Raw genomic sequence first — 172,375 nt, forward strand, 5'->3', positions numbered from 1 at the left:
CCGCTGCCCAAGAGTAACGCGAGCGCGAGTCTGCTCGCGAACATCCTGGTCAACACCTACGTCGATCATCTCCCGTTGAATCGGCAGGAGATGCGCTATGCGCGCCGTGGCATTCACCTGCCGCGGGCCACGCTGTGCGAATGGAAGCTGGCCGCAGCAGAATTGCTCGCTGCGCTTATGCCACCGCTGCGTGCGCATCAGTTGCAGGCGCCGCGCATGCACGTCGACGACACGACACTGCCTTTGCTTGAGAAGGGCCGCAAGACCACCCGCACTGCTCGATTATGGGGCTATCTGGGTGCGGGCCAACGCGAGGAGAACGGCGTTTGGGTAGATCACCCTCCGGCGGTCGTGTTCGAGTTCGCTGAATCACGCGCGGGCTCGCATCCGCAGGGTTACCTACGAACTTACAAGGGCTACTTGCAGGCCGACGCATACAGCGGGCACGAGGCCCTCTACGAAACCGGCGACATCATCGCGGTCGGTTGTTGGGCGCATTGCCGCCGTCGGTTCTTTGAAATCGCCAAGACCCAAAGCAAGCCGGGACTCGCGGCACAGGCGCTGCAATGGATCGCCCAGCTATACGCCATTGAGTCGCGAATCAACCATCAGACCCCTGACCGCAAATACGCGGCGCGGCAAGCGGAGGCATTGCCGGTACTGGCGAAGTTCCGTCAATGGCTGGAAGGCAACGCCATCGGTTTGCCGACTCAGGCACCGCTCGCCAAAGCGTTTGGCTACGCGCTACGTCATTGGCAAGCGCTGATTCGCTACACTGAGAGCGGTGTTCTGTTACCGGACAACAACGCGTTGGAACGGCAAATCCGGCCGATTGCTCTTGGAAGAGTCAACTGGACCTTCGCGGGCTCGCCGCGAGGCGCTCGTGCGACGGCCACCATGTATTCGTTGCTTGGCACGGCTCGCTTAAACGGTTTCGAACCGTATGCATGGCTGAAGGAAACACTGGAGAAGTTGCCGTCGTATTCCGTCAATCGCGTGCACGAACTGCTGCCGCTTGCCCGCTAGCTACCCCGACATTTATGGACATTCTGGATTCCCTTCGGCAGGCGCCCAGCGCCGAGTTGTATCGCCTCTATCTGACCATCGGCAAAATGCTCGATGACCCCCGACGCATTCTCGAAGTCCGTCAACGACTGCACATCGGCATGACCGTCAGATACATCGGTGACAATCCGTTGGGACCCCCTTCGGAAGGCACTATCACCGAGCTGCGACATACGCAAGCGGTCGTACAGGACAACGTGACTCGACGCCGATGGGCAGTGTCGTATGCGGCGATTCTCCTCGATGCCACCGCAGCCCCAATTCAAAAGGAAGCGCCGCCACCGCGCCCGCGTCCCGAAGAGTTCTTCATCGGCGACACCGTGGGATTCACCGACAAGCATCTAAACGAGCGTGTCGGCACCGTCGTCAGGCTGAACGCCAAAACGGCGTCGATCGCCGTGACAGACTCCGAAGGACACTGGCGCGTCTCGTACGGTCTATTACGGAAAATCCTCGATATTTGATTGAAGCCCTGTCAACACGGGATGCGCTGACGGATACCACACAATGATGGCACCGGTGCGGTGGGCTATGTCATGGGGCTGAACTCAGTGACGGATTACTGGGACACGTAGAACCATGCAATCGACGATCCGCTGCGAGAGGAAATGAGATTGCCATATAAATTGTGGGGCGGAGTTGCGCCGGGCGAGTTGGATCATGAGTCCGCAATCGAAAATCGCGCCGTGTCTTATCAGTACCGTTACGGTAAGCCGTACCAGGACTACGCGTGTCGTGTCGAGGGACCGGCGTTACAGCGACTTCATCAGAACTTTGTACGAGGCTGGAACCGGTCAGCGCCGACGAATTGGCAACTCAAGGAAATCTCGGGAATTCCGCCAAAGATCAAGACCGTGACGGTTGATCCTACGCAAGCCGTGCAGATCGTGCGCACGCAGCCACATGAAAACGAGAAAACGATCAAGAAGTGTAGTGGTTCAGTATTCTTGGACACCGATTACGCAGTTTGCACCTTTAAATCCTCGAACTCGGCCGGCGGCATGTGACGCGCGGCCGAGTGCAAGCGTTCCTGGTTGTAGTACATCAAGATGTAAGTCAGCACATCGGCGCGAGCCTCGGCGTGATCACGGTATGCGTGCTCGCCGATGCATTCTCCTTTGAGCGTACAGAAGAAGCGCTCGACGACGGCGTTGTCCCAACAGTTTCCTCTGCGGCTCATGCTCTGCACGATCTCGTGCTCCTTAAGAAACTGCTGGAACGTCAAACTCGCATAGTTGCTTCCTTGGTCCGAGTGGAACATCAATCCCGGTTCGGTACGCCGCGTTTGAAGTGCGACCTGTAACGCGCCAATCACCAAGAACGTGTCACAGGAACCCGAGGTCGCCCAGCCGACTACACGCCGGGAATACAGATCGATCACCACAGCCAGATACATCCAGCCCTGCTGCGTCCAGATATACGTCACGTCGCCCGCCCAGAACCGGTTTGGAACCGTCACGGTGAATGCCCGATCGAGCCGGTTTTGCGCAATCGCCGATGCTTGCGTGCGCTTCACATAACGATGCGTGCGACGTACCCGCGCCTGCACACCGCCTTCGCGCATGAGGCGACGCGCACGCTCGCGTCCCACCGCATGGCCCCGACGCTTCATTTCCTGCGATATGCGCCGACTGCCATAGCTTTGCCGCATCTGCGCATGAATCGCCTGCACCTCGCGCACCAGCCCCGTACGTACCGGACGTGCCTTGCCCTGCCGCGCCTTCCATGCGTAGTAACTGCTGCGCGCCACGCCGACTACACGACACAGCGTCGCCGTCGGATATGCCTTCTCTGCCTGCCGGATCACTTCGAATCGCGGTCCAGTTCCTTGACAAAGAAGGCCGTGGATTTTTTTAGAATGTCGCGCTCCCGTTCGAGCTCCGCCACTCGTTTCTCAAGTGCTCGAACCCTTAGCTGTTCAGCGCTGCCGCCCTCGGCTGCGCTCACCGGTGCACCCGCAACCGGCCGGCGATTGCCGATCCAGCGCCGCAACGCCGTCTCTCCAATGCCCAACGCCTTCGCCGCCTTCGTCACCGTGTAGCCCTGCTCCAGCACAAGCGCCACTGCCTCGCGCTTGAATTCCTCTGAAAATTCTCTTCTGCCCATTTGACACCTCGCTGGTCGATCAAAGTCTACCTTTCGAAGTGTCCAAGATTGCCAGACCACTACAAAGCTGTATTTGCAGGCCACAAGTTGGGCGCGCAATTACATCTATATGGAGAATCAGTATTTCTTTTATCCGACGTTCGCGCGCACGCTCAAGGAACATCGGATGGCGTACTGCCAGTCGTGGAGCAGCAAGTCCGGAAAGTCCGTCGCGGAATTACCGAAGCTGCACGTCTTCATCGTGATTCCAAACCCGGAGCGCGATCAGATGATCCCGCGCACGGCTGACGTACTGACTGAGTTGGGCCACAGCGGGGACGTGCCGGAACAGATCAAGTTGATCGATAGCGGTAAGTACAGCCAGAAATACTCGGACAGTCACAAGGGCAAAAACGGCACTCAAGTGCTGGACCGGCCGAGTTTGCAACAACTCTCTGACTCGATGGGGTTGGAGGTGAGCCTCGCGCGACTGCGCACGAGCGGTCTGGATGCGAGTAAGAAGATGGCGTACCGGGAAATCTATATTCACTCGAAGCTGATGTTGATCGACGATGTTTTCGTGACGCTCGGCAGCGCGAATATGAACCAAAGAAGCATGGCGGTGGATAGTGAGATCAATATCGCGGCGACGGGAAAGGAACCGGTCAGTAAGTTGCGGGAGCGGATTTTTACGCTGCATTCGGGTGGGGAGATTCGGGGGAGTGGGGACAGGAAGGAGTTGCCGGCGCTTTTTAAACAGTGGGATCGTCGTATGAGCAGAAACGCGAAAGCGAAAAAGGATGGTGAACTCTTAAACGGCTTTCTACTTCCCTTCGTGGATCACCGCTCGACGACTTCAATGCAAGGTTAACAATTGAAGCGTCCACGCCGATTGCTTGTATTCGCCTTTTTCTCCGCATGCGTGCTCGGCTTATCTGTCTGGGCTGGATGCACCACGTTGCTATTCAATCGTATGACTGCTCGACTATCTGATTTGCCCCGCTACACGAAACTGCCGCTGTTCGATCCGCACCGCAAGACGTTCACTTGCGTCTATCAGGACCAACACATTCCGCCCATTGATCCGCAGGCCGAGTTGTTATACGAGCAAGCGCTCGAACTGAATGGTCCCAACGTATGGTTCGAGAAGCGGGACTGGAACCGCATCTACCAACTGTATGTGCAGGCGGCCGAGCGCAATCATTGGAAAGCGATGTTGAATCTCGCCTCGCTGATTCTCAGTAGCTATCCAATTCCGGAACATGATCCTGAGCTTGCCATTCGCTGGGTCGAGAAGGCGATGAAACTAGGGGTGGCAGACGCGTGGGACCGCATGGGCACATATCACCAAAACGGGCTGATCAAAGGGAGCGACGCGACCAGCGCCTATGCGTTCTTGCAGAAAGCGGCAGACATGGGCAGCCCGGCAGCGTTGACATTCCTAGGGGATAAGCTGGGTGGAACGTACGACGATCCTGAAGGAGATTTTTGGGGGAACCGTCCGGTTGCTGTGCAAATGCTTGAGTGTGCGATGGCACAGGGCTACGGAGAAGCAGCCTACGAACTGTCTCTCTATCAGGAGCAGCCTAATACAACGGCAAAGGCTCTCGCATTGAAGACCCTGCATGAAGGTACAAAGTTAGGATGTGCAAATTGCGCAAAAGCGCTTGCTACCGAATTCGAAGGTTTCGATCTAAGTAATGGCAACAACTTAGTCGGCCACGTCGACAAAGAACGATCCAACCGTTACGCGATACTTGGCGACGCACTCGAATTCTGGCAAGGCCGCTTGAAACTGCCCAACCTTGACAAGGTACTTCCGCTGCCACCCGCGCCGCTTCCAAAATGGAACGGCGATAAGCAGACATTGATCGACGCGGCAAAGGCCGTTACGCCTCCGCCCAAGCCTGCGTGGACCTCCCTGCATAGCGGTCGCGAGGCGGTTCCAGAAGGTCATGCTGTACCTTCACTGACAAAAGATGCGCGCTCAATATCCGGTGACCAGCGCGTGCCCCGGACCGGTTACTGGCTAGCCCTGCATGGCGATATGTCGACATCTCTCGACGCGCGGCCGATTGCAGTCGGCAGTGCCTATCCGCAATATTACAGGGCGGCCGAACCCTTCGAGTCGCCACGCGGCAAATCGATTGCCCTTCGCGATGTTCGTTGGCACTACTTGGGCGAAGCATACAAGCTTGCGACGCAGCCTCATGAGATCCTCGAGATACGGGTCAAGGCTGGCAAAGTAAGGCAACTCACCGATGAACCTCGGTCCCTGCAATGCAGCGGTGAGAAGCGTTGCGCGCAGACTGGCATATGGGAAGCTCGTGTGGCGGCAGACCATCCGTTAGCGGCGCTCTTTAATCGCTGGGACCGACAGGCATTCGTGGAAACTGGGCACGCGTTTCCTGATGTACGTCAGCAGCATCTAGATGTTGCAGCCGGGGAGGTTCGGTGGACGTACCTGGGCAGTCCCAACACGTTGCGCGTGCCGGGCGTGTTTGACATTAGCTTGTAGGCACAGCAACCATCACCGTACGAGTTGGCCGCGCCGGTTGCTTCATATTTGATCGATTATGCACACAATGATGGCACCGGTGCAGTGGGCTATGTCATGGGGCTGAACTCAGTGACGGATTACTGGGACACGCAGAACCATGCAATCGACGATCCGCTGCGAGAGGAAATGAGATTGCCATATAAATTGTGGGGCGGAGTTGCGCCGGGCGAGTTGGATCATGAGTCCGCAATCGAAAATCACGCCGTGTCTTATCAGTACCGTTACGGTAAGCCGTACCAGGACTACGCGTGTCGTGTCGAGGGACCGGCGTTACAGCGACTTCATCAGAACTTTGTACGAGGCTGGAACCGGTCAGCGCCGACGAATTGGCAACTCAAGGAAATCTCGGGAATTCCGCCAAAGATCAAGACCGTGACGGTTGATCCTACGCAAGCCGTGCAGATCGTGCGCACGCAGCCACATGAAAACGAGAAAACGATCAAGAAGCTGTATTTGCAGGCCACAAGTTGGGCGCGCAATTACATCTATATGGAGAATCAGTATTTCTTTTATCCGACGTTCGCGCGCACGCTCAAGGAACATCGGATGGCGTACTGCCAGTCGTGGAGCAGCAAGTCCGGAAAGTCCGTCGCGGAATTACCGAAGCTGCACGTCTTCATCGTGATTCCAAACCCGGAGCGCGATCAGATGATCCCGCGCACGGCTGACGTACTGACTGAGTTGGGCCACGGCGGGGACGTGCCGGAACAGATCAAGTTGATCGATAGCGGTAAGTACAGCCAGAAATACTCGGACAGTCAGTATCCGTCAGCGCAACCCGTCTTGAGTGTCCGAGTGCACGATGCGAAGGTTTCGGCATCGTGGTGATTGGAGTGGTGCGATGGACGACGACGTGATGGGGAGAACTGCCGTGCGAACGGGCGCTCGGCGCCCCCGCCAAGGCGAGGCGTTCTGGCGAGAGATGGTGGCAGCATGGAAGATGAGCGGCGTTGGCACTCGGCGCTTCTGCCGCGAACAAGGCCTGGCCGTCAGCACTTTCGGGTTGTGGCGCAAGAAGTTTACGGGCGAGACGCCTGCAACGATTCCGCTGGCTGTGACGGCCGACGCCGCGTTTGTCGTCGCTCGCCTCGAAGGTGAGCCTGCGGCGACACCATCAACTGCGTCGGCCGATACGTCATCGTTGTCAACGCGTGATCGCGTCACCTTATCGATCGCCGGCGTTCGCATCGAAATGAGCGGCGTGCATGCGGAGCGCATTGTGCGCTTCGTGCTCGGACAGCTTGGCGGTACACGGTGCTGATCGCCGCTGACGTTCGAGCTTACATATGCCGCGAGCCGGTCGACATGCGCAAGTCGATCGACACACTGTCGTATCTGGTCGAACCGCTGCTTGCGCAGAAGCCAAGTTCAGGCAACTTGTTCGTGTTCGTCGGCCGTGACCGCAAGAAGGTGAAGTGTCTCTATTGGGACCGTACCGGCTTCGCGCTTTGGTACAAGCGGCTCGAACTTGGGCATTTTCCATCGCCCGCGGCATTGGCACAGCGCGGTTTCACGCTCGCAGAGCTCAATGCATGGCTTGAAGGTATAGAGATTCCGGCGCGCGAACCTCATCGCGCCGTCGCCGTGACGCGCGTTGCGTAAGCGCCTGAATCGCGCGTAATTCTGGGCTGGCGACGCTTGTAAACGTCGCAAGAGTTGGGCATCATGGTTGACATGTTGCCCGCCGCCGTCACTGCCGGGGATCTGCCACTGGAGCTCGAGGCGCTGCAAGCCTTCGCACTCGAACAGAACCGGCTCGCATGCGTGTTGTGGGAGCAACTGGAGAGCCTTCAGCATCAGATCGCACAACTCAATCGCGCACGCTTCGGCGCGAGTTCTGAGCGCCTGGCGGGTCAGGCCGAGTTGTTTGACGCTGCCTTAGATATTCCCGTTCCTCCCGAGCCGGCGAAGGTTCAAGTCACGGGGCACACCCGGAAGGGACGCCCCGCGTTGCCAAAGGACTTGCCACGCACGCGCATCGAATATGACTTGAGCGACGAGCAGAAGGCCGCATTCGACGCGCTTGAGCGCATCGGCGAAGAGCGTAGCGAGACGCTGCACTACGAGCCATCAAGGCTCACGGTCATCGAACATATCCGTTTCAAGTATGCAGCGAAGAAGGATGGCGAGTCGACCATCGTGACGGCGAGCGCTCAACCTTCGCCGCTGCCCAAGAGTAACGCGAGCGCGAGTCTGCTCGCGAACATCCTGGTCAACACCTACGTCGATCATCTCCCGTTGAATCGGCAGGAGATGCGCTATGCGCGCCGTGGCATTCACCTGCCGCGGGCCACGCTGTGCGAATGGAAGCTGGCCGCAGCAGAATTGCTCGCTGCGCTTATGCCACCGCTGCGTGCGCATCAGTTGCAGGCGCCGCGCATGCACGTCGACGACACGACACTGCCTTTGCTTGAGAAGGGCCGCAAGACCACCCGCACTGCTCGATTATGGGGCTATCTGGGTGCGGGCCAACGCGAGGAGAACGGCGTTTGGGTAGATCACCCTCCGGCGGTCGTGTTCGAGTTCGCTGAATCACGCGCGGGCTCGCATCCGCAGGGTTACCTACGAACTTACAAGGGCTACTTGCAGGCCGACGCATACAGCGGGCACGAGGCCCTCTACGAAACCGGCGACATCATCGCGGTCGGTTGTTGGGCGCATTGCCGCCGTCGGTTCTTTGAAATCGCCAAGACCCAAAGCAAGCCGGGACTCGCGGCACAGGCGCTGCAATGGATCGCCCAGCTATACGCCATTGAGTCGCGAATCAACCATCAGACCCCTGACCGCAAATACGCGGCGCGGCAAGCGGAGGCATTGCCGGTACTGGCGAAGTTCCGTCAATGGCTGGAAGGCAACGCCATCGGTTTGCCGACTCAGGCACCGCTCGCCAAAGCGTTTGGCTACGCGCTACGTCATTGGCAAGCGCTGATTCGCTACACTGAGAGCGGTGTTCTGTTACCGGACAACAACGCGTTGGAACGGCAAATCCGGCCGATTGCTCTTGGAAGAGTCAACTGGACCTTCGCGGGCTCGCCGCGAGGCGCTCGTGCGACGGCCACCATGTATTCGTTGCTTGGCACGGCTCGCTTAAACGGTTTCGAACCGTATGCATGGCTGAAGGAAACACTGGAGAAGTTGCCGTCGTATTCCGTCAATCGCGTGCACGAACTGCTGCCGCTTGCCCGCTAGCTACCCCGACATTTATGGACATTCTGGATTCCCTTCGGCAGGCGCCCAGCGCCGAGTTGTATCGCCTCTATCTGACCATCGGCAAAATGCTCGATGACCCCCGACGCATTCTCGAAGTCCGTCAACGACTGCACATCGGCATGACCGTCAGATACATCGGTGACAATCCGTTGGGACCCCCTTCGGAAGGCACTATCACCGAGCTGCGACATACGCAAGCGGTCGTACAGGACAACGTGACTCGACGCCGATGGGCAGTGTCGTATGCGGCGATTCTCCTCGATGCCACCGCAGCCCCAATTCAAAAGGAAGCGCCGCCACCGCGCCCGCGTCCCGAAGAGTTCTTCATCGGCGACACCGTGGGATTCACCGACAAGCATCTAAACGAGCGTGTCGGCACCGTCGTCAGGCTGAACGCCAAAACGGCGTCGATCGCCGTGACAGACTCCGAAGGACACTGGCGCGTCTCGTACGGTCTATTACGGAAAATCCTCGATATTTGATTGAAGCCCTGTCAACACGGGATGCGCTGACGGATACGACAGTCACAAGGGCAAAAACGGTACTCAAGTGCTGGACCGGCCGAGTTTGCAACAACTCTCCGACTCGATGGGGTTGGAGGTGAGCCTCGCGCGACTGCGCACGAGCGGTCTGGATGCGAGTAAGAAGATGGCGTACCGGGAAATCTATATTCACTCGAAGCTGATGTTGATCGACGATGTTTTTGTGACGCTCGGCAGCGCGAATATGAACCAAAGAAGCATGGCGGTGTAGTGGTCTAGCAATCTTGGACACTTCGAAAGGTAGACTTTGATCGACCAGCGAGGTGTCAAATGGGCAGAAGAGAATTTTCAGAGGAATTCAAGCGCGAGGCAGTGGCGCTTGTGCTGGAGCAGGGCTACACGGTGACGAAGGCGGCGAAGGCGCTGGGCATTGGAGGGACGGCGTTGCGGCGCTGGATCGGCAATCGCCGGCCGGTTGCGGGTGCACCGGTGAGCGCAGCCGAGGGCGGCAGCGCTGAACAGCTAAGGGTTCGAGCACTTGAGAAACGAGTGGCGGAGCTCGAACGGGAGCGCGACATTCTAAAAAAATCCACGGCCTTCTTTGTCAAGGAACTGGACCGCGATTCGAAGTGATCCGGCAGGCAGAGAAGGCATATCCGACAGCGACGCTGTGTCGTGTAGTCGGCGTGGCGCGCAGCACTTACTACGCATGGAAGGCACGGCAGGGCAAGGCACGTCCGGTACGTACGGGGCTGGTGCGCGAGGTGCAGGCGATTCATGCGCAGATGCGGCAAAGCTATGGCAGTCGGCGCATATCGCAGGAAATGAAGCGTCGGGGCCATGCGGTGGGACGCGAGCGTGCGCGTCGCCTCATGCGCGAAGGCGGTGTGCAGGCGCGGGTACGTCGCACGCATCGTTATGTGAAGCGCACGCAAGCATCGGCGATTGCGCAAAACCGGCTCGATCGGGCATTCACCGTGACGGTTCCAAACCGGTTCTGGGCGGGCGACGTGACGTATATCTGGACGCAGCAGGGCTGGATGTATCTGGCTGTGGTGATCGATCTGTATTCCCGGCGTGTAGTCGGCTGGGCGACCTCGGGTTCCTGTGACACGTTCTTGGTGATTGGCGCGTTACAGGTCGCACTTCAAACGCGGCGTACCGAACCGGGATTGATGTTCCACTCGGACCAAGGAAGCAACTATGCGAGTTTGACGTTCCAGCAGTTTCTTAAGGAGCACGAGATCGTGCAGAGCATGAGCCGCAGAGGAAACTGTTGGGACAACGCCGTCGTCGAGCGCTTCTTCTGTACGCTCAAAGGAGAATGCATCGGCGAGCACGCATACCGTGATCACGCCGAGGCTCGCGCCGATGTGCTGACTTACATCTTGATGTACTACAACCAGGAACGCTTGCACTCGGCCGCGCGTCACATGCCGCCGGCCGATTTCGAGGATTTAAAGGTGGAAACTGCGTAATCGGTGTCCAAGAATACTGAACCACTACAAACGTCCAGATAGCTCAATACGACGGCAATCATACGGCAGGAGCTTGGTTGATATTTCTACCTGATGATCGTGTGCGCTTGATGATTGTTGACGGAACTAAAGGCGGCAACGATCCAGACAAACGCCCACCTGATGACGATCCGCTGATCGTGAAAGCAACTCTCGACGAAGAATGGAATCGGTTGTATCGTATCCGTCAGCGCATCCCGTGTTGACAGGGCTTCAATCAAATATCGAGGATTTTCCGTAATAGACCGTACGAGACGCGCCAGTGTCCTTCGGAGTCTGTCACGGCGATCGACGCCGTTTTGGCGTTCAGCCTGACGACGGTGCCGACACGCTCGTTTAGATGCTTGTCGGTGAATCCCACGGTGTCGCCGATGAAGAACTCTTCGGGACGCGGGCGCGGTGGCGGCGCTTCCTTTTGAATTGGGGCTGCGGTGGCATCGAGGAGAATCGCCGCATACGACACTGCCCATCGGCGTCGAGTCACGTTGTCCTGTACGACCGCTTGCGTATGTCGCAGCTCGGTGATAGTGCCTTCCGAAGGGGGTCCCAACGGATTGTCACCGATGTATCTGACGGTCATGCCGATGTGCAGTCGTTGACGGACTTCGAGAATGCGTCGGGGGTCATCGAGCATTTTGCCGATGGTCAGATAGAGGCGATACAACTCGGCGCTGGGCGCCTGCCGAAGGGAATCCAGAATGTCCATAAATGTCGGGGTAGCTAGCGGGCAAGCGGCAGCAGTTCGTGCACGCGATTGACGGAATACGACGGCAACTTCTCCAGTGTTTCCTTCAGCCATGCATACGGTTCGAAACCGTTTAAGCGAGCCGTGCCAAGCAACGAATACATGGTGGCCGTCGCACGAGCGCCTCGCGGCGAGCCCGCGAAGGTCCAGTTGACTCTTCCAAGAGCAATCGGCCGGATTTGCCGTTCCAACGCGTTGTTGTCCGGTAACAGAACACCGCTCTCAGTGTAGCGAATCAGCGCTTGCCAATGACGTAGCGCGTAGCCAAACGCTTTGGCGAGCGGTGCCTGAGTCGGCAAACCGATGGCGTTGCCTTCCAGCCATTGACGGAACTTCGCCAGTACCGGCAATGCCTCCGCTTGCCGCGCCGCGTATTTGCGGTCAGGGGTCTGATGGTTGATTCGCGACTCAATGGCGTATAGCTGGGCGATCCATTGCAGCGCCTGTGCCGCGAGTCCCGGCTTGCTTTGGGTCTTGGCGATTTCAAAGAACCGACGGCGGCAATGCGCCCAACAACCGACCGCGATGATGTCGCCGGTTTCGTAGAGGGCCTCGTGCCCGCTGTATGCGTCGGCCTGCAAGTAGCCCTTGTAAGTTCGTAGGTAACCCTGCGGATGCGAGCCCGCGCGTGATTCAGCGAACTCGAACACGACCGCCGGAGGGTGATCTACCCAAACGCCGTTCTCCTCGCGTTGGCCCGCACCCAGATAGCCCCATAATCGAGCAGTGCGGGTGGTCTTGCGGCCCTTCTCAAGCAAAGGCAGTGTCGTGTCGTCGACGTGCATGCGCGGCGCCTGCAACTGATGCGCACGCAGCGGTGGCATAAGCGCAGCGAGCAATTCTGCTGCGGCCAGCTTCCATTCGCACAGCGTGGCCCGCGGCAGGTGAATGCCACGGCGCGCATAGCGCATCTCCTGCCGATTCAACGGGAGATGATCGACGTAGGTGTTGACCAGGATGTTCGCGAGCAGACTCGCGCTCGCGTTACTCTTGGGCAGCGGCGAAGGTTGAGCGCTCGCCGTCACGATGGTCGACTCGCCATCCTTCTTCGCTGCATACTTGAAACGGATATGTTCGATGACCGTGAGCCTTGATGGCTCGTAGTGCAGCGTCTCGCTACGCTCTTCGCCGATGCGCTCAAGCGCGTCGAATGCGGCCTTCTGCTCGTCGCTCAAGTCATATTCGATGCGCGTGCGTGGCAAGTCCTTTGGCAACGCGGGGCGTCCCTTCCGGGTGTGCCCCGTGACTTGAACCTTCGCCGGCTCGGGAGGAACGGGAATATCTAAGGCAGCGTCAAACAACTCGGCCTGACCCGCCAGGCGCTCAGAACTCGCGCCGAAGCGTGCGCGATTGAGTTGTGCGATCTGATGCTGAAGGCTCTCCAGTTGCTCCCACAACACGCATGCGAGCCGGTTCTGTTCGAGTGCGAAGGCTTGCAGCGCCTCGAGCTCCAGTGGCAGATCCCCGGCAGTGACGGCGGCGGGCAACATGTCAACCATGATGCCCAACTCTTGCGACGTTTACAAGCGTCGCCAGCCCTGAATTACGCGCGATTCAGGCGCTTACGCAACGCGCGTCACGGCGACGGCGCGATGAGGTTCGCGCGCCGGAATCTCTATACCTTCAAGCCATGCATTGAGCTCTGCGAGCGTGAAACCGCGCTGTGCCAATGCCGCGGGCGATGGAAAATGCCCAAGTTCGAGCCGCTTGTACCAAAGCGCGAAGCCGGTACGGTCCCAATAGAGACACTTCACCTTCTTGCGGTCACGGCCGACGAACACGAACAAGTTGCCTGAACTTGGCTTCTGCGCAAGCAGCGGTTCGACCAGATACGACAGTGTGTCGATCGACTTGCGCATGTCGACCGGCTCGCGGCATATGTAAGCTCGAACGTCAGCGGCGATCAGCACCGTGTACCGCCAAGCTGTCCGAGCACGAAGCGCACAATGCGCTCCGCATGCACGCCGCTCATTTCGATGCGAACGCCGGCGATCGATAAGGTGACGCGATCACGCGTTGACAACGATGACGTATCGGCCGACGCAGTTGATGGTGTCGCCGCAGGCTCACCTTCGAGGCGAGCGACGACAAACGCGGCGTCGGCCGTCACAGCCAGCGGAATCGTTGCAGGCGTCTCGCCCGTAAACTTCTTGCGCCACAACCCGAAAGTGCTGACGGCCAGGCCTTGTTCGCGGCAGAAGCGCCGAGTGCCAACGCCGCTCATCTTCCATGCTGCCACCATCTCTCGCCAGAACGCCTCGCCTTGGCGGGGGCGCCGAGCGCCCGTTCGCACGGCAGTTCTCCCCATCACGTCGTCGTCCATCGCACCACTCCAATCACCACGATGCCGAAACCTTCGCATCGTGCACTCGGACACTCAAGACGGGTTGCGCTGACGGATACGTTGTATCGCAAGAATGGAAACGCACAATGACCGTGGAATGGTTTGATCTCATACCGGAGGACGGCGGCCTTTCGGAACGCATGAACGCATCGCAATGTGGCAAGGTGCTAGCGGAGGTTAGAGAATGAACGGTTCTACTTTAGCGCCATTCTTTTACAGGGACACGAACATATGAAACTCCCAATTCGATTGTTTTGCGGTTTTGCCTTCACGGCAGCGCTCGTGTTACTCGCATCCTGCACCTCCGCGAAGCCGTGGTCGGAAAAGAACCCTCGGGCGCTGAACAGCGGCGACGTCAAGATGCTGAACTACACGCCTTGGTACATCCATACCGCTGAGATTGAGGGGCCGAAAGGATCGGGTATCTCGGGCGGCGGACCTAATGTCATGCCGGTTAAAGAAAACGGGCGCCCCTCCGGCGGCGGCGGCTCAACGTGCTGCATGAGCTACCCCGCCGTATGGCAGCCTGATTTAAGGCTGACGGTGCGCTGGCTGGTCTTTAAGGACGTCAAAAGGCTCGGCGCCAAGGCACCTGGTAATTGGTACAAAGCCGAGAACGTTCGGATAGCGCAATACAACGGCAATCATACAGGGGGTGCTTGGCTGATCTTCCTGCCGGACGATCGAGTGCGTCTGATGGTGGTCGATGGCAACCATGACGGCGGCAACAATGCGAATAATCGCCCCCCCGACGATGACCCGTTGATCGTAAAAGGCATAGTGGACACGGAGTGGAACGAGCGGTTTCCAAATGGCGTAGCGCGAGGACTTCAATAATGAACGTGAAATGGCCTGATCTTATGCCGGAAGGCGGCGGCTTCTCGCAATGCAAGAACTCATCGCAACGTGGCAAGGTGCTAGCGGAGGTTAAAGAATGAACCGTTCTGCTTTAGCGCCATGCTTTTACAGGGATACGAACATATGAAATTCCCGATTCGAATGTTTTGCCGCTTTGCTCTCACGGCAGCGCTCGTGTTACTCGCATCCTGCACCTCTGCGAAGTCGTGGTCAGACAAGGACCGTCGGGCGCTGAACAGCGGCGACGTCAAGATGCTGAACTACACGCCTTGGTACATCCATACCGCTGAGATTGAGGGGCCGAAAGAATCGAATATCTCCGGCGGCGGACCCAATGTCATGCCGGTTAAAGAAAACGGGCGCCCCTCCGGCGGCGGTGGCTCAATGTGCTGCCTGAGTTACCCCGCCGTGTGGCAGCCTGACCTCAGACTGACGGTCCGGTGGCTGGTCGACAAAAAGCAGGACGGCAAGACCTGGGGCTACTGGTACAAAGCGGAGAACGTCCAGATAGCTCAATACGACGGCAGTCATACGGCGGGAGCCTGGTTGATCTTTCTACCTGATGATCGTGTCCGCTTGATGATTGTTGACGGAACTGAAGGCGGCAATGATCCAGACGAGCGCCCGCCTGATGACGATCCGTTGATCGTGAAAGGAACTCTCGATGAAGAATGGAATCGGCTGTATCGTAAGAATGGAAACACACAATGAACGTGAAATGGTCTGATCTCATGCCGGAAGGAGGTCGCCTTTCGGAAAGCAAGAACGCATCGCAACGTGGCAAAGTGCTGGTGGCCGACCCGACTATGTCCTGCCCGCAGACGCTGCACGTGACCTTGTTCTTCGACGGCACCAACAACAATGATGCGGAAGATAACGGTGTTTGGCGGGATTCGAAGGTACAGACGCATACGAATGTGGCACGGCTATTCAATGCGGCCGTTGAAGATCAAGACAGTGGTATTTTCAAAGCATATATTCAGGGTGTCGGTACACCGTTTAAGCAAATCGGTGAGGATGTCTACACGAAAGGCGGAAAGGCACTAGCCGCCGGATTCGATAATCGGTGTGTATGGGGATATACCCGCCTGCTGAATTCAGTATATTCAGCGGTCGTTCCGAGCAGGAAGAAAACGCTAATTGACGACGCCCAAGCGAGAAAGCTGTGCGACGAACACACCACCGTAGTGAGCAGCTTTAAACCTTATCTGCAACGGCTCGACGGGGCGCATCGCCAAGCAGTCGACGAGGGCCGTCGTCCGCAGACAGTTCGGCAGATTTATGTGAACGTGATCGGTTTTTCGCGCGGCGCGGCTGCGGCACGCGCATTCGTGCACAAGCTCATCAACGAATGGGCACCTGATGGCAAGATCGGACCGGGCACGGGCCAGTCTGCCTTGCCGTACACGGTCAATTTCATGGGACTGTTCGACACGGTGGCGGCAGTGGGTTTGCCTGATGCGACCCGAAGCATGTTCAACTTCGGCGCAGCCGGTCACTCTTCGCTTCCTTGGATATTTCAGTTAAATGGCACGGCCTTCGCCGCCAATGGCGCCATGAATATCCCGACGGAGGTCCGCTGCTGCTACCACGCGTTCTCCATCCATGAGCAACGCATGGCCTTTGCGCTCGATTCGATCCGGATGGGGGAGAACTACGGAAGCGGCGATCGCGTTGAGGTGGCCTATCCCGGCGTGCATTCCGATGTCGGCGGCGGATACGGCCCCGGCGAGCAGGGGAAGGCTTGCGGCAGCGATGGTAAAGGCGTCGATGCGCGCAAGCTTAGTCAGATTCCGCTGCATGACATGTATATAGCAGCGCTCGAAGCCGGCGTGCCGCTCAAGGCGGGCGAGGAGATTCTCAAGAATAAAGATCTTGCGGCTGATTTTGATGTCGATCCGACAACGATCAAGACGTTCAACGCATGGCGCCTGGCCGCTCCGCCAATCACGAAGTTTGAAGAGGCTATGCAGTTCGGCATGCGCCAGATGCTCGCGTGGCGCACGATGCGTGCGCAACCGGGAGGCCAGTATGTCACCGAACAGCCCTTTTACCGACGCGCCCAGGAAGACGGATATTCGCCGTTCCAGCTTCAAAATAGGGTAGAGAAAGCACAGAAGACTGATCCACAATCACAAGCGCTGAGCGACCAACTCAGGGAAGCCCAAGCGAAGCAACGTGCGAACGGCGCGAGCGGCAACGTCTATTCGCTGTCTGATGCGCGCGAGTTGTCGGATCAGATCGACGACCTGAAAGTCAAACAAAGGAAACGTACCGAAGAACTGACGGGTGAGATTGCGCATCCCGATCGAAAGCCCGCTGAGCCCGGATCACGGCCCAACACCAGCCGGCCAGGCGAAGCACCATCGGATATGCCCACGAACGACAAGCGAGACCTGCGTCAGGGCGCGGAAGAAATGCAACTGTTGTTGGCGTATCTCGACCCTGCGCAGCGCCCGCGTTGGCATATTGATCCGAGCTTGCCGGTGGATCTGCCGCGCGTGGAGCACGCGGCGCCCTCCGATTCACCCAACGTGAGGATTGTCGAGCGGGGATTGAGAACCGGATTGAATGGCGCGACCAGACTCGTCATATTCGATCCCAATGACGATGTTGTGCTCAAGCCGGTACAAGACGTTCTCCCGTTCATGCGTGAATGTACTTCCGATGCAGCCGTCGACAGATTCGCGTCGCAACCCGATGTGGTCGCGCTGTATGACGACCTCATCCACGACAGCCGTTGCTGGTTCAAGGTGCCCTGGTTCCGCGAGAATGCGCCGGGTGGCTATTTCTGGCCGCGAGTCGTGTTCCAAGGAAACGATGATCGCTCTCATTGGTTGGGCATCGATCCATTGAAGGTGGCCCTCGAGTTGAATCAGGACCACGGTGTCGATGCTACGGCCAACGCCGAGCGGACGGAGATTGCATGATGAGTCAAAGCTCGTCGGTCAGATCAAACCGCGAATCGCGTTCTCGCCTGTACGGCCTCGTGGATGCTGCCGCTCGTCCGGAGCAGATCCATGCGCTGCTCACGCAATCGGGCGAGGCTTTCCGCTCTGTTTATGCGGGGTTGCCTGAAGAGGAAATGGATCGCGCGTCGCTGTTCCTCGTGCCCATTTCCGACACGCGCGCCGACTGGTTCATGGAACTCGATCGGATCGACTTGCACACGCCATGTCTGTCCCTGCTCGAAAGCCGCGTCGATCCGGGTTCGTTAATCACGCATCTTCAGGCGTTTCTCTTCGCCGAAATCGGCGACAACATGACGGCGATGATCCGTTTTTTCGATCCGCGCAATACCAGCGCGGTACTTGACATCTGGGGCAAGCAAATCCGCGAGATGTTCATGGGACCGATCGAGCGGTGGACGGTTCGCGGACGACGCGAGAACTGGCAGCGTATTCAGACTGGTTCGCAGCCAACGGGCCGGATCTGCAATTCGATTCTGGTTCGCCTCGATCAGGCGGAGACGGATGCACTGATGGCGCATACGGAGCCGGACGAGTTGCTGGCGGTGCTGATCGAAAACGAGGCGGTCGACGGCACGCGCCCTTATCTCGAACGCTTCACCGATTTTCTGCCCCGCTATCGCCGAGCTTTGCAATGGGGAATCACGGAGCCGGGTGATCGTCTGCTGTTTTGTCAATACAGCTATCTGTATGGCGCGGCGTTTGATCGCCACAGAAGCGTTCACGAAGCCTTGTTGAAACGAAAGAGCATAGGTGAGGCATTCAGGCTAACCGTTAGCCGAATACCGACGGCTGTCTGGGATGACATTGCCCGCAACCAGGAAAAGCTCCTTGCGGTAACGACCGGATGAAACGTATAACCAATCCACAATGGAATTCGATATGCCCCTGCAAATAATTGTAGTCGGTGACGCCACTTCTCACGGAGGCAAGGTCATTACTGGCTCGGAGACACATACGATCGGCGATAAGCCGATTGCCCGCCTGCATGACCTCGTCGATTGCCCGGAAAAGTATCCGGACGGTCGCCCGCATGGACTCAACAAGATCATTGAAGCGGATCCAAGCTTCATCATCGGTGATCGGCCCGTTGCTTTACACGGACATCGTACAGAATGTGGATGCACACTTATTGGAAGTGTGTCAGCAGCCGTGGGCGACTGACGCGTCTGGAAAACGACCGATTCTTCAAGTTCTACATCGATCTGCTGACGCGCCCCGTCCCCGTGAAATTCCAATAACGCCAAAAGTTCAGACCCGGCGGTGCAACCCGCCGGGCCTGCAAAGAAAGCATCAAACTTCAAGCTGCTCCAGCACCTTCCCCTTCGTCTCGATGCCCATGTAATGCACCGCGACGGCCGCAACCAGCGGCACCACTGCCAGCGCATAAAACGCGACATTCATATTCCCGCCCATCAACGTCTTGCCGACGAGCGCCGGCGCGAAGATCGCGGCGATCTTGAGCCATGCGCCGCCGAGGCCGCATCCGAACGCGCGGATGCTCGTCGGATAAAGCTCCGGCGTATAGACATAAGCGGTGATGAACCCGCACGCCATGAAGCCGAGCGCGAGCGCGCAGAACGTCGCGACCACATACACCGACTGCGTGACGAACACGCCCGCACATACCAGCGACACCGCGCACAACACGAACGACCAGTTGATGACCGGCTTGCGCCCGACCTTGTCGACGATCAGCGCGCACGTCAGCGAGCCGATCACGCCGAGCACGGACGCCGCCACCGCCAGATTCAGCGCGAGTTGCAACGGCGCGTGATAGACGGTCTTGTAGATCGTCGGCAGCCACGTCGAGAGGCCGTACTGAATCACGCCGCACGTCATCCACAGAAGCGCGACCGCGATCGTGCGCTTCAGATACGCCGGGCCGATCAGGTCGAGGCGGCGGCGCTTCGGATGACGCGTCGCCATCGCTTCGAACTCGGCGAGATTGCCGATCGGCGGCAGCGGTTGTTTGACGGTGGCTTCGAACGCGTTAAGCGCGTCGCCGGCTTCGCGCATGCGGCCGCGTTCGCCGAGCCAGCGCGGCGATTCCGGCACCAGCGTGCGCAGCAGGAAGAACAGCAGGAGCGGCACGCCGCCGATGAAGTACATCACTTCCCAGCCGAAGCGCGGCACGATCCACGCGCCGAGCGCGTTCGATGCGAGCAGGCCGATCGGAAACACGATCTCATAGAGCAGCACGAAACGGCCGCGTCCATGCGCACGCGTGATCTCGTTGATGTACGTCGCCGCAACCGGCAACTCGCCGCCGAGCCCGAGCCCCTGCACGATCCGCAATGCGACGAACACCGCGAACGAAGGCGCGAAACCGCACGCGATGCTCGTCAGGCCGATGATGCCCGAGCTCCACGCGATGGACCGCACGCGCCCATAGCGCTCCGCGAGCGACGGGAACAGGAACGCGCCGATCAGTTGCCCGATCGAGCCCGACGCGATCAGAAAGCCGACCTGCCCCGGCGTAAGCCCCCATTTCTGGATGAGCAGCGGCAGCGTCGCCGCGATGACGATGACATCGAAGCCATCGAAGAACGTCGCCGCGCCGATCAGGATACGCGCGCGCACCTGCATCGCGTTGGCGGGCAGCCGCTCGATGCGCGCGATGATCGATCCCTTCGTGACCGCGTGAGCGGCAGTGGCCGCGTCGGCGACTGTCGTGGCGGTGCCGCCGTGTTGAACGGCCGTATTGCCCATGCTCCTCATGCCTGCTCCCGTCTGTGTGTTATGCGAGTGCTTTCGCGGTGTCCGCGAGCGCCGCGATATCGACCGCGCGCCCCTGACTCATCCATTTCTTCGCGACCTTAAGATCGCGCGTCGCGTTGATCGCGATGACGCCGCGCAATGCATCGCCCTCGAAGAAGAACAGCGACGCGCGACGCGCTTCCAGATCGCCGCGCACGACCGGCTCCGCGCCCGCCGGAATGTCGCCGAGAATCTGCAGGTTCACGTCGTATTGATCCGACCAGAACCACGGAATCTCGGCATACGGCGTGCGCACGCCAAGCACCGCGCGCGCCGTCGCGATCGCCTGGTTCTGCGCGTTCGCCCACGATTCGAGGCGCACGCGGCGCTTCAACCACGCGTTCGGATGATTGGCGACGTCGCCGCACGCGAACACGTGCGCATCGTTCGTCGCTCCGAATTCATCGACGACGATGCCATCGTTCACGTCGATGCCCGCGCGTTCCGCGATCGCCGTATGCGGCGCGAGGCCGATGCCCGCGACCGCGAAATCGGCATCGACCGTGGTGCCGTCGGCGAGTTGCGCGCGCACGCCATTGCCGAAGTCTTCGAGCGAAACGAGCGACGCATTCAGCCGCACATCGACGCCGTTATCGCGATGCAGTTTCAGCAGAAAATCGGACACGCTTTCGGGCACCGAACGTCCGCACAAACGCGGCGCGCCTTCGATCACCGTCACATCGACGCCGAGCTTCTTCGCGGTCGCCGCGACTTCGAGGCCGATCCATCCGCCGCCGATCACGACGAGCCGCTTGCTATGACTCTCGCGCAGACGCTTGCCGATGAGCATCGCGTCGTCGAGCGTGCGCAGATAGGCGAGATGCGAGGTCTTCACGAGCGACTCCGGCAGACGCCGCGCCGCGCCGCCCGTCGCGATGACGAGGCGGTCGTAGTGCACTTCGCGTCCGCTTGCGGTGCGCACGATGCGCGCGTCGCGATCGATCGATGCCGCGCATTCCGGCTGCCACGCTTCGACGTTCAGCTCGGCGAACGCGTCGTGATCGACGATTCGCACGGTGTCGATATCCGCGTCGCCCGCGAGCACGGCCTTCGACAGCGGCGGGCGCTCGTAGGGAAGATGAATCTCGTCGGCGATCATCACGAGGCGGCCATCGAAACCTTCCTTGCGCAGCGTCTTCACGATCCAGCCCGCCGCCTGTCCGCCACCGATCACCACGACCGTTTGAAGATCAGCCATTTTTGCGCTCCGTCATGAACTTGCCTTCCGGCGCCTTCGTATCTTTCTGGCGGCGCGTGTTACCGTCGAGACCGCCATCGACGGCCCATTCCGCGAACACGGTCGGGCCGGGCTCGAAATCGCGCGGCTGCCATTCGGGCGTGAGCACGTCTTCATCGGCGTAATACTCGATGAGTCCGCCCGCCGGATTCTTGAAGTACCAGAAGTACGCCGACGAAACCGGATGACGTCCCGGCCCGAGCTGGGTCGTCCAGCCGCAGCGGCTGATGTGCAGACCGCCGCCGAATACTTCGTGGATATCGCGCACGGTGAACGCGACGTGATTCAGGCCGCGCTTGCCGTCGGGCAATTGCAAAAGGAACAGGTCGTGATGGCCGCCGTGCGGCGCGCAGCGCATGAACGCGCCGCGGCCCGGATATCGATCCGACGTCTCGAAGCCGAGCAGCTCGTGATAGAACTTCTCCTGCTCCGCGACGCAGTTCGTGAAGAACACGACGTGTCCCACTTCCACCGGCTCCGCGCGCTCGTACACGGGACTCGGCGTATCGACGCGCAAGGTTTGTCCCCACACGTTCGAGGGCGAGCCTTTCACGTCGATGTCGCGCTTCTTGGTGACTTCGACGCGTATCGCCATGCCGTTCGGATCGATGCAGCCGACCGCGTCATCCGTTTCGACGTGACCGGGCTGGCCCGCGAAGCGTCCGCGCAGTGCGTCGAGTTCTTCGCGCGTCGCGACGGCCCACGTGACTTCGCGCAGCGTCGGACCGCCTTCGAAGGCGGGCGGAAGCGCGGGATCGTCGGAAAGCGCGAGCAGCACTTCGCAGCCGTTCAGGGTTTCGAAACGCGCGCGCGTTTCGTCGTGCGCGACTTCCTTCAGGCCCCAGTCGGCGAAAAAGCGCCGGCAGGTGTCGAGGTCCGTCACGCCGTATGTGATTCGTTCAATGCCGAGAATCGTCATGGCAACTCCTTCAGTTCGCCCACGGCAGCGGGGCATCGTTCAAGCCCCAGTACAGGCTCTTCTGCTGCATGTATTCGCGCAGGCCCAGACGGCCTTTTTCGCGTCCCATGCCGCTGTCTTTCCAGCCGCCGAAAGGCGTCGAAATCGAAAACTGCTTGTAGGTGTTGATCCAGACCGTGCCGGTGTTCAATGCACGCGACATCTTCCACGCGCGCTTGTAGTCCCGCGTCCAGATGCCCGCAGCGAGGCCGAACACGCTGTCGTTCGCCTGTTCGAGCAGCGCGGCTTCGTCGTCGAAGGGCAAGGCGGCGAGCACCGGTCCGAAGATTTCTTCCTGACACATGCGCGCATCGTTGCTAAGACCTTCGATGATCGTCGGCAGATAGAAGAAGCCTTTCTCGCGGCCGTCGCCCGTGGGACGTTCGCCGCCGCACAGGAGCGTGCCGCCTTCTTCGAGACCGAGCGCGACGAAGCGTTCGATGCTTTCGCGATGCTGCCCCGTGATGAGCGGGCCCATCTGCGTGTTCTCGCGCGTCGGGTCGCCGACGCGCAGCTTCCTCGCGCCATCCACGAGCCGCGCCATGAATTCGCCATACACCTTGCGCTCGACAAAGAGCCGCGAACCCGCGATGCAAGATTCACCCGACGAACTGAAGATGCCGTAAAGCACGCCGTTCACCGCGTGATCGAGATCGGCATCGGCGTAGACGATGGTCGGCGACTTGCCGCCGAGTTCGAGCGATACTGGCATCAGCTTCTCGGCCGCCAGCCGCGCGATGCCGCGACCGACTTCCGTGCCGCCCGTGAACGCGACTTTCTTCACGAGCGGATGCCGTACGAGCGCATCGCCGATCACGGAACCTTTGCCTGGCAACACGCTGACGACGCCCTTCGGCACGCCCGCTTCCTCGCAGATGCGCGCAAGTGCGAGCGATGCGAGCGGCGTCACTTCGGCCGGCTTCAGCACGACGGCGTTGCCGGCGGCGAGCGCGGGCGCGAGCTTCTGCGCGTCGGAAGCAATCGGCGAATTCCACGGCGTGATCGCCGCGATGACGCCGAGCGGCTCGTGCACGCTCATCGTCAGATAGTCGCCGCGCGAGGGCGTGAGTTCTTCTTCGAGCGTTTCGAGGCACGACGCGAAGTAGCGGAACGTGCTCGCCGCACTCGTGACGAGCGCGCGCGTTTCGCTGATCGGCTTGCCGTTGTCGCGGCGCTGCAATTGCGCGAGCGCTTCGTGGCGCGCTTCGATCAGGCTCGCGATGCGATGCAGAACGGCTGCCCGCTGATGCGGCTTCAATCCGGCCCAGTCGGCCTTTCTATAAGCGCGATCCGCGATCTCGACGGCTTCGCGCGCATCGTCGGCGTTCGCCGTGCTGATTTCCGCGTTGACGCTCTGATCGGCGGGATAGATGCTCGCGTACTGATTGCCGCGTCCTTGGCGCCATTCGCCGCCGATATAGATATCGCCGGACGTCACGAGCGAAGTGTCGGGATGATTCATCGTTCAAAAACTCCTTCAGATGACGCAGCGCGCGGCGCGATTGCGCAACGCACGGATCGCGCTGAACGCGGTGAGCGCGGATGTCTTGGGATTCGACGGCAGCGGCTTGCCGCACATTTCGAGCGACATCTCGCCGAACGCGCCGCGCGCGACGATGCGATGCACGTTGCGCTCGACAGCCGGATCGGCGATCAGCCGCACGCGCGTGCCGTCGAGCCCGAGCCCGGCCAGCGCGATGGTCGCCGCGACGTTCGCGTTCTTCGGATAGAGCCGCGCGGCATCGCGTGCGGTCCCTTCGAAAATGACCTTCTCGGCTGTCAGCGACCTCAGATCGCACACGCTTTCGGCGGGCGTGCCGAGCCAGCCGAGCGGCGGCTTGCGGCCCGTGTACTGCACGTCGTCGAGACCGCCTTCCTTCGCTGCCGCGAGCGCATCGACGCCGCCGATCGCGCCCGACAGCAGCGTGATCGTGGCCGCGCCTTCGTCGGCAGCGCGGGAGAGCGCATCGAGCAGGCCGGCTTCGGACAGCGCGCCGATCGATGCGACCGCGCAGTCCGTGCCCGACTTCAAGAGCGGCACGACGTGATCGACGAGCGCCGCGTGTCCCGCGCATTCGAGCGCGAACTCGGGATGGCTCGCGAGCGCATCGACGTGCGACACGACATCGACGTGATCGCCGAGCACCGAGCGCACGTGATCGCGGTCGTGCTCCGGCACGATGACATGCGAGATGCGCACGAGCGGATCGTTATCGAGCGCCTGGAACACCGCCCTGCCGATAGCGCCGAAGCCGATCATCGCGATATCGATCGCGTGCTGTGCGTGACGAGGATCACGCATATTCCGGCTCCTTCGGCTCTTCCTTCTTCACCGGCGGGCCGGCGAACGCGGTCGCGAACGAGCCGACCGACAGCATGTCCACTTCGACGAGCACGGGACCGTCGATGGCGAGTCCTTCGCGCACGATGTCATCGGCCTGATCGAGCGACGTGATGCGGCGATGCGCGAGGCCGAGGCTTGCGCAGAACTGCGCGAAATCCGGCTGATGCAGATCGACGAACATGCGGCGTCCACCGTACTGCGCGTCCTGAATGTTGCGGATGACGCCATAGCATTGATCGTTCATCAGCACGATCATCACGTTCGCCTTTTCCTGCACGGCCGTGGCGAGTTCGCCGACATTGACCATCAAACCGCCATCGCCGACGAGCGCGACGGTCTTCTTCGCCGCGCCCGAGAGCGCCGCGCCGATCGCCATCTGCATGCCCTGGCCGATACCGCCGCCGAGCGCATGCACGCCCGCGCGCGGATTGAAAATCTTCAGCAGGCGATTGCCCCACGTGCTGTTCGAGATCGTCACGTCGCGGACCCAGTTGTAATCGCGGCCGACCGCGCGTTGCAGCGAATCGACGAGGCGCTTGTACGGTCCCAGTCCCTTCGATACCTCCGCGACCGCCGTTTCACGCGCGGCGGCGAGATCGCCTGCGAACGCCGGATCGATACGGATGCGGCCTTCGAGCAACGTCGCGAGTTCGTCGAGCACGCGCGATGCGTCGCCATGCACGAACAGTTCGTTGCGATAGCCACGGCTGTCGGCGAGCGCATCGGCGTCGATGCGATAGAGCGGTTGCGGCAGCGCGAGCTTGTACTTCAGCGTTTCGTTGCCGCGCAGACGCGAGCCGACGACGACGAGCGCATCGCACGTCTTGTAGAACGCTTCGACCGACGGATGCACGTTGAACGCGCCGAGCGTCGCCGGATGATCTTCCGGCAGCACGCCGCGTCCCTGCACGCTCGTCACGACGCCGAAGCCGAGCTTCACCAGCCGCTCGACCGCGCTCTTCGCATGACGCGTGCCGCCGCCGAGCCACAGCAGCGGGCGCTTGGCGTTCGTGAGCGCATCGGCGAGTTGCTTCACGCGCAGGCTGTCGTGCGTGAGGGCGCCGACGTGCGGCGCGGCCAGATCGGCGGGCCATTCGATTTCAGCGGCCTGGATGTCGATCGGAATCTCGACGCTCACCGGACCCGCGGGCGCGGTCAGCGCGACGCGCACGGCTTCGCGGATCGTCGGCAATGCGGTCTCGACCGTGCGCACGCGGAACGCGGCCTTCGAGATCGATTGCAGCATCGACAACTGATCGGGCGCTTCGTGGATATACGCGAGGTCCTGATCGAGATATTCGGTTTCGATCTGCCCCGTGACATGCAGCAGCGCCGTGCCCGCGGTCAGGGCCTCGACCATCGCGCCCGCCGCGTTGCCGGCGGCGGTGCCCGTTGACGTGAACGCGACGCCCAGTTCGCCCGAGACACGCGCGAGGCCATCGGCCATGTTCAGCGCGCCCGCTTCGCCGCGTGCGCCGACATAGCGGATATTGCCGCGGCGGCCGATCGCATCGAGGATCGGCATGTTGTGAATCGAGATCACGCCGAACGCCGTGCGCACACCGCATTGTTCGAGGAACGCGGCGATCAGTTCGCCGACCGTGGTTTTCTTAGACATGACGAGCAAAGCCTCCGGAAACATCGATATGGCTGCCGGTCGTGTACGACGACAGCGTTGTTGCGAGATAAAAGAGCGCCTGCGCCGCTTCTTCGGGAAGCCCGAAGCGGCCGAGCGGAATGTTCTTCTTGCGCGCGAGTTCGCCGGTCCATTGCTGCCAGCTTTGACGCGGCTCTTGCGCCTGTTGGAAATAGTCCTGATAACGCCGCTTCCACTGCCCCGATTCGACGATGCCGATCAGAATCGAATTCACGCGGATGCGTTGCGGCGCGAGTTCCGTCGCGAGCGATTTCACGAGGCTCAGCACGCCTGCTCGCGCCGACGAAGTCGCGACCATGTGCGGCTCGGGCTGCAACGCGAGCAGCGAATTCACGCAGACGATCGCGGGCGAGGGCGCGTCTTTCAGCAGCGGCAGAAAGGCGCGCGTCGGGCGGATGATGCTGAAGTACTTCAGCTCCAGTTCGTCGCGCCAGGCGTCGTCGGTCGTATCGGCGAAGGTGGACACGCGGCCTTGTCCCGCGTTGTTCACCAGCATGTCGACGCGGCCGAAGCGTTCCTCGATGCGTGACGCGAAGGCGTTCACCTGGTTCTCATCGAGCACGTCGCAACGTGACGCGAGCAATTGCGCTTGCGGAAATTCCTTGGCGAGCGCGGCTTGTGCGGCTTCGAGCCGTTCGCCGTCGCGTCCGCAAATGGCCACCGACGCGCCCGCCTGCAAGAACAGGCGCGCCGTCGCGTAGCCGATGCCCGACGAACCGCCGGTCACGACCGCGACCTGCCCTGAAAGATCGATCTGAATCATTGCAACCCCAGAGACTTCATGTATCGGCTCGACGCTGAAGCGCGCGCGGCCGGACGATAGTTGAGACGCATCGAGAGCGCATCGGCGGCTTCGCGAACCTTGTCGATGAGGCCGCTGCCGAGCAATGCGGCATCGATTTCCGGACGCGGGATCGTCGTCGTGATGACGGCGACGATGCGCCCCGTGTCGTTGCGAACCGGCGCGGTGACGACCGAAATGCCGCGCTCGAACGACGATTGGCTTGTCGCGTAGCCGCGTTCGGCGTCTTCTTTCACGCGCTCGAACAGTTCCTCCACGGTCTCGGGCGTCGACTTCGTGAAGCGCTCCAGATGCTGTTCCGGATAAAGCACGCGCAATTCGTCGATCGACAGATCGCCCATCAGAACGTGACCGTGCGTCGTCGCGTGCGCGGGCAGGCGCGTGCCGACGTTCACCTTCACCGAGCTGAAGATCGGCGTGTGACTCTGCGCCTTCGCGACGAACACGACATCGCGGCCATCGCGAATCAGGATGTGGCTCGTGAGACCGGTCGCATCGCGCAACGCCTCGATGATCGGCAGGCCGAGATCGGTCAGTTCGAGCGAGCTCAGGTATTCGAAGCCGAGGCGCAAAACGGCCACGCCCAGGCGATAGTTGCGGTCCTTGTCGGCGCGCTCCAGAAAGCCGAGCGATTCGAGCGTTTGCAGCAGCCGGAAAACCGTCGTGCGCGGAATGCCGAGGCGTCGCGACAGTTCCGGCGCGCCGAGCACGGGTTCGCGCGGCGAGAACTCGGTGAGAATCTTCAGTCCGCGCTCGAGTCCCGGCACGATGTAAGTCGGTTCGCCCTTGTCGGCGTCTTCGGTGGCGATGGATGTCATTGCGGTACTCCGTCTTTCATGTGACATTCGATGCCCTGGCAAAACGAATCGATCAGCGCCGTATAGGCGGCGGGTGATTCGACATAACCCGCGTGTCCGGCACGCGGCATGACTTGCAGGCTGACGTGCGCGGCCTGCGCGATGGGCGCGCACGCGGCGGGCGGCGTGATCGCGTCTTCCGCGCCGACCGCCACCGCGATGCGCCCATGAAAACGCGCGATATCCGCCGCGAGGTCCGCGTTCGCGAGCAGATGCGTCGCTTGTGCGTAGCCTTCGGGGACGATGCGCGCCATGTTCCAGCGGACCCATTCGCGCGCGGTGTCATCGGCGTATTGCGAAACCATGTTCCCGCTGCGCTCGCGTGCGAGTCCTTGCGGACCGAGCTCGTTCAGCATCTTTAGACGCGCATCGCGTTTCGATTCGCGCAGTTGCTTCGATGCAGCGCCGTAGCCCGCGGCGGGCGATATCAGCAGCAAGCCCGCGACACGCTCCGGCGCGCTTGCGGCAAACGAGCCCGCGACGATCGCGCCGAGCGAATGACCGACGAGCACGCAACGCGTGATGTTGAGCGCATCGAGCCACGCGCGCAGCGCATTCGCATAGTCGGAAGCAACCGGCGATTCATTCGCCACGCGAGTGGACACGCCATAACCCGGCGCATCCCACGCGAGCACGCGACGCTTCGTGCCGAGCACGTCGAGTTGCCGAACCCACGACGCCGCGCCCGACCCGATCCCGTGCAGCAACACGACGGGCAGCGTGTGCAGATGCGACACACCCGCCTCGCGATAAGCCGTGATGCCGTGCGCGGTATCGATGTGCATGTCCGGAAAGCGCGCGAGCGTCTCGTTGTTCATCGCAGCCTCAGCGCTTGAGCTTCGCCAGGGGCGAATCCGGCGGATACGTCGGCGTGATCGGCTTCGATGCGCCGAGCATCACGCACATCAGCGCGTCTTCCTCGCCGATGTTGATCTCCGTGCGATACACGCCCGGCGGCACCGAAATGAGATCGCGCTCGCCGAGCACGGCTTCCCACGTCTGTCCGTCCTTCTCGCACACCACCTTCATCTTTCCGCGCAGCACGAAGAAAATCTCTTCGACGTCGATATGAATATGGCTCGGCCCGATGTTGCCGGCGGGAATGACCATCGTCGAAAACGTGAAGCTTCCCGAGGGGACCGTGTTCATGTCCTTCGCGACGCCCGTGCCGCCCGTGCCCACATAGCGCATCTGCGCGCGGCGATACTTCGGGTCGTAATCGGCCTGGAACTTGAGCGCGTCCCAGTCGTAGCGGCGCGTTTCGAGGCGCGCGACGCGCGAGTCCATCCATTGCTCGAAGCTCGCGTCGGCGGGCTGATCCCACGATTTGCGTTCGATGTCTGCATCGGCCATTGCTTTCTCCAGGTTCTAAGTAGAACGAATCAATTCATCACGAAGCCGCCGTTCACCGGCAGCAACTGGCCCGTCACGAAGCGCGCCGCATCCGAGAGCAGGAACAGCACGGGGCCGTTCACGTCGTCGGGCGTTTGCGCGCGCGTCAGTGCGCGGCCTTTGAGGTAGTACTCGTGGCGCTCGGCGGGCACGTAGGCGGTGGCTTCCACTTCCGTGAGACCGGGCGCGATTGCGTTGACGGTCACGTTGCTCGTGCCGAACTCGCGGGCGAGCGAACGCGTCATCGCGATCACGGCGCCCTTGCTCGCGACGTAGGCGAGCAGCTTCGGCGCGCCCCACAAGGCCGTATCCGATGCGATATTCACGATCGCGCCGCGCCCCGATTCCTTCAGATGCGGCAGGCACGCGACGCTCATGAGCCACGAGCCGCGCACGTTGACGTTCATCACGGCGTCCCACGTTTGCGGCGTGAGCTCATCGGCGGACTTGCCGCCCGAGTTCGTGATCGCGGCGTTGTTGATGAGGGCGTCGAGTCCGCCCAGCGCTTTCACGCTGTCTTCGACGAATGCGGCGATGCTCTGCGGCTCATTCAGATCGAGCGGGAAGAAGTGCGCATTCGGCAGTTCACGTGCGAGCGCCTCGCCTTCCGCATGCAGCACATCGCCGAACGCGACGCGCGCGCCGCTCTCGACGAGCGCCTTGACGAACGCCGCGCCGAGTCCGCGAGCGCCGCCTGTCACCAGCACGCGGCGGCCATCGAGCGCGTCACGCATGAGCGTGCTCCGGGTTCTTCGGCAGTGCGTCGAGCGCGGCGAGATGCTGCTGCGCGCGCTGCTTCAGCATGCGGCGCACACGCGTCATGCCGACATCGTGTTGATAGAGGAATTCGTGATTGCGCGCGTTCGGCGCGAGGCTTTCGAGCACGTAGCGGTCTTGTTCCAGCACGGCCCAATGCAGCCCTTCGAGACGATTGCGATACAGGAAACGCCATGCATCGCGCTGCCATCCCGACACCTTGCGCGTGCGCCAGAAGTAGACCTGGCAGTTGTCGTCATCGACGGGCGTGGCGAAGCCGATAATCCCGAAGTTGCCGCCCGGACCGAACTTCTTCTTGTACGGAATCGCGAGACGCATCCACAGGCAGCCGGTTTCGCCGAGCTCGACCCAGTCGAAGTTCACGTCGCGCTGATTCACCTTCTCGAACATGAGGCCGGTTTCGGTCTTGCGCACGCGCATGTCGGCCTGCTTGTCGCCTTCGGCCATCGAGTGCGATGTCGCGTGCAGATATGCACCGTGCATCGGGTCCATCACGTTGTCGATCGCGTACTGGTAATTGCACTTCCAGTGCGACATGCACAGGAAGCTCGCGTATTCGTCGCCGACGAGTTCTTCCGGCAGCACGAGCGGCGCGGGTTCCTTGTTGGCGTCATCGCCGAACCAGAGGAAGATCGCGCCCGCATGCTCTTCGACGGGATACGACTTCACGCACTTCTGGCCTTCGAGCGGGCACGCCGACACGGCGGGCACCTTCTGCACGGTGCCGCTGCCATCGATTTCGATGCCGTGATACCAGCATGCGACGCTGCCGCCGAGATTCCAGCCGAGCGACAGACGCGCGCCGCGATGCGGGCAGCGGTCTTCGAGCGCGTGCACTTTGCCTTCGTTGTCGCGCCAGAGCACGATCTGATCGCCGAGGCGCGTCAGGCCGATGGGCGCATTCGCCACTTGCCAGCTCGGCGCGACGGGATACCAGTAGTTACGCAAGCCGCGATCGAGATAAGCCTGAACGGGATCGGCGGCGACGGTTGTTTGCTGAGGGGACGTCATGGGGAAAAGCTCCTTCTTTAGTCAGCGAGCGTGCGCAACTCGGCGGCGAGGCGTTCGGCGGTCCACGTAGTGCCTTCCGGCGTACGGAAGCCGTCCTTGTTCAATCCCGCGACCACTTGCTCCAGTTCCAGCGCGCCCGCTTCGAAGACGCGTTCGAGCGCATCGCCGAAGTCGTTCTCGTATTGCGTCGGCTCGGCCTTGCGCGTCTGCCAGATGAAGTTCTCGGTCTGACCCGGCTTCTCGATCACGCCCTTGCCGGCGACGTTGTTGGGCTGCGGCGCGAGCCACGGCTTGAGATTCGGGTTGAAGTTCACGACTTTTTCCATGTCACGCCACCTTGATCTGAATTTCCTCGCCCGCGAGGCGTACCGAATACGTCTTCAGGTCGCGGCCGCCGGGCTCTTTCAGGCATTTGCCCGTGGGGATGTGAAACACCGCTTCGTGCAGCGGGCATTCGACGGTGTCGCCATCGACGAAACCCTGCGTCAACAGTGCATATGCGTGCGGGCAGACGTTCTCGAGCGCATACAGCTCGTCGCCCACTTTGTAGATACCGATCTCCGCGCCGTCATCGAGCTTGAATTCGATCGGTGCGTCTTCCGACAGATCGCCGGCATGTCCGGCGCAGCGCCATTGTTCAGACATCTTTCACCTTTTCCTCTGGTTCGTCTGTGTTCCACTAAAGGAACATCAGTTCGTGTATGGGCATTATAGGAGTGGTCTCAGCCTCAGAAAATAAAAAAATGAATCTCTAGGTGAAAACACTGAATCCAGCCCGTTTAAAAGATCGCCCGTGCATTTGCTCGCAAGTAAGAACGCCCGTTCGACATTGATTCGTAAGCTCTTTTTCCCACGATGGACACGCATCCGACGTGCCTCAGGGTCTACCCGATGTCCTCTCAAATTTATTGTTTTGGCGCTGGAAACCTCACTATACTTTCCATAGGCAGTACGGTGATCCATAGGTGGAACATAAATCGAGATCGACGGGACGCCTTCCGGGCGGCGCGAATCGCGGCCAATCGGAGCCGGGATAAAGCGCAATAACGGCTACAAGCGGGAACGGGAAAGCGGGCACGGCCCGTCCTTGAACCACACGGTTAGGAGAACGAAGGGTGAAGCACATCATTGCAGCGGGACTCATCGGAGCCGGGGTCGCGACGGGCGCGGCCGCGCAAAGCACAGTCACGCTTTACGGCAGCCTCGATGCCGGCATCGCATATATCAACAACGTCGGCGGCCATCCGAAATGGATGGAGGAGCAGGGCAACATGCAGCCGGACCGCTGGGGCTTTCGCATCGTCGAGGATCTGGGCGGCGGCCTGAAGACAGTCGCGCAACTGGAGAACGGTTTCTATACGAACACCGGCAACTTCGCGAAGGCCGGCACGCTCTGGAATCGCCAGGCGTATCTCGGGCTGAGTCAGGAAAACGTCGGCACGCTGACGCTCGGTCATCAGACGCCGTTCAGCTTCGACATGCTCGGGCCGCTCTCTACCGCGTATCTCGCGGCGAGCTGGTATGCGTTCCATCCGGGCAACATCGACCAGCTCGCAGATACTGGCGTCGTGCCCTACGACAACTCGGTGAAATTCCGCTCGGCGAACTTCTATGGCTTTTCGGCCGGCGCAATGATGGGCCTCGGCAACACGACGAACTTCTCGACGGGCCGCAACTACGGCTTCGGCATCACGTATGCGAACGGTCCGTTCAGCGCGGCGGCCACGTATTCGAACGAGCACAACCGCACGCCTGCGATCGCGACGACCGGTCTTACGACCTTCCAGGGTCAGCCTGCCGCGACGTACATGGCGGACAAGCAGGAAGTGATGGGCGCGGGCGCGTCATATGAAATCGGCAAGTTCGTCGTGCATGGTCTTTATACGCGCGTGAAGCTGCAATCGAATGGTCAGTCCGATACGTTTCAGTCGTACGATGCGGGTCTTACATTCAAGCCGGTGGCCTGGAACTGGATTGCTGGCGGCGCGGCTACCACGACATTCGCGGGCGGGCGGTGGACGCAGTTCGAGATCGGCGATATCTATATGTTGTCGAAATCGACGCAGCTTTATGTGAATGCGCTTTATGAGCACGCGACTGGTGGTGCTAAGGCGGCGTTCTTTACTGCGGGTGTTTCGAGTACCGCGAATCAGGTTATTGTGCTGGCGGGGATTCATCACTCGTTTTGATGGGGTTTTTTTCGTGGAATCCCGTTAGCGTGGAATCCTGTTTTCGTGTCGGTCTATTAGCACTGCCCCTCCCCGGGGCGGGGGTCACTTTCTTTGCTGCTGCAAAGAAAGTAACCAAAGAAAGCAGCTCGCTCAGGCCCGCGGTCACACGCAGTTTGGCCATGCTTGCCAGCCGCCAATGGCACTCGCCTAAGTGTCGCCCTCGAAGGACCAATTGGGCTTGGCTCGCGCACGGTCTGCCGCACCAAATGTTTTGGCGCGCTGGTTCAGCACGAAATGGCTTCGGCACAGCGCTACGCGCTGCCGTTGGGTATGCAAGGGAAACCATCGAAGAGGAAGCACGCGCACAACCCATTGACCGGTCGGCCGCGTAGCGGGCCGGAGCTATTTGGTGCTGAACCAGTGAGGCAAAACATTTGGTGCGGCAGATCGTGCGCGGTCCAAGCCCCGCGAGACCTTCGAGGGCACTCGCTACTGCCGGGCCATTCAGCCAATCGTCTGTGCCGCGGCCGGCGTGAAGTGCTTAGGCTGGGGAGAGCTGTTTCTTTGGTTACTTTCTTTGCAGCAGCAAAGAAAGTGACTGCCGCCCCGCACAGGGGCAGTGCTAATAAACCAACACGAAACCGGGATCCGGCGAAAAAAAACCTCAAGCCAGCGCAGCAGTGCGATCACCCGGCGAAGGCCGATAATTCAACCGCATCGAAAGCTCGACCGCAGCACCACAGATCGTCTCAACGAGCCGAGACTTCTCATCATCCGCCCCGATATCCGACCGCGGCACGGTCGCCGCCACCGCCGCAACGATCCCCCCGGAATGATCCCGCACCGGCGCGGTGACAACCGATATCCCGCGCTCAAACGACGCTTCGCTCAATCCATAACCGAGCGCCACGCACTCCTGCACGCGTTCGAAGAGTTCGTCGACGGTCGCGGGCGTGCGCTCCGTATACTTTTCCAGTTGATCCTCGGGATAGAGCGCCTTGAGCGCCGCGAGCGAAAGATCGCCCATCAGCACATGTCCATGCACCGTCGCATGAGCGGGCAGTCGCGTGCCGACATGCACCTTCACCGAACTGAACAGCGGCTCATGACTTTGCGCCTTCGCGATGAACACGACATCGCGCTGATCGCGGATCAGCAGATGCGTCGACAGACCGGTTGCATCGCGCAGACGCTCGAGCACCGGCGTGCCGAGATCGGTCAGTTCGAGCGAGTTCACGTATTCGAAGCCCAGCCGCAACACAGCGACGCCCAGCCTGAAATTGCGGTCGCCGTTCACGCGTTCGAGAAAGCCGAGCGATTCGAGCGTTTGCAGCAGACGAAACGTCGTCGTGCGCGGAATGCCGATGCGCCGCGACAACTCCGGCGCGCCCAGCACCGGCTCGCGCGCGGAGAACTCCGCCAGGATCCGCAAGCCGCGTTCGAGGCCCGGCACGAGATAGCTGGAGCCGCCGCCGGACGATGCGTCATCGTCCGTGGTGTCGAGGGTTTGCGCCTGAGTGTCTTCCTGTTTGCTTCGTCGGGCCATGGTTGGCTTTAGTTGTCGTCGTGCAATGGCCAAATCATAGCGCGAGACGATCGGACCTCATTCGTCCGTGGCTTTTTCTACTTGTTATGACATGTTATATTAATACCTTGACGATACTTCTCCGAGGCAGATTCAATGAGCTTCGAAGCAACCCTCTGGCTCTTCTGCGCGGGCGTCGGTGCCAGCGCGGTGGGCGGCATGCTGGGCATGGCGAGCGGCCTGTTCATCGTGCCCATTCTCACGATGTTTTTCCATATCGACATGCACGCGGCCATCGGCACGAGCATCGTGTCCGTGATCGCGTGTTCATGCGGCGGCGCGGCGGCCTTTCTGCGCGGCGGCCTCACTAACGTGCGACTCGCCCTCGTGCTCGAAACCGGCACCACGCTCGGCGCGCTGACGGGCGTGCTCCTCGCAGGCATCGTCCCCGTGGCTGCGCTGAATTTTCTTTTCGCGGGCGTGCTGGTCGTGTCGGCGTGGCAGATGTTCATTCGCCGCGAAGATACGGCGGGCATGTCGCGGCCGATTCCATCGCGAGGACTCGCGGCCGCGCTCGATCTCCATTCGAGCTATCCGGACGTCACGCTGCGCCGCGATGTCGCGTATGAAGTGCGGCGCGTGCCCGCCGGTCTCTCGTTGATGGTTGCGGCCGGACTCGTTTCCGCGCTGCTCGGCATCGGCAGCGGCATCCTGAAGATTCCGGCGATGGACAACGCCCTGCGCCTGCCGATCAAGGTATCGACCGCGACATCGAACTTCATGATCGGCGTGACGGCCGCCGCGAGCGCGAGCGCCTATTTTCTGCGCGGCGAGATCGTGAGCGCCATCGCGGGACCGGTCGCGCTCGGCTCGGTGATCGGCGCGATCGTGGGCGCGCGCGTGCTGATGAAAGTGCGCAGCGAACGCCTGCGCGTGTTGTTCCTGTCGATGCTGCTGCTCGTCGCGTGTCAGATGCTCATGCAGGGTCTCGGCATCGATCTGCTGGAGTACACCCGTCGATGAAATGCGCCACGTCAGCTTCGATGGATCTTCTGCTCGCCCGCTTTCTCCAGTGCGGCACATGGGCCGCGTGCGCGCTGATCGGCACGGGACTGTTCTTCGACACAAAGGCGTTGACCGCGGGCGTCGCGCTCTTCATTCTGCTGCCGGTGCTGCGCGTCGTCGTGATGCTCGCCGTGTTCGCGCAGCAACGAAACTTCCTCTATGTGACGATCGCCGCGACGGTGCTTGCCGTGATCGCGGCGGGCTGCGTGATCGGCCTGCGTCTCGGGCCGCTCGCAGGCTGACGCGCCTGCCACAAGCACACACGTAACGGTTATTCTCTCTGACGACCGCCCGCGAAGACGTCGCGCACGAAGGCATTCGCCGGTTTCCTCAGGAGATATCGCACCATGTTCGATACGACCGATGTGCTGATCGCCGGCGCGGGCCCCGTCGGCCTGATGCTTGCCGCCGAACTGCGCCGCGATGGCGTGAAAGCGCGTGTGATCGATGCGTACGACGAGCGCGTCTTCTTCGTGAAGGCGCTCGGCGTCACGGCGCGCACGCTGGAGATTTTCGAGGATCTGGGCATCGCCCGCGACGCGATCGATGCCGGTGTATGGCTCAAGGGCGCGGACACGTTTCAGGACGGCGCGCCCGCGTTCAGCGCCGAGGTTCCGCGCGCCGGACTTCCGTACGGCGCGCTCTCGCTCGCGCAGTTCGAGACCGAGCGCATTCTGGAAGCGGCGCTCGCACGCAACGGCGGCCACGTCGAATACGGCGCGACGCTCGTCGATTTCAGCGATGCAGGCGACGCAATCGACGTGCGCATACAAGACGCATGCGGCAAGAACCGCACGATTCGGTGCCGCTGGCTCGTCGGCTGCGACGGCGCGCGCAGCACGGTGCGCCGGCAATCGAACATCGCCTACGAAGGCGATCAGTATCCGCAAACCTTCATGCTCGCCGATCTCGACGTCGAGTGGAATTTGCCGCGCGGCCGCATGTATCGCTTCAATGTATCGGGTGAGGGCGGCGCGGGATCGATCGCGCTCGCCGCGCTGCCGGTACGCGGCTCCGCACGCCGCTATCGGCTCTCGATGGTCCTGCTCCCCGGCGATGCCGCCCGCCACACGCTGAACTCCACGCCCGATTTCGCGGAGATCGAACGCATCATGCTGCCGATTCTGCCGAAGGGCACGCGGCTCTCGTCGATGCGCTGGTCGTCGGTGTATCGCGTGAGTCATCGGATCGCGCAGAACTATGCGCGCGGGCGCGTGTTTCTCGCGGGCGATGCCGCGCATATTCATCCGCCCGTCGGCGGGCAGGGCATGAATACCGGCTTGCAGGATGCGCACAATCTCGCGTGGAAGCTCACGCTCGCCGCGCGCGGCGTCGCGAATCAGGCGCTGCTCGATAGCTACGAAGCGGAGCGGCGGCCGGTCGGGCTCGATGTCGTCGAATCGACGAGCCGCGCGTTGAACACGGTTCTCGCGCACGGCGAGATCAAGCCCGCGATGCGCGAGACGCAATTGCTCGTGGGTTATCGCGGCGGCAGTCCTATCGTCACGGACGAATGCACGGACATGGCCGCGGAACTGCCTGCGCCAGGCGATCGCGCGCCGCAGGCCAGTGGACTAGTCGAGGCTTTCATCGGCCATGCGCAGCGTTTGCACGATCATCTCGGGCGCGGACGTCACACGCTCGTCGCTTATATCGATGACGTTGACAGCGCGCGCGTCGCCGCCTTCGATGCGACCGTCGATGCATGGCGCACCGCGCTCGGCGCGGCAGCGAGCGCCGTGTTGATCGTGTCGCCGAAGGTGGCGAATGCGGCGTCGTTCGAGCCTGCCCGTGAAGCGTATCGAACGCTCTGCGACAACGCAGGCGAATTCGTCGATGCGTTCGGTGCGAAGCAAGGCATGGTATGGGCCATACGGCCGGACGGGCATATCGGCTTCCGAAGCGCGTCATGCTCATCGGGCACGCTGATCGCATGGCTCGATCGTGTGCTGGGCCGCGATATCACGCGTTAGCGCCGCACGACGATCACATGCGCCTGAATCCTGCCATCGACGGCGCCTGAACCGAAGCGCGCCGCGATGGCTTTCGCACATGCCGACGTCGCTTCATCCAGACTCGCGCCGCCGCGCGCTTCGATCTCGTTGCGCAAGGGCGTGCCCTGGCAATAGGCGATAGCGGCCACATCCGCCGATGACGCGCGGCTGCGTTGCGCGAGCGTATCGAAGCGCGGCTTCTTATCGAAGCCCGCCGCTGCGAGATCGCGCGCGATCACGTCCCGATCGAAATAGCCGTGCGGCGTGCGTTTCATGAAAAGCGGCGGATCGGCGGGAAAGACGCGGGCGAGCGCATCGGTTACGGTGTCCGCAAACTCGTTTTCTTCGATGCGGTCCCACACGTTGAACAGGAGCGCGCCACCGGGCCGCAGCACGCGACGCGCTTGCGCGAATGCCGCTGTCTTGTCGGGAAAGAACATCGCGCCGAACTGGCAGACGACGATATCGAAGCTCGCATCATCGAAAGGCAATTGCAAAGCATTGGCCTGCTGCCACGTCACCGTTCTGCCGGTATCCAACGTCGCGGCGCGATCGAGCATCGCCTGATTCAGATCCGTCGCGACGATATCGACAAGTGCGGGCAACGCGTGCGCCATCGCGCGCGTGACGGCGCCGGTGCCCGCCGCAGTCTCCAGTACGCGCGATGGTTCGAGCGCCGCCGCGCGTTGCGCGATATCGGCTGCGTAGGACGCGAAGAGCATCGGCACGAGATAGCGGTCGTAAAGCTCGGGAATCTGGCCGGCGAAATTGGCGTCGTGCCGTGGCGTGTTCGTGTCCATGCCGCCTCCCGCGTTCGATTATTCGTCTGATCCCGCAAGTCTTTTCACTCTACGCTGCTTTATCGCGCTCGAAGAGATGTCTACATTGAACGCTGTCAAGACGGTTGTGCAACGGGCACGACCGGCCAGTCCCGGCATTAAATAATCTCTTCAAGGATTCGATCATGAGCAAACTCGCAGGCAAGGTGGCGGTCGTCACGGGCGCGTCGAAAGGTATTGGAGCGGCCATTGCAAAGGCGCTCGCCGCGGAAGGCGCGTCGGTCGTCGTCAACTATGCGAGCAGCAAGGCGGGCGCGGATGCGGTCGTCGCGGACATCACCGCATCGAAGGGCAAGGCGATCGCCGTCGGCGGCGATGTCTCGAAGGCCGCGGATGCGCAAGGCATCGTGAATGCAGCGGTCGAAACGTATGGACGGCTCGATATTCTCGTGAACAACTCGGGCGTGTATGAATTCGCGGCGCTCGAAGAGATCACCGAAGAGCACTTTCATAAGCAGTTCAATATCAACGTGCTAGGCACGCTGCTGACCACGCAGGCCGCCGCGAAGCATCTCGGCGAAGGCGCGAGCATCGTCAACATCAGTTCGGTCGTGACCCGCATTACGCCGGCGACGAGCGCGGTGTATAGCGGCACGAAGGGCGCCATCGATGCGATCACTGGCGCGCTGGCACGCGAACTCGGCCCGAGAAAGATCCGCGTGAACTCGATCAACCCGGGCGTCGTGGTGACCGAAGGCACGCACAGCGCGGGCATCATCGGTTCCGAATTCGATGCGGCCGCGCTCGCGCAAACGCCGCTCGGACGTCTTGGCCAGCCGGACGATATCGCATCGATCGCGGTGTTCCTCGCTTCCGACGATGCGCGCTGGATGACCGGCGAAAGCCTCATCGCGAGCGGCGGCATGCGCTGATGCGAATCGCGCCGCGTTGAGCATCGTGCAAGATGGTCTTGCAGATACTTCGCGGCGGCGCGGCTTTTCGCCGTGTCATCATGGGGCAACCTGTCATTGCGCACTTGCCCCATGATCGATCGTCACGCTCGTCCCGATGCTTTAGTCGTCGATGCAACCATCCGTTCGCGCCGCGCGATCCGGCGTTTCACGCATGATCCGGTTTCGCGCCGCGTAGTCGAAGAAATACTCGACGTCGCGCGATCCGCGCCGAGCAATTCGAACACGCAGCCGTGGCGCGTCTATGTGCTGACGGGCGACCGCAAGGCCGCGATGAGCGAAGCATTGCGGCGCGCCCATGCCGACGATGGACATCCGCCATTGCGGCATATGCCCGATGCGTTGCCGCACGATATGCGGTCGCGGCAGGAAGCGTTCGGCATGCGCTATTACGGTGCGCTCGGCGTACCGAAGTCCGATCTTCAGGAGCGTGCGCGCGTGACGGCGAGAAACTTCGATTTCTTCGGCGCGCCCATCGGTTTGATCTTCGCGATCGATTCCACGCTCACGAAATATAGCTGGCTCGATTACGGCATCTTTATTCAAACGGTGATGCTGGCCGCGCGCGCGGTCGGCCTCGCGACTTGCGCGCAGGTGTCGTTCGCGCGCTTTCAGGACGTCATCGCGGAGCAGCTCGACTTGCCTTCCGGTCTTGAAGTCGTCTGCGGCATGAGCCTCGGATTCTCCGATGAAGCATCGCCCATCAACTCCATCGATATGACGCGCGAGCCCGTGCGGAATTTCTCGACCTTTCTCGGCTTCGATTGACTGTATCGACGGGCGTCTTCGAATTTGTATCTGGCTGCGCGGCCAAACGCGCGAGAAACTGCATCGACCTCTTTAACCGGAGCACGTCCGATGCCTCACACGCCGCAACTCTTCGCATTCGCCCTCGTAGCGCTCGGCATGGCGCTTACGCCGGGACCGAACATGGTCTATCTGATTTCCCGCTCGATCTGCCAGGGCCGCACGGCGGGGCTCATCTCGCTCGGCGGCGTGGCGCTCGGCTTCGTGTTCTACATGTTGTGCGCCGCCTTCGGCATCACCGCGCTGCTGATCGCGATCCCGTTCGCCTACGACGCGTTGCGCTTCGGCGGCGCGCTCTATCTGCTCTATCTCGCGTGGCAGGCGGTCAAGCCGGGCGGGCGTTCGCCGTTTCAGGTGCGCGATTTGCCCGTCGACAGCCCGCGCAAGCTCTTCACGATGGGTTTCGTCACGAACCTGCTCAATCCGAAGATCGCCGTGCTTTATCTTTCGCTGCTGCCGCAATTCATCGATCCGGCGCACGGCGGCGTGCTCGGCCAGTCGCTCGCTCTCGGCGTCGTGCAGATCATGCTGAGTATCAGCGTCAATTCGATCGTCGCGATGACCGCCGGATCGATCGCGGTTTTTCTGACGCGCAGGCCGACATGGCTTCTGATTCAACGCTGGCTGATGGGCACCGTGCTCGCCGGTCTCGCGGTGAGAATGGCGACCGAAGCGCGCCGCTGATCCATCCGCGAAAATCTCGGGCTGAAATGTATTCGATTTCAGCGATAGCTATCCCGTCGCTTTTTCTGGTTTTCCCTAATCGTCGGCTGATTGCGTCACTGGACAATCTGACACACAGCCTCACGGCGGCGCGCACCGCCGGAAAAGAGCGAAGACAGCTATCAAATGAGAGAGAGGGTGCCATGCTCCAATCCAGCCTCGCGTATCGCGGTTTCGTCATTACGCCGATGGCCGCGTTCGACGGCGGTCTTTACGCGGCGATGACGATCGTCTGCGATGGCGACGGCATTCAGCGCGCGAGCGGCGTCCTGGGCCATTTTGCCTGCGCCGAAGACGCTCGCGCGTTCGCGCTGATTGCCGGAAAGAAAGACATCGACCAGCGACTGCACACGCCGCTCGCCGCCTGACCTAGATGATCGGCTTGCCGCCCGTCACGGCGATGGTCGCACCGGACATATAACTCGCCTCGTCCGATGCGAGCATCACGTAAGCGGCGGCGAGTTCCACGGGCTGGCCGGGGCGCTTCATCGGCGTCTGCTTGCCGAAGTTCTCGACGCTCGACGGCGGCATCGTCGATGGAATGAGCGGCGTCCAGATCGGCCCGGGCGCGACGCAATTCGCGCGTATGCCGCGCTCGGCCAGCAGTTGCGCGAGGCCGCCCGTGAAGTTCTGAATCGCGCCCTTCGTGCTCGCATACGCGATCAGGCCGGGATTCGGCGCGTCGGCGTTGACAGAGGTCGTGTTGATGATCGCGCCGCCGGACTTCATGTGCGCGAGCGCCGCCTTCGTGATGCGGAACATCGCGCCGATATTGGTCGAATAGGTCTTGTCCCATTCGTCGTCGCTGATGTCTTCGAGCTTGTCGTAGGTCGCCTGATAGGCGGCGTTGTTCACGAGCACGTCGATGCGCCCGAACGTCTCCGCGGTCTTCTCGACGAGCTGCCTGCAATGCGTGCGGTCGGTGATATCGCCGGGCAATAGCAGCGCGCGCCTTCCCGCCTTCTCGACCCAGCGCGCGGTTTCCTTCGCGTCGTCATGCTCGTCCAGATACGCGATGGCGACGTCCGCGCCTTCACGCGCATAGGCGATCGCCACCGCGCGGCCGATGCCGCTGTCCGCGCCCGTGATGAGCGCGATCTTGTCCGCGAGTCTGTTGTTGCCCCTGTACGTCGATTCGCCGTGATCCGGCTGCGGGTCCATCGGGGCGGTGAGTCCGGGACGCCTGTCCTGCTGCTGAGGCGGCAGGGGCGGGCGTGGATATTCGGATTGGGCGGTATCGGTCATGACGTTCTCCCTTCCAGTGCCGGGTCAAAAGGACGGCCACTCATGCGGCCATGTCAGCGATTCAGCATGGGTCGTTCCCGGATTCATTTCGTTAGGACATAAAACTAAAGATTTACTGACGTGTTCCAGCGGCAACGGCATCGCGCATGCTTCGTACGTCGCGCGTCGTGACGGGCGCGGCATCATTGCCCCATGCCGAGCGAACAAACGTCAAAACGCGCGCGATTTCCGTATCGGTGAGCTTGTCGGCGAATGCGGGCATCTTCTTGGGCTCGGGTCCGGTTTCCGTCGATGGCGCGCGTCCGCCCTGAAGCACCATCCGCACCAGCGAATCCGGCTTCTCCGAGAGCGCGGCCGGATTGCCCGCGAGCCGCGGATACTTGAACGGCTCGCCTCCGCCATTGCTCTTGTGGCAACGCGCGCACGCGCTCTGATAGAGACCCGCGCCGGGGCGTTCGTCGTCGCCGGTGCGCAGCGCCGCCACGCTCTGCGTGGCCATGCGTGAGTGCGCATCAAAAGTGCCGCCGCTTCCGCTCGCGGGCAGGGTCTTCAGATACGACGCGATCGCACGGAGATCCCGATCGTCGAGATACTGCGTGCTGTCCTCGACAACCTGCACCATGCTGCCGAATGTGACGAGGCCCGCACCATGACCGGTCTTCAGAAATGCGGCGATCTCGTCAGCGGACAGGCTACCCAGGCCCGCGCCCGATATGCCGGTCAGGTTCGGCGCGTGCCAGTGGTCATTGGTGCCGCCCGTGAGATAGGCGCGCGACGATTCGGTATAACCGAGTTCATCGTAAGCCGGCCCGCGCGGCGTATGGCAGGCGCCGCAATGCCCGAGCGATTGCACGAGATACGCGCCGCGATTCCATTGCACATCTCGTTTTGGGTCCGGCGCGAATGGCTTTGTCGGAGCGAAGGCGAAGTTCCACATCGCGAGCGCCCAGCGCTGGTCGAACGGAAACGGCAGGCGCGTCTCGGGCGCCGCCTGCGCGACGGGTTCCACGCCGTGCATGAAATACGCATAGAGCGCGCGCATGTCGTTGTCGTCGATCTTCGAGAAGGACGGATAGGGCATCGCCGGATAAAGATGCTTGCCGCCGGGCGCGACGCCTTCACGCAACGCGCGCGCGAAATCCTCATAGCTGTAGCGGCCGATGCCGTGTTGCGCGTCCGGCGTGATGTTGCTCGACCAGATCGTGCCGAAGGGCGAGCCCATCGGCAGGCCGCCCGCGAACGGATGCGGTTGCGCCTGTCCCGGCACGGGCGCGGCGGTGTGGCAACCGGCGCAATCGGCGGCCTTCGCGAGATATGCGCCGCGCGCGATGAGATCGGGCGTCTGCGCGTGAGCGTGTTGCATCGAAAAGGCGATCGTGAAGATGCAGAGGAGAGCGCGGCGTCGGAGCGTCATGGCGATCACCGCCCGCCGCATGGCGATACGAGCAGCCACGCGAGATCCGTCGCGATCAGCGCGAATACGAAGAGCGCGCTTGCAAGCGCACCCGCGCGTGCGATGAACGCGTCACGCGCGGCATGTCTGTCGATCGATCCTTGCTCTTTCAGCATCAATGCAAGTTCGCCCGTGCGCCGCCAGTTACGCCATGCAATGACGCCGCCCGCGACGCCGAGCAGCAACGCGCTTAACCCCAGCATCACGATCCCGCGTTCGAGCCAGGGCATCGCGGGCGCATTCACCGGACGTTCGTGCGGGAAGCATCCCCACGCGGCGAGCATCTGCGCCAGCGTCGTTTGCGCTATCCACGCAGCGGGTGCGAGCAGCAGGCCAAGCACGAGCGCGACGCCGCCGGGGCGCGCCGGATGCCTGTGCTCATCGATGGACGAGGCGTCGTTCATTTCATCTCGCCAGCACATAGGGCGACAGATACAGCGTCGCAAAGATGAAGAGCCACACGACGTCGACGAAATGCCAGTACAGCCCGCCGATGGTCAGCGCCGCCGAGCGCGCCCGGTCGAAGTAGCCGAGCCCGGTCCATAGCAACAGGAACGCGAGCACGACGAGGCCCACGAGCACGTGCATCATGTGAAAGCCGGTGATCGTGAAGTAGAGCGAGCCGTAGAGATGCGTCGTCAGACCATAGGGATGATCGGCCCACTCCCTGAGTTGTATCGCGACGAAGGCCGTGCCGAGCGCGATTGCGATCGCGAGCATCGCCACGCCCATGCCGCGCCTGCCGCGCCGTACGAAGCGCTCGCTCGCCCACACGAACACGCTGCTCGACAGAAGGATGCCTGTGTTCGCGATGCCGAGTCCGAGCTTCGGCATGCCTTCGGGCGGCCAGCGCTCAGTCGTCTGCGACGCGAGATACAGATACGAAAAGATCAGATAGCCGAAGAGCGCGGCTTCGGTGGCGACGAGCGTGAGACATCCCCACCAGCCGCCCGAGCGTTCGCCTGGACTGCCGACAGGCAAGCGCGCACGCTCGGGCAGCGATTCCGCGAGATCGCTCATGACGTCGCTCCGGATTCACGCGGATGGGCCGTGTCGTCGCGCTGGCCGAGTTCGCGGCGCGGCCACAGCCATACGACGATGGCCGCGCCGCACGCGGCGAGCCCGAATGCCGCGAGCCACCACGCGGTCAACGCGAGCCCGGTAAAGAACACCAGCGAAGCGACGCCGAGCCAGAAGGGCGCATACGAGTCTTCCGGCATCTTGAGGATCACGTCGGGATCGCCGTCGAGCGCGGTCGTGCCTAGCGCTTCGCGTCCCTGGTCGAGCACATAACCCTCGGTGAGCCGCGAGCGCATCGTGCCCGATATGCGCTCTTCCCACAGCGGATGACGGCTCGCGATGCGCGGCACGATCGCGAAGTTATAGGGCGGCGGCGGCGATGATGTCGACCATTCGAGCGTCGGCGCATCCCAGGGGTTATCGCCCGCGACGGGGCCGCGTCTCAGGCTATACGCGAAGTCCCACAGAAACACGAGCACGCCGAACGCGAACAGAAACGCGCCGATCGACGTGATCATGTTCACCGTGTTCCAGCCCATGTCGGGCGCATAGGTGTAGATGCGCCGCGGCATGCCGAGCAGGCCCGCGATATGCATCGGAAAGAACGCGATGTTGAAGCCCGCGAACAGGACCCAGAAGCCGATGCGCCCGATCTTCTCGCTCATCATGCGTCCCGTGAACTTCGGGAACCAGAAGTAGATGCCGCCGATGACCGGAAACACGTTGATGCCGAGCAGCACGTAATGCAGGTGCGCGACGATGAAGTAGGTGTCCGTGAGCTGCCAGTCGAACGGCACGGCGGCGGTGAGCACGCCCGACAATCCGCCGATGACGAAGAGGAACACGAAGCCCGCGAAGTACAGGAACGGCACGCGGAACACCGGCCTGCCGGTCCAGATCGTCGCGATCCACGCGAAGGTCGCGACCGCGCTCGGTATCGCGATCACCATGCTCGCCGCGCCGAAGAACGACAGCGCGAGCGCCGGGATGCCCGTCGCGAACATGTGATGGATCCACACGACGAAGCCGACGACCATCGTCGCGACCGTCGACAGTGCGACCGGCAGATAGCCGACGAGCGGCCTGCGGCAGAACACGGGCAGCGCATCGGAGACGATGCCCATCGCGGGCAGCACGACGGCATACACCCACGGATGCGCGAAGATCCAGAAGAGATGTTGCCAGAGCAGCGCGCGGCCGCCGTTGAGCACATCGAAGAAGTGCGTGCCGATGCGCCTGTCGAGCCATAACATGAAGAACGCGAGACTCACCGAAGGCACCGCGAGCAGGTTGCCGCCCGAAGCGGTGAGCGTGCCCCATACCAGCACCGGCACGCGATCGAGCGACATGCCCGGCGCGCGCATCCGCAGGAACGTGACGACGAAGTTCATCGAGCCGACTGTCGTCGAGATGCCGAGCAACACCATGCCGAGCGCATAGATATCGATGTTCGGGCCCGTGCTGTAGGTGAGTCCCGCGAGCGGCGCGTAGTTGAACCAGCCCGCATTGGGCGCTTCGCCGAATGGAAAACTCGCGTAGAGGAACAGTCCGGCGAACAGAAAGATCCAGTACGACAGCGCGTTCAGGCGTGGAAACGCCATGTCGCGCGCGCCGAGTATCAGCGGCCACAGATAGTTCGAGAACCCCGACAGCACGGGCAGCGCGTAGAGGAAGATCATCGTCACGCCGTGCATCGTGAAGAGCTGGTTGTATTGCTCGGGCGTGAGCAGCGTTGCGTCGGGGCGCGCGAGTTGCACGCGCATCACGAGCGCTTCGATGCCACCGGCGATCAGAAACGCGAAAGCGGTGACGAGATAACGCAAGCCGATGCGCTTGTGATCGACCGTCGAGAGCCAGCCGCGCCAGCCGGGCGGCGTCTCCCAGAGCTCGCGCAGCTTGCGCTCCTGCTCGCTGCCGGGCTCGATGCGGCCGATCGTGAGCGTGCGTTGCAGCGGCGCGGGCGTGGCGGCGTGTTCGGTCATTGCAGTGTCCGAAGATAGGCGGAGAGCGCGGCGGCATCCGATGCCGATAGCGCGATCGACGGCATCAACGCATCCGGCTTGATGCGCTGCGCATGTCGTATCCAGTCGAGCTGATTCGATGCGGTATTCGGCAACGCGCCGGCCGCGATAAGACGGCGCGAGTTCAGATGAGTGAGATCGGGTGCCTGCGTGCCGTTTGCATCGCTGCCGCGCACGGCGTGACAGCCTGCGCATCGATCGAGAAAGAGCTTTGCGCCGGCGTTCACGCTTGCATCCGCAACATGCGGCAGCGCTTGCGCCGCGTACCACGCATCGAATTGCGGGCGCGGCTCCGCGATCACTTCGAATGCCATGTGCGCATGCTGCGCGCCGCAGAACTGCGAGCATTGCCCGCGATACACGCCCGCGCGATCCGCCTCGATCCATTGCTCGTTGACGACGCCCGGTATCGTCTGCGTCTTGCCCGCGAGGCGCGGCACCCAGAATGCATGGACGACATCGGCGCTGCGTAACTCGATCTTCACCGGCTCGCCGACGGGGATATGAATCTCGTTGGCCGTGGTCACGCCTGCTTCGCCGCGATTCGTGCGCGCGTAGTCGATCTTCCACCACCAGTCGTAGGCCGTGACCGCGATGGTCAGTTCCGGCGCCTTGCGCGGCGATGCGACTGATTCGAGCGTGACGAGTACATACGCGAGCGTGACGAACAGCGCCACCGACGAAATGCTCGTGCCGATCCATACCCAATGCATTCCGCCGCCTTCAGCCTGCAGGTGTGCCGCATCGCGTTCCGTAGGCGGTGGCCGCCTGCGCATGATTGCCGCGACGAGCAAGCCTGTCACGATCAGCGCCACGACGACAGCCAATGCCGCGAGCGCCCAGCCGAGGCGCATCGTGGGCGTGGCGGCGGGGCCATCGGCGTGAAGGAAATAGTTCAGCGGTGCGTCAGCGCGTACGTTCGTTTGATAGACGAGCGCGACGAGCGGGGCGATCACTGCGCGGGTGCTTCGCCTGGCACAATGAATCGCGTTGTGCATAGCAAGCATCCGCATGCGTCTCCGGAAAAAATTGGGCTCAAGGTTATGCGCCGGGCATTTTCGCGGAAGCAATCCGCGGTCCCAACGAAAGCCTTACTGATGTTTCATCAGCCTAATCAGCGTAACCGAATCGATTGGTATTTTTGTCGAGGGGTCTTCAGCGCTTGAATATGCCGAGGCGGACGATATGATGTACTAACGTATTCGTGACATGCATGTCGATTGCATGTTCGCTTCATCTACAAAAATTCCGATCCTTCTTCGCGCGCTTCTGTTCAACCGAAGCGCGAAGATCCCCTGTGGCATTCGGTGAGCGCCTTGTCCGGGCCATCGCGTTACTTGCGCATCGGCCATCGGGGTGCTCCTTTATTTCTCGTATCGAAGCGCGGCTGCGTTCGCCATTCCGGACGCGGCCTGCACCCATTCGCGATGATGTCGCCGCGTAGGTTGGGTGTTTCACTGCCGGCAATGAAACGATCGCTCGATATCGTTTTCGACGTTCCGAAGTTGCCATGACCAAGAACAGTTATATCTCCTCCATTGCACGCATATTCAGGTTGCGTCGAACTGCTTCGCCGGTACGACTATCGACGTTGCTGAGTTTCACGGTCGTCTTCATGCTGGCGGCATGCGGAGGCGGTAGCAGCGATGGCGGTGGCGGCGCCACCACAACGGGTGGTGCGCAGTCGAGTCCTTCGGCTGCATCGAGTCCAGCGGAGAGCGGCGCGTCGGCGCCTTTGGCCGCGTCGAGCCCGGCGCCGGCGAGCGGCGCAGCCAGCACCGCGCTGTCCGTGATCGCGCCCTCGGGCAGTGTGTTCTATGGCATGAATGGCCATGTCAACGCGGCGGGTCCGTACACGACGTCAACGCCCGAACAGCAACTCGCGCAACTGAAGGATCTCGGTGTCACGCTGTATCGCAGCGATGTCTCCACCGTGGCCGGCGCGCAAAAACTGGCGAACGTCGCGCAGATGATGGCTCAATCCGGCGTGACGGTTTATCCGGTGCTCCTGCAGCAGCTCAACTTCCCCGACGAGAACTCTGCCTATCAGGCGAGCTATACGCTTGCACAACAGATCGTCAATGTGCAGCACTATGCTTATTACGAAGTGACCAATGAACTGGCGCCGGAATGTCTAGTCGGCTGGGTCGACGGCGTGAACAGCACTGACTACAAGAACGATTGCTTCCAGATTGCGCGCGGCGTCATACGCGGCTTGATCGCGGGCATCAAGTCGGTCGATCCCGCCGGGAAGATCGTGATCGGCGGCAATACGTGGATGCATCTGGGCCTGGACGTGATGCTGTCGAACGGCACGCAGCCCGACGGCACGAGCGGGCATCCGGTCGTCACGTGGGACATCACCGCGTGGCACTGGTACTCGGAGCAGGGCGACATTACCCACGCATGCGGAACGCTTTGCTACAACGTGATCGGCACGTTGCAATCGCTCGGCAAGCCGATCTGGATCAATGAAGTGGGCATGCGGCCGAACTTTCCCGGCACGGCCGACCAGGCGGCGACGTTCATGGCGAACAACATGATGGGCGCGCTGCTTGCCATCGCGCCGCAATACAACATTCAGTCGCTTCAGGTCTATGAGCTCTACGACGATCCGCCGACAGGACAAGGCCCGTACGGCATCATGCTGAACGATGGCGTGACGAAGAAGCCGACATACACCGCGGTCAAGAACTTCATCGCGACGAATCCGCGCTAAAGCTATCGATCGATGACCGGGCTCGACGCTTGCTGGCGCATTTAAGGATTTAGTGGAGAAAGCGCTAATGCGATACGTGTAAAGAGCAATTGGCTGTCCGCTCTTTTTGGCATATAAATGAGTTACTTCTCACTCATATTCGGGAGTAAAGATGCTGATCCGCTGTGTAGCATGCAACAAGCTCATTTACTCGGACGATGCTCTCGAAGAAGATACGTGTCCCGCCTGCGGCTCCACGAACACCGAGCATATCGCGATGGGCTTTATCTTCGATCAGACGGTCACGACGCCGGATCGGCCGGGCGGCGCGACACAACAACGCGACGCGCCCGATACGATTCGCGGAAAGGCTTGATTGCGTTTTGGATGTGCGCCTCGATCCCCTCTCGTTGAGCGCATCATTGCCCGCCTGAACAGGCGGGCTTTTCTTTTCCGGGCGTTCAAACGAACGAAGGGAGCGAATGCGTAGTTATTGCGACATCACGACCTGCGCGATAACGCCCGACGCGACCGCGACCAGCAAATAATCCGCACCTACGCCGACCCATTGATATCCGCGCGGCGGCTGGTGCAAGCCGTGACCGTGCCAGTCGTCGACGACGTACTGATGATTCCGGTAATCGGACGACAGGCGCTCGCCCTTGCGCCAGTCCGAATGATGCGGCTCGTTGTTCGCATGCTCGGGCGGGCGCGGGGCATTGTGATCGTACCCGTTGTGACCGTTCATCTCGGGGCCGTGGCCGGGCGCGCCGGGGCCGCCGGGCCCGCGATTCATGTCGTGATAGCCGTCCGGGCCATTCGGTGCGGGCTGCGCGAATACCGCACTCGCCGTCAGTCCGATGGTCGCGCAAAGCAGCGCGGCGACGATTCGATTCTTCTTCATGTTCTTCCTCTTGAAAGTTGCGAAGGGATGATCTCGATGCCGGGACTGTACGCAATGAATCGGAAGAATGACGTGAGCATGTGTAAGCAACGCTTACCTTTAATTACGGGAGAACGCGCATTTAATACTTAATGCTATTGAAAGAAAGCGCTGATTACCTGTGCGGAATGCGGATTGCTACGTCTTCGGCACGGCATACCGGAGGCCCACGCGTCGGATGACATCGACTTCGAACAACGTCCACGCGCCGAAGAAAGCGCTCTCGGGCCTCATGCTCGGCGCGCTTGGCGTCGTGTTCGGCGACATCGGCACGAGCCCGATCTATGCGCTGAGGCAAGGCGTGAGCGACGCGGGCGTCGTCGATGCATCGATCGTGATGGGCATTCTGTCGATGATCGTGTGGGCCGTCGTCATCGTCGTGATGGGCAAGTACGTGTGCTATGTGATGCGCGCGGACAATGAAGGCGAGGGCGGCATCGTCGCGCTGACGGCGCTCGCGCGTTCGGGCTACGAGCAACAAGGGCGACGCGTTCCGCATCTTCTGCTGATGGCCGGCTTGTTCGGCGCAGCGATGTTCTACGGCGATTCGATGATCACGCCCGCGGTTTCGGTGCTGTCCGCGGTCGAAGGCCTGAGTCAGGTGAGCGCCAGGTTCGAGCCGTTCATCGTGCCGATCGCAGTGGCGATCCTCATCGCGCTCTTTCTGTTTCAGTCGCGCGGCACGGCGGTCGTCGGCAAGTCGTTCGGTCCGGTCATGCTGCTCTGGTTCGTGTATCTTGCCGCGGTGGGCGTCTATCGGATCGTGGAGCATCCGGACGTGCTGCGTGCGCTTTCGCCAGCGTATGCGTGGTCGCTCGTGCTCGCGCACTCCGCGCTCGCATTCACGATTCTCGGCGCCGTGATTCTCGCGTTGACGGGCGCCGAAGCGCTCTATGCCGACATCGGTCACTTCGGCCGGCGCGCGATCCGGCTTGCATGGATGATCGTCGTGTTTCCGGCCATCGTCATCGGTTACTTCGGGCAGGCCGCGACGATTCTGTATCAGCCAGGCGCGGCCAGACAACCCTTCTTCTTCGCCGCGCCTTCGTGGGCGCTGGTACCGACCGTGCTGATAGCATTGCTCGCCACGGTGATCGCATCCCAAGCCGTCATTTCAGGGGCTTTTTCGATGACGAGTCAGGCGATCGAACTCGGCTTCCTGCCACGGCTTCGCGTAATCGAGACGTCCGCATCGCAGCGCGGGCAAGTGTATGTGCCCGCGGTGAATGCGGTCCTGTTCATCGCGGTGATGTTCCTCGTGATCGCGTTTCGCAGTTCGGACCGGCTGACATCCGCATATGGCATCGCGGTCGGCCTCACGATGCTGATCACCACCGTGCAGATGGTGAGCGTCACGCGCAATATCTGGCGCTGGCCGTGGCTCGCGGTCGCCGCGCTCAGCGTTCCGCTCATCGCAATCGATGCGCTGCTCGTCGCGGCCAACGTCCATAAGATTCCACAAGGCGGCTGGTTTCCGGTTGCGATCGGTATCGTGCTGTTCGTGCTGATGGCGACATGGCATCGCGGGCTCCAACTCGCACATTTACATGCATCGCACGCGCCGCCGCTCACGGAATTCCTGCGCGATGTGCTGAACAAGCCTGAGCCGCCCGCGCGTGTGCCGGGCACTGCCGTCTATCCGGGCAGCACGCCGGGCGCTACGCCTTCCGCGCTCACGAGCAACGTGCGCCATAACCGCGTGCTGCACGAGACGACGGTGATCTTCGCGAACCGCGCGGAATCGGCGCCGCGTGTGGACGAACACACGCGCATCGAAGTGCGCGATCTGGGCGCGGGCTGCTATGAAGTGATCTCGCGTCATGGCTTCGTCGAACGGCCGAACCTGCCGCGCCTGCTGTCATCGCTCGACGGACAACTCGGCGACTGGCGATTCGATCCGAAACACACGACGTTCTTCCTGCCGCGCGACGAAGCGACGCCCGGCTGCTCGCACGGGCAGATGCCGCGCTGGCGCGAGCGCCTCTTCGGCGAGATGGCGTTCCATTCGGCAACGAGCGCGGAATATTACGGACTTCGAAGTGAAGATGTCGTTGAACTCGGCGTTCAGGTCGTGCTGTAAGGCACGTGATTCATGCAATCACTGCGCGGTGCCGGCGGGCAGCATGTCGGCCTTCGCATTTGCATGATTCTTCGCCGCTTCCAGCGCCGCATCGTGTGTGTCCAGTGGGCGATCGCGCATTTCGGTGTAGCCGTCCGCATCGACGGTGTAAGACCAGGTGCATTGTCCCGTCGGATCCTGATCGATGGTGATCTCGACATGGTGCCCGTTACGAACGTAAGTCTCGGTAGACATGATGTGATCTCCCAGTGAGTGGAGTCCGCGTTGCGACCGCTCAGTGCGAGCTCACGGCTTGCGGGAATCGGGCGGAACAGGATTCTTTTCCTGCGACGATGGCAACTCGTTTTCCGATGTCTCGTGCGTGCGCATTTCGCGTTCGTCGAGCTGACGCTGCTTCGTGTCTTCGGAGGGCGTCGGCGTGGATTCGTCGCGGCCCACGGGTTCGTCCATGTCATCGGCGGTGGCGTGCGGCACAGGCTTGCCTGGCTCCATGATGGCCTCCGGAAATCGTGAGATGGCGCGCCGATGCGCGCCTTCTATCGGTGCAGCAAATGCCGGACCCGCCCGGCGATTCGCCGCACATCACGCGCGTCAGATCACTCAAGTCCCTCATGCTCGAATGCGAGCTTCACGGCCGGCCGCTCGCGCATGCGCTTGTAGAACGCCTGAAGCTCGGCGGGCATATCGACGCTCATCTTCCGAGCCCACGTCAGCATCGTGAACAGATATGCATCCGCGACGCTCACCTTGTCGCCGAACAGATAATCGCCGCGCATCGCCTTCGCGATGAGCGCAAAGCGCTGGCCGATTTTCTCGCGCGCGGCCGCGGCTTCCGCATCGGAAGACGGGCGGAACACACGGCCGAACTGCTTGTGAATCTCAGTCGATATGAACGCGAGCATTTCCAGCAGACGCAGACTTCCGTCGTCGCCGGAAGGCGCAAGCGATGGCGCCTTTTGCGCGACCCAATAGAGAATCGCGATGTTCTCGGTGAGCCGCTTCCCATCGTCGAATTCGACGACAGGAACGTAACTCTTCGGATTGATTTCGTTGAACGGCGTGCCGTCCTCGGTGATCTTGGTCTTGAGATCGACTTTGACGCGATCGAAGTTCAGGCCTGCTTCATGCATCGCGATGTGATCGGCGAGACTGCATGCGCCGGGTGCGTAATACAGTTTCATGATGCGCGTCTCCTTTCCGTTATGGCTGTGCGGGAACCCTATTCGGCGAGCAAGGCTCATGCCGCGAAAAGGTGGACGGCGCTAAAGTTTCGCCGCGTGCGTGCCGTTGACCCGAAAATGCCGTTTCCGCAGCGCCCGGAGGCGAAAGGTATGATACGGCCGTTTTGTCGCGATGCGCGGTCCGCCGTCGATGACGGTCGATGTCCCGGCCACCGCACGTGGCGGGCTTTTCCATGTTCCACACACCTGACACTGAAACACTTCGCCTTTGCAGCGTGCTCGCGAGCACGGCGTTCGGGCTCGTCTTCGCGCTGGTGCGCTTCGGTCGCAAGATCGAGCCGCAGTTCGTGCACTGGTCGGCGAGCGCGTTCCTCTACGCGGCGGTGCTGACCGGCTTCGAGCCCGCGCGCGGCAATCCGGTCCTGATCGGCCTGCTGCTCGGCGCGCTCGCGGCCACCAACATGTTGATCGTTTCGGGCTTGCGCGCTTTCGACGGCAAGCCTCCGTTCCGCTCATGGATGCTCGCGCCGATTCTGGGCTGCGCGGTGGCGCATGTCCTGCCGGGATGGATCGGCGGTCCTGGTCCGGTAGCGGCGATGTTGACGCACGCGGGCGATACGATCAGTGTCGCGATCTCGGCCGCGATTACCGGCATCATCCTCTGGTCGAGTGGGCGGCGCGAGAAGAGCCGCGCGCGGCGCATCGCCGGTTTCGCAATGCTGGGCTATCTGGCCGGTTATGCCGTGACGCTCGCAGCCTATGCGTGGTCGGGCTCGCGCATCAATTACCTCGCGCTGATTCCGATGCTCTCGGACCAGTTGCTATTGGGCGTGCTCAATCTCGGCCTGCTGGCGATTCCCGCCGAACGAGCGCAACGCCGCCTGCGCGATGCTGCGCTGCGCGACCCGCTCACAGGCGTCTGGAATCGCGCCGGATTCGAGCTTTACGCGATGCGCCTCGCCGCGCCGGGCGCGACCGTGCTCGCCATCGACCTCGATCATTTCAAGCAGATCAACGACCGGCACGGTCACCTCGCGGGCGACAACGTGCTGATCGAACTCGCGCGGCTCGCGGGTGCGGAAGTCGCGTCGCTGGGCGGCGAGTTCGGGCGGCTCGGCGGCGACGAGTTCGTCGCGATCGTTCCGGCGTCGCGCGCATCGGATGCGCAGGCCTGCGCGAACCAGATTCACGCTGCGTGCCGCAAATACACCGAAGGCATGCCGGAATGGACCACGAGCATCGGCGTATCGCAGATCGGCGCGAACGATGCGAGCTTCCACGAAGCACTGCAACGCGCGGATGTCGCGCTGTATCGTGCGAAGCTCGCGGGCCGCAACACGCTGACGGTCTGATCAAGGTAGAGTCGTCGGTATCGATATAACCCGGAGACGCGGATGAACGGCAAACGCATCGCAACGGCGTTGCTGCTGCTGCTGACGTGGACGGTCTGTGCGAACGCGCAGGAACGGCCACTCTCCGATGAGCAAATGCTCGGCGTGATTTTCGTCGCGAATCAGGCGGAAATTGCCACGGCCAATCTGGCCTTGCGCAAGACGCGCTCCTATAGCCTGCAGGTCTTCGCGAAGCGGATCGTGTCGGAACATGCGCAAGTCAATCAGGAGATCGCCACGTTGATGCAGCGATACGGCACGCAGCCGCAACGCAGCGCGACGAGCGAAGCATTGACCAAGCAAAGCAGCGACGATATAGCCGATCTCGACCAGACCAGCATTTACGATTTCGACGAAGCGTATCTCGATCGCGAAGTCGCTTATTTGCAGAAGCTGGTCAATGCCGTCGATGGCTATATTCGAACGGCGCGCAGCGCGGAGGTGCGGACCTTGCTGATCCGCTCGCGACCGTCGTTCATTTTTCATCTCGATCAGGCTCAACGGCTGCAAATCACGATCGGCAGTCCGGGTCTGATACGCTGACGCCCCGGTGGTCGAGCGAAGCATAAACAAAACGCAAAAGCACGGAGATATGCATGAACCCATCGGAACGAATCGACGCGTTGATTGCCGGCATCACGGACTGGCGCGGCGAGACATTCGCCAATGTGCGCAAGATCATTCTCGCGGCGGATAGCGGGATCGTCGAGGAGTGGAAGTACATGGGTAGCCCGGTGTGGTATCGCGACGGCATGATCGCGGTGGCTAACGCGCATAAGGGAAAAGTGAAGCTCACCTTCGCCAACGGCGCGAGCCTTCCCGATCCCGAACAGCTCTTCAACGCGGGTCTCGAAGGCAATGCGCGGCGCGCGATCGATTTTTTCGAGGGCGACAAGATCGACACGCGTGCGCTGAAGAATCTCGTGCGCGCGGCCATCGAGTTCAATCAGTCGAAATCGAAGAAGAAAGCGGCTGGCTAGGGCACGCGTGCCCACGCACCGATGAAGGCCGGCGGCTGAATGACGCCATCGAGCGCGACGATTTCATCGCGCAGACGCGCGGCCAGCGTGTCGATGCCGATCGCATCCGCGCTTGCAACGCCGAAGCGCTCGGCAAGCGGCAACAGCGTGCGCAACACCTCGGCCAGATACTGATACGCGAACGAGTCGGGCCCGCCTTCGAAGCGCGCCGATAGCAGCATCTGCGGGCCGGGCAGGCCGGCGCGGCGAAACGTCGAAAAGAGCTTCGATCCCATGTCGGTTTCGACGCCCGCGCGCGTGAAAGTCTCCCTGATCCAGTGCATGCCCTGCGCGCATAGCGGCGACTCGGGCACCGAACGCGCGGTGCTCATGTCCATCTCGTGAAAGACGAAGAGTGTGCCCGCGCCCGCACGGTCGGCGAGGCGGCGCAAGGTCGCGGCGGGATCGGGCAGATGCAGCAGGATGAGACGGCCGATGATGGCGTCGAAGGGTTCCGTGAGCTCGAAATCCGCCACGCTCGCAACGTCGAAGCGCACGTTGCCGAGGCCCGCTTGCCGCGCCCGTTCGCGCGCCTTGTCGATCACGCCGGGCGCCTGATCGATGCCGGACACCGACCCGTCCGGTCCCACGAGCGATGCGGCCAGAAACGAGACATCGCCCGTGCCGCAGCCCAGATCGAGCACGCGCATACCGGACGCGAGCCCCGCGCGGCGCAGGACCTCTTCGGTCAGATCGCCGATGAAGCGCGCCTGATTCTCCAGTCGCTGCACTTCCGGATCGGAATGGCCGAGCACATAGGCGCCGGTGGAACTGACGGAAGGATTCATGGCTGTGACCTCGCGTGTGCGTGCCCCTTTCATGTTAGTGGCTGCGCGACAAAAGCCACTTCCCGCCCCAAATATTTCAGATAACTTTCGGTGAAAAAGAGCGCCGCCCCCGCGCTTATCGCGGACGAAGCTATCCGTATCGGGATTTCTTCGTTCGCGTGTGAGTAAGCGACGAGTACATTTATCGTTCGCCGCTCTTCGAAGACATCCCGCATGACGACATTTTCATTGCAGCGCTTATTGGCCGTGTTCGCGTCGATGGCGTTGCTCGCGTTGCCGATTCATCGCGCGCACGCCGAAGGGAAGGTGACGATCGTCGATCAATACGGCATCGGCTCGTTGCTGCTGAAAGTGGCGAAGGATCAGAAGCTCATCGAGAAAGCGGGTGCGCGCGAGGGACTTGCCATCGACGTGCAATGGAGCACGCTCTCGGGCGGCGCAGCTGTGAACGAGGCGTTGCTGTCGGGCGCGGCGGATATCGCGACCATCGGCATCGGGCCTTTGATGACGATCTGGGACCGCACGCACGGGCGTCAGGACTTTCGCGCGATGGCGGCGCAAAGCGCGGTGCCGGTGTATCTCGTGACGAACGATCCGCGCATTCGCAGCATCCGGGATATCGGCGAGAAGGATCGGATCGCGGTGGTATCCGTCGCCGTGTCGCAACAGGGACGGCTTCTGCAGATGGCATCGGCCAAAGCTTTCGGCGATGCCGACTATGCGCGTCTGGACCGCTTCGAAGTCAGCATGCCGCACGCCGATGCGACGACCGCGATGTTATCGGGCAAATCGGTCGTCAACCTGCATTTCTCGAATGCGCCGTATCAGTATCAGGAACTCGAAGACCCGAAGATTCACAAGGTGACCAGTTCCACCGACATTCTCGGTGGTCCATCGACGGGCAGCGTCGTCGTGACGTCCGGCGCATGGCGCAAGGACAATCCGAAGACTTATGCCGCCGTGCGCGCCGCGCTCGACGATGCTGCGAAGCTCGTCGGCAAGGACAAGGCACAAGCGGCGGCCATCTATATTCGCCAGGACGGGTCGAAGCTTTCGCCGGCGTTCGTCGAACGCATTTTGAGCGACAAGGAAGCCAGCTTCGCGACGACGCCGCAAAACACGCTGCAACTGGGTGCGTTCCTGCACAAGGTCGGCGTGATTCGTCATGAACCGAAGTCGTGGCGCGATTACTTTTTCGCCGACGACGCGAACGCGCAAGGCAGTTGAGCGCATCGTCCATTTATCCCACATATAGAGGAATCCGAAATGAATGCCGCTGCCATCCAGAAAGAAGCAGAATTGACCGTCAGTCCGCTCTCGGCGCATATCGGCGCGGAGATCGGCGGCGTCGATCTCACGCGTGCGCTGTCTTCCGCGCAGGTCGAAGCGATTCGCGCAGCGCTGCTCAAATGGCGCGTGATCTTCTTTCGCGAGCAGTTTCTGAGTCACGAGCAGCACATCGCGTTCTCCGCGCAATTCGGCGAGCTCACGGTGGGACATCCGGTGTTCGGACATGTCGAAGGTCATCCCGAGATTTATTCGATCTCGAAGTTTCGCAAGGCGACGCGCTTCGAAGGGCCTTCGCTGCTGCGTCCCTGGACCGGCTGGCATACGGACGTCACGGCGGCGGTGAATCCGCCGTTCGCATCGATCCTGCGCGGCGTGACGATCCCGCCTTATGGCGGCGATACGCAATGGACCAATCTCGTGATTGCGTATGAGAAGCTCTCCGCGCCGCTGCGTGCATTCGTCGATGGCTTGCGCGGCGTGCATCGCTTCGCGCCGCCGCAAGGCGCGAGCGGCACCGATGCGTTCACGAAAGCCGTGACGGATCACACGCTCGTGAGCGAACATCCGCTCGTACGCGTGCATCCCGAAACCGGCGAGCGCGCGCTGTATGTGAGTCCGGGCTTCCTCAAGCACATCGCGGGCCTGGCGCCGCGTGAAAGCCAGGTGTTGCTCGAACTGTTGTGGGAGCATGTGACGCGGCCGGAATTCACGGTGCGCTTCAAGTGGGAACCGAGCAGCATTGCGTTCTGGGACAACCGCGCGACCGCGCATCTCGCGCCCACGGATATCTTCGATCTCGACTTCGATCGCCAGTTGTATCGCACGACGCTTGTTGGCGATGTGCCGGTCGGGCCGGATGGTCAGAGGTCGGTGGCGATCGAAGGATCGCCGGTGGGCGCGGCGGCCGCGGTGGCGTTGAATTGACTGTGAATCAGTCGATGAGCCGCCGCGCCCGCATCCATTCGAGCACGATGCCCGCGATGTCATCGCTGTTGTCATCGGCCATCAGCGCGTGACTGTTTCCCTCGATGCCGCGTGCGGGAAGATCGATCCATTCCGTATCGACGCCAGCCGCGGCGAGCGCATCGTGCCAACGCCGCACTTTCGGCACGGACTCGGCCCAGAACGGATGCCGCTCCAGATAGTCGCCCCAGACGAACAGATGCGGCACGCCGCGCAGGACATGCGGATCATATTGCGCGGGGTCGGGCGCGCCTGAAGGCTCGAGCGAGATGACCGCCGTCACGCGCTCGGGCGCATTCAGCGCGGCGCGCAGACCGAAATTGCCGCCCTGACTGTGCGTGAGCACGATGCTGCCCGGCAGGCGCTCGATCAACGCGTCGTATGCATGTTGCGTAAGCGTGTCGTTCGTCGACCAGCGCGGCACGAACTGATTCATGAAGGCTTCCACCTTCGATACATCGAAGCGCATGCCCGCATGAGGCCGGCGCGATTGCGCCTGCGCGTGCCATGAACCTGCCGGACCGAAGCGAAACGTTTCTTCCCATGCCTCGCGCGCGGTGCGGAAGTAAGGCGCCTCGGGATACACATCGGGATAAGGCGCCCACGATGCGCGGCCACGTTCGACGGCATCGGACACATAGACATCGAAGCCCGCGCGCAGAAAGTACATCTGCCAGCCGGGGCGTCCATCGGGCGTCGTCTCCCAGTTCACGCCGCTCATGCCGCCGCCATGCCAGAGCAACAGCGGATGAGGGGAGCGCGCCGATGCGAGCCTCACGTACTGCACATACATCTGGCCGACGATCACTTCGCCATTGGGATCGACCGGATGGACGGCGCCGTGTGCCGTGCTCACGCGCGAGCGCGGACTCATGCCCGACAGCGTGACCATTTTCCCGCCGACGTGAAAGCTGCCGATATCGCGCACCTGAATCGCGCTGGTTGCATCGTTGGTGTTCATGCGGTTGTTCTCAAAGAGGGTGGATGCGTTTCGGCGCGCGTCACGAAGATCAATATCACGAGGAAGGTCATGAAGAAGCGGAACGCGCTCTCCGTGCCGTTCCATTGCTGCGACTGCCACATGCCGAACCATTCGCCGCCGATCGTCATGAAGCAGACCTGCCAGGTGAGATAGCCGAGCGTGAGACCCGCGATTGCCCAGCGCTTGGCTCGCGCGAACACGGCATTCTCTTGCCGCATCGCCCGACACATCGCGATGACGCCAGCCCAGCAGAGCAGCGCGGTCACCGTCTCAAGAAGGATGATCAGGTCATAGCCGAGATGCTGAAGCATCGGTGACGTGATCGCGCGATACATGTTGGCATTGCCGGGGAACGTCGTGTCCATCCGCAAGACGTGCTCGACGAATTGCAGGTTGCTGCCATAGTCCGTCAGATTGCCGAAGCTGACGAGCGATGCCAGCAGGGCCATCGAGGCTACGGCGAAAAGTTTCGCGAGTCGTTCGGTCATCCCGTTCTCCTGACACGTTGTGCACCCGATTGTGCGAGAAAAGAATTAGATAGGCATGACGACGCATCGCAACTAACTGTCCCGCGCGAACGCGCCACTTCTTCAGCTTCGCCAAAAGCCATCAACAGAGAGAGGTCGATCGCTGGCCGTATAATCGCTGCCTCAAAAGATTACGTGCCGACGCAGGCACGTCGGCCAGCTTCGAACGACGCTGGTTTATCAACATTCGGAACGCCTCGCGTGGAACGTCTCTTTCAGTCCGTGAATGCATTGTTTGCCTTCATTGCACCCGTATCGGATTTCTTGTGGGATTTCCCCACTAATTTCAAGGCATATTCGAGCATTCCCGTGCTGGGGCAATTCCCGTTCGCGATTCTGCTGCTTGTCGGCGTGGGCATCCATTTCACGATACGCACGCGCTTCATCCAGACGATGAACGTCGGCAAGATCGTGCGCATCATGTTGCGCAGGCAGTCGTCGAAGACCGGCGTCAGCGCGCTCGCATCGTTCATGCTCGGACTCGCGATGCGCGCGGGGCCGGGCAATATCGTCGGCATCACGGGCGCGATTTCCGTCGGCGGGCCGGGCGCATTGTTCTGGATGTGGGTGGCCGCATTCTTCGGCATGGCCACCGCGTTCATGGAATCGACGCTCGCGCAGCTCTTCAAGGAGAAGAAGCACGACGAGTTCGTCGGCGGCCTGCCATTCTATGGACGGCGCATTCTCGGCGACAAGCGCATCGTCGGCACGTTCTTGTCGCTCGTGTTCATCGTCTATGCGCTGTTCAACGTGCCGCCGCAAACGTTCAACGTGTTCACCGCGATCGGCACTATTGCCGATACCGTGACCGGCACGCATCTCGCACGTCAGTCGACGGTATATTACGTCATCGCGGCCGTGTTGATCGCGGCGTGTTCGTTCATCATCATGGGCGGCATTCGCCGCGTGACCGCCTATACCGATGTGCTCGTGCCGATCAAGGCAACGCTGTTCTGCCTGATGTCCCTGGTCATCATCCTCATCAATCTGCCGCTGATTCCGTACTTCTTTCATGAGGTGATCGTCGGCGCATTCGCACCGCATGCGCTCTTCGGCGGCGCAATCGGCACCGCGCTCGCGCAGGGCGTCAAGCGCGGGCTGATGTCGAACGAGGCGGGGCAGGGCACCATCACGATGGCCGCCGCGATCGCCGACAACGATCACCCGTGCGAACAGGGCTTCGTGCAGAGTCTCGGCGTGTTCTTCGACACGATGGTCATCTGCACGATGACCGGCTTCATCGTCGTGATGGCGCATGTCTGGACCGGCACCGTTGACGGGCAAGCGTGGGAATCGGTGAGGGCATCGAAGATCACGGTCTATCTCGCATCCGTCGAAACGCTCGTGCCCGTTGGGGTCGCGCACATCGTCAAGATCGTGATGTGCGTATGTTATGGCCTCTTCGCGTTCACCACCTTGCTCGGCATGATCTCGTTCGCGGAGATATCGGCAAACTTCATCTCGCGCAGTCGCGGCTTCATTACCGGTATTCGCGTCGTCGGCTCGCTCATGTTCGTGCCGTTCGGCGCGCTCACTGTGCTCGCCGGCCTCGAGTTGCCGAACCTCTGGGCGCTGTCGGATCTGATGAATATCGTGATGGTGCTGCTCAACGTGCCGATTCTGCTGATCGGGCAACGCCTCGTGTACAAGGCGCTGGCCAACTAACGGTCGACGCGCCGCGGGCCGTTCGTTTCCGACGATATCGGCGTGCGCACGGAGTATTGGACGGCGAAGCGCGGCGTCGCCAAGCAACAGGATGACGCTCGCGAGCGCGCCGAAGCTTAAGAGCTGAAAAACTCCACTGCGCCCGTGCTCAGGTTGTACATCGAGCCCGCGATCTTGATGCCGTGCTGGCTTTCCATCTCGCTCAGCACGGTGCTGTCGCGGCGAATCTGCGCGATGGTGAGTTCGACGTTCTTGCGCGCCACTTTATCGACGAACGTGTAGTTGGTCGCCGAGCGTTCGCCGTCATACTGCGTTGCATCGACGGCGGGCTTGATGCGCGCGAGCAAACCGGTGAGATGGCCGAGTTCGGCATTCGCTATCGCGCCCTTGATCGCGCCGCACGACGTGTGCCCCATCACGAGCACGACTTTCGCGCCCATCAGCTTGCACGCGAACTCCATGCTGCCGAGAATGTCGTCGTTTTCGATATTGCCCGCGATGCGGCAATTGAAGATATCGCCGATACCCAGATCCATGATGACTTCCGCGGGCGCGCGCGAGTCGATGCAACTGAGCAGCACGGCCGCGGGATACTGGCCCTTCGCGCTGGCCTTCTGCTCGCGCAGATAATTGCGCGGCTTGCGCTCGCCTTTCTGAAACCGCTCGTTGCCGCGCTTCATCAGGTCGATGATCTGCTCGGGCGTCATGCTGTCGCGCTGCGCGTGCGTCAACGCATCGGCATGAGCCGAGGTCATGAGAAGCGATGGACCCACAAGCCCGACGATACCTGCGGATGCCACTGATCTGAGGAAACCCCGGCGGCACTCGGGCGTGCATTGCAGCGGATGCTTCATTTCTTCGCGCATGACCTTGCTCCTCGATCCAAGGATTGGGCCTTCTTGACGCTCTTCTTGCGAACTGAAGTGTTGGACGAAAACGCGTCGAATGCAATGCGCGCTTGTTCTGATGACAATGTCACGCCGATGACGTAACGATGTGGCGCGCGATATCGAGGAAGTTGGCGGTCTTGGCGGCCGTCGCGTCGATGCGCGAGGCCAGTGCGAGACGAATCGTGATCGCGCTGCCGAGGGCATCGGTGTAGGCGACGCCATCGACCTGAATCTGACACACGGAAGCCGGCACCAGCGACACACCGAATTCCGCCGCGACCAGATTCACGACTGATGAAAGCTGCGGCGCCTGCTGCCCGGCGACTGGCTCGAATCCCGCTTCACGGCACGCGCCGATGATGACGTCGTGCAATGTCGGGCTCGCTTCGCGGGGCAGCATCACGAAGGGATCTTCCGCCAGCGCCGCGAGCGGCACCTTGCGTTTCTTCGCGAGCGTGTGCGTGGCGGGCAGCACGATTTTCATCGGCTCGATCGCGATGTGATTGATCTGCACGCCCGCCGGCGACTGGCTGCCGAGCCGAACGAACGCGACATCTACACGGCCGGCGTCGAGATGGGCGAGCAGTTGCGCGGTGTTGCCCTCGGTCAATGTGAGCGTGACGTTCGGATAAGCCTGCCGATACGAACGGATAAGTTTCGACACGACCGGATTGAACGCCGCGGACCCGGTGAAGCCGATATTGAGTTGCCCGATCTCGCCGCGCCCCGCGCTCTGCGCTTTTTCGACGGCGAGACGCGCGTCGTTCATGAGGCGCTTGGCATCGACAGCGAACGCCTCTCCCGCTTCGGTCAGCACGACGCCATGCCCGGTGCGCCGGAAGAGCCGCACGCCGAGTTCGTCCTCCAGAGCGTGAATCTGCTGGCTAAGCGGCGGCTGGCCGATGCCGAGCCGTTCCGCCGCGCGCGTTACGTTGCGCTCCTCGGCGACGGCCAGAAAGTAGCGAATGTGGCGCAGTTCCATGCGATATCTGTCAAAGATATTTCAGAAAGACGAGATAGATATTGGACAGTATATCAATCGCGCGACAAAATACCGCTATCGCGCAGTGCGCGGGCAAAAAACTTATCCCCAACGACATCGCCGGGCGCTTTTCGAGGCGGATCAGGCTGGACGAGTCGCGCCCGTGTCGTGCATCGACGACGCGCGAATCGTCAATCAGATTGGGAAGGGGTCTAACGTGGCTGAAGCATTGAAAAAACCAAGGCCGGAATACCGGAACATCGGAATCGGCCAGCTCGCGAAGTATCGCTTGCCGCTGGCAGGGAAGGTTTCCATCCTGCATCGTGTGAGCGGGCTCTTGCTCTTCGTGTGTCTGCCGTTCATCCTGTACCTGCTCGATCAGAGCCTCACGTCGGAGAGTTCGTTCGACGCGTTCAAGGGCTTTCTCGCCAACCCCATCGTCAAGATCGTCACGCTCGTGCTGTCGTGGGCGTATCTGCATCACTTTTGCGCGGGCATCCGCTTTCTGCTGCTCGACACCCACGTCGCGGTGAACAAGGAAGGCGGCCGTCAGACCGCTCTCATCGTGCTGATCGTTTCGCTGTTGCTCACGCTCGCGATGGCCCTCAAGATCTTCGGAGTGTTCTAAACATGGCAACGCAAAATCGAGTCGGCCCCAAGCGCCTGGTTGTCGGCGCGCATTACGGTCTGCGCGACTGGCTCGCGCAACGCATCACCGCGGTGGTGATGGCCGTCTATACCGTCATTCTGCTGTTCTGGTTCTTCGGCGCGCACAACTTCTCCTATGAAGGCTGGGCGGGCATCTTCGCGACCCAGTGGATGAAGCTCGCGACTTTCGTGGCCTTGCTTTGCCTCTTCTACCACGCGTGGGTCGGCATTCGCGACATCTGGATGGACTACGTCAAGCCGATGAGCTTGCGCCTGCTCTTGCAGGTATTGACCATCCTGTGGCTGATCGGATGCGCCGGCTACGCCGCACAGATTCTCTGGAGAGTTTAAAGAACATGGCTGCAATCAAGACTTCCCTGCCGCGTCGTCGCTTTGACGTGGTCATCGTCGGCGCGGGCGGCTCGGGCATGCGCGCATCGCTGCAACTCGCGCGCGCGGGTTTGTCGGTGGCGGTGCTGTCCAAAGTGTTTCCGACGCGCTCGCATACGGTGGCCGCGCAAGGCGGCATCGGCGCTTCGCTTGGCAACATGAGCGAAGACAACTGGCACTATCACTTCTACGACACCATCAAGGGCTCCGACTGGCTCGGCGACCAGGACGCGATCGAGTTCATGTGCCGCGAAGCGCCCAACGCGGTGTACGAGCTCGAACACATGGGCATGCCGTTCGACCGCAACGCCGATGGCACGATCTATCAGCGCCCGTTCGGCGGCCACACCGCGAACTACGGCGAGAAGCCGGTGCAACGCGCATGCGCTGCCGCCGACCGCACCGGCCACGCCTTGCTGCACACGCTGTATCAACAGAACGTCGCGGCCAAAACGCATTTCTTCGTCGAATGGATGGCGCTGGATCTGATCCGCGACGCCGACGGCGACGTGCTCGGCGTCACCGCGCTCGAAATGGAAACGGGCGACGTCTATATCCTCGAAGGCAAGACGACGCTGTTCGCCACGGGCGGCGCGGGGCGCATCTTCGCGGCATCGACGAATGCGTTCATCAATACGGGCGACGGCCTCGGCATGGCCGCGCGCTCGGGCATCGCGCTGCAGGACATGGAGTTCTGGCAGTTCCACCCGACCGGTGTGGCGGGCGCGGGCGTGCTGATCACCGAAGGCGTGCGCGGCGAAGGCGGCATTCTGCGCAACTCCAACGGCGATCGTTTCATGGAGCGCTACGCGCCGACGCTGAAGGACCTCGCACCGCGCGACTTCGTCTCGCGCTCGATGGACCAGGAGATCAAGGAAGGCCGCGGCGTCGGTCCGAACAAGGATCACGTGCTGCTCGATCTGTCGCACATCGGCGCGGAGACGATCATGAAGCGTCTGCCGTCGATTCGCGAGATCGCGCTGAAGTTCGCCAACGTCGACTGCATCAAGGAGCCGATTCCGGTGGTGCCGACCATCCACTATCAGATGGGCGGTATTCCGACGAACATGCACGGTCAGGTCGTTGGAACAGCCAAGGGCTACGACGATCCGGTCAACGGCTTCTATGCAGTGGGCGAATGCTCGTGCGTTTCGGTGCACGGCGCGAATCGTCTGGGCACGAATTCGCTGCTCGATCTGGTCGTGTTCGGGCGTGCTGCGGGCAATCACATCATCAAGCACGCGAACGAACTGAAGGAGCACAAGCCGCTGCCGGCCGATGCCGCCGACTTCGCGATGGAACGCCTCGCGGTGCTGGAGAAATCGACTTCGGGCGAATACACGCAGAACATCGCCAACGATATCCGCGCGTCGATGCAGGCGCATGCGGGCGTGTTCCGCACGTCGAAGCTGCTCGAAGAAGGCGTCGGCAAGATCGCGGAACTGGCCGAGCGCGTGAAGCACGTGCATCTGAAGGACAAGTCGAAGGTGTTCAACACGGCGAAGGTCGAGGCGCTGGAACTGGCGAACCTGATCGAAGTGGCGCGCGCGACGATGGTATCGGCCGAAGCGCGCAAAGAGAGCCGTGGCGCGCACGCGCACAGCGACTACGAACATCGCGACGACGAGAACTGGATGCGTCACACGCTGTGGTTCAGCGAGGGCGATCGGCTGGATTACAAGCCGGTGCAGATGAAGCCGCTGACGGTCGAATCGGTGCCGCCGAAGGCGCGTACCTTCTAAGGAAAGCGCAAGGAAATCGAAATGGCAAAACGTATTTTTGAAGTCTATCGCTACGATCCGGACAAGGACGCGGCGCCGCGCATGCAGTCGTACGAGCTCGATCTGACGCATGAACGCATGCTGCTCGACGCGCTGGTGAAGCTGAAGGAAGTGGACGAGACGCTGTCGTTCCGTCGCTCGTGCCGCGAGGGCGTGTGCGGCTCGGACGCGATGAACATCAACGGCAAGAACGGGCTGGCGTGTCTGACGAATCTGAATGAACTGCCGCAGAAGATCGTGCTGCGCCCGCTGCCGGGACTGCCCGTGGTGCGCGATCTGATCTGCGACTTCACGCAGTTCTTCAACCAGTATCATTCGATCAAGCCGTATCTGATCAACGATACGCCGCCGCCCGAGAAAGAACGCCTGCAATCGCCGGTGGAGCGCGACGAACTGGATGGACTCTATGAGTGCATTCTGTGCGCGAGCTGCTCGACGTCGTGCCCGAGCTTCTGGTGGAATCCGGACAAGTTCGTGGGCCCGGCGGGCTTGCTGCAAGCCTATCGCTTTATCGCGGATAGCCGCGATCAGGCGACGGGCGAACGCCTCGACAACCTGGAAGATCCGTACCGTCTGTTCCGTTGCCATACGATCATGAATTGCGTCGACGTGTGCCCCAAGGGGCTCAATCCGACCAAGGCGATCGGCAAGATCAAGGAATTGATGGTGCGCCGCGCTGTCTGATATCCGGATCGAACAAAGAAATGGCGCAGCCTCGAAAGAGGCTGCGCCATTTTTTTGTCCGTGAGACTTCGCCCACGAAGAGAAGTGATTGCATAGCTAGCCATGGCTATCGGCGCTGATATTTCGATCTTGTAATGAGACTGTTGTCTCACTAAAATGAATCGGAAAACATCGCACGCGCAAGGAGGCGATCATGACGCTGACCCCTTTGGAGATGGACCGGAAGATCGACGAGCATTTCAACTTCGAGCGGCGCGACGATGTCGAAGGCGTGCTCGCGACGCTCACGGAAGATGTCGAGCACGATGTCGTCGGCTGGCCCGCCGGTCCCGCGCATGGACGCTCGGGTGCGCGGCCGTTCTACGAAGCGTTATTCGCTGACCTGTCGGAGAGCCGGGTCGAGTGTCTGCGGCGTCTTTATGGCGATGGCTTCGTCATCGACGAATCGTTGTGGCGCGGCAAGGCGCCGGGCAGACCGTTCGGGCTCGAAGGTCGTGGGCGTCCACTCGAATTTCGCATGTTGCATGTGGTCGAATTCAGCGAGCGCGGACAGATCAGGCGTGAGAACGTGTGGGTGGATCTCGCGGCGATCATCGGCCAGTTGCCGCAGGCCTGACATGGCAGATCCGTCAACGAGCACGCGCGGCAATCAGAAGCAGCGCACGCGCAAGGATCTGCTGCAGGCGGCATCGCGGCTCATGAAGCAAGGGCACAAGCCAAGTCTGGAGGAAGTTGCGATCGAAGCGATGGTGTCGCGCGCGACGGCGTATCGGCATTTCACGAGTGTCGATACGCTCTTGCTTGAAGCATCGCTCGATGTCGATACGCCGGATGCGGACAAGCTTTTTCCCGCGCGCGCGTCGGCTGATCCGGTCGCGCGTTTGCTGCGTGTCGATGCTGCGCTCCACGACATGATTCTCGCCAACGAAGTGCCGCTGCGCATGATGCTCGCGCATTCGCTGGAGCGTGCGGCGAAGGGCGAAGCCGCAGAGAAAGTGCCGTTGCGGCAGAATCGCCGCACGCCGTTGATCGAGGCGGCGCTGGAGCCCGCTTACGATCAGTTCAAGCCCGCTGCCATCGACACATTGACTCAGGCGCTCGCGCTCGTGATCGGCACTGAGGCGATGCTGGTCTGCAAGGACGTGCTGCAACTAGATGACGCGCGTACGCGCAAGGTGAAGCGCTGGGCGATTCGCGCGCTGGTGGATGCGGCGAGGCGAAGCGAATTGGACGAAGCAGGTATGGGATAATCCCAAAATTCGCGCCCGCCCGACCCAAAAGGTCGCCGACTCCGGCGCGCAAGGGCCTTTACCCTCGTGGCCCGCTTTCATTCAGCGATATTCCAACAGCAACCACGATGCCCACATACCGTTCCAAAACCTCCACCGCCGGCCGCAACATGGCGGGCGCGCGCTCGTTGTGGCGTGCCACCGGCATGAAAGACGAAGATTTTTCGAAGCCGATCATCGCCGTCGTCAACTCGTTCACGCAGTTCGTGCCGGGCCACGTGCACCTGAAAGACCTGGGACAGCTCGTCGCGCGCGAGATCGAGACTGCGGGCGGCGTGGCGAAGGAATTCAACACCATCGCGGTCGATGACGGTATCGCGATGGGTCACGACGGCATGCTGTATTCGCTGCCGAGCCGCGACATCATCGCGGATTCGGTCGAATACATGGTCAACGCGCATTGCGCCGATGCGATGGTCTGCATCTCGAACTGCGACAAGATCACCCCGGGCATGCTGATGGCCGCGATGCGCCTGAACATCCCCGTGATCTTCGTGTCGGGCGGCCCGATGGAAGCAGGCAAGACGCGTCTCGCGAATCCGAAGACGAAGGCCATCGAACTGAAGAAGCTCGATCTCGTCGATGCGATGGTGATCGCCGCCGACTCGTCGTACTCGGACGCGGAAGTCGCGGAAGTCGAACGCTCCGCATGCCCGACGTGCGGCTCGTGCTCGGGCATGTTCACGGCCAACTCGATGAACTGCCTTACCGAAGCGCTCGGCCTCTCCTTGCCGGGCAACGGCACCGTCGTCGCGACGCACGCCGACCGCGAGCAGCTTTTCAAGCGCGCGGGACGCGGCATCGTCGAACTGGCGCGCCGTTACTACGAGCAGGAAGAAGCGCGCGTGCTGCCGCGCTCGGTCGGCTTCAAGGCCTTCGAAAACGCGATGACGCTCGATATCGCGATGGGCGGCTCGACCAACACCATCCTGCACTTGCTGGCCATTGCGCGCGAAGCCGAGATCGACTTCACGATGACGGACATCGACCGCATGTCGCGCACCGTGCCGCAACTGTGCAAGGTCGCGCCCAACACGAACAAGTACCACATCGAAGACGTGCATCGCGCGGGCGGCATCATGGCGATCCTGGGCGAGCTGGATCGTGCGGGCAAGCTGCATACCGACGTGCCGACCGTGCATGCGCCCACGCTGAAAGACGCGCTCGATCAGTGGGACGTCAAGCGCACCGAGGACGAAGCGGTCAGGACCTTCTACATGGCAGGTCCCGCCGGTGTTCCGACGCAAACGGCGTTCAGCCAGAACACGCGCTGGCCGAGTCTCGACACGGACCGCGCCGAAGGCTGCATCCGTTCTTACGAACATGCGTTCTCGAAGGAAGGTGGTCTTGCGGTGCTGCGAGGCAACATCGCGCTGGACGGCTGCGTGGTGAAAACCGCGGGCGTCGATGAAAGCATTCTCGTGTTCGAAGGCACTGCGCATGTCACCGAATCGCAGGATGAAGCCGTGGAGAACATCCTCAACGACAAGGTGAAGGCCGGCGATGTCGTCATCGTGCGTTATGAAGGTCCGAAGGGCGGTCCGGGCATGCAGGAAATGCTTTATCCGACGAGCTACATCAAGTCGAAGGGTCTCGGCAAGGCGTGCGCGCTCTTGACGGACGGCCGCTTCTCGGGCGGCACGTCGGGGCTGTCGATCGGTCATTGCTCGCCCGAAGCGGCGGCGGGAGGCGCGATCGGGCTCGTGCGCGACGGCGACAAGATTCGCATCGACATTCCGAATCGCACGATCGACGTGCTGTTGTCCGACGATGAACTCGCGCGTCGTCGCGAGGAACAGAACGCGAAGGGCTGGAAGCCGGCGAAGCAGCGTCCGCGGAAGGTGTCGGCGGCGTTGAAGGCTTATGCGAAGCTGGTGATGTCGGCGGATAAGGGCGCGGTGCGGGATTTGTCGTTGCTTGATGATTGAGGGTGGTTGATTACAGTGTTGAGAGCCGCTCTTTGGAGCGGCTTTTTTTATGGGCGGTGACAATCGATCGCCACGCAGATCCGACGACTCTAGCAACGTGCGATGCGCGCCGCCTCGGTCGATGCGTGTCGCCGGCCATCGCCACGTAGCAGCCGAGATCCTTGAGCGCAATGGACATGTGAAACAGCAGGCCCGACGGATCACCATCCACCAGCGACGGAAGCACCAGCTCCAGCGCCGAGTTCGCCGACGAGCATCGCATTTTCCGCATACTTGCGCAGCAACCGCTCGCGATGCGCGCGAACGATTCGGCTGGCGCGCCAACCAGCAAATTGTGGCGCTTCATGCGCTTCTTTCGCGGTGCGGGTCATCGGTTCGATTCTAGGATGATTCCCATATCTGTATTGGGGTCGGACTGGTAATTTTTGAGGCTAAAAATTTCCGGGCGACTTAGGAATGCATAGCAAGCGTAGAGATCTCACGCTTTCAGTACGGGTATCCGAGGCCACGGCGTCTGCCGGTACCTGCCATCTCGCTCGCCTTGCCTGACGTGAGTCGCATGGACCCGCGCCTGCTCGACGCATATCTCGGCGAATTGCGCTTCAACCAAGCGCTGGCCGAGGAGTTTGCCCGCGATCATCCCGAGATCGCGGTGCGCCTCGCGCATGGCTGCGGGAAGTATCGGCGATCCTTATTCCGCTCAGCGGCGAAACGACAGCGTGCATATTTCGTACGACGCAGGATGTTTCGTTCTATCCGATCGTCATGCACGATGGACGACTTACCCGTGTTCCGCCCCATTCGGGCACGCTTCGATCAACTCCCCGCCCGGCTCACATCGTGAGTTCAATCAAACAATCAGGAAGAAGAATCAGATGTTCAATCCGCTGCAAAGCCGCACACTGAACATGGCGTGCAAGGCGTTGCCCACCTGGGGCGGCGCGGATGTGCTCATCGCGCAGCGCGTGAGCGGCGTCGAGGCGCTCGGCAAACTCTTCAAATACACCGTGGAGTTTGCCACGCTGGACAGTCCCACGTTTCGCATCTACAAGGCGCGCGAGCTGATCAAGCCCGATGAATTGATCGGCAAAACGATCGAAATTTCGATTGAATTCGAGGGCAAGGGCGCCTTCATTCCAGGACTGCCTGGCAATCTGGGAGCGGGCAATGTCGGGGCGGGCGTGCGCACCATCAACGGCATCATCACCGAAGTCCGGCAGACCGGCAGCGACGAACGGCGCGCGTATTACCAGTTCACGGTGAGACCTTGGCTCTGGCTTGCTTCTAAAAATCGAGATAGCCGGGTGTTCCAGGATATGAATGTCCTGCAAGTCACCGAGGCGGTGCTCAAGAGCGGAAATTACAAGTTCCCGTGGCAGATGCGCCTGGCGGCGGTCTCGCTGAACAACAACGTCTTTCCGCCGCGCGACTTCATCCGGCAGTTCTGGCAGAGCGACTTTGAATTTCTGAGCCAGATCTGGAGCGAGTGGGGCATCTATTATCACTTCGATGGCATGACGCTGGTGCTGTGCGACTCGCCCGGCTCGCACAAAAAGCACGCCAATGCCTACGATACCGTGCTGTATCACGCACCCGAAGGCAAGCGCATCGACGAGGAGCATATTTACGCGCTGAGCGTTGCGCGCAAGATCACCGCGGGCGAGATCACGCTCAACGACTACGATTACACACGCTCGAACGGCCGATTCGATATGAATCAGAGCCGTTACAGCGAGGCCTCCTTCGACAACGCCGCGCAGTATCACTGGGGCGATTACACGCAGCCGATGGCGGGTGCGATGGGGCTGGACGGCAAGCCCAACGATCTGCGTAATGAAGGCGATTATCTGGCGCGCGTGCGCGTGGAGGCGTTGCGCTGCGAGGGCTTGCGTCTGCACGGCACGGGCAACCTGCGCGGGCTGACCACGGGCAGGAAGTTTCGTCTCGAAGGCCATCCGCAGAAAGAACTCAACACGCGATATCTGGTGGTCTCGACCTCGATCGATGTGCGCAATCCGGACGAACTGACCGTCACGGCAGGCAGCGACGCGCAGTATCACTGCAAGACGGATTTCGTGGTGCAGCCGGACGATACGTTCTTCAAGACGATGCCCCAGGAGAAGCCGCGCGCGCATCCGGAGACCGCGGTGGTGGTGGGCCCGGAGAAGCAGCCGATCTGGCTCGATGGCTACGCGCGCACGCGGGTTCAATTCAAATGGGACAGGCTGGGCAAGCTTGACCAGAACTCGAGTTGCTGGGTACGGGTGTCGCAACCGTGGCACGGCGGGCCGCACAGCTTTATCGCAGTGCCGCGTATCGGGGATGAGGTGACGATCGGCTATCACGAGGGTGATCCGGACAAGCCGTTCATCATGGCCAGCAAGGTCAATCAGTTTAATCCGCCGCCGTTCGAGTTGCCGAGGAACATGGCGCTCACGGGGTTGGTGAGTCACGCATTGGAAGGGCAAGGCCACAACTACGTGGTCACCGATGATACGCCCGGCCAGCAGCAGGTTCAGGTGGCGAGCGATCAAGCCAATTCGCGGCTGGTGCTGGGGTACAACACGCGCATCGCGTACCGCGCGGGTCGTCAGCAGGCGCGTGGGCTGGGTTGGGAACTTGCGACGGACGCGTGGGGTGTGCTGCGGGCGAATCGGGGCATGCTCATTACGACCGAGACGCGCGCAGGCGCACGCGCGGCCGCAATGGACATGGGCGAGACGCTGCAACGCCTGGCGCAGGCAAACGAACAACAAGACGTACTCGCTCACAGTGCGGTACAGGCTCGCGCGCAGGATCCGCAGCACCAACTGGACCTTACGCAGGCCCTCAGAACGCAAGTCTCCGAGTTACAAAACTCAAAGCCTTGGGATGCGACCGACATGTCCGGGCCAGGCAAGCCGCATTTGCTCGTGGCTTCGTCCGCCGACATCGCCCAGACCGCTGCGCATAACGTGAATGTGCATAGCGGCGCGCATACGGCCATCACAGCGGGAGGGCATTTCGCGGCGAGTAGTGGAGGCGACTTGCTTGCTTCGGCGCGCAAGGCGATCCGTTTCTTTGCCTACAAACTGGGGATGCGCCTGGTGTCGTACGCGGAGGATATCGACATTCAGGCACTGAAGAAAAGTATCAACCTGTTGGCGAAGCTTGAGATCACGCAGACGGCCAATCGCATCACGATCAAAGCCAGCGAAGAGGTGATGATTCATGGGGGCGACAGCTACATCAGCTTGAAGAGCGGAAAGATCACGGTGGGTGGTGGCGTCTACGAGGTCAACGCCCAGGCGAAGAACCTGCCGTCCAAGCCGATGGGCGTGAGCCCGCAAGGGCTTCCGGACGTGCAGGCGAACGACCAGATGTTCCGCGTGCTTTCGCCTGGTGGCAAGCCACTTCCAGGTGTGGACTATGCGATGCAAGCGGCATCTGGCGGTCACGTGTTCCGCACGGGCGAGAAGGGACAGTCCCCCTTGGTGAACACCGAACAGGCAGAGGACGTGAAGTTCGAATTGCATTGGGATGAGTTTGCTTCCGCTTCAGGCCGAGCGATCCATCCGGGCACACCACAATAAGAGGAAGTTCCTTTGACACCTAACCTGACAGTCACCGGCAAGACCAATGCCGAGCCGAATACCTGCGTGGATGCGCAATGCAGTTGCGACATCATCTGGTCGCTTGCGCAGCAATTCACGATGCGGCAGTTGGTGACGCATGCGCCGACGCACAAGCACATGCCGGATTATCGTGAGGGCGATCCTCACGTCTCGAATAAGCAGCTTGAAAAGGAAACGCCAGAGTTTGTGAGCAACTACGAACTTCGGGCGCGACGCATTGCGGCAGCCTATGCGCGCGTGTTTCTGGAGGATTTTCATCTTGGCGACACGAACAAGATCGGGCGTTTCTATTGGCTTGGATTGGGCGCGTTTGCTTCGAAGCAGGTGGCCGCGACGTTTCATCAGTGGCAGGTCAAGTACCTTGTACGGCGATCCGATCTGTTCGAGTATCTCGGCCGCGGAAACCTGTGGCTCTTCAATGATGTGCTGCCGTGGTTCTATGCTTATGCCGCCGGGTCGTTCGAGGCATGCGCGGCGTCGCGCAACAGCGAGAATTTCGTCGATCAGGTCAAGACCAATTTCACGCGGCAGAAGGGACATGCCGAATCGATTGACAAGATTCCCTATGTGATTGATGGCAAGACGGGGGAAAAAAAGGCAAAGCTGGGTTACTTGAAGCAGACGCCGATCGTGAAGAAGGGGTTTGACGAGGTTGCTGCATGGGAAACGGCTAGAGAAGCGAAGAAACCGAGACTTGCGTTCAGTCACTTGCTCTCAATTGCACAACATGAACAAGGTGAAGTGCTTCAGGGCCTGATCTACGACGACCCGAAGTTCGAATGGTGGTTGAAGGGACAGCGAGGGACGCTGGCACTATCGGACGATACCGCAATCAGGAATTCGATAAAGATTTCTGCGGAGATGATGAAGTACGGAATATCCGCTGAAGGCGCAGATACGGCACTGGTACCCGTTATCCGCGCACTGATGCCAAATCTTCAGCTCGTATTAACTTCAGAGTATGAGACCGATGATATTAACTTCCGATCCGATGCGCCGGATAGAATGGTGCTTGAAGATTATCAGCAGCGTATGAGTTGGATTGTAGGAGCTGCCACGAAATATCATGGACTTATGCAGAATCAGACTGAAAAAATGATCACGTATCTTTCTGCGATCAGATCTTGGGGGGACGAAACAGACACGCCATGAAGAAGATTTTTATTCTCGTCCTGCTGCTTACTTCAATCCTCCTAGGTACCTGGGCCGCAGTTCAGCCCTCGAACGGTCAGCCTACATCTAAACATAACAAATACATGCCTTCACCACGCACCCTCATTCGACTCGGCAATCCGCAGCTTTCAGATCTGAATGGCCCGGGATCGAGTGTCGAGAATCACCCAACTGGTACAACTTTCTACCAACACACTTGGACTAGAGGTAACCTTGGTACCGTGGAGTTTGCGCACGTACCAAATAATTTTGTCGTAGACAATGTCTTGTCTGTGCTTGGTTTCGCGGACAAAGATGTTCCGGAAGGTATCTATGATTGGAGCGTCAGCTTTGGCGTAAGCCCTGAGCAGGCCGATACACATGAAGCCGCCCGTGATCGGGTTATGAGTCTCCTCGCTCAACTACGCGCAGCGGGATGGAAACGTTACATTGACGTGGGAGATCCGCGCCTGACTGGCAAACAAGCATGGTTATATGGCGTGTCGCCCAAAGCGCTAGGCATCTATTCGTTCGATTCGACATACACGCCAACGATGGAGGAATGGAAGTCGGTGCTAGGAAGTCGCCCAACTTGGTTGTTCCAGGCAGACGGCGTGTATCTTGAAGTCGTGGTTGACGAAAGCAACATGGGCGGCTTCGTCGGGAAAAGCACCTATCTGCTCGGCCTCGAGGTCAAGAGTGAATATGCCTACTATGGCATTGGATATTTCAGCGGCAAGCGGGAGAAAATCGACAACTGGAAAGCTCTAATTCCCGCTGAGCTTGCAAAGTATCACAAGGATCGTCTCAAGACTGAGGACGAGTTACGAACGGCGGGCTATACCATCGACACCACTTATCAGGATCCACCGATCAAAGCATTGCAAGCCGCTTCCGGTAACACGAAATAAGGATATCTGAATGGAACGCGCAACAATGAACGGCAGGGCGCAAATTGTCGTCGGTGACACGACCAGCCACGGTGGCCGCGTTATTTCAGGCAGCCCTTCGTCAAAATGGAGCAGTGCGGAAATTCCGATCGCGCGTAAAGGGGATAAGGTGACCTGTCCCAAATGCGAGCCTCACTTATTCGAAATTGCGCAGGGACACGAGGGTAGCCTGGATTTCGGTGCGCCTGTTGCACTTGAGGGTCATGTGACGACCTGTGGTGCGGCGTTGATCGCACGGCCTGCTGACGCAGGTTAGCAGTCGCGGTCGACGCAACGCGCGGCACGCCGGCGTACATGAGTCGGACCTTGGGGCGCCAGTCCTTGCCGGACAACCTGCTCCACCGCAGCCGGCTCGTGCGGTCCGTGAGCGGTGCTATACGGCTGGGATGGCGATACGCTGGCGTCGGAGAGCGGCCGTGTGCACGCAAGCGGCCGGATGCGCACGACGCGCTATGTTTATGAGCCGGGCAGCTTTACGCCGCTGATGTTGGCGAGCCGCGAGGGCGTCATCAATCTGCATGCGCAGTCGGTGCACGATAGGCGCTACGACGTCGACCGGGATCCGCTCTGGGTGACGGTGCCCCGAACCGGTAGCCTTCGCGTGGTGAGCTTGCCCCGAAAAGCGAATCCCTTGCTGAGCGTTTATCGTGGTAGCCAGTATTGCAGCGGGCCCTTCCAGGACGCGCTCAAGACGTACGGCATGCGTTTGTCGATGAGCCGCTGCGGCAATTGTTTAGATAGCGCGCCGACCAAGAAACCTGTGGAATTCGCCGAAAGTCGCACGACTGCACGCTCGGCGCTTCGCGGCGCGCTGCGATGAACGAAATCGCCAACTGGCTCGGTTTCTACAATGCCCGCGGGTGCATTCGACATTCAACTACGTCAGCCGCATGACGGTCGAGAAGAACTGGGCCGCCGCCAATCAAAGGCAAGCGGCCTGATGGCCTCCGCTATGGGATTCGTGAAACGGGGGCAACGTCAGACAGGCTCGTTTTTCTGTTCTCCCATTCCCTCCCAAACATAGACTCAATGTCCCCCCAGCGATTGGGCGACACGCCCCACACCGATATCGTTATCTCCACGCGGTCGCATCGTGCAAGACCGCCATCAAGACCCAGCAGATTGGAGACAACAACCATGGCGACCCCCACCGTCGCGCCGCTTACCTTCCAGCGCGCACCCAACCTTCCTCGCAACTGCACATTCGATCCGCATGACTGGCAAATCCTGAGCCAGTACTGGCACCCGGTCGCGTTCGCATCGGATATCGCGGACAAGCCGTTCAGAGCGCAATTGCTCGATGAATCGCTCGTCGTGTTCCGCTCGAACGGCACGCTCGTGGCCGCCCGCGACGTGTGTCCGCATCGCGGCGCGCCGTTGAGCCAGGGCTGGGTCGAGAACGGCAACCTCGTGTGCCCGTATCACGGCCTCTCGTATGGCGCGAACGGCAAGTGCAACCACATTCCTTCGCAGGAAGGCGGGCCGATTCCCGATCGCCTGTGCCTGACGACGTATGCCGCACAGGAAGCGTACGGCCTCGTCTGGGTCTCGCTCGGCGGCGGCGCGCAACCGCTGCCCGACTTTCCCGCCTGGAACACCGAAGGCTTCCAGCAGATCCTGCCGCCTTCCATCGACATCAAGGCATCGGCGGGACGTCAGACCGAAGGCTTCATCGATGTCGCGCACTTCGCGTGGATTCATCATCACAGCTTCGCGGACCGGCGCAATCCCGTCGTGCCGAACTATACGGTCGAGCGCCGTGACAACGGCATGCGCGCGGAGTACGTGAGCAGCGTGAGCAACTTCCCGAAGTCGATGCAGCATCGCGCGCCCGATGGCTTTCTGTGGCGCCGCGTGTTCGAAGTCGATGTGCCTTTTTTCGCGCGTCTCACCGTGCAGTTTCCCGAAGGCGGTCGGCTCGCGATCCTCAATGCGGCGAGCCCCGTGTCCGCGCGCCTCACGCGTCTGTTCGTGCCGATCGCGCGGAACTTCGACAAGGACTTGCCGCTCGATGACGTCTACGCGTTCAACCGGCAGGTGTTCGAAGAAGACCGCGCGATCGTCGAACTGCAATGTCCCGAAGACTTGCCGATCGATCGCGCCGCCGAAGCGCCCATCCTCGCGGATCGTTCGTCGGGTGCGTATCGCCGCGCGCTCGCCGAGATTGGGCTTGGCCAGAACTACGTCCGCTGAAACGCATACGGAGCACATCATCATGAAGATCTGGGAATGCGTGATTTGCGGCTTTCGCTACGACGAAACGCAAGGCTTGCCCGAAGCGGGCATCACGGCGGGCACGCGCTGGGAAGACGTGCCCGATGACTGGCTCTGCCCCGATTGCGGCACCGGCAAGCAGGACTTCGACATGCAGGTGGTGACGGCATGAGCACTGATACTGAAGATCGCGTGATCATCGTCGGCACGGGCATCGCCGGTTATACGGTCGCGCGCGAACTGCGCAAGCTCGACAAGAACGTGCCCATCGTGCTCATCAGCGAAGATGCCGGCGATTTCTATTCGAAGCCGACGCTCTCCAACGCGCTCGCGATGAAGAAGGCGCCGCATGAACTCGTCACGTTCGATGCCGGCGCGATGCGCGCGCAACTGAACGCGGGCATCATCGCGCATCGCAAGGTGGAGCGCATCGCAGCAGATGCGCATGAGGTGATCGTGAACGGCGCGCCGCTTCGTTATGCGAAGCTCGTGCTCGCGCTGGGCGCGGACGCACGCCGTATTCCGCTTGTCGGCGATGGCGCGTCCGACGTGCTTTCCGTGAACAGTCTCGACGATTACACGCGATTCAGGGCGCGTATCGAAGGCGCGAAAACTATCGCCTTGCTCGGCGCGGGATTGATCGGCTGCGAGTTCGCCAACGATCTCGCGCTCGCGGGCTATGACGTGACCCTGATCGATCCCGCGGCCACGCCGCTGTCGCGATTGCTTCCCGAACTCGCCGGCGACGCATTCGCGCGAGCGCTGGATCGGCATGGCATTCGCCTGCGGCTGGGGCAACCGGTGGCGAGCGTGAACAGGCGTGAATCGGGTTACGACGTCACGTTGAACGACGGCGAGGTCATCGCCGCGGATGTGGTGTTATCGGCGATCGGTCTTGCCCCTCGCACGGAACTGGCGTCGCAGGCGGGACTCGATATCGACATCGGCATTCGCACCGACGCGTGGTGCAGAACCAGCGCGCCCGATATCTACGCATTGGGCGATTGCGCGGCGATCGAAGGCAAGGTGCAGCCGTATGTCCTGCCGATCATGCATGCGGCGCGCGCACTCGCACGCACGCTCGCCGGCGAGCCGACGCGCGTCGATTTTCCAGTCATGCCGATCACGGTGAAATCGCCCGCATCGCCGACGGTCGTCGTGCCGCCGAATGAATCCGGCACATGGCGTTTTGCTCCCGCGAGCGCCGATCCGCTCGACGGCCTTGCCGCGCTATGTGAACACGCCGCCGACAAGCGCGCGCTCGGCTTCGCATTGCTCGGCGCGGCGACGCAAGGCAAGGCCGCGCTCATCAAGGCGATGGCGGCGGGAAGCTTCTGAACTGACGATAAAACAACGATAACGACGCAGCTTGCTTCTGACCGACCAGCGTCGCGTTCACCGATGATGCACCGAGGGCCTGTCGCTTTGTTCATCGGATGAACGCATTGACGCCGCGCTTTGTACGCGGCGTTTTTTTGCTTTCAGGCGATGTCGCTGACGAGCGTGCGCGAAACGGTCGTCACGAGCTTGCGCAGCCAGCGCGTCGCGGCGCTGCGATGCGTTCTTTCGTGCCACAGCTGATAGTAGGTCAATGCATTCGTTTCGCCGGGAATCGGCTCGATGCGCAACGGCAGAATGCGGGCATAGTGCGATGCGAGCGCGCGCGTCGTCGTGAAGAGAAGATCGGAACGCACGAGCACATACGGCGCCATGCCGAAGTAGGGCAGCGTGGTCGTCACGGTGCGCGTGAGGCCGTTGCGCGCGAGTTCCGTGTCGATGGTGCCCCATGCCGTCGTGTTGTACGTCGTGACCGAAAGATGCTCGGCGCTTTCGTACGCATCGCGCGTGAGCGCGCCATTGCCGATGGGATGATCCGAGCGCATCAGGCACACGAGTTCGTCCTTGCACAACGGCTGCAGATGCAGATGCTCCGGCGGCGTCCTCCAGTTGCCGATGACGAGATCGAGCAGGCCCGTTTCGAGCCCGTTCTCATAGCCGCCGTCCACCATCATCAGATGCTTGAATTCGAGCTTCGCGAGTGGCGCGGCCTGATGAAACGCATCGATGACGGCGGGCACGAAGAACACGTCGAGATAATCCGGCGAGCCGATGCGAAACGTGCGCGTGCTCGCGACGGGATCGAACGTGGTGTTCGGATGCAGGATCGCGTCGATGTTGCTGAGCGCCTGCGCGGCGGGCTCGATCAACGTGAGGGCGTGGCTCGTCGGCACCATGCGGCTGCCGCTGCGCACCAGCAAAGGATCACCGGTGATTTCGCGCAAGCGGCGCAACGCGATGCTCACCGTAGGCTGCGATTGTCCGAGCAGACTGGCGGCGCGCGACACGCTCGACTCGGTAAGGAGCGTATGCAGCACACGAATCATGTGCGAGTCGATGCTTTCCCTGGACATCGTGCGGCTTGACCTCTGGCGTGGGGGGCATCTCGTCGTTCGTCGTGGCCCTGTGTCATCGCAATATACGGACGGATATTGCGATGGTCAACGCAGGGCCTTTACTGACGATGCCGCTCAAGCCTTATGCCGCCTGATTCATGCCCGCGGAATTATGCTGAAAATGGTCGCGGTGTTATGTGCAATCGATCAGACTGCGAAGTCCGTCGAAGCCGACAACTCGCGCCAGCTTTCCGTTTCCGCCGTGACGTACGCGTTCTTTTCCGCGATGGCCTTCAGCGTGTCGGTGCCGAGCGCGAGACGCAGCGGCGGCGTGTGCGCGTCCGCGAGCGTGACGAGCGCGGCCGCGAGCTTCTCCGGATCGCCCGGCTGATTGTGATTCATGCCCACAGCGAAGCGCCGCACATTGCCGGAAGTCGCATCGTAATCGTCGATGATTTCCTTGCCCACGAGAAGCGACGACGCATCCAGAAAGTCCGTGCGAAAGTAACCCGGCTCGACGACCGTCGCGTGAATGCCGAGCGGTTGCAGTTCCGCATGCAACGCTTCGGTGATGCCTTCGACGGCGAATTTCGTCGAGCAATAGACGCCGAATCCCGCTGCCGAGCGATAGCCGCCTATCGACGACATGTTCACGACGTGGCCGCTCTTCTGCTTGCGCATCACGGGCAGCACGGCGCGCGTCACGTTGAGAAGGCCGAAGACATTGGTGTCGAACATGCGGCGCACGTCGGCGTCGCTCGATTCTTCGACGGCCGCAAGCAGCCCGAAGCCCGCGTTGTTGATCAGCACGTCGATGCGGCCGAACTTCGCGACGGCGGCTTCGACGGCTGCTTTGGCCTGCGCTTCGCTCGTGACGTCGAGCGCGACCGGCAGCACCGCGGGCGATTCGCCGAGTCGCTCGACGATCGCCGCGACGTTGCGGCCTGCGGCGACGACCGCGTTGCCGTCGTCGAGCGCCGCGCGGGCGATCAGCGCGCCGAGGCCGCGCGATGCGCCCGTGATGAACCAGACGCGCTTGTATTGCTGTTGGGTTGCGTTGCTCATGATGTGCTCCGTTGTGTCGGTGGTGGTGAACGTGAAACGAAGCATAGGGCGTCCGATTCGCACGAACTAGCCGTCAAACGCTAGACTGATAATCAACTTTAATTTGCGAATCGGGGCGTCCATGAACGAGGTCCGCGCGATATCGATCTTCGTGCGCGCCGCCACGCTCGGTAGTCTGCGGCGTGCGGCCATTGATCAGGGGATTTCGCCGCAAGCCGCGAGTCACGCGGTGATGCAGCTCGAAAAGTCGCTCGGTGTGCGGTTGTTTCATCGCACGACGCGCAAGCTCTCGCTGACCGAGGAAGGGCAAAGGCTCCTGCAAAACGTCGAGCCGGCGCTCGCGATGCTCACATCGGCGATCGCGGACGCCAAGAGCGCAAAGGAAGACATCGCCGGTCCGTTGCGCATCAGCGCGCCGAAAGCGCTCGGGCGCGCGTTGTGGCCGTCGGTGCTGGCGTTCGCGGCGCTTTATCCGGACGTCGAGCTTGATGTGCGTTTCGACGACCATTTCACCGATCTCGTCGAGGAACGCGCCGATGTCGGTTTGCGTGGCGGCTCGGCGCCCGCTGGCGGCGCGATTGCAAGGCGGCTCGTGCCGATCCAGCTCATCGTGTGCGCGTCGCCCGCGTATATCGAACGACACGGCGCGCCGCGCACTGTCGACGATCTCGCGTCGCATCGTTGCACCGGCTATCGCCGCGCGAACACGGGCAAGCAGGCGCCGTGGGAATTCATGATCGGCGACGAGATTGTCTATCGCGAGATCGCGGCGGCGCTCTGCACCAACGATATCGATGCGGAAGCCGATGCGGTGCTCGCCGGTCTCGCGATAGGCCAGCTCGGGAGTTTCTCGGCGGTCACGCATATCCGCGAAGGGCGGCTCGTGCCTTTGCTCACGCGGCATCTGACGCAGCGCGAATCGATCTACATCTACTACCGGCATCGGACGGAGCAGCCGCTTCGAGTGCGAACGTTCATTGACTTCATGGTCGACAGGCTCGCGGACAACGGCGATTTCTTCCTGTCATCCGCGGAATTGCGCGCGTTCGCGAAATGAATGGCCCGAATCCCTGCGATATGGCGAAGCCACGACTAGAATGCATCGTGCCCTCGTGCCACCACAGTCAATGAAGCCAACCTGGAGCCAAGCGATGAAAACGATCAATGCGCTCAGACTTGCCGCCGTTGCATCAGCGATTGCCTTCTCCGTCAACGCATGGTCCCAGACCAGCGATGCGGCCTCGACCCAGTCCGCAACGCCGTCGGCGAGCGCCGGAAGCTCGAAATCGGCGGCCCGCAAGGCCAACCATGCGCTCAGCAGGAAAGTGTCGCAGGCGATGCAGAAGGGAGGCGTCGATCTGAACGGCATCGATGTAATCGCGAAGAACGGCGCGATCACGCTCGCCGGGCACGCCGCCGACGCGGAGCAGATCGACAAGGCCGTGTCGATCGCGAAAGGCGTGAGCGGCGTCACGTCCGTGAAGAATGTTCTGACGATTCAGGAAGGCGGGCAGTAGGCTCCCGCTCGCGAGCGCGTAACAACTTGCGTGCTCGCGCCCGTCATGAACTCGTTCGCTGACGTTCACGATCCGGAACGGCAGCGTCTGCCGTTTCGCGAATCGCTGCTCGCGATGCTCGGCATCGCCTTCGTCACGATGCTGGTCGCGCTCGACCAGACCATCGTCGGCACCGCGATGCCGCGCATCGTCGCGGAACTGAAGGGCTTCGATCTGTACGCGTGGGTCGCGACCTCGTACATGCTCGCATCCGTCATCACGATTCCGATTTTCGGGCGGCTCGGCGATCTGTACGGACGCAAGCCTTTTCTGCTCGCGGCCATCGTGCTGTTCACACTGGCGTCCGTGCTATGCGGCTTCGCGAACAGCATGTTGTTTCTCGTGATCGCGCGCGGCGTGCAGGGCATCGGCGGCGGCATTCTGCTCGGGACGGTATTCGCCGCCGTGGCCGATCTCTTTCCCGATCCGAAACTGCGTCTGCGCTGGCTCGTGCTCGTTACGTCGACATTCGGCGTGGCCAATGTGATCGGCCCGACGCTCGGCGGCATGCTCACGCAGATGCGCGGCTGGCGGCTCGTGTTCTTCGTCAACGTGCCCATCGGCATCGTCTCGCTGTTGTTCGTGCTGTTGTTCGTGCCGAATCTGCATCGTCTGAAGGGGCGCGGACGGATTCAGCTCGACTGGCTCGGCGCGTGTGTCGTCGCGGTGACGCTCGGCGCTTTGCAACTGCTGATCGAACTCTTGCCGAAGGAAGGCGTGAGCGGCATGACCATCGTGCTCGCGCTCATCACACTGGTGTTCGGCGCGACGCTGTACTTCTGGGAGAAGCGCATGGGCTATCCCGTCGTGCCCGTCGATGTGCTCGTCGATCGCAAGCTCGCCGCGCTCTTCGCGATCTCCGTGCTCGGCGGCTTCGCGCTCTTCTCGATGGCCTTCTACATTCCGCTGCTGTTTCAGGGCGGCTACGGCATGTCGCCGCACGATTCGGGCATGCTGATCACGCCGCTTCTGCTCGGCACCAGCGTCGGCAGCATGCTCAACAATCGCATCGTTACCCGCATCCCGCGCGCCAACGTGCTGATGTATGCGGGCTTTGCGCTGTGCGTGGCCGGCTGTCTCGCGCTCGTGTCGCTCAACGGCCATGAGCCGCATGCCGTGTGGATGGCGTGCATGGGCGCGAGCGGACTCGGCCTCGGGCTCGTCGCGACGAATCTCACGATCTGCTCGCAACAGATCGTCGCGCACGATCAGATCGGCGCGGTCACGGCATTGCTGCAATCGCTGCGCATTTTCGGCGGCATGCTCGGCACCGCGATCACGGGCGCATTGCTCGGGCACTTCTATGCGCGCAACGTGCATCGTCCGCTGGATGCGTATCAGGCGACGCAGTGGCTCAAATCGTTCGCGAGCCCGGATCTGCTGATCGATCGTGCGGAACAGTCGGCGCTGATCGAGCGCCTCGTCGCCGCGGGCCAGTCGGGCGATGCGATGATGCATTCCGCGCGCATGGCGCTCGTCGCATCGATTCACGTCGGGCTCGTGGTGGCCGCGATGGCGGCATTCGTCGGCTTGTGTCTCGCGTGGTTCGTGCCCGCGGTGCGCGTCGTGTACGGCGACGCGAAACAGCAGGGGGCTTGAGGGTTTCGCCGCCGCGAGCGATGAAGGCTCAGCGCTTGCGCTTTTCGTCGGCGAGCGCTTTGACGATCAGCCTGGTCGGCGCAGTGGTGGCGAGCCGCGGGATTTCGGAAACGTGGACCCAGCGGCACCGCGATATCTCGTTGCTCGCGCGGGGCTTCGCGCTTTTCGGCACATCGCAGAAGAAGACGTGATGGTGCTTCTGCCGTCCCCGATGGTGGAACAGAAATTTTGCCGACTTGCCCGCGAGACGTGTCTCCTCCTTGAGCTCGCGCAGCGCGGCGTCCGGCAGATGCTCGCCTCGCTTGAGCATGCCGCCAGGCAGCGCCCATTTGGTGCGACGTCGGGCAACCAGCAATATCCGGTTGCCTTTTCGACAGATGACCGTGGCTCGCTTCCTCAAACTGGCTCCGACTTTTATTTTCTGTTCGTGTGAATGTGCGCGGTGCGTCGTGCAGGCGGGTCCTAGTGTACCCAATGACAGTTTCATTGTGGAGCGCTCGATGACGGCGGCATTTCCGAATTGGGTTTCAGCAAGACGTGTTCCGCTCAATCACGTTTCGATCGCAGGAATGTCACACTTGTCGAATCAAATGATCGTTCACTTCATGGAGCAGCATCATGGCGCGCAATGAATATGTTCTGTTCAAGGGCACGGTCACGCTCGGCGTTCCCTATCTCCAGAATTACAAGGGCGATCCGCATTATGTGATCGTCGGTGAAGACACGAATGGCAAGCCATTCAACATCGTCACCAACGTGAAATCGGACAGCTCGCTGACGGGTCCGGCGGGCTATCTCGTGCTGTATCTGTGGGATCAATATTTCGATCATCCGATGACCGCCGATCTCGCCAGGCTGCCTGCGGGCATCGCCACATCGAATTTCCCGAAGCTCGATTACGTGCACGACAAGCGCCTTCTCGATCTCACGGCGATGCGTCCGATTCCGCTCGACACCAAGGACGAGCACAACGATATCAACGCGCTGCTCAACGAGATGCTGCAACTCGATATGTCGTCGAGCGGCATCGACTATGTCTACAAGACGCCCGCTTATAGCGACGATCGCCTCGGATGGAAGCCTGCGAAAGAAGTCACTGTCTACGGCTTCGGCTTCCTGTTCGAACCGGGCGAAGACGGGCTGCACGAAACGCACATGAATCAGGGCAACCCAAAACCGGGCAAGGGCAGCCATATCAAGGACCATTCGAACGAGAACGGCGTGTTTCAGGACGGCGCGGTGATGATCGAAGTGGATGGCAAGTTCCAGGCACTCTTCGTCGCGTTCCAGACGCAACTCGTGCCGACCGACAATCGCGGGCGGCCGATAGCGGGGCAGTCGCATCCGATTCTGGATGGTGCGAAGTGATACGCGCGATCATTTGAACTACGGCCCATGCGCCAACCCGGTGCGCCCTGCAATGCATTGCAGAAAACCTTGTTTGTCCAAACGATTTTGACAGCCTAGAGTTGAGCTATTCGTGCACCGAGGGGGCGAGCCATGCCGCAATTCCTGACTCACTATTGGCAGGCGCTATCGGCGCCGGCCGGGCGCGTGCGTAAGCACTTCACGAAAGAATCGGCGGCGCAGGACGCGCACGCCGTCAGCGAAACCACGCGCGCGGAACAGCTCGAACACATCTCCGCCTACGCACGCGCGGGCTATTTCAACATGGGCTATACCGTCGATGCGTTTCAGTTGCCCAGCGACTCCCCGCTGCACTGAAACGAAAGAGACAAGCTGCGCACGATGCGCAGCTTCATCCTCGGTGACTCAATGCTGCGCGAGTTCGACTTCGTGATACGCGTCCGCCCGCACCGCACCGAACGCCAGCGCGAAGCTCGACGCCTGTTTCCCCACAGTGCGAAGCTGCTCGACGACCTTCGGATCTGAACAGGTATCGGCTGATTCGAAGCGCGTCTCCAGCGTATTGATCGTCGCACCGAAAGGCGTCGGCCAGCCGCGCAACGCGTGCACGATCGAGCGCAGCGAAGTGAGCACCGTGCCCGCCGCCTGCCATCCATATGCCGTGACGATACTGCCGACAGCGCGTCCGTCGAGATAAGGGCGCTCGTCGAGCCGCAGTTCCTCCAGCGTATCGAGCGCGTTCTTGACGAGGCCCGAGATGCCGCCGTGATAGCCGGGCGTCGCGATGATGAGCGCATCGGCCGAGCGCACGGCCTCGATGAGTTCATGTTGCTCGTCGGTGAGTTCGCGCGATTCCGGCGCATAGTGCGGCAGGCTATGCAGGAACGCGCCGCCGAAAAGCTGCACGCTCGCGCCGCTTTCCTGTGCGCCGCGCAATGCGAATGCGAGTGCCCGTTCGGTCGATGATTGAGGCCGCGTCGTGCCGCCGATGCCGACCACCCGTGGCCCGCGCGATGAAATGAATCGAGACAAGATCGATACTCCCTGAAAATAGGCTGTCTGATATCCCCAAGACATCATCCGCATACGTTAGGGGAGCGCGCCACATTCGCCAACGAAGCGAATCTGCTAAGCAATGCACGGTTCGCGCCTTTATCGGATCGTTGGAATCCAAATGACGCGGAGTGCGCATAGCATCTTGCAAAGCGTTCGTTTGACGTGAGGACATGCGACCGTACCATCGGATGTTCCATTCCTTTCGGATTCCGACTAACGCCCATGAACGTCCCACGCTTTGCATCCGCCGCGCTCGGGCTCGATCCGGGCACGACGCCTGATCGCACTCATGGCGCCGATGCACGCGCCGTCGATCCACGCGCGCTCATCGATCTGCCGACGCGCGAAGTGCGCCGCCGCACCGTGCTGCAATGGTCCGTGCTGCGCTCGCGGGCGTTGCGTGTCGGCGTGCCGCTCGCGATCATCGTGTTATGGCAACTCGCGTCGTCGCTGCAACTCGTCGCGCCTGAAACCTTGCCGTCGCCCACGGTCATCATCGGGGCATTGAAGGAACTGATCGCCGATGGCGAATTGCAAAGCGCGATCGGCGTGTCGCTCGTGCGCGCGGCGACGGGCCTCGCGATCGGCGGCGGCATCGGTTTGTTTGCGGGTCTTTTTGCGGGGCTGTGGCGTGTGGGCGAGGAAATCGTCGATGCGCCATTGCAGATGCTGCGCACGATTCCGTTCATCGCGCTGATTCCGCTTTTTATCACGTGGTTCGGCATCGGCGAGGGCGCGAAGGTCGCTGTGATCCTCGCGGCCACCATTTTCCCGATGTATCTCAACACCTATGCGGGCGTGCGCGGTGTCGATCCGAAACTGCTCGAAGCGGCGAACGTGTTCGGCCTGTCGAGCCGGCAGATCGCGCTGCGCATCATTCTGCCGACGGCACTGCCTTCGATACTCGTCGGCGTGCGCTATTCGTCGGCGGTGGCGTTGCTCGCGCTCGTGGTGGCGGAGCAGATCAACGCGCAGAACGGCATCGGCTACATCCTCGTGAACGCGAACCAGAACCAGCGCGCCGACATCATCATCGCGGGCATTCTCGTGTATGCGGCGCTCGGCATCGTGACCGATCTCATCATGCGTGCGCTCGAACATCTCGCTCTTCCTTGGAGGCCGCGCTTTGAACTCGCCTGATAACGCATACGCCAGGTCCGTGCGCGACGAACGCGAGACCGCGCTCGAACTCGATGGCGTGAGCCGCGTGTTCGCCGGCCGCGCGGTGCTGAAGGATGTATCGCTCAACGTGAGACGCGGCCAGTTCGTGTCGATGCTCGGCGCATCGGGCGCGGGCAAGACGACGCTGCTGCGCATTCTTGCAGGCCTCGATCAGGCCGACAGCGGCCGCGTGCGTGTCGCGGGCGCGCGCTCGGTCGTGTTTCAGGAGCCGCGTCTCGTGCCGGCGAAGCGCGTGTGGGAGAACGTCGTGATCGGTCATGACCGCCTTAGCGCCGCGAAGCCTTCCGCACTGGCCGCGCTCGATGAAGTCGGACTCGCGACCCATGCCGATGGCTGGCCGAAGACGCTTTCCGGCGGCGAAGCGCAGCGCGTCGCACTGGCGCGCGCGCTCGTGCGAGAGCCGAAGCTGCTGTTGCTCGATGAGCCCTTTGCCGCGCTCGATGCGCTCACGCGCATCCGCATGTATGAACTCGTCGCGCGCTTGTGGCGCGCGCATACGCCGGCGGTCGTGCTGGTCACGCATGACATCGACGAGGCGATTCTGCTGTCGGATCGTATCGTCGTGCTGTCGCAAGGCGAGATCAGCGCGGATGTGGTCGTCGACTTTCCGCGTCCGCGCTCGCGCAGCGACGAAGCATCCATTGCGCTCAGAACGCGGCTGCTCGCTGAACTCGGTGTCACGCAAGATTCGCCGCGCAAAGCGGCATAACGATTTCATTCACTCACTACACATTCATGCGCATCGGGAAACGTCTTACCGCTCTATTTGTCGCGAGTCTTTTCGGCGTGTCGGCGTCCGCGCTCGCCGACGAACCGCTCACGTTGACCATCGGCACGCAGGACGCCGCTTGGCCGCTGATCGTCGAGGCATCGCACGTGCTCGACGGCGCGCCGTACAAGGTTAAATGGGCCGTGCTGACCGGCCCTGCCGCGCAGCTCTCCGCGCTCTATTCGAAAGTGCTCGATGTGGGGCTGATGGGCGATACGTCGCTCATCATCGAGCAGGGCAACGCGCGCGCGCCGTGGACGCCGGAGACGGCTCCGTTGCAGATCATCGCGGGATGGCGCAATCCCGATAGCAGCTATCCGCCTATCGTCACGGTCGTGCGCAAGGAAGCCGACGTGAAGAATCTCGCCGATCTGCGCGGCAAGACGTGGGGCTATAACTTCGGCGGCTTCAATTATCTGCAATACGTGCTGTCGTATAACAAGGCCGATCTGCGGCCGAAGGATTTTCAGGGCGTGAAGTTCGGCGATGGGAACGTGTCGGCGTCCGCGTTCAATGCGGGGCAGGTTGCGGTGTATTCGGGCGGCTATGGACCTGTGAAGGAGACCGTCGACAAGGGCGATGCGCGGGTCGTCATCAAGAGCGATGAACTCGATATTCCGGCGTTGTCGGTGTTCACGGCACGTACGGAAGTGCTGCGCGATCCGGTTAGGAGTCAGGCATTAGGCGATTTTCTCGGGCGCCTGAAGAATTCGTGGACGTGGTGGTCGCAGAACGTGCCGGCGGTCGAGAAGATCTATCTGGAGAAGATGAAGCAGAGCCCGGCGCGGGCGAAGTTTTCTGCGGAGAATGGAAGATCGGTTTTTTATCCGCTCGATAAGCAGCTCGTCGCGAGAGAGCAGCGGATTGCGGATACGCTTTACCGGTCGGGGGATATCAAGAACAAGATCAAGGTCGATGTGGAGTTCAATCCGGTTTTCGATGCGCAGGCGGTGGCGGCGAAGTGATGGGTGTCATCGCCTCATGAAAAAGGGCGCGCCGTGCGGCGCGCCCTTTTTTACGCCTTAATCGCGCTATACGGATGCGCATAAGTAAACGGATCACAAAGCATCTCATTCAACGCAAACTGCCCCACCGCGTGATACTTCCACCGCACGCTGTCATGCAGCGTATGCGTTCTCGCATTGCGCCAATGCCGATCGAGGTTATGCTTTTCCAGCGTCGATTGCGTACCCGCCAATTCAAAAAGCTTGTTCGACGCATCGAGCGCGAATTGCGTAGTGAGTATCTTGGCCTCGGCCGTCGCAACGATAGCAGCAGCCACTTCATGCCGCTCCGCTTCGCCACGCGCTGCATCGATAAGCCCCGCCGCACGCATCGTCAACGCCTGCGCCGCGTGATATGCAACCGTCAGCGCGCCGATATCACGCAGCGAAAACGGATCATCGACCGCGCGTGTCACGGCGCTTCCACGCGCCGGATGCGACAACTCTCTCAGAAACCGCTTCGTATCGTCGAACGCCGCGCGCCCGATTCCCAGATCGATCGCGGCATGGATCAGTTGCGAGACCGCATTCGCCGCATCGATATTCGCGCGGCGGCCGCGCTTCACGATCTGCAACTCGTCCAGCTCGACATTGTCCAGCCGCACCTGACCGCTCGCCGTCGTGCGCTGCCCAAAGCCCGACCAGTCATCGATAACCTCGACGCCACGCGCATGCCGTGCGACGAATGCGGTGACAGTCAAGCCATCGTCATCACGCGCGGCGACGGGAATCCAGTGCGCGAAGAGCGCGCCCGTCGAGTAGACCTTGCGCCCCGACAGCACGAATCCGCTTCCGCTGCGACGCACGCGCGTCTCATGCTCCGACGGCAGTTTGTCGCCCGGTTCCGCGGTCGCATTGCCGAAGCGCTCTCCCGCAAGCGCGCGTGAAAAGAAGAAGTCCTGCTGGCTCGGCGTTCCGTCGTGTTTCAACCGTTCGAGCGTGGCGAAATGATTCTGCGGAATTTGTCCAAGCGATGAATCGGCCGCCGATATGATCTCGAACACATCGACGATCGTGCCAACCGAAACATCCGCGCCGCCGAACGCACGCGGCACGTTGATGCCCCACAATCCCGACGCGCTGAACGTTTCGACTTCGTTCGAAGGCAGATGGCGCTCGCGATCACGGCGCGCTGCATCGACGGCGAATTCGCTCGCAAGACGGCGCGCGATCTCGAGTGCTTCTTTGTCCGACCGGATAAGATTGATATGCATGTTACGCCGCCCGCGCCGCACGCGCATATTGACTCTCGGGCCGTGGCAAGCCCAGATGCTCGCGCAAGGTCGTGCCTTCGTAATCGCGCCGGAAGATGCCCTTTTTCTGCAACAACGGCACGACATGATCGACGAATGCCGCAAGTCCGGAAGGAAACACGTCCGCGTTCAGATTGAAGCCATCCGCGCCGCGCTCGTTGAACCAGAGCGCGATATCGTCGGCGATCTGCTCCGGCGTGCCGACGATGATCCGGTGCGCTCCCGGGTTGCGATCCAGCAGACCGCGTACCGTGAGGCTTTCGCTCTTCGCGAGTGCAACAGTCGAATCGATGAAGCCACGCGAGAGATCCGGACGTTTCACCTTCGCGATGAGCTCATAAGGCAAAGGCGCATCGATATGCAGATCATCCGGCGATAGGCCGAGCGCGCCCGCGAGACGCGCGACTTCACGATCGGTATCGAGCAGGGCATCCAGCTCGGCCTTGCGTTCGCGCGCTTCCCGCTCCGTGCCGCCGATCACCGGATACAGGCCGGGCAACAGCAGGAAGTGATCGGGATTGCGTCCATGCACCCGCACGCGCTCCTTCATCTCGGCATAGAACGCCTGCGCCGTGGGCAAGGTCGTCTGCGCGGTGAACACGGCATCGGCGAAGCGCGCAGCAAGCGCACGGCCTCCTTCCGACGATCCCGCCTGCACGAGCACGGGCCGCCCTTGCGGGCTGCGCGGCACGGTGAGCGGCCCGCGCACCGAGAAGTAAGTCCCGCGATGTTCGATCGCATGGACGCGGGATGGATCGGCATAATGGCCCGCCTTCTGATCGGCGATAACCGCTTCGTCTTCCCAGCTATCCCACAGCTTCGTCACCACTTCGACGAACTCCTGCGCGCGCGCATAGCGTTCCTCGGTCGTGAGCGGCACGTCGTGGCTGAAGTTCGCGGCGGCGGCGGCATCGTAGGTCGTGACCGCATTGAAGGCGATGCGCCCGCCGCTCAAATGATCGACCGATGCAAAGCGCCGCGCGAGATTGAACGGATCGTTGAATGTCGTCGATGCCGTGCCGATCAGGCCGATATGCGTCGTCGCGCCCGCGAGCGCGGTCAGCAGCACAGTCGGTTCCAGCGCCTGCGACGGTCCTTCCGCGTGATTGCGCAGCGCGAGCAGATCGGAGAGAAACACGGCATCGAGCTTGCCGCGCTCGGCGATCGCGGCGATCTCCTTGAAGAAATTCAGATCGATGATCGAGCGTGGATTGTCGAGCGTGCGCCATCCGGCGGGATGACGTCCGACACCGGTGACGTTGGTGTTCAGATGCAGTTGTCGCGTGTGGCTCATGATGTCGTATGAAGATGCGGTTGATGAGCGGAAGCCGGAATGCGCAAGCCCGCCTCGACGAGCAGCGGCAATACGGCATCGCCGAAATACGCGAGATCGGGTTCGAAGTCGAAGAAGGTGAGTTGCACGCCGTCGCATCCGGCATGCTTCAACGCAAGCAATTGCTCGACGATCTGTTCGGGCGAACCGATCAGATGCAGATTGCCGCCGAGAATGCGCTGCTCGCGCTTGTGCTTCGCCCACGCCTTCGCATCGCTGCGTCCGTGCATGCCGACGAAGCCGTCGAGCGCGCCTTCGTCGGCATGGGCGACGATCGCATCGTGATACGCGCGCGCCTCGCGCTCGGTCGGACGGCACACGATGGTCGGATTGATCAGCGTGCGCACGCGCCGGTTCACGCGTTGCGCGCCTTCGCGAATCGTCGCGGTATGCGCGGGCAATGCGCCGATGGCGTCGTTGAAATCCGCGCCCGCCGGGCTCGTGATGAAGATGAGATCCGAATGCCGCACAGCGTAATCGATGCCCGCCGCCGAGCCCGTTGCGTTCACCAGCACGGGCCGATGAAAGCGCGGGCGCGGACTCACGAACGCATCGTTCAGTTGCCAGTGCTTCGTCCTTATATGGAGGTTCGCGTCGCTGCGCCAGAGCGTGTCGAGCACACCAACGAACTCGGCCGCGCGCACATAGCGCTCGTCGTGTTCGATCATCGGCTGGCCGAACATCGCCCATTCGCTCGCCACGTGTCCCGTCACGAGATTGATGCCCCAGCGCCCGTTGGAAATATGATCGAGCGTCGCGCCGAACTTCGCGAGATGCAGCGGATGCCACGGGCCATAGAGCGCGTGCACCGTCGAGATCAGCACGATGCGCTCGGTGATCGCGGCGAGCGCGCTCGTCGCGATGAACGCATCGAGCGATTGCTCGCGATACTTGAGCGTGCCGCCGTGCCCGTTCTTGCCGAGCCATTGCGCGAGGCCGAACACGAGATCGAAGCCGAGCGCTTCGGCCTTTTGCGTGAGACGCGCGTTGTAATCGAAGCGCCAGTCGGTGCTGCGCGGAAGCGTCGAGATGGACCAGCCGCCGTTCTGGATCGGCAGGAAGAGGCCGAGCATCAGCGGCTGCTGAAACGCCGCGTGCAATGGGCTTCCGGGGATGTCGGCGGGGCTCGTGGTGCCGTCGAACGCAGGCGTCACAGGGCGCTCTCCTTCAGCGCGCTCAAACGCTCGTGGCTGCGCGCGGCGGTCGGTGTTTCGAAGTCGAGCACGTCGATCGATGCGATCGCGTCGCGCTCCAGTTGCGCGACGAGTTGCAGTTCCCATTCGAGGTATGCGTTCATCTGCCCGGCGACGCGATCCGGCGCGGCGTGATACGGGCTGTACCAGGCGTCGTCGTCGCCGGTGAGGTTGTTGTTGTCGCCCGATTCGAGCGGCAGCCCGAGCGCGCTCCAGCGACGCGTGCCGCCGATCAGCGCGGCGACGTGCGGCTTTTCGCGCGCAAGCTCGGCGGCGACGAGACCCGCGAGCACGCCATCGTCCGAAGTCAGCACGAGTTGCTTGTCGTTCGGGAAGTCGCCGAGACGCGCGAGCAGTTGGCTCGCCGCGACGAAGCGCGCGCCCGTCACGTGGCCGCGCCTGAAAGCGAGACTGTTGTCGATATCGATCGCTTGCGCCGTGCCTTCTTCTATCGACTTGCGCAACTGATCCGCCTCGATCCAGCGCGTGCGCGCGCCATGCGGACGCACGGCGAGCGGCTCGGGACCGGCTTCGAACGCATCGGCGCTTAGCGCGGCGCTTGCGTCGTCGTCGAGCACGCGCACGTCGAGATAGCCGAGCTGCCTGAGCCACGACGCGGTCATGCGCGCGCGCACGCCATCGTCGTCGCGCAGCACCACGCGCGCGTGCAATGTGCCGATGTATTCGTCGGTCGCCTGCACGAGCTGGCCGCCCGGCGCAGAACGCCAGCCCGGCGGATGGCCCGCTTCGTATTCGAGCGGATCGCGCACGTCGAAGCGATACAGCGTGCGTTCGCCCTTCTCGCGCTCCAGCGTGGCGAGCGTCTCGCGATTGATGATCGGCACGTCGGCCTTGCGCGCGGCCGCGATCGCAAGCTCGCGTGCGGCGGCGAGCGTGTCGGCGTCGGGACGCGGCGCGGTGCGGATTTCGCCATGTTCGAGTTCGAGACCCGCAAGCAGCCACGACATCGAGCCGCCCGTCAGCGCCGCGACCGGATTCGGCACGCCCGCGTTGATGAGCGATTGCGCGCCGAGAATGCTGCGCGTGCGGCCCGCGCAATTCACGACGATCAGCGTCTCCGGCGAAGGCGCTGCCGCGAGCGCGCGATAGACGAGCTCCGCGCCCGCGCAGTCGATGCCGCCCGGAATGTTCATCGTGTTGAATTCGCCGAAGGGACGCGAGTCGAGCACGACGAGATCGTCGCCCGCGTCCTGGCGCGCCTTCAGTGTTTCCGCGTCGATGTTCGGTGTATGGAGTTCGTGTTCGATCACTTCGCCGAACGCCTTGCCGGGCACGTTGGTGCCGCTGAAAACTTCATAACCTGCGCTCGCCCAGCCATCGACGCCGCCTTCGAGTATCGACACATCCGTATAGCCCCAGCGCGCGAGCAGCGCGGCGGCGCGCGTCGTGTGCTCGCCATTCGTATCGACGAGGACGACGGGCGTGCCGCGCCGTGGCACGAGCCGTTCGATCAGGAGCCCGAGCCGGCCGGCCGGCGCGACTGACGAATAGAAAAGACGCCTTCTTGCCGACACGCCTTCCTCGCGCACGTCGAGCACGGCGAGTTCGGAACGTTGAGCGATGAGCGTGCGCAACTGCGCGGGAGAAACGAAGCGAGGCATGGGCGATGAATCCTTTGTGCGTAGTCGGGAAGAAGCATCAGGCGTAGGGCGGCCCGCCGCCGTCGACATAAAGCCGCGTGCCGGTGACGAAGCGCGCGTCGTCGGAAAGCAGATAGGCGACCGCCGCCGCAACGTCCTCGGGCGTGCCGGGACCGTCGAGCGCGGTGAGGCGCGTGGGCTCGTCGCCTGCTTGCGCGGTCGCCATCGCATCGAAGCGCGGCGAGCGGATCGGGCCGGGCGCGACCGCGTTCACGCGCACGCCCTGCGGTCCGTATTTGCGCCCGAGCCCTTGCACGAGCAGATCGAGCGCCGCATTCACGCTCGAACCGGGAAAGTGATTCGGCGGCGGCGCGATGCCGCCACGTCCGCTGATCGCGACGATCGCGCCGCGCCCTTGTTCGATGAAGCGTGGCAGCGCAGCGCGGATCGGACGCACGGAGCCGAGCAGCTTGGCGTCGATGACGCGTTGCCAGTCGTCGTCGGTGAGATCGAGAAAGTCGCCGAACGCCGCGACATTCGTGCTCGTGACGAGCCCGTCGAGACGACTAAAGCGCTCTTCGATATGCGCGAACGCGGAACGCACGCTGTGATCGTCGGCGACATCGACGGAAAGCGGCACGACGCGCGACGCATCGGCGAAGCGTTCCGTATCGACGTTGCGTGACGACGCGATCACGTGCGCGCCCGCATCCGCGAGACGCTTTACCGTGGCCGCGCCCAATGCGCCGAATGCGCCCGTCACCCAATAGACGCGATCTTCGAAAGTCGAACTCATGATGTGCGCGCCTCGACGTCAGAGAAAAGAAACTTATCTTCGTCGCGCGCACAGTCGTCACAAACCGATCTTTTCAGCGATGCTTTCGAACGATTCGATGCTTTGAATAGCTGCGTATGTGCGAAACGCATTCATTTGCTTAGCAGCGTAAATTGGTTTGTGCCGAAGGACATCGCTCTTATGATTTTTCTTCGGCATATCCGGCGACGTATTGCGCACATGAGCAGGCACATCCACTTCAACGCGTTTCACATGAACGCGCCTGCGCATTCGTGGGCAGGCTTCTGACGGCATCCGCGAGACCGCTCGACGGAGCACAACACGCTCGCTTACTGGGTCGATCTCGCGCAGACCACCGAGCGCGGTCTCTTCGACGGCGTGTTTCTCGCCGATGTCTTCGGCATCTACGATGTCTACGGCGGCAACACCGATGCGACGCACCATTCCGCGGCGCAATCGCCATCGCACGATCCGATGCTGACGGTGCCCGCAATGGCGTACGCGACGAAACATCTCGGCTTCGGCGTGACGGCGAACCTCACGTACGAGCATCCGTATCAGTTCGCGCGGCGCTTTTCCACGCTCGATCATCTGACCGGCGGGCGCGCGGGCTGGAACGTCGTCACCGGATATCTGGAGAGCGCGGCGCGCGGCATGGGCCTCGATACGGCGCGCGAGCACGACGAACGCTATGCGGCGGGCGAGGACTTTCTGGAAGCCGTGTACAAGCTATGGGAAGGAAGCTGGGCCGATGGCGCCGTCGTGCGTAACAGGCGGACGGGTCAGTACACCGATCCGTCGCGCATTCGCCGTGTGCGGCACGAAGGGCCGTATTACCGAGTCGATGGCTTCAATCTCGCCGATCCGTCGCCGCAGCGCACGCCGGTGCTGTATCAGGCGGGCGCGTCGGGACGAGGCAAGGCGTTCGCGGGCAAGCATGCCGAATGCGTGTTCCTCGAAGGACAGACGCCCGCGATCGTCGCGCAGGCCGCGCGCGATATCCGCCAGCATGCGCTCGATGCCGGCCGCGCCGCCGACGACATCCTGCTGTATCTCGGCGCGACAGTGGTCGTCGCGCGCACGTCGAAGGAGGCGCGCGAACTGCACGCCGAGTACGCGGAATACGTCGATGTGCTCGGGCAGCTCACGCTTGTCTCGGGATGGACGGGCATCGACTTTGCGGCGCTCGGCATCGACGAGCCGATTCGCTATGTGAAGAGCAACGCGCTGCAATCGACGGTCGAGAATCTCACGAAACGCGCGGGCCGCCCGATCACGCCGCGCGACATGACGCGCTTCGATCAGATCGGCGGGCGCGGGCCCTTCATCGTCGGCGATCCGCGCGAGGTCGCGGATCAACTGATCGCGTGGGCCGATGAAACCGGCGTCGATGGCTTCAACCTGCGAAGGCTCGTGATGCCGGAAAGCCTGCAATCGTTCGTCGATCTCGTGGTGCCCGAGTTGCAGAGTCGCGGACGTTATCGCACCGAATATGCCGAGGGCACGTTGCGCGAAAAGCTCTTTGCCGGGCGCGGGCCGCGTCTCAACGAAACGCATCCGGGCGCGCGTCATCGCGTTTTATGACTTAATTATTATTCGATTCATTCATGACACATCGACCCGCTCCTACCGATATCGCCATTCATCCGCTGATCGCGGGACGATGGAGCCCGCGCGCTTATGCGGACCGCGCCGTCGCGCATGCGCAGGTGGTCGCGCTGCTGGAAGCGGCGCGCTGGGCGCCGTCGGCGTATAACGTGCAGCCCTGGCGCTTCGTCGTGTTCGAGAAGGCGCAGGATGCCGATGCCTTCGCGCGCGCATTCGAATTGCTCGTGCCGTTCAATCGATCATGGAATGCGAATGCGCAAGTGTTGATCGCGGTGCTCGCGGACACGCTGAACGCGAAAGGCGAGATCAACGCGAGTGCGGCCTACGATGCGGGCGCCGCCGCGATGGCGCTCTTGCTTCAGGCGCACGCGCAGGGACTTGCCGCGCACGCGATGGGCGGATTCGACGCGAACGGCCTCAAACAAACGTTCGATATCCCTGAGCGCTTCACGGCGCTCTCGGTGATTTCCATTGCGCATCATGGCGACGCCCGCGCGCTGCCTGCGTCGTTGGCCGAGCGTGAGCTTGCGCCGCGTGCGCGCCTGTCGCTCGAAGATATCGCGCAATTCGGCGCGTGGCGCGAAACGCGTTGATCGAACTCACTTCGCGGCACGGATCGAGAGACCGTTGAGCAGCCGCTGAAGATCGTCGATGTTGAAAGGCTTCGCGAGAATCGCAAAGCCCGTGCGGCGCGCCTCGTCGAGCTGATCGGCGTAGCCCGTCATCAACGTGACGGGCTGCGTCGGGCGCGTCGTCTTGATCCATTCCGCGAGCTTGATGCCGTCGTAATTGCCGGGCATCTGGATGTCGGAGAGCACGAGATCGAACGCGTTTCCCGCTTCGAGCATCTGCTTCGCGGCATCGCCGGACGCCGCGTGACGCGTCTGCCAGCCGAGCACGTCGAGCACGGCGCATAGTCCGGCCGCGACTTCCTCGTTGTCTTCCACGAGGAGCACGGTGGACGAAGGCGCGGTGTGTTCGATGGCCTCGACAGGCGGCGCCTCTGCGAGCGCTTCGGCTTCGCCGGTCCAGTGCGGCAAATAAATATCGATGGTCGTGCCGAAGCCCCACGCCGAATTCGCGCGCGCGGTGCCGCCCGCCTGTTCGGCCATCGCCAGCACCTGCGCGAGGCCGAGCCCCGTGCCGGCGCCCGCGCCCTTGGTCGTGAAAAGCGGCTCGAACGCCTGCCTCGCGACATCGGGCCGCATGCCCATGCCGCTGTCCCTGCACGAGATCACGACATAATCGCCGGCGCCGAGACCGTCGTGCGCTTCCGCATAGCGCACGTTGCTGCATGCGATCTGAAAATCGCCGCCATTGGGCATCGCGTCTTTCGCATTCACGGCGATGTTGATGAGCGCGGATGTCAGCTCGGTCGCATCGACGCGCACGGGCCACGTCGCATCCGGTACGCGCGTGCCGAGCGTCACCTTGTCGCCCACGGACGCGCGCACGAGCGGCTCCGATTCCGCCATCCAGCGATCGAGCCGTATGACCTGCATCTGCAACGGCTGACGGCGCGCGACGCTCAGGAGGCGCCGCGCGAGCGATTGCGCATTGGTCGAGGCGCGCTCCACCGCGCTGACTTCTTTTTCGAGGTCATTGAAGCCCTTGCGCCGCGCCATCTCCATGTTGGCCGTGACGACCATCAGCAGATTATTGAAGTCGTGCGCGACGTTCGCAACCAGCGTGCCGAGCGCGCCCATGCGCTGCAATCGCCTCGTCGCGGCGATGGCCGAGCGGCGCAGCGCGAGTTCGCCGCGCCAGTTATGCCACGCCGCTTCTTCGGCCTTGAGGCGGCGCAGCGAGAAGCCGATCAGCACCCACAGCGCGATGCACGGAATCAGCCCGATCGATGCAATCGATACATCGCGCCGCCACCATGCGAGCCGTATGTCGTGGATGGAGAAGCCCGCGGCGGCATAGACCGGATAGTCGCCGACGCGCCGCCAGGCGGCGAGCTTTTCGTCGTCGTCGAGCGGCGACAGGTAACGCATGAGGCCCGTTGGCTTGCCTTGCGCGAATGCGTCGGCGAGCACGAGATGGCGATCGGGCGGATTGGGCACGGACGCCGGCGGATAACGCGCGAGCACGGCGCCGTCGTCGCGATGCAGCGCGAGCGTGAGCGCCGGATCGCGCGCGGCGAGTTCGCGATAGAAGCCGATCAGATAATCGCGCCGCACGGAGATCGAAATCTCGCCGAGAAAGCGCCCGTCGTTCGCGAAGCGCGCGCTCAGCGTATTGATGATGTCGGTGTTCTTCACGCGCCCGCGTTCGGGCATGGAGACGTGGAACGTCGAACGCGTGTCGCGCGTCGCGATGAAATCGGCGCGATCGGCGATGGACACGTTCGGCGCCGGAAAAAAGCGGCTGCTGAGAATGAGCCTGCCGTGACTGTCGAGCACGGACAGCGCGGCGATCTGCGCATGGCTCTGTGCGAGACGCGCGAGCTTGTCGTGCAGCTCGGGCTGACTGCGCGCGATGAAGTCCTCGTCGCCATTGCCGAGCATCTCGTCGATGCGCGCAATCAACTCGCGGTTGATGCTGAGCACCGTGTTCGCTTTTTCGTCGATGATGCGCACCAGCCGTTCGAGCGACTGGCCCGTTTCGCTGAGCGCGCGTTCATAGGTGTAGTAGCCGTACAGGCAGAAAAATGCGAACGGGATGACGATGGACGCGATGAGCGCAGCGAAGAGCCGCCTGCGCGCGGCGCGAAAGTCGAGCGGAGGAAGGGAAGGCAGCGGCTCTGCGGTGCCGAGTCCGGAGTGTTCTTCTGGTTCGTTCATGACGCTGTGTAGGGCGTGCGCGGGTCTTGTCGGACGCGAGCGATACGCCGGTTCGATGGTAGCACGCACGTGCTTCAGCGCCGCGCACGGTCGTGCCGTAGATGAGCTGTGGTATAAGCACCGCATGCGCGCGCCCGCTTGCGGCGCGCACGAACCTGACAGGAGCATGCAGTGAGAAGGACCGCCGAAAACAAGCTGAAGGTGGTCGCAGTGCGGGTCGATCCACAATTCGAGCAACGGCTGCGACTCTTGGCGGAAGTGACGGGGCGCAAGCAATCGTTCTTCCTCCAGCAGATGATCGAGAACGGCATCAGCGCCATGGAAGAAACCTGGCTGCCGCCGGCCGTTCTCGAACAAGTGCGGAGCGGCGCATTGCCGCCCTTGCAGGATCGGGTCGCGACTGCGGACCTGTTCGGCGATCAGGCCGATGAATAATCGATGACCGCGACGATCGAGTCCCGCTTCATCGCTATCGACGCCCCATGCGGCGAGGACTCGCTCGCGCGCATCGTCTTCGCTGATGCGAGCGGCGCGCCGTGCATCGAGAACGGCGTGCCCACGCTGCGCCTCAGGATGTGCGACGACGCGCGCGACGGCTTCGCCGAAATCTGGACGAGCGCCGGACCGATCCGCAGCGGCAGCTTCAACGATCTCGTCTTCGCGCACGACGACGAGTTCCTGTTTTGCGCGGGTTTCATACCTGTGTCCGACCGCTACACCGAAGCCACGCGTCAAACCTATGGCCATGCGTTCGCGCTCGTTGGCGAACTGAAGTTCCCGAAGATTTTCCGCATGTGGAACTTCATTCCGCACATCAACGGCGCGAATCAGGAAGGGCTCGAGGTGTATCGCGATTTCTGCCGTGGGCGCGCTGTCGCATTCGAGCAGGACTATGCTCACGCGTCGGGCATGCCGGCGGCGACGGGCATCGGCACATGGGGCGATGGCGTCGGCTTCTATTTTCTGGCGTGCCGCGAAAGCCCGATGCGGCATATCGAGAACTCGCGCCAGACGCCCGCGTACGAGTATCCGCAGCGTTACGGTCCGAAATCGCCGAGCTTCGCGCGCGGCACGCAATTGCGCGACACGCTCTTCGTATCCGGCACGGCCAGCATTCTCGGACACGAGACCGTGCACGAAGGCGATCTCGACAAGCAGTGGAGCGTCGCGACCGGCAATATCGCGCACCTGATCGGCGCGGAGAATCTGCAAGCGCAGGGTTCGCGAGGCGGCTATACGCTGCGCGAACTCGATCAGATCAAGGTGTACTACCGGCATGCGGCGGATCTGCCGCGCGTGATGAAGCTGGCGCAGGCCACGTTTCATCCGGACGCGAGCGTTCGCTATCTGAAGGTCGATATTTGCCGCAGCGATCTGCTCGTCGAGATCGAGGGGATCGCGTCACATCGGCATCGCTCAGACTGACGCGGATTGCCGCAGCGTCTTCACGAGCAGGCTGTGCAGGCTATCGACGGCTTTGGAGCCGCGCGAATCGCGGCTGCGGTACACGGCGACTTCCATCGGTTCGAGCGGCCCGAGACCTTCTTCGCGGCCCAGAATCCGCAAATGTTCCGGCGCGCTGCATTGCGTCAGCGCCGCCACGGCCAGGCCGCTTTCGACGGCGGCGATCTGCCCGGCGAGACTCGAACTGTTATAGACCACCTTATATCTGCGTCCCTGTTGCGCGAGCGAATGAATCGCACTGCGCCGCGCGAGGCTCGTGCTTTCGTAGACGGCGATCGGCAACGGATCGCGCCGCCATAACTCGAACTGCGCGGCGCCGACCCAGACCATCGGCTCATGAAAAAGCGGCGTGCCACGCCGGCCGTGGTCGCGTGACACGAGCGCGATGTCGAGCTCGCCATTCGCGACACGCGGAATGAGCGACGTCGATTGTTCGCAGATCAGCTCGATTTCGACGCCGCTGTGGCGCGGCGCAAAGCGCTTGAGCACGGGCGTCAGATACTTTGCCGCGTAGTCGTCGGGTACGCCGAGCCGCACGCGGCCGGTGAGTTGCTCGCCCTGCAGCGCGACCTGAGCTTCCGCGTGCAGATCGAGGATGCGCCGCGCATAGCCGAGCAGCGTCTGTCCGTCGTGAGTCAGCGCGAGCGTGCGCGAGCCGCGCTCGACGAGCCGCAGCCCCAGCGCGCTTTCGAGCTTTTTCAACTGCATGCTCACCGCCGATTGCGAGCGATGCACTTCACTGGCCGCGCTCGACAGCGAACCCGCGTCGACGACGGCGACGAAGCACTTGAGCCAGTCCGTTTGCAGATCGTGATGTTTCATCGGCTTCAGGTCGCTTTCGAAAATCGAATGGATGAAGTTCGAATTATGCGCTTTTCGTTCGATGCTTCGCGGCACACACTGCGGTCATGAACACGAACTCATCATCTTTCGTTGCGCAGGGCGAGGCTCGACGCACGGCAGGCGCGTGGCCGTTCATCGCCGGCTGCGCGCTGCTCGGCACGATCGGCGTGTTTCTGCACGAAGCAAACGCCGATCCGCTGACCGCGACGTGGTTTCGCTGCGCATTCGGGCTGTTGGGCATGAGCGTCTGGGTGATCGCTCGGCGGCAAACGCGCGCTCTGCTTCTCACGCGAGCCAACGGCCCGTGGGTGCTGGCGGCCAGCATGCTGATGGTCCTGAGCTGGGCCTTGTTCTTCGGCGCGGTCGAGCGGATATCGGCGGGCGTCGCGATCGTGCTGTTCCATGTGCAGCCGATGTGGGTTCTTTTATTCGCCTCGTTGTGGCTGAAAGAGGCGATCGGCGCGCCGCGCGTCGCAGCGGTTTCGCTTGCGATGTGCGGGCTCGTGCTGGCGACGGGCATCATCGAGCACGCGGCGGGCGGCGCGCTTCAGCCGGGATACTGGCTGGGCGTTGCCGCGTGTCTGGCGGGCTCGCTGTGCATGGCGTGCGTGACGATCATCGCGAAACGTCTGCGCGACATGCCCGCCGGCATTCTCGCGTGGTGGCAGTGCGCTGTCGGCACGATGCTGCTGTGGCTCTGGCCGATGCAGCATGGCTGGCCCGCGTGGGGCATGTCGTGGGCGTGGCTGGCGGGCCTCGGGCTGATCCACACGGGCCTCGCGTACACGCTGATGTATATCGGCATGGCGCGGCTCGATACCGCGCGCATCGCGGTGTTTCAGTTCGTCTATCCGGCGGTGGCGATCGTCATCGACTGGGTGGTTTTCGATGAGCGTCTGAGCGGCGTGCAGACGGCGGGGATTGGGTTGATGTCGGTGGCGATATGGTTTGCGGAGCGGGGGCGGCATGGGTGACGCCGCAGCAAGCAGTGTGAGATACTATGCACATAGTCTATGCGCATAGGAGATGAACATGATTCGCGCACTCGCAGCGCGCACCGAGCTTGCCTCGGCAAGCCAGCCTGAGAAGGGCTTAAAGGTCACGCGCAAGCCGACCAATGTTTCGCTACCCTCGGATTTGTTGGAGCGTGCGAAGGAACTGAACGTCAATGTTTCCCGCGCGAGCGAGAGAGGGTTGCGTGAAGAGGTTCAGGAAGTTGAGGCCCGCCAGTGGGCAGAACAGAATGCCGAACTCGTCAAGGCGTATACCGTGATGGTAGAACGCGAAGGCCTGCCTCTGGCGAAGTATCGGACGTTTTAAATGGCCCGTTTTGACCTTTACATCAATCCCAACGAAGATTCGCGGAAAAGCACGCCTTACGTGGTCGACTTGCAAAGCGATCATGTCGGGAGCCTGCCCACTCGCGTGGTGATTCCTCTACGACGCTCGAAAGTCCTGGGCTATTCAGGTACACCATCCGATCTGCTCCCGAGCTTCGTGATCGACGGTGAAGATTGTTTTCTGGACACGCCGGCAATGGCAGCCATCCCGGCCGGCGCGCTTGGCAAGAGGATCGGTTCGCTTGCCGAATTCCGCGGCCTGATCGCTGATGCGCGAGACCGACTTTTCGGTGGCTATTGACCGCGCACGTTTCGGTTAGTGCGTGCCTGGAAGAAGCCGCCCGCGTCCCGCCTTTCGCGACCGATCCAGCATGAACTCGATAAACGCCAGCGTCGCGCGCGTGTGATGCCGGTTAGGCATGTACAGCATGTACATATGCGTGCCGAAGATGCTGAGCCGCCATTCATCCAACGCCGTGACGACCTCGCCGCGCCGCATGTCGTCCGCCACGACGTAATCCGGCACGATTCCGACGCCCAGGCCCGCGAGAATCGCATCGCGCAGAAACAGAAAGTTCTCCGAGATCACGCTCGGCTCCAGCAGCACTTCGTGACGCTCGTCGTCGAGATAGGCGGCGACGCGCGTCTGCTTGCCGACCACCGACGCGGTGATCACCGGCACGACGCCGAGTTCTTCGAGCCGCGTCGGCATGCCGTGCGCATCGGCATAACCGGACGATGCGCACGCGACGTAGCGCACCGGCCCCATGTCGCGCGCGACGAGACTCGGCGGCGGCTCCGGCATCACGCGCACGGCGATGTCGACTTCATCGCGCAGCAGATCCTCGACACGATTCTCGAACATCACGTCGAGCACGATATCCGGATACTCGCGCTTGAACGCGATCAGCCACTCCGACATCACGAGTTGCCCGTAGCCGCTCGGCACCGATAGCCGCACGCGTCCCTGCAGCCTTTGCCCCAATGTCGACACCGATTCCTGCGCCGCGAGCAGCGCGTTCCGGATCGACCTGCCATGCTCGTAGAGTTCGAGACCGAGTTCGGTCGGCTCGACACGGCGCGTAGTCCGCCGCACGAGCTGCAGGCCGACCGACTTTTCAAGCTGATTCAGGTGATAGCTGACATTGGCGCGGCTCATTTTCAGGCGTCGCGCTGCTTCGCTGAGGTTGCCCGCATCGAGGATTTCGACCAGCAGCGTGAGTTCGTTGACGTCCACGGCACGTCCGATTGTCAAATGCGATTTGACAGTCTGTCAATGGCCGCTGTAATTGTCAAGGAAGCTTGTCCCCGCGAGAATGCTTGCACATACTCAACCGGAGTCGCCATCCATGACGCTTTCGAGCGCGCCCGAAACCGCAGCTGTCCAGCACGCATTGCGTGGCAGCGTCCTCGTCGTGACGATCGATCACGCGCCCGTCAACGCGCTCAATGCCGACGTGCGGCGCGGCCTCATCGACGCGATCGAAACCGCCGATGCGAACGCCGCCGTGCGCGCGGTGCTGATCGTGGGCGCGGGCCGCAACTTTATCGCCGGCGCGGATATCCGCGAGTTCGGCAAGCCCGCGGTGCCGCCCTCGCTGCCCGAGGTGTGCAATCGCATCGAGGCTTGCAGCAAGCCGGTCGTCGCGGCGATTCACGGCGCGGCGCTTGGCGGCGGGCTGGAGGTCGCGCTGGCGTCGCATTACCGGATCGCCGTCGAGGGCGCGAAGCTCGGTCTGCCCGAAGTGCAACTGGGCCTTTTGCCCGGCGCGGGCGGCACGCAACGCTCGGCGCGTCTGATCGGCGCGCAGGCGGCGTTGTCGCTGATGCTGAGCGGCCGTCATGCCGGCGCGCAGGAAGCGCTGCGACTCGGTCTCGTCGATCGCGTCGGTCAGAGCGATGACGTCTTCGCCGAAGGCCTCGCCTACACGCACGAACTGCTCGCGACGCAGGCCGCGCCGCGCCGCACGAAGAACGCGCGCGGTCTCGCGGACAAGGAAGCCAGCGCCGCCGCGATCGCCGCCGCGCGCACCGACACGCAGAAGAAATCGCGGGGGTTGCTGTCGCCGCTGAAGATCGTCGATTGCGTGGAAGCGGCCTTGAATCTGCCGTTCGACGAAGGCCTGCGCTTCGAGCGCGAGCGATTCCTCGAATGCCGCGAGAGTCCGCAGCGCGCCGGACTCGTGCACGCCTTTTTCGCCGAGCGCGAGGCGCAGAAGTCGCCCGAAACGCGCGATGCGAAACCGCGCGCGATTCGCGTAGTCGGTGTGATCGGCGGCGGGACGATGGGCGCGGGCATCGCCGTGGCGCTGCTGGACGCAAGTCTTGCGGTGACGATGATCGAACGCGACGACGCATCGCTCGAACGCGGCCGCGCGCATGTCGAAAAGGTCTACGACGGTCTGATCGCGAAAGGCCGCATGACGCCCGAAACGAAGGCGAGCGCGCTGCAGCGCTTCAATGGCGACACGACCTACGATGCGCTCGCCGATGCCGATCTCGTCATCGAAGCCGTGTTCGAGGACATGGCCGTGAAGAAGGCCGTATTCGCAGAGCTCGATCGCGTGTGCAAGCCCGGCGCGGTGCTCGCGACCAACACGTCCTATCTCGACATCGACGACATCGCGGCGAGCATCTCGCGTCCGCAAGACGTGCTCGGTCTGCATTTCTTCTCGCCCGCGAACATCATGAAGCTGCTCGAAGTGGTCGTGCCCGCGCGTGTCGCCGCCGATGTCGTCGCGACCGGCTTCGAGCTCGCGAAGAAGCTCAGGAAGGTCGCGGTGCGCGCGGGCGTGTGCGATGGCTTCATCGGCAATCGCATACTCGCGGTGTATCGCGCGGCAGCGGATCATCTGATGGAAGACGGCGCGTCGCCGTATCGGATCGACAAGGCCGTACGCGACTTCGGCTTTCCGATGGGACCGTATCAGGTCATCGATCTCGCGGGCGGCGATATCGGCTGGGCCGCGCGCAAGCGCCGCGCCGCGACGCGCGATCCGAATGCGCGTTATGTGCGCATAGGCGACGAGCTGTGCGAGCGCGGCTGGTTCGGCCAGAAGACGGGACGCGGCTTCTATCGCTATGAAGACGGCGCGCGTACCGGCACGCCGGATGCGGAAGTCGAAGCGATCATCGATGCCGAGCGCGTGCGTGCGGGCGTCGAGCCGCGCACGTTCGACGACGAGCAGATCGTGCGCCGCTACATGGCCGCGATGATCAACGAAGGCGCGAATATCGTGCATGAAGGCATCGCGCAGCGTCCGCTCGATGTCGATGCCACGTTGATGCACGGCTTCGGTTTTCCGCGTTATCGCGGCGGCCCGATGCATTACGCCGATAGCGTTGGCCTCGATAACGTCCTCGCCGATATCCGCGAATTTGCGAAGGAAGATCCGCTCTTCTGGCGCGCGTCGCCATTGATCGTCGATCTGGTCGCGCGCGGCAAGAACTTCGCTAGCCTCAATCAGGCGGCCTGAGCCGTGGCCTTCGTCAAACTCATCATGGAACCGCAGTCATGGATCTGAAATTCACCGCAGAAGAAGAGGCGTTTCGCACCGAAGTGCTGGACTTCCTGCGTGCGTCCTTGCCGGAAGGCATCGCGCAAAAAGTGCATACCGGCAAGCGCCTCACGCGCGACGACATGGCGCAATGGCACGGCATTCTCAACGCGAAGGGCTGGCTCGCGAATCACTGGCCGAAGGAATACGGCGGACCCGGCTGGACCGCGATACAGAAGTTCATCTTCGAGAACGAATGCGCGATTGCGGGCGCGCCGCGTATCGTGCCCTTCGGCGTGAACATGCTCGGGCCGGTGCTCATCAAGTACGGCAGCGAAGCGCAAAAGCGTCACTGGCTGCCGCGCATTCTCGATGGCTCCGACTGGTGGTGTCAGGGTTATTCGGAACCGGGCGCGGGCTCGGATCTGGCGTCGGTGCGCACGACAGCCGTGCGCACGATCGAGAACGGCGAGACGTATTACATCGTCAATGGCCAGAAGACCTGGACCACGCTCGCGCACTACGCGAACATGATCTTCTGCCTCGTGCGCACGGCGCAGGATGTGCGCAAGCAGGAGGGCATCAGTTTCCTGTTGATCGACATGAACACGCCGGGCGTCGAAGTGCGTCCGATCATCACGCTCGATGGCGAGCACGAAGTCAATGAAGTGTTCTTCACCGATGTGCGCGTGCCTGCCGCCAATCTCGTCGGCGAGGAGAACAAGGGCTGGACCTATGCGAAGTATCTGCTGACGTACGAGCGCACGAACATCGCGGGCGTGGGCTTTTCGGTGGCGGCACTGGGCCGGCTCAAGGCGGCGGCGAGCAAGCTGCAAGGCAATGGCCGCGCGCTCATCGACGATCCCTTGTTCGCCGCGCGGCTTGCGCGTGTCGAGATCGATCTGGAGAACATGAAGACGACGAATCTGCGCGTGCTCGCGGCGGTTGCGGGCGGCGGCGTGCCGGGCGCAGAAAGCTCGATGCTCAAGATTCGCGGCACCGAAATCCGTCAGGAGATCTCGTCGCTGATGCGTCGCGCGATGGGTCCGTATGCGCAGCAATTCATCGAAGAAGATTGCGACGATGAAGCGTCCAACGCGGCGGCGCAGTACTTCAACAATCGCAAGCTGTCGATCTTCGGCGGCTCCAACGAAATACAGAAGAACATCATCTCGAAGATGATGCTCGGGCTTTAAAGGAGTCGCACGATGAATTTCCAGCACACGGAAGACCGGCGGATGCTCGCGGATTCGCTGAACCGCTTCGTCGCCGAGCAATATCGGTTCGATGCACGAGACAAGATCGCGCGTTCCGAAGAAGGATATAGCCGCGATATGTGGCTGCGGTTCTGCGAGCTCGGCATCATCGGCGCGTTCTTCGATGAAGCGGCCGGCGGGTTCGGCGGCGATGGCTTCGATGTAAGCGTCGTGTTCGAAGCGCTTGGGCGAGGGCTCGTCGTCGAACCGTTTCTCGATGCGCTGATCGTCGGACGTGCGCTCGCATATGCCGGCAGCGATATGCAGCGCGGAATCATCGCGAAGATGATCGATGGCGCGACGATCGTCGCGTTCGCGCACGACGAGCCCGGCTCGCACTACGAACGTGCACGCGTGAACACACGCGCCACGCGGCTCGGCGACGGCTGGGTGCTGAACGGCGCGAAGGGCGTCGTGCAGCAGGGCGAGCATGCGGATGTGTTGCTCGTGTCGGCGCGCACATCGGGCGGCGACCATGACGAAGCGGGCATTTCGCTCTTCGTGGTGCCGCGCGATGCAGCGGGCGTCGATGTGCGCGGTTATCGCAAGATCGATGGCGGTCGGGCCGCGGAAGTGTCGTTCGATAAGGTCAGACTCGAAGCCGATGCGCTCGTCGGCACGGAAGGCGACGGCTACGCCGTGCTCGCGCATGCGCTCGGCTATGGACTCGTCGCGCTCGTGTCGGAAGCGGTCGGCGCGATGGATGTCGCGAAGGAGCACACGCTCGAATATCTGCGCACGCGTAAGCAGTTCGGCGCGCCCATCGGCGCGTTTCAGGCGCTGCAGCATCGCATGGCCGATGTCCTGCTCGAAATCGAGCAGGCGCGCTCGGCGGCGATCAATGCGGCGGCGGCGGTCGGTGAATCGGGCGTCGCGCGTGAACGCGCCTTGTCGGCGGCGAAGTATTCGATCGGGCGCATCGGCGCGCGCGTCGCGGAAGAGTCGATTCAGATGCATGGCGGGATCGGCATGACGTGGGAACTGCCGCTCGCTCATTACGCGAAGCGGCTCGTGATGATCGATCATCAACTGGGCGATGAAGATCATCATCTCGCCCGATATATCGAACTGGGGCGCGCTTCGCTGGCTTGAGCGCGTGTCATGCAAAAACGAACCGGGAGATGGATTTGAAGATACTTGTACCTGTGAAGCGCGTGGTCGACTACAACGTGAAGGTCCGGGTGAAGTCGGATAACACGGGCGTCGATATCGCCAACGTGAAGATGTCGATGAATCCGTTCGACGAGATCGCTGTTGAAGAAGCGGTGCGATTGAAGGAAGCGGGCGTTGCGACGGAAGTTATCGCCGTGTCGTGCGGCGTGACGCAGTGTCAGGAGACGTTGCGTACCGCGCTGGCCATCGGCGCGGATCGCGCTGTGTTGGTGGAGACGTCGGAGGACTTGCAGCCTCTGGCCGTCGCGAAGCTGTTGAAGGCGCTAGTCGATCAGGAGAAGCCTGATTTGATCATCCTCGGCAAGCAGGCTATCGACGACGACTCGAATCAGACCGGTCAGATGCTTGCAGCATTGGCAGGTCTGCCGCAGGCGACGTTCGCATCGAAAGTCGTGGTCGCGGATGGCAAGGCGACTTTATCGCGTGAAGTCGATGGCGGTGCTGAAACGCTTTCTTTGAAGCTTCCCGCTGTGGTCACCACCGATCTGCGCCTGAACGAGCCGCGCTACGTGACGCTGCCGAACATCATGAAGGCGAAGAAGAAGACGCTGACGACGGTGAAGCCCGCCGATCTGGGCGTCGATGTTACGCCGCGTCTGAAGACGCTGAAAGTCGTCGAGCCACCGAAGCGCAGCGCGGGCATTACGGTGCCGGACGTGAAGACGCTGGTCGAGAAACTGAAGAACGAAGCGAAGGTAATCTGATGACGACTTTAGTTATTGCGGAACACGATAACGCGTCGATCAAGGCAGCGACGTTGAATACGATTGCGGCTGCGTTGAAGATCGGTGGCGATGTGCATGTGCTGATCGCAGGTTCGAATGCACAGAGCGCGGCGGATGCGGCGGCGAAGATCGCGGGCGTTTCGAAAGTGCTGCTCGCCGATGCGCCTCAACTCGCGGACGGCCTGGCTGAAAACATCGAAGGCACTGTACTGAACATCGCGAAAAACTATTCGCACATCTTCGCGCCCGCGACGGCTTACGGTAAGAACATCGCGCCGCGTATCGCCGCACATCTCGATGTCGCGCAGATCAGCGATATCACCGCCGTCGATAGTGCCGACACGTTCGAGCGTCCAATCTACGCGGGCAATGCCATCGCCACGGTGCAATCGAGCGATCCGATCAAGGTCATCACGGTGCGCGCGACGGGTTTTGATCCGGTTGCGGCCGAAGGCGGTAACGCTCAGATCGAAAAGATCGAAGCCGCAGCCGACGCAGGCATCTCGCAGTTCGTGAGCCGTGAAGTGACGAAGCTCGATCGTCCGGAGTTGACGAGCGCAAATATCATCGTGTCGGGCGGACGCGGCCTCGGCAGCGGCGAGAACTATACGAAGACGCTGGAACCGCTCGCCGACAAACTCAACGCGGCCTTGGGCGCATCGCGCGCAGCAGTCGATGCGGGCTATGTGCCGAACGATTATCAGGTCGGTCAAACCGGCAAGATCGTCGCGCCGCAACTGTACGTGGCTGTCGGCATCTCGGGCGCGATCCAGCATCTCGCGGGCATGAAGGATTCGAAGGTCATCGTCGCGATCAACAAGGACCCGGAAGCGCCGATTTTCAGCGTGGCCGATTACGGTCTCGTCGGCGATCTCTTCACGCTCGTGCCGGAACTCGCGAACGAACTGGCCTGAGGCCACGACGACCATGCTGGCGATCATTCAAGACAAGGTGCGAAGCGACGCGGCCAAGCTCGCCGACAAGGAGGACGCGACGCTCTGGCGCTGGTTCTCCGAACTCTACGACGAAGGGCGAATCCGCTGGTGCCGTTCCGCGCAAGGATGGCTCGTCAGCGTGGATCACAAGCATCTCGCGACGGAACCGGACTTCGACACGGCGATCCGCGTTTCGCGCGAGCGGTATTACAGCGGCAGGCTCAAGCGGGCGGAGGGGCGTCGTTGAGATATCGTTGGTTTGTATTGCGATGCGTCCAAAATCCCTTCCCCACACCTGAATCAGACAAATAGGAGAGAATAACGACCTGCTCGCTGACCGAGGACCGTTCAGAGCAAACAAAAACTCGCGAGTCAGGATTCCGGGGACACCCAAATAGTGGCAACCGAAAAAATCTACAACCCGAGTCTCAACACGCAGCCGCCGCCGCGCGCGCGAACATCGACGCCGAACGTCATCGTGCTGTGCGGCACGCTCATCGCGCTCGTCATGATGGGGCTATGCGCGCTGGTTCTGTATCAGGGCAGAGTCGATGCGCTCGATCGCGCGCGCGACACGTCGCGCAATCTGGCGCTGCTCGCCGAACGCGATATCGAGCGTAATTTCGAGTTGTACGAGCTGTCGCTGCAAGCCGTCGTCGAGGGCGTACAGCGCGACGATGTGATCAACCTGTCGCCCCGGCTGCGCAACGACGTGCTGTTCGACCGGGCCGCGACCGCCCGCGATCTGGGCTCGATCCTCGTGCTCGACGAGACCGGCAAAATCGTCATCGATTCCGGCAGCGTGCCGCCCAGAGCGGGTAACTTTGCCGACCGCCGTTACTTCACGGTTCAGCGCGACAACCCCGACACCGGGCTTTATCTCAGCAGCCCTTACACGTCGCGACTGCGCGGCGGCGCGCCCAGCATCGCGCTCAGCCGCAGGCTCTCGCATCCCGACGGCTCGTTCGCGGGCGTCGCGATGCTCTCCATCAACCTCGAATACTTTCGCAATCTTTTCGCGGGACTTTCGCTCGGGCCGCACGGCGCCGTGTCGCTGATCAATCACGACGGCGTGATGATCATGCGTCAACCCTTCGATCCGCTCGTGATCGGCCGCGACATCAGCAAGGCCGACACCTTCAGGCACTTCCGCGCGGCCGAGCAGGGCAGCTTCACGGAGACATCGTCGATCGACGGCCGGCGCCGCCTCTATTATTTCCGCAACTTTCCGAGCCTGCCGCTGATCATCATGGTGGCCGAAGGAGAAGAGGACATCTACGCGGCGTGGCGGCGGCGCGCGCTCATCATCGGTTCGTCGATGGGCGTGCTCGCGGCCGGCTTCATCGCGTTGTCGTTCGTGCTCGCCGCGCAATTCAGAAGGCGCATGCGCGCGGAATCGGAACTGCAATTGCTCGCGCGCACCGATGGACTGACCGGGCTGCACAATCGCCGCACGCTGGGCGAGATTCTCGATCAGGAATGGCGCAGGGCGTGTCGCACGCGCAGTCTCTTTTCCCTGCTGTTCGTCGATATCGATCGCTTCAAGGCGTTCAACGATGCCTACGGCCATCAGGCCGGCGACGACGCGCTCGCCGCCGTCGCGCGCTGCATCGGCGACAACATCCGGCGGCCCGGCGATACCGCCGCGCGCTATGGCGGCGAGGAATTCGTCGTCGTGTTGCCCGACACCCCCGCCGACGGCGCCGCGAAAATCGCGGAGAAGATTCGCGCGGCCATCAGCGATCTGTCGATCGAGCACGCGGGCAGCGAGTTCGGCCGCGTCACGGCGAGCATCGGCCTCGCGAGCTGGCGGCCAGAGCGCGATGACGACGTGAGCGCGCTCATCCGCGCCGCCGACGAGGCGCTCTACGACGCGAAGGCACGCGGCCGCAATCGGGTGATGCTGGCGAGCGCCGCCTGAAATACCGCGGAGGACTGGACGAAAGTTCGTCGCGCGCACAGGACGTTTTTATCGGGTGCGCCGTGTGCTAGGGTTGCCGTAGCTCTCGCCGCGCGATCAACCGTATTCCCTCCGATGACCCAAGTCCCTGATTCCGACGCACATCGTCTCTCCGCCGTGGCGCGCTATCGCGCGCTCTTCAACGCAATCGACGATGGCTTCTGCATCATCGAATTCTTCGACGGCCCGCATGGACCGCTCAGCGACTACGTTCACGTCGAAGCAAACTCGGGATACGAGCGGCACACGGGCATTCCGGACGTAATGGGCAAGACCCTGCGCGAGATCGATCCGACCGAGGCGGACCACTGGATCGAACTCTACGGCACCGTGCTGCGCACCGGCGTCCCAACCCGATTCGAGCGCTACTTTCTGACAGCGGGACGGCACATCGAGGTGTCGGCGGCGCGCGTCGAACCGGCAAGCCTGCGGCAGGTATCGGTGCTGTTTCGCGATATCTCGGCGCGCAAGCATGCAGAGGAGGAACGCGATCGCGCGGACGCGTCGCTGCGCTCGCTCAACGAGACGCTCGAACAGCGGGTCGCGGAGCGCACGGCGGAGCTGATGCGCGCGGAAGAGCAACTGCGACAGGCGCAGAAGATGGAAGCGGTCGGCCAGCTCACCGGCGGCCTCGCCCACGACTTCAACAATCTGCTGGCGGGCGTGTCGGGCTCGCTGCAGTTGCTGAGCATCCGGCTGAGCCAGGGGCGCATCGCCGAGGTCGACAAGTACGTCGTCGCGGCACAAGGCGCGGTGCGGCGCGCGGCGGCACTGACACACCGGCTGCTCGCGTTTTCGCGGCGGCAAACGCTCGATCCGCGGCCCACGGATGTCAACGCGCTCGTGAACGGCATGACCGATATGATCCAGCGCACGGCCGGGCCGGGCATCAAGGTCGAGGCTGTCGGCGCGGCGGGCCTGTGGCCCGCGCTGGTCGATTCGGGGCAGCTCGAAAACGCGCTGCTGAACCTGTGCCTCAATGCCAGAGACGCGATGCCCGACGGCGGACGCATCACGATCGAAACCGCCAACAGATGGATCGACCGGCGCGCGGCCCAGACCCACGACATGCCCGAAGGCCAGTTCCTGTCGCTGTGCGTGACCGACACCGGAACCGGCATGACGCCCGACGTGATCGCGAAGGCGTTCGATCCGTTCTTCACCACCAAGCCGATCGGCATGGGCACCGGCCTCGGACTCTCGATGATCTACGGCTTCGCGAGACAATCGGGCGGTCAGGTGCGGATCTATTCGGAAGCCGGGCAGGGCACGACGGTGTGCATCTATCTGCCGCGTTTCTATGGCGGTGTCGATGGCGACGCCGCCGATCACGCCGCTTCGCCCATCTCGGGCGCGGAGGCGGGCGAGACGGTGCTGATCGTCGACGATGAACCGAGCGTGCGCATGCTGATCGTCGATGTGCTGGAAGAGGCCGGCTATCAGGTGATCGAAGCGGCCGACAGCGTGGCCGGGCTGAAGCTGTTGCAGTCGAATGTCAGGGTCGATCTGCTCATCAGCGATGTCGGGCTTCCCGGCGGCATGAACGGCCGCCAGATGGCCGATGCCGCGCGGCAGACGCGCCCCGATCTGAAGGTGCTTTTCATCACCGGCTACGCGGAAAACTCCGTGATCGGCAACGGCCGCCTGGAGCCCGGCATGCAGGTGCTGACCAAGCCGTTCGCGATCGAAACGCTCGCCGCGCGCGTGCGCCAACTGGTGGACGAATAGCGGCGCGCGCTCACTGCGCCTCGCCGCCCGCCATCGTCTCGATGATGCTTTCGAGCTGCGCGCTCATCGGCATGTCGAGGCTCGTGCCCGACGGCAGACGTTGCAGGAACCAGCGCTTGTACTGCCGCTCGATTTCGCCGTCCGCCGCGAGTTCCTGGAACGTGTCCCTCACCACTTGCGCGAGTTGCGGATCGTTCTTGCGATACATGATGCCGTACGGGTCATACGACAGATAATCGCCGATCACCTGATAGGCGCCGCCCTTCGCCGCGTTCTCGGCGATGAGGCCGTACAGCAGCACGTCGTCGGTGGCGAATGCATCGGCCTGGCCGTTCGCCACGCGCGCGAAGCCTTCCGCGTGGTCCGGCACGACCTGCAACTGAATGCCGAGGCCGAACTTCTTGTCGATGTCGCGCAGCGCCTTTTCGTTGGTGGTGCCTGCCGTCACCGCGACCTTCTTTCCCGCGAGATCGCGAAACGACCGGATCGGCGAGCCTTTTTTGACCATCACCTTGGTGCCGGCCACGAAGAAGATCGGCGAGAAGGCCACGCGCTTTTGCCGCTCGACGTTGCTCGTGGTCGAGCCGCATTCGAGATCGACGCGGCCATCGGCGACCGCATCGATACGATTCTCGGGCGTCACCGGCACCCACTGAATCTTCAGGGTCTTGTGGATCGCATTGCCGACCGCTGCGACGAGCGCCTTGCACAGTTCGATGGAATAGCCGATCGGCTCCTTGCGCGCATTGAGGTAGGAGAACGGTACCGACGATTCGCGATAGCCGAGCGCGATCGTGCCTGTGTCGCGCGCCTTGGCGAGCGTGCCCGACAAGGTTGCGGGCGCGTAGGCGTCGTTGTTCGGCGGAGGCGTCTGCACGTCGTCGGCCGCGCGCGCGCCGAAGGCCACGGCGAGCAGGCTGGCCAGAGCCAGCGCCGCCCAGAAGCGCTGCGTCTTCATGGCTCGCCTCCTTCAGACCTGCGCCGGATGCGCCAGCGAGGCTTCCTGTTCGGCTTCGATGCGCGCCGCATTGGCTGCCGCGTCCCGTTCCGACAACAGCTCGCCTTCCCACTTGGCGACCACCGCGCTCGCGATGGAATTGCCGACCGCGTTCGTGGCGGAGCGGCCCATGTCGAGGAAGGTGTCCACGCCGAGGATCAGCAGCAGGCCCGCCTCGGGAATGTTGAAGTGATTGAGCGTGGCCGCGATCACGACCAGCGACGCGCGCGGCACGCCGGCCATGCCCTTCGACGTCAGCATCAGGATCAGCAGCATCGTGATCTGCGTGCTGAGCGACAGATGGATGTTGTACGCCTGCGCGATGAAGAGCGTCGCGAAGGTGCAGTACATCATCGAGCCGTCGAGGTTGAACGAGTAGCCCATCGGCATCACGAAGCTGGAGATCTTGCGCTTTACGCCGAAGCGATCGAGCGCGTCGAGGATCTTCGGATACGCGGCTTCGGAACTGGCGGTCGCGAACGAAAGCATGAACGCTTCCTTGATGAGCGACAGCAGCCTGAAGACGCGCCGCCGCAGAAACGCAAAGCCCGCGAGCACCAGCAGGCCCCACAGCAGAAACAGGCTGAGATAGAAGTCCGCCATGAAGACGGCGAACTTCAGCAGGATGGTCAGCCCGTTGACCGCGACGGTGGCGGCCATCGCGGAGAGCACGGCGAGCGGCGCGAGCTTCATCACGTAGCCGGTGATCTTCAGCATCACGTGCGAAAGCTGATCGATCGCGGCGAGCAGGACCTTGCCTTTATCGCCGAGCGCGGCGAGCGCGACGCCGAAGAACATCGAGAAAACGACGATCTGCAGGATCTCGTTATTGGCCATCGCTTCGGCGAACGAGCGCGGCACCATGTGGCCGACGAAGTCCTTCAGCGTGAATTTCGAAGTCGCGAGATTCGCCGATGCGCCGATGTCGGGCAATGGCAAGCCCAGGTTGTCGCCGGGTCTGAGCAGATTCGACATCAGCAGGCCGAGCAGCAGGGAAACGAGCGAGGCGGTGATGAACCAGCCCAGCGCCTTGGCGAACACACGCCCGACGGAGGCCGCGTCGCCCATGTGCGCGATGCCTACGACCAGCGTGGAAAACACGAGCGGCCCGATCAGCATCTTGATGAGCCGCAGAAAGACGTCCGACACGAGCGCGATGTAGCCGGCGACTTCGGTGGCGGTCTTCTTGTCGGGAAAGCTCGTGTAGATCATGTAGCCGACCCCGATGCCGATGACCATCGCGACCAGGATCCAGACGGCTGCGGAATTCTTCTTCATGTCCAGGCCTCCATTGACTGCATATCGAACGATTGCATTTCAAATTTCGGGTGGAGCAGGCGATGCAAGGCGGGCGTGCGGTCCGCGTATGATCAGATGTTAGCGTGCTTCTCGATCCTTGCCGAGTGTGGCGCGTTTCCACGCTTTGCGGGCGTGGATGCGAACGGCGGCAGGTGCTTATCATAAGCCTTTCGGGGTGATTGGGGACGTGAAGTCTTGTTGCGGGGGAAATCGCACCCGATTCATCGCATCGATCAGTGATGGTGATACGGGTGTCCGAATTTGGATGGCGCTCTCGCGAGTTCGCGCAAGCGAGAGCGACTGGCCTTGGCAGACAATGTGACGTACCGTGCGTTCGATTATTGAACTTCCCGTATCATCCGTTCCCTGCAGTCTTTCAGGGACTTCTCGTCGCCGACCAATTTTCCGTACGCATATTTGCAATAGTCGGATAGCGCTTTTCGTACGTCCGGCGTTAGCTCATTCAAAGGCAACGGATTTCCTTCATTCGCAAATGGATTGATGAACTCTCTCCTTAGCGTTGGTCGTTTTTTCAAGAAGTAAATTACATTGTCCTCATGATCTATATAAGAGTGGTAATATCCAACGCTTAGACAAAAGCCGAGGATGAGCAAAGCTACAATCATCAAAGAAAAGGCAACGCCCCTCTTTATTCTCATAACAGATTACGCCCCGGGATCAGATAAGCGAAGCTCTGAGCGCAGCAATTTGACAATATCCATTCCCAGATTTCCGGGACATGCTCGCCCCTTGTTTGTTGCAAGCCGCTGATATTCTCGATGCCCACCTAGTCTTTTAATATTAAAAAAATCCTTTAGCACGCTGCACAACGTTCTGCTTGCTCTGATCTGTTCGAGCGTCGGCTTGTCATGCTTAAGAACGATCTGATCGGTTAAGATTCCGCGAAGGTTCTTAAGCTTATCAACGAAGGACAAGCGGCTATATTCCTCTTTATAGGCCTCACCCGCCTGCACAAGGTCCGCAAGAAAAACTATTCCAATCTTGCCCGTATTGTCGCCAGCAACGTGTTCGCCGGTAAATCTAATATCACGGCCCTCGTATATTTCACCTTGGCACGAGATAGCGTAGTGGTATCCTGCATCGTCGAAGGGCGGGCTTCTACCCATATCCTCGGCTTGCACACGTTGCATTTCTTCAATGGACGGCGCGCCACAGGAGTAGCTACGGCCTGCGTGATGCAAAACAATGTCCTGATAATCCCAATGACTCTCGCGCAAGTTACCACTCGGGAGTTTTGCGTGCCAATCCGATCGCTCGATCAGCTCATAGCCTTGTTTGCGCAGCGCATTGATAATCACGTGCCGAGTTGCGGCTTGATTATCCACAGAGATCGATATTGCGTTATTTTTGCTACCTCCCAGTGCCGAACGCGTGGATGTCCAATGTTCAATGTCGTAATCTGCGGCCATATACTTACGCGGCTCTCCCCGGACTTAAATCGCGTTTGGGCGACGAGAAAACGACGTGCATATCGATAGCACTCTCACAGTCTGTTTCTATCTTTGCGTAGCCACTGTCGTCCGTTCTGCCGGATTGGTTAATTCCGGCTACGTGAGCGACGAAATTCCGATTACGCAGCGGCTCGCCGGTAACGCGGTCCCGTACGTAGAACCAGCTCGTATGCTTGTCTTCATTTCGCTTCCGCTTGGTCGCCTCGTCGATCGACCCGTTTGACGCAGCACGCGAACCAATGACGCCAAGATTTTCCGCAAGATCGTCGTACCACGCCTCTCCCGCGAGCTTCGCAAAGATGCGGGGATGTTCCAGGCAACCACAGACGACAACATCATTCTCCAGCGCTATCTCGCTTGCACCTAAGGTCATTCGACGTGGGCCGCCTTCCTTGGCGATGTATCCGGTTGTCTTGCAGATTGGACAATAGGCTGCCCCATCGATGAGGGCGGCCTGATGTCCACCCAACATGAAAATCAGCCCTTTGTAATCGCAGATTTCTCCGTTGTTACTGAGCTTGTCCCCGACTACTGCGAATCGTCGCATCATGTTCGGTCTCCGCTATATGATTCGTTATGCTTGCTTTTTGGCATATGTCTATGTTCTCAAAGAAACCTACTCGATTGAGCAGGTGTTGCCAGCATACGAACGCGTCGGAGAAGCGCAACGGGACGTGGAAAACTAAATGTCAAATCAACAAACTTTGACGTCGTCGCAGGATGATGTCCGCGGGTTTTCCCGAGCTTTCCGCTCGTTTTGAGCGGAAGCGCGAGTAGCGACGAAACGGTCTTTTGCGTGACGCTGCCGCTAGCGGGCGGCAGCTCGCGAGGCGCATGACGAGCAACGGCTCGCCGGCGCTGTCCTGTGAATGCCGAAAGCTGCCCGAAACCTCCTCACCGCAGCGTCTACAATGTCTGCAACGGAAGCCGCGCCGCACGCATGGGCGCACGAACCATCATGGACAAGCCCGTGATCCTCGCCGTGGACGACGACCCGATCGTGGCCGGCGCGGTCGCGCGCGATCTGCAGGTCGCCTACGGCGAGCACTATCAGATCGTGCGCATGAATTCGGGCCCGGCGGCGCTGGAAGCGGCGCAGCATTTGCGGCTGCAGAATCGTTCCGTGGCGCTGTTCATCGCGGATCAGCGCATGCCGAAGATGAGCGGCATCGAGTTCCTCGAACAGGCCATCGAACTGTTTCCCGAAGCGAAGCGCGTGCTGCTGACCGCCTACGCCGACACCGATGCCGCCATCCGCGCGATCAACACGGTGCATCTCGATCAGTATCTGCTCAAGCCCTGGCATCCGCCTGAGCAGAATTTCTATCCCGCGCTCGACGATCTGCTCGCCGACTGGCACGCGTCCTCGCGCTCGGCGTTTCAGGGCATCCGGATTCTCGATCATCGCTGGTCGCCGCAAGGGCATCAGTTGCGCGACTTCATGGCGCGCAATCACATTCCGTTTCGCTGGTTCGACGTCGAACGGCACGCCGAGGCCGATCCGCTCCTGAACGCGCTCGCTCCCGGTCAGCGTCAGTTGCCCGTGGTCGTGTTCGAGGACGGCACCGTCACGAGCCGCCCGACGATCGCGCAGATCGCCGAGAAGGTCGGGCTGCACACGCGCTCGACGACGCCGTTCTACGACCTCGTCATCGTCGGCGGCGGGCCGGCCGGACTGGCGGCGGCCGTGTACGGCGCATCGGAAGGGCTGCATGTCGCGATCATCGAATGCGATGCGCCCGGCGGCCAGGCGGGCACGAGCTCGCACATCGACAACTATCTCGGCTTTCCGTCGGGCGTGAGCGGAGCGGACCTGTCGAGGCGCGCGCTCGCGCAGGCGCGTCGCTTCGGCGCGGAGATGATCCTCACGCAGCACGCGGTTGGACTGCGCATCGAGCCGCCGTACAAGTTCGTCAGACTCTCCGATGGATCGGAAGTGAGCTGTCTCGCGCTGATGGTCGCGAGCGGCGTGTCGTACCGCAAGCTCGAAGCGCGCGGCGTGCAGGAACTCACCGGCGCCGGCGTGTATTACGGCGCGGCGCTGGTCGAAGCGGTCGCCTGCTCGAATCAGGATCTCTATATCGTCGGCGGCGCGAATTCGGCGGGTCAGGGCGCGATGTTCCTGTCGAAGTACGCGCGCTCGGTGACGATTCTCTGTCGCGGACCATCGCTGAGCGTGGGCATGTCGCACTATCTCGTCGAACAGATTCACGAGACCGAGACGATTCGCGTGCGGCCGCATACCGAAGTCGAGAGCGTAAGCGGCGACGGCCACCTCGCGGAGATCACGTTGCGCGACGTGCAGACCGGGCGTTCGGAAACGGTCCCGGCGAGCGGCCTTTTCGTGTTCATCGGCGCGGCGCCGTGCACGGAATGGCTGCGCGGCGTCGTCGAACGCGACGAGCACGGTTTTCTGCTGACGGGCCGCGCGCTCGTCAAAGGCGGCCGCGCGCCTGCGGGATGGCAGCCCGGCCGCGATCCGTTCCTGCTCGAAACGAGCGTGCCCGGCATCTTCGCGGCGGGCGATGTGCGCGCCGATTCCGTCAAGCGCGTCGCGGCCGCGGTGGGCGAGGGCTCGATCGCCGTGCACTTCATTCATCAATATCTCGCGAATCCATGAGCGATCCATCGATGCTCTTCGAGATGCCGCTCTTCGCCGGGCTGTCCGGCGGGCGCAAGCAATGGCTGCTCTCGAATCTGAGCGAGCTTCGTCTGAAGCGCGGCGAGATTCTGATGCGCGAAGGGCAGACCGTCACGCATCACTTCATCCTGCTCGAAGGCGAACTGCTGACGGAAAAGCGTGTCGCGGGCCGGCAGGTGATCGACGACACGCGCGCGGCGCCGGTTTCGATCGCGGAGGCTTCGCTGCTCGCGCGGATGCCGCTGCCCTTGACCTTCACCGCCAGCACCGATTGCTATCTTGTCTCGCTGACGGAAAGCGTCGTGCGCACGCTGATGAACGAATGCGAGTCCTTCAGCAGCCAGATCTTCCGGTCGATGTACGGCCGCATCAGCGCATACGACATGTTCATTCTCAGCGGCGAGAAGCTGGCCGCGCTCGGCCGGTTGTCGGCGGGGCTGGCGCACGAGCTGAACAATCCGGCGGCGGCCGTGGCGCGCGCGGCGGACGGCATGCGCGATTCGCTCGACAGCCTGCACCGGGCGACGCGCGCGCTCGTCCTCAGCGCGCTGCCCGCCGGCATCATGGATACGCTCGATGAATGGGCGAGCCGCGCGCCGCCCGCCGTCGATGCCACGCCTCAGGGCGCATTGCGGCAGAGCGAAGCCGAAGACCAATTCGCGCAGTGGCTTTCGTCGCACGGACTGGAGAAACCCTGGCTGATCGCGCCGCGGCTCGTGGCGGCCGGCTTCGCGCCGGACGAACTCGAAGCCATTGCGTCACGCGTGAGCCGCGAGCAATTCGGCGCGGCTATCGGCTGGCTCGCCGCGACCTTCGAAATGCGCTTTCTGTCCGAGCAGACCTGGCTCGGCGCGGGGCGCATCTCGGAGATCGTGAAGGCGATGAAGTCCTACTCGTACATGGATCAGGCGCCGCTGCAGGTGGTCGATATCCACAACGGTATCGAGGATACGTTGACCATCATGCAGCATCGTCTGAAGCATGGCGTCACCGTCACGCGCGACTACGATCGCGCGCTGCCGCCCGTGCCGGTGTACGGCAGCGAGTTGAATCAGGTGTGGACCAATCTGATCGACAACGCTGTCGATGCGATGGACGAAAGCGGCGAGCTCACGATCCGCTCGCATCGGGAAGGCAACTGCGCGGTGATCGAAATCTCGGATACCGGACCCGGCATCCCGGAGGATGTGATGCCCCGGCTCTTCGAGCCGTTTTTTACGACCAAGCCGCCGGGCAAGGGCAACGGTCTCGGATTGCACATCGCGTACCGGACCGTGGTGCATCGGCATGACGGCAGGCTCACCGTGGTCGCGAACGAAGGCGGGACCACGTTCCAGGTGCGGCTGCCGCTTGTGCATCGGCATGCCGCGCCCGCTTGACGACTTCAGCCCGGTGAGCGCACGGATACCGTTTCATGACGCGCGTTGTAGGAAGGCGCGCCGGCATCGTCGGGCAATGTGGAGCCCTGTACCGCCGACATCAGGTTCTCGACGGACGGGCCCATCGCGTCCGTGAACGTCTTCGGATGCACGCCGATCCCGAGCACCAGCACGGCCATCGCGCCGAACAGCGCGAGTTCGCGCTTGCCGAGATCGCGCAGGCCGGCCACACGCTCGTTCTTCACCGCGCCGAAGATCACGCGCTTGACCATCCACAGCGTGTAGGCCGCGCTCAGGATCAGCGACGATGCCGCCGCCGCGCCGATCCAGAAATTCAGGCGGATGGCGCCCATCAGCACCAGAAATTCGCCGACGAAACCCGACGTGCCGGGCAGGCCGACATTGGCCATCGAGAACAGCATCGCGCAGACGGCGAAGCGGGGCATCGTGTTGGCGACGCCACCGTAGGCATCGATCGAACCGTTCTTCGTGCGCTCGACGAGCACGCCCGTGCACAGCAGCATCGCGCCGGACACGATGCCGTACGACAGCATCTGCACGACCGCGCCTTCGGTGCCCATGCGGTCGAAGGTGAAGAGGCCGAGCGTCACGAGACCCATGTGCGCGACCGCCGAGTAGGCGAGCAGCTTGCGCATGTCCGTCTGCGCGAGCGCGACGAGGCTGCCGTAGATCACGGCGACGAGCGACAGCGCGATCATCGCCGGGGCGAAGAAGTGGGAGGCGTCGGGCACGATCGGCAACACGTAGCGCAACATGCCGTAACCGCCGATCTTGAGCATGCCGAGCAGCACCGCGGCGCCCGTCGGGCCTTCCGAGTTCACGTCGGGGAGCCACGTGTGAACCGGGAACATCGGCACCTTGACCGAAAAAGCCGCGAGGAAACAGACGAAGACGACGATCTGCGGCGTGAAGCCGAGCTTCAGCTGACGCCATGCGTCGATATCGAAGGTATGCGCCTGCGTCCAGAGATAGATCAGCGCGGCCAGCATCGCGAGCGAGCCGAGCAGCGAGAAAAAGAAGAAGCGGATGGCCGCATACACGCGCCTCTCGCCGCCCCATGTGCCGATCAGCAGATACAGCGGAATCAGCGACGCCTCGAAGAACACGAAGAACAGCATGCCGTCGAGCGACGCGAATACGCCCTGCATGCAGCCCGAGAGCACGAGAAACGCGCCGTAATACTGCGCGACCTGCTTCGTGACCGACTGCCACGAAGCGATGAAGATGATGAGCGTGGTCACCGCCGTGAGCACGGTGAACCACAGCGAAATGCCATCGACGCCCAGATGGTACGAGATGCCGAACTGCGGCAGCCACTCGACGCGCTCGACGAACTGCATCGCGCTCGACGACGCATCGAAGCGCGACAGCAACGGCACGACCGGCAGCAGGCCGAGAATCGCGCCGAACAGGGCGACGGCGCGCGAAAGCGTGGCCGACGCGCTGAAGGTCAGCACGAAGATGCCCGACACCACGGGAATCCAGATGAGAAAGCTGAGAACGGACGGCAGATGCATATGCTTGAGTTGAATCAGGCGCAAGGCACGGCCAGCACGCGATGGACGTGCTCGCTGGAAGCGCGTGGCGACAGTGGAATGTAAGGCAGGACGAGATGCGCGGAGATTTGGATCCGGAAGCGCAACCCGAATACGCTAGGCGTATTCCTAAGGGTTAACGAGCATAACCGAAAAGAAAAGATTTTGGGGAATTGCGGCGTATCAAATTCATTGCGTCGGATGGCGTTGACATTTTTACCGATGACGGGTCGTGCGGCCGTCGCGTCGAATAAATCATACGTTCGGTTCGGGGTTGCCCTGATTTGCCCGGAGCCGGCTGGCCCTTAGCCTAGAACGCAAGGAGACAAGCATGAAAAAAGCTTTCAAGGCCGTCGTGTTCGCGCTCGTCGCATATCTCGTCGCCGATCGCGCGATGCTCCACGCGCAGGGCCGCGATATCGGCGCGGCCTCGTGCGCCCAGAGCGCCGCGCAAGTCGAGTTCGACGCGCTGAGCAAGGGTTTCAGTCAGGCCGCCGCGAGCAGCCAGCGCGACGCTTTCAGATCGCAATGCCTCGTATCGGGCCACGCGCAGCCCGGCGAGGCAATGGCGATGCGGTGAAACGGCAGCCGTTTCAACGGTTTGCGCAGAGAGTAACCGAGAGGTCGACCAGGCTAGTCGCGCTCAGAGCGATCGCGTGGATATTCGCGTCGCTTGTCAATTATTTACATAGTCGAAAAAGAGAGATTTGTGATTTTCGCTCTTCACATCTCGACACGCCTCCGCTTGAACGGATAAGCTGCGTTTCGGTGATGCTATCGTAAATCTCTTCTCGTGCGGCAGTAAATTGTGATTAAGTTAGACGGTTATTTTATTAATCTGGACCGAAGCGAAGACCGACTCGCTTCAATGCAATCGCAACTCGAAGAAATCGGCTTGGCCCAATATTTTCAGCGCTTTCGCGCGGTTGACGGAGCGTGCGATGGCCCCTTCGACACCGTTGGTCAAAATGGCGTATGGGCATGCCGTCGCTCGCATGAGCGGATTATCCTGGAAACCGATCAAGACGCTGCGACGATTATTCTCGAAGACGACGTGGAACTCAGTCGGTATCTCCCGCATGTCATTAACGAGGGCGTAATCGAAAACATAATCGCGACTCATCCGGGAATCGACATGTTTTTCTTGGACTGCGCTCCTTTTCAGGATGCGGTGCCACAGCTCATGAGGGCGGCAGAGACGAATATGCCCGGTCGGAAACAGGAAGACTCGAAACGCGCCGATCGCCACGAGATGGTAGGCGTGGCTTTCCCGAATGCGCATGCGGTCTATGCTTTTTGCTCTGCTGCTTACGTTGTTACTCCCAAGGGAAAGGAAACGCTGCGCAAGCTCTTTGAAGCAGGACCGGACATCAGATATCCCATCGACATTCTGTATCGGGACTGGATTGCTTCCGGCGCATTGAAAGCCAACATTACCGTGCCGTTTCTTGCCACGCCGAGACACATGAGCGCCTCGACGATCGCGTACGACGAGCTCGATCAATCGCAGCACTTGAGTGAACGCAGAGGCACACTGATGAGTGCAATTCGACGCCTCTTGTTTGCAGGCGATCCCGCCCTCGACGTGAGCGCAATCGAGCCGCTGCTGCTGTGCGAGTCGCGCGACTCATCGGAGTATCGATTCGCCATGCGTATTTACGAGTCTATGCGGTGGGATCTTCAATGATCCGCGCTTTATGATCAGGCGCAGCACGGCGGCGTGCTGCTGGGTCCATATGACGCCGCGCCCGATCCACTTCTTCAGTTCACCTTCACCGTCGGCCGCACGCGTTCGCGAAGCCATTGGCTCGCGGCGTACATCACCGCTCGCTTGACGCCCGTGAGGCCCATGATGTGCCGGCGATACAGATGCCGGTAGCACGAGGCCGCGAACCATCCGTCGATGAAAAGCGGCTGCCGCAGCAACTCGCTCATCAGCGCGCCCGCCGCCCCCGCGCGTCCGAACGAAATGAGCGTGCCCTGATCGCGATATGAGAAAAGGGGCACGGCGCGATCGTCGAGGCGGCGCGCGAGCGCATCGGCGAGATAGACGGCCTGCTGCCAGGCGGCCTGCGCGCGCGGCGGCACGAGCGCGTCTCCTTTCGATGCGGCGCACGCGGCGCAGTCGCCCATCGCATAGATGCCCGAACCGGGTTCGATCTGCAGCGTTCCATCGACGATGACCTGTCCGAGCCTGTTCAGCGGCAAACCTTCGAGCGTGCGCAACACGGGCGGCCCTTCCACGCCCGCGGCCCAGATCGTGATGTCGCTGGCGAGCGTTTCGCCATCCACGGTGGATACGGCATTCGCGTCCACCGCGCGCACCCGGCAGCCGAGCCGAACCTCGACGCCGAGTCCGGCGAGCACGTCCTGCGCGCGCGTCGAGATGCGCTCGGGCAGTGCGGGCAGCACGCGCGGCGCGCCTTCCAGCAGACGAATGCGGATATCGCTGGCCGGATCGAGCGACGCGAGGTGATAGTCGCGGAGCATTTCCGCCGATCCGCGCAGCGCAGCGGCCAGTTCGACGCCGGTCGCGCCACCGCCGATCACGGTCACGGAAACGGGCGATGCGACCGCGCCGGGCGTCGCTTGCCGTGCGTGACTCGAACGCAGCAGGCTCGACAACAGACGCCGCCTGAACGTTTCCGCCTGCTCCACCGTCTCTAGCGTCAATGCGTGTTGTTCGGCGCCGGGAATCGAGAAGAAGTTGGTCACGCTGCCGAGCGCGAGCACGAGCGAATCGAATGCGAGCGTTCTTTTCGGCAGGAGCGGACGTCCGTCGATATCGGTCGTCTCGTCGATGACGATTTCGCGGCGGCCACGATCGATGCTCGCGAGCGCGCCCTGCTCGAAGCGGAAGTGATTCCACTTCGCGTGCGCGGCGTAATCGATCTGATGACTCGACGCGTCGATCTGGCCGGAAGCGACTTCGTGCAGGAGCGGTTTCCAGAAGTGCGTCGGGAAACGGTCGATGAGGATCACTTCGGCGCGGCGACGCTTGCCGACGCCATTGCCGAGACGCGTCGCGAGCTCGAGCCCTGCGGCGCCGCCGCCCACGATAACGATGCGATGGGGCGAATCGACCTGGTGTTGCGCATAAGGATTCAACATCATGGATCTCCCGGAGTGCTGTTGGATGCTTGACGACCTCGTTGGAAAAAATATAAGGTCGCGGAAACATTTGCGCTATTTAGTATTTATCACCGACCCATAAGTTTTTACTAATGTTAAAGACGACGACCTTCCGGCAATTGCGCACGCTGCAGACCGTTGCGCGTGTGGGCAGCATCTCGGGCGCCGCCGACGAACTGCATCTCACGCAGCCCGCGGTATCGCTGCAAATTTCGCTGCTGGGCGAGGCGGCGGGCACGCCGCTTTTGCGCAGAGCGGGGCGCGAGGTGCAACTCACTGCCGCGGGCGAGGTGATGGCGCGTTATGCGAACGAGATTCTGAGTCTGTGGAACGAGGCGGGCGAGGAAGTGGCGGCGCTGCGCGGCGAGCTGGGCGGCACGTTGCGCATCGGCGCGATCACGACGGCGGAGTATCTCGTGCCGCCTTTGCTCGTGCGCTTCACGAAAGAACGGCCCGGCGTGAAGCTGCAGTTCCGCATCGGTAATCGCGATGACATCGTGCGCATGCTCGCGACGAATGAAATCGATCTTGCGATCATGGGACGGCAACCGCGCGAATTGCGCACGAACGCCGCGGCATTCGCGAAGCATCCGATGGCGTTCGTCGCCGCGCCGTCGCATCCGCTGATGCATGCGAAGCGCCTGAGCCTGCCCGATCTCGAATCGGCGAATCTGCTCGTCAGGGAGCGCGGCTCGGGCACGCGCGTCGCGATCGAAGGGCTTTTCAAGGAGGCGGGACTGAAGCTGCATGCCGCATCGGAGCTATCGAGCAACGAGGCGATCAAGCAGCTCGTCGAAGCGGGACTGGGCGTCGCGTTTCTTTCGCTGCACGCGTGCGCGCTGGAGATGCAGGCGGGCTTGCTCGCGACGCTTCCGGTGCCATCGACGCCGATCGAGCGCGCGTGGCATGTGGTGCATATGTCGGAGCGACGTCTGCCTCAGGTCGCCAATGCGTTCAGGGAATTTTTGATGCAGTCGGGAGCGGCGGTGGCGGGGTTGACGGCGCCGCCGGAGATGCATAAGGCGCGTTCGGGACGGAAGAAGATGGAAGTCGGCGATGCGACTGGTGTTCGTCGGAAGGTCTGATTGGCAGCACGTGGCGCGAGCCATCGAAGATCGAAGCGCGCCTTCTATTCGACACGCAGATGACCTGCGCGACGCGCGCCCGCTGAAATTGAGGATCCGCCTACCGATACTCGTCAATCTCGATGGTGCCGCCCAACGACTCCATTATGGTGCGGATATCGTCGGGCACGTCGGGCACGCGGTCCCCTGCCTCGTTCACCCAATAGCAAAAAAAGCGCATCTTTGCTCCGACACTTTCGATATGCGCTTTAAGGTCCGATCGCGGCAGTTCCAGCACCCGCACAAGATAACGCAGATGAGGCGCCAACTGATCGCTTCGAACCGCCTTTTCGCTGTCAATACCCCACACCCCTGTCCGCCGTGCGAAGGTGCGGCCTTGTCCTGTCCAGTCCTTAAGCGGCTCCCCCTTCGTTACGGCCACATCCGGCTGTACGCCGAAGTACTGTGTCCACCAGTCCGGCGTGACGCGATCGCCTGTTATCGTGAAACTCGCAGACGCAAGTGCGTGACTAGTCATTGTCGCCCCCGGTTAATTGCCGTAGTCGTGCAAGTTGTCGATGTGTTCGCCATCGAGCGACACGTCGCCGTTCTTTTCGAATTCAAGGTCATCCTTTGGCCCGACGCCGTTGACTCTCTTGAATCTGTGAATCATTTCGCGGAACGTAGAGCTGTCATAGCCCAGCATTTTCGCCGCGTATCGCTCATTCGTTGTCCCCGCCAGTTCTTCTAAATCACCATCCGGTATATCGGGCTGATAGTCGAACGTCTGCGCATCATCAAGCAATGAGCCGCCCTGGTCCGAGTCGCCACCGACATCGGGTAGCAGGTCGCCGGGCTTGGCGAGCCAAGCCGCCATGCAATCGTCCGCGAAAAGTCGTGGTTGAAGCGGGCGGTCATAGTATGAGCCTGTGCGTGCTATGCGCGGTGCGTTCTTGAAGAGTTGCGACGGGGTGAAAGTGGCTGCGCGCGGCTTGGGCGCATCGCCGTCGCGTCCGCCACGCAGTCCGTTGTTTGGCGGGTCCGGAATCGTCACCACTTCGCCTAGTTCGAAGGCGCGTTGCACTTTCCGGCGCACTTTTGAGGGGTCGGCCTCGTCAATGTTCAGAAGTTCTTTCAGCTTCGACATGAACGCCTTATCGCGCATCCATTCGAACGAGCCAGCGAGAAACGCTTGCCCGCTTTTTTCGGCGCGGTGCTCCTCGGCCCCGCTGGTGAAATGAACGTCGCGCCGCCTACGCAGTGTCAGTGACCGGTTCGCCAGCCGAATTTCTTGGATCAACTTCTGCCTCTCTTTCTGTTTAAGAGGGAGGGTATTGATAGCATGGCTAATCGATCCAGCTTTCACTCCTGCACACAAAGACACATTAATCGAAGCGAAACCTGATAGAACGGGCGCGGCTATTGGCGCAAACGGTTGAAATCCAAACCAGATAACGCGAATATTAATGTTTTCAGTACTTCTTATAAACTATCTGAAATTAAATAGTGTCAAAGATAGTCGCTAGTTGCGTTGATCCAACGTTCAGGTCCCCGCCCAGCAGTGCAATTTACAATCCCTTTTCTATATGTAACCATCCGCTGAAAATGAGAATGATGGTGGTTGCTGATGAGAGGCGACAATCCTGAGGCGTATAAATGTTCAGTATGTCCGTCTCGTCTGCTGCCGTGAGCGGAATTTGAGTGCGCGTGCAGATAATGCATAGTTATGCGAACAGAATCGCATGCGTTAGAAGAAGCCAATGAGACAACTCGTCGGCTCATAAAAAAACATCCAAGGTACTCCCGATGCGTTACTTTCGTTACTCGATCCTCTTCACTCTCGTTTGCGTGATCTCAGGCTTCCTATGGGGCGAGTCATCGACGGGCAATGGTATTGCAGCCGTCGCGCTGGTGTTGTTGCTGGGCGTGATGGAGATCAGCCTGTCGTTCGACAACGCAGTGGTCAACGCAGCGATCCTGAAGGATATGGACCCGAAGTGGCGCCAGCTTTTTCTGACCGTCGGCATTCTCGTTGCGGTGTTCGGCATGCGCCTGTTGTTCCCGATTCTCGTCGTCGCCGTTGCAACCGGTCAGGGCTTGCTCAGCGTCGCGCAAATGGCGCTGCAAGCGCCCGACCAATACTCCGCCTATCTCGCGGGCGCTCACACTGGCATCGCGGCGTTCGGCGGCATCTTTCTGTTCCTGGTCTTCGCGTCGTTTCTTTTCGATGACGAGAAAGAACTTCACTGGCTCGGCGCGATGGAAGCGAAGCTCGCTGGTCTTGGCAAGCTCGGGTCCACGGGCACCATCTGCGCGCTCGCTATCCTTCTGCTGATCCAGGCGCTCTTTCCCCTCGACACGCCGTCGCGCATCTCCGTCATGGTCGGCGGCGTCGGCGGCATCTTTCTGTATGCGCTCGTCGATAGCCTTGGTGTCTTCTTCGAAGACGACGAGCAGGCCGACGCCGCAGGCCGCGTCGCGAAGCGTTCGGGCGTCATGGGCTTCCTCTACCTCGAAGTGCTCGATGCATCGTTCTCGTTCGACGGTGTGATCGGCGCATTCGCCATCACCCGCGATGTGGTGATCATCATGCTCGGCCTCGCGGTCGGCGCCATGTTCGTGCGTTCGCTGACCGTCTATCTGGTCGAGAAAGGCACGCTCGATGAATACGTGTTCCTCGAGCATGGCGCGCACTACGCGATCGGCGCGCTCGCTCTCATCATGCTCGGCAGCATCGTCTGGCACGTCAGCGAAGTGGTGACCGGTTTCATTGGCGTGGCGTTCATCGCGGCGGCCATGACGTCGTCGCTGATTCACCGTAAGAACAATTCACGTCCGAACGCCGAAGCGAACTGACGCGCTCATCCTTCAACCTCCTCGTTATTGTCGCAAGGCAGAGTCATGGCAGTTTCTTTATCCAAAGGCGGCAACATCTCGTTGTCGAAGTCCGCGCCTTCGCTGTCGCGCATTCTCGTCGGTCTTGGCTGGCAAGCCCGCGTCACGGACGGCGATGACTACGATCTCGACGCCAGCGCATTCATGGTCGCCGAAAGCGGCAAAGTGCGCGGCGATGAGGACTTCATCTTCTACAACCAGCTGAGCTCGCGTTGCGGGTCCGTGGAACATACCGGCGACAACCGCACCGGCGCGGGCGCGGGCGACGACGAAGCGCTGCAGATCGACCTCACGCTCGTCCCGAATCACGTGAAGCGCGTCGTCGTGTGCGTGACCATCGACGACGCCGAAGCGCGCCGTCAGAACTTCGGCCAGGTGTCGGGCGCATTCATGCGCATCGTGAATCTCGATAACGACGTCGAAATCGCCCGGTTCGATCTGTCGGAAGACTACAGCACCGAAACGGCGATGATCTTCGGCGAAGTGTATCGCCACAACGACGAATGGAAATTCAAGGCCGTCGGCCAAGGCTACGCGGGCGGTCTCGAAGCGCTGTGCGGGCAGTTCGGCGTCCAGGTCGCGTAATCGCAATAGCCGGCGAAAAATCAAAGAATACGAGGAAGATATGAGAAGACTCCCTGTCTATCTGCTGCTGGACACGTCCGGTTCCATGAGCGGCGAGCCCATCGAGGCCCTCAAGAACGGCGTGCAGATTCTGGTCTCGACGCTGCGCCAGGATCCGTACGCGCTCGAAACGGCGCATCTTTCGGTGATCACGTTCGATAGCTCGGCGCGCCAGGCCGTACCCCTGACCGAGTTGTCCGCTTTCCAGACGCCGAATCTCGCGGCAAGCGGCACGACCGCGCTGGGCGACGCGCTCGCGTTACTGGCCGCCCGTATCGACGCGGAAGTGAACAAGACCACCGCCGAAATCAAGGGCGACTGGAAGCCGCTCGTCTTCATCATGACCGACGGCGTCCCGACCGATGACTGGGCGCGCGGCCTGCAAAAGCTGCGCAAGGTTCGCACGGGCGCGATCGTCGCGTGCGCGGCGGGTCAGGGCGCGGACACAGCTGTCCTCAAGCAAATCACCGAAGTCGTCGTCGCACTGGACACGGCGGATTCGAGCACGATCAAGGCGTTCTTCAAGTGGGTGTCGGCGTCGGTGTCGACGGGAAGCCAGAAGGTCGACCAGCAGAAGGAAGTCAGCGGTCTCGGCGATCTCCCGCCGCCGCCGCCGGAAGTCAACGTGGTGCTGTAACGGGATCATCAAATGGCAGTCACTCTAAAGAAAGGCCAGGGCGTCAGCCTGAAGAAGAACGAATACGATCTGTCGATGGTCACCATCGGGCTCGGCTGGGATATCAACGATAGCAACACCGGCATTCTCGCCAGTCTGTTCGGGAAGAAGGCGGAGGAATACGACCTCGATGTCGTCGCATTCCTTTGCCAGAAAGACGGCAAGGTCCATCATCTGGGCGAACTGAAGGAAGGCCGCCCGACACTCGTCGGCGGGGATGTGGTGTTTTTCAACAGCCTGCATCACAGGACGGGCACCATCTGGCTGACCGGCGACAATCGCACGGGTTCGGGCAATGGCGACGACGAGCAGATCATCGTCAAGCTGAACGATCTGCCCGACGTGTACGAAAAGATCGTCTTCGTCGTTCAGATCTATGAAGGCGCGAAGCGCGAGCAGAGCTTCGACAAGGTGCGTAACGCGTATATCCGCGCGGAAGACGGCAAGAGCAAGGAAATGGTGCGCTTCGACCTGTCGGGCGGCGCGGCTTTCAGCGACTGCCGCTCCATGCTGTTCGCAGAACTCAAACGCGAGACGAACGGCTGGAAGTTCGATGCGATCGGCAGCCCCGATCAGTCCGACACGTTCGTGACCTGGCTGAAGAAGTATCTCTGAGCGTAACCGGCGAGCGACATCATGAGCAGGCGGCTTCCTGTCTACATACTTCTCGACACGTCCGGTTCCATGCGCGGCGAGCCCATTCTCTCGGTGAATGTTGGCATGCAGGCGATGATCGGCGCGCTTCGGCAAGATCCCTTCGCGCTGGAGAGCGTTCACGTCTCCATCATCACCTTCGACATCGAGGCTCGCGAGTATCTGCCGCTAACGCCGCTGGATCAGGTGAGCCTCGGCGAAATCACGGCTCCCGACGCTGGTGCCACGTTCATGGGCGCAGCGCTCGAATTGCTGATCGAACGTGTCGATCGCGATGTGAAGAGGACGACCGCCGCGAGCAAGGGTGACTGGAGGCCGCTGCTCTTCGTCATGACCGATGGCAGTCCGTCGGACCTCCACGCGTTCCGTCAGGCCGTTCCGGTGATCAAGTCGCGCAACTTCGGTTCGATCATCGCGTGCGCGGCGGGGCCCAAGGCGAAACAGGACGTGCTGCGAGAACTGACCGATCGCGTCGTCCTGCTCGACACGATGGACGCGTCCGCGTTTTCCGCTTTCTTCCAGTGGGTGTCGGCATCGGTCTCGGCGGGTTCGAGCAGCGCTGGAATGTCCGGTCAGGTATCGCTTCCACCGCCGCCGCCCGAAGTTCAACTCGTTCTCTGATCGCAGCCACGGATCGTCCGATGCCGCTCGCGACTGCGAGTCGTGGCGCGTCGGCCGTCCGTGATTCGCCATTGAAAACACCCTTATATTCAGGAGAGCTTCGATGCGCCGATTGCCCGTGTTCTTCGTTCTGGATTGTTCGGAATCCATGGCGGGGGACAAGATCGCAAAAATGGAGTCCGGCCTGCAATCCATCGTGCGGAACCTGCGGACCGATCCGCACGCGCTTGAAACCGTGTATGTCTCGGTGCTTGCCTTCGCCGGCGTGGCGAAGACCATCGTGCCGCTCGTCGAAGTGGTGTCGTTCTATCCGCCGAAGCTTCCGCTGGGCGGCGGCACGGCGCTGGGCGCGGCCCTGACGGCGCTCATGGACGAGATGGACCGTTCGGTGGTGCGCACGACCGCCGACAGGAAAGGCGATTGGAAACCGATCGTCTATCTCTTCACCGACGGCCGTCCCACCGACCGGTTCCGGGCCGCGATCTCGCGCTGGAACGCCGACTATGCGCACCGCGCGACGCTGATCGCGGTGGGCATCGGCGCGAACGCGGACTTGTCGGTGCTCAGGGAACTGACCGAGCACGTGCTGCTATTCGATGACGCGCAAGTGGAAGCCTTCTCGAAGTTCGTGAAATGGGTCTCGTCGTCGGTGATGGCGCACAGCAAGAGTGCTGGCGATGGCGTGCAGTCCGACGCCGTGCCCATCCTGGACGAAAAGATTCTGCAGATCGTGAAAGAGGCCGTGCCCGCCGCCGACGATGCGTGCGTGACGCTGGTCGGGCGTTGCCAGAAGAGTCGAGCGCCGTATCTGATCAAGTACGACCGGGAATCGGGCGCCGTGAACACGCGTGACTTTGCGTTCGACGTGTCGGGATATCGGCTGAGCGGCTGCTATCCGATCGGCGAGGACTACTTCCAGTGGTCCGGCACGGAAGGCGCCGAAGCCAAAGTCAACACTTCCATGCTGTACGGATCGCCGAGCTGTCCGCATTGCGGCAATGCGACGGCCTTCGCGGCATGCGCGTGCAGCAAATTGCTGTGCATCGGCGGGCCGGGTGAGGCGCGCTGTCCGTGGTGCGCGAAAAATGTCGTGTTCGGGTATGCGTCGTCTGAAGACGATGGCGGTTTCGATGTGTTGCGTGGACAGGGGTGAGCAGATGAGCATAGAAACAGCAGGGCTGAGCGTGGCTGAACTGAGAGCCAGCTATGGACCCGTTCTGCAAGGTCTGGTCGAGGGGCTTTTCAGCAGCGACAGCAAGCACCAGATCTTTCAGCTAACTGGACTTCAGGACGGCGAGCTCGAGCGGTTCGCCGGATCGGATGACGTGTTCGAACTCTTGCGTAAGTTCGTCGGGGATCTGCGTGAATTGATCAAGAGGTCTTATCCCGATGCCGTGACTGCGCGTCCGCAAAACATCATGGTCGGGCCGCGGCAGAGCCTCGTAGTGCAACAGACGACGACGGCATCTTCTGTGGCACTCCGCATGGGTCTTGCAGTGACGCAATCCACTGCTTCTGAGGCAGCTTCGCCTGTCTTCGATTCGAACGACCTCGTGCAGATCGGCCCGTCGTCGCCGATGCCTGCCGAACTGCCGCAGAGACAGACACAGACCGACCAGACCGCCGAAGTCACGACTGCTTCCCCGCTCGGCGAACAGCGTCCGGTCGAATCGCTTGTCGCTCGCGCGGACGACAGCGCGGCCAGCGATGCGTCCTTCGCGACGAACGCGCCGGTACTGCCGATCTATCGTGCTGCATCCACACCCACTTCCGCCTCGCAGCCAACCTTCTTCTTGCCCAACTGCAAAGTCGGCACGGAGTACGCGGCGTGCATCAAGGGCAGAGACGCATGGGGACGGGAGCTGGAAATTGTCGATCTCAGGTTACCCGAGAACTTCGGGCTCAGCTTCGACCCGGCGACGCAGATGGCCAGTGGCGTACCCACGCTGTCCGGCGAGTACGTGCTGAACTTGCAATGGCGTTTCCCGGGATTCCCCGACGTACGGTCCGGGGAATGCCGGCTGACGTCGAATCCCGATCCACGCTCGCTGTGGAAAGTGACGGAGCCGGATAGCTCGCTGCCGTATCGGAAAAAGCATCTGGATCATCAACTGATCCGCGCGGGTTCCTTCCATATAGCCGCGGCGAGCCGGCGAGGCCGCTCGCACGAACACGGCGGCACCTTCCGCGACGACGATTTCTACGTCGCGACGACGCAGGACAACGGCTGGGCCGTGCTCATTGTCGCTGACGGCGCAGGCAGCGCCGAGTTTTCGCGCGAAGGATCGCGCATTGCCGTTGAAACCGCTGGCCGCTTTCTGGCCGACGGCCTCGATGGCGAGTTCGGTACGAAGGTCGGTACGCTCGTCGACGGCTGGGACGCTGACCCTGCCAACGCCGACACGATCGGCGAAGAGTTCCACTACAGCTTCCATCGCATGGCGTTGCGGGCGGTGGAGGCTATCGAGAACGAAGCGGACGCGCGCGGCGCGCCGGTCCGGAGTTTCGCGACCACGCTCCTCGCGGCAGCTATCAGGCGCGACGGCGACAACACGTTCCTGGCCACCTTCTGGATAGGCGATGGCGCCATCGTCACTTACGCGCCGCCGCCGGGTACCGTCAAGCCGATGGGGACGCCGGATGGCGGTGAATTCGCCGGGCAGACGCGCTTCCTCGAACGCGCGACGCTGGCGGATGGATTCGCCAAGCGGGTGAGCATCGGACGTCACCAGAACATATCGTCGGTCATCTTGTTGACGGATGGTGTGTCGGACCCGTACTTCGAAACCGACAACGGACTTGCCGATCCTTCGAAATGGAACGCGCTATGGAGCGAACTCTCGCCTCTGCTGAGCGAGGAAGATCCGTCCAGGGCGCTGGCCGAATGGCTGCACTTCTTCAAACAGGGACATCACGACGATCGAACGATCGCCATGCTGTGGTGAAACGCGCGAGGGTGCCCGTATCGCCTTGGATGCCGCGCCGCGGCGGCCGGCGCGCTGAGAAAACATTGTGGGGATGGGAATGAGCAAGGTCGTCAAATGCAAGACGCTTGACGGAAAGGACGTGGAGTTCGTCGACAAGATCATCGGCTCGGGCGCTATCAAGGACGTCTACTTTTCGCCGGATAAGTCGTACGTAGTCGCTTTTTATCGCGGAAAGCAGGACGCGCAGGCGAAGGACCGTCTGCAGATGATTGCCAGCAAGTATCGTGAAGGCATCGTCAACAATGTCGGCGGCGAGTACTGGAAGAACCTGCTCTGCTGGCCGACGTCAGTGCTGGAATACGACGGAAGACTGGGCATAGTTGTTCCAGCCTATGACAAGGAGTTTTACTTCGAACACGGTTCAAAGAACGACGACACGCTTGCCATAAAGGGCAAGGAAAAGGAAGGGAAGTGGTTTGCGGCGGCGAATCTGAGGAACCGCTTTGTCGATCCACGGGAACTCGGTGACTGGCTGACACACCTCAAAATGTGTGTGCTGATGGCGCGGGCGATACGTCGGCTTCACATGGCGGGCCTTGCACATTCCGACCTTTCTTATAAGAACGTCCTCGTCAATCCCACGCGAGGCAGTGCATGCGTGATCGACGTCGATGGTCTCGTCGTGCCCGGAAAATATCCACCCGACGTCGTAGGCACGCCGGACTTCATCGCGCCTGAAGTCGTCAAGACCACGCACCTCGCGAAAGACGATCCGAAACGCAGCCTGCCACGACGCGAGACGGACCAGCACGCGCTCGCCGTATTGATCTATATGTACCTGCTATACCGTCATCCGCTACGTGGCGGCAAAGTGCATGACATGCAGGATGAACAGCGCGACGAGTCGCTCACAATGGGCGAACGCGCGTTGTTCGTGGAACATCCGACCGATGCGAGCAACCGCATTCGGGTGAAGAACGTGAGGCCCACCGAGTTGCCCTGGGCCGATACCGAGAAGCTTCCCTACACGATCACCGGACCTTATCTCGCGAATTGCTTCAAGGCCGCCTTCGTGGATGGCCTCCACGATCCGTCGAAGCGTCCATCCGCGGGCGACTGGGAAGGCGCACTGGTCAAGACCGTCGATCTGATTCAGCCATGTCAGAACGCCGCTTGCGAACAGAAGTGGTACGTCTTCGACAATTCGACGAAGCCGAAATGCCCCTTCTGCAACACGCCTTTCAAGGGCAAGCTGCCGATTCTGAACCTGTACTCGTCGCGAAAGGAAGGCAATTATCGTCCGGACAATCATCGTCTGATGGTCTGGACCAACCAATCGCTGTTCCTCTGGCACGCTAACAGTCTCATCGTGCCGAACGAACGCTTGAGCGACGATCAGAAGCCGCGCGTGGGTTACTTCGTGTTCCATCGGGACAAGTGGTGGCTCGTTAACGAACGGCTGCCCGGTCTTCGAGACGTGAGTGCCGAAGCCGATGTCCCGATCGGCGCAAAGCTCGAGATCAAGGATGGCCAGCAGATCCTTCTTGCTCGAGGCGATGGCGGCCGGCTTGCCGTCGTTCAGATGGTCGAAGCCTGATGACGATGCAGACCCTCGCGCTGTTCGACTTCGACGGCACCATCACCACCCGGGACACGTTCGCGCCATACCTGTTCAAGGCGTTCGGGAAGCGCCGCGTGAACCTCGCGTTCGCTTCGCTCGCCGTGCAGGCGCTTCAGGTCTGCTCGGGACTGTCGACGAGAGACTGGTTCAAGGAGCGCCTGCTCGCCCGTCTTTTCACCGGAGCCGATCGGGCGCGCCTCGAATCGGCCGGACGCGACCATGCAATCGAAGTAACGAAGTGGTATCGGCCGGGCGCGCTGGAGCGAATTCGCTGGCATCGGGAGCGCGGGCATCGGCTCATCATGGTCAGCGCATCGCTCGATCTTTATCTGGAGCACATCGCAGAGGGGCTCGGTTTCGATGATCTGCTCTGCACGCAAATCGAATGCGACGGCGCGCGGGCGACCGGGCGCATGAAAGGCCTGAATTGCCGCGCGGTCGAGAAGGTGAATCGCGTCGAAGCGTTACTCGGCAAGCCGCTCGAAGATTTCGAAGTCTATGCATACGGCGACAGCGCAGGCGATGCCGAGATGTTGCAGCAGGCGAGGCATCGGTTCTACAAGCCCTTCCGCAACTAGGCAGGCAGTTGCGTTTTATCCGCGGCGGACGATGATCAAAGCGTGTCGCTCGCGGGCAAACCAATTCAAAGAACAGGCGGAGACGCCAATTCGAGGGAGAAGTGAGATGAGTATGATGAGTTGCGTTGGCTGCGGGAAGCAGCTTCACCAGACCGCGCCGAGCTGTCCCAATTGCGGCGCGCCGCAGTTATCGACGCAGGTCGTCAAGGACGTATCATTCGAGAAGGGCGGCTATGGCTGGTTTCTCGCGGCTCTCAAGAAATACGCGGTGTTCGGCGGTCGCGCGCGACGCAAAGAGTATTGGTTCTTCGCGTTGTTCGTGGGCATCTTCACGTTCGTCGTCGTGTTCATCGAAGAGCTGCTGGCTCTGGGCGACGCGCCGGGCACGCTTCTCAACTTCGCCCTTTTTCTTCCCAGTATCGCAGTAGGCGTGCGGCGGCTGCACGATACGGGGCGCAGCGGCTGGTGGCTGCTTCTGCCTATCGTGAACCTCTTTTTTCTGGTGCAAGACGGCCAGAAGGGCAGCAACAACTACGGTCAGGACCCGAAGCGGGGCTGAGCCTTCTGGCGGCGGCTCTGGGGAAGAAACGCCCGGATGGCGTTATCCGGCTGGCGTGACAAGCAAAGACAGTCCGCCGCCATCGAAAAGCTTCTGAGCCTGGCCGGTCGGCCTGGCGTTTCCGGAATATGATTTGGTGCCCAGGGCGGGACTCGAACCCGCACGCCTCGCGGCGCTACCCCCTCAAGATAGTGCGTCTACCAATTCCGCCACCTGGGCAAAGGGGACCGAATTGTAGCGGGAAAATCAAAAATTGCGAAGTGCCTTTTCATCCCGGCACCACTACTACAATAACCACCAGAGCAAGCGTCACGTCCGATTCGCCTGAATAATCCTCTCGCTTCGCCCACATCGGGAGCGTCCATGTTCGGCAACACCTTGCATATCGAAGTCGGACCAGACTGGGAAGTGCACGTCGCCACCGAGAGCTGGCTCGTCGCGACACTGCTGGTGGCCGCGCTGCTGCTGGCGATTCTGCTGGCGAGCGTGATCTGCTACTACGTCACGCGCTCGATCATGCTTCTGATCGTCAGCCGGCTCGCACGCAAGGAAGGGCGCAAGTGGCTGGTCGCAGCGGAGCGTCATCGGGTGTTTCACCGGCTCGCGCCGCTCGTGCCCGCGGCGATCGTCTATGCATCGGCGCCGTTGCTCTCCGGTCTCACGTTCCCGATCATCCCCGCGCTCGGGCGGCCACTGGCCATCCTTGCAGCCTGCTACATGGTCTACACGCTCGTGCGCGCGGCGCTCGCGTTGCGCGACAGCATCGACGAGCGCTACAGCCATTTCCCCTCCGCGAGCGAGCGGCCGATCAAGAGCTTTCTGCAAATCGCGACCATCGTCGTGTATCTAGTCGCGCTGATCGCGGTGGTGTCGCTGGTGCTAGAGCGCTCGCCGCTCTATCTGCTCACCGGGCTTTCGGCTATCACCGCGCTGCTCATCATCATCTTCCGCGACTCGCTCCTCGGCTTCGTCGCCAGCATTCAGCTCGCGGCTTACGACATGCTGCGCGTGGGCGACTGGATCGAAGTGCCGGGATATGTCGCCGATGGCATCGTGGTCGATATCGCGTTGAACACGATCAAGGTGCGCAACTTCGACAACACGATCGTCATGCTGCCGAGCCAGCTGCTTCTGACGAACAGCGTGAAGAACTGGCGCGGCATGATCGCGTCCGGCGCGCGACGTCTGCGCCACGCGATTCACTTCGACGCGGACACGATCCGCTTCCCCGACGATGCCTTGCTCGCGCGTCTGCGCGAAGCGATCGAGCGACCGCTCGCGTTGCCCGAAGGCGAGCGCCGCACGAACCTCGGTTTATACAGGCTCTATCTCAGCGGATATTTTCGCGAGCATCCGGCCGTGCGCCGCGACATGCCGCTCGTGATTCGACACGTGCAGTCGGCGATGCCGATCGTCGCGCTGGAGATCTGCGTGTTCATCGACGAGATACGTTGGGAGCGATACGAGAGTCTGCAGTCGGACATGCTCGATCACGCGTATGGCGTCGTGCCGCTGTTCGGCCTGCGCTGCTGGCAGCGCGATCGCGCGGCGCCGACGACCTCATGATGGCGACGGGACCGGCGACGCGGGCTCGACACGATGCTTCGGGACCGCCTTCAACGGAGCGAGCACGCGCCGCGCGTCGTCGAGTTCCTTCTTCATTTCGTCGATGAGCCATCGCGCCACCGCGCGCGTGCTCTCCGAAGGCGTCGACGAACGATATTCGAGCACGTAATTGCAGCCCGTTTCGATATAGCGATCCCACGCGGGAATCACCTTGCCCTCGTTGAGCGGCGCCGCGATCGCGAGCAGCCAGCCGAGCACGACGCCCTGGCCTAGCATCGCGCATTGCACGGCGAGTCCGGGGTCAGTGTGATGCACCGCTTCGCCGATGCCCTTGTCGGAGAGCCCCGTCGCCCGATGAAAATCCGCCCATGACAGCGTGGTCACGTCGAGATGAATGTAGGCGTGTCCTTCGGCGCTCCTCGGCGCATCGAGCAGGCCGGTCTCGGCAAGATAGTTCGGACTACAGACAGGAACGATGATCTCGGGACACAGCAAAAGCGGGTCCTTGTCCGAACCCGGACCATGCAGGCGTATGCCGACGTCCGCATCTTCGAGCGGTCCGTACAGGCGTCCTGCCATCACCTGCAAGCGCAGATTGATGCAAGGAAACGCACGGCGGAATTCGGCATAACGCGGCAGCAGCCACAGCGCGGCGAAACCGCTCGCGAGCGATAGCGTGACGATCTCGCCTTGCGCATGATCGCGCTTGAGTTCTTCGATGGTATCGCCGATCTGCCCGAAGCCGGAGGCGACGGCGTGCTGCAATGTTGCACCGCGATCGGTCAGGGTTAGCCCTAGCTTCGTGCGCTCGAAGAGTTTGAAACCGAGCGCGTCTTCAAGCCGCGCCACCATGCGGCTCACCGCCACGGGCGTCACGTTGAGTTCGCCGGCAGCCTTGGTGAAGCTCAACAGCCGCGCGGATGTTTCGAATACGAGCAGTGCCTGAAGCGAAGGAAGTCGCAGACTCATACAACACCATGTTATGGGGCATGCATCGATTTGTAATTTGACGGCGCATATTGACCTCCTTACCTTGAGTCCGACGTCACTTCATCTCGCAGGCCATGACTACTGCTTCGTCGGACCCGTTGCTTCAGCCGTTCACCCTCAAGCATCTCGTGCTCAGGAACCGTGTGATGAGCACGAGTCACGCAAGCCGTCTGACGCGCGACGAATTCCCGCAGGAGGTCTATCAACGGTATCACGAGGAAAAGGCGAAAGGGGGTATCGCGCTGACGATGTTCGGCGGGTCATCGAACGTCAGCATCGACAGTCCGAACACGTTCCAGCAGATCAACGTCGGAACCGATGCCGTGGTGCCGCATCTGCGGCGCTTTTCCGATCGCATCCATACGCACGGCGCGGCGCTGATGTGCCAGATCACGCATCTCGGGCGGCGCGGCGATGCATACACGGAGCCCTGGCTGCCGATGATCGCGCCATCGCCCGTGCGCGAAACGCTGCACCGCGCCATGCCGCAGGCGATTCATGACGCGGACATCAAACGCGTGATCCGCGACTTCGGCATCGCGGCGAAGCGCTGCCGCGATGGCGGGCTCGACGGCATCGAAACACATGCGGGCGGTCATCTCATCGGTCAGTTCATGGACCCGACCGTGAACCTGCGCACCGACAAATACGGCGGCTCGACGGCCAATCGCGTGCGCTTCGCGATCGAGGTGCACGAGGAGATTCGCAAGCGGGTGGGCGATGACTTCATCGTGGGCTTTCGCTTCGCGCTCGAAGACGGATGCAGCTTGGAGGAAGGGCTGGAGATGTCGCGCATTCTGCAGGGCACGGGTCTCTTCGATTTCTTCAACGTCACGTTCGGCCGCATGGACACGAAGATGTCGCTCGCGGTCAATTCCATGCCGGGGATGTTCGTGCCGTCCGCGCCGTGGCTGCCGAAAGCCGCCGCATTCAAGCGCGCGGTCGATCTGCCCGTGTTTCACGCAGCGAAGATCGCCGATCTCGCCACCGCGCGCTATGCGATCCGCGAAGGGCTGCTCGACATGGTCGGCATGACGCGCGCGCATATCGCGGAACCGCATCTCGTGAAGCTCGTCGAAGCGGGCAAGGAGGACGAGGCGCGGCCGTGCGTCGGCGCATCGTTCTGCCGCAATTTCCGCGCGACGTGCATCCATAATCCGGCGACATCGCGCGAGACGTATCTCACGCATGACCTGCCCGAAGCCGCGCACAAGAAGCGCGTGCTCATCGTCGGCGCGGGACCGGCGGGCCTCGAAGCCGCACGCGTCAGCGCGACGCGCGGCCATCATGTCACCGTGCTCGAAGCGAACTCGACGGCCGGCGGCCAGATGCTGCTGGCCGCGACCGGAAGCTGGCGGCGCGATCTCATCGGCATCGTCGACTGGCGCGTGTCGCAGCTCGAAAAACTCGGCGTCGATGTGCGCTACAACCACTATGCCGAGTTGAGCGATGTGCTCGATCATGGCGCGGATGTCGTCATCATCGCGACAGGCGGCCTGCCGAATCTCGATGCGTTGCCGGGCGGCGAGCTGTGCAAGTCGGTCTTCGATGCGCTCACTGAAACGCCGCCGCGCGCAGGCAGGGTGCTCGTGTACGACGGCACCGGCCGGCACAACGCGTATCTGTGTGCGGAGCGTTATGTCGATGCGGGCCTCGATGTATCGCTTGCGCTCATCGACAGCATGCCGGCGCAGGAAACCGGCGGACGCGGCGACGATCAGGTGTGGATGCGCAATATCGCGCGCTGGAACGTGCCCGTGCGCACGAACATTGAGCTGATCGAAGTGAGCGCGGCCGATAACGGCAAGCGCCGTGCCGTGTTCCGTCATCATCTGACGAACGATCTCGTGGAGATGGAAGCGGATCATGTCGTGGTCGAGCGCGGCATGCTCGCGGTCGATGATCTTTTCGAAGCGACGCGCATGTATTCCGTCAACGACGGCTACACCGATCTCGAAGCGTTCGCGACGGGCAAGCCGCAGCCCGAAGCGCAAGAGGGCGATGAAGGACAGTTCCGTCTTTACCGAATCGGCGACGCGAGCGCGTCGCGCGATATTCACACGGCCATCTACGACGCCTACAGGCTATGCCAGGCGCTGTGAAGGCCCGTGGCATCGTATTCGCCAAAACATCCGCCATAACGACATGACCGAGCGAGGCTGACCATGATATTGCCGAAGGAACTCGTAGTCGCCGATCCTGGCCGCCGCAAGGCGATGAAGACGCTGGCCGCCGCGGGCGCGGCAACGCTCATCCTGCCGGGCGCATCGACGCTCGCGTTCGCCGCGACGGAGCCTGCGCCGCAACGCGGCGGACGCATTCGCGTGGCGCTGGCGAACCAGTCGCTGATGGATTCGCTCGATCCCGCGAAGGGCACGCATACCGGCGACTATTCGCGCGCATACATGTTCTATAGCGGCCTCACCGAACTCGACGCCGACTTCAAGACGCAGAACGCGCTCGCGGAAAAGCTCGAATCCGACGACTTCGTGAAGTGGACCGTCACGCTTCGGCCCAACGTGCATTTCCACGACGGCAAGCCGTTCACCTCCGACGATGTCGTGTTCTCGCTGATGCGCCACAAGGACCCGGCGACGGCATCGAAGGCGAAGTCGATCGTGGATGGCATCAGCACCGTCAAGGCGGCCGGGCCGCTGAAGGTCGAGATCACGTTGAGCGAGCCGAACGTCGATCTTCCCGCGCTGCTCGCGATTCCGCATCTCGTGATCGTCGCCGCGAACACGACGGACTTCTCCAAAGGCAACGGCACCGGTCCGTTCACATGCAAGGAGTTCACGCCGGCGCAGCGCTGCATCGGCGCGCGCAATCCGAACTTCTGGAAGCCGGGGATTCCGTATCTCGACGAAGTGGAGATCATCGGCATCGGCGACGATGCGGCGCGCACCAATGCGCTGCTCGCGGGCGACGTGCAGCTCATCTCGCCGCTGCCCGCGCGCGATGTCGATCGCGTCAAGCAGACGGGCAAGGTGACCGTGCTCGAAAGTCCGTCGCAGCTCTATTCGGATCTCGCATTGCGGCAGGACATGCTGCCGACGAAGAGTTCGGACTTCAACGAGGGCATCAAGTATCTGCATGACCGGCAGCGCATCGTGAACGTGATGCTGCGCGGTCACGGCACGCTCGCCAACGATCATCCGGTGCCGGAGTGGCATCCGTACTTCATGAAGGGATTGCCGCAACGCACCTTCGATCCGGACAAGGCGCAGTTCCACTTCAAGAAGGCGGGCACGCCGGGCGCGCGCGCGGAGATCATCGCGCCGCCATCGGTCGAGACCGCGCTCGATTCCGCCATGATGGTCCAGCAGGCCGCTAAGCAGGCGGGCGTCGATATCAACGTGCGCCGCGTGCCCGCCGATGGCTACTGGACGACCTACTGGATGAAGTACCCGATGACCTACGGCTCGATCCTGCCGCGCCCGACGCTCGATCTGCTGTACACGCAGTTCTTCCGTTCGAATGCGAACTGGAACGAGTCGGGGTGGAAGAACGAACAGTTCGATCAGTTGCTGGTGCAGGCGCGCCGCGAGCGCGACGAAGCGAAGCGCAAGCAGATGTACGGCGACATGCAGGGCATCATCTACGAGAAGAACAGTCTCGTGATCCCCGCGTTCATCAACTTCATCGACGCGCAAAGCTCGAACCTACGCGGCTTGAAGGGCACGCCGTCGGGGCGCGTGATGGGTTATCGCTTCGCGGAATTCGCGTGGCTCGCGAAGGCGTGAACATCGGTTCCGCCGATGTGCACGCGCAAGCCGCTACCACACCGCCTGATTCGTCAGCGCGAACTGTGCGAGCGTTGCATCGGTGGATGGCGCACCGTTCTTCGCCATCTGCTCGATGGTATCGACGAGCGGCAGCCCGAGCCCTTCGAGCCACGACGAAAGCCCGTATCGCAAGGGCGTATCGATGCGCACGAACATGCCCGCGTTCAGCGCGAGCCAGTAGCTGATCAACGCCTTCGCGCGGCTCTGGTCCGGCGATTCCGGCGCGATCACCGGACCGATCACGTGTCCGTCGCCGAAACGCCGGAAGAGCGCGAAGCCGATCAGCTCGCCATCGCGATCGAGTGCGATGCCGCTCGCGACGTCGAGCAATTGCGGCAGCAGCGCCGTGCGATCGAGCCCGCTCGCGCGCGAGGCCAGTCCGGCGAGACGCGGCGTGTCCTTCGCGCCGATCGGACGCAGCCGCTCGCCCGGCGGCAGCGAAACCAGCGGCGGCTGGAACGCCGCGCCCTGATGCTGATGAATCGTGTCGATGCGCGTGAAGCCTTGTTCCTCGCACAGCGGCCTGCCTTCGTTCGATGCGTGAATCAGGAGCGTGCGTGCGCCGAGCGTCGCGATCAGCCGGTCGAGCAGCCCGCGCCCGATGCCCCGCCGCTGATGTTCCGGCGACACGATGAACATGCCGAGCGTCGCGGCATGCGCGCCGAACTGAAACGCAAGCGCCGTGCCGACGAGCGCGCCCGCCTGATCGACGGCGGCGAAGCCATTGCCGAGACGCGCCGCGAAGCGCCAGTCGTCCGCGCGATGCCGCCATTTGACGGACGCCGACAGCGCGTGCGCCGCGGGAAGGTCGTCGAGCGTGAAAGCCCGGTATTCGACCACATCGTTATTGCTCGAGTCGGGCACGCCGGCCTCCTGACCTTGAAGACATTTACCGTGACTTTGACACCGCGCAGCGCGCATGGCTAGGACGATCTTCCTGTCCCGCGCGGTGCATGGGGCCGTGCATGTGGTGCAACGCAAAACCGCGAGTTATCGCCGCAAGAACGCGCGTGCTGTGCTGAATCGGCAATTTTGTCGGCGAAATATGCCGGCGCTCCGGACCTACGATGAAGCCATGTCAACGCAGCATCACGGAGGAGGACTCACGCATATGGACCGGTTCGATCCTGCCAGCATCGTCATCAGGAGCGGGCATTTCATCGGCGGCGAATTGATCGATGCGGGCGCGTCGCGTATCGAGGTCGCGCGGCCATCGGATGGCGTCGTGTATGCATCGGTGCCCGTCGCCGATGAAGCGATGATCGACTACGCCGTGCAGAACGCCTACAGCGCGTTCAGGCAGAGCGACTGGGCGCGCCGCGCGCCGCGAGAACGTGCGCGGGTATTGCGCCGGTTCGCCGATCTCGTCGCCGCCGATGCCGCCAATCTCGCGCCGCTCGAAGCGCTCGGCTCGACGCGCCCGGTACGCGATGCGTACAACTGGGACGTGCCGTTCACCGCCGAAAGCATCCGCTTCTATGCGGAGTTCGCCGACAAGATCGGCGGCGATGTCGCGGCGACCGATCACCGGCATCTGGGCATGACGATCGCCGAGCCGTACGGCGTGATCGGCGCGATCGCACCGTGGAATTTTCCGCTCGTGATGGGCATATGGAAGACCGCGCCCGCGCTCGCGGCGGGCAACGCGGTGGTATTGAAGCCTTCGGAGATGACGCCGTTTTCCGCGCTGCGTCTCGCCGAACTGGCACTGGAAGCGGGCGTGCCGCCGGGCATCTTCAACGTCGTTCAGGGCGATGGCCGCACGACCGGCGATGCGCTCGTGCGTCATCCGCGCATCGGCAAGGTGACCTTCACCGGATCGACGCGCACCGGCGCCGCGATCATGGCGGCGTGCGCGGAATCCGGCACGAAGCCGGTCACGCTGGAGCTGGGCGGCAAGAGCCCGCAGATCGTGTTCGCCGATGCCCCGCGCATCGATGAAGTGGCGCGGCGCATCGCGGGTTCGATCACGGGCAATGCCGGACAGGTGTGCGTCGCGGGTTCGCGGCTGCTCGTGCAGCGCGCAATCGCCGGCGAACTGACCGATCGCATCGCGCAGGCCTTCGGCGAACTCAGGGCGGGCGCAACATGGGCAGCGGGCACGACCTTGCCGCCGATCATCTCCGAGCCGCAGGCGCAGCGCATCGATGCGATCGTTCAGCGCGGCATCGCGGGCGGCGCGAGCCTGCGTTGCGGCGGCAAGCGTGCGGATGCGGCGACGCCCGGCGCGTTCTATTCGCCGACCTTGCTGTGCGATGTCACGCAGGACAACGACGCCGTGCGCAGCGAAATCTTTGGCCCGGTGCTCACCGTGCAGTCTTTCGATACGGAAGAAGAAGCGCTCGAACTCGCCGCGCATCCGGAATACGGCCTCGCCGCGGGCGTACATACGGCGGATATCGGCCGGGCGCTGCGGATGGTGCGCGGCATCGAAGCGGGCACCGTATGGGTGAACCGCTATGGCCGCACGAGCGACTTCGTGCTGCCGACGGGCGGCTACAAGCGCTCGGGCATCGGCAAGGATCTCGGGCGGCAGGCTTATGAAGCGAATCTGCGCTTCAAGAGCGTGCTCATTGATACAGAAGGATAGGCGCACAGAACACGCACGATCGTGCGAAAACAACGCCGCATTTTCTGCTGCGGCGATGCCTCAAAACGCATGACTTGTATCGCCGCGAGGCACGCATTCGACGCGCTCAGTCATTTTTGCACTGTTTAAATTTTCCTCAACACATCGCTGTTGCTTGTTTTCACCACTGAACTCCCGGACGGGTTCATCACACGACAGGACTGACACCATGATCGATTTCGAGCCGAAGTACATCACGTTCGACTGCTACGGCACGCTGACGAAATTCCGCATGGCCGATATGGCCCGCGAGATGTACGCCGACCGTCTGCAGGGCGACGACCTCGAACAATTCGTCAAGTTCTTCGCGGGCTATCGCCGCGACGAAGTGCTCGGCGCGTGGAAGCCGTATCGCGACGTGATCGTCAATTCGGTGCGCCGCGCATGCGAGCGCATGAACGTCGAATTCAACGAAGCCGAAGCCGAAAAGTATTACCTCGCCGTGCCGACGTGGGGCCCGCATCCGGACGTGCCGGAAGGTCTTTCGCGCCTTGCCACGAAATACAAGCTCGTGATTCTGTCGAACGCATCGAACGATCAGATCCAGAGCAACGTCGACAAGCTGGGCGCGCCGTTCCATCGCGTGTTCACGGCGCAGCAGGCGCAGTCGTACAAGCCGCGCATGCAGGGCTTCGAATACATGTTCGACCAGTTGAACTGCAATCCGGAAGACGTGCTGCACGTGTCGTCGAGCCTGCGTTACGACCTGATGACCGCGCACGACATGGGCATCAAGCACAAGGCGTTCGTTAAGCGCGGCCATGAGCCGGGCACGCCGTACTACGAGTATTACGAAGTGGACACCATCGGCGATCTCGCCACGCAACTCGGTCTGTAAAACAAGCCACTTCACGCGAGCAATGCCGATGAAACTCGACTCCTACTGGCTCGACACCGCGCCCGCGATGATCTCGACGTGCGAAGGCCCGGCGGACGGCCAGGCCGATGTCGCCGTGATCGGCGGCGGGTTCACGGGTTTGTCGGCGGCGCTCGCGTTGGGCAAACGCGGCGCGAGCGTCGTCGTGCTCGATGCCGGGCGCATGGGCGGCGGCGCGTCGGGGCGTAACGGCGGCCAGTGCAATACGGGCGTCGCGCAGGACTATGCGGCGCTGCGCGCGCAACTCGGCGTCGAGCGCGCGCAAGGCTGTTATCGCGCGTATGCGGCGGCGGTGGATACCGTCGAGCGTCTGATCCGCGAAGAGAACATCGATTGCGACTATCTCGCTTCGGGCAAGCTCAAGCTCGCCGCGAAGCCGCATCATCTCGAACATATCGCGAAGACCGCCGAGCTGATCCGGCGTGAAGTCGATCCCGATATCGATCTGCTCGATCGCGAGCAGGTCCGCAACGAAGTGCAATCCGATGCCTTTCATGGCGGCTTGCTGCAACGCCATGGCGGGCAGATGCATATGGGCAAGTTCGCCGACGGACTTGCAAAAGCGGCAGTGAAGCAAGGCGCGCGTTTCTATGAGCACGCTGAAGTCAGCGCGATCACGAAGGAAGGTTCTGGATATCGCATCGATTCGAAGCGCGGCACGTTGCACGCGAAGCAGGTGCTGATCGCGACGGGCCCTTCTAAGCATGGCCCGTTCTCGTGGTATCGGCGCAGGCTCGCGCCTGTCGGCTCGTTCATCATCGTGACCGAGCCGTTGCCCGAGGATCGGCTGCAGGAACTGCTGCCGAACCGGCGCTCGTACACGACGAGCCGCCTGATGCACAACTATTTTCGCGTCACGCCCGATGCGCGTCTGCTGCTCGGCGGGCGCGCACGTTTCACCGCGTCCGAACGTCCATCGGATGCGAAGAGCGGGCGCATTCTGCAGGCGAATCTCGCGTCGATCTTCCCAAGCCTGGCCAATGTGGGCATCGACTATTGCTGGGGCGGTCTCGTCGATATCACAGCGGACCGTCTGCCGCGCGCGGGCCAGCACGACGGCATCTATTTCTCGATGGGCTACAGCGGCCACGGCACGCAGATGTCGACGCACATGGGCCAGATCATGGCCGACGTGATGAACGGCAACGCCGGAGCGAACCCGTGGCGCGATTTCGACTGGCCCGCGATTCCGGGCCATACGGGCAAGCCCTGGTTCTTGCCGCTCGTCGGCGCGTACTACTCGATCAAAGACGTGTTCTATTGAAGCATCGAAGCAAACACAGGCGGTCTACATCCAATAAGCAAGCCGCCGGACATTCACAGCCCCTATCGCGGAGAAGTTCATGAGCATCGACACATCGCCTGAAGCACTTGCCCATGCCGATGCCGGCAAACGGCTCGAAGAACTGACGCGCCGTGGCGCGTCGCGGCGCAACGTCCTTCGCGCGATGGCCGCGGGCGGGCTGCTGTCCATGACGGGCGCGGGGCTTCTCAGCGCGAGCGGCGCGGCTTTCGCGCAGGCCAAGCCGAAGCAGGGCGGACGCATCCGCGTGGCGACGCAGTCGTCGTCGGCCGCCGATACGCTCGATCCCGCCAAGGGCGCACTCGGCACCGACTACGCCCGCGCGTTCATGTTCTATAGCGGCCTGACCGAACTCGACAATCATCTCGGCGCGAAGATGGCGCTCGCCGAATCGCTCGAAACGAAAGACGCGACCGTGTGGGTCGTGAAGCTTCGCAGCGGCGTGCAGTTCCACGACGGCAAATCGCTCGCGCCGCAGGATGTCATCTATTCGCTGATGCGCCATAAGGATCCGGCGGTCGGCTCGAAGGCGAAGACGCTCGCCGATCAGTTCAAGGAGATCAAGGCGACCGGCCCGAACGAACTGACCATCACGCTGACGGGCGCGAACGCGGACCTGCCGGTGATTCTCGCGGACTCGCATTTCCTCATCATCAAGGACGGCACGACGGACTTCAAGACGGCCATCGGCACGGGCCCGTTCAAGGTGAAGGAGTTCGCGCCGGGCGTGCGTACCGTGGGCGTGCGCAACGAGAAGTACTGGAAGCCGGGCATGCCGCATCTGGATGAAGTGGAACTCATCGGCATCGCCGACGAGCCCGCGCGCGTGAACGCGCTCATGTCCGGCGACGTGCAGCTCATCAACGCGGTGAGCGCGCGTTCGACCGAGCGCATCAAGGGCACGCAGGGCTTCGCGGTGCTGGAAACGAAGACGGGCCAGTACACCGACCTCATCATGCGCGACGACGGCGGCATCACGGGCAACGCGGACTTCCGTCGCGGCATGACGTACCTGATGGACCGCGAGCAGATGCGCAAGACGATCTTCCGCGGCTATGGCGCGATCGGCAACGATCAGCCGATCGATCCGAGCAACAAGTACTACATGTCGGGACTGCCGCAACGCGCGTTCGATCCCGACAGGGCGAAGTTCCACTTCCAGAAGGCGAAGCTCGGCAACGCGCCGATTCAGCTGTACGCATCGCCGGCGGCGGAAGGCTCCGTCGAAATGGCCGTGCTGATGCAGCAGGTCGCACCTCAAGCCGGCATCAATCTGCAAGTAGTGCGCGTGCCGTCCGACGGCTATTGGTCGAACCACTGGATGAAGCATCCGCTCGGCTTCGGCAATATCAATGCGCGCCCGAGCGCGGACGTGATCTTCACGCAGTTCTTCAAGTCCGATGCCCCGTGGAACGAAGCGAACTGGAAGAGCACGCAGTTCGACCAGATGCTCGTCGCCGCGCGTGGCGAACCGGACGACGCGAAGCGCAAGAAGATCTACGGCGACATGCAGGAACTGGTGCATACGGACGGCGGCATCGGCATTCCGATGTTCCAGAGCTCGCTCGATGCGCACACCACGAAGCTCAAGGGTCTCGGCGGCATTCCGCTCGCGGGTCTGATGGGCTGGATGTTCGCGGAGAACGTGTGGCTCGAGGCATGAACATGATGTAACGCGGGACGCGCGCCGTCTTCGAAGTTGCGGCGCGCGAAGTCAACCCTTCAACGAGAGGCGATATCCGATGAAAGTTCATGCGCAACGACTCGTCGCCGCGCGCCTCGGCCTTGCGGTGCTCACGCTGTTCATCGTGTCGATGGTGGTGTTCGGCATCACCGGTCTGTTGCCGGGCGATGCCGCCCAGCAGGCGCTCGGTCAGGCGGCGACGCCCGAGCAGGTGACGGCGCTGCGGCATCAGTTCGGCCTCGATCAACCCGCGGTCACGCGCTATCTGCAATGGCTCGTGCATGTGGTGACAGGCAACTTCGGCACGTCGTTGTCGAATAACCTGCCGGTCAGCGAACTGATCGCGACGCGTCTGCCGAATTCGCTCGTGCTTGCCGGATTGACCGCTCTCGTGTCGGTGCCGCTCGCGCTCGTGATCGGCATTGCATCGGCGATGTATCGCGGATCGCTCGTCGATCGCGTGCTCAACGTGCTCACGCTCTCGACCGTCGCCGTGCCCGAGTTTCTCGTCGCGACCATCGCGGTGCTGATCTTCGCGGTGAAGCTGCGCTGGCTGCCCGCGCTGTCGTATCTGTCGGATGTATCGTCGTTCGGCGGGCTATTGCGCACCTATGCGATGCCGGTGATGACGCTCTGCTGCGTGATCGTCGCGCAGATGGCGCGCATGACGCGCGCGGCCGTGCTCGATCAACTGAACGCGTCGTATGTGGAAATGGCGTTGCTCAAGGGCGCAACGCCCATGCGTGTCGTTCTGCGGCATGTGTTGCCGAACACCATCGGACCCATCGCCAACGCGGTCGCGCTCTCGCTGTCGTATCTGTTCGGCGGCGTGGTGATCGTCGAATCGATCTTCAACTATCCCGGTCTCGCGAGCCTGATGGTCGATGCCGTCACCAATCGCGACATGCCGCTCGTGCAGGGCTGCGTGATGGTTTTCTGCGCGGCCTATCTCGCGCTCGTGCTCATTGCCGATCTGGCCCAGATCGTCTCCAACCCGAGGCTGCGTCAACGATGAACCGGAACGTCTCTTCTCACGCCACGACCATGCTATACGAGCAGCCTCCCGCCGACGCGCCGCAGGAAGAGGCGCCCGTCGTCGTCAAGCGCGGTGCGTTGAAGCGCCTCGTCGATCGCTTTTCCGTGCTGGGGCTGATCGGTCTCTTCATCGTCGTGTTCTGGCTCGCGGTCGCGTTCATCGGGCCCGTCATCGCGCCGTATAAAGGCGGCGCGTTCACCTCGACGGAAGTCTTCGGCTCGTACAGCCCGGCGCATCTGCTCGGCACCGACTATCTCGGCCGCGACATGCTGAGCCGCATTCTCTACGGCACGCAATACACGGTGGGCCTCGCGCTCGCATCGACGGTGGCGGCGAGCGTCATCGGCACGTTCTTCGGCCTCATTGCCGCCGTGTCGGGGCGCTGGGTCGATGAAGTGCTGAGCCGCCTCTTCGATGCGCTCATCTCGATCCCGAGCAAGATTCTCGCGCTCGTCGTGATCGCCGCGTTCGGCTCGTCCATCCCGATGCTGATGATGGTCGCCGCGCTCGCCTACATCCCCGGCGCGTTTCGCATTTCGCGCTCGCTCGCGGTGAACATCATGACGCTCGAATACGTGCAGGTGGCGAAGGCGCGCGGCGAGAAGCTTTTCTATATCGCGCGCGTGGAAGTGCTGCCCAACATGATTCATCCGATGCTCGCGGACTTCGGCCTGCGCTTCGTGTTCATCGTGCTGCTGCTCTCGGGCCTGAGCTTCCTCGGCCTCGGCGTGCAGCCGCCGAACGCGGACTGGGGCTCGCTCGTGCGCGAGAACATCGGCGGGCTTTCGGAAGGCGCGCCCGCGGTGCTGATGCCCGCGGTGGCGATCGCGACACTCACCGTCGGCGTGAATCTGCTCATCGACAGCTTGCGTCGTCATGGCGCGCGTTCGCATGGAGGCGCACAGTGACTACGAACATGATCGAAGTAAAAGGCTTGCGCGTGATTGCAGGCGTCTCCCCCGATCCGGTCGTCGAGATCGTGAAGGGTGTCGATTTCACGGTGAAGAAGGGCGAAGTGCTCGCGCTGATCGGCGAGTCGGGTTCGGGCAAGACGACCATCGCGCTCGCGCTGCTCGGCTATGCGCGCGGCGGTTGCGCGATCGCGGGCGGCTCGGTGAAAATCGGCGATACGGATGTCCTGTCGCTCGATGCCAGAGGCCGTCGCGCATTGCGTTCACGCACGGTCGCGTATGTCGCGCAGAGTGCATCGGCGGGCTTCAATCCGGCGCGCACGATCATGGATCAGGTCATCGAGCCCGCGCTGCTGCACAAGCTGATGACGCCCGCAGCCGCGCGTGAAAAAGCGGTCGGTCTTTTCCGGTCGCTGGCGTTGCCGAATCCCGAGACCATCGGCGATCGTTATCCGCATCAGGTGTCGGGCGGCCAGTTGCAGCGGCTCATGGCCGCGATGGCGCTGATCACCGATCCCGCCGTCGTCGTGTTCGATGAACCGACCACCGCGCTCGACGTGACCACGCAGATCGAAGTGCTCGCCGCATTCAAGGGCGTGGTGCGCGAACTGGGCACGACGGCCGTGTACGTGTCGCACGATCTCGCGGTCGTCGCGCAGATGGCCGACCGCATCGTCGTATTGAACGGCGGACGCGTGCGCGAGAACGGCACGACCGCGCAAGTGCTCGATGCGCCCGTCGACGAATACACGCGTCAACTGCTCGCCGCGACGCGCCGCCCCGAAGCGGAACTCACGATGCCCGACGAAGCGCGCGACGTCCCGCTGCTCGAAATACGCAACCTGAGCGCGGGCTATGGCCGCATCGATGCGCACGGCGTGCCCGCCGTGCGCGTGCTCGACGATGTGAGCCTGAAGATCGAGCGCGGTTGCACGCTCGGCGTGATCGGCGAATCGGGCTCGGGCAAGACGACGCTCGCGCGCGTGATCGCGGGACTCGTCGATCGCGCGCATGGCGAGGTGCTGCTCGACGGCAAGCCCTTGCCCGCGAAGTTGTCGGAGCGCACGGTGGAGCAGTATCGTCGCGTGCAGATCGTGTTTCAGAACGCCGATACCGCGCTGAACCCGAGCCGCACCATCGCCGATATCCTTGCGCGGCCGATGAATTTCTATCACGGCCTGCGCGGCGCGCCCGCGCAAAAGCGCATGCTCGAACTGCTCGATCTGGTGAAGCTGCCCGCGTCGATCGCGAAGCGTCAGCCAGGCGGCTTGTCGGGTGGACAGAAGCAGCGCGTGAATCTCGCGCGTGCGCTCGCCGCGAAACCCGAGCTCATTCTCTGCGATGAAGTGACGTCGGCGCTCGATACGGTCGTCGGCGCGGCGATCCTCGATCTGCTTGCCGAACTGCGCCGCGAGCTGAACGTGTCGTACATGTTCATCAGCCACGACATCTCGACGGTGCGCGCCATCTGCGACGAAGTCATCGTGCTCTACGCGGGCCAGTGCGTCGAAGCGGGCCAGCGCGATGCGCTTTCGCATCCGCCGTATCACCCTTATACGGGCCTGCTCGTCGATTCGGTGCCCGCGCTACGTCCCGGCTGGCTCGATTCGCGCCGCGCGATGGCGCTCGGTGCGTTGCCCGTGCTCGGTCCGGAAAGCGATGTGCGCGAGCTGTGCAGCTTCCGTTCGCGTTGCGCGGCGCGCATCGACGGCAAATGCAATGTGACGCCGCCTGCGCGGAAGACCTTGCCATCGGGCGCGGAGATTCTGTGCCATCACAGCGCCGACGACCTCGCGCGCATGCAGTCGATGGAAACGGTGACGGCATGAGCGGACGCTTCGTGAGAGTCGCGGAGAAAGAGCGCAGAACGTTCGAGATCGTCATCGATGGCCGGCGCGCGCTCGCAGCCGCCGGCGACACGCTGATGGTCGCGCTGCTCACCTCGCAGCAGGACTTGCGCGATTCCGAATTCGGCGATGGCCGCCGTGCGGGCTTCTGCGTGATGGGCGCATGCCAGGACTGCTGGGTGTGGACTGAAGATGGCGAACGCGTGCGCGCGTGCACGACGCCGGCGGTCGAAGGCATGTCGATCGTCACGCGTCTTTCGCAAGCTGGAGAGGGCGTATGGCCGCGACTGTGATCGTGATCGGCGCGGGGCCGGCAGGCGTGCGCGCGGCAGAGGCGCTGGTCGAAGCGGGCTTGCGTCCCGTGTTGATCGATGAAGGCAGGCGCGATGGCGGGCAGATTTATCGTCGTCAGCCGGAAGGATTCACGCGCACGTATGACGCCTTGTACGGAACCGAAGCAGAACGCGCGCGTGCGTTGCACGAGGCGTTCGATGCATTGCGCCCGAACATCGACTATGTGCCCGATACGCTCGTGTGGAACGTCGCGCCGAATTCGGTGCATATGGTGAGCGGCACGCGTCATCGCGAGCTTGGGTTCGATGCGCTCATCGTTTGCAGCGGCGCGACCGATCGTTTGATGCCCGTGCCCGGCTGGCATCACGCGGGAACGTATAGCCTCGGCGGCGCGCAGGTCGCGTTGAAATCGCAGGGCTGCGCGATCGGTTCGCGCGTCGTGATGATGGGCACGGGTCCGCTGCTGTATCTCGTCGCCGCGCAATACGTGAAGGCGGGCGCGACGGTGAGCGCGGTGCTCGATACATCCACGTTCGCGCAACGCTTGCGCGCATTGCCGCAACTGCTCGCGATTCCATCGACGCTGAAGAAGGGCATCGCGTTGATGAAGGTTCTCAAGGATGCGCGCGTGCCCGTTCATCGCGGCATCACACCGGTCGAGATTCGAGGCACACCGGAGCATGGCGTTCAAGGCGTGCGCGTCAAACTCGCCGATGGCGCGATGCTCGAAGTCGAATGCGAGGCCGTCGCGCTCGGCTATCACTTGCGCTCCGAAACGCAACTCGCCGATCTCGCGGGCTGTGAATTCCGTTTCGATCAAGCGTTGCAGCAGTGGCTTCCTGTCGCCGATGAAGACGGCCGCAGCAACGTAAAAGGCGTCTATCTCGCGGGCGACGGCGCGCGCGTGCGCGGCGCGGATGCGGCTGAACGCGCCGGGCGGCTCGCAGCGCTCGCGGCGATGAAAGACATCGGCATGATCTGCAACGAAGATGAGGCGAACACGTTGCGTAAGCAACTGAGCAGCTTCACGCGCTTCGCGGCTGGCTTGCGCACGGCGTTCCCGTGGCCCGCGCGATTCGCCGCCACGTTGCCGGATGAGACCATCGTGTGCCGATGCGAAGCGATCAGCGCAGGCGAACTCAGACGCGTCGTGAACGACATGGGCGCGAAGGAAGCGAATCGCGCGAAGGCTTTCTCGCGCGTCGGCATGGGCCGATGCCAGGGCCGCTTCTGCGCGCATGCGGGCGCGGAAGTCATCGCGGCAGAGGCACGCGTGCCGCTCGAAGCGGTCGGCCGTTTGCGCGGGCAGGCGCCCGTCAAACCGCTGCCGATGGCGCTCGCGCCGCATCAGGACATGGAGACGAGCGAATGACCGGGCGCGCCGATGTGATCGTGATCGGCGGCGGCATCGTCGGTACGTCGACCGCTTTCTTTTTACGCCGACGCAATCGTTCGGTGATTCTGCTCGAACGTGGTCTGACGGGACAGCAGGCGAGCGGCGTGAACTTCGGCGGCGTGCGCCGGCAGGGCCGCGCGCTCGAACAACTTGCGATGTCGAATCGTGCGCTCGAAACCTGGCGTCGTTCGCGCGAGTTGCTCGGCGAGGACGTCGAGTTCCTGCCATCGGGTCATACGCGGGTGTGCTATCACGCGCATGACGCGGAGTACTTCCATCGCTATGCCGCCGATGCGCGCGCCTGTGGCCTCGATCTCGAAGTGGTGGAAGGCGCGGCCATGTTCAGGCGTTTTCCTTTTCTAGGCCGCGATGTGCTCGCCGCATCGATCTCGCCGCTCGACGGTCACGCGAACCCGCGTCTCGCCGCGCCCGCGTTCGGTCGCGCGGCGGCGCGGCTCGGTGCGCATATCGTCGAGAACACGGAAGTGGTGCGCGTCGAAAAGGAAGCGGGCGGCTTTCGCGTGGAAACCGCAACGGGCGACGTGTATCGCGCGGAACAAGTGCTGATCTGCGCGGGCGCGTGGGCCAATGCGCTATCGACGCAATTCGGCGAGCCTGTGCCGCTCACCGCGCGCGGTCCGCAGATGGCCGTGACCGAACCCGTGCCCTACGTCTTCCCGTTTTCGATGGGCGTGTACACGTCGATCAAGGAAGAGAGCGTGTATTTCCGGCAGATTCCGCGCGGCAATATCGTGCTGGGTGGCGGCCCTCCTGGTCCCGCCGATGCAGACACGCGACGCGCATCGGTCCTGCCCGCGAACACCGTCGCGCAGATGGCGCAGTTTCGCCGCATGGTGCCCGCGATGCGCGCGCTGCATGTGATTCGCGTGTGGAGCGGCGTGGAAAGCTATCTGCCGGATTCGGAGCCGGTGATCGGCCCGAGCTCGACAACCGATGGTCTTTTCTATGCGTTCGGCTTCAGCGGATCGGGCTTTCAGATCGGGCCGGGCGTGGGCGAAACGCTTGCCGAGTTGCTCGATAGCGGCAGCACGCCCATCGATCTCACATCGTTTTCCATCAGACGATTTCAGCGCGCTTCGTCGACGCACGCCGAATCGATCACCTCCGAGACTTCGCCATGAGCCAGGCCAATCTGATCGACGCGCTCGTTTATATCGAAGCCAATTTCGACAAGACCGTGAGTCTTGCGCAACTCGCGGATCTCTCGGCGCTGAGCGTATCGCGCTTCGCGACCGTGTTTCGCGAGCAATTCGGGCTTTCGCCCTACAAGTACCTGTGCGAGCTGCGTGTGCAACGCGCGCAGACCTTGTTGCTCGCGGGCGTGCCGGGGTCGGTCGTCGCGACGGAAGTCGGCTTCTTCGATCAGAGTCATCTCGCGCGGCACTTCAAGCGCTTGTGCGGCATGACGCCGAGCGCCTTCGTCGAGCGCACGCGAAAGAAGGCGCGCTCAGCCGAGTTCGATGCCGGTTTGACGAAGCGCGTCGCGCAAACCCAGTCGCGGGTATTTGCTCTCGACAGTGCGCATGTCGCTTAACGCTTCCTGAATGATCCATTCGCGCACGCTGGCGACGATGGGCCGCATCGGCCGGTTCGGCGGTGTGAGCAGACAGCAGCGGCGGCTCGTGACGAGCAGTTCCTCTTCGGTGGGCACGAGCGCGCCTTGCGCGAGCCAGTGCGATGTCACGTTGAGCCAGCCGAGCGCGATGCCTTGCCCGAGCAGCGCCGCCTGCACGACGATCGCGTAATCGTTGAAGCGCAGCATGCCCGCCGCATGGCGCTCCTTTGAAGCGAACGCATGAAAACGCTCGTGCCAGCCGCGCTCTTCGTCATCCATGACGATGACCGTATCGCCATGCGCGCGCGCCGCTTCCGTCTGCGCGAGTTCGTGATAACGCGGATTGCATAGTGGCAGCAGCATTTCGGGCATCACGAGCACGGCGTTTTCATCGATCTCTTCATCATGCAGAAAGCGCATGCCGAGATCGACATCGACGAGCGGCCCGCCGATGCGCCCCGATATCAATTGAAACCGCATGTCGATCGAAGGAAACGCCTGATTCAGCCGGCTCATGCGCGGCATGAGCCAATGCGTGGTGAAACCGGTGGACACGGACAGCGTGACCGTTTCGACGCCTGTCGCGCGCGCCTCGATTTCGCGGATCGCGCTTTCGATGCCGCTGAAGCCTTCGGAAATCTTGCGATAGAGAATCTCCCCGCTTTCCGTGAGTTCGATACCGCCGCGCACGCGTTCGAAAAGCCGCACGCCGATATGGTCTTCCATGCGCGCGAGCATGCGGCTGACGGCGGGCTGGCTCACATAAAGCTCTTGCGCGGCGCGCGTGAAATTCCCGCAGCGCGCGGCCGCTTCGAACACGAAGAGCGCATTCGCGCTGGGCAGTTTCCTGCGAAGGTTTGGCATGACTTCATGTTATGCCCGATCCAACAATTTTGGAATTGCCGTCAAAAACATCGCGACTTAGTATTTTCTCAACCGCTCTCCTTTCCGACGAGATGAACGCCATGGATGCACGCGCGAAAACAGGAGTGTCGATCAGGTCCGCGACCAAGCGATACAGCGGCGTTACCGCGCTCGACGACGTATCGCTCGATATCGCGCCGGGCGAGTTCGTCTCGCTGCTCGGGCCTTCGGGTTCGGGCAAGACCACGCTGCTCGGGATTCTCGGCGGCTTCGTCCAGCCGACTTCGGGCAGCGTGTGGGTCGGCGAGCGAGACATTACATTCGCGCCGCCGCACAAGCGCGATATCGGCATCGTGTTTCAGAACTACGCGCTCTTTCCGCATATGAGCGTGGGCGAGAACGTCGCGTTCTCGTTGCGCGCGCGTCGCGAGCCGAAATCGACATGGGCGAAGCGCGTCGCCGAAGCGCTCGCGATGGTCGAGCTCAAAGGCTATGAAAGCCGCGGCATCCATCAGCTTTCGGGCGGACAGAAGCAACGCGTCGCACTGGCGCGCGCGATCGTGTTTCAGCCGCAACTGATCCTGATGGACGAGCCTTTGTCCGCGCTCGACAAGCAATTGCGCGAGACCATGCAGATCGAATTGCGCAGACTGCATCGGCAGCTTGGCGCGACCATCGTCAACGTGACGCACGATCAGCGCGAGGCGCTCACGATGAGCGATCGCGTCGCCGTGCTGAAGGACGGCAGGCTCGTGCAGATCGATACGCCCGAGCGTCTCTACGATCGCCCGTGCGATGCCTTCGTCGCAAGCTTCATCGGCGAAGCGACGATGCTCGATGTCACGCGCGCCGGCCACGATGCCGTGCGTCTCGGCGATACCGTCCTGCGCACCGCGCATCCGTTGCCGAGCGGTGACAAGCTGCTGCTCGCGGTGCAAACGGAAAAGCTCGTCATCGACGGCGAGAACCGTCATGCGAACGCGAACCGTCTTTCATGCCGCGTGACCGAAGTGCTTTATCAAGGCGAGAGCCTGCGTGTGTTCGCCGCGCTCGCCGACGGCACCGCGATCAGCCTGCGTCAACCCGGCGGCCACGACGCGCGCAGACGCATTCCCGCGCCGGGTGCGTCGATGACCGTCGCGCTCGATCCGCAAGACACGATCGTCGTGTCGGCCTGATTCTTTTCACCGCAACCCGTAGAGGATGAAGCAATGAATCTCACCGATTTCAAGGTCCTGACGTTCGATGTCGTCGGCACGCTGATCAACTTCGAAAAGGGCGTGCTCGACTCCGTGCGCCGCCTGGGCGGGCCGAAGGCGAAGGACCTGACCGATGATCAGATTTTCGAGCCGTACATGGAAGGGCGCGCGAAGCATCCGGGCCGATCGAGCCATGAGATGGCGAACGTGTATCTGCATCTCGCGAAGAAACTCGGCCTGCCCGACGATCCGCAATCCGCCGCCGCGTTTCAGCGCGACGTGCTCGAATGGCCCGCATTCGAAGATTCCGTCGCTGCGTTGAAGCGGCTGCGCAAGCACTTTCGGCTCGTTGCGATGACCAATGCGGACCGCGTCGCGTTGTCGGCGTATTCGCACACGCTCGGCAATCCGTTCGACGATACCGTGTGCTGCGATGAAACCGGCGTCGCGAAACCCGATCCGCAATTCTTCGCATATAACCGCGGACGTCAGGCCGCGTTCGGCTACAAGTTCGAGGAGATTCTGCACACGGCGCAGAGCCAGTATCACGATATCGGCATCGCGACGAAGCTCGGTTATGCGACGTGCTGGATCGAGCGGCGTCAAGGCATGAAGGGCTTCGGCGCGACGCCGGTGCCCGAAGCCGTCACGACGCCGACGTGGAAGTTCGCGACGCTCGCGGCGCTCGCGGATGCCGTCGATGACGAAGTGCGCGCCGCCGCGTGACGATGCGCGCCCCGACGACACCATCGCGCCCGCAACCCGATTCGCTCTGGCGGGCGATGGTCGCGCGCGTCCCCACGATGGACGCGCCGGTCAGCACGGGTGCGCCGCTCGCACGCGACATCAGCGTGGAAGTGGCGATCATCGGTGCGGGCTATTCGGGCTTGAGCGCCGCCTATGCGCTGCAAAAGCGCGGCGTCGAATGCGCGGTGCTCGATGCGAATCCGGTCGGCTGGGGTGCGAGCGGTCGCAATGGCGGCGTGGTGTCGTCAAAGTTTCGTCTCTCGTTTCCGGCGATTGCGAGCGCACATGGCGTCGATGTGGCGAAGCGCATGCATCGGCTCGCGCATGAAGGCGTGCGCACGGTCGAGGCGTTCATCGACGAGTTCAAGCTGACTCGCGCGCAGTTCGAACACACCGGCAGCCTGCGATGCGCCCATACGGAGCGCGCATTCGACTCGATACGCGCCGAAGCGGACTGGGTGCGCACGACGCTCGGCGATACGTCGATGACCGTGCTGTCGCGCGCGCAAGTGGCGCATGAAACGGGCTCGAAGGAATTCGTCGGCGGCGTGTTGAGCGCGGATGCGGGCACGATCCTCCCGCTCGAATACGTGCGCGGCATCGCGGCGGCCCTGACCGCGCGCGGCGTGCCGATCTACGAAGCGACACCCGTCATCGACATGTCGCGCACGCAGGACGGCCGCGTGCTGTTGAATGCGCCCGGCGGAACGGTGCGCGCGAAGCAGGTGATCGTAGCGACCAACGCGTACTCGAATCTGACCGATGCCACCGCTTCGTATCATCGTGAGCTCGTGCCGTTCAGAAGCGCGATGATCGCGACGGCGCCGCTATCGCCTGAACTCGATTCGCAACTCATGGTGAATCGCCGCAGCTATACGGAAACGCGCCGCATGATGAAGTGGTTCCGCAAGGCCGATGGCCGCATGCTGTTCGGCGGCCGCGATGCATTCGGCAAGGAAGGCGAGCCGACCGGCTTCGATGCGCTGCAACGCGCGATGGTCGCGCTCTTTCCGCAACTGAAGGACGTAGCCGTGGAATATCGCTGGTCGGGTTATGTCGGCATGACGTTCAATGCGCTGCCGCACGTGGGACGCAGCGACGACGCCACCACGTTCTGTCTCGGCTACAACGGCACGGGCGTCGCGATGGCGAGCCTCATCGGCCAGCACGCGGCTGCGCTGGCGCTCGGCGACAAGCCGGAACTCGCGCTGCTCGCGCAAGACGGCTTGCGGCCCGTGCCGTTCCATGCGCTGCGCGCGCCGGGCGTGAGGCTCGTCGCCGCGTGGTATCAGTTTCTCGACGCCGTGGGTGCATGATGACGACAGCCAAACGGATTCTCCAGGACACCGCCGTGATGCAAGCCGCGACCATCGACCCTTCGGTGCGCCATCAGCGTCGTGAAGATCGCACGATGCTGCTGTTGATGGCGCCCGCGCTGCTGGTGATCGTCGTGCTGCTCGTGGCGCCGCTCGTATGGCTGTCGTGGCAGTCCTTCTATCACGATGGCGTGTTCTCGCTCGTGAACTACAGGCGCGTCTTCACGGGCGCGTATCTCGACACGTTTTTGCTGACGTTCAAGCTCAGCCTCATCGTGACGGCCATCACGCTATTGCTCGGCTATCCGGTCGCGTACTTCGCGGCGTCGATATCGCCGCGATGGAGCGCGCTCGTGCTCGGCATGGTGATCCTGCCGTTCTGGACCAGCGTGCTCGTGCGCACTTATGCTTGGCTCGTGCTGTTGCAACGTACGGGCCTCATCAACAAGGCGCTGCTCGGTGCGGGCCTGATCGACCGGCCATTGCAGCTTTCGTATAACCAGTTCGGCACGATCATCGCGATGGTGCATATCCTTCTGCCGTTCATGGTGCTGCCGCTCTATTCCGCGATGCAGAAGATACCGCCGAATCTCTCGCAGGCCGGCGCGAGTCTCGGCGGATCGCCCTTGCATGTGTTCTGGCGCGTGTTCCTGCCGCTGTCGATGAGCGGCGTGCTCGCGGGCGTCACGCTCGTGTTCGTGCTGTGCCTCGGCTTCTATATCACGCCGGAACTGATGGGCGGTGGCAAGTCGATGATGGTGTCGATGATCGTGAGCCGCAACGTCGAGATCTATAACAGCTGGGGCGCGGCGAGTTCGGTGAGCGTGGTGCTGCTCATCTGCGTGTTCGCGATCTTCTACGGCGTGAGCCGCGTGATTCCGCTCGAAAAGACGCTGGGGGCGAAATGAACTCGATATCGTTTGGACGCGTGACGCTGGGCGCAACGGTGATGCTGATACTCGCGTTCCTGATGATTCCGGTGATCATCGTCGTGCCGCTTTCTTTTTCCGATGCGCGCTTTCTGACGTTTCCGCCGCCGGCTTATTCGTTGCGCTGGTATCACGCGTTCTTCGATAACCCCGCGTGGATCGATGCCGCCAAGACCACCTTCGCGGCTTCGACGTGCGCGGCGCTCATCGCGACGCCGGTCGGTGTCGCGGCGGCTTATGGCATTCAGTACGGATCGCACTGGTCCTTGCGCTATCTGCGACCGCTGCTGATGCTGCCTTTGATGGTGCCGATCATCATCGTCGCGGTGGGCGTGTTCTTCGTATTCACGCAGATGGGTTATGTGAACACGCTCGGCGGACTCATCATCGCGGATACGATGCTCGGATTGCCTTATGTGCTGATTTCCGTCGGCGCGGACTTGCGCACGTTCGATCGCACGCAGGAGATGGTCGCGCGCAGTCTCGGCATGAACCGCTTTCGCGCATTCATGGCGGTGACGCTGCCGCAGATCAAGGCCAGCGTGATTTCCGGCGCGGTGTTCGTGTTCATTCAGGCGCTCGATGAAACCGTCGTTGCGCTGTTCATTTCCGGCGGCAATAATCAGACGCTCACGCGCCGCATGTTCGTCACGTTGCGCGATGAGATCGATCCGACCATCGCCGCCATCAGCACGATGCTCACGGCGCTGACCTTGTGCCTCGTGATGATCGTCGTCGTGAGCAGGCGTTCATCGTCGGCCGCGCGGGCCTGACTCTTTCACTACGGAAAAACATGCGACATCTACAGCAGTTTTATATCGACGGCGAATGGGTCGAGCCTTCAGGCAGCACGCGTTTGGCTGTCATCGATCCATCGACGGAAGAATCGATCGGCGAAGTCGCCCTCGGCGATGCACGCGATGTCGATCGCGCGGTGGCGGCGGCGCGGCGTTCGTTCGTATCGTTCTCGCAGACGCATGTGGAAGAACGCGTCGCGTTGCTCGAGCGCATGCTCGAAGCGTATATCGCGCGTTACGACGAGATGGCCGATGTCATCTCGCGCGAGATCGGCGCGCCGACGAAGCTCGCGCATGCATGGCAGGCCGCGCTCGGCAGGCGGCATATCGAGGAGACGCTGCGCACGGTCGAGAACTTTCCGTGGCAGCGCAGGAAGGGCACGACGCTCGTCAACCACGAACCGGTGGGCGTGGCCGCGCTCATCACGCCGTGGAACTGGCCGATCAATCAGATCGTGTGCAAGGTCGCGCCCGCGCTTGCGGCGGGATGCACGGTGGTGCTGAAGCCGAGCGAAGTATCGCCGATGAATGCGGTGCTGTTCGCCGAGATCATGGATGCGGCGGGCGTGCCCAAAGGCGTGTTCAATCTCGTGAATGGCGATGGACCGACCGTCGGCGCGGCATTGAGCGCGCATCCCGATGTCGATATGGTGTCGTTCACCGGTTCGACGCGCGCGGGCATTGAAATCGCGAAACTGGCCGCGCCGACCGTGAAGCGCGTGCATCAGGAACTGGGCGGCAAGTCGGCGAACATTCTGCTCGACGATGTCGATCTCGAAGCCGCCGTGACCGCGGGCGTGAACTCGTGCTTCAGCAACAGCGGTCAATCGTGCAATGCGCCGACTCGCATGCTGGTGCCCGCATCGCGGCATGACGAGGCTGCCGAGATCGCGTTGCGCGCGGCTCGCAGGCATCGGGTGGGACCGGCCGGCGATCCGGCGACGACGATAGGCCCCGTGGTCAGCGATGTCCAGTTCGGGCGCGTGCAGCGGCTGATCGATATCGGCATCGAAGAAGGTGCTTCGCTGGTGACGGGCGGCCCCGGACGTCCTGATGGACTCGTACACGGTTACTACGTGAAGCCGACGGTGTTCGCGAACGTGAACCGGTCGATGACGATCGCGCGCGAGGAAATCTTCGGACCGGTGCTCGCGATCATGCCGTATCGCGATGAGGAAGAAGCGATCGCCATCGCCAACGACACGCCTTATGGATTGGCGGCTTATGTGCAGTCGAAGGATCAGGAACGTGCGCGGCGTGTGGCGATGAAAATGCGCGCGGGGAGCGTCTATGTCAATTATCCGGCGTGGGACCCGGGCTCGCCGTTCGGTGGCTACAAGCAGTCGGGGAATGGGCGTGAATATGGGGAGTGGGGGCTGGAGGCGTTTCTTGAGGTGAAGGGGATTGTGGGTTATGGCGAATAGTTGAGCGTGCGCGTGGCCGGTTCGCGTTTGTCATGCGCCGTGCCACGCAACACATCCGCCACGCGTTCCGCGATCATGATCGTCGGCACATTCGTGTTGGCGCACGGAATCGACGGCATCAGCGATGCATCGCACACGTGCAGACCTTCGACGCCATAGACCGCGCCGCGCGCATCGGTTACGGCCAACGGATCGTCCGACGCCCCCATGCGGCATGTCCCCGACGGATGCCAGGTGCCACCCACCGAACGCTTCACGAACGCCGTCATCGCGTGATCGTCTTCGAGCAGTTCGTCGATGGTCACGCCCTGCGTCACGACATGCTCGATCAATGGATTGCGCAACGGTCCGGCGATATCGAGCAACGCGCTCAACGCGCCGCGCTGCACCGCGTTCCATGTGCCCGGAACAGCCACCGCGGCCACGCGCGGCGAATAACTCGACGGAAAGATCGCGTCGCGATGCGCGTTCATCGATGGCGATGACAAAACGGAAGATCCGAAGCGCAACGCCAGCTTGAGCCGTTCGAGATCGCGCGAATCGGAGAGCATGGCGAAATCGACATCGGGTTCATCGAATGCACTCGCCGATGCAAGCGTCACGCGTCCACGCGAATACGACTTGTTGACCCAGAAGAAGATCGTGCCGAGTCGATATCCGACCGAATGCCAGCCCGAGCGCGACAGGATCGCGCCATGCATGTCGCCTTGAACGGTATTCGGCAAGCCGGAAGAGAAGCGCACGATCGCCTGCTCGTGATGTTCGTCCGCAAACGGCGTGCGCGCGGCGCGCGGCAGATATGCGGACACGGCAATCGACGGATGCTCCATCAGATTGCGCCCGACACCAGGACGATCCGCGAGCACGTCGATGCCGAGCGAGGCGAGTTCATCGGCGGGACCGATGCCGCTTCGCATCAGCAATGCGGGACTATGAATCGCACCCGCCGATACGATCACGCGATGCGCCTTCAGGTCTTCACGCGTGCCGTCAGCGCGCACGATGCGCGCGCCGGTCGCACGCTTGCCGTCGAACAAAATTCGCTCGACGACTTCGCCGGTTCGTATCGTCAGGTTGCTGCGTGCGCGCGCGGCATCGTCGAGATAACAGACGGAAGTCGGGATGCGTTCTCCCTTCGCACTGACCGCGATCGAACCGATGAACGCGCCGTCTTGCCAAGGCCCGTTTTGATCGTCGTGCAATGCATGACCGCTTTCGGCAAGCGAGCCGAGGACCGCGCGCACGAACGGCGATATGCGCGGCCACGGCGTTCGCTGGATACGCACGGGGCCATCGCTGCCGTGCAATGCGCCGCTGAAATCGCAATCCGTTTCGAGCGCGCGAAAGTAGGGCAGGCATGTTTGCCAGTTCCAGCCCGACGCGCCGAGTGCTTCCCATTCGTTGTAGTCGGCGGGCGCGCCGCGATTGGCCATCAGTGCGTTGATGGCCGAGCCGCCGCCCAGAAGACGCGCCTGTTCGTAGCGTCGCGTGGCGGCGCTGCGGCTCATGCGCGCTTTCAACGTCTGCCAGATGTTGCGCGTGTCGAGATACGCGCGGCCCGGATAACGGCTGCGAATGGCATCGGGCATCGTGTGCGCGGAGATATCGCGGCCCGCTTCGACGAGACATACGTTCGCGTGCGCATTTTCGGAAAGGCGCGCGGCCAGCACGCAACCAGCCGAGCCGCCGCCCAGAATCAGATAGTCGAACACGTGAGACGCTTAAGGCCGCGCTACTGCATGAATTTGAGCCAGCGCGCCTTCGCCTGAATCCCCGGCTCCGATGCCCACCAGTCCTCCGACAGCAGCGCCTGCTTCGCCGCATTGGCCGGCGCGCTCGGCAATTCGGCCGCGCGTTTGTCGGTGATCTTGCCGGTCTTGAATGCGGCCGGATTGCCCGGACCGTAGTCGATATACAGCGGCAGATTCGCCTGCAATTCCGGCGACAGGGCCGCGTTCAGGAAGCGCACGGCATCGTTCAGATTCGGCGCGTTCTTCAGGATGCAAAGCTGCGTGTTCTGCAGAATGCCGTCGTTGAACGTGAAGGCGACGTCCGGATCATCCTTCATCACGGCGCTGGCGCGGCCATTCCAGATCATCGTCATATCGACTTCGCCGTCGTGTAGCAATTGCGCGGACTGTCCGCCCGAAGTCCACCATACGGTGATGTTCGGCTTGATCTCTTCGAGCTTCTTGAACGCGCGGTCCACGTCGAGCGGATAGAGTTTGTCGCGCGGCACGCCATCGGCGAGCAGCGCGGCTTCGAGCACGGTCATCGGATCGTTGCGTAGCGCGCGCGTGCCGGGAAAGTTCTTCACGTCCCAGAAGTCCTTCCAGCTTTGCGGCACCTTCTTGAGCGTCTTCTTGTTATAGCCGATGACGGTCGAATAGAACTCGTACGCCACCGAATACGGCGTGCGGTATTTCTCGGGGACCGTCGCCGCGTTGGGAATCTTCGAGAAATCGAGCTTTTCCAGCAGGCCTTCGCGTCCGCCGCGCAGGCAGTTGGAGGGCGGCGTATCGACGACATCCCAGATCGGCTTGCCGGTCGCGCCTTGCGCCTTGATCTGCGGCCACGCGTCCGGAGTGCTGTCCTGGTTGATCGTGATGCCGAGCTGTTTCGCGGCGGGGTCGAGAATCGCCTTGGTCTGCGCTTCCTGATACGCGCCGCCTTGCGACACGAACGTGATCTTGCCCGCTGCGAACGCGGGCGCCGCGCTTGCGATGGAGAGCAGCAAAGTCATGGCGAGCGGGCGAACGGCGAAGTGCGGACAGCGGAACCTTGCAATGTTCATCACGGCGTTTTCCTCGACACGGTTGAAGCGGATGTCTTGCGGATCGCGCGGTCCCGCATGGCTTCGACCGAAAGCGGAGACGGCGCGTGGATGACTAAAAATATATTGAGTCAAATACGCGGGGGCAACGCCGGAATTGTTGGAGTGACCATGACCTGATGTTATGTCAGTGAAATGGCCACGTTCTGTCGCGGGTTCAGAAGATCACATAGACCTTGCGCATGGTTTCATCGACTTCCCATGTGCCTTCGGTGTTCGCCGCGAAGAAGAGCGTATCGCCGCCGGTGAAATGAATCGTGTCTTCACCGTCGGGAGTGAAGCGGCCGTTGCCCGCCAGGAAATGCATTACTTCTGCCTGCTTGATCGAACGGCGATACGTGCCGGGTGTGCATTCGAATACGCCGGTATCGATGGCCTCGCTGCCCGGGATGACTTTTTGCACGCCGGAGATTTTGATTTCCTGTGGGCCGGGAAGGCCCGCTGTGCCCCAGTTTTCCAATCCCTCAATCGCAATGCTCTGTCTGATCTGTTGAACTTTCATTGGTTCTGCCTTTGATGGTTTGGGTTTTTTTGTTGCCGGATCCCGGTTTCTTAGTGGTTTATTAGCGTTGCCCCTATGCGGGGCGGCAGTCACTTTCTTTGCTGCTGCAAAGAAAGTAACCAAAGAAACAGCTATCCCCAGCCTAAGCACTTCACACCGGCCGCGGCACAGGCGATTGGCCTAATGGCCCGGCACTAGCGAGTGCCCCCACAAGCAGACAAGGGCTTGGATCGCGCACG

At 62.1% G+C, this 172,375-nt stretch carries 167 protein-coding genes, 1 tRNA gene and 3 pseudogenes (1 of these 171 running past the window's edge); 107 read left to right on the forward strand and 64 right to left on the reverse strand.

Annotation, left to right across the window (positions count from 1 at the left end; genetic code table 11):
* Together ACEN42_RS25760 and ACEN42_RS25765 are read left to right on the forward strand one after the other, a co-directional pair.
* Positions 1-1,026 carry the 3' portion of an IS66 family transposase gene (locus tag ACEN42_RS25760; RefSeq protein WP_371882817.1) on the forward strand. Its footprint begins 498 nt before the window's first position, so only the last 1,026 of its 1,524 coding nucleotides appear in the window; its start codon lies off the left edge, out of view; the stop codon is at positions 1,024-1,026.
* A gap of 14 nt (positions 1,027-1,040) precedes the next feature.
* Positions 1,041-1,529, forward strand: coding sequence for a hypothetical protein (locus ACEN42_RS25765; protein ID WP_371882818.1), 489 nt, complete (start codon positions 1,041-1,043; stop codon positions 1,527-1,529).
* A 494-nt stretch (positions 1,530-2,023) separates the two neighbouring features.
* On the opposite strand, the gene ACEN42_RS25770 is transcribed toward ACEN42_RS25765, so the two are convergent.
* A protein-coding gene (locus ACEN42_RS25770) for an IS3 family transposase (protein WP_371885071.1) occupies positions 2,024-3,171 on the reverse strand; the annotation gives its coding sequence in 2 pieces (ribosomal slippage) (positions 2,024-2,922 and positions 2,922-3,171; 1,149 coding nt in all).
* A gap of 109 nt (positions 3,172-3,280) precedes the next feature.
* Here ACEN42_RS25770 and ACEN42_RS25775 point away from each other — a divergent pair.
* The 9 genes from ACEN42_RS25775 (at position 3,281) to ACEN42_RS25815 (ending at position 10,880) form a co-directional block, all read left to right on the forward strand.
* Positions 3,281-4,021, forward strand: a complete 741-nt coding sequence (locus ACEN42_RS25775; RefSeq protein WP_371884776.1) for a phospholipase D-like domain-containing protein — start codon at positions 3,281-3,283, stop codon at positions 4,019-4,021.
* Between the two features lie 102 nt (positions 4,022-4,123).
* On the forward strand, positions 4,124-5,668 hold the full coding sequence (locus tag ACEN42_RS25780; protein ID WP_371885072.1) for a DUF6396 domain-containing protein: 1,545 nt from the start codon (positions 4,124-4,126) through the stop codon (positions 5,666-5,668).
* A gap of 48 nt (positions 5,669-5,716) precedes the next feature.
* Positions 5,717-6,538 (forward strand): phosphatidylserine/phosphatidylglycerophosphate/cardiolipin synthase family protein, encoded by an 822-nt coding sequence (locus tag ACEN42_RS25785; RefSeq protein WP_371884777.1) that lies wholly within the window; start codon positions 5,717-5,719, stop codon positions 6,536-6,538.
* Between the two features lie 13 nt (positions 6,539-6,551).
* Complete coding sequence (locus ACEN42_RS25790; protein WP_371882815.1) at positions 6,552-6,971, forward strand: IS66 family insertion sequence element accessory protein TnpA; 420 nt, start codon at positions 6,552-6,554, stop codon at positions 6,969-6,971.
* Between the two features lie 44 nt (positions 6,972-7,015).
* Positions 7,016-7,312 carry an IS66 family insertion sequence element accessory protein TnpB gene (tnpB, locus tag ACEN42_RS25795; protein WP_371882816.1) on the forward strand — a complete coding sequence of 99 codons (297 nt, stop codon included), beginning with the start codon at positions 7,016-7,018 and terminating at the stop codon, positions 7,310-7,312.
* Between the two features lie 63 nt (positions 7,313-7,375).
* Positions 7,376-8,899: an IS66 family transposase gene (locus ACEN42_RS25800; protein WP_371882817.1), complete on the forward strand. Its 1,524-nt coding sequence runs from the start codon at positions 7,376-7,378 to the stop codon at positions 8,897-8,899.
* A 14-nt stretch (positions 8,900-8,913) separates the two neighbouring features.
* Positions 8,914-9,402: a hypothetical protein gene (locus tag ACEN42_RS25805; RefSeq protein ID WP_371882818.1), complete on the forward strand. Its 489-nt coding sequence runs from the start codon at positions 8,914-8,916 to the stop codon at positions 9,400-9,402.
* An 85-nt stretch (positions 9,403-9,487) separates the two neighbouring features.
* Complete coding sequence (locus ACEN42_RS25810; RefSeq protein ID WP_374191218.1) at positions 9,488-9,673, forward strand: phospholipase D-like domain-containing protein; 186 nt, start codon at positions 9,488-9,490, stop codon at positions 9,671-9,673.
* A gap of 59 nt (positions 9,674-9,732) precedes the next feature.
* Positions 9,733-10,880 (forward strand): IS3 family transposase gene (locus tag ACEN42_RS25815; protein ID WP_371884778.1). Its coding sequence is split into 2 segments (ribosomal slippage): positions 9,733-9,982 and positions 9,982-10,880, totalling 1,149 coding nucleotides; the frame shifts between segments, so codons are not numbered across the junction.
* A gap of 256 nt (positions 10,881-11,136) precedes the next feature.
* On the opposite strand, the gene ACEN42_RS25820 is transcribed toward ACEN42_RS25815, so the two are convergent.
* The 4 genes from ACEN42_RS25820 to ACEN42_RS25835 all read right to left on the reverse strand — a co-directional run bounded on the left by ACEN42_RS25820 (position 11,137) and on the right by ACEN42_RS25835 (position 13,987).
* Complete coding sequence (locus tag ACEN42_RS25820) at positions 11,137-11,625, reverse strand: hypothetical protein (protein ID WP_371882818.1); 489 nt, start codon at positions 11,623-11,625, stop codon at positions 11,137-11,139.
* A 14-nt stretch (positions 11,626-11,639) separates the two neighbouring features.
* Positions 11,640-13,163, reverse strand: coding sequence for an IS66 family transposase (locus tag ACEN42_RS25825; protein WP_371882817.1), 1,524 nt, complete (start codon positions 13,161-13,163; stop codon positions 11,640-11,642).
* 63 nt (positions 13,164-13,226) lie between these two features.
* Positions 13,227-13,523, reverse strand: a complete 297-nt coding sequence (gene tnpB, locus ACEN42_RS25830; protein WP_371882816.1) for an IS66 family insertion sequence element accessory protein TnpB — start codon at positions 13,521-13,523, stop codon at positions 13,227-13,229.
* A gap of 44 nt (positions 13,524-13,567) precedes the next feature.
* Positions 13,568-13,987, reverse strand: a complete 420-nt coding sequence (locus ACEN42_RS25835; protein ID WP_371882815.1) for an IS66 family insertion sequence element accessory protein TnpA — start codon at positions 13,985-13,987, stop codon at positions 13,568-13,570.
* 252 nt (positions 13,988-14,239) lie between these two features.
* On the opposite strand from ACEN42_RS25835, the gene ACEN42_RS25840 reads away from it, so the two are divergent.
* The 5 genes from ACEN42_RS25840 (at position 14,240) to ACEN42_RS25860 (ending at position 18,999) form a co-directional block, all read left to right on the forward strand.
* Positions 14,240-14,845 carry a DUF3304 domain-containing protein gene (locus ACEN42_RS25840; protein WP_371884779.1) on the forward strand — a complete coding sequence of 202 codons (606 nt, stop codon included), beginning with the start codon at positions 14,240-14,242 and terminating at the stop codon, positions 14,843-14,845.
* A gap of 144 nt (positions 14,846-14,989) precedes the next feature.
* The gene (locus ACEN42_RS25845; RefSeq protein ID WP_371884780.1) at positions 14,990-15,577 is read left to right on the forward strand and encodes a DUF3304 domain-containing protein; all 588 of its coding nucleotides are present in this window, start codon (positions 14,990-14,992) and stop codon (positions 15,575-15,577) included.
* Positions 15,574-17,796, forward strand: a complete 2,223-nt coding sequence (locus ACEN42_RS25850) for a phospholipase effector Tle1 domain-containing protein (protein WP_371884781.1) — start codon at positions 15,574-15,576, stop codon at positions 17,794-17,796. The genes ACEN42_RS25845 and ACEN42_RS25850 overlap by 4 nt, the downstream gene beginning before the upstream one ends.
* The gene (locus tag ACEN42_RS25855; protein WP_371884782.1) at positions 17,793-18,686 is read left to right on the forward strand and encodes a DUF4123 domain-containing protein; all 894 of its coding nucleotides are present in this window, start codon (positions 17,793-17,795) and stop codon (positions 18,684-18,686) included. The genes ACEN42_RS25850 and ACEN42_RS25855 overlap by 4 nt, the downstream gene beginning before the upstream one ends.
* Before the next feature lie 31 nt (positions 18,687-18,717).
* Positions 18,718-18,999 carry a PAAR domain-containing protein gene (locus tag ACEN42_RS25860; protein WP_238295543.1) on the forward strand — a complete coding sequence of 94 codons (282 nt, stop codon included), beginning with the start codon at positions 18,718-18,720 and terminating at the stop codon, positions 18,997-18,999.
* Positions 19,000-19,128: 129 nt separating this feature from the next.
* Here ACEN42_RS25860 and ACEN42_RS25865 read toward each other — a convergent pair whose 3' ends face one another.
* Genes ACEN42_RS25865 through ACEN42_RS25930 form a run of 14 tightly spaced genes read right to left on the reverse strand, consistent with a single transcriptional unit; the run spans position 19,129 to position 32,275 of the window.
* Positions 19,129-20,547 carry an MFS transporter gene (locus tag ACEN42_RS25865; protein WP_371885073.1) on the reverse strand — a complete coding sequence of 473 codons (1,419 nt, stop codon included), beginning with the start codon at positions 20,545-20,547 and terminating at the stop codon, positions 19,129-19,131.
* 28 nt (positions 20,548-20,575) lie between these two features.
* A complete protein-coding gene (locus ACEN42_RS25870; protein ID WP_371884783.1) occupies positions 20,576-21,793 on the reverse strand; it encodes an NAD(P)/FAD-dependent oxidoreductase in 1,218 nt (405 codons plus the stop codon).
* Positions 21,786-22,751 (reverse strand): VOC family protein, encoded by a 966-nt coding sequence (locus ACEN42_RS25875; RefSeq protein WP_371884784.1) that lies wholly within the window; start codon positions 22,749-22,751, stop codon positions 21,786-21,788. The genes ACEN42_RS25870 and ACEN42_RS25875 overlap by 8 nt, the downstream gene beginning before the upstream one ends.
* A 10-nt stretch (positions 22,752-22,761) precedes the next feature.
* Positions 22,762-24,252, reverse strand: coding sequence for an aldehyde dehydrogenase (locus ACEN42_RS25880; RefSeq protein WP_371884785.1), 1,491 nt, complete (start codon positions 24,250-24,252; stop codon positions 22,762-22,764).
* Positions 24,253-24,267: 15 nt separating this feature from the next.
* Positions 24,268-25,092, reverse strand: a complete 825-nt coding sequence (locus ACEN42_RS25885) for an aspartate dehydrogenase (RefSeq protein WP_371884786.1) — start codon at positions 25,090-25,092, stop codon at positions 24,268-24,270.
* Positions 25,085-26,752 carry a thiamine pyrophosphate-binding protein gene (locus ACEN42_RS25890; protein WP_238218074.1) on the reverse strand — a complete coding sequence of 556 codons (1,668 nt, stop codon included), beginning with the start codon at positions 26,750-26,752 and terminating at the stop codon, positions 25,085-25,087. Before ACEN42_RS25890 ends, ACEN42_RS25885 begins: the two co-directional genes overlap by 8 nt.
* Positions 26,745-27,554, reverse strand: a complete 810-nt coding sequence (locus ACEN42_RS25895; RefSeq protein ID WP_371884787.1) for an SDR family oxidoreductase — start codon at positions 27,552-27,554, stop codon at positions 26,745-26,747. Before ACEN42_RS25895 ends, ACEN42_RS25890 begins: the two co-directional genes overlap by 8 nt.
* Entirely contained in the window at positions 27,551-28,411 is an 861-nt protein-coding gene (locus tag ACEN42_RS25900; protein WP_371884788.1) for an IclR family transcriptional regulator, read from the reverse strand. Before ACEN42_RS25900 ends, ACEN42_RS25895 begins: the two co-directional genes overlap by 4 nt.
* Positions 28,408-29,268, reverse strand: coding sequence for an alpha/beta fold hydrolase (locus ACEN42_RS25905; RefSeq protein ID WP_371884789.1), 861 nt, complete (start codon positions 29,266-29,268; stop codon positions 28,408-28,410). Before ACEN42_RS25905 ends, ACEN42_RS25900 begins: the two co-directional genes overlap by 4 nt.
* Positions 29,269-29,275: 7 nt before the next feature.
* On the reverse strand, positions 29,276-29,803 hold the full coding sequence (locus tag ACEN42_RS25910; RefSeq protein WP_035500207.1) for a cupin domain-containing protein: 528 nt from the start codon (positions 29,801-29,803) through the stop codon (positions 29,276-29,278).
* A gap of 29 nt (positions 29,804-29,832) precedes the next feature.
* Positions 29,833-30,576 (reverse strand): SDR family oxidoreductase, encoded by a 744-nt coding sequence (locus ACEN42_RS25915; protein ID WP_238218077.1) that lies wholly within the window; start codon positions 30,574-30,576, stop codon positions 29,833-29,835.
* Entirely contained in the window at positions 30,569-31,630 is a 1,062-nt protein-coding gene (locus ACEN42_RS25920; RefSeq protein WP_035500204.1) for an aromatic ring-hydroxylating dioxygenase subunit alpha, read from the reverse strand. The genes ACEN42_RS25915 and ACEN42_RS25920 overlap by 8 nt, the downstream gene beginning before the upstream one ends.
* Before the next feature lie 17 nt (positions 31,631-31,647).
* Entirely contained in the window at positions 31,648-31,956 is a 309-nt protein-coding gene (locus ACEN42_RS25925; RefSeq protein WP_238295522.1) for a recombinase-like helix-turn-helix domain-containing protein, read from the reverse strand.
* A gap of 1 nt (position 31,957) precedes the next feature.
* Entirely contained in the window at positions 31,958-32,275 is a 318-nt protein-coding gene (locus tag ACEN42_RS25930) for a non-heme iron oxygenase ferredoxin subunit (RefSeq protein ID WP_035500201.1), read from the reverse strand.
* Positions 32,276-32,745: 470 nt separating this feature from the next.
* On the opposite strand from ACEN42_RS25930, the gene ACEN42_RS25935 reads away from it, so the two are divergent.
* On the forward strand, positions 32,746-33,819 hold the full coding sequence (locus ACEN42_RS25935) for a porin (protein WP_035500200.1): 1,074 nt from the start codon (positions 32,746-32,748) through the stop codon (positions 33,817-33,819).
* 646 nt (positions 33,820-34,465) lie between these two features.
* Here ACEN42_RS25935 and ACEN42_RS25940 read toward each other — a convergent pair.
* On the reverse strand, positions 34,466-35,347 hold the full coding sequence (locus ACEN42_RS25940) for an IclR family transcriptional regulator (RefSeq protein ID WP_371884790.1): 882 nt from the start codon (positions 35,345-35,347) through the stop codon (positions 34,466-34,468).
* 135 nt (positions 35,348-35,482) lie between these two features.
* On the opposite strand from ACEN42_RS25940, the gene ACEN42_RS25945 reads away from it, so the two are divergent.
* The 3 genes from ACEN42_RS25945 to ACEN42_RS25955 all read left to right on the forward strand — a co-directional run bounded on the left by ACEN42_RS25945 (position 35,483) and on the right by ACEN42_RS25955 (position 38,364).
* Positions 35,483-36,349 carry a sulfite exporter TauE/SafE family protein gene (locus ACEN42_RS25945; RefSeq protein WP_371884791.1) on the forward strand — a complete coding sequence of 289 codons (867 nt, stop codon included), beginning with the start codon at positions 35,483-35,485 and terminating at the stop codon, positions 36,347-36,349.
* Positions 36,350-36,369: 20 nt separating this feature from the next.
* Positions 36,370-36,633, forward strand: coding sequence for a DUF1634 domain-containing protein (locus tag ACEN42_RS25950; RefSeq protein WP_371884792.1), 264 nt, complete (start codon positions 36,370-36,372; stop codon positions 36,631-36,633).
* 105 nt (positions 36,634-36,738) lie between these two features.
* Complete coding sequence (locus ACEN42_RS25955; protein ID WP_371884793.1) at positions 36,739-38,364, forward strand: FAD-dependent monooxygenase; 1,626 nt, start codon at positions 36,739-36,741, stop codon at positions 38,362-38,364.
* Here the strand turns inward: ACEN42_RS25955 and ACEN42_RS25960 are convergent.
* The gene (locus ACEN42_RS25960; protein ID WP_371884794.1) at positions 38,361-39,185 is read right to left on the reverse strand and encodes a class I SAM-dependent methyltransferase; all 825 of its coding nucleotides are present in this window, start codon (positions 39,183-39,185) and stop codon (positions 38,361-38,363) included. The genes ACEN42_RS25955 and ACEN42_RS25960 overlap by 4 nt on opposite strands.
* Positions 39,186-39,349: 164 nt before the next feature.
* Between ACEN42_RS25960 and ACEN42_RS25965 the strand changes: the two genes are divergently transcribed.
* The 4 genes from ACEN42_RS25965 (at position 39,350) to ACEN42_RS25980 (ending at position 42,033) form a co-directional block, all read left to right on the forward strand.
* Positions 39,350-40,096, forward strand: coding sequence for a glucose 1-dehydrogenase (locus tag ACEN42_RS25965; protein WP_187607014.1), 747 nt, complete (start codon positions 39,350-39,352; stop codon positions 40,094-40,096).
* Positions 40,097-40,207: 111 nt separating this feature from the next.
* Positions 40,208-40,903: a nitroreductase gene (locus ACEN42_RS25970; RefSeq protein ID WP_371884795.1), complete on the forward strand. Its 696-nt coding sequence runs from the start codon at positions 40,208-40,210 to the stop codon at positions 40,901-40,903.
* A 90-nt stretch (positions 40,904-40,993) separates the two neighbouring features.
* Complete coding sequence (locus ACEN42_RS25975; RefSeq protein ID WP_371884796.1) at positions 40,994-41,626, forward strand: LysE family translocator; 633 nt, start codon at positions 40,994-40,996, stop codon at positions 41,624-41,626.
* A gap of 26 nt (positions 41,627-41,652) precedes the next feature.
* Entirely contained in the window at positions 41,653-42,033 is a 381-nt protein-coding gene (locus ACEN42_RS25980) for a hypothetical protein (RefSeq protein ID WP_371884797.1), read from the forward strand.
* Position 42,034: 1 nt separating this feature from the next.
* Here ACEN42_RS25980 and ACEN42_RS25985 read toward each other — a convergent pair whose 3' ends face one another.
* From ACEN42_RS25985 to coxB, 6 genes are all read right to left on the reverse strand, one after another.
* Positions 42,035-42,910, reverse strand: coding sequence for a glucose 1-dehydrogenase (locus ACEN42_RS25985; RefSeq protein WP_371884798.1), 876 nt, complete (start codon positions 42,908-42,910; stop codon positions 42,035-42,037).
* Positions 42,911-43,022: 112 nt separating this feature from the next.
* Positions 43,023-44,273 (reverse strand): c-type cytochrome, encoded by a 1,251-nt coding sequence (locus ACEN42_RS25990; RefSeq protein ID WP_371884799.1) that lies wholly within the window; start codon positions 44,271-44,273, stop codon positions 43,023-43,025.
* A gap of 56 nt (positions 44,274-44,329) precedes the next feature.
* Complete coding sequence (locus ACEN42_RS25995; protein ID WP_371884800.1) at positions 44,330-44,767, reverse strand: hypothetical protein; 438 nt, start codon at positions 44,765-44,767, stop codon at positions 44,330-44,332.
* A gap of 1 nt (position 44,768) precedes the next feature.
* A complete protein-coding gene (locus ACEN42_RS26000; protein ID WP_371884801.1) occupies positions 44,769-45,383 on the reverse strand; it encodes a heme-copper oxidase subunit III in 615 nt (204 codons plus the stop codon).
* Positions 45,380-47,365 (reverse strand): cytochrome c oxidase subunit I, encoded by a 1,986-nt coding sequence (gene ctaD / locus ACEN42_RS26005; protein ID WP_371884802.1) that lies wholly within the window; start codon positions 47,363-47,365, stop codon positions 45,380-45,382. Before ctaD ends, ACEN42_RS26000 begins: the two co-directional genes overlap by 4 nt.
* A complete protein-coding gene (gene coxB, locus ACEN42_RS26010) occupies positions 47,362-48,417 on the reverse strand; it encodes a cytochrome c oxidase subunit II (protein ID WP_371884803.1) in 1,056 nt (351 codons plus the stop codon). Before coxB ends, ctaD begins: the two co-directional genes overlap by 4 nt.
* A 497-nt stretch (positions 48,418-48,914) precedes the next feature.
* On the opposite strand from coxB, the gene ACEN42_RS26015 reads away from it, so the two are divergent.
* Complete coding sequence (locus ACEN42_RS26015) at positions 48,915-50,123, forward strand: hypothetical protein (RefSeq protein ID WP_371884804.1); 1,209 nt, start codon at positions 48,915-48,917, stop codon at positions 50,121-50,123.
* Between the two features lie 151 nt (positions 50,124-50,274).
* The gene (locus ACEN42_RS26020) at positions 50,275-50,478 is read left to right on the forward strand and encodes a hypothetical protein (protein ID WP_035500185.1); all 204 of its coding nucleotides are present in this window, start codon (positions 50,275-50,277) and stop codon (positions 50,476-50,478) included.
* A 114-nt stretch (positions 50,479-50,592) separates the two neighbouring features.
* Here ACEN42_RS26020 and ACEN42_RS26025 read toward each other — a convergent pair whose 3' ends face one another.
* Positions 50,593-51,006 carry an RcnB family protein gene (locus ACEN42_RS26025; protein WP_371884805.1) on the reverse strand — a complete coding sequence of 138 codons (414 nt, stop codon included), beginning with the start codon at positions 51,004-51,006 and terminating at the stop codon, positions 50,593-50,595.
* 217 nt (positions 51,007-51,223) lie between these two features.
* On the opposite strand from ACEN42_RS26025, the gene ACEN42_RS26030 reads away from it, so the two are divergent.
* Positions 51,224-53,125 carry a potassium transporter Kup gene (locus ACEN42_RS26030; protein WP_371884806.1) on the forward strand — a complete coding sequence of 634 codons (1,902 nt, stop codon included), beginning with the start codon at positions 51,224-51,226 and terminating at the stop codon, positions 53,123-53,125.
* 18 nt (positions 53,126-53,143) lie between these two features.
* On the opposite strand, the gene ACEN42_RS26035 is transcribed toward ACEN42_RS26030, so the two are convergent.
* The 3 genes from ACEN42_RS26035 to ACEN42_RS26045 form a co-directional block, all read right to left on the reverse strand.
* Entirely contained in the window at positions 53,144-53,359 is a 216-nt protein-coding gene (locus ACEN42_RS26035; RefSeq protein ID WP_187607025.1) for a hypothetical protein, read from the reverse strand.
* A 51-nt stretch (positions 53,360-53,410) separates the two neighbouring features.
* Positions 53,411-53,617, reverse strand: a complete 207-nt coding sequence (locus ACEN42_RS26040; RefSeq protein WP_371884807.1) for a hypothetical protein — start codon at positions 53,615-53,617, stop codon at positions 53,411-53,413.
* 104 nt (positions 53,618-53,721) lie between these two features.
* A complete protein-coding gene (locus ACEN42_RS26045; protein ID WP_371884808.1) occupies positions 53,722-54,306 on the reverse strand; it encodes a glutathione binding-like protein in 585 nt (194 codons plus the stop codon).
* A 233-nt stretch (positions 54,307-54,539) separates the two neighbouring features.
* Here ACEN42_RS26045 and ACEN42_RS26050 point away from each other — a divergent pair, with 233 nt between their 5' ends.
* From ACEN42_RS26050 to ACEN42_RS26060, 3 genes are read left to right on the forward strand one after another with little or no spacing between them, the layout of a single operon-like run.
* Complete coding sequence (locus ACEN42_RS26050; RefSeq protein WP_371884809.1) at positions 54,540-55,658, forward strand: GGDEF domain-containing protein; 1,119 nt, start codon at positions 54,540-54,542, stop codon at positions 55,656-55,658.
* 42 nt (positions 55,659-55,700) lie between these two features.
* Positions 55,701-56,240, forward strand: a complete 540-nt coding sequence (locus ACEN42_RS26055) for a DUF4142 domain-containing protein (protein ID WP_371884810.1) — start codon at positions 55,701-55,703, stop codon at positions 56,238-56,240.
* A 53-nt stretch (positions 56,241-56,293) separates the two neighbouring features.
* Positions 56,294-56,677, forward strand: a complete 384-nt coding sequence (locus ACEN42_RS26060; protein WP_238218098.1) for a DUF1801 domain-containing protein — start codon at positions 56,294-56,296, stop codon at positions 56,675-56,677.
* Here the strand turns inward: ACEN42_RS26060 and ACEN42_RS26065 are convergent.
* Positions 56,674-57,504 carry a class I SAM-dependent methyltransferase gene (locus tag ACEN42_RS26065; protein ID WP_371884811.1) on the reverse strand — a complete coding sequence of 277 codons (831 nt, stop codon included), beginning with the start codon at positions 57,502-57,504 and terminating at the stop codon, positions 56,674-56,676. The two genes, ACEN42_RS26060 and ACEN42_RS26065, sit on opposite strands and share 4 nt — an antisense overlap.
* A 213-nt stretch (positions 57,505-57,717) precedes the next feature.
* Here ACEN42_RS26065 and ACEN42_RS26070 point away from each other — a divergent pair, with 213 nt between their 5' ends.
* Positions 57,718-58,731 (forward strand): ABC transporter substrate-binding protein, encoded by a 1,014-nt coding sequence (locus ACEN42_RS26070; RefSeq protein WP_371884812.1) that lies wholly within the window; start codon positions 57,718-57,720, stop codon positions 58,729-58,731.
* A gap of 39 nt (positions 58,732-58,770) precedes the next feature.
* The gene (locus tag ACEN42_RS26075; RefSeq protein WP_371884813.1) at positions 58,771-59,718 is read left to right on the forward strand and encodes a TauD/TfdA dioxygenase family protein; all 948 of its coding nucleotides are present in this window, start codon (positions 58,771-58,773) and stop codon (positions 59,716-59,718) included.
* 7 nt (positions 59,719-59,725) lie between these two features.
* Here the strand turns inward: ACEN42_RS26075 and ACEN42_RS26080 are convergent, their stop codons facing one another.
* Positions 59,726-60,718 carry an alpha/beta fold hydrolase gene (locus ACEN42_RS26080; RefSeq protein ID WP_371884814.1) on the reverse strand — a complete coding sequence of 331 codons (993 nt, stop codon included), beginning with the start codon at positions 60,716-60,718 and terminating at the stop codon, positions 59,726-59,728.
* A complete protein-coding gene (locus ACEN42_RS26085; protein ID WP_371884815.1) occupies positions 60,715-61,227 on the reverse strand; it encodes a DUF2165 family protein in 513 nt (170 codons plus the stop codon). Before ACEN42_RS26085 ends, ACEN42_RS26080 begins: the two co-directional genes overlap by 4 nt.
* Positions 61,228-61,467: 240 nt before the next feature.
* Between ACEN42_RS26085 and ACEN42_RS26090 the strand changes: the two are divergent.
* Positions 61,468-63,051, forward strand: a pseudogene (locus ACEN42_RS26090) (alanine/glycine:cation symporter family protein).
* Here the strand turns inward: ACEN42_RS26090 and ACEN42_RS26095 are convergent.
* Positions 63,048-63,797, reverse strand: a complete 750-nt coding sequence (locus ACEN42_RS26095) for a carbonic anhydrase family protein (RefSeq protein WP_371884817.1) — start codon at positions 63,795-63,797, stop codon at positions 63,048-63,050. The pseudogene ACEN42_RS26090 and the gene ACEN42_RS26095 sit on opposite strands and share 4 nt — an antisense overlap.
* Positions 63,798-63,906: 109 nt before the next feature.
* On the reverse strand, positions 63,907-64,803 hold the full coding sequence (locus ACEN42_RS26100) for a LysR family transcriptional regulator (protein WP_371884818.1): 897 nt from the start codon (positions 64,801-64,803) through the stop codon (positions 63,907-63,909).
* A gap of 217 nt (positions 64,804-65,020) precedes the next feature.
* Between ACEN42_RS26100 and sdhC the strand changes: the two genes are divergently transcribed.
* The 7 genes from sdhC to ilvD all read left to right on the forward strand — a co-directional run bounded on the left by sdhC (position 65,021) and on the right by ilvD (position 71,523).
* Positions 65,021-65,431, forward strand: coding sequence for a succinate dehydrogenase, cytochrome b556 subunit (gene sdhC / locus ACEN42_RS26105; RefSeq protein WP_371884819.1), 411 nt, complete (start codon positions 65,021-65,023; stop codon positions 65,429-65,431).
* 2 nt (positions 65,432-65,433) lie between these two features.
* Positions 65,434-65,802, forward strand: a complete 369-nt coding sequence (gene sdhD, locus ACEN42_RS26110) for a succinate dehydrogenase, hydrophobic membrane anchor protein (RefSeq protein WP_187605503.1) — start codon at positions 65,434-65,436, stop codon at positions 65,800-65,802.
* Between the two features lie 5 nt (positions 65,803-65,807).
* Positions 65,808-67,583 carry a succinate dehydrogenase flavoprotein subunit gene (gene sdhA / locus ACEN42_RS26115; RefSeq protein ID WP_371884820.1) on the forward strand — a complete coding sequence of 592 codons (1,776 nt, stop codon included), beginning with the start codon at positions 65,808-65,810 and terminating at the stop codon, positions 67,581-67,583.
* 21 nt (positions 67,584-67,604) lie between these two features.
* Positions 67,605-68,306 (forward strand): succinate dehydrogenase iron-sulfur subunit, encoded by a 702-nt coding sequence (locus ACEN42_RS26120; RefSeq protein WP_008354056.1) that lies wholly within the window; start codon positions 67,605-67,607, stop codon positions 68,304-68,306.
* 193 nt (positions 68,307-68,499) lie between these two features.
* Positions 68,500-68,922 carry an ester cyclase gene (locus ACEN42_RS26125; RefSeq protein WP_371884821.1) on the forward strand — a complete coding sequence of 141 codons (423 nt, stop codon included), beginning with the start codon at positions 68,500-68,502 and terminating at the stop codon, positions 68,920-68,922.
* Between the two features lies 1 nt (position 68,923).
* On the forward strand, positions 68,924-69,556 hold the full coding sequence (locus tag ACEN42_RS26130) for a TetR/AcrR family transcriptional regulator (RefSeq protein ID WP_371884822.1): 633 nt from the start codon (positions 68,924-68,926) through the stop codon (positions 69,554-69,556).
* A 107-nt stretch (positions 69,557-69,663) separates the two neighbouring features.
* Positions 69,664-71,523, forward strand: coding sequence for a dihydroxy-acid dehydratase (ilvD, locus tag ACEN42_RS26135; RefSeq protein WP_371884823.1), 1,860 nt, complete (start codon positions 69,664-69,666; stop codon positions 71,521-71,523).
* 10 nt (positions 71,524-71,533) lie between these two features.
* Here the strand turns inward: ilvD and ACEN42_RS26140 are convergent, their stop codons facing one another.
* Complete coding sequence (locus tag ACEN42_RS26140) at positions 71,534-71,869, reverse strand: hypothetical protein (RefSeq protein ID WP_371884824.1); 336 nt, start codon at positions 71,867-71,869, stop codon at positions 71,534-71,536.
* A 213-nt stretch (positions 71,870-72,082) separates the two neighbouring features.
* Between ACEN42_RS26140 and ACEN42_RS26145 the strand changes: the two genes are divergently transcribed.
* The 9 genes and pseudogenes from ACEN42_RS26145 to ACEN42_RS26185 all read left to right on the forward strand — a co-directional run bounded on the left by ACEN42_RS26145 (position 72,083) and on the right by ACEN42_RS26185 (position 80,791).
* On the forward strand, positions 72,083-72,367 hold the full coding sequence (locus tag ACEN42_RS26145; protein WP_371884825.1) for a hypothetical protein: 285 nt from the start codon (positions 72,083-72,085) through the stop codon (positions 72,365-72,367).
* Between the two features lie 31 nt (positions 72,368-72,398).
* Positions 72,399-75,095: a type VI secretion system Vgr family protein gene (locus tag ACEN42_RS26150; protein WP_371884826.1), complete on the forward strand. Its 2,697-nt coding sequence runs from the start codon at positions 72,399-72,401 to the stop codon at positions 75,093-75,095.
* Between the two features lie 12 nt (positions 75,096-75,107).
* Positions 75,108-76,289, forward strand: coding sequence for a DUF2515 family protein (locus ACEN42_RS26155; protein ID WP_371884827.1), 1,182 nt, complete (start codon positions 75,108-75,110; stop codon positions 76,287-76,289).
* Positions 76,286-77,200, forward strand: a complete 915-nt coding sequence (locus ACEN42_RS26160) for a hypothetical protein (protein ID WP_371884828.1) — start codon at positions 76,286-76,288, stop codon at positions 77,198-77,200. The genes ACEN42_RS26155 and ACEN42_RS26160 overlap by 4 nt, the downstream gene beginning before the upstream one ends.
* 10 nt (positions 77,201-77,210) lie before the next feature.
* Positions 77,211-77,495: a PAAR domain-containing protein gene (locus tag ACEN42_RS26165; RefSeq protein WP_371884829.1), complete on the forward strand. Its 285-nt coding sequence runs from the start codon at positions 77,211-77,213 to the stop codon at positions 77,493-77,495.
* A gap of 387 nt (positions 77,496-77,882) precedes the next feature.
* A pseudogene (locus tag ACEN42_RS26170) lies at positions 77,883-78,180 on the forward strand (IS3 family transposase); the annotation flags it as partial.
* Positions 78,181-78,376: 196 nt separating this feature from the next.
* Positions 78,377-79,432 (forward strand): aromatic ring-hydroxylating dioxygenase subunit alpha, encoded by a 1,056-nt coding sequence (locus tag ACEN42_RS26175; RefSeq protein ID WP_309886109.1) that lies wholly within the window; start codon positions 78,377-78,379, stop codon positions 79,430-79,432.
* A gap of 22 nt (positions 79,433-79,454) precedes the next feature.
* Positions 79,455-79,625 (forward strand): rubredoxin, encoded by a 171-nt coding sequence (locus ACEN42_RS26180; protein WP_371884830.1) that lies wholly within the window; start codon positions 79,455-79,457, stop codon positions 79,623-79,625.
* Positions 79,622-80,791, forward strand: coding sequence for an NAD(P)/FAD-dependent oxidoreductase (locus tag ACEN42_RS26185; RefSeq protein ID WP_371884831.1), 1,170 nt, complete (start codon positions 79,622-79,624; stop codon positions 80,789-80,791). Before ACEN42_RS26180 ends, ACEN42_RS26185 begins: the two co-directional genes overlap by 4 nt.
* A 143-nt stretch (positions 80,792-80,934) precedes the next feature.
* On the opposite strand, the gene ACEN42_RS26190 is transcribed toward ACEN42_RS26185, so the two are convergent.
* Positions 80,935-81,864: a LysR substrate-binding domain-containing protein gene (locus ACEN42_RS26190; protein WP_035510288.1), complete on the reverse strand. Its 930-nt coding sequence runs from the start codon at positions 81,862-81,864 to the stop codon at positions 80,935-80,937.
* A gap of 189 nt (positions 81,865-82,053) precedes the next feature.
* Entirely contained in the window at positions 82,054-82,911 is an 858-nt protein-coding gene (locus tag ACEN42_RS26195) for an oxidoreductase (RefSeq protein WP_371884832.1), read from the reverse strand.
* Positions 82,912-83,032: 121 nt separating this feature from the next.
* Here ACEN42_RS26195 and ACEN42_RS26200 point away from each other — a divergent pair, with 121 nt between their 5' ends.
* From ACEN42_RS26200 to ACEN42_RS26210, 3 genes are all read left to right on the forward strand, one after another.
* A complete protein-coding gene (locus ACEN42_RS26200; protein WP_371884833.1) occupies positions 83,033-83,968 on the forward strand; it encodes a LysR family transcriptional regulator in 936 nt (311 codons plus the stop codon).
* Positions 83,969-84,062: 94 nt separating this feature from the next.
* Positions 84,063-84,428 (forward strand): BON domain-containing protein, encoded by a 366-nt coding sequence (locus ACEN42_RS26205; protein WP_187607052.1) that lies wholly within the window; start codon positions 84,063-84,065, stop codon positions 84,426-84,428.
* A gap of 45 nt (positions 84,429-84,473) precedes the next feature.
* On the forward strand, positions 84,474-86,066 hold the full coding sequence (locus ACEN42_RS26210; RefSeq protein ID WP_238292058.1) for an MFS transporter: 1,593 nt from the start codon (positions 84,474-84,476) through the stop codon (positions 86,064-86,066).
* 28 nt (positions 86,067-86,094) lie between these two features.
* Here the strand turns inward: ACEN42_RS26210 and ACEN42_RS26215 are convergent, their stop codons facing one another.
* Positions 86,095-86,466 (reverse strand): NUDIX hydrolase, encoded by a 372-nt coding sequence (locus tag ACEN42_RS26215; protein WP_187607054.1) that lies wholly within the window; start codon positions 86,464-86,466, stop codon positions 86,095-86,097.
* 218 nt (positions 86,467-86,684) lie between these two features.
* Here ACEN42_RS26215 and ACEN42_RS26220 point away from each other — a divergent pair, with 218 nt between their 5' ends.
* Both ACEN42_RS26220 and ACEN42_RS26225 read left to right on the forward strand, forming a co-directional pair.
* A complete protein-coding gene (locus ACEN42_RS26220) occupies positions 86,685-87,434 on the forward strand; it encodes a DUF2278 family protein (RefSeq protein ID WP_371884834.1) in 750 nt (249 codons plus the stop codon).
* A gap of 132 nt (positions 87,435-87,566) precedes the next feature.
* On the forward strand, positions 87,567-87,791 hold the full coding sequence (locus ACEN42_RS26225) for a hypothetical protein (protein WP_371884835.1): 225 nt from the start codon (positions 87,567-87,569) through the stop codon (positions 87,789-87,791).
* Positions 87,792-87,839: 48 nt separating this feature from the next.
* Here ACEN42_RS26225 and ACEN42_RS26230 read toward each other — a convergent pair whose 3' ends face one another.
* Positions 87,840-88,466 carry an NADPH-dependent FMN reductase gene (locus tag ACEN42_RS26230; protein WP_238211998.1) on the reverse strand — a complete coding sequence of 209 codons (627 nt, stop codon included), beginning with the start codon at positions 88,464-88,466 and terminating at the stop codon, positions 87,840-87,842.
* A gap of 246 nt (positions 88,467-88,712) precedes the next feature.
* Here ACEN42_RS26230 and ACEN42_RS26235 point away from each other — a divergent pair, with 246 nt between their 5' ends.
* The 3 genes from ACEN42_RS26235 to ACEN42_RS26245 all read left to right on the forward strand — a co-directional run bounded on the left by ACEN42_RS26235 (position 88,713) and on the right by ACEN42_RS26245 (position 91,406).
* Positions 88,713-89,630 carry an ABC transporter permease gene (locus ACEN42_RS26235; RefSeq protein ID WP_371884836.1) on the forward strand — a complete coding sequence of 306 codons (918 nt, stop codon included), beginning with the start codon at positions 88,713-88,715 and terminating at the stop codon, positions 89,628-89,630.
* The gene (locus tag ACEN42_RS26240) at positions 89,617-90,381 is read left to right on the forward strand and encodes an ABC transporter ATP-binding protein (RefSeq protein ID WP_187607059.1); all 765 of its coding nucleotides are present in this window, start codon (positions 89,617-89,619) and stop codon (positions 90,379-90,381) included. Before ACEN42_RS26235 ends, ACEN42_RS26240 begins: the two co-directional genes overlap by 14 nt.
* Positions 90,382-90,458: 77 nt before the next feature.
* Positions 90,459-91,406, forward strand: a complete 948-nt coding sequence (locus ACEN42_RS26245) for an ABC transporter substrate-binding protein (RefSeq protein ID WP_371884837.1) — start codon at positions 90,459-90,461, stop codon at positions 91,404-91,406.
* Between the two features lie 50 nt (positions 91,407-91,456).
* Here the strand turns inward: ACEN42_RS26245 and ACEN42_RS26250 are convergent, their stop codons facing one another.
* From ACEN42_RS26250 to ACEN42_RS26270, 5 genes are read right to left on the reverse strand one after another with little or no spacing between them, the layout of a single operon-like run.
* Positions 91,457-92,659 carry an SfnB family sulfur acquisition oxidoreductase gene (locus ACEN42_RS26250; RefSeq protein WP_371884838.1) on the reverse strand — a complete coding sequence of 401 codons (1,203 nt, stop codon included), beginning with the start codon at positions 92,657-92,659 and terminating at the stop codon, positions 91,457-91,459.
* A gap of 1 nt (position 92,660) precedes the next feature.
* Positions 92,661-93,992, reverse strand: a complete 1,332-nt coding sequence (locus ACEN42_RS26255) for an LLM class flavin-dependent oxidoreductase (protein ID WP_371884839.1) — start codon at positions 93,990-93,992, stop codon at positions 92,661-92,663.
* The gene (locus ACEN42_RS26260) at positions 93,989-95,185 is read right to left on the reverse strand and encodes an LLM class flavin-dependent oxidoreductase (RefSeq protein ID WP_371884840.1); all 1,197 of its coding nucleotides are present in this window, start codon (positions 95,183-95,185) and stop codon (positions 93,989-93,991) included. The genes ACEN42_RS26255 and ACEN42_RS26260 overlap by 4 nt, the downstream gene beginning before the upstream one ends.
* Complete coding sequence (locus ACEN42_RS26265; RefSeq protein ID WP_371884841.1) at positions 95,182-96,846, reverse strand: rhodanese-like domain-containing protein; 1,665 nt, start codon at positions 96,844-96,846, stop codon at positions 95,182-95,184. The genes ACEN42_RS26260 and ACEN42_RS26265 overlap by 4 nt, the downstream gene beginning before the upstream one ends.
* A gap of 37 nt (positions 96,847-96,883) precedes the next feature.
* Complete coding sequence (locus tag ACEN42_RS26270; protein WP_371884842.1) at positions 96,884-97,621, reverse strand: SDR family NAD(P)-dependent oxidoreductase; 738 nt, start codon at positions 97,619-97,621, stop codon at positions 96,884-96,886.
* Positions 97,622-97,840: 219 nt separating this feature from the next.
* Here ACEN42_RS26270 and ACEN42_RS26275 point away from each other — a divergent pair.
* Positions 97,841-99,205: pseudogene (locus ACEN42_RS26275) on the forward strand (LLM class flavin-dependent oxidoreductase).
* Positions 99,206-99,228: 23 nt separating this feature from the next.
* The gene (locus tag ACEN42_RS26280) at positions 99,229-99,822 is read left to right on the forward strand and encodes a nitroreductase family protein (protein ID WP_187607067.1); all 594 of its coding nucleotides are present in this window, start codon (positions 99,229-99,231) and stop codon (positions 99,820-99,822) included.
* Positions 99,823-99,828: 6 nt separating this feature from the next.
* Here ACEN42_RS26280 and ACEN42_RS26285 read toward each other — a convergent pair whose 3' ends face one another.
* Positions 99,829-102,015, reverse strand: coding sequence for a response regulator (locus ACEN42_RS26285; protein WP_371884844.1), 2,187 nt, complete (start codon positions 102,013-102,015; stop codon positions 99,829-99,831).
* A 171-nt stretch (positions 102,016-102,186) separates the two neighbouring features.
* Between ACEN42_RS26285 and ACEN42_RS26290 the strand changes: the two genes are divergently transcribed.
* Both ACEN42_RS26290 and ACEN42_RS26295 read left to right on the forward strand, forming a co-directional pair.
* A complete protein-coding gene (locus tag ACEN42_RS26290; protein ID WP_035510257.1) occupies positions 102,187-102,450 on the forward strand; it encodes a hypothetical protein in 264 nt (87 codons plus the stop codon).
* Positions 102,451-102,453: 3 nt separating this feature from the next.
* Positions 102,454-103,440: an FkbO/Hyg5 family chorismatase gene (locus ACEN42_RS26295; protein ID WP_371884845.1), complete on the forward strand. Its 987-nt coding sequence runs from the start codon at positions 102,454-102,456 to the stop codon at positions 103,438-103,440.
* Here the strand turns inward: ACEN42_RS26295 and ACEN42_RS26300 are convergent.
* Complete coding sequence (locus ACEN42_RS26300; RefSeq protein ID WP_250486327.1) at positions 103,432-104,301, reverse strand: LysR family transcriptional regulator; 870 nt, start codon at positions 104,299-104,301, stop codon at positions 103,432-103,434. The two genes, ACEN42_RS26295 and ACEN42_RS26300, sit on opposite strands and share 9 nt — an antisense overlap.
* Before the next feature lie 86 nt (positions 104,302-104,387).
* Between ACEN42_RS26300 and ACEN42_RS26305 the strand changes: the two genes are divergently transcribed.
* Genes ACEN42_RS26305 through ACEN42_RS26315 form a run of 3 tightly spaced genes read left to right on the forward strand, consistent with a single transcriptional unit; the run spans position 104,388 to position 105,963 of the window.
* Entirely contained in the window at positions 104,388-105,296 is a 909-nt protein-coding gene (locus tag ACEN42_RS26305; RefSeq protein WP_371884846.1) for a DMT family transporter, read from the forward strand.
* 58 nt (positions 105,297-105,354) lie between these two features.
* Positions 105,355-105,642, forward strand: a complete 288-nt coding sequence (locus ACEN42_RS26310; protein WP_238212016.1) for a type II toxin-antitoxin system CcdA family antitoxin — start codon at positions 105,355-105,357, stop codon at positions 105,640-105,642.
* Positions 105,643-105,963: a CcdB family protein gene (locus tag ACEN42_RS26315; protein ID WP_187607073.1), complete on the forward strand. Its 321-nt coding sequence runs from the start codon at positions 105,643-105,645 to the stop codon at positions 105,961-105,963.
* Between the two features lie 15 nt (positions 105,964-105,978).
* Here the strand turns inward: ACEN42_RS26315 and ACEN42_RS26320 are convergent, their stop codons facing one another.
* Positions 105,979-106,899, reverse strand: a complete 921-nt coding sequence (locus ACEN42_RS26320) for a LysR family transcriptional regulator (protein WP_187607074.1) — start codon at positions 106,897-106,899, stop codon at positions 105,979-105,981.
* 112 nt (positions 106,900-107,011) lie between these two features.
* Between ACEN42_RS26320 and ACEN42_RS26325 the strand changes: the two genes are divergently transcribed.
* The 8 genes from ACEN42_RS26325 (at position 107,012) to ACEN42_RS26360 (ending at position 116,936) form a co-directional block, all read left to right on the forward strand.
* The gene (locus tag ACEN42_RS26325) at positions 107,012-109,138 is read left to right on the forward strand and encodes a 3-hydroxyacyl-CoA dehydrogenase NAD-binding domain-containing protein (RefSeq protein ID WP_371884847.1); all 2,127 of its coding nucleotides are present in this window, start codon (positions 107,012-107,014) and stop codon (positions 109,136-109,138) included.
* Between the two features lie 38 nt (positions 109,139-109,176).
* Positions 109,177-110,355 (forward strand): acyl-CoA dehydrogenase family protein, encoded by a 1,179-nt coding sequence (locus tag ACEN42_RS26330; RefSeq protein WP_371884848.1) that lies wholly within the window; start codon positions 109,177-109,179, stop codon positions 110,353-110,355.
* A 12-nt stretch (positions 110,356-110,367) separates the two neighbouring features.
* Positions 110,368-111,507 (forward strand): acyl-CoA dehydrogenase family protein, encoded by a 1,140-nt coding sequence (locus tag ACEN42_RS26335; protein ID WP_371884849.1) that lies wholly within the window; start codon positions 110,368-110,370, stop codon positions 111,505-111,507.
* A 35-nt stretch (positions 111,508-111,542) separates the two neighbouring features.
* Positions 111,543-112,292, forward strand: a complete 750-nt coding sequence (locus ACEN42_RS26340; RefSeq protein WP_371884850.1) for an electron transfer flavoprotein subunit beta/FixA family protein — start codon at positions 111,543-111,545, stop codon at positions 112,290-112,292.
* Complete coding sequence (locus ACEN42_RS26345) at positions 112,292-113,227, forward strand: electron transfer flavoprotein subunit alpha/FixB family protein (RefSeq protein ID WP_371884851.1); 936 nt, start codon at positions 112,292-112,294, stop codon at positions 113,225-113,227. The genes ACEN42_RS26340 and ACEN42_RS26345 overlap by 1 nt, the downstream gene beginning before the upstream one ends.
* Before the next feature lie 13 nt (positions 113,228-113,240).
* Positions 113,241-113,495 carry a hypothetical protein gene (locus tag ACEN42_RS26350; RefSeq protein ID WP_238292097.1) on the forward strand — a complete coding sequence of 85 codons (255 nt, stop codon included), beginning with the start codon at positions 113,241-113,243 and terminating at the stop codon, positions 113,493-113,495.
* A gap of 150 nt (positions 113,496-113,645) precedes the next feature.
* Complete coding sequence (locus ACEN42_RS26355) at positions 113,646-115,169, forward strand: diguanylate cyclase (protein ID WP_371884852.1); 1,524 nt, start codon at positions 113,646-113,648, stop codon at positions 115,167-115,169.
* A 114-nt stretch (positions 115,170-115,283) separates the two neighbouring features.
* Positions 115,284-116,936 carry a response regulator gene (locus ACEN42_RS26360; RefSeq protein WP_250486320.1) on the forward strand — a complete coding sequence of 551 codons (1,653 nt, stop codon included), beginning with the start codon at positions 115,284-115,286 and terminating at the stop codon, positions 116,934-116,936.
* 10 nt (positions 116,937-116,946) lie between these two features.
* On the opposite strand, the gene ACEN42_RS26365 is transcribed toward ACEN42_RS26360, so the two are convergent.
* From ACEN42_RS26365 to ACEN42_RS26380, 4 genes are all read right to left on the reverse strand, one after another.
* Positions 116,947-117,894 (reverse strand): amino acid ABC transporter substrate-binding protein, encoded by a 948-nt coding sequence (locus tag ACEN42_RS26365; RefSeq protein WP_371884853.1) that lies wholly within the window; start codon positions 117,892-117,894, stop codon positions 116,947-116,949.
* A gap of 12 nt (positions 117,895-117,906) precedes the next feature.
* Complete coding sequence (locus ACEN42_RS26370; protein WP_035503884.1) at positions 117,907-119,211, reverse strand: dicarboxylate/amino acid:cation symporter; 1,305 nt, start codon at positions 119,209-119,211, stop codon at positions 117,907-117,909.
* A gap of 686 nt (positions 119,212-119,897) precedes the next feature.
* Positions 119,898-120,662 (reverse strand): peptidoglycan recognition family protein, encoded by a 765-nt coding sequence (locus ACEN42_RS26375; protein ID WP_371884854.1) that lies wholly within the window; start codon positions 120,660-120,662, stop codon positions 119,898-119,900.
* Between the two features lie 4 nt (positions 120,663-120,666).
* Complete coding sequence (locus tag ACEN42_RS26380) at positions 120,667-121,254, reverse strand: PAAR domain-containing protein (protein WP_371884855.1); 588 nt, start codon at positions 121,252-121,254, stop codon at positions 120,667-120,669.
* A 408-nt stretch (positions 121,255-121,662) separates the two neighbouring features.
* Here ACEN42_RS26380 and ACEN42_RS26385 point away from each other — a divergent pair, with 408 nt between their 5' ends.
* Positions 121,663-123,324: an FAD-dependent oxidoreductase gene (locus tag ACEN42_RS26385; protein WP_371884856.1), complete on the forward strand. Its 1,662-nt coding sequence runs from the start codon at positions 121,663-121,665 to the stop codon at positions 123,322-123,324.
* On the forward strand, positions 123,321-124,724 hold the full coding sequence (locus ACEN42_RS26390) for an ATP-binding protein (RefSeq protein ID WP_371884857.1): 1,404 nt from the start codon (positions 123,321-123,323) through the stop codon (positions 124,722-124,724). The genes ACEN42_RS26385 and ACEN42_RS26390 overlap by 4 nt, the downstream gene beginning before the upstream one ends.
* Before the next feature lie 5 nt (positions 124,725-124,729).
* On the opposite strand, the gene ACEN42_RS26395 is transcribed toward ACEN42_RS26390, so the two are convergent.
* Positions 124,730-126,262, reverse strand: coding sequence for a NuoM family protein (locus ACEN42_RS26395; protein ID WP_371885074.1), 1,533 nt, complete (start codon positions 126,260-126,262; stop codon positions 124,730-124,732).
* Positions 126,263-126,611: 349 nt separating this feature from the next.
* On the opposite strand from ACEN42_RS26395, the gene ACEN42_RS26400 reads away from it, so the two are divergent.
* Entirely contained in the window at positions 126,612-126,860 is a 249-nt protein-coding gene (locus tag ACEN42_RS26400; protein ID WP_238212037.1) for an adhesin, read from the forward strand.
* A gap of 288 nt (positions 126,861-127,148) precedes the next feature.
* Positions 127,149-127,967, forward strand: a complete 819-nt coding sequence (locus tag ACEN42_RS26405; RefSeq protein ID WP_371884858.1) for a glycosyltransferase family 25 protein — start codon at positions 127,149-127,151, stop codon at positions 127,965-127,967.
* A gap of 74 nt (positions 127,968-128,041) precedes the next feature.
* Here ACEN42_RS26405 and ACEN42_RS26410 read toward each other — a convergent pair whose 3' ends face one another.
* Positions 128,042-129,394 carry an NAD(P)/FAD-dependent oxidoreductase gene (locus ACEN42_RS26410; protein WP_371884859.1) on the reverse strand — a complete coding sequence of 451 codons (1,353 nt, stop codon included), beginning with the start codon at positions 129,392-129,394 and terminating at the stop codon, positions 128,042-128,044.
* Positions 129,395-129,504: 110 nt separating this feature from the next.
* Between ACEN42_RS26410 and ACEN42_RS26415 the strand changes: the two genes are divergently transcribed.
* On the forward strand, positions 129,505-130,497 hold the full coding sequence (locus tag ACEN42_RS26415; RefSeq protein WP_371884860.1) for a LysR family transcriptional regulator: 993 nt from the start codon (positions 129,505-129,507) through the stop codon (positions 130,495-130,497).
* A gap of 100 nt (positions 130,498-130,597) precedes the next feature.
* Here ACEN42_RS26415 and ACEN42_RS26420 read toward each other — a convergent pair whose 3' ends face one another.
* Together ACEN42_RS26420 and ACEN42_RS26425 are read right to left on the reverse strand one after the other, a co-directional pair.
* Positions 130,598-131,014 (reverse strand): DUF4279 domain-containing protein, encoded by a 417-nt coding sequence (locus tag ACEN42_RS26420; RefSeq protein WP_250486312.1) that lies wholly within the window; start codon positions 131,012-131,014, stop codon positions 130,598-130,600.
* Positions 131,015-131,026: 12 nt separating this feature from the next.
* Positions 131,027-131,776, reverse strand: a complete 750-nt coding sequence (locus ACEN42_RS26425) for a hypothetical protein (protein WP_250486311.1) — start codon at positions 131,774-131,776, stop codon at positions 131,027-131,029.
* Between the two features lie 506 nt (positions 131,777-132,282).
* Here ACEN42_RS26425 and ACEN42_RS26430 point away from each other — a divergent pair.
* The 10 genes from ACEN42_RS26430 (at position 132,283) to ACEN42_RS26475 (ending at position 141,631) form a co-directional block, all read left to right on the forward strand.
* The gene (locus tag ACEN42_RS26430) at positions 132,283-133,332 is read left to right on the forward strand and encodes a DUF475 domain-containing protein (RefSeq protein WP_371884861.1); all 1,050 of its coding nucleotides are present in this window, start codon (positions 132,283-132,285) and stop codon (positions 133,330-133,332) included.
* Positions 133,333-133,377: 45 nt separating this feature from the next.
* On the forward strand, positions 133,378-133,956 hold the full coding sequence (locus tag ACEN42_RS26435; protein WP_238212044.1) for a TerD family protein: 579 nt from the start codon (positions 133,378-133,380) through the stop codon (positions 133,954-133,956).
* A 40-nt stretch (positions 133,957-133,996) separates the two neighbouring features.
* On the forward strand, positions 133,997-134,632 hold the full coding sequence (locus ACEN42_RS26440) for a VWA domain-containing protein (RefSeq protein ID WP_371884862.1): 636 nt from the start codon (positions 133,997-133,999) through the stop codon (positions 134,630-134,632).
* A 12-nt stretch (positions 134,633-134,644) separates the two neighbouring features.
* On the forward strand, positions 134,645-135,286 hold the full coding sequence (locus ACEN42_RS26445; RefSeq protein WP_187607097.1) for a TerD family protein: 642 nt from the start codon (positions 134,645-134,647) through the stop codon (positions 135,284-135,286).
* Between the two features lie 21 nt (positions 135,287-135,307).
* On the forward strand, positions 135,308-135,946 hold the full coding sequence (locus ACEN42_RS26450; RefSeq protein WP_238212046.1) for a VWA domain-containing protein: 639 nt from the start codon (positions 135,308-135,310) through the stop codon (positions 135,944-135,946).
* A 103-nt stretch (positions 135,947-136,049) separates the two neighbouring features.
* On the forward strand, positions 136,050-137,099 hold the full coding sequence (locus tag ACEN42_RS26455) for a TerY-C metal binding domain-containing protein (protein WP_371884863.1): 1,050 nt from the start codon (positions 136,050-136,052) through the stop codon (positions 137,097-137,099).
* Between the two features lie 4 nt (positions 137,100-137,103).
* Positions 137,104-138,891: a PP2C family serine/threonine-protein phosphatase gene (locus ACEN42_RS26460; RefSeq protein ID WP_371884864.1), complete on the forward strand. Its 1,788-nt coding sequence runs from the start codon at positions 137,104-137,106 to the stop codon at positions 138,889-138,891.
* Positions 138,892-138,970: 79 nt separating this feature from the next.
* Positions 138,971-140,470: a helix-hairpin-helix domain-containing protein gene (locus ACEN42_RS26465; RefSeq protein ID WP_371884865.1), complete on the forward strand. Its 1,500-nt coding sequence runs from the start codon at positions 138,971-138,973 to the stop codon at positions 140,468-140,470.
* Complete coding sequence (locus tag ACEN42_RS26470) at positions 140,470-141,072, forward strand: HAD family hydrolase (RefSeq protein ID WP_371884866.1); 603 nt, start codon at positions 140,470-140,472, stop codon at positions 141,070-141,072. The genes ACEN42_RS26465 and ACEN42_RS26470 overlap by 1 nt, the downstream gene beginning before the upstream one ends.
* A 106-nt stretch (positions 141,073-141,178) precedes the next feature.
* The gene (locus ACEN42_RS26475; RefSeq protein WP_374191209.1) at positions 141,179-141,631 is read left to right on the forward strand and encodes a DUF805 domain-containing protein; all 453 of its coding nucleotides are present in this window, start codon (positions 141,179-141,181) and stop codon (positions 141,629-141,631) included.
* A gap of 134 nt (positions 141,632-141,765) precedes the next feature.
* Here ACEN42_RS26475 and ACEN42_RS26480 read toward each other — a convergent pair.
* Positions 141,766-141,850, reverse strand: a tRNA-Leu gene (locus ACEN42_RS26480).
* A 144-nt stretch (positions 141,851-141,994) separates the two neighbouring features.
* Between ACEN42_RS26480 and ACEN42_RS26485 the strand changes: the two genes are divergently transcribed.
* The gene (locus tag ACEN42_RS26485; RefSeq protein ID WP_187606651.1) at positions 141,995-143,197 is read left to right on the forward strand and encodes a mechanosensitive ion channel family protein; all 1,203 of its coding nucleotides are present in this window, start codon (positions 141,995-141,997) and stop codon (positions 143,195-143,197) included.
* Here the strand turns inward: ACEN42_RS26485 and ACEN42_RS26490 are convergent.
* Positions 143,192-144,166: a LysR family transcriptional regulator gene (locus ACEN42_RS26490; protein WP_371884867.1), complete on the reverse strand. Its 975-nt coding sequence runs from the start codon at positions 144,164-144,166 to the stop codon at positions 143,192-143,194. The two genes, ACEN42_RS26485 and ACEN42_RS26490, sit on opposite strands and share 6 nt — an antisense overlap.
* A gap of 95 nt (positions 144,167-144,261) precedes the next feature.
* On the opposite strand from ACEN42_RS26490, the gene ACEN42_RS26495 reads away from it, so the two are divergent.
* On the forward strand, positions 144,262-146,289 hold the full coding sequence (locus ACEN42_RS26495) for an FAD-dependent oxidoreductase (protein ID WP_371884868.1): 2,028 nt from the start codon (positions 144,262-144,264) through the stop codon (positions 146,287-146,289).
* Positions 146,290-146,352: 63 nt separating this feature from the next.
* The gene (locus tag ACEN42_RS26500) at positions 146,353-147,930 is read left to right on the forward strand and encodes an ABC transporter substrate-binding protein (RefSeq protein ID WP_371884869.1); all 1,578 of its coding nucleotides are present in this window, start codon (positions 146,353-146,355) and stop codon (positions 147,928-147,930) included.
* A gap of 33 nt (positions 147,931-147,963) precedes the next feature.
* Here ACEN42_RS26500 and ACEN42_RS26505 read toward each other — a convergent pair whose 3' ends face one another.
* Positions 147,964-148,836: a GNAT family N-acetyltransferase gene (locus ACEN42_RS26505; RefSeq protein WP_371884870.1), complete on the reverse strand. Its 873-nt coding sequence runs from the start codon at positions 148,834-148,836 to the stop codon at positions 147,964-147,966.
* A 247-nt stretch (positions 148,837-149,083) separates the two neighbouring features.
* Between ACEN42_RS26505 and ACEN42_RS26510 the strand changes: the two genes are divergently transcribed.
* From ACEN42_RS26510 to ACEN42_RS26560, 11 genes are all read left to right on the forward strand, one after another.
* Positions 149,084-150,562, forward strand: a complete 1,479-nt coding sequence (locus ACEN42_RS26510) for an aldehyde dehydrogenase (RefSeq protein ID WP_187607102.1) — start codon at positions 149,084-149,086, stop codon at positions 150,560-150,562.
* A 208-nt stretch (positions 150,563-150,770) separates the two neighbouring features.
* Positions 150,771-151,439, forward strand: coding sequence for a haloacid dehalogenase type II (locus tag ACEN42_RS26515; protein WP_062258951.1), 669 nt, complete (start codon positions 150,771-150,773; stop codon positions 151,437-151,439).
* Positions 151,440-151,467: 28 nt separating this feature from the next.
* On the forward strand, positions 151,468-152,742 hold the full coding sequence (locus ACEN42_RS26520) for an NAD(P)/FAD-dependent oxidoreductase (RefSeq protein ID WP_371884871.1): 1,275 nt from the start codon (positions 151,468-151,470) through the stop codon (positions 152,740-152,742).
* A 79-nt stretch (positions 152,743-152,821) separates the two neighbouring features.
* Positions 152,822-154,444 (forward strand): ABC transporter substrate-binding protein, encoded by a 1,623-nt coding sequence (locus ACEN42_RS26525; protein ID WP_371884872.1) that lies wholly within the window; start codon positions 152,822-152,824, stop codon positions 154,442-154,444.
* Positions 154,445-154,523: 79 nt separating this feature from the next.
* Positions 154,524-155,480, forward strand: coding sequence for an ABC transporter permease (locus tag ACEN42_RS26530; RefSeq protein ID WP_035503859.1), 957 nt, complete (start codon positions 154,524-154,526; stop codon positions 155,478-155,480).
* A complete protein-coding gene (locus ACEN42_RS26535; protein WP_371884873.1) occupies positions 155,477-156,409 on the forward strand; it encodes an ABC transporter permease in 933 nt (310 codons plus the stop codon). The genes ACEN42_RS26530 and ACEN42_RS26535 overlap by 4 nt, the downstream gene beginning before the upstream one ends.
* An 8-nt stretch (positions 156,410-156,417) precedes the next feature.
* Positions 156,418-158,241 carry an ABC transporter ATP-binding protein gene (locus ACEN42_RS26540; protein WP_371885076.1) on the forward strand — a complete coding sequence of 608 codons (1,824 nt, stop codon included), beginning with the start codon at positions 156,418-156,420 and terminating at the stop codon, positions 158,239-158,241.
* Positions 158,238-158,552, forward strand: a complete 315-nt coding sequence (locus ACEN42_RS26545; protein ID WP_035503853.1) for a (2Fe-2S)-binding protein — start codon at positions 158,238-158,240, stop codon at positions 158,550-158,552. Before ACEN42_RS26540 ends, ACEN42_RS26545 begins: the two co-directional genes overlap by 4 nt.
* A complete protein-coding gene (locus ACEN42_RS26550; protein WP_371884874.1) occupies positions 158,537-159,925 on the forward strand; it encodes an FAD-dependent oxidoreductase in 1,389 nt (462 codons plus the stop codon). Before ACEN42_RS26545 ends, ACEN42_RS26550 begins: the two co-directional genes overlap by 16 nt.
* On the forward strand, positions 159,922-161,091 hold the full coding sequence (locus ACEN42_RS26555) for an NAD(P)/FAD-dependent oxidoreductase (protein WP_371884875.1): 1,170 nt from the start codon (positions 159,922-159,924) through the stop codon (positions 161,089-161,091). The genes ACEN42_RS26550 and ACEN42_RS26555 overlap by 4 nt, the downstream gene beginning before the upstream one ends.
* Positions 161,088-161,504 carry a helix-turn-helix domain-containing protein gene (locus tag ACEN42_RS26560; protein WP_035503847.1) on the forward strand — a complete coding sequence of 139 codons (417 nt, stop codon included), beginning with the start codon at positions 161,088-161,090 and terminating at the stop codon, positions 161,502-161,504. Before ACEN42_RS26555 ends, ACEN42_RS26560 begins: the two co-directional genes overlap by 4 nt.
* Here ACEN42_RS26560 and ACEN42_RS26565 read toward each other — a convergent pair.
* Positions 161,418-162,389 carry a LysR family transcriptional regulator gene (locus tag ACEN42_RS26565; RefSeq protein ID WP_238212066.1) on the reverse strand — a complete coding sequence of 324 codons (972 nt, stop codon included), beginning with the start codon at positions 162,387-162,389 and terminating at the stop codon, positions 161,418-161,420. The genes ACEN42_RS26560 and ACEN42_RS26565 overlap by 87 nt on opposite strands.
* A 101-nt stretch (positions 162,390-162,490) precedes the next feature.
* Between ACEN42_RS26565 and ACEN42_RS26570 the strand changes: the two genes are divergently transcribed.
* Genes ACEN42_RS26570 through ACEN42_RS26595 form a run of 6 tightly spaced genes read left to right on the forward strand, consistent with a single transcriptional unit; the run spans position 162,491 to position 168,801 of the window.
* Positions 162,491-163,567, forward strand: coding sequence for an ABC transporter ATP-binding protein (locus ACEN42_RS26570; protein WP_035503914.1), 1,077 nt, complete (start codon positions 162,491-162,493; stop codon positions 163,565-163,567).
* Positions 163,568-163,600: 33 nt separating this feature from the next.
* Positions 163,601-164,314, forward strand: coding sequence for an HAD-IA family hydrolase (locus tag ACEN42_RS26575; RefSeq protein ID WP_187606663.1), 714 nt, complete (start codon positions 163,601-163,603; stop codon positions 164,312-164,314).
* Between the two features lie 2 nt (positions 164,315-164,316).
* Complete coding sequence (locus ACEN42_RS26580; RefSeq protein WP_371884876.1) at positions 164,317-165,651, forward strand: NAD(P)/FAD-dependent oxidoreductase; 1,335 nt, start codon at positions 164,317-164,319, stop codon at positions 165,649-165,651.
* The gene (locus tag ACEN42_RS26585; RefSeq protein ID WP_238292147.1) at positions 165,648-166,559 is read left to right on the forward strand and encodes an ABC transporter permease; all 912 of its coding nucleotides are present in this window, start codon (positions 165,648-165,650) and stop codon (positions 166,557-166,559) included. The genes ACEN42_RS26580 and ACEN42_RS26585 overlap by 4 nt, the downstream gene beginning before the upstream one ends.
* Complete coding sequence (locus tag ACEN42_RS26590) at positions 166,556-167,353, forward strand: ABC transporter permease (protein ID WP_187606665.1); 798 nt, start codon at positions 166,556-166,558, stop codon at positions 167,351-167,353. Before ACEN42_RS26585 ends, ACEN42_RS26590 begins: the two co-directional genes overlap by 4 nt.
* 20 nt (positions 167,354-167,373) lie before the next feature.
* Positions 167,374-168,801, forward strand: coding sequence for an aldehyde dehydrogenase family protein (locus ACEN42_RS26595; RefSeq protein ID WP_371884877.1), 1,428 nt, complete (start codon positions 167,374-167,376; stop codon positions 168,799-168,801).
* Here ACEN42_RS26595 and ACEN42_RS26600 read toward each other — a convergent pair.
* The 3 genes from ACEN42_RS26600 to ACEN42_RS26610 all read right to left on the reverse strand — a co-directional run bounded on the left by ACEN42_RS26600 (position 168,789) and on the right by ACEN42_RS26610 (position 172,136).
* A complete protein-coding gene (locus tag ACEN42_RS26600) occupies positions 168,789-170,513 on the reverse strand; it encodes a GMC family oxidoreductase (protein ID WP_371884878.1) in 1,725 nt (574 codons plus the stop codon). The two genes, ACEN42_RS26595 and ACEN42_RS26600, sit on opposite strands and share 13 nt — an antisense overlap.
* 20 nt (positions 170,514-170,533) lie before the next feature.
* The gene (locus tag ACEN42_RS26605; protein WP_371884879.1) at positions 170,534-171,595 is read right to left on the reverse strand and encodes an ABC transporter substrate-binding protein; all 1,062 of its coding nucleotides are present in this window, start codon (positions 171,593-171,595) and stop codon (positions 170,534-170,536) included.
* Positions 171,596-171,791: 196 nt separating this feature from the next.
* Positions 171,792-172,136, reverse strand: a complete 345-nt coding sequence (locus ACEN42_RS26610; RefSeq protein WP_371884880.1) for a cupin domain-containing protein — start codon at positions 172,134-172,136, stop codon at positions 171,792-171,794.
* Between the last annotated feature and the right edge of the window lie 239 nt (positions 172,137-172,375).

The sequence above is a fragment of the Caballeronia sp. S22 genome (genome assembly GCF_964261745.1).
In the GTDB taxonomy this organism is placed as follows: domain Bacteria; phylum Pseudomonadota; class Gammaproteobacteria; order Burkholderiales; family Burkholderiaceae; genus Caballeronia; species Caballeronia jiangsuensis.

Coding starts and splice junctions, on each gene's coding strand:
- ACEN42_RS25765 (WP_371882818.1), top strand. CDS start 1,041: ATGGACATTCTGGATTCCCTTCGGCAGGCGCCCAGCGCCGAGTTGTAT.
- ACEN42_RS25775 (WP_371884776.1), top strand. CDS start 3,281: ATGGAGAATCAGTATTTCTTTTATCCGACGTTCGCGCGCACGCTCAAG.
- ACEN42_RS25780 (WP_371885072.1), top strand. CDS start 4,124: ATGACTGCTCGACTATCTGATTTGCCCCGCTACACGAAACTGCCGCTG.
- ACEN42_RS25790 (WP_371882815.1), top strand. CDS start 6,552: ATGGACGACGACGTGATGGGGAGAACTGCCGTGCGAACGGGCGCTCGG.
- tnpB (WP_371882816.1), top strand. CDS start 7,016: ATGCGCAAGTCGATCGACACACTGTCGTATCTGGTCGAACCGCTGCTT.
- ACEN42_RS25800 (WP_371882817.1), top strand. CDS start 7,376: ATGGTTGACATGTTGCCCGCCGCCGTCACTGCCGGGGATCTGCCACTG.
- ACEN42_RS25805 (WP_371882818.1), top strand. CDS start 8,914: ATGGACATTCTGGATTCCCTTCGGCAGGCGCCCAGCGCCGAGTTGTAT.
- ACEN42_RS25820 (WP_371882818.1), bottom strand. CDS start 11,625: ATGGACATTCTGGATTCCCTTCGGCAGGCGCCCAGCGCCGAGTTGTAT.
- ACEN42_RS25825 (WP_371882817.1), bottom strand. CDS start 13,163: ATGGTTGACATGTTGCCCGCCGCCGTCACTGCCGGGGATCTGCCACTG.
- tnpB (WP_371882816.1), bottom strand. CDS start 13,523: ATGCGCAAGTCGATCGACACACTGTCGTATCTGGTCGAACCGCTGCTT.
- ACEN42_RS25835 (WP_371882815.1), bottom strand. CDS start 13,987: ATGGACGACGACGTGATGGGGAGAACTGCCGTGCGAACGGGCGCTCGG.
- ACEN42_RS25840 (WP_371884779.1), top strand. CDS start 14,240: ATGAAACTCCCAATTCGATTGTTTTGCGGTTTTGCCTTCACGGCAGCG.
- ACEN42_RS25845 (WP_371884780.1), top strand. CDS start 14,990: ATGAAATTCCCGATTCGAATGTTTTGCCGCTTTGCTCTCACGGCAGCG.
- ACEN42_RS25850 (WP_371884781.1), top strand. CDS start 15,574: ATGAACGTGAAATGGTCTGATCTCATGCCGGAAGGAGGTCGCCTTTCG.
- ACEN42_RS25855 (WP_371884782.1), top strand. CDS start 17,793: ATGATGAGTCAAAGCTCGTCGGTCAGATCAAACCGCGAATCGCGTTCT.
- ACEN42_RS25860 (WP_238295543.1), top strand. CDS start 18,718: ATGCCCCTGCAAATAATTGTAGTCGGTGACGCCACTTCTCACGGAGGC.
- ACEN42_RS25865 (WP_371885073.1), bottom strand. CDS start 20,547: ATGGGCAATACGGCCGTTCAACACGGCGGCACCGCCACGACAGTCGCC.
- ACEN42_RS25870 (WP_371884783.1), bottom strand. CDS start 21,793: ATGGCTGATCTTCAAACGGTCGTGGTGATCGGTGGCGGACAGGCGGCG.
- ACEN42_RS25875 (WP_371884784.1), bottom strand. CDS start 22,751: ATGACGATTCTCGGCATTGAACGAATCACATACGGCGTGACGGACCTC.
- ACEN42_RS25880 (WP_371884785.1), bottom strand. CDS start 24,252: ATGAATCATCCCGACACTTCGCTCGTGACGTCCGGCGATATCTATATC.
- ACEN42_RS25885 (WP_371884786.1), bottom strand. CDS start 25,092: ATGCGTGATCCTCGTCACGCACAGCACGCGATCGATATCGCGATGATC.
- ACEN42_RS25890 (WP_238218074.1), bottom strand. CDS start 26,752: ATGTCTAAGAAAACCACGGTCGGCGAACTGATCGCCGCGTTCCTCGAA.
- ACEN42_RS25895 (WP_371884787.1), bottom strand. CDS start 27,554: ATGATTCAGATCGATCTTTCAGGGCAGGTCGCGGTCGTGACCGGCGGT.
- ACEN42_RS25900 (WP_371884788.1), bottom strand. CDS start 28,411: ATGACATCCATCGCCACCGAAGACGCCGACAAGGGCGAACCGACTTAC.
- ACEN42_RS25905 (WP_371884789.1), bottom strand. CDS start 29,268: ATGAACAACGAGACGCTCGCGCGCTTTCCGGACATGCACATCGATACC.
- ACEN42_RS25910 (WP_035500207.1), bottom strand. CDS start 29,803: ATGGCCGATGCAGACATCGAACGCAAATCGTGGGATCAGCCCGCCGAC.
- ACEN42_RS25915 (WP_238218077.1), bottom strand. CDS start 30,576: ATGCGTGACGCGCTCGATGGCCGCCGCGTGCTGGTGACAGGCGGCGCT.
- ACEN42_RS25920 (WP_035500204.1), bottom strand. CDS start 31,630: ATGACGTCCCCTCAGCAAACAACCGTCGCCGCCGATCCCGTTCAGGCT.
- ACEN42_RS25925 (WP_238295522.1), bottom strand. CDS start 31,956: ATGGAAAAAGTCGTGAACTTCAACCCGAATCTCAAGCCGTGGCTCGCG.
- ACEN42_RS25930 (WP_035500201.1), bottom strand. CDS start 32,275: ATGTCTGAACAATGGCGCTGCGCCGGACATGCCGGCGATCTGTCGGAA.
- ACEN42_RS25940 (WP_371884790.1), bottom strand. CDS start 35,347: ATGGCCCGACGAAGCAAACAGGAAGACACTCAGGCGCAAACCCTCGAC.
- ACEN42_RS25945 (WP_371884791.1), top strand. CDS start 35,483: ATGAGCTTCGAAGCAACCCTCTGGCTCTTCTGCGCGGGCGTCGGTGCC.
- ACEN42_RS25950 (WP_371884792.1), top strand. CDS start 36,370: ATGGATCTTCTGCTCGCCCGCTTTCTCCAGTGCGGCACATGGGCCGCG.
- ACEN42_RS25955 (WP_371884793.1), top strand. CDS start 36,739: ATGTTCGATACGACCGATGTGCTGATCGCCGGCGCGGGCCCCGTCGGC.
- ACEN42_RS25960 (WP_371884794.1), bottom strand. CDS start 39,185: ATGGACACGAACACGCCACGGCACGACGCCAATTTCGCCGGCCAGATT.
- ACEN42_RS25965 (WP_187607014.1), top strand. CDS start 39,350: ATGAGCAAACTCGCAGGCAAGGTGGCGGTCGTCACGGGCGCGTCGAAA.
- ACEN42_RS25970 (WP_371884795.1), top strand. CDS start 40,208: ATGATCGATCGTCACGCTCGTCCCGATGCTTTAGTCGTCGATGCAACC.
- ACEN42_RS25975 (WP_371884796.1), top strand. CDS start 40,994: ATGCCTCACACGCCGCAACTCTTCGCATTCGCCCTCGTAGCGCTCGGC.
- ACEN42_RS25980 (WP_371884797.1), top strand. CDS start 41,653: ATGTATTCGATTTCAGCGATAGCTATCCCGTCGCTTTTTCTGGTTTTC.
- ACEN42_RS25985 (WP_371884798.1), bottom strand. CDS start 42,910: ATGACCGATACCGCCCAATCCGAATATCCACGCCCGCCCCTGCCGCCT.
- ACEN42_RS25990 (WP_371884799.1), bottom strand. CDS start 44,273: ATGCAACACGCTCACGCGCAGACGCCCGATCTCATCGCGCGCGGCGCA.
- ACEN42_RS25995 (WP_371884800.1), bottom strand. CDS start 44,767: ATGAACGACGCCTCGTCCATCGATGAGCACAGGCATCCGGCGCGCCCC.
- ACEN42_RS26000 (WP_371884801.1), bottom strand. CDS start 45,383: ATGAGCGATCTCGCGGAATCGCTGCCCGAGCGTGCGCGCTTGCCTGTC.
- ctaD (WP_371884802.1), bottom strand. CDS start 47,365: ATGACCGAACACGCCGCCACGCCCGCGCCGCTGCAACGCACGCTCACG.
- coxB (WP_371884803.1), bottom strand. CDS start 48,417: ATGCGGATGCTTGCTATGCACAACGCGATTCATTGTGCCAGGCGAAGC.
- ACEN42_RS26015 (WP_371884804.1), top strand. CDS start 48,915: ATGACCAAGAACAGTTATATCTCCTCCATTGCACGCATATTCAGGTTG.
- ACEN42_RS26020 (WP_035500185.1), top strand. CDS start 50,275: ATGCTGATCCGCTGTGTAGCATGCAACAAGCTCATTTACTCGGACGAT.
- ACEN42_RS26025 (WP_371884805.1), bottom strand. CDS start 51,006: ATGAAGAAGAATCGAATCGTCGCCGCGCTGCTTTGCGCGACCATCGGA.
- ACEN42_RS26030 (WP_371884806.1), top strand. CDS start 51,224: ATGACATCGACTTCGAACAACGTCCACGCGCCGAAGAAAGCGCTCTCG.
- ACEN42_RS26035 (WP_187607025.1), bottom strand. CDS start 53,359: ATGTCTACCGAGACTTACGTTCGTAACGGGCACCATGTCGAGATCACC.
- ACEN42_RS26040 (WP_371884807.1), bottom strand. CDS start 53,617: ATGGAGCCAGGCAAGCCTGTGCCGCACGCCACCGCCGATGACATGGAC.
- ACEN42_RS26045 (WP_371884808.1), bottom strand. CDS start 54,306: ATGAAACTGTATTACGCACCCGGCGCATGCAGTCTCGCCGATCACATC.
- ACEN42_RS26050 (WP_371884809.1), top strand. CDS start 54,540: ATGTTCCACACACCTGACACTGAAACACTTCGCCTTTGCAGCGTGCTC.
- ACEN42_RS26055 (WP_371884810.1), top strand. CDS start 55,701: ATGAACGGCAAACGCATCGCAACGGCGTTGCTGCTGCTGCTGACGTGG.
- ACEN42_RS26060 (WP_238218098.1), top strand. CDS start 56,294: ATGAACCCATCGGAACGAATCGACGCGTTGATTGCCGGCATCACGGAC.
- ACEN42_RS26065 (WP_371884811.1), bottom strand. CDS start 57,504: ATGAATCCTTCCGTCAGTTCCACCGGCGCCTATGTGCTCGGCCATTCC.
- ACEN42_RS26070 (WP_371884812.1), top strand. CDS start 57,718: ATGACGACATTTTCATTGCAGCGCTTATTGGCCGTGTTCGCGTCGATG.
- ACEN42_RS26075 (WP_371884813.1), top strand. CDS start 58,771: ATGAATGCCGCTGCCATCCAGAAAGAAGCAGAATTGACCGTCAGTCCG.
- ACEN42_RS26080 (WP_371884814.1), bottom strand. CDS start 60,718: ATGAACACCAACGATGCAACCAGCGCGATTCAGGTGCGCGATATCGGC.
- ACEN42_RS26085 (WP_371884815.1), bottom strand. CDS start 61,227: ATGACCGAACGACTCGCGAAACTTTTCGCCGTAGCCTCGATGGCCCTG.
- ACEN42_RS26095 (WP_371884817.1), bottom strand. CDS start 63,797: ATGCGCGAAGAAATGAAGCATCCGCTGCAATGCACGCCCGAGTGCCGC.
- ACEN42_RS26100 (WP_371884818.1), bottom strand. CDS start 64,803: ATGGAACTGCGCCACATTCGCTACTTTCTGGCCGTCGCCGAGGAGCGC.
- sdhD (WP_187605503.1), top strand. CDS start 65,434: ATGGCAACGCAAAATCGAGTCGGCCCCAAGCGCCTGGTTGTCGGCGCG.
- sdhA (WP_371884820.1), top strand. CDS start 65,808: ATGGCTGCAATCAAGACTTCCCTGCCGCGTCGTCGCTTTGACGTGGTC.
- ACEN42_RS26120 (WP_008354056.1), top strand. CDS start 67,605: ATGGCAAAACGTATTTTTGAAGTCTATCGCTACGATCCGGACAAGGAC.
- ACEN42_RS26125 (WP_371884821.1), top strand. CDS start 68,500: ATGACGCTGACCCCTTTGGAGATGGACCGGAAGATCGACGAGCATTTC.
- ACEN42_RS26130 (WP_371884822.1), top strand. CDS start 68,924: ATGGCAGATCCGTCAACGAGCACGCGCGGCAATCAGAAGCAGCGCACG.
- ilvD (WP_371884823.1), top strand. CDS start 69,664: ATGCCCACATACCGTTCCAAAACCTCCACCGCCGGCCGCAACATGGCG.
- ACEN42_RS26140 (WP_371884824.1), bottom strand. CDS start 71,869: ATGAAGCGCCACAATTTGCTGGTTGGCGCGCCAGCCGAATCGTTCGCG.
- ACEN42_RS26145 (WP_371884825.1), top strand. CDS start 72,083: ATGGACCCGCGCCTGCTCGACGCATATCTCGGCGAATTGCGCTTCAAC.
- ACEN42_RS26150 (WP_371884826.1), top strand. CDS start 72,399: ATGTTCAATCCGCTGCAAAGCCGCACACTGAACATGGCGTGCAAGGCG.
- ACEN42_RS26160 (WP_371884828.1), top strand. CDS start 76,286: ATGAAGAAGATTTTTATTCTCGTCCTGCTGCTTACTTCAATCCTCCTA.
- ACEN42_RS26165 (WP_371884829.1), top strand. CDS start 77,211: ATGGAACGCGCAACAATGAACGGCAGGGCGCAAATTGTCGTCGGTGAC.
- ACEN42_RS26175 (WP_309886109.1), top strand. CDS start 78,377: ATGGCGACCCCCACCGTCGCGCCGCTTACCTTCCAGCGCGCACCCAAC.
- ACEN42_RS26180 (WP_371884830.1), top strand. CDS start 79,455: ATGAAGATCTGGGAATGCGTGATTTGCGGCTTTCGCTACGACGAAACG.
- ACEN42_RS26185 (WP_371884831.1), top strand. CDS start 79,622: ATGAGCACTGATACTGAAGATCGCGTGATCATCGTCGGCACGGGCATC.
- ACEN42_RS26190 (WP_035510288.1), bottom strand. CDS start 81,864: ATGTCCAGGGAAAGCATCGACTCGCACATGATTCGTGTGCTGCATACG.
- ACEN42_RS26195 (WP_371884832.1), bottom strand. CDS start 82,911: ATGAGCAACGCAACCCAACAGCAATACAAGCGCGTCTGGTTCATCACG.
- ACEN42_RS26200 (WP_371884833.1), top strand. CDS start 83,033: ATGAACGAGGTCCGCGCGATATCGATCTTCGTGCGCGCCGCCACGCTC.
- ACEN42_RS26205 (WP_187607052.1), top strand. CDS start 84,063: ATGAAAACGATCAATGCGCTCAGACTTGCCGCCGTTGCATCAGCGATT.
- ACEN42_RS26210 (WP_238292058.1), top strand. CDS start 84,474: ATGAACTCGTTCGCTGACGTTCACGATCCGGAACGGCAGCGTCTGCCG.
- ACEN42_RS26220 (WP_371884834.1), top strand. CDS start 86,685: ATGGCGCGCAATGAATATGTTCTGTTCAAGGGCACGGTCACGCTCGGC.
- ACEN42_RS26225 (WP_371884835.1), top strand. CDS start 87,567: ATGCCGCAATTCCTGACTCACTATTGGCAGGCGCTATCGGCGCCGGCC.
- ACEN42_RS26235 (WP_371884836.1), top strand. CDS start 88,713: ATGAACGTCCCACGCTTTGCATCCGCCGCGCTCGGGCTCGATCCGGGC.
- ACEN42_RS26250 (WP_371884838.1), bottom strand. CDS start 92,659: ATGCATATCAATCTTATCCGGTCGGACAAAGAAGCACTCGAGATCGCG.
- ACEN42_RS26255 (WP_371884839.1), bottom strand. CDS start 93,992: ATGAGCCACACGCGACAACTGCATCTGAACACCAACGTCACCGGTGTC.
- ACEN42_RS26265 (WP_371884841.1), bottom strand. CDS start 96,846: ATGCCTCGCTTCGTTTCTCCCGCGCAGTTGCGCACGCTCATCGCTCAA.
- ACEN42_RS26270 (WP_371884842.1), bottom strand. CDS start 97,621: ATGAGTTCGACTTTCGAAGATCGCGTCTATTGGGTGACGGGCGCATTC.
- ACEN42_RS26280 (WP_187607067.1), top strand. CDS start 99,229: ATGACACATCGACCCGCTCCTACCGATATCGCCATTCATCCGCTGATC.
- ACEN42_RS26285 (WP_371884844.1), bottom strand. CDS start 102,015: ATGAACGAACCAGAAGAACACTCCGGACTCGGCACCGCAGAGCCGCTG.
- ACEN42_RS26295 (WP_371884845.1), top strand. CDS start 102,454: ATGACCGCGACGATCGAGTCCCGCTTCATCGCTATCGACGCCCCATGC.
- ACEN42_RS26300 (WP_250486327.1), bottom strand. CDS start 104,301: ATGAAACATCACGATCTGCAAACGGACTGGCTCAAGTGCTTCGTCGCC.
- ACEN42_RS26305 (WP_371884846.1), top strand. CDS start 104,388: ATGAACACGAACTCATCATCTTTCGTTGCGCAGGGCGAGGCTCGACGC.
- ACEN42_RS26310 (WP_238212016.1), top strand. CDS start 105,355: ATGATTCGCGCACTCGCAGCGCGCACCGAGCTTGCCTCGGCAAGCCAG.
- ACEN42_RS26315 (WP_187607073.1), top strand. CDS start 105,643: ATGGCCCGTTTTGACCTTTACATCAATCCCAACGAAGATTCGCGGAAA.
- ACEN42_RS26325 (WP_371884847.1), top strand. CDS start 107,012: ATGACGCTTTCGAGCGCGCCCGAAACCGCAGCTGTCCAGCACGCATTG.
- ACEN42_RS26330 (WP_371884848.1), top strand. CDS start 109,177: ATGGATCTGAAATTCACCGCAGAAGAAGAGGCGTTTCGCACCGAAGTG.
- ACEN42_RS26335 (WP_371884849.1), top strand. CDS start 110,368: ATGAATTTCCAGCACACGGAAGACCGGCGGATGCTCGCGGATTCGCTG.
- ACEN42_RS26345 (WP_371884851.1), top strand. CDS start 112,292: ATGACGACTTTAGTTATTGCGGAACACGATAACGCGTCGATCAAGGCA.
- ACEN42_RS26350 (WP_238292097.1), top strand. CDS start 113,241: ATGCTGGCGATCATTCAAGACAAGGTGCGAAGCGACGCGGCCAAGCTC.
- ACEN42_RS26360 (WP_250486320.1), top strand. CDS start 115,284: ATGACCCAAGTCCCTGATTCCGACGCACATCGTCTCTCCGCCGTGGCG.
- ACEN42_RS26365 (WP_371884853.1), bottom strand. CDS start 117,894: ATGAAGACGCAGCGCTTCTGGGCGGCGCTGGCTCTGGCCAGCCTGCTC.
- ACEN42_RS26370 (WP_035503884.1), bottom strand. CDS start 119,211: ATGAAGAAGAATTCCGCAGCCGTCTGGATCCTGGTCGCGATGGTCATC.
- ACEN42_RS26375 (WP_371884854.1), bottom strand. CDS start 120,662: ATGGCCGCAGATTACGACATTGAACATTGGACATCCACGCGTTCGGCA.
- ACEN42_RS26380 (WP_371884855.1), bottom strand. CDS start 121,254: ATGATGCGACGATTCGCAGTAGTCGGGGACAAGCTCAGTAACAACGGA.
- ACEN42_RS26385 (WP_371884856.1), top strand. CDS start 121,663: ATGGACAAGCCCGTGATCCTCGCCGTGGACGACGACCCGATCGTGGCC.
- ACEN42_RS26390 (WP_371884857.1), top strand. CDS start 123,321: ATGAGCGATCCATCGATGCTCTTCGAGATGCCGCTCTTCGCCGGGCTG.
- ACEN42_RS26395 (WP_371885074.1), bottom strand. CDS start 126,262: ATGCATCTGCCGTCCGTTCTCAGCTTTCTCATCTGGATTCCCGTGGTG.
- ACEN42_RS26400 (WP_238212037.1), top strand. CDS start 126,612: ATGAAAAAAGCTTTCAAGGCCGTCGTGTTCGCGCTCGTCGCATATCTC.
- ACEN42_RS26405 (WP_371884858.1), top strand. CDS start 127,149: ATGCAATCGCAACTCGAAGAAATCGGCTTGGCCCAATATTTTCAGCGC.
- ACEN42_RS26410 (WP_371884859.1), bottom strand. CDS start 129,394: ATGATGTTGAATCCTTATGCGCAACACCAGGTCGATTCGCCCCATCGC.
- ACEN42_RS26415 (WP_371884860.1), top strand. CDS start 129,505: ATGTTAAAGACGACGACCTTCCGGCAATTGCGCACGCTGCAGACCGTT.
- ACEN42_RS26420 (WP_250486312.1), bottom strand. CDS start 131,014: ATGACTAGTCACGCACTTGCGTCTGCGAGTTTCACGATAACAGGCGAT.
- ACEN42_RS26430 (WP_371884861.1), top strand. CDS start 132,283: ATGCGTTACTTTCGTTACTCGATCCTCTTCACTCTCGTTTGCGTGATC.
- ACEN42_RS26435 (WP_238212044.1), top strand. CDS start 133,378: ATGGCAGTTTCTTTATCCAAAGGCGGCAACATCTCGTTGTCGAAGTCC.
- ACEN42_RS26440 (WP_371884862.1), top strand. CDS start 133,997: ATGAGAAGACTCCCTGTCTATCTGCTGCTGGACACGTCCGGTTCCATG.
- ACEN42_RS26445 (WP_187607097.1), top strand. CDS start 134,645: ATGGCAGTCACTCTAAAGAAAGGCCAGGGCGTCAGCCTGAAGAAGAAC.
- ACEN42_RS26450 (WP_238212046.1), top strand. CDS start 135,308: ATGAGCAGGCGGCTTCCTGTCTACATACTTCTCGACACGTCCGGTTCC.
- ACEN42_RS26455 (WP_371884863.1), top strand. CDS start 136,050: ATGCGCCGATTGCCCGTGTTCTTCGTTCTGGATTGTTCGGAATCCATG.
- ACEN42_RS26460 (WP_371884864.1), top strand. CDS start 137,104: ATGAGCATAGAAACAGCAGGGCTGAGCGTGGCTGAACTGAGAGCCAGC.
- ACEN42_RS26465 (WP_371884865.1), top strand. CDS start 138,971: ATGAGCAAGGTCGTCAAATGCAAGACGCTTGACGGAAAGGACGTGGAG.
- ACEN42_RS26470 (WP_371884866.1), top strand. CDS start 140,470: ATGACGATGCAGACCCTCGCGCTGTTCGACTTCGACGGCACCATCACC.
- ACEN42_RS26475 (WP_374191209.1), top strand. CDS start 141,179: ATGAGTATGATGAGTTGCGTTGGCTGCGGGAAGCAGCTTCACCAGACC.
- ACEN42_RS26485 (WP_187606651.1), top strand. CDS start 141,995: ATGTTCGGCAACACCTTGCATATCGAAGTCGGACCAGACTGGGAAGTG.
- ACEN42_RS26490 (WP_371884867.1), bottom strand. CDS start 144,166: ATGAGTCTGCGACTTCCTTCGCTTCAGGCACTGCTCGTATTCGAAACA.
- ACEN42_RS26495 (WP_371884868.1), top strand. CDS start 144,262: ATGACTACTGCTTCGTCGGACCCGTTGCTTCAGCCGTTCACCCTCAAG.
- ACEN42_RS26500 (WP_371884869.1), top strand. CDS start 146,353: ATGATATTGCCGAAGGAACTCGTAGTCGCCGATCCTGGCCGCCGCAAG.
- ACEN42_RS26510 (WP_187607102.1), top strand. CDS start 149,084: ATGGACCGGTTCGATCCTGCCAGCATCGTCATCAGGAGCGGGCATTTC.
- ACEN42_RS26515 (WP_062258951.1), top strand. CDS start 150,771: ATGATCGATTTCGAGCCGAAGTACATCACGTTCGACTGCTACGGCACG.
- ACEN42_RS26520 (WP_371884871.1), top strand. CDS start 151,468: ATGAAACTCGACTCCTACTGGCTCGACACCGCGCCCGCGATGATCTCG.
- ACEN42_RS26525 (WP_371884872.1), top strand. CDS start 152,822: ATGAGCATCGACACATCGCCTGAAGCACTTGCCCATGCCGATGCCGGC.
- ACEN42_RS26530 (WP_035503859.1), top strand. CDS start 154,524: ATGAAAGTTCATGCGCAACGACTCGTCGCCGCGCGCCTCGGCCTTGCG.
- ACEN42_RS26535 (WP_371884873.1), top strand. CDS start 155,477: ATGAACCGGAACGTCTCTTCTCACGCCACGACCATGCTATACGAGCAG.
- ACEN42_RS26540 (WP_371885076.1), top strand. CDS start 156,418: ATGATCGAAGTAAAAGGCTTGCGCGTGATTGCAGGCGTCTCCCCCGAT.
- ACEN42_RS26545 (WP_035503853.1), top strand. CDS start 158,238: ATGAGCGGACGCTTCGTGAGAGTCGCGGAGAAAGAGCGCAGAACGTTC.
- ACEN42_RS26550 (WP_371884874.1), top strand. CDS start 158,537: ATGGCCGCGACTGTGATCGTGATCGGCGCGGGGCCGGCAGGCGTGCGC.
- ACEN42_RS26555 (WP_371884875.1), top strand. CDS start 159,922: ATGACCGGGCGCGCCGATGTGATCGTGATCGGCGGCGGCATCGTCGGT.
- ACEN42_RS26560 (WP_035503847.1), top strand. CDS start 161,088: ATGAGCCAGGCCAATCTGATCGACGCGCTCGTTTATATCGAAGCCAAT.
- ACEN42_RS26565 (WP_238212066.1), bottom strand. CDS start 162,389: ATGCCAAACCTTCGCAGGAAACTGCCCAGCGCGAATGCGCTCTTCGTG.
- ACEN42_RS26570 (WP_035503914.1), top strand. CDS start 162,491: ATGGATGCACGCGCGAAAACAGGAGTGTCGATCAGGTCCGCGACCAAG.
- ACEN42_RS26575 (WP_187606663.1), top strand. CDS start 163,601: ATGAATCTCACCGATTTCAAGGTCCTGACGTTCGATGTCGTCGGCACG.
- ACEN42_RS26580 (WP_371884876.1), top strand. CDS start 164,317: ATGCGCGCCCCGACGACACCATCGCGCCCGCAACCCGATTCGCTCTGG.
- ACEN42_RS26585 (WP_238292147.1), top strand. CDS start 165,648: ATGATGACGACAGCCAAACGGATTCTCCAGGACACCGCCGTGATGCAA.
- ACEN42_RS26590 (WP_187606665.1), top strand. CDS start 166,556: ATGAACTCGATATCGTTTGGACGCGTGACGCTGGGCGCAACGGTGATG.
- ACEN42_RS26595 (WP_371884877.1), top strand. CDS start 167,374: ATGCGACATCTACAGCAGTTTTATATCGACGGCGAATGGGTCGAGCCT.
- ACEN42_RS26605 (WP_371884879.1), bottom strand. CDS start 171,595: ATGAACATTGCAAGGTTCCGCTGTCCGCACTTCGCCGTTCGCCCGCTC.
- ACEN42_RS26610 (WP_371884880.1), bottom strand. CDS start 172,136: ATGAAAGTTCAACAGATCAGACAGAGCATTGCGATTGAGGGATTGGAA.